The 227640-nt window shown below is 71.9% G+C and carries 212 protein-coding genes and 1 pseudogene (1 of these 213 only partly in view); 91 read left to right on the forward strand and 122 right to left on the reverse strand.

Annotated elements, in window-relative coordinates; genetic code table 11:
* Positions 1–157 precede the first annotated feature (157 nt).
* From NDW01_RS26515 to ku, 7 genes are all read right to left on the reverse strand, one after another.
* Positions 158–472, reverse strand: a complete 315-nt coding sequence (locus tag NDW01_RS26515) for an MGMT family protein (RefSeq protein WP_252825073.1) — start codon at positions 470–472, stop codon at positions 158–160.
* The gene (locus NDW01_RS26520; RefSeq protein WP_252825075.1) at positions 462–1685 is read right to left on the reverse strand and encodes a S8 family serine peptidase; all 1224 of its coding nucleotides are present in this window, start codon (positions 1683–1685) and stop codon (positions 462–464) included. Before NDW01_RS26520 ends, NDW01_RS26515 begins: the two co-directional genes overlap by 11 nt.
* Positions 1673–2494, reverse strand: a complete 822-nt coding sequence (locus NDW01_RS26525) for a hypothetical protein (protein ID WP_252825078.1) — start codon at positions 2492–2494, stop codon at positions 1673–1675. Before NDW01_RS26525 ends, NDW01_RS26520 begins: the two co-directional genes overlap by 13 nt.
* Before the next feature lie 181 nt (positions 2495–2675).
* Entirely contained in the window at positions 2676–3854 is a 1179-nt protein-coding gene (gene moeZ, locus NDW01_RS26530; RefSeq protein WP_252777456.1) for an adenylyltransferase/sulfurtransferase MoeZ, read from the reverse strand.
* Positions 3855–3907: 53 nt separating this feature from the next.
* Positions 3908–4825 carry an alpha/beta fold hydrolase gene (locus tag NDW01_RS26535; RefSeq protein ID WP_252825080.1) on the reverse strand — a complete coding sequence of 306 codons (918 nt, stop codon included), beginning with the start codon at positions 4823–4825 and terminating at the stop codon, positions 3908–3910.
* 201 nt (positions 4826–5026) lie between these two features.
* Positions 5027–6544, reverse strand: coding sequence for a DEAD/DEAH box helicase (locus tag NDW01_RS26540; protein WP_252825082.1), 1518 nt, complete (start codon positions 6542–6544; stop codon positions 5027–5029).
* Between the two features lie 218 nt (positions 6545–6762).
* Positions 6763–7752 carry a non-homologous end joining protein Ku gene (gene ku / locus NDW01_RS26545; RefSeq protein WP_252825085.1) on the reverse strand — a complete coding sequence of 330 codons (990 nt, stop codon included), beginning with the start codon at positions 7750–7752 and terminating at the stop codon, positions 6763–6765.
* 238 nt (positions 7753–7990) lie between these two features.
* Between ku and ligD (NDW01_RS26550) the strand changes: the two genes are divergently transcribed.
* The 7 genes from ligD (NDW01_RS26550) (at position 7991) to NDW01_RS26580 (ending at position 13258) form a co-directional block, all read left to right on the forward strand.
* Positions 7991–8956 carry a non-homologous end-joining DNA ligase gene (gene ligD / locus NDW01_RS26550; protein ID WP_252825088.1) on the forward strand — a complete coding sequence of 322 codons (966 nt, stop codon included), beginning with the start codon at positions 7991–7993 and terminating at the stop codon, positions 8954–8956.
* 179 nt (positions 8957–9135) lie between these two features.
* Positions 9136–10032, forward strand: a complete 897-nt coding sequence (gene ligD, locus NDW01_RS26555; protein WP_252825090.1) for a non-homologous end-joining DNA ligase — start codon at positions 9136–9138, stop codon at positions 10030–10032.
* Between the two features lie 151 nt (positions 10033–10183).
* Complete coding sequence (locus tag NDW01_RS26560; RefSeq protein WP_252825093.1) at positions 10184–11524, forward strand: dihydrolipoyl dehydrogenase family protein; 1341 nt, start codon at positions 10184–10186, stop codon at positions 11522–11524.
* A gap of 20 nt (positions 11525–11544) precedes the next feature.
* Positions 11545–11724 (forward strand): hypothetical protein, encoded by a 180-nt coding sequence (locus NDW01_RS26565; protein WP_252825095.1) that lies wholly within the window; start codon positions 11545–11547, stop codon positions 11722–11724.
* A gap of 170 nt (positions 11725–11894) precedes the next feature.
* A complete protein-coding gene (locus NDW01_RS26570) occupies positions 11895–12515 on the forward strand; it encodes a TetR/AcrR family transcriptional regulator (RefSeq protein ID WP_252825097.1) in 621 nt (206 codons plus the stop codon).
* Between the two features lie 130 nt (positions 12516–12645).
* Complete coding sequence (locus NDW01_RS26575; RefSeq protein WP_252777470.1) at positions 12646–12873, forward strand: DUF3107 domain-containing protein; 228 nt, start codon at positions 12646–12648, stop codon at positions 12871–12873.
* Positions 12874–12994: 121 nt separating this feature from the next.
* Positions 12995–13258 carry a GlsB/YeaQ/YmgE family stress response membrane protein gene (locus NDW01_RS26580; protein ID WP_252777471.1) on the forward strand — a complete coding sequence of 88 codons (264 nt, stop codon included), beginning with the start codon at positions 12995–12997 and terminating at the stop codon, positions 13256–13258.
* A gap of 212 nt (positions 13259–13470) precedes the next feature.
* On the opposite strand, the gene NDW01_RS26585 is transcribed toward NDW01_RS26580, so the two are convergent.
* Positions 13471–15525: a serine/threonine-protein kinase gene (locus NDW01_RS26585; protein WP_252825099.1), complete on the reverse strand. Its 2055-nt coding sequence runs from the start codon at positions 15523–15525 to the stop codon at positions 13471–13473.
* Positions 15526–15609: 84 nt separating this feature from the next.
* The gene (locus NDW01_RS26590) at positions 15610–16254 is read right to left on the reverse strand and encodes a ferritin-like fold-containing protein (protein ID WP_252825101.1); all 645 of its coding nucleotides are present in this window, start codon (positions 16252–16254) and stop codon (positions 15610–15612) included.
* 220 nt (positions 16255–16474) lie between these two features.
* On the opposite strand from NDW01_RS26590, the gene NDW01_RS26595 reads away from it, so the two are divergent.
* Positions 16475–18436: a DEAD/DEAH box helicase gene (locus tag NDW01_RS26595; RefSeq protein ID WP_406567763.1), complete on the forward strand. Its 1962-nt coding sequence runs from the start codon at positions 16475–16477 to the stop codon at positions 18434–18436.
* Positions 18437–18500: 64 nt separating this feature from the next.
* Here the strand turns inward: NDW01_RS26595 and NDW01_RS26600 are convergent, their stop codons facing one another.
* Positions 18501–19229, reverse strand: a complete 729-nt coding sequence (locus NDW01_RS26600; RefSeq protein WP_252825103.1) for a glycerophosphodiester phosphodiesterase — start codon at positions 19227–19229, stop codon at positions 18501–18503.
* Between the two features lie 91 nt (positions 19230–19320).
* Between NDW01_RS26600 and NDW01_RS26605 the strand changes: the two genes are divergently transcribed.
* Positions 19321–20190, forward strand: a complete 870-nt coding sequence (locus NDW01_RS26605; RefSeq protein WP_252825105.1) for an alpha/beta fold hydrolase — start codon at positions 19321–19323, stop codon at positions 20188–20190.
* A gap of 71 nt (positions 20191–20261) precedes the next feature.
* Positions 20262–21158 carry an oxygenase MpaB family protein gene (locus tag NDW01_RS26610; RefSeq protein ID WP_252825108.1) on the forward strand — a complete coding sequence of 299 codons (897 nt, stop codon included), beginning with the start codon at positions 20262–20264 and terminating at the stop codon, positions 21156–21158.
* Between the two features lie 19 nt (positions 21159–21177).
* Here NDW01_RS26610 and NDW01_RS26615 read toward each other — a convergent pair whose 3' ends face one another.
* A complete protein-coding gene (locus tag NDW01_RS26615) occupies positions 21178–21627 on the reverse strand; it encodes a carboxymuconolactone decarboxylase family protein (RefSeq protein ID WP_252825110.1) in 450 nt (149 codons plus the stop codon).
* A gap of 82 nt (positions 21628–21709) precedes the next feature.
* Between NDW01_RS26615 and NDW01_RS26620 the strand changes: the two genes are divergently transcribed.
* Positions 21710–22588, forward strand: coding sequence for a sigma-70 family RNA polymerase sigma factor (locus NDW01_RS26620; protein ID WP_252825113.1), 879 nt, complete (start codon positions 21710–21712; stop codon positions 22586–22588).
* Positions 22589–22641: 53 nt separating this feature from the next.
* On the opposite strand, the gene NDW01_RS26625 is transcribed toward NDW01_RS26620, so the two are convergent.
* The 3 genes from NDW01_RS26625 to NDW01_RS26635 form a co-directional block, all read right to left on the reverse strand.
* Positions 22642–23235 carry a DinB family protein gene (locus NDW01_RS26625; protein WP_308211783.1) on the reverse strand — a complete coding sequence of 198 codons (594 nt, stop codon included), beginning with the start codon at positions 23233–23235 and terminating at the stop codon, positions 22642–22644.
* 73 nt (positions 23236–23308) lie between these two features.
* A complete protein-coding gene (locus tag NDW01_RS26630; protein WP_252825115.1) occupies positions 23309–24190 on the reverse strand; it encodes a RecB family exonuclease in 882 nt (293 codons plus the stop codon).
* Between the two features lie 4 nt (positions 24191–24194).
* Positions 24195–24890, reverse strand: a complete 696-nt coding sequence (locus NDW01_RS26635) for an MBL fold metallo-hydrolase (RefSeq protein ID WP_252777482.1) — start codon at positions 24888–24890, stop codon at positions 24195–24197.
* Positions 24891–25080: 190 nt separating this feature from the next.
* On the opposite strand from NDW01_RS26635, the gene NDW01_RS26640 reads away from it, so the two are divergent.
* Entirely contained in the window at positions 25081–25695 is a 615-nt protein-coding gene (locus NDW01_RS26640; RefSeq protein ID WP_252825120.1) for a LysE family translocator, read from the forward strand.
* A gap of 43 nt (positions 25696–25738) precedes the next feature.
* Here the strand turns inward: NDW01_RS26640 and NDW01_RS26645 are convergent, their stop codons facing one another.
* Genes NDW01_RS26645 through NDW01_RS26655 form a run of 3 tightly spaced genes read right to left on the reverse strand, consistent with a single transcriptional unit; the run spans position 25739 to position 28201 of the window.
* Positions 25739–26575, reverse strand: a complete 837-nt coding sequence (locus NDW01_RS26645; protein ID WP_252825122.1) for a PHP domain-containing protein — start codon at positions 26573–26575, stop codon at positions 25739–25741.
* 7 nt (positions 26576–26582) lie between these two features.
* On the reverse strand, positions 26583–27209 hold the full coding sequence (locus tag NDW01_RS26650) for a DUF6758 family protein (RefSeq protein ID WP_319949744.1): 627 nt from the start codon (positions 27207–27209) through the stop codon (positions 26583–26585).
* A gap of 53 nt (positions 27210–27262) precedes the next feature.
* Positions 27263–28201: an HpcH/HpaI aldolase/citrate lyase family protein gene (locus NDW01_RS26655; protein WP_252825124.1), complete on the reverse strand. Its 939-nt coding sequence runs from the start codon at positions 28199–28201 to the stop codon at positions 27263–27265.
* A gap of 260 nt (positions 28202–28461) precedes the next feature.
* On the opposite strand from NDW01_RS26655, the gene NDW01_RS26660 reads away from it, so the two are divergent.
* A complete protein-coding gene (locus NDW01_RS26660) occupies positions 28462–30084 on the forward strand; it encodes an alkaline phosphatase PhoX (protein ID WP_252825126.1) in 1623 nt (540 codons plus the stop codon).
* 78 nt (positions 30085–30162) lie between these two features.
* Complete coding sequence (locus NDW01_RS26665) at positions 30163–30675, forward strand: hypothetical protein (protein ID WP_252825129.1); 513 nt, start codon at positions 30163–30165, stop codon at positions 30673–30675.
* Positions 30676–30726: 51 nt separating this feature from the next.
* Here the strand turns inward: NDW01_RS26665 and NDW01_RS26670 are convergent, their stop codons facing one another.
* The 3 genes from NDW01_RS26670 to NDW01_RS26680 are packed head-to-tail and all read right to left on the reverse strand — an operon-like array spanning position 30727 to position 33624.
* Positions 30727–31980: a hypothetical protein gene (locus NDW01_RS26670; protein WP_252825132.1), complete on the reverse strand. Its 1254-nt coding sequence runs from the start codon at positions 31978–31980 to the stop codon at positions 30727–30729.
* A gap of 43 nt (positions 31981–32023) precedes the next feature.
* A complete protein-coding gene (locus NDW01_RS26675; RefSeq protein ID WP_252825134.1) occupies positions 32024–33007 on the reverse strand; it encodes a CU044_5270 family protein in 984 nt (327 codons plus the stop codon).
* Positions 33007–33624, reverse strand: coding sequence for an RNA polymerase sigma factor (locus tag NDW01_RS26680; protein ID WP_252825136.1), 618 nt, complete (start codon positions 33622–33624; stop codon positions 33007–33009). Before NDW01_RS26680 ends, NDW01_RS26675 begins: the two co-directional genes overlap by 1 nt.
* Before the next feature lie 105 nt (positions 33625–33729).
* Here NDW01_RS26680 and NDW01_RS26685 point away from each other — a divergent pair, with 105 nt between their 5' ends.
* The 4 genes from NDW01_RS26685 to NDW01_RS26700 are packed head-to-tail and all read left to right on the forward strand — an operon-like array spanning position 33730 to position 37755.
* A complete protein-coding gene (locus NDW01_RS26685) occupies positions 33730–35103 on the forward strand; it encodes a magnesium transporter MgtE N-terminal domain-containing protein (RefSeq protein ID WP_252825156.1) in 1374 nt (457 codons plus the stop codon).
* A complete protein-coding gene (locus NDW01_RS26690) occupies positions 35100–35669 on the forward strand; it encodes a DUF1003 domain-containing protein (RefSeq protein WP_252825159.1) in 570 nt (189 codons plus the stop codon). The genes NDW01_RS26685 and NDW01_RS26690 overlap by 4 nt, the downstream gene beginning before the upstream one ends.
* A 12-nt stretch (positions 35670–35681) precedes the next feature.
* On the forward strand, positions 35682–36827 hold the full coding sequence (locus tag NDW01_RS26695) for an Mrp/NBP35 family ATP-binding protein (protein WP_252825162.1): 1146 nt from the start codon (positions 35682–35684) through the stop codon (positions 36825–36827).
* Positions 36828–36885: 58 nt separating this feature from the next.
* Positions 36886–37755, forward strand: coding sequence for a glycoside hydrolase family 16 protein (locus tag NDW01_RS26700; RefSeq protein ID WP_252825165.1), 870 nt, complete (start codon positions 36886–36888; stop codon positions 37753–37755).
* A gap of 82 nt (positions 37756–37837) precedes the next feature.
* Here the strand turns inward: NDW01_RS26700 and NDW01_RS26705 are convergent, their stop codons facing one another.
* The 5 genes from NDW01_RS26705 to sigE form a co-directional block, all read right to left on the reverse strand.
* Positions 37838–38164, reverse strand: a complete 327-nt coding sequence (locus NDW01_RS26705) for a sec-independent translocase (protein WP_252777496.1) — start codon at positions 38162–38164, stop codon at positions 37838–37840.
* A 106-nt stretch (positions 38165–38270) separates the two neighbouring features.
* Complete coding sequence (locus NDW01_RS26710) at positions 38271–40046, reverse strand: trypsin-like peptidase domain-containing protein (RefSeq protein WP_252825168.1); 1776 nt, start codon at positions 40044–40046, stop codon at positions 38271–38273.
* Between the two features lie 170 nt (positions 40047–40216).
* Positions 40217–41290 carry a sigma-E factor regulatory protein RseB domain-containing protein gene (locus NDW01_RS26715; protein ID WP_252777498.1) on the reverse strand — a complete coding sequence of 358 codons (1074 nt, stop codon included), beginning with the start codon at positions 41288–41290 and terminating at the stop codon, positions 40217–40219.
* Entirely contained in the window at positions 41287–41847 is a 561-nt protein-coding gene (locus NDW01_RS26720) for a zf-HC2 domain-containing protein (RefSeq protein WP_252825171.1), read from the reverse strand. Before NDW01_RS26720 ends, NDW01_RS26715 begins: the two co-directional genes overlap by 4 nt.
* A 200-nt stretch (positions 41848–42047) precedes the next feature.
* Entirely contained in the window at positions 42048–42665 is a 618-nt protein-coding gene (gene sigE, locus NDW01_RS26725; RefSeq protein ID WP_252777500.1) for an RNA polymerase sigma factor SigE, read from the reverse strand.
* A 106-nt stretch (positions 42666–42771) separates the two neighbouring features.
* Here sigE and NDW01_RS26730 point away from each other — a divergent pair, with 106 nt between their 5' ends.
* From NDW01_RS26730 to NDW01_RS26765, 8 genes are all read left to right on the forward strand, one after another.
* Positions 42772–43425: an O-methyltransferase gene (locus NDW01_RS26730; RefSeq protein ID WP_252825174.1), complete on the forward strand. Its 654-nt coding sequence runs from the start codon at positions 42772–42774 to the stop codon at positions 43423–43425.
* A 13-nt stretch (positions 43426–43438) separates the two neighbouring features.
* Positions 43439–44017: a hypothetical protein gene (locus tag NDW01_RS26735; protein ID WP_252825177.1), complete on the forward strand. Its 579-nt coding sequence runs from the start codon at positions 43439–43441 to the stop codon at positions 44015–44017.
* A 268-nt stretch (positions 44018–44285) separates the two neighbouring features.
* Complete coding sequence (locus NDW01_RS26740; RefSeq protein WP_252825200.1) at positions 44286–45569, forward strand: nucleotide sugar dehydrogenase; 1284 nt, start codon at positions 44286–44288, stop codon at positions 45567–45569.
* 100 nt (positions 45570–45669) lie between these two features.
* Positions 45670–47016: a glycosyltransferase gene (locus NDW01_RS26745; RefSeq protein ID WP_252825202.1), complete on the forward strand. Its 1347-nt coding sequence runs from the start codon at positions 45670–45672 to the stop codon at positions 47014–47016.
* Positions 47009–48526 (forward strand): polysaccharide deacetylase family protein, encoded by a 1518-nt coding sequence (locus tag NDW01_RS26750; RefSeq protein WP_252825204.1) that lies wholly within the window; start codon positions 47009–47011, stop codon positions 48524–48526. The genes NDW01_RS26745 and NDW01_RS26750 overlap by 8 nt, the downstream gene beginning before the upstream one ends.
* An 11-nt stretch (positions 48527–48537) precedes the next feature.
* A complete protein-coding gene (locus NDW01_RS26755; RefSeq protein WP_252825206.1) occupies positions 48538–49881 on the forward strand; it encodes a polysaccharide deacetylase family protein in 1344 nt (447 codons plus the stop codon).
* Positions 49878–50612, forward strand: coding sequence for a polysaccharide deacetylase family protein (locus NDW01_RS26760; protein WP_252825209.1), 735 nt, complete (start codon positions 49878–49880; stop codon positions 50610–50612). Before NDW01_RS26755 ends, NDW01_RS26760 begins: the two co-directional genes overlap by 4 nt.
* A gap of 17 nt (positions 50613–50629) precedes the next feature.
* Positions 50630–51520: a hypothetical protein gene (locus NDW01_RS26765; RefSeq protein WP_252825212.1), complete on the forward strand. Its 891-nt coding sequence runs from the start codon at positions 50630–50632 to the stop codon at positions 51518–51520.
* Between the two features lie 44 nt (positions 51521–51564).
* Here NDW01_RS26765 and NDW01_RS26770 read toward each other — a convergent pair whose 3' ends face one another.
* Positions 51565–53055, reverse strand: coding sequence for a leucyl aminopeptidase (locus tag NDW01_RS26770; RefSeq protein WP_252825215.1), 1491 nt, complete (start codon positions 53053–53055; stop codon positions 51565–51567).
* A gap of 127 nt (positions 53056–53182) precedes the next feature.
* Positions 53183–53350 carry a DUF3117 domain-containing protein gene (locus NDW01_RS26775; RefSeq protein WP_252777510.1) on the reverse strand — a complete coding sequence of 56 codons (168 nt, stop codon included), beginning with the start codon at positions 53348–53350 and terminating at the stop codon, positions 53183–53185.
* A 327-nt stretch (positions 53351–53677) separates the two neighbouring features.
* Here NDW01_RS26775 and NDW01_RS26780 point away from each other — a divergent pair, with 327 nt between their 5' ends.
* The 3 genes from NDW01_RS26780 to NDW01_RS26790 all read left to right on the forward strand — a co-directional run bounded on the left by NDW01_RS26780 (position 53678) and on the right by NDW01_RS26790 (position 56436).
* The gene (locus NDW01_RS26780; RefSeq protein ID WP_252825217.1) at positions 53678–54463 is read left to right on the forward strand and encodes an enoyl-CoA hydratase-related protein; all 786 of its coding nucleotides are present in this window, start codon (positions 53678–53680) and stop codon (positions 54461–54463) included.
* 122 nt (positions 54464–54585) lie between these two features.
* Positions 54586–55092 (forward strand): NUDIX domain-containing protein, encoded by a 507-nt coding sequence (locus NDW01_RS26785; RefSeq protein WP_252825220.1) that lies wholly within the window; start codon positions 54586–54588, stop codon positions 55090–55092.
* An 84-nt stretch (positions 55093–55176) separates the two neighbouring features.
* Positions 55177–56436, forward strand: a complete 1260-nt coding sequence (locus NDW01_RS26790; protein ID WP_252825232.1) for a cytochrome P450 — start codon at positions 55177–55179, stop codon at positions 56434–56436.
* Here the strand turns inward: NDW01_RS26790 and NDW01_RS26795 are convergent, their stop codons facing one another.
* The 3 genes from NDW01_RS26795 to NDW01_RS26805 form a co-directional block, all read right to left on the reverse strand.
* The gene (locus NDW01_RS26795) at positions 56437–57699 is read right to left on the reverse strand and encodes a cytochrome P450 (protein WP_252825234.1); all 1263 of its coding nucleotides are present in this window, start codon (positions 57697–57699) and stop codon (positions 56437–56439) included.
* Positions 57700–57931: 232 nt separating this feature from the next.
* Entirely contained in the window at positions 57932–61282 is a 3351-nt protein-coding gene (locus tag NDW01_RS26800; protein WP_252825237.1) for a phosphodiester glycosidase family protein, read from the reverse strand.
* A gap of 128 nt (positions 61283–61410) precedes the next feature.
* Positions 61411–61884, reverse strand: coding sequence for a MarR family winged helix-turn-helix transcriptional regulator (locus NDW01_RS26805; protein WP_252825241.1), 474 nt, complete (start codon positions 61882–61884; stop codon positions 61411–61413).
* Positions 61885–62029: 145 nt separating this feature from the next.
* On the opposite strand from NDW01_RS26805, the gene NDW01_RS26810 reads away from it, so the two are divergent.
* Positions 62030–64084 (forward strand): hypothetical protein, encoded by a 2055-nt coding sequence (locus tag NDW01_RS26810; protein ID WP_252825817.1) that lies wholly within the window; start codon positions 62030–62032, stop codon positions 64082–64084.
* 26 nt (positions 64085–64110) lie between these two features.
* The gene (locus NDW01_RS26815; RefSeq protein WP_252825243.1) at positions 64111–64731 is read left to right on the forward strand and encodes a GNAT family N-acetyltransferase; all 621 of its coding nucleotides are present in this window, start codon (positions 64111–64113) and stop codon (positions 64729–64731) included.
* 2 nt (positions 64732–64733) lie between these two features.
* On the opposite strand, the gene NDW01_RS26820 is transcribed toward NDW01_RS26815, so the two are convergent.
* A complete protein-coding gene (locus NDW01_RS26820) occupies positions 64734–65126 on the reverse strand; it encodes an ATP-binding protein (RefSeq protein ID WP_252825245.1) in 393 nt (130 codons plus the stop codon).
* Between the two features lie 164 nt (positions 65127–65290).
* Here NDW01_RS26820 and NDW01_RS26825 point away from each other — a divergent pair, with 164 nt between their 5' ends.
* Together NDW01_RS26825 and NDW01_RS44445 are read left to right on the forward strand one after the other, a co-directional pair.
* Positions 65291–66100 (forward strand): helix-turn-helix domain-containing protein, encoded by an 810-nt coding sequence (locus NDW01_RS26825; RefSeq protein WP_252825257.1) that lies wholly within the window; start codon positions 65291–65293, stop codon positions 66098–66100.
* Complete coding sequence (locus tag NDW01_RS44445; RefSeq protein ID WP_406567764.1) at positions 66097–66204, forward strand: DUF397 domain-containing protein; 108 nt, start codon at positions 66097–66099, stop codon at positions 66202–66204. Before NDW01_RS26825 ends, NDW01_RS44445 begins: the two co-directional genes overlap by 4 nt.
* Positions 66205–66238: 34 nt before the next feature.
* Here NDW01_RS44445 and NDW01_RS26830 read toward each other — a convergent pair whose 3' ends face one another.
* Positions 66239–66628, reverse strand: a complete 390-nt coding sequence (locus NDW01_RS26830) for a bleomycin resistance protein (protein ID WP_252825259.1) — start codon at positions 66626–66628, stop codon at positions 66239–66241.
* Positions 66629–66776: 148 nt separating this feature from the next.
* On the opposite strand from NDW01_RS26830, the gene NDW01_RS26835 reads away from it, so the two are divergent.
* Positions 66777–68021, forward strand: a complete 1245-nt coding sequence (locus NDW01_RS26835; protein ID WP_252825784.1) for an MFS transporter — start codon at positions 66777–66779, stop codon at positions 68019–68021.
* A 345-nt stretch (positions 68022–68366) separates the two neighbouring features.
* Here NDW01_RS26835 and NDW01_RS26840 read toward each other — a convergent pair whose 3' ends face one another.
* A complete protein-coding gene (locus NDW01_RS26840; protein ID WP_252825262.1) occupies positions 68367–68801 on the reverse strand; it encodes a winged helix-turn-helix transcriptional regulator in 435 nt (144 codons plus the stop codon).
* A gap of 76 nt (positions 68802–68877) precedes the next feature.
* On the opposite strand from NDW01_RS26840, the gene NDW01_RS26845 reads away from it, so the two are divergent.
* Positions 68878–69729, forward strand: coding sequence for an SDR family NAD(P)-dependent oxidoreductase (locus NDW01_RS26845; RefSeq protein WP_252825264.1), 852 nt, complete (start codon positions 68878–68880; stop codon positions 69727–69729).
* A gap of 93 nt (positions 69730–69822) precedes the next feature.
* Here the strand turns inward: NDW01_RS26845 and NDW01_RS26850 are convergent, their stop codons facing one another.
* Complete coding sequence (locus tag NDW01_RS26850) at positions 69823–70383, reverse strand: MarR family winged helix-turn-helix transcriptional regulator (protein WP_252825267.1); 561 nt, start codon at positions 70381–70383, stop codon at positions 69823–69825.
* A 68-nt stretch (positions 70384–70451) separates the two neighbouring features.
* Here NDW01_RS26850 and NDW01_RS26855 point away from each other — a divergent pair, with 68 nt between their 5' ends.
* Positions 70452–71297 carry an SDR family oxidoreductase gene (locus NDW01_RS26855; RefSeq protein WP_252825270.1) on the forward strand — a complete coding sequence of 282 codons (846 nt, stop codon included), beginning with the start codon at positions 70452–70454 and terminating at the stop codon, positions 71295–71297.
* On the opposite strand, the gene NDW01_RS26860 is transcribed toward NDW01_RS26855, so the two are convergent.
* The 3 genes from NDW01_RS26860 to NDW01_RS26870 all read right to left on the reverse strand — a co-directional run bounded on the left by NDW01_RS26860 (position 71298) and on the right by NDW01_RS26870 (position 74139).
* The gene (locus tag NDW01_RS26860; protein ID WP_252825272.1) at positions 71298–72122 is read right to left on the reverse strand and encodes an SDR family oxidoreductase; all 825 of its coding nucleotides are present in this window, start codon (positions 72120–72122) and stop codon (positions 71298–71300) included.
* Positions 72123–72226: 104 nt separating this feature from the next.
* Positions 72227–72865 (reverse strand): response regulator transcription factor, encoded by a 639-nt coding sequence (locus NDW01_RS26865; RefSeq protein ID WP_252825274.1) that lies wholly within the window; start codon positions 72863–72865, stop codon positions 72227–72229.
* Positions 72856–74139 carry a sensor histidine kinase gene (locus NDW01_RS26870; protein ID WP_252825276.1) on the reverse strand — a complete coding sequence of 428 codons (1284 nt, stop codon included), beginning with the start codon at positions 74137–74139 and terminating at the stop codon, positions 72856–72858. Before NDW01_RS26870 ends, NDW01_RS26865 begins: the two co-directional genes overlap by 10 nt.
* 132 nt (positions 74140–74271) lie before the next feature.
* Here NDW01_RS26870 and NDW01_RS26875 point away from each other — a divergent pair, with 132 nt between their 5' ends.
* Together NDW01_RS26875 and NDW01_RS26880 are read left to right on the forward strand one after the other, a co-directional pair.
* Positions 74272–75015 carry an ABC transporter ATP-binding protein gene (locus NDW01_RS26875; protein ID WP_252825278.1) on the forward strand — a complete coding sequence of 248 codons (744 nt, stop codon included), beginning with the start codon at positions 74272–74274 and terminating at the stop codon, positions 75013–75015.
* A complete protein-coding gene (locus NDW01_RS26880; protein ID WP_252825282.1) occupies positions 75012–77597 on the forward strand; it encodes an ABC transporter permease in 2586 nt (861 codons plus the stop codon). The genes NDW01_RS26875 and NDW01_RS26880 overlap by 4 nt, the downstream gene beginning before the upstream one ends.
* An 11-nt stretch (positions 77598–77608) precedes the next feature.
* Here the strand turns inward: NDW01_RS26880 and NDW01_RS26885 are convergent, their stop codons facing one another.
* Genes NDW01_RS26885 through NDW01_RS26895 form a run of 3 tightly spaced genes read right to left on the reverse strand, consistent with a single transcriptional unit; the run spans position 77609 to position 79289 of the window.
* Positions 77609–78178: a DNA-3-methyladenine glycosylase I gene (locus NDW01_RS26885; RefSeq protein ID WP_252825285.1), complete on the reverse strand. Its 570-nt coding sequence runs from the start codon at positions 78176–78178 to the stop codon at positions 77609–77611.
* Positions 78175–78603: an SRPBCC family protein gene (locus NDW01_RS26890; protein WP_252825288.1), complete on the reverse strand. Its 429-nt coding sequence runs from the start codon at positions 78601–78603 to the stop codon at positions 78175–78177. Before NDW01_RS26890 ends, NDW01_RS26885 begins: the two co-directional genes overlap by 4 nt.
* Positions 78600–79289 (reverse strand): hypothetical protein, encoded by a 690-nt coding sequence (locus NDW01_RS26895; protein WP_252825291.1) that lies wholly within the window; start codon positions 79287–79289, stop codon positions 78600–78602. Before NDW01_RS26895 ends, NDW01_RS26890 begins: the two co-directional genes overlap by 4 nt.
* Positions 79290–79374: 85 nt before the next feature.
* On the opposite strand from NDW01_RS26895, the gene NDW01_RS26900 reads away from it, so the two are divergent.
* Complete coding sequence (locus NDW01_RS26900; protein WP_252825293.1) at positions 79375–79905, forward strand: hypothetical protein; 531 nt, start codon at positions 79375–79377, stop codon at positions 79903–79905.
* 63 nt (positions 79906–79968) lie between these two features.
* Here NDW01_RS26900 and NDW01_RS26905 read toward each other — a convergent pair whose 3' ends face one another.
* On the reverse strand, positions 79969–80553 hold the full coding sequence (locus tag NDW01_RS26905; RefSeq protein WP_252825296.1) for an LOG family protein: 585 nt from the start codon (positions 80551–80553) through the stop codon (positions 79969–79971).
* Entirely contained in the window at positions 80553–81359 is an 807-nt protein-coding gene (locus NDW01_RS26910; RefSeq protein ID WP_252825305.1) for an LOG family protein, read from the reverse strand. The genes NDW01_RS26905 and NDW01_RS26910 overlap by 1 nt, the downstream gene beginning before the upstream one ends.
* A gap of 116 nt (positions 81360–81475) precedes the next feature.
* Here NDW01_RS26910 and NDW01_RS26915 point away from each other — a divergent pair, with 116 nt between their 5' ends.
* Together NDW01_RS26915 and NDW01_RS26920 are read left to right on the forward strand one after the other, a co-directional pair.
* Entirely contained in the window at positions 81476–81976 is a 501-nt protein-coding gene (locus NDW01_RS26915; protein WP_252825820.1) for a hypothetical protein, read from the forward strand.
* Positions 81976–84132, forward strand: a complete 2157-nt coding sequence (locus NDW01_RS26920) for a bifunctional polysaccharide deacetylase/glycosyltransferase family 2 protein (protein WP_252825308.1) — start codon at positions 81976–81978, stop codon at positions 84130–84132. The genes NDW01_RS26915 and NDW01_RS26920 overlap by 1 nt, the downstream gene beginning before the upstream one ends.
* A gap of 9 nt (positions 84133–84141) precedes the next feature.
* Here NDW01_RS26920 and NDW01_RS26925 read toward each other — a convergent pair whose 3' ends face one another.
* The gene (locus NDW01_RS26925; RefSeq protein ID WP_252825310.1) at positions 84142–84537 is read right to left on the reverse strand and encodes a MerR family transcriptional regulator; all 396 of its coding nucleotides are present in this window, start codon (positions 84535–84537) and stop codon (positions 84142–84144) included.
* A 107-nt stretch (positions 84538–84644) separates the two neighbouring features.
* Complete coding sequence (gene dapE / locus NDW01_RS26930) at positions 84645–85700, reverse strand: succinyl-diaminopimelate desuccinylase (protein ID WP_252825313.1); 1056 nt, start codon at positions 85698–85700, stop codon at positions 84645–84647.
* Between the two features lie 219 nt (positions 85701–85919).
* On the opposite strand from dapE, the gene NDW01_RS26935 reads away from it, so the two are divergent.
* Both NDW01_RS26935 and NDW01_RS26940 read left to right on the forward strand, forming a co-directional pair.
* Positions 85920–86771: a peptidoglycan recognition protein family protein gene (locus NDW01_RS26935; RefSeq protein WP_252825317.1), complete on the forward strand. Its 852-nt coding sequence runs from the start codon at positions 85920–85922 to the stop codon at positions 86769–86771.
* 140 nt (positions 86772–86911) lie between these two features.
* Entirely contained in the window at positions 86912–87742 is an 831-nt protein-coding gene (locus NDW01_RS26940) for a lysozyme (protein WP_252825319.1), read from the forward strand.
* Positions 87743–87803: 61 nt separating this feature from the next.
* On the opposite strand, the gene NDW01_RS26945 is transcribed toward NDW01_RS26940, so the two are convergent.
* Positions 87804–88640, reverse strand: a complete 837-nt coding sequence (locus tag NDW01_RS26945) for a 2,3,4,5-tetrahydropyridine-2,6-dicarboxylate N-succinyltransferase (RefSeq protein ID WP_252825322.1) — start codon at positions 88638–88640, stop codon at positions 87804–87806.
* Between the two features lie 71 nt (positions 88641–88711).
* Here NDW01_RS26945 and NDW01_RS26950 point away from each other — a divergent pair, with 71 nt between their 5' ends.
* Positions 88712–89536 carry a hypothetical protein gene (locus tag NDW01_RS26950; RefSeq protein WP_252825324.1) on the forward strand — a complete coding sequence of 275 codons (825 nt, stop codon included), beginning with the start codon at positions 88712–88714 and terminating at the stop codon, positions 89534–89536.
* On the opposite strand, the gene NDW01_RS26955 is transcribed toward NDW01_RS26950, so the two are convergent.
* From NDW01_RS26955 to NDW01_RS26970, 4 genes are all read right to left on the reverse strand, one after another.
* Positions 89529–89675 (reverse strand): hypothetical protein, encoded by a 147-nt coding sequence (locus NDW01_RS26955; protein ID WP_252825327.1) that lies wholly within the window; start codon positions 89673–89675, stop codon positions 89529–89531. The genes NDW01_RS26950 and NDW01_RS26955 overlap by 8 nt on opposite strands.
* 1309 nt (positions 89676–90984) lie before the next feature.
* Positions 90985–91971: a DMT family transporter gene (locus NDW01_RS26960; protein WP_252825330.1), complete on the reverse strand. Its 987-nt coding sequence runs from the start codon at positions 91969–91971 to the stop codon at positions 90985–90987.
* Positions 91972–92185: 214 nt separating this feature from the next.
* Positions 92186–93328, reverse strand: coding sequence for an acyl-CoA dehydrogenase family protein (locus NDW01_RS26965; protein ID WP_252825333.1), 1143 nt, complete (start codon positions 93326–93328; stop codon positions 92186–92188).
* An 89-nt stretch (positions 93329–93417) separates the two neighbouring features.
* A complete protein-coding gene (locus NDW01_RS26970; protein WP_252825335.1) occupies positions 93418–94161 on the reverse strand; it encodes a TetR/AcrR family transcriptional regulator in 744 nt (247 codons plus the stop codon).
* 131 nt (positions 94162–94292) lie between these two features.
* On the opposite strand from NDW01_RS26970, the gene NDW01_RS26975 reads away from it, so the two are divergent.
* Positions 94293–95801, forward strand: coding sequence for an MFS transporter (locus NDW01_RS26975; RefSeq protein ID WP_252825337.1), 1509 nt, complete (start codon positions 94293–94295; stop codon positions 95799–95801).
* A 52-nt stretch (positions 95802–95853) separates the two neighbouring features.
* Here NDW01_RS26975 and dapC read toward each other — a convergent pair whose 3' ends face one another.
* Positions 95854–96936 carry a succinyldiaminopimelate transaminase gene (gene dapC / locus NDW01_RS26980; RefSeq protein ID WP_252825795.1) on the reverse strand — a complete coding sequence of 361 codons (1083 nt, stop codon included), beginning with the start codon at positions 96934–96936 and terminating at the stop codon, positions 95854–95856.
* A gap of 105 nt (positions 96937–97041) precedes the next feature.
* Positions 97042–97368, reverse strand: coding sequence for a ferredoxin (gene fdxA, locus NDW01_RS26985; protein ID WP_252777550.1), 327 nt, complete (start codon positions 97366–97368; stop codon positions 97042–97044).
* Between the two features lie 42 nt (positions 97369–97410).
* Between fdxA and NDW01_RS44640 the strand changes: the two genes are divergently transcribed.
* Positions 97411–97716 carry a putative acetyltransferase gene (locus tag NDW01_RS44640; RefSeq protein WP_454923393.1) on the forward strand — a complete coding sequence of 102 codons (306 nt, stop codon included), beginning with the start codon at positions 97411–97413 and terminating at the stop codon, positions 97714–97716.
* A gap of 139 nt (positions 97717–97855) precedes the next feature.
* Here the strand turns inward: NDW01_RS44640 and NDW01_RS26995 are convergent, their stop codons facing one another.
* The 3 genes from NDW01_RS26995 to NDW01_RS27005 form a co-directional block, all read right to left on the reverse strand.
* Positions 97856–98725 (reverse strand): enoyl-CoA hydratase-related protein, encoded by an 870-nt coding sequence (locus NDW01_RS26995; protein WP_252825339.1) that lies wholly within the window; start codon positions 98723–98725, stop codon positions 97856–97858.
* Between the two features lie 61 nt (positions 98726–98786).
* Positions 98787–99731 (reverse strand): hypothetical protein, encoded by a 945-nt coding sequence (locus NDW01_RS27000; RefSeq protein ID WP_252825341.1) that lies wholly within the window; start codon positions 99729–99731, stop codon positions 98787–98789.
* Positions 99732–99773: 42 nt separating this feature from the next.
* The gene (locus NDW01_RS27005; RefSeq protein ID WP_252825344.1) at positions 99774–100691 is read right to left on the reverse strand and encodes a hypothetical protein; all 918 of its coding nucleotides are present in this window, start codon (positions 100689–100691) and stop codon (positions 99774–99776) included.
* A 214-nt stretch (positions 100692–100905) separates the two neighbouring features.
* On the opposite strand from NDW01_RS27005, the gene NDW01_RS27010 reads away from it, so the two are divergent.
* From NDW01_RS27010 to NDW01_RS27030, 5 genes are all read left to right on the forward strand, one after another.
* Positions 100906–101799: a class I SAM-dependent methyltransferase gene (locus NDW01_RS27010; protein WP_252825347.1), complete on the forward strand. Its 894-nt coding sequence runs from the start codon at positions 100906–100908 to the stop codon at positions 101797–101799.
* A 64-nt stretch (positions 101800–101863) separates the two neighbouring features.
* Positions 101864–102484 carry a hypothetical protein gene (locus NDW01_RS27015; protein WP_252825350.1) on the forward strand — a complete coding sequence of 207 codons (621 nt, stop codon included), beginning with the start codon at positions 101864–101866 and terminating at the stop codon, positions 102482–102484.
* A 226-nt stretch (positions 102485–102710) separates the two neighbouring features.
* A complete protein-coding gene (locus NDW01_RS27020) occupies positions 102711–103199 on the forward strand; it encodes a hypothetical protein (RefSeq protein WP_252825352.1) in 489 nt (162 codons plus the stop codon).
* On the forward strand, positions 103193–103945 hold the full coding sequence (locus tag NDW01_RS27025) for a hypothetical protein (protein WP_252825354.1): 753 nt from the start codon (positions 103193–103195) through the stop codon (positions 103943–103945). Before NDW01_RS27020 ends, NDW01_RS27025 begins: the two co-directional genes overlap by 7 nt.
* Before the next feature lie 26 nt (positions 103946–103971).
* Entirely contained in the window at positions 103972–104703 is a 732-nt protein-coding gene (locus NDW01_RS27030) for a hypothetical protein (protein ID WP_252825357.1), read from the forward strand.
* 34 nt (positions 104704–104737) lie between these two features.
* Here the strand turns inward: NDW01_RS27030 and rraA are convergent, their stop codons facing one another.
* Both rraA and NDW01_RS27040 read right to left on the reverse strand, forming a co-directional pair.
* A complete protein-coding gene (rraA, locus tag NDW01_RS27035; RefSeq protein WP_252825360.1) occupies positions 104738–105217 on the reverse strand; it encodes a ribonuclease E activity regulator RraA in 480 nt (159 codons plus the stop codon).
* A 50-nt stretch (positions 105218–105267) separates the two neighbouring features.
* Complete coding sequence (locus NDW01_RS27040) at positions 105268–105723, reverse strand: Lrp/AsnC family transcriptional regulator (RefSeq protein WP_252825362.1); 456 nt, start codon at positions 105721–105723, stop codon at positions 105268–105270.
* Between the two features lie 127 nt (positions 105724–105850).
* On the opposite strand from NDW01_RS27040, the gene ddaH reads away from it, so the two are divergent.
* From ddaH to NDW01_RS27060, 4 genes are all read left to right on the forward strand, one after another.
* Positions 105851–106696 carry a dimethylargininase gene (gene ddaH, locus NDW01_RS27045; protein WP_252825364.1) on the forward strand — a complete coding sequence of 282 codons (846 nt, stop codon included), beginning with the start codon at positions 105851–105853 and terminating at the stop codon, positions 106694–106696.
* 46 nt (positions 106697–106742) lie between these two features.
* Entirely contained in the window at positions 106743–107939 is a 1197-nt protein-coding gene (gene rocD, locus NDW01_RS27050; RefSeq protein WP_252825797.1) for an ornithine--oxo-acid transaminase, read from the forward strand.
* A gap of 151 nt (positions 107940–108090) precedes the next feature.
* Positions 108091–108687 (forward strand): PadR family transcriptional regulator, encoded by a 597-nt coding sequence (locus NDW01_RS27055; RefSeq protein ID WP_252825367.1) that lies wholly within the window; start codon positions 108091–108093, stop codon positions 108685–108687.
* Positions 108684–110297, forward strand: coding sequence for an MFS transporter (locus tag NDW01_RS27060; protein ID WP_252825369.1), 1614 nt, complete (start codon positions 108684–108686; stop codon positions 110295–110297). Before NDW01_RS27055 ends, NDW01_RS27060 begins: the two co-directional genes overlap by 4 nt.
* Positions 110298–110398: 101 nt before the next feature.
* Here NDW01_RS27060 and NDW01_RS27065 read toward each other — a convergent pair whose 3' ends face one another.
* Genes NDW01_RS27065 through NDW01_RS27075 form a run of 3 tightly spaced genes read right to left on the reverse strand, consistent with a single transcriptional unit; the run spans position 110399 to position 113133 of the window.
* Positions 110399–110839 (reverse strand): DUF6113 family protein, encoded by a 441-nt coding sequence (locus NDW01_RS27065; RefSeq protein ID WP_252825371.1) that lies wholly within the window; start codon positions 110837–110839, stop codon positions 110399–110401.
* A gap of 6 nt (positions 110840–110845) precedes the next feature.
* Complete coding sequence (mshB, locus tag NDW01_RS27070) at positions 110846–111694, reverse strand: N-acetyl-1-D-myo-inositol-2-amino-2-deoxy-alpha-D-glucopyranoside deacetylase (RefSeq protein ID WP_252825374.1); 849 nt, start codon at positions 111692–111694, stop codon at positions 110846–110848.
* Between the two features lie 11 nt (positions 111695–111705).
* Entirely contained in the window at positions 111706–113133 is a 1428-nt protein-coding gene (locus NDW01_RS27075) for a serine/threonine-protein kinase (RefSeq protein WP_252825377.1), read from the reverse strand.
* A gap of 139 nt (positions 113134–113272) precedes the next feature.
* Here NDW01_RS27075 and NDW01_RS27080 point away from each other — a divergent pair, with 139 nt between their 5' ends.
* The 4 genes from NDW01_RS27080 (at position 113273) to NDW01_RS27095 (ending at position 118689) form a co-directional block, all read left to right on the forward strand.
* The gene (locus NDW01_RS27080; protein ID WP_252825379.1) at positions 113273–115369 is read left to right on the forward strand and encodes a S9 family peptidase; all 2097 of its coding nucleotides are present in this window, start codon (positions 113273–113275) and stop codon (positions 115367–115369) included.
* Positions 115370–115442: 73 nt separating this feature from the next.
* Positions 115443–116642 carry a PP2C family protein-serine/threonine phosphatase gene (locus tag NDW01_RS27085; protein WP_252777569.1) on the forward strand — a complete coding sequence of 400 codons (1200 nt, stop codon included), beginning with the start codon at positions 115443–115445 and terminating at the stop codon, positions 116640–116642.
* The gene (locus NDW01_RS27090; RefSeq protein WP_252825381.1) at positions 116639–118249 is read left to right on the forward strand and encodes a sensor histidine kinase; all 1611 of its coding nucleotides are present in this window, start codon (positions 116639–116641) and stop codon (positions 118247–118249) included. The genes NDW01_RS27085 and NDW01_RS27090 overlap by 4 nt, the downstream gene beginning before the upstream one ends.
* Positions 118246–118689, forward strand: coding sequence for a response regulator (locus NDW01_RS27095; RefSeq protein WP_252777571.1), 444 nt, complete (start codon positions 118246–118248; stop codon positions 118687–118689). Before NDW01_RS27090 ends, NDW01_RS27095 begins: the two co-directional genes overlap by 4 nt.
* A gap of 36 nt (positions 118690–118725) precedes the next feature.
* On the opposite strand, the gene NDW01_RS27100 is transcribed toward NDW01_RS27095, so the two are convergent.
* Genes NDW01_RS27100 through NDW01_RS27130 form a run of 7 tightly spaced genes read right to left on the reverse strand, consistent with a single transcriptional unit; the run spans position 118726 to position 127754 of the window.
* Complete coding sequence (locus NDW01_RS27100; RefSeq protein ID WP_252825383.1) at positions 118726–120477, reverse strand: ABC transporter ATP-binding protein; 1752 nt, start codon at positions 120475–120477, stop codon at positions 118726–118728.
* Positions 120474–122213, reverse strand: coding sequence for an ABC transporter ATP-binding protein (locus NDW01_RS27105; protein WP_252825386.1), 1740 nt, complete (start codon positions 122211–122213; stop codon positions 120474–120476). Before NDW01_RS27105 ends, NDW01_RS27100 begins: the two co-directional genes overlap by 4 nt.
* 54 nt (positions 122214–122267) lie before the next feature.
* Complete coding sequence (locus tag NDW01_RS27110; RefSeq protein ID WP_308211784.1) at positions 122268–123296, reverse strand: ABC transporter ATP-binding protein; 1029 nt, start codon at positions 123294–123296, stop codon at positions 122268–122270.
* Positions 123289–124302, reverse strand: coding sequence for an ABC transporter ATP-binding protein (locus NDW01_RS27115; RefSeq protein ID WP_252825388.1), 1014 nt, complete (start codon positions 124300–124302; stop codon positions 123289–123291). Before NDW01_RS27115 ends, NDW01_RS27110 begins: the two co-directional genes overlap by 8 nt.
* On the reverse strand, positions 124299–125228 hold the full coding sequence (locus NDW01_RS27120) for an ABC transporter permease (RefSeq protein ID WP_252825390.1): 930 nt from the start codon (positions 125226–125228) through the stop codon (positions 124299–124301). Before NDW01_RS27120 ends, NDW01_RS27115 begins: the two co-directional genes overlap by 4 nt.
* Before the next feature lie 11 nt (positions 125229–125239).
* Complete coding sequence (locus NDW01_RS27125; RefSeq protein ID WP_252825393.1) at positions 125240–126166, reverse strand: ABC transporter permease; 927 nt, start codon at positions 126164–126166, stop codon at positions 125240–125242.
* A 1-nt stretch (position 126167) separates the two neighbouring features.
* Positions 126168–127754, reverse strand: a complete 1587-nt coding sequence (locus NDW01_RS27130) for a peptide ABC transporter substrate-binding protein (RefSeq protein WP_252825395.1) — start codon at positions 127752–127754, stop codon at positions 126168–126170.
* Positions 127755–128255: 501 nt separating this feature from the next.
* Here NDW01_RS27130 and NDW01_RS27135 point away from each other — a divergent pair.
* A complete protein-coding gene (locus tag NDW01_RS27135) occupies positions 128256–128741 on the forward strand; it encodes a helix-turn-helix domain-containing protein (protein WP_252825398.1) in 486 nt (161 codons plus the stop codon).
* Positions 128742–128823: 82 nt separating this feature from the next.
* Here NDW01_RS27135 and NDW01_RS27140 read toward each other — a convergent pair whose 3' ends face one another.
* From NDW01_RS27140 to NDW01_RS27150, 3 genes are read right to left on the reverse strand one after another with little or no spacing between them, the layout of a single operon-like run.
* Positions 128824–129564 carry a succinate dehydrogenase/fumarate reductase iron-sulfur subunit gene (locus NDW01_RS27140; RefSeq protein ID WP_252825400.1) on the reverse strand — a complete coding sequence of 247 codons (741 nt, stop codon included), beginning with the start codon at positions 129562–129564 and terminating at the stop codon, positions 128824–128826.
* Entirely contained in the window at positions 129564–131498 is a 1935-nt protein-coding gene (locus tag NDW01_RS27145) for a fumarate reductase/succinate dehydrogenase flavoprotein subunit (RefSeq protein WP_252825402.1), read from the reverse strand. Before NDW01_RS27145 ends, NDW01_RS27140 begins: the two co-directional genes overlap by 1 nt.
* Positions 131499–131500: 2 nt before the next feature.
* Positions 131501–132241 (reverse strand): succinate dehydrogenase cytochrome b subunit, encoded by a 741-nt coding sequence (locus NDW01_RS27150; RefSeq protein ID WP_252825404.1) that lies wholly within the window; start codon positions 132239–132241, stop codon positions 131501–131503.
* 87 nt (positions 132242–132328) lie between these two features.
* On the opposite strand from NDW01_RS27150, the gene NDW01_RS27155 reads away from it, so the two are divergent.
* Complete coding sequence (locus tag NDW01_RS27155) at positions 132329–133255, forward strand: LysR substrate-binding domain-containing protein (protein ID WP_252825406.1); 927 nt, start codon at positions 132329–132331, stop codon at positions 133253–133255.
* Between the two features lie 9 nt (positions 133256–133264).
* Here NDW01_RS27155 and NDW01_RS27160 read toward each other — a convergent pair whose 3' ends face one another.
* Positions 133265–133819, reverse strand: coding sequence for a hypothetical protein (locus NDW01_RS27160; protein ID WP_252825408.1), 555 nt, complete (start codon positions 133817–133819; stop codon positions 133265–133267).
* 299 nt (positions 133820–134118) lie between these two features.
* Between NDW01_RS27160 and NDW01_RS27165 the strand changes: the two genes are divergently transcribed.
* From NDW01_RS27165 to NDW01_RS27190, 6 genes are all read left to right on the forward strand, one after another.
* The gene (locus tag NDW01_RS27165; protein WP_252825411.1) at positions 134119–134949 is read left to right on the forward strand and encodes a hypothetical protein; all 831 of its coding nucleotides are present in this window, start codon (positions 134119–134121) and stop codon (positions 134947–134949) included.
* 12 nt (positions 134950–134961) lie between these two features.
* The gene (locus tag NDW01_RS27170; RefSeq protein ID WP_252825413.1) at positions 134962–136872 is read left to right on the forward strand and encodes a fumarate reductase/succinate dehydrogenase flavoprotein subunit; all 1911 of its coding nucleotides are present in this window, start codon (positions 134962–134964) and stop codon (positions 136870–136872) included.
* A 1-nt stretch (position 136873) separates the two neighbouring features.
* Positions 136874–137644, forward strand: coding sequence for a succinate dehydrogenase/fumarate reductase iron-sulfur subunit (locus NDW01_RS27175; protein ID WP_252825415.1), 771 nt, complete (start codon positions 136874–136876; stop codon positions 137642–137644).
* A gap of 152 nt (positions 137645–137796) precedes the next feature.
* The gene (locus NDW01_RS43565; RefSeq protein WP_305883820.1) at positions 137797–138384 is read left to right on the forward strand and encodes a DUF4282 domain-containing protein; all 588 of its coding nucleotides are present in this window, start codon (positions 137797–137799) and stop codon (positions 138382–138384) included.
* A 69-nt stretch (positions 138385–138453) separates the two neighbouring features.
* Positions 138454–140826, forward strand: coding sequence for a protein kinase domain-containing protein (locus NDW01_RS27185; RefSeq protein ID WP_252825417.1), 2373 nt, complete (start codon positions 138454–138456; stop codon positions 140824–140826).
* Positions 140823–142055 (forward strand): response regulator receiver protein, encoded by a 1233-nt coding sequence (locus tag NDW01_RS27190; protein ID WP_252825419.1) that lies wholly within the window; start codon positions 140823–140825, stop codon positions 142053–142055. Before NDW01_RS27185 ends, NDW01_RS27190 begins: the two co-directional genes overlap by 4 nt.
* A gap of 54 nt (positions 142056–142109) precedes the next feature.
* Here the strand turns inward: NDW01_RS27190 and typA are convergent, their stop codons facing one another.
* Positions 142110–143966: a translational GTPase TypA gene (gene typA / locus NDW01_RS27195; RefSeq protein ID WP_252825422.1), complete on the reverse strand. Its 1857-nt coding sequence runs from the start codon at positions 143964–143966 to the stop codon at positions 142110–142112.
* A 301-nt stretch (positions 143967–144267) separates the two neighbouring features.
* Between typA and NDW01_RS27200 the strand changes: the two genes are divergently transcribed.
* The gene (locus tag NDW01_RS27200; protein WP_252825424.1) at positions 144268–146109 is read left to right on the forward strand and encodes a serine/threonine-protein kinase; all 1842 of its coding nucleotides are present in this window, start codon (positions 144268–144270) and stop codon (positions 146107–146109) included.
* Here NDW01_RS27200 and NDW01_RS27205 read toward each other — a convergent pair.
* The 10 genes from NDW01_RS27205 to ychF form a co-directional block, all read right to left on the reverse strand.
* Entirely contained in the window at positions 146104–146403 is a 300-nt protein-coding gene (locus NDW01_RS27205; RefSeq protein ID WP_252825426.1) for an MTH1187 family thiamine-binding protein, read from the reverse strand. The genes NDW01_RS27200 and NDW01_RS27205 overlap by 6 nt on opposite strands.
* On the reverse strand, positions 146400–146810 hold the full coding sequence (locus NDW01_RS27210; protein ID WP_252825428.1) for a (deoxy)nucleoside triphosphate pyrophosphohydrolase: 411 nt from the start codon (positions 146808–146810) through the stop codon (positions 146400–146402). Before NDW01_RS27210 ends, NDW01_RS27205 begins: the two co-directional genes overlap by 4 nt.
* Positions 146811–147950 (reverse strand): C40 family peptidase, encoded by a 1140-nt coding sequence (locus NDW01_RS27215; RefSeq protein WP_252825430.1) that lies wholly within the window; start codon positions 147948–147950, stop codon positions 146811–146813. It lies immediately after the preceding gene.
* Positions 147951–147960: 10 nt separating this feature from the next.
* Positions 147961–148593 carry a hypothetical protein gene (locus NDW01_RS27220; RefSeq protein ID WP_252825432.1) on the reverse strand — a complete coding sequence of 211 codons (633 nt, stop codon included), beginning with the start codon at positions 148591–148593 and terminating at the stop codon, positions 147961–147963.
* Between the two features lie 7 nt (positions 148594–148600).
* Positions 148601–150976, reverse strand: coding sequence for a type IV secretion system protein (locus NDW01_RS27225; protein ID WP_252825434.1), 2376 nt, complete (start codon positions 150974–150976; stop codon positions 148601–148603).
* Positions 150973–153510 (reverse strand): ATP-binding protein, encoded by a 2538-nt coding sequence (locus NDW01_RS27230; protein ID WP_252825437.1) that lies wholly within the window; start codon positions 153508–153510, stop codon positions 150973–150975. The genes NDW01_RS27225 and NDW01_RS27230 overlap by 4 nt, the downstream gene beginning before the upstream one ends.
* A 200-nt stretch (positions 153511–153710) precedes the next feature.
* Positions 153711–157154 (reverse strand): TcpE family conjugal transfer membrane protein, encoded by a 3444-nt coding sequence (locus NDW01_RS27235; protein WP_252825440.1) that lies wholly within the window; start codon positions 157152–157154, stop codon positions 153711–153713.
* A 61-nt stretch (positions 157155–157215) separates the two neighbouring features.
* The gene (locus tag NDW01_RS27240; protein ID WP_406566940.1) at positions 157216–157488 is read right to left on the reverse strand and encodes a hypothetical protein; all 273 of its coding nucleotides are present in this window, start codon (positions 157486–157488) and stop codon (positions 157216–157218) included.
* A 73-nt stretch (positions 157489–157561) separates the two neighbouring features.
* On the reverse strand, positions 157562–158572 hold the full coding sequence (locus tag NDW01_RS27245; RefSeq protein WP_252825442.1) for a conjugal transfer protein: 1011 nt from the start codon (positions 158570–158572) through the stop codon (positions 157562–157564).
* Positions 158573–158763: 191 nt separating this feature from the next.
* On the reverse strand, positions 158764–159843 hold the full coding sequence (gene ychF, locus NDW01_RS27250; protein ID WP_252825455.1) for a redox-regulated ATPase YchF: 1080 nt from the start codon (positions 159841–159843) through the stop codon (positions 158764–158766).
* A 326-nt stretch (positions 159844–160169) separates the two neighbouring features.
* Here ychF and NDW01_RS27255 point away from each other — a divergent pair, with 326 nt between their 5' ends.
* Both NDW01_RS27255 and NDW01_RS27260 read left to right on the forward strand, forming a co-directional pair.
* Positions 160170–161384, forward strand: a complete 1215-nt coding sequence (locus NDW01_RS27255) for a DNA recombination protein RmuC (RefSeq protein WP_252777600.1) — start codon at positions 160170–160172, stop codon at positions 161382–161384.
* Between the two features lie 205 nt (positions 161385–161589).
* On the forward strand, positions 161590–162141 hold the full coding sequence (locus tag NDW01_RS27260; RefSeq protein WP_252825457.1) for a DUF6542 domain-containing protein: 552 nt from the start codon (positions 161590–161592) through the stop codon (positions 162139–162141).
* Here the strand turns inward: NDW01_RS27260 and NDW01_RS27265 are convergent.
* The gene (locus NDW01_RS27265; RefSeq protein ID WP_252825459.1) at positions 162138–163085 is read right to left on the reverse strand and encodes a 4-hydroxy-3-methylbut-2-enyl diphosphate reductase; all 948 of its coding nucleotides are present in this window, start codon (positions 163083–163085) and stop codon (positions 162138–162140) included. The two genes, NDW01_RS27260 and NDW01_RS27265, sit on opposite strands and share 4 nt — an antisense overlap.
* 158 nt (positions 163086–163243) lie before the next feature.
* Here NDW01_RS27265 and NDW01_RS27270 point away from each other — a divergent pair, with 158 nt between their 5' ends.
* Positions 163244–164131, forward strand: a complete 888-nt coding sequence (locus NDW01_RS27270; RefSeq protein WP_252825461.1) for a hypothetical protein — start codon at positions 163244–163246, stop codon at positions 164129–164131.
* Positions 164132–164202: 71 nt separating this feature from the next.
* On the opposite strand, the gene NDW01_RS27275 is transcribed toward NDW01_RS27270, so the two are convergent.
* The 3 genes from NDW01_RS27275 to NDW01_RS27285 form a co-directional block, all read right to left on the reverse strand.
* The gene (locus NDW01_RS27275) at positions 164203–165432 is read right to left on the reverse strand and encodes an MFS transporter (RefSeq protein ID WP_252825463.1); all 1230 of its coding nucleotides are present in this window, start codon (positions 165430–165432) and stop codon (positions 164203–164205) included.
* A 17-nt stretch (positions 165433–165449) separates the two neighbouring features.
* Positions 165450–165872, reverse strand: coding sequence for a MarR family winged helix-turn-helix transcriptional regulator (locus NDW01_RS27280; RefSeq protein ID WP_252825465.1), 423 nt, complete (start codon positions 165870–165872; stop codon positions 165450–165452).
* A gap of 206 nt (positions 165873–166078) precedes the next feature.
* Positions 166079–166804, reverse strand: coding sequence for an ArsR/SmtB family transcription factor (locus NDW01_RS27285; protein WP_252825471.1), 726 nt, complete (start codon positions 166802–166804; stop codon positions 166079–166081).
* A gap of 116 nt (positions 166805–166920) precedes the next feature.
* Between NDW01_RS27285 and NDW01_RS27290 the strand changes: the two genes are divergently transcribed.
* The 3 genes from NDW01_RS27290 to NDW01_RS27300 all read left to right on the forward strand — a co-directional run bounded on the left by NDW01_RS27290 (position 166921) and on the right by NDW01_RS27300 (position 170307).
* Positions 166921–168150: an MFS transporter gene (locus NDW01_RS27290; protein WP_252825474.1), complete on the forward strand. Its 1230-nt coding sequence runs from the start codon at positions 166921–166923 to the stop codon at positions 168148–168150.
* Between the two features lie 46 nt (positions 168151–168196).
* A complete protein-coding gene (gene xseA / locus NDW01_RS27295) occupies positions 168197–169402 on the forward strand; it encodes an exodeoxyribonuclease VII large subunit (protein ID WP_252825476.1) in 1206 nt (401 codons plus the stop codon).
* Positions 169403–169533: 131 nt separating this feature from the next.
* Positions 169534–170307: a hypothetical protein gene (locus NDW01_RS27300; protein ID WP_252825479.1), complete on the forward strand. Its 774-nt coding sequence runs from the start codon at positions 169534–169536 to the stop codon at positions 170305–170307.
* Positions 170308–170316: 9 nt separating this feature from the next.
* Here the strand turns inward: NDW01_RS27300 and NDW01_RS27305 are convergent, their stop codons facing one another.
* A complete protein-coding gene (locus NDW01_RS27305) occupies positions 170317–170787 on the reverse strand; it encodes a GNAT family N-acetyltransferase (protein WP_252825481.1) in 471 nt (156 codons plus the stop codon).
* A gap of 95 nt (positions 170788–170882) precedes the next feature.
* On the opposite strand from NDW01_RS27305, the gene NDW01_RS27310 reads away from it, so the two are divergent.
* Positions 170883–171119 (forward strand): exodeoxyribonuclease VII small subunit, encoded by a 237-nt coding sequence (locus NDW01_RS27310; protein WP_252777630.1) that lies wholly within the window; start codon positions 170883–170885, stop codon positions 171117–171119.
* Between the two features lie 137 nt (positions 171120–171256).
* Here NDW01_RS27310 and NDW01_RS27315 read toward each other — a convergent pair whose 3' ends face one another.
* From NDW01_RS27315 to NDW01_RS27340, 6 genes are all read right to left on the reverse strand, one after another.
* The gene (locus NDW01_RS27315; RefSeq protein ID WP_252825483.1) at positions 171257–171895 is read right to left on the reverse strand and encodes a response regulator; all 639 of its coding nucleotides are present in this window, start codon (positions 171893–171895) and stop codon (positions 171257–171259) included.
* Positions 171892–173073 (reverse strand): sensor histidine kinase, encoded by a 1182-nt coding sequence (locus NDW01_RS27320; RefSeq protein ID WP_252825485.1) that lies wholly within the window; start codon positions 173071–173073, stop codon positions 171892–171894. The genes NDW01_RS27315 and NDW01_RS27320 overlap by 4 nt, the downstream gene beginning before the upstream one ends.
* Before the next feature lie 2 nt (positions 173074–173075).
* Positions 173076–174746 carry a substrate-binding domain-containing protein gene (locus NDW01_RS27325; protein ID WP_252825496.1) on the reverse strand — a complete coding sequence of 557 codons (1671 nt, stop codon included), beginning with the start codon at positions 174744–174746 and terminating at the stop codon, positions 173076–173078.
* A 102-nt stretch (positions 174747–174848) separates the two neighbouring features.
* Entirely contained in the window at positions 174849–175637 is a 789-nt protein-coding gene (locus NDW01_RS27330; RefSeq protein WP_252825498.1) for a DUF4245 domain-containing protein, read from the reverse strand.
* Positions 175621–176208, reverse strand: a complete 588-nt coding sequence (locus tag NDW01_RS27335) for a TetR/AcrR family transcriptional regulator (protein WP_252825804.1) — start codon at positions 176206–176208, stop codon at positions 175621–175623. The genes NDW01_RS27330 and NDW01_RS27335 overlap by 17 nt, the downstream gene beginning before the upstream one ends.
* 20 nt (positions 176209–176228) lie before the next feature.
* Positions 176229–176366, reverse strand: coding sequence for a hypothetical protein (locus tag NDW01_RS27340; protein ID WP_252825500.1), 138 nt, complete (start codon positions 176364–176366; stop codon positions 176229–176231).
* Between the two features lie 101 nt (positions 176367–176467).
* Here NDW01_RS27340 and glpX point away from each other — a divergent pair, with 101 nt between their 5' ends.
* Positions 176468–177502 carry a class II fructose-bisphosphatase gene (gene glpX, locus NDW01_RS27345; protein WP_252825502.1) on the forward strand — a complete coding sequence of 345 codons (1035 nt, stop codon included), beginning with the start codon at positions 176468–176470 and terminating at the stop codon, positions 177500–177502.
* Positions 177503–177570: 68 nt separating this feature from the next.
* On the opposite strand, the gene NDW01_RS27350 is transcribed toward glpX, so the two are convergent.
* The 4 genes from NDW01_RS27350 to NDW01_RS27365 form a co-directional block, all read right to left on the reverse strand.
* The gene (locus tag NDW01_RS27350; protein ID WP_252825505.1) at positions 177571–178452 is read right to left on the reverse strand and encodes a carbohydrate ABC transporter permease; all 882 of its coding nucleotides are present in this window, start codon (positions 178450–178452) and stop codon (positions 177571–177573) included.
* Positions 178449–179411 carry a carbohydrate ABC transporter permease gene (locus tag NDW01_RS27355; RefSeq protein ID WP_252825507.1) on the reverse strand — a complete coding sequence of 321 codons (963 nt, stop codon included), beginning with the start codon at positions 179409–179411 and terminating at the stop codon, positions 178449–178451. Before NDW01_RS27355 ends, NDW01_RS27350 begins: the two co-directional genes overlap by 4 nt.
* Before the next feature lie 10 nt (positions 179412–179421).
* On the reverse strand, positions 179422–180675 hold the full coding sequence (locus NDW01_RS27360; RefSeq protein WP_252825509.1) for an extracellular solute-binding protein: 1254 nt from the start codon (positions 180673–180675) through the stop codon (positions 179422–179424).
* Positions 180676–181019: 344 nt separating this feature from the next.
* Positions 181020–181625, reverse strand: coding sequence for a DUF1707 SHOCT-like domain-containing protein (locus NDW01_RS27365; protein ID WP_252825511.1), 606 nt, complete (start codon positions 181623–181625; stop codon positions 181020–181022).
* A 54-nt stretch (positions 181626–181679) separates the two neighbouring features.
* Here NDW01_RS27365 and NDW01_RS27370 point away from each other — a divergent pair, with 54 nt between their 5' ends.
* From NDW01_RS27370 to NDW01_RS27385, 4 genes are all read left to right on the forward strand, one after another.
* Positions 181680–182615: an ABC transporter ATP-binding protein gene (locus NDW01_RS27370; RefSeq protein WP_252825513.1), complete on the forward strand. Its 936-nt coding sequence runs from the start codon at positions 181680–181682 to the stop codon at positions 182613–182615.
* Complete coding sequence (locus tag NDW01_RS27375; protein ID WP_252825515.1) at positions 182608–183390, forward strand: ABC transporter permease; 783 nt, start codon at positions 182608–182610, stop codon at positions 183388–183390. Before NDW01_RS27370 ends, NDW01_RS27375 begins: the two co-directional genes overlap by 8 nt.
* An 86-nt stretch (positions 183391–183476) precedes the next feature.
* Positions 183477–184688: an MFS transporter gene (locus tag NDW01_RS27380; protein WP_252825517.1), complete on the forward strand. Its 1212-nt coding sequence runs from the start codon at positions 183477–183479 to the stop codon at positions 184686–184688.
* Positions 184689–184794: 106 nt separating this feature from the next.
* Positions 184795–186027 carry a serine hydrolase domain-containing protein gene (locus tag NDW01_RS27385; protein WP_252825520.1) on the forward strand — a complete coding sequence of 411 codons (1233 nt, stop codon included), beginning with the start codon at positions 184795–184797 and terminating at the stop codon, positions 186025–186027.
* Between the two features lie 207 nt (positions 186028–186234).
* Here NDW01_RS27385 and NDW01_RS43975 read toward each other — a convergent pair.
* The 5 genes and pseudogenes from NDW01_RS43975 to pdxR all read right to left on the reverse strand — a co-directional run.
* Positions 186235–186753, reverse strand: a pseudogene (locus tag NDW01_RS43975) (cupin domain-containing protein); the annotation flags it as partial.
* A 122-nt stretch (positions 186754–186875) separates the two neighbouring features.
* Positions 186876–186974 carry a DUF397 domain-containing protein gene (locus tag NDW01_RS27395; RefSeq protein ID WP_252825522.1) on the reverse strand — a complete coding sequence of 33 codons (99 nt, stop codon included), beginning with the start codon at positions 186972–186974 and terminating at the stop codon, positions 186876–186878.
* A 36-nt stretch (positions 186975–187010) separates the two neighbouring features.
* The gene (locus tag NDW01_RS27400; protein ID WP_406567765.1) at positions 187011–188276 is read right to left on the reverse strand and encodes a helix-turn-helix domain-containing protein; all 1266 of its coding nucleotides are present in this window, start codon (positions 188274–188276) and stop codon (positions 187011–187013) included.
* Positions 188277–189369: 1093 nt separating this feature from the next.
* A complete protein-coding gene (locus tag NDW01_RS27405) occupies positions 189370–189627 on the reverse strand; it encodes a hypothetical protein (protein ID WP_252777646.1) in 258 nt (85 codons plus the stop codon).
* A 54-nt stretch (positions 189628–189681) separates the two neighbouring features.
* Positions 189682–191112 (reverse strand): MocR-like pyridoxine biosynthesis transcription factor PdxR, encoded by a 1431-nt coding sequence (gene pdxR / locus NDW01_RS27410; RefSeq protein ID WP_252825534.1) that lies wholly within the window; start codon positions 191110–191112, stop codon positions 189682–189684.
* 84 nt (positions 191113–191196) lie between these two features.
* On the opposite strand from pdxR, the gene NDW01_RS27415 reads away from it, so the two are divergent.
* Positions 191197–192156, forward strand: a complete 960-nt coding sequence (locus NDW01_RS27415) for a DMT family transporter (protein WP_252825537.1) — start codon at positions 191197–191199, stop codon at positions 192154–192156.
* An 84-nt stretch (positions 192157–192240) separates the two neighbouring features.
* A complete protein-coding gene (locus NDW01_RS27420) occupies positions 192241–193881 on the forward strand; it encodes a fumarate hydratase (RefSeq protein WP_252825539.1) in 1641 nt (546 codons plus the stop codon).
* 99 nt (positions 193882–193980) lie between these two features.
* Here NDW01_RS27420 and NDW01_RS27425 read toward each other — a convergent pair whose 3' ends face one another.
* Together NDW01_RS27425 and NDW01_RS27430 are read right to left on the reverse strand one after the other, a co-directional pair.
* On the reverse strand, positions 193981–194334 hold the full coding sequence (locus NDW01_RS27425) for a hypothetical protein (RefSeq protein WP_252825541.1): 354 nt from the start codon (positions 194332–194334) through the stop codon (positions 193981–193983).
* Positions 194335–194419: 85 nt separating this feature from the next.
* Complete coding sequence (locus tag NDW01_RS27430) at positions 194420–195778, reverse strand: serine/threonine-protein kinase (protein ID WP_252825543.1); 1359 nt, start codon at positions 195776–195778, stop codon at positions 194420–194422.
* Between the two features lie 134 nt (positions 195779–195912).
* Here NDW01_RS27430 and NDW01_RS27435 point away from each other — a divergent pair, with 134 nt between their 5' ends.
* Together NDW01_RS27435 and NDW01_RS27440 are read left to right on the forward strand one after the other, a co-directional pair.
* Positions 195913–197982: a serine/threonine-protein kinase gene (locus tag NDW01_RS27435; RefSeq protein WP_252825545.1), complete on the forward strand. Its 2070-nt coding sequence runs from the start codon at positions 195913–195915 to the stop codon at positions 197980–197982.
* 129 nt (positions 197983–198111) lie between these two features.
* Positions 198112–199515: a class II fumarate hydratase gene (locus tag NDW01_RS27440; protein WP_252825547.1), complete on the forward strand. Its 1404-nt coding sequence runs from the start codon at positions 198112–198114 to the stop codon at positions 199513–199515.
* A 79-nt stretch (positions 199516–199594) separates the two neighbouring features.
* Here the strand turns inward: NDW01_RS27440 and NDW01_RS27445 are convergent, their stop codons facing one another.
* The 8 genes from NDW01_RS27445 to NDW01_RS27480 all read right to left on the reverse strand — a co-directional run bounded on the left by NDW01_RS27445 (position 199595) and on the right by NDW01_RS27480 (position 208106).
* The gene (locus NDW01_RS27445) at positions 199595–200113 is read right to left on the reverse strand and encodes an aggregation-promoting factor C-terminal-like domain-containing protein (RefSeq protein ID WP_252825549.1); all 519 of its coding nucleotides are present in this window, start codon (positions 200111–200113) and stop codon (positions 199595–199597) included.
* A 305-nt stretch (positions 200114–200418) separates the two neighbouring features.
* Positions 200419–200895, reverse strand: coding sequence for an aggregation-promoting factor C-terminal-like domain-containing protein (locus NDW01_RS44450; RefSeq protein ID WP_406567766.1), 477 nt, complete (start codon positions 200893–200895; stop codon positions 200419–200421).
* Between the two features lie 385 nt (positions 200896–201280).
* Positions 201281–202162, reverse strand: coding sequence for an aggregation-promoting factor C-terminal-like domain-containing protein (locus NDW01_RS27455; RefSeq protein WP_308211785.1), 882 nt, complete (start codon positions 202160–202162; stop codon positions 201281–201283).
* 538 nt (positions 202163–202700) lie between these two features.
* The gene (locus tag NDW01_RS27460; RefSeq protein WP_252777655.1) at positions 202701–204008 is read right to left on the reverse strand and encodes a PhoH family protein; all 1308 of its coding nucleotides are present in this window, start codon (positions 204006–204008) and stop codon (positions 202701–202703) included.
* Positions 204009–204170: 162 nt separating this feature from the next.
* Positions 204171–204932, reverse strand: coding sequence for an isoprenyl transferase (locus NDW01_RS27465; protein ID WP_252825551.1), 762 nt, complete (start codon positions 204930–204932; stop codon positions 204171–204173).
* 35 nt (positions 204933–204967) lie between these two features.
* Positions 204968–205594 carry a hypothetical protein gene (locus tag NDW01_RS27470; RefSeq protein WP_252825553.1) on the reverse strand — a complete coding sequence of 209 codons (627 nt, stop codon included), beginning with the start codon at positions 205592–205594 and terminating at the stop codon, positions 204968–204970.
* 158 nt (positions 205595–205752) lie between these two features.
* Entirely contained in the window at positions 205753–207288 is a 1536-nt protein-coding gene (locus NDW01_RS27475; protein ID WP_252825555.1) for a phosphoenolpyruvate carboxykinase, read from the reverse strand.
* A gap of 293 nt (positions 207289–207581) precedes the next feature.
* On the reverse strand, positions 207582–208106 hold the full coding sequence (locus NDW01_RS27480) for a hypothetical protein (RefSeq protein ID WP_305883821.1): 525 nt from the start codon (positions 208104–208106) through the stop codon (positions 207582–207584).
* Between the two features lie 114 nt (positions 208107–208220).
* Between NDW01_RS27480 and NDW01_RS27485 the strand changes: the two genes are divergently transcribed.
* Both NDW01_RS27485 and NDW01_RS27490 read left to right on the forward strand, forming a co-directional pair.
* On the forward strand, positions 208221–209750 hold the full coding sequence (locus tag NDW01_RS27485; protein WP_252825558.1) for a DHA2 family efflux MFS transporter permease subunit: 1530 nt from the start codon (positions 208221–208223) through the stop codon (positions 209748–209750).
* Positions 209731–210348: an acyl-CoA-like ligand-binding transcription factor gene (locus NDW01_RS27490; protein WP_252825561.1), complete on the forward strand. Its 618-nt coding sequence runs from the start codon at positions 209731–209733 to the stop codon at positions 210346–210348. The genes NDW01_RS27485 and NDW01_RS27490 overlap by 20 nt, the downstream gene beginning before the upstream one ends.
* A gap of 64 nt (positions 210349–210412) precedes the next feature.
* Here the strand turns inward: NDW01_RS27490 and NDW01_RS27495 are convergent, their stop codons facing one another.
* Together NDW01_RS27495 and NDW01_RS27500 are read right to left on the reverse strand one after the other, a co-directional pair.
* Positions 210413–211570: a C40 family peptidase gene (locus tag NDW01_RS27495; RefSeq protein WP_252825564.1), complete on the reverse strand. Its 1158-nt coding sequence runs from the start codon at positions 211568–211570 to the stop codon at positions 210413–210415.
* 279 nt (positions 211571–211849) lie between these two features.
* Positions 211850–213835, reverse strand: a complete 1986-nt coding sequence (locus NDW01_RS27500; protein WP_252825567.1) for a thioredoxin domain-containing protein — start codon at positions 213833–213835, stop codon at positions 211850–211852.
* Positions 213836–214057: 222 nt separating this feature from the next.
* Between NDW01_RS27500 and NDW01_RS27505 the strand changes: the two genes are divergently transcribed.
* Together NDW01_RS27505 and NDW01_RS27510 are read left to right on the forward strand one after the other, a co-directional pair.
* Positions 214058–214435 (forward strand): hypothetical protein, encoded by a 378-nt coding sequence (locus NDW01_RS27505; protein WP_252825569.1) that lies wholly within the window; start codon positions 214058–214060, stop codon positions 214433–214435.
* 100 nt (positions 214436–214535) lie between these two features.
* On the forward strand, positions 214536–215096 hold the full coding sequence (locus tag NDW01_RS27510; RefSeq protein WP_252825572.1) for a hypothetical protein: 561 nt from the start codon (positions 214536–214538) through the stop codon (positions 215094–215096).
* A 118-nt stretch (positions 215097–215214) separates the two neighbouring features.
* Here NDW01_RS27510 and NDW01_RS27515 read toward each other — a convergent pair whose 3' ends face one another.
* The 4 genes from NDW01_RS27515 to NDW01_RS27530 are packed head-to-tail and all read right to left on the reverse strand — an operon-like array spanning position 215215 to position 219067.
* Positions 215215–215838, reverse strand: a complete 624-nt coding sequence (locus NDW01_RS27515) for a hypothetical protein (protein WP_252825575.1) — start codon at positions 215836–215838, stop codon at positions 215215–215217.
* Between the two features lie 18 nt (positions 215839–215856).
* The gene (locus NDW01_RS27520; RefSeq protein ID WP_252825577.1) at positions 215857–217131 is read right to left on the reverse strand and encodes an ABC transporter permease; all 1275 of its coding nucleotides are present in this window, start codon (positions 217129–217131) and stop codon (positions 215857–215859) included.
* Entirely contained in the window at positions 217128–217865 is a 738-nt protein-coding gene (locus NDW01_RS27525) for an ABC transporter ATP-binding protein (RefSeq protein ID WP_252825580.1), read from the reverse strand. The genes NDW01_RS27520 and NDW01_RS27525 overlap by 4 nt, the downstream gene beginning before the upstream one ends.
* Complete coding sequence (locus NDW01_RS27530) at positions 217862–219067, reverse strand: efflux RND transporter periplasmic adaptor subunit (protein ID WP_252825582.1); 1206 nt, start codon at positions 219065–219067, stop codon at positions 217862–217864. The genes NDW01_RS27525 and NDW01_RS27530 overlap by 4 nt, the downstream gene beginning before the upstream one ends.
* 191 nt (positions 219068–219258) lie before the next feature.
* Here NDW01_RS27530 and NDW01_RS27535 point away from each other — a divergent pair, with 191 nt between their 5' ends.
* The gene (locus NDW01_RS27535) at positions 219259–220764 is read left to right on the forward strand and encodes an efflux RND transporter periplasmic adaptor subunit (RefSeq protein ID WP_252825594.1); all 1506 of its coding nucleotides are present in this window, start codon (positions 219259–219261) and stop codon (positions 220762–220764) included.
* Positions 220765–221078: 314 nt separating this feature from the next.
* On the opposite strand, the gene NDW01_RS27540 is transcribed toward NDW01_RS27535, so the two are convergent.
* The 3 genes from NDW01_RS27540 to NDW01_RS27550 all read right to left on the reverse strand — a co-directional run bounded on the left by NDW01_RS27540 (position 221079) and on the right by NDW01_RS27550 (position 225055).
* Positions 221079–222719 (reverse strand): S1C family serine protease, encoded by a 1641-nt coding sequence (locus NDW01_RS27540; protein ID WP_252825596.1) that lies wholly within the window; start codon positions 222717–222719, stop codon positions 221079–221081.
* Positions 222720–222884: 165 nt separating this feature from the next.
* A complete protein-coding gene (locus NDW01_RS27545) occupies positions 222885–224360 on the reverse strand; it encodes a sensor histidine kinase (protein ID WP_252825598.1) in 1476 nt (491 codons plus the stop codon).
* Positions 224360–225055: a response regulator transcription factor gene (locus NDW01_RS27550; RefSeq protein WP_252777673.1), complete on the reverse strand. Its 696-nt coding sequence runs from the start codon at positions 225053–225055 to the stop codon at positions 224360–224362. Before NDW01_RS27550 ends, NDW01_RS27545 begins: the two co-directional genes overlap by 1 nt.
* Positions 225056–225325: 270 nt before the next feature.
* Here NDW01_RS27550 and NDW01_RS27555 point away from each other — a divergent pair, with 270 nt between their 5' ends.
* Complete coding sequence (locus NDW01_RS27555; RefSeq protein ID WP_252825600.1) at positions 225326–226042, forward strand: phosphatase PAP2 family protein; 717 nt, start codon at positions 225326–225328, stop codon at positions 226040–226042.
* A 120-nt stretch (positions 226043–226162) separates the two neighbouring features.
* Here NDW01_RS27555 and NDW01_RS27560 read toward each other — a convergent pair whose 3' ends face one another.
* Together NDW01_RS27560 and mca are read right to left on the reverse strand one after the other, a co-directional pair.
* On the reverse strand, positions 226163–226381 hold the full coding sequence (locus tag NDW01_RS27560; RefSeq protein ID WP_252777675.1) for a hypothetical protein: 219 nt from the start codon (positions 226379–226381) through the stop codon (positions 226163–226165).
* Positions 226378–227235, reverse strand: a complete 858-nt coding sequence (mca, locus tag NDW01_RS27565; protein WP_252825812.1) for a mycothiol conjugate amidase Mca — start codon at positions 227233–227235, stop codon at positions 226378–226380. Before mca ends, NDW01_RS27560 begins: the two co-directional genes overlap by 4 nt.
* A 273-nt stretch (positions 227236–227508) precedes the next feature.
* Here mca and NDW01_RS27570 point away from each other — a divergent pair, with 273 nt between their 5' ends.
* On the forward strand, positions 227509–227640 hold the 5' end (the start) of the coding sequence (locus NDW01_RS27570) for a DUF4307 domain-containing protein (RefSeq protein WP_252825602.1). The gene runs 234 nt beyond the window's last position; the window shows 132 of its 366 coding nt (coding positions 1–132); its start codon is at positions 227509–227511; its stop codon lies beyond the right edge, outside the window.

Genomic DNA, 227640 nt, shown 5'->3' on the forward strand with positions numbered 1-227640 from the left:
CGGCCCAGCGCAATCAGCCAGACTCAGCCACGCCACCGGCCCAGCGCAATCAGCCAGACTCAGCCACGCCACCGGCCCAGCGCAATCAGCCAGACTCAGCCACGCCACCGGCCCAGCGCAATCAGCCAGACTCAGCCACGCCACCGGCCCAGCGCAATCAGCCGGTCTCGGCCGCGTCACCGGTCCAGCGGGCGAGGCGCATGTCGACGCGCTCGCCGCGCAGCGGGGTGCCCTCGGCCCGGTAGTGCCGCATGGCCCGCTGTTCGTGGCACTGCGGGGGCGAGCCGTCCGCCCGGATGACGCGCCACCAGGGCACGCCACCGCCCCACAGCGCCATCACCCGGCCGACCTGGCGGGGTCCGCCCTCGCCCAGGAACTCGGCCACGTCCCCGTACGCCATCACGCGGCCCGGCGGGATCCGCTCGACGACGTCGAGGACGCGTTCGGCGAACTCCGTCGGATCACCCCGCATGGTCGTCTCCCGAGTCGTGACGGACGCGTACGCGCCGGACGTACAGCACGGTGGTCGTCAGGGCGCCGGCGAACCCGAACAGCGCGGCGACGCCGACCCAGCCGCCCAGGATGACGAGGCCCGGCGGATGCTGCTCGACCTGGACCGGTCGCATCGGCCCGTCGCCGAACCGGCCGGTCTTGCCGCCCGCGGTGAGCCGGTAGCCCTGCAACCGGTCGGCGGCGGCGAGCGCGGCCGGGGCGTTGACCTCCCCGAAGCCCACCTTCTCGTCGTACCCGGCGGCCGGGCGGGCCCTGGTGCTCGCGGTGATCGCCTGGGCGACCAGCGCGGGAGGCATGTCGTGGTAGCGCGCGCGGATCAGGGCGGCGACGCCCGAGACGAGCGCGCCGGCCTGGCTCGTGCCCTCACCGATCCAGTAGAGGTTGCCGGGCCCGGCGCCGATGACGTCCGCGCCCGGCGCGGCGACCTGGACGCTCGCGTTGCGGTCGGAGAACTTCGCCGCGACGCCCTGGCGCGTCATCGCGGCGACCGCGATGACTCCGGGGAACGCGGCCGGATAGGACAGCCGGGTCAGGCCGTCCTTGTCGATCTTGCTGGGGCTCTTGGAATCGCCGTCGTTGCCCGCCGAGGCGACCAGGACCACGCCCTTGGAGATGGCGTACGCCATCGCGTCGCGCTCGTCGGTGCCGGGGCGGGGGCCGCCGAGGGACATGTTGATCACGTCGGCGCCGTGGTCCGCCGCGTAGCGGACGGCCTTCGCCAGCGCCGAGCGGTACACCAGCGAGTCGCGGAAGGACTTGTAGCCCTTCTCGCCCGGGTCGGAGATCATCCGCACCGACAGCAGGTGGGCCTCGGGCGCGACGCCGATCACTCCGTCGCCCCCGCCCTTCCCGTGCCCGTGTCCCGCGATCAGGGAGCCCATCCAGGTGCCGTGGAGCCGGCCGGGGTCGTGCGCGACGGAGCGGATGAAGTCGGGCCCCGTGGTCACCGCGCCGGACAGGTCGCGGTGCGATCCGTCGATCCCGGTGTCGAGGACGGCGACGGTGACGCCCTTGCCCTTGGTCGTACGCCACGCCTGCGGAGCGCCGAGGGCGTCGAGCACCCACTGCTCCCGGTCGCGTACGGCGTCGGCGTGCGCGGTGGACGGCAAGGCCGGCAGCAGGGCGGCCGTCAGCGCCAGGCCCGCGGCCAGCGCGCGCCTCAGCACTTCCACTCCTGCTTCTCGGCGCAGTCGGGCTCGACAGGCAGCGCGAGGGCGCCGGCGATGTTCCGGCCGACCTCGGGAGCGAGTTGGAACCAGCCGCCGTGCGGCTTGCGCACGGCGGAGGCGGGACGGCCGTCGGTCTGCCCGGCCACGGTCAGCACGACGTACGGGCCGGCGCGGTCGGCGGTGGCGAACTGCCGCGCGCTCTCGGCGAACCGGGCGGCGATGGTCTGTGGGAACGCCAAGGGGTGCAGGAACGGGCCCGCCGCGCCGGGATCGGCGGGTGCCAGTGCCTCTCCGGCCAGGCCCGCGGACCGCTCGTCGGGGAAGGCGGCGATGCCCACGGTCAGGACGATGCCCTGCATCTGATCGACGTAGGTCGCCCGGAGCAGCGCCCGGCAGCCGTATCGCGCGAGAACGGCCGCGGGTGCGGTGTCGATGCCGGTGCCGCAGCCTCGCTCGGGGGCGATGCCGACCCGGGCGGCGTGCTCGATCCCGTTCTGTTCGGAGGTGTACGGGACGGAGTCGGGGAAGATCTTCTCGGCGGGCCAGGTGCGCCAGCGGTTCCGTACCTCCTCGGCCGCCGCGCGGTAGAGCTCCCACGCGGTCGGCTTGCGGTGGAACTCCCAGTAGACCCGGGCGGTCGACAGGCCGCCGACCAGGAGATAGCCGACCGTCGTCACCGCCGCCACCACCAGCCACAGCCGGCGACGGGCGTACCAGGGCACGGGTGCCGGCGGCGGCTCCTCCGCCGCGTGCCACGCCCCCCATCCGCCGGGCCCGGTCGTCGGCCAGCTCGGATCGGAGGTTCGCGCCATATCTGACAAGGTTACTGGTCGATCCCTCGCCGTCGGTGAGAACCGGGACAGGGGTGAACCAGCGTGACGGAGGAGGCATCCGGGGGGCTCGCCGAACCGGAGCCCTCATCGCGCGTCGGCCGCGCGGCGGAGAGCCGCGCGGCCGATCGGCGATCAGTGGATCAGTGCGTCGGGATGCCCGTCAGTAGGACGGCTTGTCCGGCTCGATCTGGTTGATCCAGGCCAGCACACCGCCGCCGAGGTGCACGGCGTCGGAGAACCCGGCGTTCTTGACGATCGCGAGGCACTCGGCGCTGCGGGCGCCGGACTTGCAGTGCAGCACGACGCGCTTGTCCTGCGGCAGCCGCTCCAGGGCCGCGCCGGACAGGAACTCGCCCTTCGGGATCAGCGTGGCGCCGGGGATGTTCACGATCTCGTACTCGTTGGGCTCCCGGACGTCGACCAGGAAGATGTCCCCGGTGTCCAGGAGGTCCTTGAGCTCGGTCGCGCTGATCGTGGAGTCCTTGGTCGCGTCCGCGGCCTCCTCGGAGATCGCGCCGCAGAACGCCTCGTAGTCGTCGAGGAGCTCGGTGATCGTGGGGTTCTTGCCGCACAGCGGGCACTCGGGGTCCTTGCGGACCTTGACGCTCCGGTAGGTCATCTCGAGGGCGTCGTAGATCATCAGGCGTCCGACGAGCGGCTCGCCGATGCCCGCGATCAGCTTGATGGCCTCGTTGACCTGGATGGAGCCGATCGACGCGCAGAGCACGCCGAGCACGCCTCCCTCGGCGCAGGACGGCACCATGCCGGGCGGCGGCGGCTCGGGGTAGAGGCAGCGGTAGCAGGGGCCGTGCTCGGCCCAGAAAACCGACGCCTGGCCGTCGAAACGGTAGATCGAGCCCCAGACGTACGGCTTGCCCAGCAGCACGGCGGCGTCGTTGACCATGTAGCGCGTGGCGAAGTTGTCGGTGCCGTCGACGATCAGGTCGTAGCCGCTGAAGATGTCCATGACGTTGTCGTTGGACAGCGCCTCGTTGTGGACGATGACGTCGATCAGCGGGTTGATCTCGCGGACCGAGGCGGCGGCCGACTCGGCCTTCGGCCGGCCCACGTCGGACTGGCCGTGGATGATCTGGCGCTGCAGGTTGGACTCGTCGACGACGTCGAAGTCGATGATGCCGAGGGTGCCCACGCCGGCGGCGGCGAGGTACAGCAGGGCCGGTGAGCCGAGCCCGCCCGCGCCCACACACAGCACCTTGGCGTTCTTCAGCCGCTTCTGTCCGGCCATCCCGACGTCCGGAATGATCAGGTGACGCGAATAGCGCCGGACCTCGTCGACGGAGAGCTCGCTGGCGGGCTCTACCAGTGGTGGCAACGACACGGTTGTCTCCTGCGCGTGCTGGAATTGTGATGCGGACGCCGTCGTCCTGGACTTCACAACTCTGTCACGCGCCTCGGCATTCCCGCTCCCGCGTCCTCGAGCATCGCCCGGAACTCCCGTGCCACGGTCTCGGGCCGCTCCATCTGCGCGACGTGGCCGACGTCGGGCAGCACGACCACGCGCGAGCGCTTGAACACCCGGCCCGCGCGGGCGGCCATCCGCGGGTCGACGAGCCGGTCGTGCCGGCCGTAGATCACCAGGGTCGGCGCGATGACGCGCGCGGCGTAGCGCCAGAGCGAGCGCCGCATGTAGGCGGTGACGATGCCGCGCGACGACGCGATCAGCGCCTCGGCGTTGTGGGTCAGCCCGTCCCTGCGGCGTACGTCCTCGACGAGCTCCATGACCCGGTCGGGGTGCAGGCCGGTCGGGTCCGCGAAGCACATCTCCAGCGTGCCCTGCACCCGCTGTTCGGCGGGCAGCGCGGCGAGCCGCCGGACCGCCCAGGGGCCCACGCCGGGCACGGTGGCGGCCAGGATCCGCGCCGGGCCGTACCGGGGCCGCAGGTCGGGGAGGGCCGGGGAGATCAGCGTGAGGGAGCGCACGAGGTCGGGGCGGGTGCCCGCGAGCCGGGTGGCGATGGCTCCGCCGAGGGAGTTGCCGAACAGGTGGACCGGTCCCCTGCCGCGCTTCTCGATGAGCCGCGCGACGATGATCGTGTGAGCGTCCACGGAGTAGTCGTGGTCCGGAGGCGGCGGAGAGTGACCGAATCCGGGCAGGTCGACGGCCTCGCCGACGATCTCATCGGACAGCAGGCCCATGAGGTCGGTCCAGTTGGCCGAGGAACCCGCCAGCCCGTGCACGAACAGCGCCGGGTCGGCGTCCTCGCGCGGCGACGAGGCCGTGCGCACGAAGACCTCGCGGTCGCCCAGCCGGACCAGTTCGCCCGGCCATTGCGGAATCGGTGTGCTCATCCTGCTCGCGGCGTGGGGCCTCCGGCCGTCTGGTCGGAGAGGAGCCGCCGCTGCCTCCTCTCTGCTGGTACCGAACGCGGTTCCACGATAACCGCGCGGACTCGCGGCCGGGCCACCGGGCATGATCCCGCGCGCCCGCCTTGACCTGATCTTGAGGGACGCGGGGCCCCGTACCGTCGTGGTACGGGGCCCGGCGTGGGGTCAGCGCGCCGCTTCGGGGCGCGGGCGGCGGTCCTCGTACCGGCCCGCGCCGGCGCGGCCGCCGCCGTGCCGTGCGGCGCCGCCACGGCCGCCGGGACGGGCACCGCCCGGCGTGGCACCCGGCTCCCGCCGCTGCCGGTGCTCGGGACGCCCCTCGCGGTGCTCGCCCGGGCGCCCGTCGCGGTGGTCCGCCGAGCGCCCGGCGCGGTACTCACCGTCGAGACGGCCGTCCTGGCCGCGGCCCTCGAACCGGCCGCCGGGACGCCGGTCGCGACGGCCGCCCGGACGCGGTCCGCGGCGCTGCGGGCGCGGCTCGGGGTCGGGCGGCACCGGGATGCCGCTCGGCGGCTGGGCGCCGGTGATGCGGACGAGGGCCTCGTCACCGGCGGCGACCTTCGACCGCAGTGCGCGCACGCCCGCGCGGCGCATCATCCGCTCGGTGTTGCGCACCTCGTTGTGGGCGACGAGCGTGGCGACGGTGCCGCGCTCGCCCGCCCGTGCGGTACGACCCGCGCGGTGCAGGTAGTCCTTGTGGTCGGCGGCCGGGTCGACGTGCACGACCAGGCTGACGTCGTCGACGTGGATGCCGCGGGCGGCCACGTCCGTGGCGATCAGCACCCCGACCTTGCCCTCGCGGAACTCCGCGAGCGTACGGGTGCGGGCGGACTGGGTCTTGCCGCCGTGCAGCGCGCCGGCGCGGACGCCGACGCGGGCGAGCTTCTTGGCGAGCGCGTCCACGCCGTGCTTGGTGCGGACGAACATGATGGTGCGGCCTTCGCGGCCGGCGACCTCGGCGATGACGTTCTGCTTGTCGGCGCGGTCGACGATGAACAGGTGGTGGTCCATGGTCTCCACCGGCGCGGCGGCCGGGGCGATCGAGTGGGTCACCGGGTCGTGCAGGTAGCGGCGGACGAGCTTGTCGACGTCCCCGTCCAGCGTGGCGGAGAACAGCAGCCGCTGGCCGTCGGAGGGGATCTGGTCGAGCAGCTTGGAGACCGCCGGGAGGAAACCCAGGTCGCACATGTGGTCGGCCTCGTCGAGGACCGTGATCCGCACGTCGGCGAGCGAGCACTCGCCGCGCTCGATCAGATCGGTCAGCCGCCCGGGGGTGGCGACCAGCACGTCGACGCCGCGGCGGAGCGCCTGGATCTGCTTGGTCATCGACATGCCGCCGACGACGATCTTGGTGTGCAGCCCGAGGCTGCGGCCCAGGGGGCCGAGGGCGTCCTGGACCTGCATGGCCAGTTCGCGGGTGGGGACGAGGATGAGCGCGCGGGGCCGCGTCGGGGCGGCCTGCACGCCGGCGATCCCCGCCAGCAGCGGCAGGCCGAACGCGAGCGTCTTGCCCGATCCGGTCTGGCCGCGGCCGAGCACGTCACGCCCGGCGATCGCGTCGGGAATGCAGGCGACCTGGATGGGGAACGGCGCGGTGATGCCGCGGCGTTCGAGCGCCGACACGAGGGGGGTCGGCAGGCCGAGCTCGGCGAAAGTGGACAAGGTCGAAGGACCGTCAGTCAAGAAAGAACCTCTCGGAAATGGCCCGCCTCGAGAGGTGCCGCGAGGGTGGGGAACCCGCGGACTCCTAGCCGGCCGTAGGCGCGAGCGCGCCTGAACAGGAATCACAAGCTTACAGCCGTCACCAACGCACCCGAGGGGATCTTCATTCCCGACCGGGCGGACGGGTTCTCACCGTCCCCTCGACTTTCACCGGCCCCCTCGAGAGGACTCGGATGGCCTCAGGCGGTCTTGCGGGTGCCGCTCTTCGCCTTGGCCTTGGTGTCGGCGGTCTTCTTGGCCCCGGCCTTCGCGCCCGTCTTGGCGCCCGTGCCCCGGCCGCCCTTGGCCGCGCCGTCCTTGGCCGCGCCGTCCTTGGCCGCGCCGTCCTTGCGGGCGCGTGACCCGTCCTTCGCCGATCCGGCGGCCGTGCGGGCCTCCCCGTCGCCCTTGTCCGTACGGCCCTTCTTCGCCGCCTCGACGCTCGCCCGCAGCGCGCTGAGCAGGTCGGCGGCCGCGGGAGCCTCCTCGGCGGGCTCCGGCGCGACGACCTCCCGGCCCTCGACCTTGGCCTGGATGACCGCCTCCAGGGCCTCGCGGTACCGGTCCTTGTACTCGCCCGGGTCGAAGTCGCCCGTCATGGTGTCGATGAGCGAGGACGCCATCTGCAGCTCCTGGGGGCGGACGTCGACGTCCTCGTCCATGAACGGGAAGTCCGCCTCGCGCACCTCGTCCGGCCACAGCATCGTCTCGAGGACGAACACGCCGTCCCGTACGCGCAGGGTCCCGAGCGACTCGCGCTGCCGGAGCGCGACCTTGACCACCGCGACCTTGTCGGAGTCCTCGAGGGCGTCGCGCAGCAGGACGTACGGCTTGACGCCCTGGGCGTCGGGCTCGAGGTAGTAGGTCTTGGCGAAGTAGATGGGGTCGACCTGCTCCTCCGGCGTGAACTGCAGGACGTCGATGCGCCGGCTCGTCGACAGCGGCAGCTCGGCGAAGTCCTCGTCGGTGAGGACGACCATCTCCCCGGTCGGGAGCTCGTAGCCCTTGGCGATGTCGGAGTACGGCACCTCTTCGCCGTCGACCGTGCAGACGCGCTTGTACTTGATCCGGCCGCCGTCCTCGCGGTGGACCTGGTGGAACGCCACGTCACGCTGCTCGGTGGCGGAGTAGAGCTTCACCGGAATCGTGACGAGCCCGAACGAGATCGCGCCCTTCCAGATGCTGCGCATGGGGTGTCCCTACCCTCCGACCTGCCCATCTACCTGCCAGGCCGTACGAACTGCGATAACCCGAATGTATGCGCAGGTCGGGGGTGAGGCGAAGTGTCCCCCGGGTGAGCGGGCCGTTCGCGCCGCGTCACGGACGGACCCGGGCTCGTTCACGAGACCGTGTCGGTCCGATGAAACCCGTGACCGCGTGGCGTCAGGCCGGGGCGGCATGGGCAGAAATGATCGTATGGGTGACCCCATGCCCTCCGATGTCCAGCCGATGCTCGCGACCCCGGGCGAGCTACCGGACGACGCCGACCGCTGGGGCCTGGAGCTCAAGTGGGACGGCGTCCGCGCGATGGTGTACGTCTCCGGCGGACAGGTCCGCGCGGTCGGCCGCCGCGGCCTGGACGCGACCCGCCGCTACCCGGAGCTGCAGGCGCTCGCCGACCTTCTGCCCGGACAGGCGGCGGTCGTCGACGGCGAGGTGGTGGCCTTCGACGAGCGTGGCCTGCCGAGCTTCCAGCGCCTGCAGCACCGGATGCACGTCGAGCATCCGGACCCTCTCCTGGCCCGCCGGGTTCCGGTGCACTACATCGCGTTCGACCTGCTCTACCTGGACGGCTACCTGCTGTACGACATGCCCTACCGCGACCGGCGGGCCCTGCTCGACGAGCTGGAGCTGGCGGCCGGTCCCATCGAGGCGCCGCCGTACCTGCCGGGCACGGCCGTGGACCAGATCGGCGAGCTGCTCGCCTACACGAGGGAACAGGGCCTGGAAGGGCTGATCGCCAAGCGGCTCGACTCGCCGTACCGGCCCGGCCGTCGGGTCGACTACTGGCGGAAGATCAAGAACTTCCGCACGCAGGACGTCGTCATCGGCGGCTGGAAGGAGGGGCAGGGCCGCCGGGAGGGCGGTGTCGGCTCCCTGCTGCTCGGCGTCTACGAGGACGGCGACCTGCGCTTCGTCGGGCACGTCGGCACCGGGTTCACGGACGCGGCGCTGGACGACCTGCACAAGATCATCACTCCCCTGGAGCGAGCCACCAGCCCGTACGCCACGGAGATCCCCCGCGAGTACGCCCGCACGGCGCACTGGGTGGAGCCCTGGCTCGTCGGCGAGGTCGAGTTCTCCCGCTGGACCCTGGACGGGATGCTGCTGCACGCCTCCTGGCGTGGCCTCCGCCCCGACCTCGACCCCGGCGAGGTGCGCGCCGACCCCTGAGCCGTACGCGGCCGCTCCGAGCGTGCGCCGGCCTCGACCGTACGCCGAGCCCTGATCGAACGCGGAGCCCTGATCGAACGCCGAGCGGCTGATCGAACGGCGGGACGCGGGGCGTGGTTGAAAGCGGCGATGCCGGGGAGATGGCCGGGTGAGTGGGCCGAGCCCCCCGAGGAGAGCCGGTGAGCGACACCAAGACGAGCGTCCGGGTCGACGGCGTCCGGCTGACGCTGTCCAACCTCGACAAGGTCATGTACCCCCGGCACGGCTTCACGAAGGGCGAGGTCATCGACTACTACGCGCGGATCGCCCCGGTCCTCCTCCCCCATCTGGAGGACCGTCCGGCAACGCGCCTGCGCTACCCCGACGGCGTGGACGGACAGACGTTCTTCGAGAAGAACGCGCCCTCCCACACGCCGGAGTGGGTGCGCACCGCCTGCCTGCCGACGCCCGGCGGAAGCCGCGACGCGGTGAACTTCGTGATCATCGATGGCCTGCCGGCCCTGGTCTGGTGCGCGAACCTGGCGGCGCTCGAACTCCACGTGCCGCAGTGGCGGGTCGGTCCCCGTGGCGGGCAGCGCGAGCCGGACCTGCTGGTCTTCGACCTCGACCCCGGGCCGCCCGCCACGGTCGAGGAGGCCCGCGAGGTCGCCTGCCTGCTGCGCGACCTGCTCGAGGCCGACGGACTGCGGTCGTTCCCGAAGACGAGCGGCAAGAAGGGCCTGCACCTGTACGTCCCGATCAAGGAGACCTCCGACCAGCGCACCTCGGCGTACGCCAAGGAGGTGGCGCGCAGGCTGGAGCGGGAACACCCGGACCTGGTGGTCAGCCGGATGGAGAAGAGGCTCCGCTCCGGCAAGGTCTTCGTCGACTGGAGCCAGAACAACCGGCACAAGACCACGGTCGCGCCGTACTCTTTGCGAGCCGCCGAAGAGCCCTCCGTCTCCACGCCGGTGACGTGGGACGAGGTGGACTCCGGCGCGGAGCTGAGGTTCGGACCGGACGAGGTGCGTGAGCGCGTCGAGCGGCACGGCGACCTCTTGGAGCCGCTGCTGACGCTGCGTCAAAAGCTGCCGTGAAGGCCCGGCGGGCGTACACGAAGCTGTCCGGTGCGTCACCATTGCTCGGAGGGTCCACAATCGTGGGCGGTGGTCACGGCGCCGAAACGCCGCCGGGGCCGCCGGTGGAGGTGACACGCGCGCGGCGCGTGAAATGGGGAAGGATGATCAGGTGACGGACGACGCGCAGGACAGGCGCTATGACGTCGTTGTGCTGGGCGGAGGCTCCGGCAAGAACATCGCCGCCGAACTGGCCCGGGCGGGCCGTTCGGTCGCGCTGGTGGAGGACCGCCTGGTCGGCGGGGAGTGCCCGTATTTCGCGTGCATGCCGTCCAAGACGCTGCTGCACTCGGCCCGGCTCGGCGAGACGTGGGAGCACGCGGTCGCGCGGCGGGACGAGGTGACGCGCCGCCTCGACGACGCGGCCACCGCCGCCCAGATGGCCGAGGCCGGCGTGACCGTCGTGCGCGGCCGCGGCCGGGTCGTACGCCCCGGCGTGGTCGAGGTCGAGGGCGCCGAGTACGGCTACACCGACCTCGTGGTGGCGACCGGCAGCGAGCCGGTACGGCCCCCGGTCGAGGGCATCGACGAGGTGCCCACCTGGACGAGCGACGAGGCCCTGACGCGGCCCGACCTGCCGCGCCGGCTGGTCGTGCTCGGGGGCGGCGCGGTCGGCTGCGAGCTGACCCAGATCTACGCGGCGTTCGGCTCGCAGGTCACACTGGTCGAGCCGGCCGAGCGCCTGCTGGCGTCCGAGGCGCCCTTCGTGGGCGAGACGCTCGCGGACGCGCTGCGCAGGATGGGCGCCGACCTGCGACTCGGCGTGGGGGCCACGAACGCGGAGCGCACCGAGACGGGCCTGCGCGTGCGGCTGTCCGACGGCAACCACATCGACGCGGACCGGATCCTCATCGCGACGGGCCGGCGCCCGCGCGTCGCGGACCTGGGACTGGAGACGATCGGCGTCCGCATCGACCCGGAGCGCGGCATCTCCGTCGACGCCACCTGCCACGCCGAGATGGTCTCCGAGGCCACCGACGGCACCAACGTCTGGGCGGCCGGGGACGTGACCGGGGTCGCGCCCTACACCCACACCGCGAACTACCAGGCCGCCGTGGTGGTCTCCAACGTCCTGGGCAAGCGCCGGGAGGCGGACTACCGCGCGATCCCCCGCGCCGTCTACACGACGCCCTCGGTGTACGCGGTGGGCGTGTCCCCGCTCGCCGCGAGCGGGCTGGAACTGATCGCGGCGGGGTACGACCTGTCCGGGACCGCGCGCGCCGCCGTGGAGGACGACGACCGCGGCCGGGTGGAGCTCTACGCCGACCGGGCCCGTGGCGTTCTCGTGGGCGCCGCCGCGGTGGGGCTCTACGCTGAGGAGTGGATGAGCGAGATCACGTTGGCCATCCGGGCCGAGACGCCGCTGCGCATCCTGACCGACGTGGTCCACGCTTTTCCGACGTACGGCGAGGCCTTCGAACCGGCCCTGCGCGAACTGGCCGAGCAGCTCTGAGAGTCTCTGGGGGAGACACCATGCCCGATGACGAGATCGAACTGAGCCTCGAGGCTCCCGAGGCCGACGCCGCCGAGCAGCTCGTGGCGGTGCGCGACACCGAGAGCTCGTGGCCGAGCACGTTCCCGGTCGAGGTCAACGAGGCCGACGCCGCGGAGCAGAGGTACGAGATCGACCTCGACGAGGACGACTACCGGTGACCACCAGGACGACCGGGCGCAAACGCCGTACGGACGGTGCGCAGACGCGCCGCCTGGACGGCGCCGGCGTCGTCGTGTTCCCCCGGCCCGACGTTACCCGGTCGTAGGATGGTAGCCCTCAGCGCGCGCGGCGCCACGGCGTCGCCCGGACAGGTGATCGGAGAACTCACGTGACCGCAACCCCGGACGCCCGCCCCCGGGGCACGAGGCTCCCGCGGCTGGCCCGCCGCCGCCAACTGCTGGGCGCCGCCCAGGAGGTGTTCGTCGCGCAGGGCTACCACGCCGCCGCGATGGACGAGATCGCCGAACGGGCGGGCGTCAGCAAGCCCGTTCTCTACCAGCACTTCCCGGGCAAGCTCGAGCTGTACCTCGCGCTGCTGGACGAGCACGCCGAAGGGCTCGTCCAGCGCCTGCGCGACGCGCTGGCCTCCACCCCGGACAACAAGCTGCGCGTGCAGCGCACCATCGAGGCGTTCTACGACTTCGTGGCCGGGGAGGGCGAGGCGTACCGCCTGGTGTTCGAGTCCGACCTGCGCAACGTCGCCGCCGTACGCGCCCGGGTGGATCGCGCCAACCAGCAGTGCGCCGAGATGATCGCGCAGGTCATCCAGGAGGACACCGGCGTCTCCAGCGACGAGGCGCACCTCCTCGGCATGGGGCTGGTCGGCATGGCCGAGGTCAGCGCGCGCTACTGGCTGTCGCAGCGCGGCAAGATCACCAAGGACCAGGCCGAGCACCTCATCGCGCGGCTGCAGTGGCGCGGCATCAGCGGTTTCCCGCGCACCAGCTGACCTCCGCACCCCCTCCCGCCCCGCCCTGCCGGGCACCCGTCCGTGCGATAGTGCCGGTGAGTCGGATCCAACCGGCCTGAGGTACACCAGGGGCGGTGGTTCGGCATCGCCCCGCGACGGAGGGAAGAACGTGCAGGTACGGATCGGTGTGCAGTCGGTGCCCAAGGAGCTGGTCGTGGAGACCTCGCTGTCCGCCGACGAGGTGGAGCGCGCGGTGCACGATGCGGTGGCCGAGGAGGGCGGCGTCTTCCTGCTCCGCGGCAGGGACGGCGCCCGGGTCGTCGTGCCGGCGGACAAGCTCGCCTACGTGGAGATCGCCGAGTCGGAGCAGAGGAGCGTCGGCTTCGGCTCCTACTGATCCTCTGGCGAAGATTCGTTCCGACTTTTTCAAGAGATTGGAATGAGTCCTCCGGAGAGGGGCATACAGACCGCGCGAATCCGAAGCGCCGGACTCGATCCGGCAGGAGGTGGTCTGAGAAATGCTGATGACAATAATCTGGTTCATCATTATCGGCGCCATCATCGGGGCTCTCGCGCGTCTGGTCGTGCCCGGCCCGAACCCGATGGGCATCGCTCTGACGATTCTGATCGGAATCGTGGGCGCGGTGATCGGCGGCGTCATCGCCAACGCACTCGGTGCGGGCAGCATCATCGCCTTCATCATCTCGGTCCTTGTGGCCGCCGCCGGCGTCGCGCTGATCAGCGGTCGCGGCCGGTGGGGCTCGCGTCGCGGCGTGTACTGATCGGTCCGCCACGGACCCGTCCACGCCGAACCTGACCTGACCCCCAGCGAGGCCCCCGCCCACCGGGCGGGGGCCTCGGCGCGTCCTGCGGTCCCCAGGAGGCTCGGGGAAGCCCCCGCGAAGGCCCCGGGAGGCGGCGGAGGCCCCGAGAGGCCCGGAGGCCCGGAGAAGACCGGGGAGGCCCCGAGGAGACGGAGAACCCTCGCCGTGCGTCAGGAGTGCGACGGCGTGGGGGTGACGGTCTTCGTCGCCGTCCCCGCCCGTGACGCCCTGGCCGTCGCCGCGAGCTCCGGGCGGACGTACGCGCCCAGTCGTGCGTACGGCACGTCGAACGCCCGTGCGACGTCGGAGTGCGGGCACCCGAGGTCGACCCAGTTGCGGATCGTGAACGTGATGCCGGTCACGGTCGGGGCGATCCCGAGGCTGCGGCCCAGGTCGTGCCCGGTCAGGGGACGGCCGGGCGCGCAGACGCCGCCGTTGCCCTGCGGATCGAGGATCCGCCCGAGGCCGCGTGCCCCCGTCGCCGTCCGCGCGGCGGGGAGGAGCAGGTCCGTGACGCCCAGCGCCCGGCCCGTCGCCAGGTCCAGCACGACGGTGACCAGGGAACTGGCGGGGATCTCCCGGTTCGCGTCGCTGCTGTCCGCGAACGTGTACGTCACCGAGAGCAGTTTCGGGCCGCCCAGTCCGACCGTCGCGGCCGACTCCAGCGTTCCGGTCGGCGCGCTGAACCCGTCGCCCGGCGACGTGACGAACGCGGTCTTGAACTGGGCGAGGGTCTGGTCGACCGGCGAGCGGAGCGCCTTGTTGACCTTCGCCTGCACGGCGGGGTCCTTCAGGCCGCTCACCTGGACATATCGCGTGATCATGATGCGTCCGCGGCGGAGCGTCCTGCTGGAGGACGCGACGTTCACGGTGAGGGGCTGGGCGGCGGCCGCCGGGCGCGTCGGCCTGACCGCCGGGTGCTCGTCTCCTCCCTGTGACGCGACGACGACGGCGGTCCCGGCCGATCCGACGACGACGGCACCGGCGATCGCGACCGCCGCCTTGGCCCCGACGCTCGGCAGGAGGCCCTTCCCCGCCCCCTGAGCGACACTTCCCGCATTCCCCGTGCCACCGGCCGCGTGCGCCCCACCACCCGTCGCGTGCGCCCCGCCCCCGGCCGCGTGCGCCCCACCACCCGTCGCGTGCGCCCCACCGCCGGCTCCGGTGGCTCCGCCGCCGGCCGTGGCGCCCGTGCCTCCGGCACCGGAACCGGCACCACCGGCCGCACCGCTCCCGGCCACGCCGCTTCCGGCCGCACCGCTGCCCGCCGCGCTGCCACCCGCCGCCCCGCTGCCGGCCGCGGCGCCGCCGGCGGCGAAGCCGCCCGCCGGCGCGCCCGAGCCGCTCGCGAGGATCGCCGTGAGGGGGAACAGGGCCGCCAGCCCGGCGGCCGCCTCGGCCAGCCGCCGCCATCCGTCGGACTCCCAGTCCGGTCCGTACGCGTCCGCGGCCACCCGCTCCAGCTCGGTCACGAACGCCGCCGCCCCGACCGGCCGTTCGGCGGGGTGCTTGGCCATCCCCCGGGCGACCAGCCCGCGTACCGCCTCGGGGAGCTCGTGAAGGGGCACCCGCGCGTTGGTGTGCTGGATGCGGTAGGCCTGGGCGGTGTCACCCTGGAAGGGAGTGTGACCGGTAACACACTCGAAGAAGACGCAGGTCGCCGCGTAAACGTCGGTGGCGGCGGCCGCGGGCGCGCCCTGCCACTGCTCCGGCGCCATGTAGGGCGGCGTGCCCAGGATCTCGCCGCTCTGCCCGGATCGGAGCGCGATGCCGAAGTCGATTAGCTTGCTCTGACCGTCGGCCTGCACCAGGACGTTCGGGGGCTTGTAGTCGCGGTGCACGACGCCGCGCTCATGCGCCGTTCCCAGGCCGAGGAGGGAGCCCTTGAGCACCGCCAGTGCGGCCTGCGGTTCGAGCGGGGCGTCCCGCTCCAGCAGCTCGCGCAGCGCGATCCCGTCGACCGCCTCCATCACGATCGCCGCGTCCTGGCCGGACTCGACGAAGTCGTACAGGCGCGCGATGTGCGGGCTGTCGAGCTGCCGCAGTATCCGCGCCTCGGCCCGGAAGCCGCTGACGAACCGCTGGTCGGCGAGGAGGTCGGCGGTCAGGTACTTGATCGCCACATGCGCGCCGGAGACGTCGTGCCGGGCGAGCACGACCCGTCCGAATCCGCCCTTGCCGAGCTCACGCACTTCCGAGTAGCCGGGAAGCGCCCAAACGCCCAAATTCGTCCTCCTCCGTCAGGAGGGGGAAGGTACTGGATACGTACGGTCACCGGAAGGAACGCCACGCGCCATCTGCGATCAACGTCAGTCGCGCAGGACGACGGCCCGCATCCGCGCCTGGTGCCGATCGACGATCCGGCCGAACATCGCCGCCACGCCCTCGTCGCCGAACAGCGCCCCCACCTCGGGGTTCTCCTCGGCGAGCGCGTGGGCCTGGCTGAGTGCCTCGCCCACCAGGCGCCGGGCCCACAGTCCGAGCCGGGACGCCAGTCGGGTGTCGTTCTCCGCGGCCGCGCGCAGCCGTTCGGTGAGGATCTCCGCGTGGCCGGAATCGGCCAACGACTCGTGGACCACCGCACGCGTGCCGGGGTCGGCCTTCTCGACGGCCTCGCGGTAGAGATCGGCCAGGATGGAGTCGGCGACGTACACCTTGGTCAGCGCCTCCATGGCGTCGCCGGGCCGCGCGCGCTCGTGGAACGCGCTGATCGCGTCCTGGTACGGCCGCATCGCCTCGTACGGGTCCGCACCGGCCTCGATCAGCCGGTCACGCAGCCGCTCGAACTGACCGAACGCCCCGGTCGCCAGGCCGGCGAGCACGACCTTGTCCTCATAGGAAGCCGCCCGGCGCGCGTCCGCCGCACGCTCCTCGAACGCGGTCAGCCGCACGCACGCCAGCAGTCCGTAGAGAGCACGCGGCCGGGCGGGAGAGGGGGATACGGCCGAAGACATGAAATGAAATCGTACGCTGAGGCGTTGGCAAGGACAGCGGGGGCTTTTGAATTCCGCTCCCGCCCGCTACACTGCGTGGCGAACTGTGACCGGTCGCTGCACAGCGCGACCCCAACCCGGTCACACCCTAGGAAGAATTTGTCGGCTGGTCCCTCCCGCGCGAAGGCGCGACCGAATGCGACGACCGGCGGGTGCCGTGGAGCCCTGCCGGAGACGGCGCATGAGGCGCAACCGCGAGACGGCTCGCCGCGCCACCGGTCACGGTGCGCACGCGGCGTTGAGCGGACCCGCACACTGGAGGCTGAAGGCCCTGACGACGTTCCATGAGCTCGGGGTTGTCCCCGAAATAGCAGATGCCCTCCAAACCGAGGGCATCATCGAACCGTTCCCGATCCAGCTGCTCGCGATCCCCATCGGACTCGGCGGGCACGACATCATCGGCCAGGCGCGCACGGGCACCGGCAAGACCCTGGCCTTCGGCATCCCGCTGCTGCAGCGCATCGAGCACGGCGGAAAGAAGCCGCAGGCCCTGGTCATCGTTCCGACGCGCGAACTGGCCGTCCAGGTCACCGACGACCTGACCACGGCCGGCGGCAAGCTCGGCAGCCGGGTCCTGTCGGTGTACGGCGGCCGCGCGTACGAGCCGCAGATCGACGCCCTGAAGAACGGCGTCGAGGTGGTCGTCGGCACGCCCGGCCGGCTGCTCGACCTCGTCAAGCAGAAGTACCTCGACCTGTCCCAGGTCTCGGTGCTCGTCCTGGACGAGGCCGACCGCATGCTCGACCTCGGCTTCCTGCCCGACATCGAGCGTCTCGTCGCCAAGGTGCCCGAGCGGCGCCAGACGATGCTGTTCTCGGCCACCATGCCCGGCGAGATCGTCGCGCTGTCGCGCAAGTACCTCACCCGGCCGACGAACGTACGGGCCGAGTCGCACGAGGAGTCCGAGACCACCCCGCAGGTCACGCAGCACGTCTTCCAGGCGCACCAGATGGACAAGCCGGAGCTGCTCTCCCGGGTCCTGCAGGCGCGCGGCCGTGGCCTGACGATGGTGTTCTGCCAGACCAAGCGCGCCTGTGACCGCGTCGCCGAGGACCTCACCCGGCGCGGCTTCGCCGCCGCCGCCGTGCACGGGGACCTCGGGCAGGGGCAGCGCGAGCGCGCCCTGCGCGCCTTCCGGTCCGGCAAGATCGATGTGCTCGTCGCCACGGACGTGGCGGCGCGCGGCCTCGACGTCGACGACGTCACGCACGTCGTCAACTACGAGTGCCCGGACGCCGCCGAGACCTACGTGCACCGCATCGGCCGTACCGGCCGCGCGGGCAAGGAGGGCATCGCGGTCACGCTCGTCGACTGGTCGGACCTGCAGCGCTGGAAGCTGATCAACAGCGCGCTCGGCCTGGACTTCGCCGAGCCGGCCGAGACCTACTCCACCTCCGAGCACCTCTACGAGATGCTCGACATCCCGTCCGACGTCACCGGCATCCTGCCGAAGGCCCAGCGGGACCGGGCCGGCCTGGAGGCCGAAGAGGTCGAGGACATCGGTGAGACCGGGCGCACCCGGTCGCACGGCCGCCAGGAGGAGCCCCGCCGCCCACCGGCACGGCAGCGCAGCCGCTCGCGGCAGCGCACGCGCGGCGGCCAGCCGTTGGGCCACGACGGCGACGCGGCCGCAGCGGAGGAGACGGCCCGGCGGCACACCCGCCGTCCGGTGGAGCCGGTGACGCATCCGGCCGAGCCGGAGCCGGTCCCCGCCGACGTGACGGCCGAGGCGCCCGAGGCGCCCGAGGTCCCCGCGGAGCCGCAGGAGGTCCCCGCGGCCACGCAGGAGACCACCAGGCCCGCACGCCGTACGCGCCGGCGCGCCACCGAGCCGCAGGAGACGACGGCGGCCGACACGAGCGCCGACGCCGTGGAGACGGTGGAGGCCGGCAGGGCCGACGAGGTTCCGGCGGCGTTCGACGCGGACGACTCGGTGCCCGAGGCGCCCGCGCCACGGTCGGAGCCGCGGCCCGAGCCGGTCACGGCTCCCGTGGTGATCAGCCCGGCGGGCATCCCGATGGTGCAGTTCCTGCCGCCGCCGATCGACGTGACGGACGAGACGCCGGAGTACGTCGAGCCGGTGCGTCCGGCGGCGCGGAAGAAGCGCCGCACGCGGACCGGCGGAGCGCGCGAGTCCGTCTGACGGACGGCGAGGAGAAGGGGCGTGGTCACGGTCACGCCCCTTATTCATGCCCCGCGGCGGGCTCTCATCCGGCGGTGGACAGGCCCGCCTGGCGCAGGCGCAGGGCGTAGCGCGGCCGGTCGGTGATCAGGACGGTCACCCGCTCGTCGCCGAGGAACCGTCGCATCCTCGGCTCGTCGTTGACGGTCCAGACCATGGCCGGGATCCCCAGCCGGCCGCACATGCGCAGCACGGTGGCCCGCGCCAGCCTGCGGTGGACGGCGAGCCAGTCGGCCCCGCACTCGCGCATGCGGCGCAGCGGGTACAGCTCCTGGATTCGGGTCGGCGCCTTCATCAGCCAGGAGACCTCGCGAAGGCTGCGGCCCAGCGAAAGGGCCGCGGTCACCTGAGGGAACTCCCGTTTGATCCGGGCGATCGAGGAGTCCTCCAGCGTGGTCGCGACGAAACCGTCCGGCCCGAGGATGTCGAGGGCGAGAGTGATGATCTCAGCCTCGTCGCCGATCTCCTTGAGGTCCAGGTGTCCCTTCATGCGGCCCGCGATCAGTGACATGACGTCGCGGACGCACGGCACGCGGAAACCGGCCCCGGCGCACAGTTCGTCATAGGTCAGCCCCGCCACGGGGTGGTTCCGGACGCGTGGATCGTGGAAGACGACGAACTCTCCGTCGCGGGTGCGGCGGATGTCGAACTCGACGTACTCCGCGCCCGTCGTCAACGCGCTTTCGTACGCCTCCCAGGTGGCGGCCCGGGCGACCTCGGATCCGCCCTTGTGGGCGGAGACGGCAGCCGTCATGCCTTGAGAGTACCTTCGGGATCCCCAGCGAATCACCGGCCAACTCGCTACGATGGTGTCGATATTGGCATGTGCAAGTAAGCTCCTGCCAGTGAGTACGCCCCGGTTCCTCAGCCTGCCTCCCGGCGTTCGCCGCACGGAGATCCACACCTCGCGCGGCACATTCGCCGTTCTCGAGGCACTTCCGGGCTCCGGCGTCTGCGAGCGCGGACCGGCGCTGCTGGTGCCCGGCTTCACGGGCAGCAAAGAGGACTTCATCGCGGTCCTGCAGACGCTCGCGGGCGGCGGACGCCGCGTCGTCGCGCTCGACATGCGCGGTCAGCACGAGACTCCCGGCCCGGACGACCCGGCGGCCTACACTTGCGCCGCGCTCGGCGCGGACATCGCCGCCGTCCTGGAGTACTTCGACGACCAGGTGCACCTCGTCGGGCACTCCTTCGGCGGGCTCGTGACGCGCGAGGCGGTGATGAGCGATCCCGCACTGCTGGCGTCGTACACGCTGATGAGCTCGGGGCCGGCGGCGATCGGCGGGTCGCGCGAGGTCGAGGGCCGCGTCCTGCTCGCGGCACTGCCCAAGGTGGGCCTGGAGCACCTGTGGTCGACCCGGATCGAGCCCGAGGTGATCACCAAGGGGGTCGCTCCGGAGATCGTGTCGTTCCTGCGCCGGCGGATGTTCATGAACTCCCCCGCCGGCCTGATGGCCATGGCCCACGAGGTCCTCTCCAGCCCCGACCGGGTCGACGACCTGGCCAAGGTGACCGAGGACGCCGGCCTGCCGGTGCTCGTCCTGTACGGCGAGAACGACGACGGCTGGGAGCCCCGCGAGCAGGCCGCCATGGCCGAGCGGCTGGGCGCCCGCAAGGTCGTCATCCCCGGCGCGGCCCACTCCCCCGCCGTCGAGGCTCCCGAGACGACCGCGAGCGCGCTGACCTCCTTCTGGAACGACGCCGAGCGCGCCTGACCCCTATCCGCCTCCGGCGTGAGACAGGAAACACCTGGCGTCTCATGTAATCGAACACTTACCATGACGGCATGGAAGCGACCGTCCAGCCTCCCCAGAGCGTGACCTGGCAGGTCCACATCGACCGGTCGATGTGGGTCGGCGGGGTCCGCGGTCTCATGTTGCAGGCGCTGCACCCGCTCGCCATGCGCGGCGTCTGGCAGAACTCCAACTTCCAGGAGGACCCGATCGGCCGGCTGCAGCGCACGGCCGACTTCGTCGGCGTGGTGACCTGGGGGACGCCCGAAGAGGCCGACCGCATCGGCCGCCGGGTCAGGGACATCCACCGGGCATTGCGGATCAAGGACCCGGACACCGGGCGCGTCCACCGCGTCGACGACCCCGAACTGCTGCTGTGGGTGCACTGCGCGGAGGTCTCCTCCTACCTGGAGGTCGCGCGCCGCTCCGGCCTGCGGCTCACCGACCGGCAGGCCGACCGCTACCTCGCCGAGCAGCGCCGCAGCGCCACCTATGTCGGCCTGCACGAGGAGGACGTCCCGGGCAGCCTGGCGGAGATGGCTGCCTTCTTCGCGGAGATGCGCCCGCGGCTGAAGGTCACGCCGGAGGCCCGCTCGACCGTACGGTTCCTGCTGTGGCCGAGGCTGCCCGAGGAGATGCGGTGGCTGTCGGCCGGCAAGCCGATGTACGTGCCGTTCGGCGCGCTGTGCTACTACTCCCTGCCGCGCTGGGCCCGGCGGATGTACGGGATCCTGCCCGAGATGCCGGGGCCGGCCGTGACCGCGGCGCTCCGGTCGTTCCGCCTGGCGGCGAACGCTCTTCCGGAGAAGGTCCACGACCTGACGTTCCAGCAGGCGACCAAGGACATGCTCGAGGGGGCCCGGCAGCGGCTCGCGGCCGAGGGCTACGACCTCGGCAGGGGCCTGCAGGGCCTGCGCGACCCCCGCCGCTGGCCGCAGGCCGCCGCCTGAGTCTCCGCGCCGCCGACCACTACCAGGTCTTGCCGGCCTGCTCCCGGATCGTCCGGTTGATCCGGTTGAAGAAGTTGGTCAGCGCGACCTCCATGATGATCGCGGACAGCCGCCGCTCATCGAAGTGGGCGGCGGCGGCGTCCCAGATCTCGTCGGTCACTCCCGGCGCGCCGTCCTGGAGCCGGGTGGCGGCCTCGGCCAGCGCGAGCGCCGCCCGCTCCTCCTCGGTGAAGAAGGGCGTCTCGCGCCACGCCGCCACGCCGTGCAGCCGCTCCTCGCTCTCCCCCTGCTTCTTCGCCGCTTCGACCGCGCCGTACACACACGGGCTGCAGCCGTTGATCTGGCTGGCCCGCAGGTGGACCAGGGACAGCAGGAGCGGGTCGACGCCACCGGCGTGGACGGCCTTGTAGAGGTGCTGGATCGCGGTGTTCACGTCGGGGTTCGACCGGCTCTTCATGCGTGCTTCCATCGGTCCTGCTCCTTCATCGGTTACCTGGGCCCGTCCGGGCCCGTCATTCCGATGACGGAGCAGATCCGAGGAAGGTAACGACATGCCCGACACCAGCCCGACGGATCCGGTCGCCGAGGCGTTCGAGGCCCAGCGCGACCGGCTGCGCGCGGTCGCGTACCGCATGCTCGGATCGCACGCCGACGCCGAGGACGCGGTCCAGGAGGCCTGGCTGCGGCTCTCTCGCCAGGACACGGCGACCATCCACAACCTCACCGGCTGGCTGACCACGGTGGTCGGCCGGATCAGCCTCGACGTCCTGCGGTCGCGTCAGGCGCGTCCCGAGGCCTCCTACGACGATCGGCTGCCCGAGCTCGCGAGGACGGTCGACGGCGGCCCCGTGCCGGAGGACGACGTGGCGCTCACCGACTCGGTCGGGCTCGCGCTCCTCGTCGTCCTCGACTCGCTGGGACCGAGCGAACGGCTGGCGTTCGTCCTGCACGACCTGTTCGCGGTGCCGTTCGACGAGATCGGCCGGATCCTCGGCAGATCCGGCGACGCCGCCAAGATGCTCGCCAGCCGCGCCCGGCGGAAGGTACGGGCGACCGAGCGGCCGACGGTCGTCGGGCGCGAGCAGCGAGAGGTGGTCCAGGCGTTCCTCGCGGCGGCCCGCGACGGCGACTTCGACGGGCTGCTGCGCCTCCTCGACCCCGGCGTGAGGCTGACCGCCGAGACGCCCGACGGCGAGGTCGTCGTCCTCGGCGCCACGGAGGTCGCCGCCGGCGCGCGGCGGTCCGCCGGCGCGGCCGCGGGAGGGCAGGCGGTGCTCGTGGGCGGCCTTCCCGGGGTCGTGGCGTGGCGCGAGGACGGCGTCCCGCTGGCGGCCATCGCCTTCACCGTCGTCGGCGGCCGGATCGCCGGCATCAGGATCGTGACCGACCCGGCCCGGCTCGCGTCGATGGACCTCCCGGATCCGGAATGAGCCGCCGGGCCCGGCCGCCGGCCCGGCAGCGGCGGCCTGCCACCGCCGGGCGGCTACTGGCCGACGCGGCCGTCGACGCGCTCGCGCAGGAGGTCGGCGTGGCCGTTGTGCCGGGCGTACTCCTCGATCATGTGCACCAGAAGCTCGCGCAGGGCGATCGTCCCGTTGCGCGTGGTGCCGGCGACGCCGAGGTCGGGTGCCTCCTCCACGAACCGCTCGGCGAAGGCCACCTCGTCGCGCCAGGTGCGCCACGCCTCCGCGACGACCTTCGGGTCCGCGACCGCGCCGTTGAAGGCGCCGTCGCGGTCCGCCTCGGAGCGATAGTGCGGCGGCGCGTCCTGCCCGGCCATCACCCGCCGGAACCACCCTCGCTCGACGTCCGCCAGGTGGCGCACCAGGCCGAGCAGTGACAGGTTCGAGGGCGGCACCGCGCGGCGGGCCAGGGCGGCGGCGTCGAGATCGGCGCACTTCAGCTCGAGGGTGAGGCGCTGGTCGCGCAGGTAGCCGATGAGCGTGGCACGCTCCCCATCGAACGAGCCGTCCGTCCGGGGATCCTCGTCCGGGTGGAGGAACATGTCCGACCACCCGAAGCGACGGACGGGCCGGTCCTCCGTGTCGTCGACAGGTGGTTCCGCGGAGTTCGTCATGTGCCCGAGCATTCCGGGTCGGCGCCGCGCCCACCACTTCTTTCCCGGGCGGTTCGCGGCCCGCGGCCGACCGTCAGTCCGCGAGAGCGGACCAGGGGTCGCGGGCGGGGGCGGCGGCGCGGCCCTCCGGGCAGTGTCGCGCGTAGTCGCACCAGGCGCAGAGCGCGCCGGGCGCCGGCGGGAACCGCTCGTCGAAGAGCGCGTGGCGGCGCTCCGGCGGCAGGACCTGGGCGTCCACCGGACGCGCGTGGGCGCGGTACCACTCGTCCGCCTCGCCGCACTCCTCGGCGATCTGCTCGGCACGGCGAAGGTGACGGTCGAGGGAGTCGTCGGTGTGCTCCCAGACCGCGACCTCCCCGGTCGGCAGGTGATGGAGCTCGACGAGGCGGCACCGGGTCCGCATCATCCGATGGGCCGCGGCGGCGTACAGCGCGAGGGCCAGGGACGCGCGGGCGTCGTCGGAGGTGAGCGGCCGGCGGCCGGTCTTGTAGTCGACGACCACCAGCTCGTCGCCGCGCCGGTCCAGCCGGTCGACCCGCCCCTGGACGGTGATCAGGTGGGTCTTCATCGAGACCGTGCGCTCGACGCCGACCGGCTCGTCCTCCGGGTCGAGCCCGGCGGTGTAGCGCAGGACCATCTCCCGGGCACGATGGCGCCACTCGGCGGACTGGGCGTCGTCACGGAAGCCGTCGGTCAGCCAGCCCGCGTCGAGCAGCCGACCGGCGGCCTCGGCGGTGCGCTCCTCGATGGGCAGCCGCCACCAGCCGGCCAGGGCGTTGTGGACGCTGGCCCCGACGCTGTTGTGCGCCCACGGCGGACCCTTCTCCGGCTTCGGCCGGTCGAGGTAGGTCATCCGGTAGCGGCGCGGACAGTCCAGCCAGGTGTTCAGCCGTGAGGGCGTGCACGGGTAGAGCCGCCTCGGCATCCCCTCGAATCCGAGCTGCTCGGCCGCCATCGCGTCAGTCCTCGGTGCTCGGCTCCTGCGCGAGCGCGAACCAGCTCTCCCACTGGGCGTCCTCGTCGCCGACCGTGGTCTCCTCGCCCTGGCCGGGCAGCACCCGCGTGTCCTTGGGCAGCGGGCCGAGCAGCGACCCGATGGAGTTCAGCTGGTCCTGCAGGTCGTGGTACTCCTCCCCGACCAGGCCCGGCCGCCCCTTGTGCAGGGTGTCGCCGGAGAACAGCACGCCGAGCTGCTCGCTGTAGAGGCAGATGCTGCCGGGCGTGTGCCCGGGCGTGTGCATGACCTCCAGCTGCGCGCCGCCGATCTCGAAGACGCCGCCGTCCTCGATGTCGATGTCCGGCGTGAGGTCCTTCATGAACTCCGAGTCCTCGTCCCGCTTGGCGAGGGCGCGGAAGTACTGACGCCACAGGAGACGGTCCCGCGAGTGCAGCCCGATCGGCGCCGGGTCGTCCTCGTCGGCCTCGGCGATCTCCAGGACCGCGCCGAGATGGTGATCGCGGCCGTCGGTGCAGATGACGGCCATCACCTCGCGCTCCCCGATCTCCTTGAGGATCGCCTCGGGGTCGTTGGCGGGGTCGATCACGATCACCGCGTCGTCGTCCCCGACGATGTAGGTGTTGCTCTCGATGTCGTATTCGGTGTCGTCGACCGTGACCTTGCCCGACGTCACCACTTTGTCGATACGCGCGTCCACACCGGAACCTTACCGACTTCCCACCCCGGACGCGCAGCGCGCGGCCCGATCCGTACGCGGGGGCGCCGCCGGACCACGCCCGACGGGATCAGCCCGGCGAAACACGCGTGAAACAGGGCCCCTCTAACCTCCGCATCGGACATCCGTCACGAAGGAGCCGATCAGTGCACGATTCAGGCGAGGACCGCCGATGGGCGAGGTGATCTGGCTCGGTGTGCTGCTCGGCGTCGGCGCGGCCCTGTCCGTGGGCCCCATCTTCGTCACCATCCTGAACGAGGCCGCCATGCGCGGCTTCGGCGCCGCGTTCCGCGTGATCCTCGGCTCCGCGACCGCCGACATCGCACTCCTCCTGCCCGCACTGGCGTTCGCCTGGGTCATCGCGGCCGTCGCCCGGGCGGCGTTCTGGGTGGGACTGGCCGGCGCGGTGTTCTTCCTCTGGCTGGCCGTCGGCGCCGTACGGGACGCCATACGCCTGTGGCGCGCGGAGACGGTCCCGGCCGCTGAGGGATGGGCGTTCTGGAAGGGCGTGGTCGGGAACCTCGCCAACCCGCTGACGTGGACCTTCTGGCTGGCCACCGGCACGCCCGCCATGCTCCGCGCCGAGCACCTCGCCGGCCCGGCCGGCCTGGTGGCCTTCACCGTGACCTGGTTCGTGGTGGCGTCCGGCCTGGAGGCGGTCATCGCCCTGGCGGTGGCCCGCTCGGGCCGCCGCATCGGCCACCGCGGACAGGGCGCCTTCACCGCCCTGTCCGGCGTCGTCTTCGTGGCCCTGGCGGGGTTGATGCTGATCCGCTCCGCGTGCTGATCCCCGACGTCCACTGCCCCCTATGCGCAGCGACCGCCAGTGATCAGGCTTCTGCGCCGGTGGCCTGGGACAAAAGCGCCTCGTAGGCCTCCGGAGTCGTGGTCTCGGCGCCGAGGCGGTGGCCGGTGAGGGCACCGTGGTCGTCGCTCGCGCCGGTCGTGAACAGGCCCAGGTCCGCCGCCAGCCCGCGCAGGCGGGCGCGGTCCGCCGCGGGGTGGTCCGGGTGGTCGGCCTCGACGCCGGCGAGGCCGGCGCGGGCGAGCAGCGCGATCTCCTCGTCGGTGAACACAAAGCCGCCCCGGGCCGCGCGGGGGTGCGCCAGCACGGGCACGCCGCCGGCCGCGCGGACCATCCGCACCGCGACGACGGCGTCCAGGGCGTAGCGGTCGACGTACGCGCGGCCGCCCGTGCCGATCCACTCCTGCGTGAACGCCTCCTCCACGCTCGGCACCACGCCGGCCTCGACCATGGCGCGGGCGATGTGCGGCCGGCCGGGGACCGAGTTCCCGGTGATCCGCCGGACCATCTCCCAGGTGACGGGCGTGCCGAGCCGGCCGAGGCGCTCGACCATGCCGCGCGCCCGGTGGGCGCGGTCGTCGCGGATGCGCCGGCGCTCGGCCGCCAGCTCGGGCTCGTCCGGGTCGAACAGATAGGCCAGCAGGTGGAGGCTGCGCCCGCCGAGGCGGCAGGACAGCTCCATGCCGCGAATGAGGGTCATGCCGGGCGGCAGCGCGCGTACGGCCTCGGGGTGGCCGGCGACGGTGTCGTGGTCGGTGAGGGCCAGGACGTCGACCCCCGCGGCGTGGGCGCGGCGGACGACGTCCGCAGGCGGCTGGGTGCCGTCCGAGGCGGAGCTGTGGGAGTGCAGGTCGATGCGCACGGTCCGATCATGCACCCAGCCGGGGGGACGCCGCCCCGTACGGCAGGTCGAGGTCGACCTCGCGCAGGTCGCTGAGGCGCAGATCCTCCAGCATCAGCGCGCCGGCCGGGGCGGGCCAGAGGACGGCCCACAGCCAGTTGCCGAGCGCCTCGCCGGCGAACGCCGCCGTGTCGGCGCCGGGCACGGCCCACAGCGGCAGGGGATGCCCGTCGATGTGCACCTTGGCGGCGGGCGTCGAGGTCCCGAATCCGTGTCCGGGGTCGGGGCCGGGCAGCCCGGCGTACGACGCCCCGAGGCCGATGCCGGGCTCCTCGGCGACGAGGACGAGGTCGGCGGGGCCGCCGACCGGCGACGGGCCGGACAGCGCGACCGCGACGGCCCGGCCTCCGCTGCGGTCGTCGCCGACGTCGGCGAAGCCGGTGACGAGCCAGCCGAGCGGCAGGGGCCACAGGACCCAGACCGGGACCCGGGCCTGGTCGCGGACGACCTGGAGTCCCTCCGGGCAGGGCCGCCGGGGCGGGCGCATGGGGCAGACCTCGCCATGCACCGCGCAGGTCCAGGCGCTGGACCAGGCGTTCGGCGGGGTCACCGGCCCGCGGCACCGCGGGCAGATGGGCGCGGCCTTCATGCTCATTCACGCTCCCGCTCCGAGAGGGGCCGGTCACGGTTCCGGATGTCCTAAAAAGACTATTCGGGAGGCTTGAACTCCTTCGTACGCCGCAGGCCCGCGGCCCTGCCCTTGGCCGCGATCACCAGGGCCATCTTCCGGGACGCCTCGTCGATCATCTCGTCGCCGAGCATCGCCGCACCCCGCCCCTGGACCCGGGTCGCGTGATCGTACGCGTCGAGGATCAGTTCGGCGTGGTCGTAGTCGTCCTGGGACGGGGAGAACACCTCGTTGCAGGCCTCGACCTGGGCGGGATGCAGCACCCACTTGCCGTCGAAACCGAGCGCGGCGCTGCGCCGCGCGGCCCGCGTGAAGGCATCCACGTCACGGACGTTGAAGTACGGCCCGTCGATGGCCTGCAGGTCACGCGCCCGGGCGGCGATGAGGATGCGCATCAGGACGTGGTGGTACGCGTCGCCCTCGGTGTAGCCGGGCGGCTGCTCGCCAACGACCAGCGTCTTCATGTTGAGCGAGGCCATGAGGTCGCCCGGCCCGAAGATCAGCGCCTCCAGGCGGGGGGACGCGGCGGCGATCTCGTCGATGCGGGTGAGCCCCCGCGCGTCCTCGATCTGCGCCTCGATCCCGATCCGGCCGACCGGCAGGCCGGTCGCGCGCTCGATCTGGGTCAGCAGCACGTCCAGCCAGACGACGTCGCCGGGCGCGGTGACCTTCGGCAGCATCAGGCAGTCGAGGTCCGCCCCCGCGCCCTCCACCACCTCGACCACGTCGCGGTAGGCGAACCCGGTCGTCGCGTCGTTGATCCGGACGACGCGGACCTTGTCCTCCCAGCCGCCGTCGCGGAGCGCGGCCACGGCGTTCGCGCGGGCCTCCGCCTTGGCCGACGGCGCGACGGCGTCCTCCAGGTCGAGGAAGAACTCATCGACCGGCAGCCCCCGCGCCTTCTCGATGAACCGCGGATTGCTGGCGGGTACGGCGAGGGTGCTCCGTCGGGCGCGCATGGGCATGCTCCCGGATGTTATCGGCCCGCCGCTCGCCGGCCCGGGGGCTCACCCCGTTCCCGCTCGCCCGGCCCGGCTCCGCGGCGGCGCGCTCCGCCACCGCGCCGGAGAGCGCCTTACCAGACCTCTCGCGGGCCGTCAGAAAGGCGGGGGGCCCACCGGTTTCACCGGTAGGACACCCTGCCGCCACGGCGTTGACGCCGGTCACGGGTTTTCTCCATCCCGCCCCCACCTTCCGGGGAGCGGGATGGAGAAGGACGATGAAGCACAACGCAAGGCGCGTGGTCACGACCGGGGCGGTCCTCAGCGCCCTCGTGGCGCTCGGTGCGGGCGCGGCGGACGCCTCGGGGGGCGTGGACCGCTGGGGGTCGGTGCCCGCCATCACCAAGGGGACCGGGGTCACGGCGCCGAACGCGCTCTCGCCGGGACTGGCGGAGCGCGCCGTGGCGCAGGGCTCGAACCGGCTGGAGAACCCCGCCGGGGACGCGGCGTACTACGGCTATCACGCGGACGGCCCGCTGCTGCCGCAGCCCGGCGCCACGCAGTCCTCCGGCCACAACGTGGAGGCCACCAAGTCCGAACCTGACAAGAACACCTACCTGCGGCTCCGCGGCCTGCACGGCGCCGACCCGAAGTACGACTACGGCACGCACTTCCTGTTCCAGGGCCACGAGCACGGCCCCGGCTACATCACCCGGATCAACCTGGACGCGGACGCCGCGCACCGCGTGACGCTGCTGGCCACGAAGACCACCGACGGCGCGGAGCTGCCCGCCTTCGACGGGTCGACGTGGAACCCGTTCGCCAAGAAGCTGCTGCTGACCGCCGAGGACAGCGCGAACGGCGGCGTCTGGCAGAGCGACCCCGACGTCGGCGCCAAGGTCCAGGACATCTCCAACGTCCTCGGGCGGGGCGCGTACGAGGGCATCCAGGCCGACTCGGCGGGGAACCTGTGGATCGTCGAGGACGCCGGCGGCGCGGTCCCCTCGGGGACCTCCGCCCGGCTGCCCAACAGCTTCGTCTACCGCTTCGTGCCCAAGGACAAGGGCGACCTGACCAAGGGCGGCACGCTGCAGGCCCTCCAGGTGATCTCCCGGCGCACCGGGCAGCCGATCGGCTTCACGCCCATGGACGCGACGCATCCGACCGGCGCGGTCTTCTCCGACGACACCAAGGACCTGCACACGTACGGGACCGTCTTCGAGACGCGCTGGGTGACGCTCCACCAGGGAGACGCCTCGAGCACGCCGTTCGACGCGAACGCCCTGGCCAAGGCGGCGAAGGCGACACCGTTCAAGCGGCCGGAGAACGGCGTGTTCCGCCCGGGCGCCGACTTCCGCGAGTTCTTCTTCACCGAGACCGGTGACACGAACGCGACGAGCAAGGCCAACGGCGCGTACGGCGGCTGGGGCGAGATCTATCGGCTCACCCAGACCGACCCGGCCGCCGACCAGGGCAAGCTGACGATCTTCTACAACGGCGACCAGGAGCACACCGGCCTGGACAACATCGCGTTCGTCGACCGGGACCACGTGGCGGCGGTCGAGGACGCCGGTGACACGTTGCACTCCCAGCGCGGGGCGTTCGACTCGGCGTACCTCTTCGACCTGAACGCCGACTACGCGAAGGGCAGGCAGCCCGTACGGTTCCTGGCGGAGGGCCGCGACCCGTCGGCGACGATCGACTCGGCCTGGTCGGCCCTGGGCAACGGCTTCCAGAACGACGGCGACAACGAGATCACCGGGATCCACGTCTCCGACGGCGACCCGACCGTCGCCGGGCTCCTCGGAGAGAAGAGGCCCCGGCCGTTCCACGGCGACTGGCGGATCTTCTGGACCCAGCAGCACGGCGACAACACCACCTGGGAGATCACTCAGGACTGATCCGCGGCGGTCCCAGGGGCGCGGGGCCCGCCGGCGGCGGGTCCCGCGCGGCACGTCCGCCATGAAATCGTGGGGTTCATGACCGATCCAACCACCGCGCTCGTCGAAGAGGCCACCCGGCGGTCGGGGCTGATCTGGCTCGCCCTGCCCGACCTCGCCCAGCCTCGCGCCGCCTGGCACCTCTGGCACGACGGGGCGGCGTACGTCGTGACCGGCGGCATCGAGCAGCCGCTGCCGGGGCTGCCGGAGGCCGAGCGCGTCACCGTCACCGTCCGCAGCAAGGACAAGGGCGGCCGCATCGTCTCCTGGGTCGCCGCGGTCAGCGAGGCCAAGCCGCACTCGGAGGAGTGGGAGGCGGTGGTCCCGCTGCTGGCGAAGGAGCGCCTGAACGCCCCGGACGGCGAGGCGCAGACCGAGCGCTGGGCGAACGAGGCGTACGTCATGCGGCTGACGCCGACCGGCGAGGTCACCGAGGCGCCCGGGGAGATGCCCGCCGACTACGCCGCCGTACGCCCGGTGCCCAGCCCCGCGACCTCCGTGGGCAGGCCGCCGTTCATGGTCGGCGGCCGCCGCCGCCCCTCCGACCGCTGACGGCGTCTCCAGGGCGGGTCCGGCGATTCGCGGGGCCGGGCCGGTGGAACGTCAGTACCCGGAGCGGGCGATGAACGGCCGCATGGTGTCCTCATCGCCGGTCGCGCCCACCGCCCACATCCCGCCGCCCGGAATGGGCGACAGCGCCGTGATGGACGCCCGGCCCGGCACGGGGAGCGGCGCGGGCGTCCAGCCGTCGCCGGTCCAGCGCCGCGCATAGGCCTCGTACTCGGTGTCCAGCGGCGACCAGGTGTCGCCGGCCGCCAGGACCGTACGACCGTCGGCCGCGATGTCGAACAGGTCGCCGCGTTCCTCCGGCGCGTGGGTGTCGGCCCACGCGGCGCCGTTCCAGTGCAGGACCAGCGGACGGCGGATGTCGTTCCCGTCCGGGACGCGCTGGCCTACGACGGCGAGCCACACGTCGTCGCCGGCGACCGCACGGACACGGACCACGTGCTTGCGCCACATGGTGTTCGCGGGCTCGGCGAACCGTTTCCAGCCATGGCCGTTCCAGTGCAGGAGCAGGAGCCGCTCGGCGTGGGTCTCGTAGCCGGTGGAGTCCGTGCCCGCGACCCAGACGTCCTGGGATCCACGCGCGTCGAGGCCACCGATGTCGTACTCGTCGCCGAGCGGGGGAAGCGGGACGAGCCGCCACCGTGAGCCGTCCCAGTGCTGGACGAAGCCGTGAGTATTCCCCGTCGTGCCGTCCCACGCCGATCCGGACAGCCAGACGTCGTCCGCGCCGACGGCCTTGATGCCGGTGAAGGAGGAGCCGTCCGTGCCGGGGATCGCGACGGGCGACGTCGGTGCCCAGGTCCGGCCGTCCCAGTGCAGCACGCCGCAGTCCCCCGTCGCCCACACGTTCGCCGGCCCCGACGCGCTGACCGAGGTGAGGCGACCCAGGTCGGGGACCGGCGCCTGGCTCCATCCCGCGCCGTCCCAGTGCAGGGCCAGCGAAGGAAGACCGTGGTCATCGCAGTGGTCCGTCTGAAGGACGGCCCGCGTCCGGCCGGTGACGGCGGACGGCTTCGTCGCCTCGGCGGGGGCCGCCTTGCCGGTGACGGTGAAACCCACGGCCCACGCGTCGTCACGGTTCACCGCCGTGACACCGACCAGGTTGGCCCGGCCCTGGACCGGTACGTCGTCGAGCCGCCATTGCGGTGCGGTCGTCGCCTCGGCCGCCGGGGACGCGGCCTCGGCCGCCGTGGCGTCTCTCAGCGGGTCGCCCGACGCGACCGGTACGACCGCCGTCAGCGCGGCCGCCACGATCGCCATGACGCCCACGGCGTTCCGTCGAATGGACATGCGGATTCCTCTCTCCAGGTGGTCGGTCTGTGCTCGCGACCCGCTACCGGCTTCCCGGCCGGTCGACGAGCTTCACGACAGGGCGGAGCCGTGAGCTCACCAGGGCTCCGGCCGGCGGAACGCGGTAGTTCGCCGGATCACCGGCCCACGCGTCCCAGGCCCTGCGCTTGGCCGCGGACAGTCCCGCCGGCGGTTGCGGGCGCTTCATCTGGACGCCGTCGCTCAGCGTCCGCCCGCCCAGGTACCGATAGGTCCGCGGATCGAAGAGGATCTCCTCCGTGTGAGGCAGGGAGAGCCCGACCGCGGGCTCCCCGACGGCGTCCGGGGCCCTGTCGACGCGGACGCCGGGCAGTGTGGCCAGCGCCCGGTACAGAGCGGACTGCACCTTCGGGGGCGCTCCCAGCGGGGAGTCCCACAGCAGTTCGGCGGCGCCCGCGAACGCCCGCTCGTCGGCCGAGGCGGCGCCGTCCGGGGCCAGGTCCGGCTGATCGCGCAGCGCGGCCAGCATCTTCCGGGGCTCGGTCGGCAGCCCGGCGAGCCGGCGCCACGCGCCCAACGGCGTGGAGAGCGGCGGTTCGGAGGTCGTCGGGCCGCTGACGACGATCCGTCCCCCGATCCGGCTCGCGTCCTGCCGACCGTCGAGCCGTTGCCAGCCCTCGCCGCGATAGACCGGGTCCTTCCGCTTGGGGTCGTAGCCGGCGAACCGGTAGTAGACCCACTGGCCCGGCCGGGGGGTCAGCGCCGGCTCTCGCTCCGCGCTGCGCGCGGCCTGGGAGAGCACCTCCTGCGCGGCGCTCAGGCGGATCGACGGCCGCGCGGCCGGGTCGCCCGATCCGCCGCTCCCCACGGTCACCACGGCGACGGTGGCCGCCGCCGCGCCCAGGGCGACGCCGGCGGCCCAGAACGGCGCGGCCCGCCGCGTACGGCGGCGCGTCCCGCGGGCGACCCGTTCGCGGCCGGCGGCGATCACCGACGGCTCGGGCCGGGGCTCGGCGAACATCTGCTTCACGATCTCGATCTCCTCCATCAGTTCTCCTTCGCGGGGTTCACATCGCCGAGGACCCGGCGCAGTTCTCGCCTGGCCCGGTTGAGGCGGGAGCCGACGGTCCCGGTGGGGATGCCGAGGGCCTCGGCGACCTCCTGGTAGCCGAGTCCGCCCAACGCGGTCAGGAACAGCACGTCCCGGTCGGCCGGGGACAGTTCCCTGATGGCGTTCACCAGTCGCGGCCCGGCCCGCTGGGCCGCCACCCGGGCGGTGACACGGTCCTCATGGCCGTCGGTCGCCTGCTCGGCGTTCATCCGGGCCAGCGCCTTCAGCCGGCGGCCCTCACTCCGTCGATGCCGAGACACGATCTTGGTCGCGATCCCGAACAGCCAGGGCTTGAGGGAACCGCGGGCCGGGTCGAACGACGACCTCTTGCGGAACGCGACCAGGAACACCTCGGCGGTCAGGTCGTCGGCGTGCTCCCGCCCCAGGCGCCCGGCGATGTACCGGTGGACGTCCTCGGCGTACCGGTCGTACAGGACGGTGAACCACTCGGGGTCGTCCCGATCGAGAGCAACGGTCTGCTGTTTCACCAGGCATCGGCTTCCTTCGAAGAGTGCGGTCATCTGGTACTCGCCCGCTGCCGTGATCTTCTTCATCAGGGGGCGGCGGACCCCTCCGACCTGCGCGCTTCATCTCCCGGCTCCCCGGGAATAGATCGGCCTTTACCTGGAGACAGGGCGCGTATGGATAGCCTTCCAACCATGACCGGAACGCCGTCGCGCGTCTTCATCGCGCGCCTGGCGGGAATCGCGGTGTTCGACCCCGCCGGGGACCAGATCGGCCGGGCGCGGGACGTCGTCGTCGCGCTCCGCCCGCCGCCACGGCCACCGCGCGTGCTCGGCCTCGTGGTGGAGGTTCCGCCGCATCGTCTCGTCTTCCTGCCGATCACGCGGGTGACCAACATCGACGCCGGCGCGGTGATCTTCGACGGCCGCATCAACATGCGCCGCTTCGAGAAACGCGAGTCCGAGACCCTGGCGATCGGCGAGCTGCTCGACCGGACCGTCGAGCTCACGGAGACCGGCGAGAAGGCGATCGTCCTGGACCTGGGCATGGAGCAGACCCGGACCCGGGACTGGCTGATCATGAAGGTGGCCGTGCGCCGCGTCGACCAGCCGGCCGGCCGGGGCCCGCGGCTGGGCCTGCGGCGACGGCGCGGTGAGACGTTCGTCACCGACTGGGACCAGGTCAGCGGCCTGACGATGATCGAGGAGAAGCAGGGCGCCGCGAACCTCATCGCCGCGTTCGAGCAGATGCGCGCCCCCGACCTGGCGAACGTCGTGCACGAGCTGTCCGCGAAGCGGCGCGCCGAGGTCGCCGCCGCGCTCGACGACCGCCGGCTCGCCGACGTCCTGGAGGAGCTGCCCGAGGACGACCAGGTGGAGATCCTCGGCGAGCTGGGCGTGGACCGGGCCGCCGACGTGCTGGAGGAGATGGGCCCCGACGACGCGGCCGACCTGCTCGGCGAGCTGCCGGCGGAGCAGCGCGAGCAGCTGCTCGCGCTGATGCAGCCGGAGGAGGCCGCCCCGGTACGCCGGCTGCTGACCTACGCCGACAACAGCGCGGGCGGCATGATGACCACCGACCCGGTGATCGTCTCCCCCGACGCGACCGTCGCGGAGGCCCTCGCCCTGATCCGCAACGCCGACCTCAACCCGGCGCTGGCCGCGCAGGTGTACGTCTGCCGCCCGCCGACCGCCACGCCCACGGGCCGCTACCTCGGCACCGTCCACTTCCAGCGGCTGCTCCGCGAGCCTCCGCCGACGCTGGTCAGCGCCATCTGCGACACCGAGCTGGACCCCCTGCGGCCGTCGCGCTCGCTGGAGGCGGTCGCGAGCTACCTGGCGACGTACAACCTCGTCTCCGTCCCGATCGTCGACGAGGGCGGGCACCTGCTCGGCACGGTCACCGTCGACGACGTCCTCGACCACCTGCTGCCCGACGACTGGCGGGAGAGCGTCATGGACCCGCCGGTGGAGGAGGCCGACGAAGAGGAGGAGTCCCTGCGCCGCGCCGGCGGAGACGAACGGGCCCTGCGCGGCGCGGAGGCATCGGGTGACGGGAGGCGGCCATGAGCACCGCCCTCGGCCGGAGCCGTGACGAGCAGCGGTTCGGGCGGCTCGACCAGCCACGGGAGTACCGGCGTACGATCTCGCCGCGGCTGTACTACGACCCGGAGGCGTTCGGCCAGTTCTCCGAGCGGATCGCGCGGTTCCTCGGAACGGCGCGGTTCCTCGTCTACATGACGGCGTTCATCACGGTCTGGCTCGGCTGGAACACCTTCGCCCCGGCGTTCCTGCGCTGGGACCCGTACCCGTTCATCTTCCTGACCCTGATCCTGTCGCTGCAGGCGTCGTACGCCGCGCCGCTGATCCTGCTCGCCCAGAACCGGCAGGACGACCGCGACCGCGTGCAGTACGAGCAGGACCGCGCCCGCAACGAGCGGAGCGTCTCCGACACCGAGTACCTCACCCGGGAGATCGCGAGCCTGCGCATGGCGATGAACGAGGTCGCCACCCGCGACTGGATCCGCGACGAGCTGGCGCACCTGCTCAAGGAGCTCGACGGGCGCCGCCCCGAGCCGGACTGGCGCGACCACCGGTCGTCCGGTCCCGGCGAGCTGGGTTCGCCCGCCGACTGACCGGTAAATAACATGGGGGGCATGGCCTCCCCCACGATCGAGCAGGTGACCGCGGCGCTCGCGACGGTGAACGACCCGGAGATCCGCCGTCCCATCACCGAGCTCGACATGATCAAGGGCGTCGACGTGGCCGCCGACGGCTCCGTGACGGTCGGCGTGTACCTCACGGTCGCCGGCTGCCCGCTCCGCGACACGATCACGCGCGACGTCACCGCCGCCGTCTCCAAGATCCCCGGCGTCACCGGCGTACGGGTCGACCTCGACGTCATGAGCGAGGAACAGCGTTCGGCCCTCCAGACGAAGCTGCGCGGTGGGCAGGCTCCGAAGGAGATCCCCTTCGCCAAGCCCAACTCCCTGACCCGCGTGTACGCCGTGGCGAGCGGCAAGGGCGGTGTCGGCAAGTCCTCCGTGACGGTGAACCTCGCGGCCGCCATGGCCGCGCAGGGCCGCAAGGTGGGCGTCGTCGACGCCGACATCTACGGGCACTCCGTGCCCCGCATGCTCGGGGTGACCGGCCGGCCCACCCAGGTCGAGCAGATGATCATGCCGCCGAACTCCCATGGCGTGAAGGTCATCTCGATCGGCATGTTCACCGAGGGCAACGCGCCGGTCGTCTGGCGCGGCCCGATGCTGCACCGCGCGCTGCAGCAGTTCCTCGCCGACGTCTACTGGGGCGACCTGGACGTCCTGTTGATGGACCTGCCGCCCGGTACCGGTGACATCGCCATCTCGGTGGCCCAGCTGCTGCCCTCGGCGGAGATCCTCGTCGTGACGACGCCGCAGCAGGCCGCCGCCGAGGTCGCCGAGCGCGCGGGCGCGATCTCCGCGCAGACCCACCAGACCGTCGCGGGCGTGATCGAGAACATGTCCTACCTGCCCTGCCCGCACTGCGGCGAGGCGGTCGACGTGTTCGGCTCCGGCGGCGGGCAGACCGTCGCCGACGCGCTGACCCGGACGCTCGGCACGTCCGTGCCGCTGCTCGGGCAGGTCCCGATCGACGTGCGCCTGCGGGAGGGCGGCGACGCCGGCGTGCCGATCGTGCTCGACGACCCGGACGCCCCGGCGGCCAAGGAGCTGCGCGCCATCGCCGACCGGCTCTCGGGGCGGGCGAAGAGCCTGCGCGGCCGGCAGCTTGGGCTGAGCCCGAACCGCGCGTGACCGATTCTTAGTCCGCGTCTTCGCTTGACCGGCCGTACGAGCGTGGTTTCGTGTGCCCATGGCACTTCGTTCCGCTCGTGCGGCCGTTCTGGCCTTAGCGGTCGCGGCCGCCGGGTGCTCGACCGGCGGCGGGCGCGGGCCGGTCGCCGCGCCGCCCGCCGTGACACGGTCGGGTCCGGCGGCCGGTGACGGCACGGCCTCCGCCACCCCGACGCCGGGCTCGTCCGACGAGCTGCGGCCGACGCGGCCGAGCGCCACCCCGTCGGCCCGCGCGTACGGCCGGTGGGGCCGCCCCGTCCTGTACGACGACTTCGGCGGCGACCGGCTGGACCCGCGCAAGTGGCAGGTCTACGACGCGCCGGACGCCCCCTCGCACCCCGGCTCGCCCGCCGGTGTCCACGTCGCGAACGGGCGCCTGCGGCTCGTCGGCGGGCTGTACGACGGGCGGGACGAGTCCGCGGGGGTCGTCTCACGCCTGGCCCAGACGTACGGCCGCTGGGAGGCCCGCATCCGGGCCGACCGCGGCAGCGGGTACTCCGCGACCGCCTTCCTGTGGCCGACGCGGCTCGGGGCGCCGGAGTGGGCGGAGATCGACTTCGCCGAGATCATCGACGGCACCCGGCGTACGGGCGGGCTGTTCATCCACCACGGCGCGGACGACCGGCAGCTGAGCAGGATCGCCCACGTCGACTTCACGCGCTGGCACACCGTGGCCGTGGACTGGCTGCCCGCGAAGCTGACGTTCCGGGTGGACGGTGAGGTCGTCTGGAGCTACGCGGGGCCGTACGTCCCGAAGCGGGCGGACATGCACCTGAACCTGCGCAACGAGACGGCGGACGGATTCCACCGGATGGCGAGCACGCCGCAGCGGGTGACCATGGAGGTCGACTGGGTCCGGGTCTTCCGCGCGCCGGGAGTCACCCGCTGACGTCGCGGAGCGGCCGGTGACGGCCGGGCCTGGCCGGTGACGGCCCGGGCAGGTGGCGCCTGGGAGCGGTGGCCGCCGTCGGTCAGGTGGCCTCGGGGTCGTACGGCGGGCGCTCGCCGTACGGCAGGAACGGCTCGTCGCGCACCGGCTCCCGTACGTCGAGGTCGTCGAGGTCGTCCAGCAGGTGCTTGGTCACGAACCGGCGAGGGTTCAGATCGGCGAGGTCGAAGTCGGCGAACTCCGGGCCCAGCCCCTCCTGAAGGTCCTGCTTGGCGCTGTTGGCCATCGTGCGCAACTGCCGCAGGGCCCGCCCCGCCTGGGCCGCGACCTTGGGCAACTGGTCCGGTCCGAAGATGATGATGGCCAGGACCACGAGGACCGCGCCCTCACCGAACCCTACGCCGAACACGAGTCCTCCATACGGTGGCCACGACTCTGACCGGAGCCGCCGACCCCAGCTTAACCGGGCCGGGAACCGGCGTCTCCCCTGGTTCCCGGCCGATGATCCCCGGTTGTCAGTTCCCGGCGGCGAGGGTCAGCTGAACGGTCCTGCTCTGCCCGCCACGGGTGAAGACGACCGGCACCGTGTCGCCGGGCGACTTGCTGCGGATGGCGACGATCAGCTCGTCGGCGCCGCCGATCGCCTTGCCGGCGAAGGACGTGATGACGTCGCCCGCCTTCAGCCCGGCCTTCTCCGCGGGGCCGCCCGGCGTGATCGCGCCGCCCTTGCACTGCGTGGCCGAGCCGCTGGTCGAGATCCGCGCGCCGTTGCCCTGGTAGGACATGTCCATGCAGGCGCCGATGATCGGGTGGGTGACCTTGCCGCCCTTGATCAGCTGCTCGGCGACCCGCTTGACCTGATTGCTCGGGATCGCGAAGCCCAGGCCGATGCTGCCGCTCTGCTGCTTGTCGCCGCCGAGGGTCTGGCCGCCGAGCGTGGCGATCGCGGAGTTGACCCCGATCACGCGGCCCTGCGAGTCGACCAGCGGGCCGCCGGAGTTGCCGGGGTTGATGGCCGCGTCGGTCTGCACGGCGCTGATGTAGGCGGACTCGCCGCTCTCGCCGCTCGTGGTGACCGGGCGGTTCAGCGCGCTGACGATGCCGGTGGTGACCGTCCCGGCCAGGCCGAGCGGCGAGCCGATCGCGATCACCGGGTCGCCGACGGCGATCCCGTCGGAGTCGCCGAGGAGGAGCGCCGGACGGCCGTCGAGCGTGGCCGGCTTGATCACGGCGATGTCGGAGTTGGGGTCGCGGCCGACGATGCTCGCCGAGGTGGTCTTTCCGTCGTTGTACACCACCTGCATCGTGCCGCCCTGGGCGGCCGGCGCGACCACGTGGTTGTTGGTGACGATGTACCCGCCGTTGACGATGAAGCCGGTGCCCGCGCCGCCCTCGGTGGCGTTCGCCACCTTGATCATCACGACGCTGGGCACGACGCGCCTGGCGATCCCGGCGACGGACCCCGGAGCGCGGTTCTTGGCGCCGGTGGACGACCCGCCGCCCAGGTCGACGGCCTTGGGACCGCTGTCACGGGTGGCGACCACGCCGATGCCCGCACCCAGGGCGCCGGCGATGAGCGCGACCGCCACCGCGACCGCGACGAACACCCCCATGACCGGCCCGGAGCGTTCGTTCGGCCGGACCGGGGGCACGGGCGCCCAGTTCGGCGTGGTCCCGCCGGGTCCGCCGGGCGGCGTGCCCCAGGCGTACGGGACGGAGGACGGCGGCGGCTGGTCGTGCGGCGTGAAGATCGGCCGGGGCGCGCCCTGCTCACCCGGACGGCCGCCGTACCCGTAGGCCGGGGCCCCCTGGCCGTACGCCTGACGACCCTCCTCGGCACCCGGGGAGCCGTTCTGACCGGTGTATCCCGGACCGCCCTGCTCGAAGCCCGCGGAGCCCCCCTGGCCCGCGAATCCGGGAGGGCTCGGCTCGTAGCCCGCAGAGCCGTTCTGACCGGTGTATCCCGGACCACCCTGCTCGAAGCCCGCCGAGCCGCCCTGACCGGCGTATCCCGGACCACCCTGGCCGAAGCCCGGACGGCCGTTCTGCTCGGGCGGCGTCGTCGGCCCGCCCTGACCGGAGCCTCCGGCCGGGCCGTACGGACGGCCGTCCTCGCCGTACGCCGAGGACGCTCCCGGATCCGGCGGCGCCATGCCCTCATAGCGGGGCGGACCGGACACCAGCAGCTGGTCGGTCAGGCTCAGGGTGCCGTCCTCGTCCCCGGTGTTCGGACCGCGCACACGGCCGTCGTCCGGCGCAGATCCCCCGGGCGCGCGGCTGTCATCCGTCATCACCAAGCTCCTCGCGTACCGCGCATGGACTTTGCTTCAACGCTCCACACTGCCGGGCAGGGCATGTGGCGAGCATAAGCGACCCGTGCCACTGAACCATTCGGGCCATCGCGTTACCCCGCCCGTGGTCACATTCACCTGAACGCCATACAAAACGCGATCTTCACGGATCAGTCAAACGGGTTGGCCCACGATGTCAGCCGGTCCAGCCCCCGGCCGATGCGGCCCCAGAATCCCGTGTCGCCGTGCGGCAGCGCGGCCACGGCCTGGTCGACGACGGGCGGTGGCGCGTCCGCCAGGATCGTGTAGACGTAACCGCGGCTGGCCCACACGGCGCGCTGCTGGACGGTGTCGCGGAGGTAGACGGTCCGGCCGCCGCGCGTGGTCTTGTGCCAGCTCTGCACGCTGCTCGGGTCGAGCACGCCACGCTGGACGAACACCGAGACGACCGAGAGCCCGTCGGAGTAGCTGAGGTGCACGACCGGGCCGCCCAGGTCCTGCTGCCGCGCGTCGTACAGGCTGAGGTGTCCCGGCAGGGCGGACTGCACCGGCCAGCCGCGGTAGCGCAGCGCGCCGAGGTCGGCGCCGGCCAGCTGGTGCGTCCAGGGCGCCTCGACCGTCTGCGGCGCGGAGGCCGCCACGAACATCGTCTTCGGCACCGACGGCCGCATCTCGGTGAAGAAGGTGAGGTTCACCGCGCGGCCCTGCTGGTCGAGCAGCTCGCGGCGGAGCATGAGGCCGGTGGCGCGGTCGATGTAGAAGCGGCCGGCGGGGGTCCCGTCGGCGCGGCGCGCCTCGATGATCGTGGTGGGCCGGCCGCAGACCTGTCCGTCGCCGGCCTGGACGACGGCGTAGTTGCGGGCGAGCAGGTCGAGCATCTTCGGCGTGTACCCGGTGAGGCCGCCCTGGGCCTGCTGCGGGTAGTCCGCCTCGAACATCTGGCCGCCCTGCTCGGCGGTGGTGCTCTGCACCCGCATCCGGGTGCCCTGCCCGGGCACGTGGGCGACGTTGACCAGCGACGTGGTCGACATGCCGCTGCGGCTCCACGACGTGATGTACTGCACGCCCTCGTACGCGGTGTCGCGCGCGGCCCCCTCGGCGCCGCGCAGCAGCCGCAGGGCCTCCGGGTCGGACCGCAGGCGTGCGCCGCTGGCGGTGTCACCGGTGGTCACGAACCACATCAGCAACAGCGCGGTGGCGAGGCCGCCCGCCAGCCACGAGTGGTGCGAGGCCCGGCCGCTCACGGGTGATCGCCGGCCGTGACCTCGGGCCGTGGGTCGGTCAGCGGGACGTCCCCGGAGGTCAGGGCGTGCTCGACGGCGAACTGCTCGACGGACGGCGTGACGCGGGGCAGGGAGCCCGGGTCGGAACCCGCGGCGAACGCCGCCGAGCCGACGCCGAGCACCGCCAGCGTGGCCGCGCCCGCGATGAGGTAGCGCCCACGCGGCAGCCGGCGCCGCGCGGCGGCGGCGCGGCGGGGACGGTTGTCGGACGGCCGGGTACGGGCCGGGACGTCGCCGGGTCGCGCGACGGCCGGGGGACGGGCCTGACCGGGCAGCCGGGGAACGGGTGGCGGAAGGGGGTCCCCCGGCTCGCCCATGGCCTCCAGACGGCGCAGGAGGCCCTCGGATGGCATCGTGTCGTTCAGCGCCCGCAGGCGCTTCTTGAGGCAGCGCAACGCCTCCGCCTCGGCGCGGCACTCCGCGCAGGCGGCGAGGTGGCGATGGGCCTTCTCGCGTTCGTGGTGGCCGAGCTCGCCGTCGACCAGCGCGGTGAGCCGCTCCCCCAGATGGCCGCTCATGGGGCCTCCTTCGTCGGAGGAGGGACCAGACGCGCTGTGCTTGCGATTCGCTCGCTCCGCTCGCTCATGAGGCCTCCTCCGTCGGAGGAGGGACCAGACGCGCTGTGCTCGCGATTCGCTCGCTCCGCTCGCTCATGAGGCCTCCTCCGTCGGAGGAGGGACCCGACGCGCTGTGCTCGCGATTCGCTCGCTCCGCTCGCTCATGAGGCCTCCTCGGCGGGCGGCTCCGTGCCGGTGGAGGCGGCGGCGCGGCGCGGGCCGCGGTGCTCCAGCGCCGCGCGCAACTGGGCGCGGCCACGGTGGATCCGGCTGCGGACGGTGCCGATCTTCACGCCGAGGGTCGCGGCGATCTCCTCGTACGACAGGCCCTCGATGTCGCACAGCACGACGGCGGCGCGGTAGTCGGGCGCGAGCGCGTCGAGGGCCGCCTGGACGTCGGCGTCGAGCTTCTTGTCGAAGTAGGCCTGGGCGGGGCTGGGCTCGGGTCCGTGCAGGCGCTCGGCGGCGTCCTCGGACAACCCCTCGAACCGGATGCGCTGACGACGCCGCGCCTGATCCAGGAAGAGGTTCGTGGTGATCCGGTGCAGCCAGCCCTCGAACGTGCCGGGCTGGTAGTTGGCCAGGGAACGGAAGACCCGGACGAAGACCTCCTGGGTGAGGTCCTCGGCGTCGTGGGGGTTGCCGGTGAGCCGGAAGGCCAGTCGGTAGACGCGCGCGGAGTGCTCCCGCACGATCTCGTCCCACGTCGGAGGAGTCCAGGCGATGCCGGGGTCGTGCACCGACACTCCCCTTTCACGTACGAGTTCTGCCACCGACATACTGCCCCGTTTCTTCCTCTCCGCCTAGCGGTAGCCACGCCCTCTGAAGAACGTGACGGTACGCGGCGGAGTTCCCCCTCCGTACTAGTGTTTGCCCTGCAGGCTCATGCGTCCCAAGGAGGAAGTCATCGACGCGGTGAAGGCCACCCTGGCCTACGTGGAGCAATACCTCCCGGAGGACGAGCCGCTGCGCGAGGCCCGGCAGCGCGGCATCGACGTCGGGGCCACCCCCATCGGCGCGGCGGGCGGCGCGGCCCTGCGGTTCCTCGCCGCCGCCATCAGCGCCCGCACGGTCGTGGAGATCGGCTCCGGCTGTGGCGTGTCCGGCATCTGGCTGCTGCGCGGGATGCGTCCCGACGGAGTGCTCACGAGCGTGGACGTCGAGCCGGAGAACCAGCGGCTGGCCCGCGAGGCGTACGCCGCCGCAGGCTTCCCGACCTCTCGTGCCCGCATGATCGCCGGCCGCGCCCTGGACGTGCTGCCGCGGCTGACCGACGGCGCGTACGACATGGTGTTCTGCGACGCGGTGAAGCAGGAGTACCCCGACTATCTCGGCGAGGCGCTGCGGCTGCTGCGGCCCGGCGGCGTCGTCGCGTTCGACAACGCCCTGTGGAATGACCGCGTCGCCGACGCGGCCGACCGGGACCCCGACACGGTGGCGATCCGCAGCCTCGGCCGCATGGTCCGCGAGGACGACCGTCTCGTTCCGCTGCTGCTGCCGATCGGGGACGGGCTCCTCACCGCGGTCAAGTGCCGGTGATCCTCTCGACGTAATGATCGCCGTACGGGCGCGGACCTCGCGGCAGGACCTGACCTCGGCCGCCGGGACGCTCGTCCTCCTCCTGGTGTCCGTGGCGTTCGCCGTCAGCGGCGCGCTGAGCCTGCCGGCCGTGGGCGGTGTCGTGGCCCTCGTCGTCGGCGTGCCGGGGATCGCGCTGTTCGGCGCCCGCCTCGTCGCCACGGCAGGGCGGGCGGTGAGCGGGCGGCCGGTGCTGGAGGTCGGCGAGCACGGGGTGTGCGTGCCGGCGGCGTGGCCGTGGTCGCGCGCCCGGGATCGCCGGCTGTCCTGGCCGGAGGTGGCCTCCGTGGTGGTGTGGAACGAGACGCTCCCGCGCGGGCGGATGCGCTCGTTCCCGCGCGTCGCCTTCCTTCCCGTCGGGGAGCGCGCGGCGGAGGCAGGGGCCGAGCCGGGCGTGGAGCTGCTGGCGCTGCGCCTGGAGGACGTGCCCGGAACCGCGACGCTGCACTGGTCGGCGGCGCTGCCGCCGCGCGCGACGGTCTCGCTGGAGACGGTCCTGGAGGAGGTGCGCCGGCTCGGCGGCGTACGGATCGTGGACGCCCGGTCGCGCTGAAATTCCGGCAGTATTTTTCCTGTTTTGCCATTGATTAAGGTGCTTTAGCTAACAAGCACCGACATACAGCCCCTGCGCCCGACGTAGGCAGCTCACCCCTTTGCGGGGTTCCTGCGTGGATAGAGCACGACAACATGCTTTCTGCTGCCCTTTCGGCAAACCCCCCGACAGTAAGGCCGAAGATGGACATCAGAAGAACGTTGCATTCTGCGGCTATTTTCCCGACGCCGTCATTCCAGGTTTCCGGGAGAGCCGCGGAGGCCCGCGCATGACCCTCGACGCCCACGCTCCGGCGTCGGGCGCGTACGACGTCGCCATCGTCGGCCTCGGCTACGTGGGCCTGCCGACCGCGCTGGCCTTCCACGCCGCCGGCGCCCGGGTGCTGGGCATCGACGCGAGTCCCGAACGCCTCGCCCGGATCCGGGAGCGCCGCGTCGACCTGCTGGCCTCCGACCACGCCCGTCTGGCGACGGCGCTGGGCGACGAGGCCTTCTCGCTGGTCGCCGACCCCTCGTACGCGTCGTGGGCCCGCGCCGTGGTGATCTGCGTGCCGACCCCGGTCACCGCGCACCTGACCCCGGACCTGTCCGCCCTGGACCGGGCCTGCGCGTCCGCGGTCCTGCACGCGGTGCCGGGCCAGGTCGTCATCCTCACCTCGACCAGCTACGTCGGCTGCACGGAGGACCTGCTCGCCGGACCGTTACGGCGCCGCGGGCTGCAGGCGGGCCGGGACGTCTTCGTCGCGTTCAGCCCCGAGCGCATCGACCCCGGCAACGACCGGTACGCCCATGAGGTCGTCCCCCGGGTCGTCGGCGGGGCCACCCCGCAGTGCACGGCCGAGGCGGTCAAGGTCCTCGCCCACTGCACCGGCAACCTGCACGAGGTGTCCTCCGCGGGCGCCGCCGAGATGACCAAGCTCTTCGAGAACACGTTCCGGGCCGTCAACATCGCCCTGGCCAACGAGGTCGCGGAGATCAGCCGGACCCTCGGCCTGGACGTCATGGAGGTCATCAACGCGGCGGCGACCAAGCCGTACGGCTTCATGCCCTTCTTCCCGGGTCCGGGGGCCGGCGGGCACTGCATCCCCTGCGACCCCCATTACCTGCTCTGGCAGCTGCGCAAGACGCGGCTCCCGACCCCCGTCGTCAGCCAGGCCATGGCCGCGATCGCGGAGCGTCCCCGGCGGGTCGTCGACCGCGTCCGCGAGGTCCTGTCCGAGGCCGGGGTCGGCCTGGCCGGCGCGCGGATCCTGCTGCTGGGCGTGAGCTACAAGCCGGACGTGGAGGACGTCCGCGAGTCCCCCGCCCTGGAGATCATCGAGGGCCTGCTCGCCGCGGGCGCCGAGGTCGCCTACCACGACCCCCTCGTCCCGGAGATCCGGCTGCCGGAGGGCCGCGTGCTCGGCAGCGTCGACCCGCCCGGCGGCGAGGCCGACCTCGTCGTCGCGCACACCACGCACCGGGCCCTGGACCTGTCCTGGCTGCCCGAGGACCAGCTCGTCCTGGACGCGACCTACCGCCTCACCGGCGCCGGCCGCCGCGTCCCCCTCTGACACCCGACCCCCCGCCGCGTCGAAGGGCGCAGGCGGCGCCGAGCCCGAGCACGGCGCCGTCCCCGCCCCGTCATGCCCACCGAACACGAGGAGAGTCTTCGTGAGCACGCCACCCCTTCCGGGGGACCGAGCCCGGCCCGGGCGGCTCGCGTCCTTCGGGGCGTTCGCCGGCGTCACGGTCATCTGCCTGGTCATCGCCTGGCACGTCGGGATCAAGGTCGCGTTCCTGCGCGGCGACCCGTTCACCCCGGCGTACACCATCGCGGTCAGCGGCTATGTGCTGAGCCGGTTCCTGCTGGCCGCGTTCTACCGGCCGCCGCGGGACGCGGGGATCACGCCCACGGTCGCGATCGTCGTTCCCGCCTTCAACGAGGGCGAGGCGGTGGTCCGCACGATCGACTCCTGCATGGCGCTGGACTACCCGCGCGACCGGCTGGAACTGGTCGTCGTCAACGACGGGTCCAGCGACGACACGTGGGAGCACATGCTGCGGGCGGCCGCCGCCCATCCTCCCGGGTCGGTGCGGTGCGTCGACCTGGGGAGCAACCAGGGCAAGCGCGCGGCGATGGCGGCCGGGATCCGCGCGACGAAGGCGGAGATCCTCGTCTTCGTCGACTCCGACTCCATGCCCGCGCCGAACGCGGTCCGCCGGCTCGTCCAGGGCTTCGCCGACCCGAAGGTCGGCGCGATCTCCGGCCTCACCTACGCGCGCAACGCCGAGACGAACACGCTCACGCGCATGCAGGCGGCGCGGTACTACGTCTCGTTCCAGCTCCTCAAGAGCGCCGAGTCGGTCCTGGGCGCGGTCACCTGCTGCTCCGGCTGCTTCGCCGCCTACCGCCGCGCGGCCGTCGAGCCGCTGCTGGACGCCTGGGAGCACCAGCGGTTCCTCGGCGTCGAGTGCACGTACGGCGACGACCGGGCGCTGACCAACCGGGTCATCAAGGCCGGCTGGATCACGCGGTACGACGCGCGGGCCGAGGCGTGGACCGACGTCCCGGACGCCTACCGGAAGTTCTTCCGCCAGCAGCTGCGCTGGAAGAAGTCGTGGAGCCGGGAGGGACCGCTCCTGCTGTCGCACGTCTGGCGGAGCCGCACCCGCGCGCTGCCGTCGGTCGCCGTGCAGACGTGCGCCGGGCTGCTCAGCCCGATCGTCATCTTCCTCACGGTCGTCCGCGCCGTCGTGGAGGGGCACTCGCCGCTGATCTATTTCCTCGGGCTGTATCTCGTCTCGATGGCGTACGCGTTCGTCTACCGGCTGTTGCGCAAAGACGGCCTGTGGCTCTACGCCTTCCTCGGAACGTTCTTCTACATCACCTTCTCGCCGCAGTTGTTGTGGGCGATCGCCCGAATTCGCGACGGGAAATGGGGCACCCGCTCGGTCGACCGGCGGCGGCCCCCCGCGTACCGGATCACGCCGTCTCCGCAGGCGGTGCAGGATGGCTGAGCCGACCCGGATGGGGCGGGTGAGCGCGGTCGCCAACGGCACGCTGTTCATCGGCGCCCTGGCCCTCGTGCTCGTCGTGTGGGTCGCGGTGAGCCGTCCGTTCGACCCGCCGCGGCAGACGCCGCCGCCGGTCCACCTCGACGCGGCGACCGCGCGGGCCGCCGCCGGCCTGCCCGGTTACCCCGGGTCGGTGGTCGTGCTGACGTACCACGCGGTGTCCGACGCCGACCACGCGGGCAGCACGCTGACCCGGCGGCTGTTCGGCGAGCACCTGGCGGCGCTGGCCGCCGCGGGCTACCGCACGGTCCGGCTCGCCGACGTCGAACGGCTGATCGCGCACCAGCCCGTACGGCTGCCGCCGAAGGCGCTGCTGCTGACGTTCGACGACGGCACGCTCACCGACTGGACGACGGTCGACCCGGTGCTCGCGCGCTACCACTTCACGGCGACGGCCTTCCTCACGACGTCGAAGATGGTGGCCGCCGGAACGCCGTCGTACTACCTGTCGACCCGGCAGCTGCGGGCGCTGCGCGCGACCGGCCGCTGGGAGTTCGGCTCGCACTCGGACGCGATGCACGACCAGGTGCCGGTACCGGGCGACCTGGCCCCGGCACTCGTCAACCGGATCCTCGTCCACGGCGAGCAGGAGTCGCCGGCGGCGTGGCGGTCCCGCGTACGCGCCGACCTGGCGAAGAGCCAGAGGTTCTTCCGGCACGTCTTCGGACGGCCCGCGAGCGCGTTCTCCTATCCGTTCGGCGACACCGGCAGCATGGGCAACGCCCCGGCGCTGGCGCGGGAGCTGCCCGGCCTGCTGCGCGACGCCGGGTTCGGCGTCGCCTTCACCGGCGAGAACGTCCCGACCGAGCACGTCAACGCCGTCAGCGCGCAGTCGCCCCGCTGGACGCTGGACCGCATCGGCGTCCGGGCCACGACGTCGGTCTCGGACCTGCTGGAGATGGTCCGCGGGGCGGTTCCGGTCGCGCCGCCGCACGACCTGGCCGCCCTGCCGTGGCTCGGTGACCTGGCCGACTGCGCCCACCGGCCCGGCCTCCTCTCCGTGCGCAGCGACGGCTACGGCACCTGCCTGCTCGGCGAGGTCAACACCAGCCAGTGGGTGAACTACACGGTCCGCACCCGCGTGACCGGCGTGAACCGCCACGCCGCCGCCGTGATCGCCGTACGGGACGGCGCGGGCGCGGGCCACCGCGGCCGGGTCGAGGTCGTCGTCGGGGAGGGCTCGCTCGTCGTCCGCGAGCAGATCGGCGACGACGCACGGGTCGTGCTCGCCAGAACCGCGCTCCCGGCGAGCCGGGCCGCCGGGCGGACCGTGCTGATCCGGGTCCACCGGAACACCGCGGACGTCACCGTCGACGGGCGCCGGCTGCGGGCGGCCTTCGACCCCCGCCTCCACGAAGGCGGGATCAAGTTCGGCATCGCCGCGGACGGCGGCCGCCGCACCGTCGTCTACCACCGTCCGACCCTGACCCCGGACACCCAGCGGAACCGTTGAGAGAAGGACCGATGCACCACACACCTGCCCCGGCGGCGGCGCGGCTCGCGGCGCTGTTCGCCCTGCTGTGCGCGGCGCTGGCCGTGCCCGGCGTGAGCGGCGGCACCGCCCACGCCGCGATCGGCACCGTCGTCACCCTCGGCTTCGACGACGGCGTCAAGGACCAGTTCACCAACGCCCGCCCGCTCCTGCAGTCCCACCACCTGCACGGGACGTTCTACATCAACAGCGGGCAGACGAACCTCACCAACTACATGACGCAGGCCGACATCGCGGCCCTCGCCTCGGACGGGGACGAGATCGCCGGCCACACCGTCGACCACGCCGACCTGACGACCCTGTCCTCCGACGACGCCAAGCGGGAGGTCTGCAACGACCGGGTGACCCTGCTCGGCTGGGGCTTCGCGGTCAAGAACTTCGCCTACCCGTACGGCTCGGAGAACGCCGCCACCGAGCAGATCGTGCGCGACTGCGGCTACAACAGCGCCCGCGCCGTCGGCGGCGTCGTGTCGCCCGGCTCCTGCGACGGCTGCGGCTACTCCGAGAGCATCCCGCCGGCCGACGCGTACAACATGCAGACGCCCGACTCGATCAAGTCCGACACGAGCCTCGCGACGCTGAAGAGCCTGGTCACCAACGCCGAACGCCACGGCGGAGGCTGGGTGCAGCTGGTGTTCCACCACGTCTGCGACGGGTGCACGGACACCTACTCGGTCAGCCCCAGCACGCTCTCGGACTTCCTCGACTGGCTCACCCCGCGCGCCCTGATCGGCACGACGGTCAAGACGGTCGACCAGGTGATCGGCGGCGCGCAGCAGCCGCCCGTGAACGGCCCGCCGCTGAACCCGCCGACCCACGGCAACCTCGTCCAGAACCCCTCGCTGGAGTCAGCCTCGAACGGGCTGCCGTCCTGCTTCCAGTACGGCGGGTACGGCACGAACACCTACACCTGGACCCGGTCCACCGACGCGCACACCGGCTCGTACTCCCAGCAGCTCGACGTGACCGCGCTGACCAGCGGGGACCGCAAGCTCGTTTCCAAACAGGACGCGAACACCTGCGCGCCCGTCGCGACTCCGGGCCACGTCTACAACGCGTCGGTCTGGTACAAGGGCAGCTGGGCGTCCGACGTGCAGGTCAAGCTGACGCTGTACTACCGGACCAGCGCCGGCACCTGGGCGTACTGGACGAGCGGCCCCGCGCTGCCCGCGACGAGCACCTGGACGCAGACCCCCGCCTTCACGAGCCCGGCCGCTCCCGCCGACGCCACCGGCCTGTCCGTCGGCCTCTCCCTCGCGGGCGTCGGCACGATCTACACCGACGACTATGACATCACGGACCCGGCCAACCCATGACGACCAGAGGGAGAGTCCTCGCGGAGCTCGGGCTCGGAGTCGGGCTGCTGGGCCTCGCCGCCGGCCTCGCGGTCGACGTGCTGTCCCCGGCGAGCAAGGCCGACACCGAGAAGGCCCGTACGGTCGTGACCAACGCGATGCTGCAGGCCGCGCGGACGGACAACCGCTGCACGCGCGGCCGGGTGGCGCTGACCTTCGACGACGGCCCGGACATCTACACGCCGCAGATCCTGAAGGTCCTGCGCGCGTACGGGGTGCGGGCGACCTTCTTCGCCATGGGCCAGAAGGCGGCCGCACGGCCCGCCCTGATCAGGGCGGAGGTGGCGGACGGTCACCTGGTCGAGAACCACAGCTGGAACCACCCGCACATGGCCGACCTCGACCAGGCGCAGATCGACTGGCAGCTCAACGCGACCCAGCGGGCCATCACGGCGGCGGGCGCACCCGCGCCGACGCTGTTCCGGCCGCCGTTCGGCAACACCAACACCACCGTGGACGGGGAGGCGAAGCTGGCCGGGATGCGGGTGATCCGCTGGTCGATCGACACCGACGACTGGCGGGGCCGCGAGCCGGGCGACATCGCCGCGTCCGTCCTCGACCAGGTGGTCCCGGGCTCGGTGGTGCTCATGCACGACGGCGTCCGCCAGTCCGCCGCCACGGTGCAGGCGCTGCCCACGGTGATCCGCGGGCTGCGCGCCCGCGGGTTCTGCACCGCCCTCGCCACCGACTGACCGGGAAGGACACGTCGATGCATCGGCACAACGGGCGTACGGGCGACGCCCTCCGCAGGGCGGACGAATCCCGCACGGACGACGGTCCCCGCACGGATGACGGACCCCGCACGGCGGTCTCGGGCGGGGCCCGGCGGCGGACCGGCGTCCGGACCGCGGTGGTCCTCACCGTGGTCGCGGTGCTCGCCGCGGGCGGCTGGGCGGTACGCGCCCGGCCGCGCCCGGCGATGTTCGCGCCGCGGCTGTCCGGGCCGGACCGCCTCGTCACCAATGAGTTCGCGCACTGGAACCCCCAGACGCCGGGCACCCGCGTCTCCCGGGACTGGGACGTCAGCAGCGGGTCGCTGTTCATCCACCGGGGCGTCGCCTGGTCGGGCACGCCGGACGCGTCCGTCCCGGACGCGGGATCGACCCGGGGCACGGGGTCGAGCGTGTTCCGGATGACCACGCGCCGCCGGGACTTCGAGGACGTGGCGGTGTCCCTCCGGCTGCGGAACCTGGGCCTGACGGCCACCGGGCGGGCGGCGGCGTCGGAGATCGACGGTGTGCACGTCTTCCTGCGCTGGCAGAGCCCGGAGAAGCTCTACGTCGTCTCGCTGAACCGCCGGGACGACCTCATCGTGGTCAAGAAGAAACTGCCCGGCGGCGACGCCAACGGCGGCACGTACTACACACTGGGCCAGGCCCGCTACGCCGTCCCGTACGGCCGCTGGCAGGCGTTCCGGGTCCGGATCACGACGTCCGGCGGGGGCCTGGTGACGATCACGGTCGCGCGGGACGGCCGCGAGGTGCTGTCGGCGACCGACGACGGCAGTGAGGGGGCGGCGATCCTGGACCCCGGCGCGGTCGGGCTGCGCGGGGACAACTGCGATTTCGAGTTCACCGCCTTCCGCGTCACCCGGATCTGACGCCGCTCCGTGGGCGTGCCCTCCAGGCGCTTTCGACGGAGCGGTCAGTCCCCGGCGTCCGGCCCGCTGAGCCAGCGCAGCAGCAGGCGGACGCCGAACCCTGTCCCGCCGCGGGTGACCTCGGCGTCGTCGGACCCGGCGCGGGCCGGCCCGGCGATGTCGAGGTGCGCCCACGCGCGCCGGCCGATGAACTCCCGCAGGAACAGCGCCGCGACGATCGAGCCCGCGCGGAAGCCGCCGCGCCCGGCGTTCGCGAGGTCGGCGACGTCGGAGTCGAGGGCCTGGCGGTAGTCGTCGGTCAGCGGCATCCGCCACAGCGGCTCGCCGCTGCCGGCTCCGGCGCCGAGCAGCGCCGCGGCGAGGGCGTCCTCGGTCGCGTACAGCGCGCCGAGCCGCTGGCCGAGCGCGACCTTCGCCGCCCCGGTGAGCGTCGCGAGGTCCACCAGCACGTCGGGGTCGAGCTCGGCGTCGGCGTAGGCGAGGGCGTCGGCCAGGACCAGGCGTCCCTCCGCGTCGGTGTTGAGCACCTCCGAGGTGATGCCGCCGTAGTGCCGGATGACGTCGCCGGGACGCATCGCGGAGCCGGACGGGAGGTTCTCGGCCGCCGCGATCAGCCCGGTGACCCGGACCGGCACGCGCAGCGCCCGCAGCGCGGTCATCGCGCCGATGACCGCGGCGCCGCCCGCCATGTCGGTCTTCATGGTCTGCATGCTCCCGTTCGGCTTCAGCGACAGGCCGCCGGAGTCGAAGGTGATGCCCTTGCCGACGAGCACGACGTGCCGGGCGGCCGGGCCGGTCTCCGGCTCGTACGCCAGCTCGATCAGGCGCGGCGGGCGGGCCGACCCGGAGCCGACGGCGACGATCCCGCCGAAGCCCCCGGCGCGCAGCTCCTCCTCGTCGCGGACCCGTACGGTCAGCCCGGACTCGGCGGCGAGCCGCTCGGCCTGCTCGGCCAGCCACCGCGGGGTCTTCTCCAGCGCCGGGGTGTTCACCAGGTCGCGGGCGGCCGCCACGGCGCGGGCGACGACGACGCCGCGTTCGATGGCGGTGTCGGCCACGCGCCCGGCCTCGACGAGCAGGGTGATCGTCTCGGCGGCCGGTCGCGTCGGCGAGCCGCCGAGGCGGAAGTCGTAGGAGGCCAGCAGCAGGCCCTCGGCGAACGCCGCGAGCGCCTCGTCGCCGGCGCCGGACGGCACGGCGACGGCGATGCCCGCGCGGCCCCGTCCGCGTCGCGCGACGGCCGCGCCCGCCCGGCGCAGCGCCGCCGGGGAGCCGTCCCCGACGCCGTACAGCAGCAGGTCGGTGATGCCGTCACCCAGCCGGCACGGGGCGCCGACGAGCTCTCCGGGGCCGCCCTTCACCTCCTCGTGGGCGAGCAGGTCGGTCGCGCCCAGGGGGAAGACGCCGGCCACCTCGTCGGCGTAGAGGGGGTCGAGCTCGGGACCGGACCGTACGGGCAGCGCGACGACCTCGGCGGTCGTGGCGATGTCCCGGATCGTGCCGTGGACGGTGCGCAGCTGGGTGGAAACCGGCAAGACCTCTCCTTCGGGACGGTCCCGTACGAGCCTCAGGGGGACTGGACGGCCCCGTACGGACAGCGAGGCCCCGGCGGACGAACGCCGGGGCCCTCGCGGAAACCTCAATGAGCGGGGTGACGTCGGGTCAGCCCACGACGCCCTTCAGCGCGTCCCCGAGCTCGCCTGCCTCCTCCGCCGACAGTTCGACAACGAGCCGCCCGCCGCCTTCGAGCGGGACACGCATGACGATTCCGCGCCCCTCCTTGGTAACTTCGAGCGGACCATCGCCTGTCCGCGGCTTCATCGCCGCCATGCGTGAATCCCCTTCCTGCCTAGGGCCGCGCGGGGCCGCCGGGCTTCTTTGGCCGCTGACCCGTCTGCCGCATCAAGTCAACTGGTGGTGGTCCATTATCCCGTTTTCCGGGCGCTAAGTGGTAACGATCAGCTTCGAGATCATGCTGAGACCTGGCGACCGGCCGTCCCGGCGGTGGCCGGCACCCTCGGTTCCGGGGCTCGTGACGCCGTCCCCACTTCATTTTCTCGCACCGGCGGCGGCGCGGCTCTTGCCCCCGGCCTCCGGCTTCACCGAAGGTTGCCGTGGAGGATCGGACGGACCGAACCAGGGCAAAGGAGCCTGAACGTGTCGGAGAGCGTGCGGTACGACCTCGCGGACGGGGTCGCGACGATCAGCCTGAACCGCCCGGACGCGATGAACTCGCTGACCGCGGAGACCAAGAGCGCGTTGCGCGCGGCGGTGGAACGGGCCCGCGACGACTCCGCCGTACGCGCGGTGATCCTGACCGGTAGCGGCCGCGCCTTCAGCGCCGGGCAGGACCTGCGGGAGCACGCCGCCAACCTGGACGCGGGCCGCGGCCTCGACGGCACGATCGCGGACCACTACAACCCCATCGTCCTCGCCCTCGCCGGCATGCCCAAGCCGGTGATCGCCGCGGTCAACGGCGTCGCGGCGGGCGCCGGGTTCTCCTTCGCGCTGGCCTGCGACCTGCGGATCGCGTCGGAGAAGGCGTCGTTCGCGACGGCGTTCACGAGGATCGGGCTGGCCCCCGACAGCGGCCTGTCGTGGACGCTGCAGCGCCTCGTCGGCCGGGCGAAGGCCGCCGAGCTCCTGTTGCTCGCCGAGCCGCTCCGCGCGCCGGAGGCGCTCGAACTCGGCCTCGTCAACCGCGTCGTGCCCGCCGACCGGCTCGACGCGGAGGCGCGCGAGCTCGCGCGGCGGCTCGCCGCCGGGCCCACGGTCGCGTACGGCGCGGTGAAGGCCGCCCTCGACCATGCGGCCACGGCCGATCTGGCCGGCGCGCTGGCCAAGGAGGCGGAGCTGCAGGACGCCTGCGCCGCGACCGCCGACCACACGGCCGCCACCAAGGCCTTCCTGAAGAAGGAGGAGCCCGTCTTCGAAGGGCGCTGAGCCGCCCGCGGCCCCCGGCGGCCCCGGCCGTCCGCGGCCTCCGGCGGCGCTCCCGGATGATCAGGGGGAACGCCGGAGTGCCGGGCGCCCGGTCCGCCGGGCGACCCCCTAGCCTCGGCACCGTGACCGAACGCGAATGGCTGTCCACCGAGGACTGGTACGCCTCCCTGCCGAGCGTCTATCTCGCGGCCGGCGGACTGATCACCGACACCTCCGGACGGATCCTGCTCGTCAAGCCGAGCTACCGCCCCTACTGGCTGTTCCCCGGCGGCATCGTCGAGGCCGGCGAGGCTCCGCACCTCGGCTGCGAACGCGAGGTCGCGGAGGAGGTCGGGCTGTCCCTGACCGCGGGACGCCTGCTGGTGTGCGACTGGGTACCGGCCGACGACGAGCGCCCGCGCGCGAACGTGTACTTCCTGTTCGACTGCGGCACGTACTACGCGGACGCGCCGATCCGGCTGCAGGAGGAAGAGCTCGTGGACCACGCGTTCGTGACGGTCGAGGAGGGCGTCGGCATGCTCTCCTCCGCCTCGGCCGCCCGCCTTCCGGCCGCCCTCCGGGCCCGTGCGACCGGCACGACGCAGTACCTCGCCGCGTCCAGGCCCATCGATGCGGACCTCACGCGATGACGCCGGCGAATGGGCGGGGTATGGACCTGACAGTCTCCTTTACATAGCCTTGACCGGCACGTCTGCCGATCGAGGGAGTGTTCATTGGCCACGCCGTCAGCGGTGCCCGACATCCTGTCGCCCGAATTCGCCGCGGACCCGTATCCGTCCTACCGGACGATGCTCGACGAATTTCCGCTGATCAGGCAGGAGGCGAGCGGCGGCTACGTCATCTCACGCTATGAGGACGTGCAGCGCGCCTTCCGTGACCCGGTCTTCACCACCGACAACTACCAGTGGCAGCTCGAGCCCGTGCACGGGCGGACCATCCTGCAGATGAGCGGCCGGGAGCACGCCGTGCATCGCGCGCTGGTGGCGCCGGCGTTCCGCGGAAATGAGCTGCAGGAGAAATTCCTGCCGGTCATCGAGCGCAACTCCCGCGAACTCATCGAGCGTTTCGCCGCCCGTGGAACGGTCGATCTGGTGGCGGAATTCACGACGCGGTTCCCCATCAACGTCATCGCCGACATGCTGGGCCTGGACAAGGCGGATCACGACCGGTTCCACCGCTGGTACACCTCGATCATCGCGGTCTTCGGCAACCTGGCCGGCGACCCGGAGGTCGCGGCGGACGGCGAGCGGACCCGCCGCGAGCTGGGCGAGTACCTCATCCCGATCATCCGGGAACGCCGGGCGAACCCCGGGGACGACCTGCTGTCGACGCTCTGCGCCGCCGAGATCGACGGCACCCGGATGACCGACGACGACATCCGGGCCTTCTGCAGCCTGCTGCTCGCCGCCGGCGGCGAGACCACCGACCGGGCCATCGCCGCGCTGTTCCGCAACCTCCTCGAACACCCCGACCAGTTCGCCGCCGTACGCCGCGACCGCACGCTCATCCCGAAGGCGTTCGCCGAGACGCTTCGCTACACCCCGCCGGTCCACATGGTGATCCGTCAGGTGGCCGAGGACGTCATGCTCAGCGGCGGTACCGTGCCCGCCGGCGGCACCGTCGTCTGCGCGGTCGGCGCCGCCAATCGCGACCCCCGGCGTTACTCCCGTCCGGACGAGTTCGACGTCTTCCGCGACGACCTGGCCGCCTCGACCGCGTTCTCCGCGGCCGCCGACCACCTGGCCTTCGCGCTCGGGCGGCACTTCTGCGTGGGCGCCCTGCTGGCCAAGACGGAGGTCGAGGTGGCGACGAACCACCTGCTCGACGCCATGGACGACATCGCGTTCCGTGACGGCGCCGCGCCGCCCGAGCGGGGAGTGTTCACCCGCGGCCTCATGACGCTGCCCCTGAGGTTCCGGCCGGCGACGGCCGGCTCCTCCTCCGCGGTGGCGGCGCCGGCCGTCACCGGCTGATCAACCGGAGACGTACGACGGGGTGAACCCCACCGGCAGGTCGACCAGGCCGCGCATCCAGACGGACGGCGACCATCCCAGGTCCTCGGGCTCCACCGCCAGCAGCAGGTCCGGCAGCCGGTCGAGGAGCACCTCGACGGCGGCCTGGCAGATCACCTCGGCGAGCTCCGGTGCCGGATACGGGCACCGGTGCTCGCCGTAGCTGAACGACATCATGGCCTGGTTGCCGTCCGCGGGGGCGTCGGAGGTGGGCCGTACCCGCGGGTCGCTGTTGGCCGCCGCCAGGCCCAGGACGAGCAGGTCGCCGGTGTCGATCTGCTGCCCGCCGAGGAGGACCGGCCGGGCGGCCCACCGGCCCAGGTAGTTCTGCGTGGGCGTGTCCTCCCACAGCACCTCGTTCAGCGCATGGCCGACGCTGCGGCGGCCACCCGCGAGGTTCAGGGAGAACCGGTCGTCGGTCAGCATCAGCCGGACGGTGTTGCCGATCCAGTACGCCATCGGCTGCTGGGCGGCGGTCATCACCAGGACCAGGTCCGCGATGAGCTCCTCCTCCGTCAGGTTCGCGGAGTCGTTCAGCATGCGCGTCACGAAGTCCGGGCCCGGCTGCTCGCGCTTGTGCGCCACCAGCCGCTCCATGGTCGCGCAGATGCCCTGGTAGGCGTCGAGTGCGCCCTCGTCGCCGTTGACCGTGGTCATCATGTCCCGCAGCAGGCCCGGGGCCTCCTCCTCGGGCAGGCCGAAGATCTCCGCGAGGGCGAGCAGCGGCAGCGGATGCGCGTACTCGGCCATCAACTCGGCCTCGCCGCGCCCGGCGAACGAGTCGATCAGGTCGTCCGCGATCCTCTCGGCCCGGATCCGCAGGTCGAACTGGTCGACGTCGAACAGGCCGTTGCTGATCGCACCGGCGCGGCGCCGGTGCTCGTCGCCTTCGGCGAACAGCGTGGAGGGCTGGTAGCCGACGAAGGGCCGCAGCGGCCAGTCGGGCGGGATGTCGTCCCACTGGTTCCAGCGGCGGGAGTCGCGTGCGTAGATCTCCGGGTGACTGAGGACGTGATGGACCTCCCGGTAGCCGATCACGAACCAGGCGGGGATGTCCCCCTCGAGCAGGACGGGCACGACCGAGCCGTGCTCCTGCCGCATCTCGCGGTACAGCTCCGACGGATTCCGCAGGAACCTCGGCCCGTACAGCGGCAGGACGTCGGCGTGGGCGGGGCAGCCGCCCGGTGAGTCGTCGGCGGGGGCGGCGGGCACGGGCTCGGTCATGGCCTTCTTCCACGAAGCGGTCGGAATCCGCCGACGGCACACGCCGGCGGGACGTCACGGGTGGTGTGCGCGAGACTACGCGTCCAAGATCCGCCGGGGGCCTACATCCGGGCGAATTCCCCCGGGAATCGCGGCCGCCGACGCTCGGACCCGTTCCCCTGCCCGGCCGGGGCACGTACGGAGGACCCCTCGGAGACGGCGGCCGGCCGCTCCGAGGGGTCCGTGCGGCAGGTCAGCCGGTGACCGTCACCTCGATCCTCCCGGACACGCCGCCGCTGGTGACCGAGACGGTCGCGGTGCCCGTGCGACGGGCGGTGATGATCCCCGTCTCCGGATCGACCCTGACCACCCGCGTGTCGCTGGACGACCAGACGTGCGAGGCCGGGTCGGCGATCGGGAGCGTCAGCGCGGGCTGGTCGTCCCCGCCGACGGCCGTGCCGGTCGCCGTGAGCCGGCCCGAGTCGCCCTTTCGCAGGGAGGACGGGCCGGTGACCGCGATGGACGCCAGCACCGGCTCGACGGTGAACCCGATGCGGCCGGACGGGCCGACGTGGATCAGACCGAAGTTGTAGAAGCCGCCCTGATCCGCCGGCGCGTACGCGGGCATGCCGAGATCGGCGAAGGTGAACTGCGGAACGCCGTCGGCCGAGGGCTGTCCGAGCGGGTCGAGGATCTTCTCGGCGAAGCCGCGGGCGTGGCCGTACAGCATGATCACGTGAGTGCCGCGGTGCGTCTGCTGGTACCGCTGGATCAGCCGCACGTACATCCGCGCCTCCCACCGGTCGCCGAACTGGCTGTTCGCGGCCGGATGCGGGTCGTACGCCGGCATGTGCGTCACCACGAGCACCGCCGGGGAGCGGTTGCCGGTGAGCTGCCGGACCAGCCAGGGGAACTGCGCCTCGGCGGGGTTCTGGAAGGCGTCGGACGACTGCAGGCTGCCGTGCGCGTTGTCGGTCACGATGACGTTCGCGGGCCCGGAGGTGTAGGCGTAGTGGGTCTCGCCGAAGACCTTCGCGAAGTTCCCGTTCTCCGGCACCGCGCCCTGGCTGATCTCGTGGTTGCCGACGATGTCCCGGTACGGGACGCCGAGCGCGGCCATCTTCTGCCGGGCGAACTGCAGGTCGGGCAGTTCCCCGTCATCGGACATGTCGCCGAGGAGCTGCGCCCGGTCGGGCTTCAGCGCGGGGACCCGCTTCGCGATGGCGTCCATGACATCGGCGCTCGCCGAGCCCGGGTCCGACGCGACGAGGTGGGCGTCGTCCCCGGTGAGGAGCGTCGTGCCCTTCTTGTGGAAGTCGTCCGCGCTCTCCTCGTACGTCAGCCAGGACGGGTTCTTCGGTATGGCCGTGTACGGCGGCGCGACGACCGGGCGCGGGGAGTACAGCGCCTGCAGTCCGCTGACGTTCAGCGTGCCGCTCATCGTGGTCGCCGCGTTGATGCCGAGGAAGTCGATGAAGTTGATCTTCAGCGGGAACTTCATCGTCGACGGCAGCGCGGCGACGACGAGCCGCCAGTCCTTCCAGGTGACCGTCGTCGGGTAGAGGGTCGTCGTGAGGCCGTCGGCGCCGATATAGGACTCCGCCAGATTGATGCCGCTGCCGTCACCCTTGATCCACAGGCCGATGCCGGTGGGGTTCTTGCCCTCCGCGTCGGCCCCGGCCTGCAGCGTCGTCTTCGAGGACAGGACGAGCTGCTTGACCCCCTGCCCGGCGGGCACGGTGTACGTGAGCTGGAGCGAGCCGGAGGCGGTGGATCCGGGCGGCACGACGCCGGAGGCCAGGCTCGTCTGCGCCGGCTGACCGGTGGTGTTGCGCAGGTTCCAGTTGCCGACGTCGCTCATGTCGTCGATGACCTTGGAGACGCTGCCCACCGCGACGGTCGTGCTCGCCGACACTCCGCCCGACTCGGCGGTCACCGTGGCCAGGCCGCCCTTGGCGGCCGACGCGGTGAACGTCCCGTGCGCGTCGATGGTGCCCAGGTCGGACGGGCTGACCGTCCACCGGGCCACCTCCGCGGGGACGGGTACGGAGCCGTCGCCGGTGAGGGTGAACTGCTGGACCGACCCGTTGATGAGGTCCGGCTGGTCCGGGCTGATCGTCAGCGAGTGCAGCCGGTCGAGGACGCGCAGGGGCTCGGTCGCGGTCGCACGGCCGTTCCGGGCGACGATCTCTCCGGTGCCGGCGCGGTTCACGGTGAGCCGGCCGTTCTGCCACGAGCCGAGGGACGACGGCACGACCGTGACCTGCGTGGCGCCGGCGGCGGGGTTCTGTTCGGCGTCGGTCGCGTACACCGGGACGTCGACGGTCGCGCCGGGCACGGTGGTGACCGGCGTTCCGCCGTTGATGACGACCTTGCGCGCCGAACCGGCGGTGCCGGCCGTGGAGTAGACGAAGATGCCGTTCGCGACCGCGCGCTCGTGGCCGTCCGAGGGCGTGTTCATGACGGAGAGCCGGCCGTCGCCGGGCTTGCGCGCGACGAGTTCGCTCGAACCGCCGCCGTCGAACAGGATGGCGTCGTACGCGCCGTGGTCGAGCAGGTAGCCGGTGGCCTCGTCGGGTGTGACGCCGGACGCCCCGGTCGGGCCGGTACGCCCGTCGAGGACGACGAACGTCGCGTGCCGGCCGTCCTTGCTCAGGCCGACGGCGGTCTCCGGGTTGCGGCTGGGGTTCTTGCCGCCGGGTGGAGTGCCCACCGGGTCCTTGTACGCCGCGCCGTCCTTCACCAGGACGGTGGCGCCGCTGACCATCGTGGTCAGGGCGGGGGCCTTCTCCTCGATGGTCAGGATGTCGCCCACGTGGACGTTCGCGGCGAGCCACTGGCCGCCCGCGCCGGCCCCGGCCAGGCTCTCCTGCCCGGCGGTCAGGCGGGGTACCGAGGTGACGCCGGACGTGACAGCGTCGACCGTGAGACGGCCCCCGGCGGCGTGGCCGGTGACGACCGTCGCCGCGGCCACCGCCGTCGGACCGCCGAGGTCGGGGGTCAGCCGGCTGATCCCCCCGGCCGCGACGTCGGTGACGGTGTTCACGGACGTGATGGCGTGGCTCGTCCCGCCGTCGGTGACGGTGCCGCTGTAGGTCTGCGGGCCGATGACCATCGAGCCGTCCGGCTTGACGCCGAGGATGGCGTTGAAGTTCGGCTGCGGGCTCTTGAGCAGGCGGCCGTTCGCCATGATCCCGCCGATCGGCCGGCCGGTGGCGTTGATGTCGAAGTAGTCGCCGTTGATGCCGGCCACCGCGCCCGTACGCGTCCCCATGGAGGTGAGGGTCTCGTCCGAGGGGTAGGTGATCTGGTCTCCCGCCTCGACGGCGCCGATCCGTACGTTCGGGTCGGACAGGTCGACGTCGAGCACCTGCGTATGCTGGCGGCCGCCCACGGCGTCGTAGGTCTCGGAGTACTCGGCGACCCCGTGGGTGATCGGGTTCGACTCCGTCCGGCTCTGGTCGACGACGAGCGGCCAGTTGTCAGGGGTCTTGGGGAGCCAGGGCCCCGTCGCCGCGTCGGCACGTGGGGTGAGCCCGGCCGCCATGGTCGCGGTGACCACGGCGGTCAGGCCGATTCTGATGAGACGGTTCGCCGTTCGCACGGCGCCTCCCGGTGATGAGATGAAGCGAAACCTCTGCACCTCACCAGAAAGATATTTACGGGAGACGACGACTCGACGGCAAGATCCTTACCGACCGATGCATGATCGAGCGGTAAGGCGAGGACCGGTCAGCGGTCGACGGTCACCTCGAACAGCCGTTGCAACAGGGCGTGCAGAGAGGTCCGCTCGTCGCCGGTCAGTCCGGCGAGCATGTCCCGCTCGATGACCTCGCCCGCGCGGCGCAGGGTCCCGGCCGTGGTGCGGCCCTCCGCGGTGAGCCTGATCGTGTGGCGGCGCCGGTCGGCGGGGTCCCGGGTCCGCTCGATCAGCCCGCGGCGCTCCAGGAAGTCGACCACCGAGACGGCGTTCCGCGGGTCCACGCCGATCAGCTCGGCGAGGTGCTGCTGATGCGTGACCTTCACGGCCTCCAAGGTCATCAGTGCCCCGTAGTGATGCGGCGTCATGCCGTGCTCGGTCAGCATGCGCGCCCATCGCCGCCGCGACTCGGCACCGAGCCGGGTCAGCAGATAGCCCGTGCCGGCGCGGAACTCAGGCGGTGTAGCGGAAACACTCCCTGCTGGTTCGTGGCTTTTGTCCGCCATGCTGACGATCATACGCTCTTGCGGACATTCACCATGATGGTCATAGTTCATGGCCAATGGTAGGAGACAACGACGTTCTCACGCGTTACGGTCTGCACTGGCGATCAATGACATGAGTTCAGAGCGGAAGAACGCGGAGCGGACGATGGCCCCTCACCCCCCGGCGCCACCCGTCACAGGCCGACCCGTCACCGGCCGGCCCCCTGCCGGCCGATATCGCGGCGCCGGTCTGCTGCTGACCCTCCCCGCCGCCCTCCTGGCGCTCATCACCCTGATCGTGCCGACCGGCCAGACGATCGTGAAGAGTTTCCAGAGGTCCCAGCTCTTCGGCCGTTCCCACGATTTCGTCGGCCTCGACAATTACTTCAACGTCCTCAAGCAGGGTGACGTCTGGCGCGCGTTCGGCTTCTCGGTCCTGCTCGCCATCGTCCCGGTCATCGTCGCCGTGCTGATCGGCCCGGCGCTCGCCGCGGCCCTGGACGGGGCGGGAACGTGGCCCCGGCGGGTCGGCCGCGTCCTGCTGTCCCTGCCGCTCGTGGTCTTCTCCCCGGTGGCGGTCGCCGTCGCCTGGCACCTGGGACAGGCCGGCGCCGGGGGGAACGGAATCGCGAGGATCTTCGGCCGGATCGACAGCCCCGACAAGGCGTTCGCCGTCATCCCGCTGATCACGGCGGCGGCCACGTTCGGCGTGGTGTGCGGCCTGGCGCTGCTGGTCTTCCTGCCGGTCCTGCGCGGCCGCCGCGAAGGCCGGCGGATCACCCCGGCCATGCTCGCGGTCGCGTCGGTCGTCGCGCTCGCGGTGATCGCGACGAGCCTGCAGGCGTTCACCTTCCCGGCGGTGCTCGGCGACTCGCGGCGCTCGGTCGGTCCCGTCGGCCTGGGATACGGCAGGGCCTTCCGCCTGGCCGAACTGGGCCTCGGTTCGGCCCAGGACACCATCGTCGGCCTGATCCTGGCGGCCCTCGGCGTGGCCGCGGCCCTCATCGCGATCAGAACGGGCCTCGGCGTCAAGCTCGCCCCGGCACCCCCGCGCGGAACTCCGGAGCCCGGCCCGCGCCCGGACGCCGGCCGGTCGGCGATCGGGCTGCTGGCCGTGGTCGTCGTCCTGATCCTCACCGTCCTGGCCTCCTGGCCCTGGCTCTCCGCGCTGTTCTCCCACGGCTCCGGCGGCTCGGCCCACGACTCCACGGCCCGCCTCTACCTGAACACGTGGATCCCGCCGCTGCTGGGCGCGATCGTCTCCGTCGGCGCGGCGTTCCTGGCGGCACTGGGCATCGGCGGCCTCCGCCCGCTCGGCCGCCGCAGCGAGTGGCTCCTCCTGCCGTTCGCCCCGTGGCTGTTCGTCGGCATCGGCCCGCTCGCCATCGCCGACTACCAGAACGAGCGCGACCTCGACCTCCTCGGGAAGTTCCCCGCGCTGATCTCGCCGATCCTCGTGAGCGTCCCCGCCCTGTTCATCCTGACGCTGTTCTGCCGGAGACACGCGGCCCGGTGGCGGGCGCAACGCGCCGCCGGCGCCCCGGCCGGCCCATCGTTCTTCGCCACGGTCGTCGTCCCGGCGCTGCCCCTGGCGGGCCTGCTCGCCGGCGCGATCACCCTGATCGGAGCACAGGGCCTGCTGTGGCCGTCCATCGCCGGCGACGGCCCCGGCAACCAGACGGCGCCGCTCGAGCTGATCATCCGCGTCGAGCAGACCTTCGGCACCAACACCGGGACCGGACTGACGACGCCGATCGTCGTGGTCGTCCTGGCGCTCATCGCGCTGGCCGCGCTGCAGATCCTCTATCTCGACCGGCTCGTCATCACGACCGGCCCCGACGAGGAGGCCCTCGGAACCGTGCCGCCGTTCCAGCCCGCAGGACCACCCGTCCCGGTCCCAGGCCCCGGCCTCCCGCCGCCCACCGGGCCGTCATTCCCGTTGCCTCCCCCGCCCGGTTACGGCCCACCGCCCTCGTACGGGCCTCCCCCCGGCTACGCACCTCCACCGGGGTACGCGCCGCCGCCCGGCGGGCCGCCCCCTTCGCCCGCACCCACGACGCGCCCGGCCGATCCGGAGCCGGAGCCGCCGGCGGATCCGGAGGGCGCTCCCGAGATGCGGACGAGAAGCGATGGGGAGCCGTCACCCGCCGCGCGCGAGGACCCGGACGCGGCTCCGGCGGACACGCCGGCCGACGACCCACCGCAGCGCGCGGACGACTGAGGCGACCCGCAGAACCCGGAGGATGGATGCTTCGCCTGCCCACCAGGGAGCGGCGCGTCGAGAAATGCCGAGGCAGACGCCACGTACTGAGGACGCCGCGGCTGTTCCTGCAGACGGCCACGCTCCTCGACCTGAACATCGCCGCGGCCGCCGCCAGCGACCCGGAGGCGCAGCGGTGGCTCGGCTGGCCGCCCGGTGGCGTGATCCTGGAGGATTACCGGGATCGGCTACTCGCGAGACGGCCGGGTCGAGGTCGCCCGTTCCGGGGACCGGGCGACGACGTCGAATTGATCGCCATCGACCGGCAGAGCGGTCTCCTCGCCGGCTCCATCGGCGTGCGCTGCGCCGAAGGCGGGGAATGGGAGGTCGGCGGATACCTGGCTCCGCGTTTCCGATCTCAGGGTCTGGGCACCGAGCTTTTCGCCGGAGCCGCGGCGTTCGCCCACGATCACCTCGGCTTGGCGGTGGTCCACGCAGGCGCGGAGGTCTCGAACTCCGCGTCGATCGGCGCCCTGCTGTCGGCTGGTTTCGTCCCGATGGCGGGGCCGGAAGAACATGAACTCCCGGACGGCCGGGTCATCCCGAGCCGCTGGTTCCGCCATGAGTCCGACCGGCCGGCCACATGCGCCATTGCCGGGAGCCGGTGAGCCTAGATTCGGGCCCACACCCATTTGCCGCCCCGATCTGGAGTGGGTGTACAGCCCCATGCCAGAGCGGCGCTACGAACCAGGAGGAGTCCACGGCCACCGTTGTGGTCGAAGTCGTCGTCGTCCAGGTCGGCGAGCGGATCCGCGCTGACCTGCGGCGGCTCGGGTGCCGGGTCCCAGACGGACAGCACGCTCTCCGCGCCGTCCAATGTGATCATCACTTTGATCAGCTTTCCGGGCGCGGCCTTGACGGCATTGGTCGCGAGTTCGGAAATGATCAGCTCGGCGTCGGGGCACGTGTCCCGCCGACCATATTGCGCGATGACGATCGAAACCCACCGGCGAATGGCGGGGACGGCGCTCTCCGCAGCGGTAAAGGACAGCGCCTGGGACATCGGAAGGTGACCCATGGCCATGCCCGTCGTCTCTCGGCCGCACTTTCGCCGGCCGTATCCTCCGTTGACCGCACAATCGTCGTACCGCATTGTTACTGTCTGCATCGGCTTCATCTCCACACGTGAGCAACCCCCGTCTTGTGGACTCCGAATGGATGAGAACAATGCCGAAACCCCCCAAAGCCCTAACGCCGGATCAAAGTCTCGCCGCCTACTTCGGCTTCGAGGTGCGCAAGCACCGCGAGGGCGCGAGCCTGTCCCAAGCCGAGCTCGCCGACCACCTGCACTGGGCCAAATCCACGGTCGGCAACCTGGAGACGGCGTTCCGCTCCCCCACCGTCGACCACGCCAAGGACCTCGACCGCTTCTTCACCACCGACCGCTTCGGCTGGCTCCACGGCCTGATCGTCCGCGAGGAGCTCCCCGACTTCTTCCGCCCCTTCGCCCGCAGAGAGCCCGACGCGACGCACATCCGGATGTTCGAGCCACTCGTCATCCCTGGCCTGCTTCAGATCGAGGAGTACGCCCGCGCACTTCTGGCCACCGACCAGAGCCCGGATCAACTAGAGCAGGCGGTCGCGGCCCGAATGGAGCGGCAGAAGATTCTCTTCCGCAAGGAGCCCGCCCCACCTCGCCTCTGGATCGTTCTTGACGAGGGCGTCCTCAGACGACAGGTCGGTGGGGCGACGGTCATGCGGAAGCAGATCGAACATCTCCTGGCGATGGGTGAGCGCCACGACGTCACAATCCAGGTCGTTCCGTCATCGGTAGGTGAGTACATTGGCCTCGAAGGCGGCTTCTCGATCCTTAGCTTCGACGAAGGCTCCGATATGGCCTACGCGGAAGCGGCAGGCGGAGGGCACATGATTGAGCAGCAGAAGGACGTTGCTCGGACGATCACTCGCTTCGAGCTGATTCGCGCCCACGCCCTCAGCGTCAACGAAAGCACCAGATTGATCCGGGAGGCACTGTGAACGAACCTCAGCTCTTCACGGACTGGCGCAAGAGCAGCCGGAGCGGGAGCTCAGGCGGCAACTGCGTCGAAGTCGCCCAATCAATTGGTGAGGTGAGCAAGTGACCCGCAGTTGGCGCAAGAGCAGCCCTGGGGCCGCCTATCGCGGGCGCGTCCCCAGGTGCTGGGACAGGCGCAGCAGGTAGCCGTCCGGATCCTGCACGGCGAACTGCCGCACACCCACGACATCAACGGCTCGCTCGTACCAACGCTCTTCCAGCGGCAAGAACAAACCGCAGCCGGCGGCCAGCACGGCAGCATGGATCTGCTCGACGTCCTCCACCTCGACCGTGAGGTTGACGCCCCGCCCATAGGGGCGGTCGAGCTCCGCACGGGGATAGAGCCGGTCGCGGCTCAATGGCTTCTCCAGCATGAGCTCTGCCCCGCCTAGCTCCAGGTAGGCAAAACGCTCCTCCGGACGCGCGTAACGCACCTGGAACCCCAGCAGGCGATAGAAAGCCAGGCTGGCCTCGATGTCGGAGACGATCAATTCCGGAACCAGACACGACATCCCGCCACCCTGACGCACCTCAGGAATACTCGCAAATCACCATCCTGGCCAGCCGACGAAGCCCGTCCGGACAAGACGACCAACGGCGGAGCGGCAGACGCGCCATCCACTCTCCGCAGTGACGTTGATGTCTGTTTCCCGCCAGCATCGTTGCGCCGATGCTTCCTACGGTTGGCGGGTGAGAACTGATCTTTCCGGGGTCGATCAGCACCGCCGATTGCGTAGTCCTGTCATTTGGTTCATGTCGTTCGCGGCCGCGCTCGGGACAGCGACGATCTACCCGTTGCAGCCGGCGATCGCCGATGTGGCGAACTCGTTGGACGCCTCGCTCGCCGCTGTCGGGGTCGCTCTCGCGTGCGGGCCGATGGGTTACATGGTCGGACTCGGTCTCCTTGTCTCGCTGGTCGACCGATTTCCCCCGGGGCGGGTGCTGTCGGCGCAGGTCGGCGCTCTGGCGGCCGCCCTGTTCGTGAGTGCTGTCGTCGACAGCGTATGGGCGTTGGGGGCGGCAATCGGCGTGATCGGGGCCTGCTCGTCCGTTGGCGCAGGACTCAGTTCGGTGGTCGCCCGGCTCGCGTCCCCGCATCGGCGAGCAACGATGCTGGGGATCGTGACCGCCGGGATATCGGCGGGAATCCTCGCCGGCCGGATCGTCGGCGGCTGGCTTGCCGAGGTCATCGGCTGGCGTGGCATGCTCATGGGGTTCGCCGCGGCCTGTGCGGCCGTCGCGGTGGGCCTGCTGCTGGTCGTGCCAGGAACTCGGGGAAAGGCTGAGCGTGGTTATCTCGCCACGCTGAGGTCGATCCCGGGCCTGCTCGTCCGCTACCGGGCGTTGCGGCTGGCCGCCACCCGTGGTGCCCTGTGGTTCTTCGCGTTCTGCGCGATGTGGGCTGGGCTGGCGGTCGCGCTCTCGGAGCCCCCGTACTCGTACTCAGCCGAGCGTATTGGCATTTACGGATTCGCTGGACTCCTCGGGATTCTCGCCACTCGGGTTTCGGGCATCTACACCGATCGCGTGGGCGCGCGCCGCGTGATCCTCGTAGGTCTCGTGATCGCCGGAGCCGCGGCGGCAACCATCGGGTTCGTACTCCCGAGCGCTGCCGCGACCTTGGCCTGTCTAGCGCTGTTCGACGCAGGTCTGTTCGCTGCGCAAGTCGCGAATCAAAGCACCATCCTCGCGATCGATCCCGAGGCCCCCGCACGGTTCAACAGCGCCTACATGCTCGTCTACTTCGTCGGCGGAAGCCTCGGCACTGCTTTCGGGGCGGCGGCCGTCGAACGGTTCGGCTGGCCGGCGACAGCCACGATCACCGCAGCCGCCATCACGGTTGCCGCAGCGATCACGCTGCGCGCGGACGATCGCTCGATTTGATCCACTTCCACATGGTGCGCTCACGACCATGTCGTTAGGAGTTCTCAGTGCCACGTGCGCCTGATCAGTACGACGATCCCCGTACGCCCCTGCCAGGTCACTCCGCGCGACCGAGGCCCGTACATTCACCGAGCGTCGCGGACAACCGGGATCAGTGCGAGCGATCAGCACTGTCTCGAGGGATCAGGTGCGGACGGAACGGGCGACTCCGACGAAACACCTATCCGCGAGGCACCCTGCTTCCCCGGGCCGTCTACTCAGGCGAAAAATCGTCTCGCCTGAGTAGACGGCCCGGGGCGCGATGGGGTCACCCGGCGAGCGGGCGAGGACACTCAGTCCGTCTCGTTACGCGCCATTCCCGGCGTGATTCGCCGCGTGGGCGTCGTGGTGCTCGCGGGCGGTGGTGATGTCCGGGCCGTGCAGGACCGCCCAGTCCGCGAGGGCGGACAGCGGGCCTAGGAAGGTACGGCCGAGGTCGGTCAGGTCGTACTCCACGCTCGGCGGCACGCTCGGATGCACGGTCCGGCTGACGAAGCCGTCGCGTTCGAGGCCACGCAGGGTGCGCGTCAGCATCCGCTGGCTGATGCCCTCGATCGACCGGTGCAGTTCGTTGAAGCGGTACGACCGCTTCCCCAGCAGGATCAGGATCAGCACGCTCCACCGATCTCCGGCGCGACGCAGGACGTCCGTCACCGGGCACGCCTGGTGTTCCGCCGTCGGCACCGGAATAGGAAGCGGCGCGGTCAGCACCGAGGGCACACCGGTGTGCGTATCAGACATCGAACTGCCTTCTTTCGGCCGTACGAACGCTTGCCGATGATTGTCGCCGAATGGTCGATGGCAGAGGAGCGAGCGCATGTCCGGCGATAGGACGAAGACAGTGGTGATCAGTGGTGGCACCGACGGAATGGGCCGTGCGACCGCGCTCGCGCGTCTCGCCCGGGGCGACACCGTGATCGCCATCGGCAGCGGTGAGGCGAAGGGGCGGGCACTGGTCGAGGAGGCCGCTCGCCTGGGAGCCGACGATCGGTTCCACTTCCTGCGCGCGGATCTCAGCGTCGTCGGGGAGGTCCGCCGCGTGGGGCGTGAGATCACGGACCGGCATCCGGTGGTCGACGCGCTCGTCCTGTGCGCGAACCGGCACAGCCCGAAACGACGGGAGACCGTCGACGGCCTTGAGTTCACGTTCGCGTTGTACTACCTGAGCCGGTATCTGCTGGGCGACCTGCTGCGTCCGGCGATGGACGCGGCGCCCGCGCCGGTGATCGTGAACGTGGCCGGGGTCGGCAACACGGCCGGCTCCGTGCACTGGGACGACCTGCAGTTGCGCGGCAAGTACAGCGGTATCCAGGCTCAGCTTCAGGCGGGCCGGGCCAACGACCTGCTCGGCGTAGCATTCGCCGAACGGGCGGCCGGCAAGGCCCGATACGTCCTCTACCACCCCGGCTTCACGCGCAGCGGAGACCTGTCGCCGCTGAATCCCCTGGTTCGCGGCCTGATCAAGCTGCTGGCACTCTTCAAGGCCCGGCCGGTGGAGGCATCGATCCGTCCGATCGTCGAGTGGGTCGACGAACCACCCTCCGCTCCGCTCACCGCGATCGACCGCGGCAGGCCGGTCGACCGATCGCTGTCCACTCTCGATACGAATGACGCCGAACGCCTCGCTGCGCTCACCGAGGACCTGCTGCGTACACTGCGCCGCCCCTAGCCTGATCCGGATGGTGCCGTTCTGTCCCGATCGTGGCGATCCCCTCGCGGCCGAGGGCGTCCCGGGAGTCGGAGACGCCCGGCGCAGCGTGAGTCAGGAGCCGGGGCGGGGGCGGTCGTGGCGGGGGGCGGGGCCGAACTCCTCCTCCAGGCGGGACAGCAGGGCGCCGAGCAGGGAGTTCAGCCGGTCGAGCTCGTCCTCATCGAAGGCGCCTCCGAACAGGCGGCGCTCCTCCATCGTGCGCCGGGCCGTGGCGGCGCTCCAGAGACGGTGGCCCTCCTCGGTCAGCCGGATCGGGCGGCTGCGGCCGTCCGTGGCCGGCGCGGGCTCGACGAGGCCGGCGCGGGTGAGGCGGTCGACGCGGACGCTGATCGTGCCGGAGGTCAGGCCCAGCGCGTCGGCCAGCTGCTTGGGCGTGCGCTCGTACGGCGGGCCGGAACGCCGCAGGACGGACAGCGCCGCCCAGTCGCCGACGGTGATCGACTCATGGCCGGCCGCCCGCTCGAGGATCCGCTCGAAGAGACGGGCGATCCGGCCGATCCGCTGGCGGGCCGCCTCCACGCCGGGGTCGACGCCGGAGGGCATCTGCCCGATCCACCGGGGCAGGCCGGCGCCGACCGAGTCGGGCGGCGTCTCTCCGTGTTCTACGGCCACTGGACACTTCCTTGAGTCTCAAGATACTTTGCCTTGAGTCTCAAGGTATCCAATCGAGGGGATCGAGCATGCCTGATATCGACAACGACCCCCGCGTGTGGTTCATCACCGGCACCAGCACCGGTCTCGGGCGTGCGATCGCCGACGCCGCGCTGGCCCGTGGTGAGCGCGTCGTCGCCACGGCGCGGGATCCGCAGACCGTCAAGGACCTCGTCGAGCGGGCACCGGAGCTCGTCCGCGCGGTCGCGCTCGACGTCACCGACCCGGCCCAGGTCGCCGCCGCCGTCGGCACCGCGATCGAGGAGTTCGGCCGGATCGACGTGCTGGTCAACAACGCCGGTCACGGGCTGATCGGCGCGCTGGAGGAGCTGTCCGACGAGCAGATCGACGCGGTGCTCGCGACGAACGTGCTCGGCGTCATCGGCGTGACCCGCGCGGTGCTGCCGCACATGCGGGCGCGGCGGCGGGGTCACATCGTGCAGATGTCCTCGGTCGGCGGCGCGGTCGGCAACCCCGGCCACGCCATCTACGCGACCTCCAAGTTCGCGCTGGAGGGGATGTCCGAGGCGCTGGCCGGCGAGGTCGGGCCGCTGGGCATCCGGGTGACCATCGTCGAGCCGGGCCCGTTCCGTACGGACTTCGCCGGCCGGTCCATGCGGTTCGCCGACCCGATCGACGACTACCGCGACACCCCGGCCGGCGCGCTGCGGCAGCGCTTCTCCGCCCAGGACGGCGTGCAGCCGAACGACCCGGCCAAGGCCGCCGAGGCGATCATCAAGGCGGTCGACGACGAGGACTCGCCGCTGCGTCTGCCGCTCGGCCCCGAGGCGGTGGAGCGGATCCGGCGGAAGCTGCGCCGCCAGCTCGCCGACCTGGACGCCTGGGAGCGGGTGTCGCTCGACACGCGGTACTGATCAGCGGAAGTCGTCGGCGTGACAGGCGGCCCACTCGGCGTACGTGTGAGGCTCCCGCCCGATGAGGTCGGCCGGGGCGGGCGACACCCCGGCCATCTCCTTCGACTCCGCGCGCATCGCGATCAGGGCGTCGGCGATCTCGGCGGGCATGTGCGGGGACATGGCGGCACGGAACTCCTCCGGCGACAGCCCGTCGAACCGCAGCTCACGGCCGAGCACCGCACCGAGCACCGCGACCCGCTGCGGGTCGGTGAGCGCCTCGGGCCCGGTCAGGAGGTACGTCCGGCCCGCGTGGCCGTCGTCGAGCAGCGCTCGTACGGCGACGGCGGCGATGTCGCGCTCGTCGATCGGCGTGGAGGCCGCGTCGTCCCCGAGCCAGCGGACGACGCCGGTGGCCCGGATCTGCGGGGCCCAGTTCCGGTCGTTGCTCATGAAGGCGCTGGGCCGCAGGATCGTCCACGGCAGCCCGGAGTCCCGCACGGCCCGCTCGATGGCCTCGTGGCGGCGCCCGATCGCGTTCGGCCGCTCGTACGTCACCGCCGACGCGGACATCAGCACGACGTGCCGGAGCCCGGCCCGCTTCCCCGCGGCGAGGAACCCCTCCATGGCGCCGGACAGCGGGAAGAGGAACACCCGCTCGACGCCGCGCAGCGCGGCGGGCAGCGTCTCGGGCTCGGTCAGGTCGCCCCGCACGACCTCGACGCCGTCCGGCAGGCCGGCCTGGTCCGGTCGGCGGGTCATCGCCCGCACCTCGGCGCCCTCTCGCAGCAGTTGCTCGACCACCTGGCGGCCGACGTTCCCGGTCGCTCCGGTCACGAGGATCACGGCCGGCTCCCTTCGGACGTGCGAACACTCCGGATCCATGAATACAGGGACGGAGGCTCGAGAGCGACCATGTTCAACCGCGCCTCGGCAGAAGACGAAGCCCGTCAGCCGCGCAGGTGGGCGAGGACGGCGAGCACGCGGCGGTGATCGTCCGGGGCGGGCGGCAGATCGAGCTTCATGAAGATCGAGCCGACGTGCTTGACGACGGCCGCCTCGGTGACGACCAGCCGGCGGGCGATGGCGCCGTTCGAACGGCCTTCGGCCATCAGCTCCAGCACCTGGCGCTCCCGGTCGGTCAGCCGCCGCAGCGGTGAGCCGTCGTGCCGCTCGGACAAGAGCCGCCGGACGACCTCCGGATCGATCACGGTGCCGCCCTCGGCGACGCGGATCAGTCCGTCGATGAACTCGGCGACGTCACCGACCCGGTCCTTCAGCAGGTAGCCGACGCCGCCGCCGGTCTGCAGCAGGTCGGCGGCGTAGGACCGCTCGACGTACTGCGACAGCACCAGCACGGGCAGCCCGGGATGGTCGCGCCGCAGCTCCAGCGCGGCCCGCAGCCCCTCGTCGCGGTGGCCGGGCGGCATCCGCACGTCGGTGACGACGATGTCCGGCCGGTCGGCGGCGACGGCGGCGACCAGTGCCGGAGCGTCGCCGACCGCCGTCGTCTCGTGGCCGAACCGGCCGAGGATCTGGATGAGGCCCTCGCGTAGCAGCACCGAGTCCTCGGCGAGCACTACTCGCACGGCATCTCCACCCGGATGATCGTAGGACCGCCGGGCGGGCTGGACAGCCGGAGGGTTCCATCGTGGACGGCCACCCGGTCGGCGAGGCCCTGCAGGCCCGTGCCCCGCCCGGGGTCCGCTCCGCCCGCGCCGTCGTCGCGGATCTCGGCGATGAGCAGCCGGCCGAGCACCCGCGCGAACACGCGGGCCCGCCGGGCGCCGCCGTGCTTCGCCGCGTTGGTGAGGGCCTCGGCGACGACGAAGTACGCGGCCGACTCGATCTGCTCGGGCGGGCGTACGGGCAGGTCGACGTCCACCTCGACGGGCACCGGGGAACGCTCGGCCAGGGCCCGTACGGCCGCCTCCAGGCCCCGGTCGGTCAGGATCGAGGGATGGATGCCCCGGACGAGGTCACGGAGTTCGGTCAGCGCCGCGCGCGCCTCGTCCTGCGCCTTGCCGATCAGCTCGCGATCCCCGTCGAGCCGGGCCAGGCCCAGCAGCATGATCAGTCCGGTGAGCCGTTGCTGCGCGCCGTCGTGCAGGTCGCGTTCGATGCGCCGCCGCTCGGCCTCGAACGCGCCCGCCATCCGGGCGCGCGAGGCGGTCACCGCGACCAGCCGCTCCCCCAGCTCCGCCTCGCCGGACGGCACGAGGAGCGCGCGGGCCAGCGCCGCGCGTGCCGCCGCCAGCAGCGTCACGACGTACAGGCCGGCCACGGCCACCGCGAATCCGATGGGGACGACCGCCCACGCCTCACCCGGCGTGTCGATCGTCGCCAGCGAGCCGTACTGGATCCGTTCGCCGCCGCGCACCAGCGCCGGCGCGGCGATCTGCGTCGCCGCGAAGGCGGCCACGTTGAAGACCACGGCGGCGTCGAACACCGACAGCACCCCGTGCAGGAGCGCGTAGCCGAGTTCCCGCCACGACGCGGTCTCCCGCAGCCGGAAGCGGAGCCACGGCCGAAGCCCCGGCCGCGGCACCGCGCCGTGCGGCGAGGGGGCCGGGCGCGGGTCCAGCCAGCGCAGCCGCCGGCGTTCGACCGCGGCCAGTGCGACCGCGAGCAGCGGGACGCAGGCCAGCAGGACGACCCCGGCGACGACCGGCGTCAGGGCCGCGCCCACGAGCAGCAGCGTGAGGATCAACCCGAGCGAGACCAGGCCGATCGGCACTCCGGTGATGACGTACGCGAGCGCCCGCCAGGGCCATGACGAGAGAAGGAACCGCAGCGGGTTCCGGGCCATCGCCCGCCAGACCGTCGTGCGCCCGCGCACGCCTTGATCCCCGGTCCCGCTCACGGCACGACCGTACGCGACCAGGCCGCCGACGGTCGGTCGAGGAGGGTAGACCCTGCCGGGTGGGGGCAGCCCTACCGAGGAACTCCAGAGCGCGCCAGTGCGGCCGGGACCCGTTTCCCGTTGGCTTGAGGCATGACTCAGACGACTGCCCTGGCACCCGTCGCCCAGGCGGACTCACTCGTGAAGACGTACGGCTCCGGGGAGAACGCGGTGGCCGCGCTGCGCGGCGTCTCGGCCGCGTTCGCGCGCGGGCAGTTCACCGCCATCATGGGCCCGTCCGGGTCGGGCAAGTCGACGTTCCTGCACTGCCTCGCCGGGCTGGACACCGTCTCCTCGGGCGCGGTCGTCATCGACGGCGTCGACATCACGAAGCTGTCGCGGACCCGGCTGACCCGGCTGCGCGGGGAGAAGCTCGGCTTCGTCTTCCAGTCGTTCAACCTGCTGCCGATGCTGACCGCCGAGGAGAACATCCGGCTCACCGCGCGGATGGCCGGCCGGAGGGTCGACCGGGAGTGGTTCCGCGTCCTCGTCGACGCGCTCGGGCTGCGGGACCGGCTCGGTCACCGGCCCGCCGAGCTGTCCGGCGGGCAGCAGCAGCGGGTCGCGGTCGCGCGGGCGCTGCTGACCCGTCCGGAGGTGGTGTTCGCCGACGAGCCGACCGGCAACCTCGACTCCTCCGCGGGCGGTGAGGTGCTGCGGTTCCTGCGCGCGGCGGTCGACACGTACGGCCAGACCGTCGTGATGGTGACCCACGACCCGCTCGCCGCGTCGTACGCCGACCGGGTGCTGTTCCTGGCGGACGGCCGGATCGTCCACGAGCTGGCGGGCCCGACGATCGACGCCGTCCACGGCGTCATGCGCCGGATGGAGGCATGAGCATGTGGCTGATCGCCCGCCGGTCGTTCGCCCAGGACTGGGCGCGGCTGACCGCGACCGTGCTCGCCGTGCTGTTCTCGGTGGGGCTGATGTCGGGGTCGCTGCAGTTCGCGCTGCGCGCCGAGTCGGCGGTGTCCGGGTCGGACGCCAGCGAGTACGCCAAGGCGGACGTGCTCGTGCAGCCGCCCGGGATCGATCCGGAGGAGTCGTTCGCCGTTCCCCGGGGCGAGGTACGGCCCGGCGCGATCGCGTCCGTCCCCGGCGTGGCGGCGGTCGCCGGGGACGCCGCCGTACCGGTCACGGTCACCGGGGCGCACGGTAAACCGGTGCTGCCGCCGGCGGGCGCGGCGACGATGCTCCGCCCCTGGATCTCCGACGCGCGCCTGAGCGCCTACCACCTGGTCGCCGGCCGGGCCCCGGCCGCCGACGACGAGGTGGCCGTCGTACGGCACGTCGCGACGGCCGGGCGGCTGGAAACCGGGGCCACCACGACGCTGCTGCTGCCGAAGACGTCGAGCAGGGTCCGGATCGTCGGTGTCGTCACCGTCCAGGGCCGTGGCGCCGTGGCGTCCGGCGACCTGGTCCTGGGCACGCCCGCCGCCGTGCACCGGGCGGCCGGCCTGGCCGCGGGCGCGTGGCAGAGCCTGTGGGTGAAGGCCGCGCCGGGGGTTCCGGCCGGGGACCTGCGGAAGCGGCTCGCCGCGCCGATGCGCCCGGCCGTCGTCCGCACGGCCGCCGACCTGCGGCGCCACCAGGCCGCCGAGCTGCAGGACACGGGCGCGTCGGTGGGCGGGGCGATCGGCATGCTCGCCTCCGTCGCGGTGTTCACCGGCCTGTTCGTCGTCGCGAACGCCTTCGGCACGATGGTCCGCCAGCGGACCCGGCGGCTGGCACTCCTCGCGGCGATCGGCGCCCGGCCCCGGCAGATCAGGCGGCTCGTCCGCCTGGAGGCGCTCGTGCTGGCCGTGATCGCGTCGGCGGGCGGCCTGCTCGTCGGCTACGGCGTGGCAGAGGTCCTCACGCGGCTGTTCGCCCAGGACGGCTTCGACATCTCCGCCGGTGAGGTCAGCGTCGGCTGGATCGCGCTGGCCTTCCCGTTCGCGGCGGGCGTCGTGACCACGCAGCTGGCGGCCTGGCGGCCCGCCCGCCGGGCGTCGAAGGTCGCGCCGATCGAGGCGCTGCGGTCCGCCACGGCGGAGAGCAAGGGCCGCACGTGGCCCCGGATCGTCGGCGCCCTCGCCGTCTTCGGTGCGTCCTGGATGTTCTTCGGCCCGGTGTTCGCGGTGGCGAACGACCCGACGTCCGTCGGCGCCGACCGGACCGTGGGCATCACGGTGCTCATCCTGCTCGGGTCGATGGTGTGCGTGTCCGGGCTGGCCGTGCTCGCGCCGTTCTTCGTCGGCCCGCTCGGCGGCCTGGTCGGCCGGCTCGGCATGCTCGTCAGCGGAGAGGCGGGCCGGCTCGCCCGCGCGACGATCACCCGCAGCCCGCGCCGCGTCTCCTCGGCGGCCGCCTCCCTCATGCTCGGCGTCGCGCTGGTCGCCGCCACCGGGCTGCTGATCACCTCCGTGCACGACCGGTCCCGTGCCGCGGGCGCGCAGACCCTCGCCGCCGACCACGTCATCGCCGGGAACGGCCGTACGTCCGGCGGGACCGCTCCCCTGCCCGCCGACCTCGCGACCCGCGCGGCGCGGGTCCCCGGCGTGACGGCGGCGGTCGCGCTGACGCAGACGGAGGTACGGCTCGTGTCACCGAAGATCAAGGTGTTCGACGGCGACCCCGGCGACCCGATCATGCTGACCGTCACCGGCGCGTCCGACGTACGGCCGGTGCTGCGCTTCGGCGGGCACCTCCCCGTGCTGCGGCCCGGCGAGATCGGCATCACGTCGCCGCTGGTCAAGGCGTACGGCCTGCGTCCCGGCCGCCGGATCGTCGTCCACGGCGCGCGCGGCGACGTGACGCTCACCGTGGCCGGCCGGTACCACGACCCGTCGCACCTGTTCGCCGACCAGGCGCTGGTCGCCCCGGCCACGATGGCGACGCTGGACCCGGGCGCGAACACCTCGGCCGTGCTCGTCCGGGGCACCGCGCCGGCGGCGGCCCTGGCGGCGGCCGTCTCCGACGTCCCGGTGGCCCGGGTCTACGACCGGGCGGCCTACGTACGCGTGGCGGCGGCCGCGATGGAGCAGGGCGTGCGGGTGATCTACGGATTCATCGCGATGTCCCTGCTGATCGCGCTGTTCGGCATGGCCACGACCGTGTCGCTGAGCGTGTCGGAGCGGACGAAGGAATTCGGGATGCTCGGGGCGGTCGGGACGACCGTCCGGCAGATCCGGTCGATCGTGCGCTGGGAGGCGGCGACGGTCGTCCTGCTGGGCGTGCTGCTCGGCATGGGCGCGGCCGTCGGCACGGTCGCGCTGCTGCACGTCGCCACCGGCAGCTCCTACATCCGGGTGCACCTGCCGTGGTGGCTGCTCGCCACCGTGGTCCTCGGCGCGGCCGCCGTCACCTGGGCGACGTCCGCGCTGCCCGCCCGCCGCGCCGCCGGGGTGCCGGTGCTCGAGGCCGCCACGGCGGAGTGACCGCGATGCCCCTACCGGTAGGCGCCGCGGCGGTGGCAGTCGGCGAGGTGGTCGTCGACCAGGCCGCAGGCCTGCATGAGGGCGTAGACGGTGGTCGGGCCGACGTGCCGGAACCCGTGCTTCTTGAGCTGCTTGGCGAGCGCCGTGGAACCGGGCGTGGTGGCGGGCACGTCACCGACGGTCTTGGGCGCCGGGGCGTCGGGGTCGGCGTACGCCCAGACCAGCGCGGCCAGGCCGTCGGGCAGGTCGAGCGCCGCGCGGGCGTTCGCGATGGTCGCGTCGATCTTGCGGCGGTTCCGCACGATCGAGGCGTCGGCCAGCAGCCGTTCGACGTCGGCCGGGCCGTACGCCGCGACCTTCTCCGGGTCGAAGTCGTCGAACGCGCGCCGGAAGCCCTCGCGCTTGCGCAGGATCGTCAGCCACGACAGGCCGGACTGGAACGCCTCCAGGCACAGCCGCTCGTACAGCCCGCGGTCGTCGCGGACCGGGCGGCCCCACTCGTCGTCGTGGTAGGCGATGTAGTCGGGCGCGGAGACGCCCCACGGGCAGCGCGCCAGCCCGTCCGGGCCGATGACAATCATTCGAACATACTAGCGAGGCGATGCAGCGACGTCTGCAGCATGAGGCGGGCCGCCGGCCCGATCGCGAGCCAGCCGACCCGGCCGAGGGGCCCGAGCGGCAGGTCGAGCAGCTCGGCCCAGGTGACGCGGCACCGGCCCTCGGGCAGGTCCAGCAGATCGAACCGTCCCTCACCGCGCACCAGGCCACCGGTATGCCGCACGCGGACCCGGTGCGGCGGCCGCCATTCGCTGACCACCATGGTGTCGAGGAAGCCGACGGGGCCGACGCCCGTCCACGCCTCGATGCTCGCTCCGTCGCCCGCGCCGCCCTCCGCGCGGGTCAGCGGCACCCACTCCGAGTGCCGCGGCCAGTCGACGAGCACCTCCCACACCCGCTCCGCGGGCGCCGGAACGTCGGCCGACGCGTGCACCGCGACTCTGCTCATCCGTCCTCCCCCCGTCGGTCACTCTCCCCCGTCTCGTGCAGGTCTCCCGGCCGGCGCTGCTCTTCGGCGCCCTCCGGCGAGGGCGCCGGGCCCTCCTCGGCGTCCCCTCCGGTCCGCGGGTCGAAGACGACCCTGTCCACGATCGTCTGCGGCGGCGGGTCGGCGGGCCGCTCCCACCGGGTCCGCGGCGGATCGGCCGGCCGCTCCGCCGGTCGTTCCCAGGGCGCCGCCTCCTGGACGTGGTGGGGCGGCGGAGGCGGGTCACCCTCACCGGAGGGCCGCGGATCCACCGGCTCGAACGGGTCGCGCAGGTCCATCGCGTCGGGCGCGGGGGACGCCGGCGGGACGGCCGGCCGCCAGGTCGAGCGTTCCGGCTCCTCGTTCAGGCGCCGGCGCGCCTCCGCCAGCTCCTGCTCCAGCACGGCGATGCGCGTGTCGCGCTCGGTCAGCTCGTGCGCGAAGCGCTCCAGCGCCTCGTCGGTGATCTGCTTGTGGTAGCCCCAGAGCCCCATCGGCAGGCGGAGCAGCACGGCGTCCGTGCCACCGGCCGGGCGCCGGCCCGGCAGCGCCAGCCGCGGATGGTCGGGGTGCTCGGCGGAAAGCTCCCCGCCGCCACCGGTGGCCACGACGACGATCGCCGCCAGGACGCCCAGCGCGGCGAGGGCCACGGTGATGGTGACGAGCATGTACCGATCGTGCCACATCCATGCGGTACGGTGCGTCAACCCGCTCGACGGACGTCGTTCCCGCCGCATATGCCACGATCAGAGCATGGAGCTGCGTCTCGGGACCCGGGTCGTCTTTCCCGGCGCTTTCATGGTGATGACGGAGGGGCTCGCCGAGGGCACCGACATCGCCGAGGTCGCCGCCGACCCGGACGCCGTCCGCGCGGCCCGAGCGGACCCGCGGGCGCCGGTGGTCGCGGTGGCCCCGTCCTCCCCGGAGCAGGCGGTCGCCTGTGCACGGGCCGGGGCCGACCTCCTGATCGGTGACGCGTTCGCCGGCGTGGCCGCGGCGACCGGGGCGGCGCTGCTGTGCTCGGCGCCGGAGCGGGCCGTGGGCGTCCGCCCGGACGGGATGCTCGTCCGCGCCACCGACCCGTACGCGGCCGGACGCCTCGCGGCGGCCGGGCGGGCCGTGGCCGTGGACGCGGCGGAGCCCGCCGTCGCGTCGGTGTTCGCCTGGGCCGGCGCCCGGGTCTTCCGTACGGCCGACGCCGACGCGACGCGCCAGGTGCTCGACATGGTCGCCTCGATCATCGGGACCCGCCCGCCGGCCGTCTCACGCCGCGGCCTCGCCTGACGGCGGCCGCCGCCGCGTCCACGGCCACGGCCACGGCCCGACCGGGCTCCGGGGGCCGGCGGATCAGGGCTCGGACTCGATGTAGTCCTCCGCGGTCGGCTGCATGCGCACGGGCGAGCGCTCCAGGTGGTCGAACGCCTCCTCGACGGTCGTGGCCCAGCCGACCGCGTCGAAGATGCGCGGCCGGGCGAACCCCTCGTCGAGCAGGTGCTTCATCAGGTCGCGCAGCGGCTCGTACAGGCCGTACGGGTCGAGGATCGCGATCGGCTTCTCGTGCATACCGAGGACCCGCGCGGTCCAGATCTCGAAGAGCTCCTCCAGGGTGCCCAGCCCGCCCGGCAGGACGAGGAACGCGTCGGACCGGCGGTCCATCTCGCCCTTACGCGCGCGCATGTCCTCGGTGACGATCAGCTCGGCCGAGTCGTCGTCGGAGATCTCCACGTCGACGAGGGCCTTGGGGATGACGCCGACCGTCCGGGCGCCGCCCTCGCGTGCGGCCTGCGCGACGGCCCCCATGCAGGAGACGGTGGCACCGCCGCTGACCAGGGTGTGTCCCCGCCGGGCCAGCTCGGCGCCGGCCTCGGCGGCCAGTTCGACGTAGCGCCGGTCGATGCGGCCGCTGGACGAGCAGAAGACGCAGACGCGCATCAGCTTCCGTTCCCTCCGTCGCGCGCCTGGGCCTCCTGGGCCGCGCGCTCCTCCAGTTGGCGCTCCTGGGTCTCGTGGGCGCGCCTGATGCGTTCGACGACCTCGGCGGGGTCGTCGGTGACGGAGATCAGCTCCAGGTCCTCCGGAGAGATCTTGCCCGCGGGGAGCATCTGGTCCTTGATCCACTGGACCAGGCCGCCCCAGAAATCCGTGCCGACGAGCACGATCGGGAAACGCGTGATCTTTTTGGTCTGCACGAGTGTCACGGCCTCGAACAGCTCGTCCAGCGTCCCGAATCCGCCGGGGAGCACGACGAATGCCTGGGAGTACTTCACGAACATCGTCTTGCGGACGAAGAAGTAGCGGAACTCCACGCCGACGTCGATGTGGTCGTTCAGCTTCTGCTCGAACGGCAGCTCGATGCCGAGCCCGACCGAGAGACCGCCGGCCTCGTCGGCTCCCTTGTTCGCGGCCTCCATGATGCCGGGTCCGCCGCCGGTGATGACGGCGTAGCCGGCGTCGACGAGGAGCGTGCCGATGCGTTCGGCCAGCTCGTACTCCTCCGAGCCCGGCTTCGTCCGCGCGGAGCCGAAGACGCTCACCGCGCGCGGCAGCTCCGCCAGCAGGCCGAATCCCTCGACGAACTCCGCCTGGATGCGCAGCACCCGCCAGGGGTCGGTGTGCAGCCAGTCCGAGGGGCCGCGGGAGTCGAGGAGTCGCTGGTCGGTGGTGGTGGCGGGGATCGCCTTGCCGCGGAGCGTCACGGGACCCTGTCGTCTCCTGCGCGGCGTCTCTTCAGGTCGCATGGCCCTTACCGTAACCAGCCGCGCAACCTCCTCAGACCGACCTTGAGACATACCCGTTGCCCAACGAAGAATGCTTTAGTGCCGTACGTCGATTTGTCTGGTTCTAGACTCCTCCCGTGAACCAAGCGACTGAGGTTCTGGAACCGGACCCCGTTTTCGTCGATCCGACGGGGCGCCGGGCTCGGATCATGCGCCGTACGGGAATCGCGCTCGGGTGCCTCATCGCGGGTTACCTCGTGCTCGTCGCGGTCGGGATGGCCACCGGGGCGCGTGTGCCGCTGACTCCGTGGCCCCAGACGCGTCACTCGGCGTCCGGCCACGGTCATGCCGGACAGCTGCTCATGCCCCGCGGCGGGGCCGACGGCTCCCTCCCGAGCGGAGGCCCGACCGGCCACCGGTCGCCGAGCGGCCCGGCACAGACCGGCCGCGCGTCCGGCTCCCCGAAGGCCGGTGCCGCCCCCACCACCGGCACGAGCCCCGCCCCGGGATCCGCGACGCCGACCGCCGGGACCACCACCTCCGCCCCGGCGCTTCCGACCGCCACGCCGACGACCCGCGGCAAGGGCAAGGGCAAGGGCGTCGGGCTGACGAAGAGCCCGCACCCGAGGCACACCTGATGGCACGCGAGAAGGGGCGGCGCGACCCACGCGGCCACTGGCTCCTGCTGCTCCTCGGCGCCCTCACGCTGGTCGGCGGCCTCCTGCTGGCGGGATACGCGCACGGTGTCGTCGGAGAGTCGACTCAGCACGAGTACTCCAAGGACGGTTCGGCGCCGGCCGCCGTCGCCGACGGCGGCCCCGTCGTCAACCTGTCGGACGGCACCCCCAAGAGCGTCCGCGCCCCCCGCCGTACGATCGCGCTGACCTTCGACGACGGCCCGGACCCCCGCTGGACCCCGCAGATCCTCGACGTGCTGCGCCGTCACGGGGCGCACGCGACCTTCTTCGTCATCGGCGCGCACGTCGCCGACCACCCCGACATCGTCGACCGGGCCATCCGCGAGGGCAACGAGATCGGCTCGCACACCTACACCCACATCGACATGGCGAGCTCGTCTCCCTGGCGCATCCGCTTCGAGCTGGACCTGACCCAGCGGGCGCTCGCCGGCGCGGCCGGGATCCACACCCGGCTCATCCGGATGCCGTACTCCTCCGTGCCGGACGGCCTGTCGGCACCCGAGTACCGCGCGGCGCAGGAGGCCGGCCGGCAGGGCTACGTCGTGGCGCTCACCGACCAGGACACCGAGGACTGGAAGCGCCCGGGCGTGGACAAGATCGTGCAGGCCGCGACGCCCCGGAAGGGCGCCGGCGCGGTCCTGATGCTGCACGACTCGGGCGGCGACCGGAGCCAGACGGTGCGGGCCCTCGACGTGCTGCTGACCCGCCTGTCCGCCAAGGGATACCGGTTCACCACGCTCAGCCAGGCGATGCGGCTGCCGGCCGCCGACGTGCCCGCCCCGACCCTCGACAGGGTCACCGGAACGGCGCTGATCGACGGCCAGCGCTGGTCCGACCGGCTGACCGGCTGGCTCGGCATCCTGTTCGGGATCGCCGGCGTGCTGACCACTCTCCGGCTGTTCGCCCTCCCGCTGTTCGCACACGTCCACGTACGGCGGGTGCGACGCGAGCGCCGCCGCCGCGCCAGGTCGCAACACGCCACCGGGAACGTTCCGCCGCCGGTGTCGGTGATCGTCCCCGCGTACAACGAGGAGGTCGGCCTGGCGGCGACGGTGCGCTCCCTCATCGCCACCGACTACCCGGCTCCCATCGAGGTGCTGATCGTCGACGACGGGTCCACCGACGACACCCCGGTCATCGGCGCGCGTCTGGAGCGGGAGTTCGCGAACGTCCGGTTCGTCCGGCGGCCGAACGGCGGCAAACCGGCCGCGCTGAACACCGGCATCGCGCACGCCTCCCATGAGGTGCTGGTCCTGGTCGACGGCGACACGGTCTTCCAGCGCGACACGATCGGCAACCTCGTCCGCCCGCTGGACGACCCGCGTGTCGGAGCGGTCAGCGGCAACACCAAGGTGGCCAACCGCAAGGGTCTCATCGGCCGCTGGCAGCACCTGGAGTACGTCATCGGGTTCAACCTCGACCGGCGGATGTTCGACGTACTCGAGTGCATGCCCACCGTGCCCGGCGCGATCGGCGCCTTCCGGCGGGCGGCTCTCACCTCGGTCGGCGGCCTCAGCACCGAGACCCTGGCCGAGGACACCGACCTGACCATGGCGATCTGCCGGGCGGGCTGGCGGGTCGTGTACGAGGAGACCGCCCTCGCGTGGACCGAGGCGCCGTCCTCGCTGCGGCAGCTCTGGCGGCAGCGGTACCGGTGGTGTTACGGGACCCTGCAGGCGATGTGGAAGCACAAGCGGGCGCTGGTCCAGCGGGGCCGGTCGGGCCGGTTCGGCCGCCGTTGCCTGCCGTACCTGGCCCTCTTCCAGGTCGCGCTGCCGTGCCTCGCGCCCGTGGTCGACCTCTTCGCGGTGTACGGCGTGTTCGTCATGAACCCCCTGACCGTCGCGGGGTCCTGGGTGGCGTTCACCGTGGCGCAGGCGGCGGCCGCGACGTACGCCCTGCGGCTCGACGGCGAACGCCTGAGGACTCTCTGGGTGATGCCGCTGCAGCAGATCGTCTACCGGCAGCTGATGTACCTGGTCGTCATCCAGTCGCTGGTCACGGCCGTGCTGGGCGCCCGGCTGCGCTGGCACGTCATCCGCCGGACCGGGACGTTCGCGGAGGGGGACCCCCTGCCGTCCCGGGTCGGCGTCTGACGGCCTCCGTCACCGGCCGAAGCGGGTCCGCTCGATCTCCTCGTACACGTTGATCTTGTGGTCGATGAGCTCGAGGTCCCGCTGCAGCTCGTCGATGCGCGCGGCCACCTCCGCGCGGTGCGCCACGAGGAGCGCCTTGCGGTCGGCCGCCGTGCCGTTGCCCTCCCGGGCCAGCTCGGCGTAGCGCAGGAGGGTCGCGATGGGCATCCCGGTCGCGCGCAGCCGCGTCAGCAGGGTGATCCAGGACAGGTCGCGTTCGGTGTAGCGGCGGTGGCCGCTGGCGTCGCGCTCCGGGGGCTCCCGGAACGCGCCGATCCGCTCGTAGTAGCGCAGGGTGTGCGTGGAGACGCCGGTGCGCTCGGCCGCCTCCGCGATCGTGAGTCCGTCGGCCAGAACCTGGCCCATCAGGCCACCTTCCCAGGTCGATGCCGCTGCAGGAGTCGGGGGAATTCGTCCGTGTCGTCGGTGCGGACCACGTCACCGCGCCGCTACCCGGGTCCGGGTGGCGTTCGTCAGGTCGTGAGCCAGGTCCGCATGCGTTCCTCACTGGCGAAGATACGCGGGATCTCGACGTACTCGTCCCGGGTGTGCGACAGGCTCGGCTCGCCGGGACCGTAGTTGACGGCGGGGATGCCCAGCTCAGAGAACCTCGCCACGTCGGTCCAGCCGAACTTGGCGCGCGCCTCGCCGCCGGTGGCCTCGGTGAACGCCGCCGCGACCGGATGCGTCAGGCCCGGCCGCGCGCCGGGCGCACCGTCGACGACGGTCACCTCGTATTCGTCGAACAGCTTCCGGAGGTACCGCTCGGCGTCCGCGAGGGACTTGTCGGGCGCGAAGCGGTAGTTGATCGTGACGACGCACTCGTCGGGGATCACGTTGCCCGCGACACCGCCCCGGACGAACACCGCGTTGAGCCCCTCGTGGTACTCCAGGCCGTCCACCACGGGCCGCGCCGGCTCGTACGACCGCAGGAGGTCGAGCACCGCGCCGGCCTGGTGGATGGCGTTCGTCCCCATCCACGACCGCGCGCTGTGCGCGCGCTCTCCGGCGACCCTGACCTCGATGCGGATCGTGCCCTGGCAGCCGCCCTCGACGATGCCGCCCGACGGCTCCATCAGGACGGCGAAGTCGGCCTGCAGAAGCTCGGGGCGGGTCTGGCCGATGCGCTTGAGGCCGTTGCGCTCCTCCTCGATCTCCTCGCACTCGTAGAAGAAGTACGTGACGTCCCGGGTGGTCTCCGGGATGGTGGCCAGCTTGAGCTGTACGGCGACGCCCGCCTTCATGTCACCGGTCCCGCAGCCGTACAGGCGGTCGCCCTCGACGCGGGAGGGGAGGTTCTGGTTGATCGGGACGGTGTCGAGGTGCCCGGCGATCACGACCCGCTCGCTCCGGCCCTGCGACGTCCGCGCGATGACGGTGTCGCCGTCCCGCTCGACGGACAGGTGGGGCAGGGCGCGCAGCGCCTCCTCGACCGCGTCGGCAAGGGCCTTCTCGTTGCCGCTCACCGATTCGATGTCGACGATCGCCGCGGTCAGGGACGCGACGTCCTGAGTCAGATCAAGCCGCATGGGGCCTGAGCCTACGCCAGTGATGCCCGGATCCGGCCAGCCGCCCGGGGGGGCCGGGACCGCGATCCCGAGCGTGCTGAGCTGCGCGGATGCGCTGACCTGCCAACGAAGACGCCGAGTATTAGGGAATTTTCCACTTACTTCGGCCCTGGCGCGTTGGTTATTTACCTGTGAGGGAGCGGATCACCCCTTCACCCCCGCCGGAAGGACCTCCCCGCCATGACCCACGTCCCCGCCGATCCCCGCAGACCGAGCGCGCCCCCGCCCGACCCCGACTCCGACCGTCGTGCCGACCTCACCGGACGCCCCGGCCCCGGCCGCCGCGAGGTGCTCAGGCGTGCCGCCGCCGTCGCGGGCGGCGCCGTCCTCCTCGGCGCCACCGACCTCACCCGCCCGCGCTCCGCGCGCGCCGTCACCGCGCCGCACGTCTACACGCGCGCCGAGTGGGGCGCGCGGCCGCCGACCTCACCCGCCACGATCATCAAGGCGCCCGATCACCTGATCGTGCACCACATGGCCTTCCCGAACTCCACCGACTACTCGCTCGCCCATGCCTTCCAGCTGTCCCGCGACTGCCAGAACCTCCACATGGACACCAACGGCTGGAGCGACACCGGGCAGCAGCTCACCATCAGCCGCGGCGGCTACGTGATGGAGGGCCGCAACCGCTCCATCGAGGCCATCGGCAAGGGCGCGAACGTCATGGGCGCCCAGTGCGCGAACGAGAACGGCCACACCCTCGGCATCGAGAACGAGGGCACCTACATCACCGAGCTCCCGCCGGCCGCCCTGTGGAACTCGCTCGTCCAGACCCTCGCGTGGCTGTGCGACATCTACGGGCTCTCACCGTCCACCGCCATCGTCGGCCACCGCGACTACAACTCCACCACGCAGTGCCCCGGCGACGCGCTGTACGCCCAGCTGCCCCGGCTCCGTTCACAGGTCGCCGGCGCCCTCGGACTGGCGTCCGCCGCGCGCGCCGAGGCGTCCGTTCCGCGGTCCGGCCTGCCCGCACCGCGGACCCTCGGCGACCACGGCCCCGCCGTGGGCGCCGCCGAGCGCCGTCCCTGACGGCCGGGCCCCTCCCCCTGCCCCTTCGCGGGGCACCGCCCGCCACCTCTGACGGCCGGGCCCTCCGTCCCCGGCCTCCCGAGTCCACCCGCCCGCACGGCAGTTCCGCCCCCGCCACTCCCGATCCCCAGGAGGAAACCGTGGCCCCGTCCCCCCGTAACCGCATCGCCCGCAGGCTGACGACGGCGTTCGCCGCGCTCGCCGTCGCCGGAGGAGTCCTCGCCGCCGCGCCCGCGGCCGGCGCGTCACCGAACCCGATCACCCACCCCGACAAGGACCACGCCGGCTCGGGCCTGGCCGCCCGGAGCACCTCCGACGGCACCGTCAGCCCGATGGTGGCCGGGCTTCCCGGCCTCGACGTCTCCAGCCACCAGGGCAACGTCGGCTGGAGCACGGTGAAGAGCAACGGCGCCAAGTTCGCCTACGTCAAGGCGACCGAGGGCACGTCCTACCAGAACCCCTACTTCTCCCAGCAGTACACCGGGTCCTACAACGTCGGCCTGATCCGCGGCGCGTACCACTTCGCCACGCCGAACACCTCGAGCGGCGCGGCGCAGGCCGACTACTTCGCCGCCCACGGCGGCGGCTGGTCCCGCGACAACCAGACGCTGCCCGGCGCGCTCGACATCGAGTACAACCCGTACGGCGCCACGTGCTACGGCCTGAGCCAGTCCTCGATGAAGAGCTGGATCCACTCCTTCATCAACGAGTACCACACCAAGACCGGCCGGTGGGCGGTCATCTACACGACCCTCGACTGGTGGACCCAGTGCACCGGCAACAACGACGCGACCTTCGCGACGAACAGCCCGCTGTGGATCGCGCGGTACTCCAGCTCGGCGGGCACCCTGCCGTACGGCTGGAGCTTCTACACCTTCTGGCAGTACGCCGACAGCGGCACGTTCCCGGGTGACCAGGACACCTTCAACGGCGACTCGACGCGCCTGCTCGCCCTCGCCAACAACACCTGATCATCGATGAGCCGAGGTGCCGGGGCGGTCCCGCCCCGGCACCTCGCGCGTGCGAAGGACGTCAGGCGCTCAGGCCGTGGTCGCGCAGGACGTCGTTGAGCTGGCTCTTGTCGTGCCGGACGCCCGGCTCGAGGCGCTTGATGACCAGGACGGCGGGCATCCCGAACGTGCCGCCGGGGAACTCCTTCAGCCGCGTGCCGCCGACGGCGACGCACCAGTCGGGGATGCGGCCCCGGCCGAGCTGCTCGCCGGTCTCCACGTCGATGACCGGCATCGAGGCCGACAGGTTCGTCCCGGAGCCGACGACCGCCCCCTTGCCCACCCGGGCCCCCTCGACGATCATCGAGCGGCTGCCGATCATGGCCTCGTCCTCGATGATGACGGGCTTGGCGTTCGGCGGCTCCAGCACGCCGCCGATGCCCACGCCGCCGGACAGGTGGACGTTCTTGCCGATCTGCGCACAGGAGCCGACCGTCGCCCAGGTGTCGACCATCGTGCCGGAGTCGACGTACGCGCCGATGTTCGTGAACGACGGCATCAGGACCACGCCCGGCGCGAGGTAGGACCCCCAGCGGGCGATGGCGCCGGGCACCACGCGCACCCCGTCCAGACGGGTCTTCAGCGGAATCCGGTCGTGGTAGTGGAAGTCGCCCACCTGCGCGCGGCTCATGCCCAGCACCTTGAAGCTCAGCAGGATCGCCCGCTTGGCACGCTCGTCGACGATCACCTCGTCGGTGGACTCGTCGACGAACGCCACGCGCGCCTGCCCGGCGTCGATCAGGTCGACCGCGCCGACGATGGCGGATCGGGCGTCGGTGTCCTCGGGGCTCAGGTCGGCCCGGCGCTCCCACAGCTCATCGATGGCGCTTGAGATCGGGCTGGTGAACGTGTCGGTCATGCCCGTGAGAATAGCGGCGGCGCCGTCGGCGGATGTCCGGCAGGGCGTAAGGAACGGGTACCTTCGTGCCCGTGAGTCGGACGAGTGGAAGGCGGCTACGGCTCGCCATCATCGCGTTGGTCACCACGATGGTCATCGTCGGTGGCGGTGTCGCGCTGTACGTCCACTTCCGCCCGTATCTCCACGGCACCAACTGCGAGGCCCGTACGAACACCGGAGTCATGCCGCTCGACCTCGACCAGGCCGCCAACGCCGCCACGATCGCCGCCGTCGCCCTGCGCAAGAAACTCCCCGAACAGGCCGTCGTCATCGCGTACGCGACGGCGCTGCAGGAGTCGCACCTGCGGAACCTGGAGAGCGGCGACCGCGACTCCGTCGGTCTCTTCCAACAGCGCCCGTCGCAGGGTTGGGGTACGTCCACCCAGCTCAAGGACCCGGTCTACGCCGCGAACCGGTTCTTCAGCGCACTCGTCAAGGTCAAGGACTACACCGGGCTGCCCGTGCACGACGCGGCCCAGAAGGTCCAGCGCAGCGCGGACGGCAAGGCGTACGCCCGGCACGAGGACGACGCCCGGATCATGGCCGCGGCCTACACCGGGCGCGCGCCCGGGGCCGTACGCTGCTGGTACCCGCCGAACAAGCGGAAGAAGCAGGACCAGGCCCGGCAGGCCCTCGGCGAGCTAAGCAAGACGCTCAAGCGCAAGGACACCGGCGACGGCATCACCGCGCCCAGCACCCGCAGCGGGTGGACGATCGCGACCTGGATGGTCGCGCACGCCCAGCCGTACGGCATCCACGAGGTCCGCTACGCCGGCCGGCGCTGGCGGGCGGCGCAGGGCCACGACGGCTGGACCAAGGACAGTGAGGCTCCCTCGGACCGAGTCCTGATCAGCTGAGCCCGGCGGCGCGGCCCGCCCTCATCCGCGCCAGGCCGCGATGACGTCCCCGCCGTGCCTGTTCGTGGCGGACGCGGAGGATGCCCAGGTACAGCCGCAGGTTGGTGTCCGCCACCCGGTACAGGGCCGTGCCGGGCACCGCCGACAGGGGCTCGTGGACGGCCAGGATCTACTTCTCCCACCGTGAGCCGGCGCAGCGACGGGGACAGCGCCTCCGACGGCAGCGCACCGGCCCTGTGCCCGCAGGAGGATGTCCGCGTGCGTACGGTCCCCTGCTCCGACCGCATCCAGCACGCGGCGAGATGCGCCCAGCGAGTTCGTCATCTATCTCGGCCACGAGTGACTCAGTGATGCGGGCGCGGGCCGCGCCGACGATACATCGGCGGATAGGAGGAGGGCACGGCGGACAACGGCCACGGCCTTCTCGAGGTTTCCGTCCTCTATGTAGGCATCAGCGAGCCATGTTAGATAAAGGGCTTTGTCCCGCGCATGGGCATCGTCGTACCGGGCGAGAGCTCCTGAGAGCACAGGGATCGCACGGCTTGGCCGCCGGCCCGCGTTGACCTTCTGATAGGCCAGAAACGCCAGTGCGTTCGCGATCAAGGAGGTATCGCCAGCGTCTGTGGCCGCGATGAGGCTGTCTTGGAACAGCTTGCGTGCAGATGCCTGCCATCCCGCATCGAAGGCGGCCCATCCGTCTGTTGCGCCTGTTCAGCGACGATTGCCATGAGGGAACGTCCGGTCGCGTCGGTGTAACCGGCTTCGTCGACTAATGCGACAGTCGCCTTCAATTCGGCCGCGTAGTGCGCCTACGAACTGTCTACGGTTCACATCTTCCTCGAATAGCTCATCCTCGCTGAGCCCGAACGCACGGGCATACAGCATCCGATATCGCTCGGAGATGCCGACGGTCCCTCGTTCCCACCGTTTCACGTACGAAAGCAGCGTCTCGTGACTTGGGAGATCACTTCGGTCATCACCTGCTGCGCGTGCGAGCCGGCGTGCCATCTCGGGTTTGTCCCAGCCACGCTTCTTCCGCATCCACCTGGATGCGGGTAGCCCACACCTTACGCACGGCGGCCATCGTGTTGCCTGCGCCTGCGCCGGGGCTACGACGTCGTCTGGGCCTGGTGGCTCCGAGGCGGGAACTTCGTCGACCTGACCGTGGCCTGCTGCCCCGATCGCGACGGCGACGGACACTGCCCCCTCGGCCGTACCGACCGGCGGCCGGACGCGGTATCTCGTCACCGTGATCCCTGATGAATCCTGCTGTTGGAACGCAGTGTTCGCCAGAAGGAAGGGGTGCCTGGGGACAGGAACCTTGCCGCCGCCGGTGACGGGGCGGATCCGGCATTACGGGCGTCGGCCGGCCACACCGGCGGCACAGAGAGAACGGCGACGGCCCAGTCGGTGCCTCCGCGGACCTGTCGTGACACGACGGCTCAGGGTCACCGACGGGAGGCGGCGCCGGAGTCAGCACTGCGGCGGGCGGTGAGGGTGGCGAGGTAGAGGGCGAGCAGGACTATCGCGCAGCCGCCGAGTTGTACGACCGTGGGACGTTCGCCGAGGATGACGGCCCCGAGGAGGACCGAGCCCACCGGCTGCAGCAGCAGGAGCGCCGCGCCGACCGAGGCGGCCAGGCGGGGCAGGGCGCTGGCGATGAGCAGGTAGCTCGCCACCTGCCCGGTCAGGGCGATGGCGGCCAGCCAGCCGAACGCCGCCCAGCCCGGCAGCAGGTCCAGCCCGTGCCAGAACGGGCCGACGACCAGCGCGACGACGCCCGAGGCGGCCGCCGACTCGGTGACGGGCACCACGATGTGGTCGTCGTCGCTCGCCTGGCGCAGGAGGAAGAGGAAGCCCGCGTAGCAGAGCGCCGCGGCCGCGGCGAAGACCGCGCCCTGCGCCGGGTTCTTCCCGGAGCCGCCGCCGACGACCCCGCCGGCCAGGGCGACCCCGGCGAGCATGACGGGCACCACCGCGGCGAACGCGACGGTCGGGCGCTCCCGTAGGAAGATCCATCCGAGGAGAGGGACCAGGACGACCTGGGCGTTGACGATGACGGTCGCGATTCCGGCGCCGCTGCCGGCGATCGCCTGGTTCCACAGCAGGATGTCGCCCGCGAGGAGCACGCCCGCCGCGTAGGCCCTCCACCGGGAGTGCGGCGGGCGGACCGGCGCGGTCCGTGCCTCGGAGAGCGCCATCGGGATGAGGAACGGCATCGAGAGGAGGCTGCGGAATAAGGTCACCGTTCCGGTCGAGACGTGTGTGAGCGGCACGAAGACCGAGGACAGGGCGACGCAGACGGCGCCGGCCAGCATGACCGGCACCGGCATGCGCTCGGCGGCCCTCTTGAGGAGGCCGCCGAGCGACCGCGATCGGGATGGCGGGGTGTCAACGGGATGCGAGGTCGTGAGGTCATCGCGCCGGTCGAGCATCTCGGCGTTCCTCCCGTGCTCGGGTTCGTCCCTGCAGGGACTTGCCCTACCCAGGTCCGGGCGGAGGTACCGAGCTCGCCACCGCGTCAGCGAAACCCGGTCCAGGCCGCTGTGCCGAGAATTTCGGTGCCCGTGACAGCGAGCATCCTCGGCGCTGATGAGCGTCGGCCTCCTCGAACGTCGCCAGGCCGGTCTCCTGGGCCGCTCGGCTGCGTCAGACCCCGAGGCCGCGGCCGATGATCTCCTTCATGATCTCGGTGGTGCCACCGAAGATCGTCTGGATGCGCGCGTCGAGGTAGGCCTTGGCGATCGGGTACTCGCTCATGTACCCGTAGCCGCCGTGCAGCTGCAGGCAGCGGTCGATGACCCGGTTGCACAGCTCGGTGTTCCACCACTTGAGCATCGAGGCCTCCTCGGCGCCCAGGCGGTCGGCGGCGTGCTCGACGATGCACCGGTCGGTGAAAGAGCGGGCCACCGTGAGCTCGGTCTTCATCTCGGCCAGGGTGAAGCGGTTGTGCTGGAACCGCCCGATCGGCCGGCCGAACGCCTCACGGGTCTTGCAGTACTCCAGGGTCTGCTCGAAGGCACGCTCCGCGCCCGCCAGCGCGCCGACACCGATCGACACCCGCTCCCTCGGGAGGTTCTGCATGAGGTAGATGAAGCCCTGGCCCTCCTCGCCGAGGAGGTTGGCCCGGGGCACCCGGACGTCCTCGAAGTACAGCTCGGCCGTGTCCTGCGCGTGCATGCCCATCTTGTCGAGGTTGCGGCCGCGCTCGAACCCCTTCATCCCGCGCTCGACGACGATCAGGCTGATGCCCTGGTGGCCGGCGTCCGGGTCGGTCCGCGCGACGACGATGACCAGGTCGGACAGGATGCCGTTGGAGATGAAGGTCTTCTGCCCGTTCAGGACGTAGTCGTCGCCGTCCCGTACGGCGGTGGTGCGGATGCCCTGCAGGTCGGAGCCCGCGGCCGGCTCGGTCATGGCGATCGCGGTGATGATCTCACCGGAGCAGTAGCCGGGGAGCCACCGCTGCTTCTGCTCCTCGGTGGCCAGCCGCCCGAGGTACGCGCCGTTGATGTCGTTGTGCACCGAGAAGCCGGGGCCGTGGATCCCGGCGCGGGACAGCTCCTCGTTGAGGACGACGTAGTAGCGGTAGTCCGGGTCGCCCCCGCCGCCGTACCGCTCCTCCATGTCGATGCCGAGCAGCCCCTGCCGTCCAGCCGCCAGCCACACGTCACGGGAGACGACGCCGTCCTTCTCCCACTGCTCGTGGAACGGCGCGATCTCCTTGGCGATGAACGACCGCACCATCTCGCGGAAGGCCTCGTGCTCGTCGGTGAAGATCTCGCGCCGCACTGGCGGCCTCCCTCGGCTCGAATCGATCGACCGTTAGTAATTTATCACTTACGCCAGGACGGACAGAATGTGATTCGGTCCACTGCCGTTCAGGCCGGCCCGGCCTTCTCCCGGCGATCGAGCCAGAGCTGGAGGCCGTCGAGGAGGCGTTCGACCGCGAAGGCGAACCCCTCCTCCTGCAGACCGTCCGGGTCCATCGCCCGGTTCTCCCGCCACCAGGCGCCGTAGTGCGGGTAGCGGGAGGAGACCTCGTCGATGTACGGCCGCAGCTTCTCGACCGACTCACCCACGCTCATACCGGGGGCGATCGACCGCTTCCACGCCGCCTCCATCGTCGCCGAGCCGATCACGTGGGACATCAGGAGCGAACTCGCGTACGCGACATCCAACCCGGAGAAGCCGGCGGCCGTCAGGACCCCCACCATGCGATCGCTCATGCGCATGGCGTTCGGGCCCATCATGGGACGGACGCCGAACAGCCCGGCGACCCACGGGTGGCGCAGGATCATCGAGCGGAGCCCGTGCGCCAGGGCGGTGGCCGCGGCCCGCCAGTCGGTCGCACCCACCTCGGGAACCTCGATCTCCCCCATGACCTCGTCCAGGACCAGCTCGAGGAGCTCGTCCTTGGTCGCGACGTACCAGTACGCGGAGGTCGCGCCGGCGGCCAGCCGCTCGCCGAGACGGCGCATGCTCAGGCCCTCGAGCCCCTTCTCGTCGAGCAACTCGATGGCGGTTCGCACGATCTGCGTGCGGCTCAGCGCCGGCTGGGCGCCACGGGAGCGCGGCGGCCGCGTCCAGACGGATTGCCCGAGAGGGTCAGCGTTCGACGGCATTCAACGTCCTTCACCAGGGTGACTTGCCCACCAGCTTATCGGCGCTCGTACGGTGTTCGAGGAACCTAGTACACCGTACAAGAACGATGGTACGGTGTGCGAGAAATCGCACACCGTACGAACGGACGGTCATGTCGACCTCTCATCCGCGCCGCTGGTGGATCCTCGGCGTCCTGTGCCTGAGCCTGCTGGTCCTGGTCATCGACAACACGGTGCTCAACGTCGCCATCCCGTCGCTGATCCGCGACCTCCACGCGAGCAACTCCGACATCCAGTGGATCCTCGACGCCTACATCCTGGTCTTCGCCGGGCTGCTGCTGACCGCCGGCAGCCTGTCCGACCGGCACGGCCGGCGTCGCGGACTGATCATCGGACTGGTCCTGTTCGGCAGCGCCTCGCTCGCCGCGTCCTTCGCCGACAGCCCCGGCCAGCTGATCGCGACCCGCGCCGCGATGGGAGTCGGTGGCGCGTTCCTGATGCCCGGCACCCTGTCGATCCTGACGACGGTCTTCGACGACACGGAGCGCAAGAAGGCCATCGCCATCTGGAGTTCGGTGCTCATGCTCGGCGCGGTCGGCGGCCCCACCTTCGGCGGCCTCCTGCTGCAGCACTTCTGGTGGGGCTCGGTGTTCCTGCTGAACGTGCCGGTCGCCGCGCTCGGCATCCTCGCGGCGCTGCTCATCATCCCCGAGTCACGCGGACCGGCCCGCCGCCCGGACCTGGTCGGCGCCCTCCTGTCCATGGCCGGGGTGACCGCCCTCGTCTGGGGTGTGATCTCCTCCGCCAAGGACGGCTGGTCGGCGCCGCAGACGCTCGGCGGATTCGCCCTGGCCGTGGTCGCGCTCACCGCCTTCGCGCTCTGGGAGCGGCGATGCCCGGAGCCGATGCTGCCGCTGGCCCTGTTCCGCGACCGCAACTTCAGCGGCGCCAGCCTGTCGATCGTGCTGCTGTCGTTCTCCGCGGGCGGCTGCCTGCTGGCACTCACCCAGTACCTGCAGTTCGTCCTGGGCTACGGACCGATGAAGGCCGGCACCGCGCTCATCCCCATGGTCGCGGCCGCGATGGCCTTCAACGGCATCGGCGTGGTCGTGGACAAGAGGTTCGGCGCGCGGGTGGCGCTGGCCGCCGGACTCCTCCTGCTCACGGCGGGGTTCGCGGTGCTCGCCTCGGTCGCGCCCGGTGACGGCTACGCGAAACTGGCCGTCGCCCTCGTGATCCTGGGCGCGGGCAGCGGAACGGCGGGGCCCGCCGCGTACGGGACCCTGCTGGCCGCCCTGCCTCCCGAGCGCGCGGGTGTCGGCTCCGCCGTCAACGACACCGTCCAGCAGGTCGGCCAGGCGCTGAGCGTCGCCGTCCTGGGCAGCGTGCTCACGGCGGCCTACACCGCGAAGATGCCGGATGACACGGTCGGGGCGGCACGGCACTCGATCGGCGAGGCGCTGGCCATCGCCGCGGCCCGCGGCGACGCGACGCTGGCCCGCACCGCCAAGGACGCCTTCGTGCACGCCATGTCGATCACCTCGGTCGTCGGTGTCGCGGGCGGGATCGCCGCCGCCGTCCTGGCGTTCTCGGTGCTGCGCCCGAAGCGGCACGCCGTACCGGAACCGGTCCCCGAACCCTCCGCCGAGGCCGGCCGCTGACCTCACCCACCCGCGGCCGGGCCGGCGGACCGGCGCGGCGTACGCGGGGCGGTCAGGCGGTGAGGCGGGCGACGGCGGCGTCGATGCGCTCGTCGGTGGCGGTGAGGGCGACGCGGACGTGCCGGGTGCCCGCCGTGCCGTAGAAGTCGCCGGGCGCGACGAGGATGCCCAGCTCCGCCAGTGCCTTGACGGTGTCCCAGCACGGCTCGTCACGGCTCGCCCAGAGGTAGAGCCCGGCCTCGGAGTGGTCGATGCGGAAGCCGTACGCCTCCAGGGCCGTGCGGAGGACGGCGCGTCTGCGGGCGTACCGCTCGCGCTGCTCCTGGACGTGCGCGTCGTCGCGGTAGGCGGCCGTCATCGCGGCCTGGACCGGCGCGGGAACGATCATGCCTGCGTGCTTGCGCACCTCGAGCAGCGCGGTGATCAGGGCCGGGTCCCCGGTGAGGAAGCCGGCGCGGTATCCCGCGAGGTTCGAACGCTTGGACAGCGAGTGCAGCGCGATCAGGCCGCGGTGGTCTCCGTCGCACACGTCCGGGCGCAGGACCGACACCGGCTCGGCGTCCCAGCCCAGCTCGATGTAGCACTCGTCACTGATCACGGTGGCGCCGCGCTCGCGCGCCCACGCGACGACCTTGCGCAGGTGCTCGGCCGGCAGCACCTTGCCGGTGGGGTTGGACGGCGAGTTGATCCAGACGATCTTCGGTGTCTCCGGCCCGAGGGAGAACAGCCCGTCGACGGCCCGCGGCGTCGCGCCGGCGAGCCGAGCGCCGACGTCGTAGGTCGGGTACGCCAGCTCGGGGAAGACCACGGTGTCGCCCGGTCCCGCGCCCAGCAGCGTCGGCAGCCAGGCGACGGCCTCCTTGGTGCCGATCACGGGCAGGACGGCGGCCGGGTCGGCCGCGACGCCGAGCCTGCGGGTCAGCCAGCCGGCGACGGACTCACGCAGTTCGGGCGTGCCGTACGTGGCGGGGTAACCGGGAGCGTCGGCGGCGTCCACCAGCGCCCGCCGGACGATCTCCGGCGTCGGGTCGACGGGCGTGCCGACCGACAGGTCGACGATGCCGCCGGCGTGCTGCCGGGCCTGCTCCTTGTACGGGGTGAGCAGGTCCCAGGGAAAGTCGGGCAGCGTCTTGATCAAATCAGTCCCCCAACGTCCGCGCGCCGCCTGCCGCTCACCGGCAGACGGCGCGCCTCGGCCTCAGCTGAACTCTCGCGTCCGGGAACGCCGGGCGGCGTGGGCTCAGGCCTCCTCGCCCTGCGGCGGCAGCGCCGCCACGATCGGGTGATCCTTGTCGATCTTGCCGACCTTGGAGGCACCTCCCGGCGAGCCCAGATCGTCGAAGAATTCCACGTTGGCCTTGTAGAAGTCCTTCCACTGATCCGGCGTGTCGTCTTCATAGAAGATCGCCTCGACGGGGCACACCGGCTCGCAGGCGCCGCAGTCGACGCACTCGTCCGGGTGAATGTAGAGCATGCGCTTGCCCTCGTAGATGCAGTCGACGGGGCACTCCTCGATGCATGCCTTGTCGAGCACGTCCACGCAAGGCTGCGCGATGACGTAGGTCACGTGTACTCCTCAACGTCTGTGGCCATCGCCACGCTCGCAGCGGTGTCATTGCCTAGTATTGCTGCTGTCAGCCAACGCTTTCACCATGGGGGGCGTCACATCGGCCCGCGTTTCTCCGCCCGGTATGTCGTTTCGATAGCTCCGTCCGATATCGGACGTCGCGTCTCGCTACGACGCCGTGTCTCCAGCGGAGCGTACAGCGACGTCGTCGGCGAGCTGAGAGGGTGGGCGGACGGCCGGCTCACCGTGCGCCGCCGCGACGGCTCCGACGTCGAGGTCGCCGAGGCCGACCTGGTGGCGGGCAAGGTGGTCCCTCCGCCGCCCCCACGCCGCGCGCCCCGCTCCTGACACCCGCCGCCGACGGCGGGGGCCGAGGGACGCCCCGCGGCCGAGCGACCAGCCCGGCGCGGGGAATCGATACCGCGCGGACGACCGGCCACGCCGGTCGCCGAGTGCGTCGCCGCCCGCCGCGGGCGCTGAGGGCGGGTCAGGGCAGCGGCCAGTCGGGGACCTCCTCGGGCAGGTCCCGGCTGACCTTCATGGGGAACTCGGCCGGGCGTTTCTCCAGGAAGGACGTGACGCCCTCGGCCGCGTCCGGGGCGGATCCCAGCGCGTACATCAGGCGTGAGTCGGCCCGGTGCGCGTCCCACGGCGAGGACGCGCCCAGCCCCGACCACATCAGCCGCCGCACGGCCGCGACGGACACCGCGGAGGTGTTCGCGGCGATCTCCCCGGCCAGCGCGTACGCCGCGTCGAGAAGCTCGCCGGCGGGGTGGACGTAGGACACCAGGCGGCCGCGCAGCGCCTCCTCCGCGTCGAAGACCCGGCCCGTGGCGGCCCACTCCATGGCCTGGGCGATGCCGACGATGCGGGGCAGGAACCAGCTCGACGCCGCCTCCGTGACGATGCCGCGCCGGGTGAAGACGAAGCCGAACCGCGCGCCCTCGGCCGCGAGCCTGATGTCCATCGGCAGGGTCATCGTGACGCCCACGCCGACCGCCGGCCCGTTGATCGCACCGATCACCGGCTTGAGGGAGCGGGCGATCCGGAGGGCGACGGTGCCGCCACCGTCGCGTGGTGAGCCGTCCTCGAAGGTGTCCTCACCGCCGAACATGTCCCGCCCGGCCTTGTGGTCGAACGTCGAGCCGCCGCGCTCCAGGTCGGCCCCGGCGCAGAAGGCCCGCCCCCGGCCGGTGACGACGACCACCCGGACGTCGTCGTCCGCGTCCGCGCGGTCGAAGGCGTCGATCAGCTCGCCGCGCATCACGAGGGTGAAGGCGTTGAGCCGGTCGGGGCGGTCGAGCGTGATGGTCGCGATCCCGTCGGCGACGGCGTAGTCGATCTCGGTGTACGTCACTGCTGCTCCTCGCGCCCGCGAACGGTTAGAGACGGATACAGAACGGGATTCTAGAGGCGGGTCAGGCCCCGCCCCCGGCGGACCGCGCGTGCGTGGTGTCCTCGTCGGCGGGGCAGCCGACGAGCGGCGGCAGGGCCGGGGCCAGCACCTCCCGGCTCCAGTCGGCCACCGTGCCGGCGTAGCCGTCGGGCGGCGTCACCTCCAGGATCCCGGTCGAGGTGGCCGCCAGGCGGGTGACGACCGGGCCGCCGTCCAGGAACGGGGTGGCGCCCCAGAAGGCCCAGAAGTCGTCCGGCTCGATCCGTGGATGGTCGTCGAGGCTGCGCGTGGGCCGCGCCGGATGCTCCCGGCACCACCGCCACTGGTCGGTGAGCAGCCGGGACGCGATCGCGCGCAGCAGGTTGAGCGCGGGCAGGTCCTGCGTGCAGGCGACGCCGTCGATCACGAGGTTCGGCAGGCCGAACCGGCGCAGCCCGAGCAGCGTGACGCGCAGGCAGGCGCATCCCGCCGCGCCGGCCGGCCCGGGACGGCGCGCCGCCTCGTCCACCTCGTACCTGGTGCCGAACCACTGGTCGCCCATGCGGAACCAGCCGCGCTCGGCGCGCGCCAGGCCGTCGCGCAGGAGGACCTGCCGGGCCTGCGGGTCGATGAGGACGCCGTTCGTCGCGTCGGCGAGGGCGCGGGCCACGGCCCGCGCGACCTGCTCGCGGTGCGGCTGCTCGGCGGTCAGCGCCTGGTGCACGAGCAGGATCTGATGGGACGACTCGCGGACGCGCCGCCGGTCCTCGTCGCAGGCCAGAACGTCGTCGAGGCGCCAGGTCGCCTCACCGGCCTCGATGGTGAAGATGCCGAGCCGCGGCGTCTTGAGCGCCTCGATGGCCGGTTTCCGGAAGGGCTCGGGCACGCGCCACGGGACGACCGCGTAGGGGTCGACCGGCGGCTCGCTGGTGGCGATCACGTAATGCGACGTGACGACCTCGGGCACGGAAAGCACGAAAGGGGACATGACCGGCTCCTTGACGTTCGTGACGGATGGGCGCGCGCCGGCTCAGGCGGCCGTGCGGCGTGGCGCCTCGGGGACGTAGGGCATGGCCAGGTCGACGACGTCGTTCCACCACAGGGCGGCGGGGGCGTCGAAGCCGGCGGGCGGCCCCACCACGAGGTAGGGCAGGCCGTCCGCCCTCTCGGGCGGGGCCGGGCTCAGGCGCACGCGCACGGGCGCGCCCGCCGCGCCGGTCGGCTCGGCCGCCCAGTAGCGCCAGACGTCCGCGCCGTCCACGCGCGCCTCGGCCGGGACGCGGCGGAGCGGCGCGCCGGGATTGCAGGCCAGCCAAGCCCAGTGCTCGTCGAGAAGGCCGACGGCCAGGCAGCGCAGCAGCGTGACCGCGGCGAACAGATTGCCGCCGGGGACGGCGGCGGCCTCCAGCTCCGGGAACCCGAAGCGGTGCAGCCCGGCGGTCACCAGGTGCAGCTCGTCCTTCTCCCCGCGGCCTTCCTCGCCGCCCTCCTCACCGGTGACGAACGTCGCGAGCCAGTCGTCCGCCAGGCAGAACTCCGGGTGCTCGGGACCCAGCCGGAAGGCGCGCGGCAGCACCTGGTGCGACCACGCGTCGTACACGACCCCGTCGCAGGCCTCGGCGACGGCCCGGGCGATGTCGCGGACCGCCTGCGCGTGCGCGGGCTGGGAGACGGGCGGTGCGTGGCTTGTGATCACGATGTGGTGCCGCGCCCCGTCGAGGAGATGGGCCTCGTCCGGCCGCGCCCGGGCGGCCGTGCGGATGAGGTCGGCGTATCCGGACTCGGCGACGGGCCGCCCGCGAACGCGCAGCAGGGACGAGCCGAGCAGCTCGGCCGCCAGGGGAAGGCTCACCCGGCCGCGTGCCGCCCGCACCGGGTCGTCGAGCGGGTGCGCGGTGGCCACCACGAACGGGGCGGCGACGGACGCGGGAACGGTCAGGTCGATCATCGGTATGCCTCCGGGAATCGGTCTCCCGGAGAGCCTCGCGCGGCGTGCTCCGCCGCCATAAGCCCCGCGTCCCGTTCTGTGGATAACCACCACCTGTGGACGACCACCACGCGAGTCGACACCGTCTCTGACCCGCCGTGACGCTGATCACCCCGAACGATCCAGGATGCGAGACGTTACGGCAGTTGGCGGCTATGTCCTATATGTTGCGCACATGCAATGGGCCGTGGCGACGTACGACACCGCGTTCGGGTACGTCTCCGCGCACGGGGCGCCGCTGCTCGACCTGCTCGATCCTCAGCCCGACGAGCGCGTCATCGACCTGGGCTGCGGAACGGGCGTGAGCACCGCCGACATCGCCGCGCGCGGCGCGGACGTCATCGGGATCGACGAGTCCCTCGAAATGGTCAACGCGGCGCGCTCGGAGCACCCGCACCTGTCGTTCGCCGTCGGCGACGCGCACGACTTCACGATCAGTGAGCCGTGCGACGCCGTCTTCTCGAACTCGGCGTTGCACTGGATGACCCGTGACCCCTCCGCGGTCATCTCGCGGGTGCACGCCGCGCTGCGTCCGGGAGGCCGGTTCGTGGCGGAGATGGGCGGCGCGGGCAACTGCGCGGAGCTGATCGCCGCCGTGCAGACGGCCTGGCGCGTCTTCGGCCTGCCGGAACCCGAGCTGCCCTGGTACTTCCCCACCCCGGCCGAATACGCGACCCGGCTGGAGGAGGGCGGCTTCGTCGTACGGCTCATGGAGTACTTCGACCGGCCGACGCGCCTCGCCGAGTGCCCGGACGGCGCCGCCGACTGGGTCCGGCTGTACGCGCCGGAGCTGATCGCCGAGGTCCCCCCGGAGCTCGCCGGGCCGCTCCTCGACCGGGTGAACGAACTGGCCGCCCCCGCTCTCCGCCGTGAGTCCGGGTGGATGGCCGACTACGTACGGCTCAGGTTCGCCGCCGTACGCAAGCCCGGCGGGGACGAACTCGTTCAGCCGCAGGCGCCGCCGACCCCGCACACCCCGCCGGGACCGCACCCGTCCCAGCCCCCGCACGCGGCTTCGGCCGCCCAGACTCCTCCGGCGCCGCACACGCATTCGGCGCCGCAGGCCTGAGCGTCCCGGACGCGGGGCCGGCTCGTACGGTGCGAGCGCCCGGCTTGTGGGTAAGGTCGTCCGCATGCTGCGCCTGTACGATCCCGGAACCGGGCGCGTCACGGAGATCGCCCCGGCTCGTCCCGGCGTGATACGGATCGCCTGCGCCGATGAGCTGCGCGCCCAGGTCGTCGGCGACCTGATCCGCCGGCTCGCCACGCGCCACCGGCTGCGCGCGCTGGGGATCTGGAACACCGTGCCGGGAGCGTCGGACCTGGGCGTACGCCCGGCGGAGCTGACCTCCGGCCCCGCCGACGTGCACGTGGGCGCGACGGTCGGCCGCTGGGTCCCGGCGTCCTGGGAGGGCCTCGACCCGCTCGCCGCGCGCCTCGCGCTGCTGGAGGCCCACTACCGGGCGGACCTCCCCCACACCCGTACGGACCTGGCCGCGGCGGACGCCTCACTCACCGCGTGGCGGCATCGCGTCGCCGGCTGGGCCGAGTCCCCGGGGCGGCCGCCCGAGCGCTCGTACGTCGCGGAGGCGGTCGCGCACCTGGACGCCGACCTCGACACCCCCGCGGCGCTGTCCTGCCTGGCCCGGCTGGCGGAGGACGACTCCGTACCGCCCGGCGCCAAGTTCGAGACGGCGGTCGAGCTGGACATGATTCTGGGCCTCGACCTGGTCCGGCTGATCGGTCGCCTCTAATCCGGGATAAGGCCGCGACCGATCGACCCGTTCTTGGGAACCTCTTTTCTTGCCCCTACCGCCTCAGTAAGCTCATGAGGTAATTTGCCCCGATGCCCGGGAATTGACGATGCGATTCCGCATGTGCGTCGGTCCGCTGATCCTGGCGGGCCTGCTCACAGCCTGTGGCGGCCGTGCGGCCGGCGGCTTTCACCCCAGCGGGCAGGCCCTGGGGGACGGTTCCCCCATGACATCCTCGACCCCCGGCACGGCGTCACAACCAAGCGCATCGGCGGGCCCCGCGAGCGGCCCGGCGGGCGATCCGACGGGCGGCGGCCCGCTCCCCCGTACGCCGCAGTCCGCCCTCACCGCCTACCGCGAGTACCAGCGGATGTACGAACAGGCGTACGAGACCAATGACACCAGCCGGCTCGACGCGGTGGCCATGGATCCGCTTTTGTCGATCATTGAGAAGGACGTCGAGAGGATCCGCCGACAAGGCGTCTTCTGGCGATTCCACAATGTTTTGAATCCGCGCGTGCAGGGCGGTTCCAAAGACGACTCGACCGTTGTGATCCTCGACTGCGTGCGCACCCTCGGCTCATACCGCTTCTCCGCCAAGACGGGAAGACGGCTCGCCGCCTGGCGTGACGGCAGCAACCTCTACCAGGCGATCATGCGCTACACCGACGGCACCTACAAGATCTCCGATGCGACGGAGGGCAGGAAATGCTGACCAGACGATCCTCCATCGCCGTCCTGCTGACCCTCCTCCCCGGCACCGCCGTCGGCCTCGCGTCCGGTGCGGCCGCTGCGGCCCCGCTGTGTCTGCCGAACGCCTGCGCCCACAGCCGCGTCACCATCCCCGGCGGCGGAGGCGGTTCCGAGGACCAGGGCGGCGGAGGCGACGGCGGGGGCGACAGCGGCGGAGGGCCGGGCCTGGGCTGCCCGACCGTGAACGACCAGGTGGTCTGCCCGCCCGGCGGCGCCGCACCCGCGGCCGCTCCGCACGTCCCCACCATCGACGTCGCCTACGACGCGCGGGACAATCTGGAGCTCCCCGTGCCGCGGATCGGCACGGCGCCCAGCGGGCGCTCGTACGTCCGGATCAAGACCGGCCTGTGGGTGGACGACGTGGGGGCCAAGACGGCGGAGGCCGCGGTCCCGGGCCAGCACGTGGTCGTCACCGCGGCCCAGCCGGTCGTGACCTGGGACACCGGTGACGGGCAGACCTTGACGTGCGACGCGGCGACGGCGGGCACGCCCGGCGACACGGACTGCGCCCACGTCTACGAGCGATCCTCGGCGAGCCGGCCGGGCGGCGAGTACACCATCACCGCGACCATCGGCTACAACGTCACCTGGGCCTGTGACGGCCCCGAGTGCGATACGGCCGGCGGCGTGTTCGGGCAGATGACCGGCCCGCCCGGCAATCTCCTCCTCGCGGTCGGCGAGGTGCAGACCGAGTCCAACCCCGGCTGATCCGCACACCCAAGGAGGAGCGATCGGTGTTCCGACCCCGTGCGTTCGTCCCGGCCGTCGTCGCCGCCGGCGTCCTCCTCGCCGGCTGCGGCGGAGGCGGCCACAAGACGGCCGGATCCGCGGCGCCCTCGGCCACAAGGCCGTCGGCGAGCCCGTCTCCGACGCCGAGTTACGCGCCGGGTCGCGTCAAGGCCGCCCTCCTGTCGGCCACGGACATCGACCCGCACGTCGCCCCGGTGCCGCCGAGCACTCCGGCGCTGCAACGGCGCGCCATCCCGTCGTGCTCCCTGTCGGCGATCGAGCCGTCGGGCAGCCCCGACGCGGTGGTGCGCCAGTTCCGTGCGAGCAGGTACTCCGGCGCCAACTTCGGCCAGATCGCGCTGACCTACCCGGACGCGGCCGCGGCGGCCGCGATGTTCGCGACGATCCGGGCGAAGGTCACGGCGTGCCCGAGCAGCAGGCACGTCCCGCAGAAGACCCTGTCCGGTGGCAGCATCGCCCTCGCCCACGACGACACCTGGCATCCCTCGGAGGAGACGACCCCGGGGTGGGCTCACGTGCGCGGGACGGAGAAGACGACCATCTCCCCGTCCAGCAGCGTGATCAACGTCTTCTACCGCATCTACGACTACGTCAGCCGCGGCAACGTCGTGCTCGTCTCGATGTACTGGGAGCGCGTGGCGCCGAAGGCGTCCGCCGACAAGGTCGCGCGGAAGGCGACGTCGCTGCTGACGAAGCAGCTCGCCCGGCTGCCCTGACCGGGCCGCCGGTCGCGGCGGCCTCGGGCGGGGGTCACACCAGGCGGCGGCCCGCCACGACGATGCCGTCCTCGTCGGCGTAGAGCCAGGACCCCGGCCGGAACTCGACGCCGCCGAACGTCACCGGCACGTCGACCTCGCCGGCGCCCTTCTTGGCGCTCTTGCGGGGGTTGGAGCCGAGCGCCCGGATCCCCAGGTCGAGTCCGCGCAGCGCCACGACGTCGCGGACGGCCCCGTTGATCACCACTCCGGCCCAGCCGTGCGCGACGGCCGACCCGGCGATCAGGTCGCCCATCAGCGCGGTCCGCAGCGAGCCGCCGCCGTCGACGACGAGCACGCGGCCCTCCCCCGGCGTGGCGAGCACCTTCTTGAGCAGCGCGTTGTCCTCCCGGCAGCGGACCGTCGCCACCGGTCCCGCGAAGCGTTCCCGCACCCCGTACGAGCCGAACTGCGTCTCGCAGCTCGCCAGCTCGGACCCGTACTCGTCGAAGAGATCAGCCGTCGTGAAGGTCATTTACCGGATGGTAACAACGAACGGATCAGGCGTCCGGGCAGAACGGCCGGTCAGGCGTCGGGGCCTCCGTTCGGGCGGCCGAGGAGCCGGGACAGGACGATGGAGGTCTTGGTCTGCACGATGTTCGGTTCGTTGCGCAGCCGCTCCAGGGCCTGTTCGAGGGCCTGGATGTCGTGGGCGCGCAGGTGGACCAGCGCGTTCGCCTCTCCGGTGATCGTGTAGGCCGCCACCACCTCGGGATGCCGGCGGATGCTGGCGGAGATCTCGTCCGGGGACGTACGGCCCGCGCAGAACAACTCCACGAACGCCTCCGTCGTCCAGCCCAGCGCCGATGGATCGACGACCGCGGCATAGCCCGTGATCACGCCGTCGTGCCGCAGCCGGTCGACCCGGCGCTTGACCGCCGGGGACGACAGGCCGACCTCGTCACCGATCTGCGCGAAGGACGCGCGAGCGTTCTCCAGCAGGCACGCAACGATCCGCCGGTCGATATCGTCAAGACGCAATGATTTGACCTTCCGACGCGCATATCCGTTATTGGTGTTGCGGACACACCGACCTTACGCTGCGGGTGGTGCCTCACCAACCCACTGGGCGCGATCTCGGGCCCGCATTGCCAGGAGTACGACATCGATGACGATGCAGACCCTTGCCCGCGATGGCGCGGGCATCTCTGCGGGGCAGCCGGCACGGACCTACCTGATGTGCCCGCCGACCCACTTCGACGTCCAATACGCGATCAACGCGTGGATGGACCCGACCACCCCGGTCGACCGTGACCGGGCCCGCCACGAGTGGGAACGCCTCCGGGCGACCTACCTCTCACTCGGGCACACCGTTCACGTCCTGCCGCCCGTCCCGGGCCTGCCGGACATGGTCTTCGCCGCGAACGGCGCGACCGTCGTCGGCGGCATGGTGCTGGGGGCGAAGTTCCGCCATCCCCAGCGCGCCGCCGAGGCCGACGCGCACCGGATGTGGTTCGAGGAGCACGGCTACCGGCGCATCCGGGCGGCCGAGCACGTCAACGAGGGCGAGGGCGACTACGCCTTCGCCTACCGCGCCATCGTCGCGGGCCACGGCTTCCGTACGGACCCGGCCGCGCACAACGAACTGCATGACGCGTTCGGGCTGCCGGTGGTCAGCGTGCGGCTGGTCGACCCGCGCTTCTACCACCTCGACACCGCGCTGTGCGTGATCGACCCGTTCACCGCGGCGTACTACCCCGGCGCCTTCGACGAGGACGGCCTGATCAAGCTGCAGGCGCTGTTCCCCGAGCTGATCGAGGCGACCGAGGAGGACGCCCTGGCGTTCGGACTCAACGCGGTCAGTGACGGCCGGCACGTGATCGTTCCGGACGACGCCGTCACGCTGATCGCACGGCTCACCGAGCGCGGCTTCCACGTCGTTCCGATCGAGATGACGGAGCTGCGCAAGGCGGGGGGCGGCCCGAAGTGCTGCACCCTCGAACTCCGCCCGTAGCAGGGACAATAGGACTCGGGAGACCCCGCGGGTCCGAGAAGGAGCACTGTTGAACACGCAGGAGCTGCGGGCGCTGTCGGACGAGCACAGCGCGCACAACTACCATCCGCTGCCGGTCGTGATCGCCGAGGCCGAGGGCGCCTGGGTGACGGACGTCGACGGCAAGCGGTACCTCGACATGCTGTCGGCGTACTCCGCGGTCAACTTCGGGCACCGCCACCCGCGGCTGGTCGAGGCCGCGCGGCGGCAGCTCGAACGCGTCACGCTGGTCAGCCGGGCGTTCGACCACGACCAGTTCGGGCCGTTCGTCGCCGAGCTGGCCGAGCTGGCCGGCAAGGAGATGGTCCTGCCGATGAACAGCGGCGCCGAGGCCGTCGAGACGGCGCTGAAGACCGCCCGCAAGTGGGGGTACGAGGTCAAGGGCGTGCCCGCCGACCAGGCGAACATCGTCACCTTCGAGGGCAACTTCCACGGCCGGACGACGACGATCGTCAGCTTCTCCACCGACCCGGACGCCCGCAACTCCTACGGCCCGTTCACGCCCGGCTTCCGCACCGTGCCGTACGGCGACGTCGAGGCGCTGCGCGCCGCCGTCGACGAGAACACGGTCGGCGTGCTGATCGAGCCGATCCAGGGCGAGGCCGGTGTCAACGTCCCGCCGAGCGGGTTCCTGACGGCGGTGCGCGAGATCTGCACCGCCCGCGGCGCGCTGATGATCGCCGACGAGATCCAGTCGGGCCTGGGCCGTACGGGCACGACGTTCGCGGTGGAGCACGAGAACGTCGTCCCGGACGTCTACATCCTCGGCAAGGCGCTCGGCGGCGGCATCCTGCCGGTCTCCGCCGTCGTCGCCGACCGCGACGTCTTGGGCGTGTTCAAGCCGGGCCAGCACGGCTCGACGTTCGGCGGCAACCCGCTCGCCTGCGCGGTGGCCCGCGAGGTCATCGCGATGCTGCGGACCGGGGAGTTCCAGGAGCGGTCGCGGACGCTGGGGGCGCACCTGCACGCCCGGCTCGGCGCACTGCCGCCGGAGCAGGTCCGCGAGGTGCGCGGTCGCGGCCTGTGGGCCGGCGTGGAGCTGAACGGCAAGGCGCGGCCGGTCAGCGAGCGGCTGATGGAGCGCGGTGTGCTGGCGAAGGAGACGCACGAGACCACGCTCCGGCTGGCCCCGCCGCTGGTGGTGAGCCAGGAGGACCTGGACTGGGCGCTCGACCGGCTGGAGGCCGTGCTCTCCGAGATGTGAGCGGCGTCGTCCACCATCTGCGGAGGTCCGGGCCCTGAGGCCCGGACCTCCGTCTATATCGGTCTATATCCCCGTAAATAGGTTTGCGGGCGCTAGACCCGGAGCCCTATAGTCCAAGTGGATTATTCGGTATCGAGGCGAAAAGACGACCATGGCGCGACCGCTCACGCCTCTCGGGTTGGCGGTGCTGAGACTGCTCCACGACGAGCCCATGCATCCGTACGAGATGCAGCAGCGCATCCGGGACCAGGCCATCGACCGGGTGGTCAAGGTGGCGCACGGATCGCTGTACCACACGGTCGAACGGCTCGCCGGCCTTGGACTGATCGAGCCGGTGGAGACGACGCGGGAGGGACGGCGCCCCGAGCGGACGGTCTACGCGATCACCGAACACGGGCGCGACGAGGCGAATTCCCGGCTCCGGGACTTCATTCGCCGTCCCACGCGGGAGTACCCGGTGCTCGGCATGGCGCTGTCCTTCCTGGCGATGCTGCCGCCGGACGACGCCGCCCAGCTGCTCGACCGCCGCACGGTCGCCCTGGAGGCCGAGCTCGCCGCCCACGACATCGTCGTGGACGGCCTGACCAAGCAGGGCCTGCCGCGGATTCACCTGGTCGAGGTCGAGTACTTCAACGCCCAACTGCGGTCCGAGCTCGAGTACGTGCGGGCCCTCAGCGAGGACATCAAGAGCGGCCGGCTGACCTGGCGGCCTCCCGGCCGCCCGAACGGGGAGAACAACGACCGATGAGGAAATGGCATGGCAACCCCTGGGCGATCTTGTTGACGCTCAGTCTCGGGTTCTTCATGACACTGCTGGACCTGACGATCGTGAACATCGCGATGCCCAGCATGATCGACAAGCTGCACGCGTCACTGGACGAGGTCCTCTGGGTGGTCAACGCCTACGTCCTCGTCCTCGCGGTCCTGCTGATCACCGCCGGTCGCCTGGGCGACCTGCGCGGCCAGCGCAACCTGTTCATCACGGGCGTGGCCGTCTTCACCGTCGCCAGCCTGCTCTGCGGCATCTCACAGAACCCGGCCGAGCTGATCGCCGCCCGCGCGGTGCAGGGCCTCGGCTCCGCCCTGCTGATGCCGCAGACGATGGCGATCATCATCGCCACCTTCCCGGCCGAACGCCGGGGCGCGGCACTCGGCATCTGGGGCGCCGTGGCGGGGGTCGCGACGATCGCCGGGCCCACACTCGGCGGGCTCCTGGTCACCGCCTTCGACTGGCGATGGATCTTCTTCGTCAACCTGCCGATCGGTGTGATCGTCCTCGTGCTGGCGTTCACGGTCATTCCCAGCGTCCGGATCGAGCGCTCCCACCGCCTCGACCTCGTCGGCGTGCTGATCGCCACGGCCGCGCTGTTCTGCCTCGTCTTCGCCCTGACCGAGGGCCAGCGGTACAACTGGAACGGCGTCATCTGGGTGCTGTTCGCGGCGGCGGCCGTCATCTTCGCCGTCTTCCTCGTGCAGCAGCGAAGCCGGCAGAGCCGCGACCCGCTGGTCCCGTTCGTCCTGTTCAAGGACCGTAACTTCACGGTCCTGAACTTCGTCGGCGCGATCCTGTCCATCGGGATGATCGGCGTGTTCCTGCCGCTGACCATCTACCTGCAGTCCGTGCTGGGCTTCAGCGCCCTCAAGGCGGGCCTCGTCATGGCCCCGTCCTCCGTCATCTCGATGTTCCTCGCCCCCGTCGCCGGCCGGATGGCCGACAGGATCGGCGGCAAGTACATCCTCATGGGCGGGCTCACGCTGTACGCGATCGGCATGGGCTGGATCGTGCTCATCGCCGACGTCCACTCGAGCTGGCCCACCTTCCTGCCCGGCCTGATCGTCTCCGGGATCGGCATCGGCGGCGTCTTCGCGCCGATGGCCACCGAGGCGATGCGCGGCGTCGACCCCCGCATGGCCGGCGCGGCCTCCGGCGTCAACAACACGACCCGCCAGATCGGCTCGGTCGTGGGCAGCGCCGCTGCGGGCGCCATCCTGCAGAACCAGCTCGCCTCCCACCTCCGGACCGAGGCCGAGAAGCGCGCGGGCTCGCTCCCCGCCGAGGCCCGCGGCCCGTTCGTCCAGGGGTTCAAGGACGCCGCCAAGGGCGGGCTCGAGGTGGGCGCCGGCCAGACCGGGGCGGCCCAGCACGTGCCGAAGGGCCTGTCCCAGCAGGTCGTCGACCAGCTCACCAGGGCGGCCGCGAGCGTGTTCGGGCACGGCTTCGTCGACGCGATGAAGCCGACGATGCTCCTGCCGATCGCCCTCGTCTTCGTCGGAGCCGCCGCCTGCTTCGCGGTACGCGGCTACCGGCGCAGCCCGGCCACCGGCTCCCCCGAACGCGTCGAGGCCACCACCGGCTGACACCACCACGGCGATCCTTCGAAGCGTCGAGCGCGCACGTCCACCGGGCGTGCGCGCTCTGCGCGTTCAACGGACCGCCGCTGTGGACTGCGCGCCGCGGCTCAGTCCCGCGACGCGGGCACGGACGTCGTGCCGCGCAGGATCCAGGGGCGGGCCGAGCGGGTGGTCGCGACCGCGACGACGGCGGCGATCGCCCCGCCGAAGATGAAGACGTACCCGGCGGTGGTGCCGGTGACGACGAGATCACCCTCCGGGCGCCGGCTCGACAGCAGCACGACGACGATCAGCCACGGCACGGCCAGGGCGACCACGCCGAGCTTGCTCTCCATGGCCCACCCGGCGAGCCGGAACGCGGCGAACTCGACGAAAGACAGGAGGATGGCGGCCACCGGGACGCTCCCGGCCGTCCAGGAGAACTGGAACGACGTGATCGCGCCGAGGAACAGCCCGAGCACGACGAGCACGCCGTACGCCGCGCCCGTCACCAGGCCCGGCGCGGGCGAGGGCTCCTGAGGGGCGAGCGGGCCCGACCATTGCTCCACAGCGGGTCAGGCTACCGCGTGCCCGAGACCGGTCTCGCGGCCGTCCTCGCCGCGCGGGCCCGGCTCCCCGGCGAGCAGCGTGAAGTACTCGACGCCCGGAAGCGGCTGGCCGACGTCGTTCGACAGCGCGAAGTACGGCGGCTCGACGGTGATCTGCGTACGGTGCGCCCGCATCGCGGCGATCTTGGCCGGCAGGTGCTCGCGGGCGTCGACGCGCGTGGTCACCTGCTCGTCCGGGACGCCGAACCCGAAGTCGGCGACCGACGCGACCCGCTCGAACGGCCCCCGGCCCACCGCCTCCTCCAGGGCCGACAGCGGAACGGCGGTGGCGTAGAACCGCGACGGCCGCCACGGCTCGCCCGCGCCGAAGGACGGGTCCGCCGACCGCTCGAACGCACGCCACGCGACCCTGTGCGCCTGGATGTGGTCCGGGTGGCCGTAGAAGCCGTCGGCGTCGTAGGTGACGACGACCTGCGGACGGACCTCCCGCATGACGGCGACGAGCTCGGCCGCGGCCTCGTCGACGTCCGCCCGCCAGAAGCACCGCGGATGGTCGTTGGACGCCACGCCCATCATCCCGGAGTCGCGCCAGCGCCCCGGTCCGCCGAGGAACCGGTGGTCCGTCACCCCGAGCGCGGCGCACGCCTTCGCCAGCTCGCCGACGCGGTACTCCCCCAGCGCGTCCCCGCTCAGGTGACGCAGCTCCTCAGGGATGACCTCGCCCTCCTCACCGCGTGTGCAGGTGACCAGGCAGACGTGGGCGCCCTCGGCCGCGTACTTGGCCATGGTCGCCCCGGTCTCGATGGACTCGTCGTCGGGATGGGCGTGGACGAAGAGGATGCGCAAGTCGGCCATGGCCCGCAACGCTAACCGGCGGGCTGGCTCGCCTTGCCACCGCCCGGCTGCTTGTCGCCTCCCCCCGGGTCGTCACCGCCCGTCGGGCCGCTCGTCGGCTGCTTCGGGCCGCCGGTCGGCTGCTCATCGGTGGGCTGCGTCGTGGTAGGCCGGTCGCTGGTCGGCGCCGACGTCGCCGTATGGGTGGGCAGCGTCCGGTGGGTCGTCGGCGCCTGGCTGTAGGCGGGCTCGGAGTGCGAGCCGACCGGCGCGGGCCGCTGCGAGTCCCCGCTGTCGGAGGACGCCTCGCTGGAGACCTGGGCGCTCGGCGCCGGGCCGGGCGCCGGTTTGTTCCCGTGGTGCCCGGCCGCCCAGACGACCGCGGCGGCGAGCCCCACCGCCAGGACGAGGCCGGCCACCGCCGCCAGGACCAGCCGCGGCGACGTGCCGCGGCGCGCGACGCCGCCCGGATGCGTCGCCGCGGCGTACTGCGGCATCGTCGAGCCCCCGGCGCCCGCGGCCGCGGCCGCCCCGGCCATCGCCCCGAGGCCGCCCGCCGCGATCGTGGGCGCGGCCGGGGTGACCGGCGCGGTCGGCGGGACGCCGACGGCCCTGGTCTCGGCGAACGCCGCCCCCTGGTCCAGGATCGCGGTCTGCGGGCCGGCGCCCGCCATCGGAGCGGCCGGGGTGACGCCCTCCTCGCCGAGCAGCCGCATCAGCAGCTGCTGGGCGGTGGGCCGGACCGCCGGATCCTTGGCGAGGCAGTCGGCGACGATGCCGCGCAGCGGCTCCTGCACGCCGCCGAGGTCCGGCGGCTCGCTCAGGATGCGGTTGATCACCGCCATCACGGTGTCCTGCCCGAAGGGCGCGGAGCCGGTCGCGGCGTACACCATGGTCGAGCCCCAGGCGAAGATGTCCGCCGCCGGCGTGATCTCCTTGCCGGTGAGCTGCTCGGGCGCCATGTAGGCGGGAGTCCCGATCGCGGAGTTGGTCATGGTCGCGGCCGCGTCCAGGGCCTTGGCGATGCCGAAGTCGATGACCCGCGGCCCGTCGGGGCCGATCAGGACGTTCTGCGGCTTGAAATCGCGGTGGACGATGCCCGCCTGGTGGATCGCGACGAGCGCGGTGACGGTGCCGATGGCCAGGCGCTCCAGCTCCGCGCCGGATCGCGGGGACTCCCCGGTGACCAGCTGCTGCAGCGACGGGCCGGGGACGTACTCGCTGACGATGTACGGCCGGTCGCCGTCCACGTCGGCCTCCAGCACCTGCGCGGTGCAGAACCGGGCGACCCGCTTGACCGCGGACAGCTCGCGCAGGAACCGGCTCCGCGCGGTGTCGTCCTGGGCGAGGTCGCCGCGCAGCAGCTTGATGGCCACCGGTTCCCCGGCGGCCGAGCGGCCGAGGTAGACCGTGCCCTGGCCGCCCTCCCCGAGGCGGCCCGTGACTTCATATGACCCCAACCGGTCAGGATCACCGGGCTGCAGGGGACGGGCGTCGGGCATCAACACTCCTGGGGGAACGGCTCATGGACGGCAATAGTCTTCCGCATGACCGGCGGGCTTGCACGGAGCATTCACGGCCTCCTGGCAGGATCGGACCATGACGACCAGCTTCCCCCGGCAGAGCGCGCGTACACGGCGGTTCACCCTCGGAGCGCCGCGCGGTTTCCAGGTCTCCCCCGACGGTTCACGTGTCGTGTTCCTCCGGACGCGGGGCGGCACGGACCCGGTCACCTGCCTGTGGGCCCTCGACGTCCCCCGCGACGGCGGCGAGGCGGAGGAACGCCTGATCGTCGACCCGCGCGCCCTCGACCTGCCCGGCGAGGAGGACCTGCCCGCCGAGGAGAAGGCGCGCCGGGAGCGCGCCCGCGAGCAGGCGGGCGGGATCGTCGCCTACGCCACCGACGAGGGACTGACGCTCGCCGCGTTCGCCCTGTCCGGGCGGCTGTTCGTCACCGACCTCGGCACGGCCGTCCGTCCCCTCGACGCCGCCGTCCCGGCGTTCGACCCCCGCCCGGACCCGACCGGCGCCCACGTCGCGTACGTCTCCGGCCGCGCCCTGCGCGTGATCGAGGTCGCGACCGGCACGGACCGCGCGCTGGCCGAGCCGGAGGGCGAGCAGGTCTCGTACGGCCTCGCGGAGTTCATCGCGGCCGAGGAGATGCAGCGCATGCGCGGGTACTGGTGGGCGCCCGACGGCACGGCCGTCCTGGCCGCCCGCGTCGACGAGTCGCCGGTGCGCCGCTGGCACATCGCCGACCCCGCGAACCCGGCGACGCCGCCGCGCGAGGTCGCCTACCCGGCCGCGGGCACCCCGAACGCCGACGTCTCCCTCGTCGTCCTCGGGCTGGACGGCACGCGGCAGGCGGTCGAGTGGGACAGGGACGCGTTCCCGTACCTCGTCACCGCCCGCTGGGGCTTCCGCGGCGTCCTGCTCGTCGTCCAGACCCGCGACCAGAAGACGATGCGGATCCTGGAGGCCGACCCGTCGACCGGGCGCACCACGCTCGTCCGGGAGGACACCGACCCCGTCTGGCTGGACATCGTCCCCGGCGCGCCGGCCCGTACCGGGACGGGCGACCTCGTCTGGGTGGCCGAAGACGGCCACGACGCGCGCGGACTGATCGTCGGCGGCGAGCGCGTCACGCCGGACGACCTCCACGTGCGCGCCGTCCTCGACGTGGACGGCGACACGGTCCTGTTCACCGCCTCCGACGAGCCCACCGAGATCCACGTCTGGGAGTACGGCCCCGACGGCCTGCGCCGGCTGACCGAGGGCGCGGGCGTGTTCGGCGGCCGCCGGCGCGGCGGCACGACCGTCCTCACCGGGAGCCGGCTCGACCGGTTCGGCACCGAGACCACCGTGCTGCGCGACGGCGCCCCGGCCGGCCGGATCCTCTCCCACGCCGAGCAGCCGTCCCTGGACGTCGGCGTCACGCTGATCCGCGCCGGCGAGCGCGAGCTGCGCACCGCCGTGCTCCTGCCGGCCGGGTACACCGGCGACGAGCCGCTGCCCGTCCTCATGGACCCCTACGGCGGGCCGCACGCCCAGCGGGTCCTGGCCGCGCGCCGCGCCTTCGCCGAGCCGCAGTGGCTCGCCGACCAGGGGTTCGCGGTCGTCGTCGCCGACGGGCGCGGCAGCCCCGGCCGGGGGCGCGACTGGGAGCACGCGATCCACCGCGACCTCGCCGGGCCGGTCCTGGACGACCAGATCGCGGCGCTGCGCGGGGCTGCCGAGCGGTTCCCCCTCGACCTGTCGCGGGTGGCCATCCGCGGCTGGTCGTTCGGCGGGTACCTCGCCGCGCTCGCGGTGCTGCGCCGGCCCGACGTCTTCCACGCGGCGATCGCGGGCGCGCCCGTCACCGACTGGACCCTGTACGACACGCACTACACGGAGCGTTACCTCGGCGATCCCGGCGAGGACCCGGAGCCGTACGAGCGGTCGAGCCTGTTCGACGCGGTATCCGGCGGTGACGCGCCCGCGGACGTGACGCGGCCGCTGCTGCTGATTCACGGACTGGCCGACGATAACGTCGTCGCCGCTCACACGCTGCGTCTATCCTCGGCATTGCTGGCCGCCGGCCGGCCGCACGCCGTCCTGCCGCTGTCCGGGGTGACCCACATGACGCCGCAGGAGGTCGTCGCCGAGAACCTCCTGCTCCTCCAGATCAGGTTCCTTAAGGAAGCGCTCGCGTGACCGTTGCCCCCGCGCCCGGTAAAGGGCACCATTCTTCAGACGGTGCGACCGGCACCCCGACCCCCGACGAGACGTGAGCGAGATAATCGAGCACTCGACCTCGGTCGTTCCCGGCGACGGCAAGCTGGAGATCCTCCTCATCGAGGACGACCCGGGCGACGCCTTCCTGTTCGAGGAGCTCCTCGACGAGGAGCTGCCCGATGCCAACATCCTCCAGGCCCGCACGCTCCGTGAGGCGCGTGAGCGCCTGCATCCGGGCGTCCACTGCGTCGTGGCCGACCTGTCGCTGCCCGACGCCGAAGGGCTGGACCTGTTGCGCCAGGTGCTCGACATGGCTCCGCGCTCGGCCGTCCTGGTCCTGACCGGCCGCAGCGACGCCGCCGTGGGCGTCGCCGCCGTCGCCGCGGGGGCCGAGGACTACCTGATCAAGCACGAGGTCGACGGGCCGCTCCTGGCCCGTGCCATCCGCTACGCCCTGGAGCGCAAGCGCGCCGAGGACTCCGAGCGCGAGCTCATGGAGGCGCAGATCCGGAGCGAGGAGAACGCCCGGATCGAGCTCGGCCTGCTCCCCGTCCCGCTGATCAACGACCCCGACCTGCACCACCACACGCGCTACCGCCCCGGCCGGGAGCGCGCCCTCCTCGGCGGTGACTTCTACGACACCGTGCAGACCTCCGACGGGTCGGTCCACCTGGTCATCGGCGACGTCTGCGGGCACGGCCCGGACGAGGCCTCGCTCGGTGTCCGGCTGCGGATGGCCTGGCGCACCCTCGTCCTGGCCGGCCACACCGGAACGGACCTGCTGGGCACGCTGGACACGGTCCTGTGCCACGAACGCTGGTCCGAGGAGATCTTCACGACGCTCGCCATGATCACGATCGCGCCGGACCGGCGGAGCGCGCGGTTCCACATGGCCGGTCATCCGGCGCCGCTGCTGTTCGGCGAGACCACGGCCGAAGCGCTGCCCGACGACGCGTACGGCCCGGCGCTCGGCCTGTTCCCCGGGTCCGAATGGCCGGCCTCGGACATGGAGCTGACCGGCCCCTGGTCGTTCATGCTCTACACCGACGGGCTGATCGAGGGCCGCATCGGCGGCGGCGCGGACCGGCTCGGCACCGACGGGCTCGTCGAGCTCGCGGCCGGCGCCCGCGCCCGGGGTCTCACCGGCGACCTGCTCATCGATCACCTCGTCGCCGAGGTGGAGTCCCTCAACGGCGAGGCGCTCACCGACGACCTCGCCGTCGTCATGCTCTCCGGAAAGGCGGACCGGTGACCGCTCCTTCGACACGCCGCCCGCGCCAGGCGCCGGCGCTCCACGTCGACGCGGAGGACGTGCCGAGACTGGGCGTCGGTCACTGGTACAGCCTCGGTCTCGTCCTTCTGATGCTCACCGTCATCGTCGTGGGCGCCGCCGTCGGACTCGTGGTCAAGGACGGCAGCGCGGCCCGCACCGCGCTGCTCCGGCACGTCGACCCCGCCGTGCTGCAGTCCGGTCGGCTCAGCACGTCCGTCTCCGCGGAGGTCGGGGCGGTCCGGTCGTACAGCCTGACGGGGGACAAGACGGCTCCCGCCACCTACCGCCAGGCCGAGAGCGAGACGGCCGCCTCCCTCGCCGAGCTCACCAGGCTGCTCCGGGACACCCCCCACGCCGGCCCGGCCCAGGCCGCGATCGCGGAGGTCGGCTCCCGCGCCGCCGCCTGGCGACACGACTACGCCGACCCGCTGACCAACGGCACCGCGAAGCCCTCCGCCGCCTTCGGCGAACAGCGGTTCGCCGCGGTGCGCGACGCCGTCGCGACCGCCCGTACCCGCCTCGCCGAGCTCCAGCGCCGGTCCGCCGACCGGCTGGACCGCGAGGTCGACCTGCTCTACGAGACGCTGGTGGGCGGAGCGGTCGTGCTGATCGCCGGCGCGCTCGGCCTCACCCTCCTCATCCGGCGCACCGTGCTGCGCCCGGTCTCCGCGCTCACCGGCCAGGTCCGCCGGGTCTCCCAGGGCGATCTGACCCACCCGCTGCAGGTGGCGGGCCCGGCCGAGCTCGCCGAGCTGGCGGCGCACGTCGACGCCATGCGCAACCACATCCTGGAGGAGTGGCGAGAGGCGGCGGAGGCGCGCGCCAAGCTCGACGAGCAGACCAGGGAGCTGCGCCGATCCAACGCCGAGCTGGAGCAGTTCGCCTACGTGGCCAGCCACGACCTGCAGGAGCCGCTGCGCAAGGTGGCGAGCTTCTGCCAGATGCTCGAACGCCGCTACGCCGACGTCCTGGACGACCGCGGCCGGCAGTACATCGACTTCGCGGTCGACGGCGCCAAGCGGATGCAGTCGCTCATCAACGACCTGCTGAACTTCTCCCGCGTCGGCCGGGTGAACCGCGACATGACGGTCGTCAACTGCGAGACCGTTCTCGCGGCCGCCCTGGACAACCTGGGGCTGGCCCGGTCGGAGTCGGACGCCGGCATCACCTGGGACCCGCTGCCCAAGGTCATGGGCGACGCGACGCTGCTCACCCAGCTCCTCCAGAACCTCATCGGCAACGCGATCAAGTTCCGCAGCGAGGATCCGCCGCGGGTGAAGATCTCGGCCGAGCGCGACGGCGACTACTGGGAGTTCGCCTGCAGCGACAACGGCATCGGCATCGACGCCGCCTACGCCGAGCGGATCTTCCTCATCTTCCAGCGCCTGCACCCGAAGGACGAGTACGCCGGAACCGGTATCGGGCTGGCTCTCTGCAAGAAGATCGTCGAATACCATGGCGGCCGGATCTGGTTGGACACCGCGCCGGAGCAGAAGGGCACGACGATCCGGTGGACCCTGCCCGCCATTGAGGAAACCGACGACGGCGACGACAGCCTCGACAGCACGGAGACAGCCGAACAATGACCGACCTGACCGTACGCCCCATCGAAGTCCTGCTCGTCGAGGACGATCCCGGCGACGTCGTGCTGACGAAAGAGGCGTTCGATGACAACAAGGTCAGCAACAAGCTGTCGGTCGTCAGCGACGGCGAAGAGGCGATGCGGTTCCTGCGGCGCGAGGGCGACTACGCCGACGCCCCGCGTCCGGACCTCGTCCTGCTCGACCTGAACCTCCCCCGCATGGACGGCCGGCAGGTACTGGAGGAGATCAAGGACGACGAGGCGCTGCGCACCATCCCGGTCGTCATCCTCACCACCTCCGAGGCCGAGGAGGACATCCTCCGCAGCTACCGGTTGCACGCGAACGCGTACGTCACCAAGCCGGTCGACTTCGACCAGTTCATCAAGGTCGTCCGCCAGATCGACGACTTCTTCGTCAGCGTCGTCAAGCTCCCCCGCGGCTGACGCCCCCACACGGCCGGCCTGACCAGGCCGGGCCCGTCAGCCTGGACCGTGCCAGGACCGCCACAGCGCCGCGTAGGAGCCGTCGCGGGCGATCAGCTCGTGATGGTCGCCCAGCTCGGTGATCCGGCCGTCCTCCACGACGGCGACCCGGTCCGCGTCGTGGGCGGTGTGCAGCCGGTGCGCGATCGCCACCACCGTACGGCCGTCGAGGACCGCCGACAGGCTGCGTTCGAGGTGCCGGGCGGCCCGCGGGTCCAGCAGTGACGTCGCCTCGTCCAGCACGAGCGTGTGCGGGTCGGCCAGGACGAGGCGGGCCAGCGCGAGCTGCTGCGCCCGGGCGGGGGACAGCGCCGCGTTGCCGGCGCCGACCTCGGTGTCCAGCATCGTGTGGGCCCAGGACGCGTCCACCGCGTCGAGCGCCCGCGCCAGCTCCTCGTCGGTCGCGTCCGGCCGGGCCAGCAGCAGGTTGTCGCGAATCGTGCCGCGGAACACATGGTGCTCCTGGGTGACCAGGGCGACGTTGCGGCGCAGATCCTCCAGCGGAAGGTCCACCAGCGGCACCCCGCCGACGGTGACCGCTCCGGCGCGCGGCCGCAGCACGCCGACGAGCAGGCGGCCGAGCGTGGACTTGCCCGCGCCGCTCGGCCCCACCATCGCCAGCCGCTCGCCCGGGCGCAGGCGCAGATCGATCCCGTGCAGGACGTCCTTGCCGTCCCGGTAGGAGTAACGCACCCCGTCGACCGCCATCCGATCGCCGTCGGGCCGCCGGCCGCCCGGCGTACGGTCCGCCGGCACCTCGGCGACGCCCAGCAGCCGGGCCAGCGACGCCCCGCCGACCTGCAGCTCGTCGACCCACGACAGGAACCGGTCGAGCGGGTCGATGAGCTGCTGGACGTACAGCGTGGCGGCGGTGACCTGGGCCAGCGACGCCAGGCCGTGGAGATAGAGCAGGCCGCCGATCAGCAGCGTGGCCGCCACCGGCAGCACGTAGCCGATCTCCACCAGCGGGAACCACACCGTGCGCAGGCCCAGGGTGTACCGCTCGGCCTCCCACGCGGCGGCGAGGTCGGCGTCGGTCCGCGCGACACGGCGCTCCTCCAGCCGCAACGCCTCGATGGTGCGCGCGCCGAGGACGGTCTCGCTGAGCCCCGCCGTCACGCCGCCCCACGCCTGGTTCTCCCGGAGGTAGCCGTCGCGGGCCCGCCGCAGGTACCAGCGGGTGCCGCACCACAGCAGGGGCACCCCGACCAGGCACGGCAGCGCCGTCAGCGGCCCGACGAGGATCAGCGCCCCGATCGCGAACGCGCCGGTGACCATCGCGATCAGCGTCTCGGGCACGGCGTGCCGTACGGTGCGAGCCAGGGCGTCCACGTCGCGGGACGTACGGGTGACCAGGTCGCCGGTGCCCGCCCGCTCCACGGTGGACAGCGGCAGCTCCAGGACCCGGTCGACGAACTCCTCCCGCAGCCGGGCCAGCACCTTCTCGCCGAGCCGCGCGGACAGGAAGACGGCGTACCGCAGCAGCACGCCCTGGACGACGACGAACGCCAGGATGGCGATCGCGATCCGGTCGACCGCCACGTGCGAGGACCCGTCGCGCACGTCCTGGACCAGCTCGCCGAGGAGACGCGGGGCGACCAGCCCCGCGACGGCGGCGAGGCCGTGCACGGCGAGCGCCGTCGCGAGCTCCCGCGGGTAGGCCAGCGTCAGCCGCCGCGCGTACGCCCGCACCTGGGCGGCCGAGGCGACCGGCAGGATCCCCGTGGCTTCGGTCATCCGCTCGGTCATGCGCCCTCCTTCATGCGACCCTCGTTCGTACGCCCCTCGCCGATCAGCTCCTCGCGGTTGACGGTGGCGGCGTAGGCCGGCTCGGCGCCGAGCAGCTCGCGGTGCGGGCCGGTCGCCACCGCTCTGCCCCCGGCGACGAAGACGACCTCGTCCGCGTGCGCGAGCACGAGCGGACTGGTGGTGCAGACCAGGGTGGTGCGACCGCCGCGGAACTCCCGGAGGCGGGCGGCGATCCGGGCCTCGGCGTGGGCGTCGACCGCCGAGGTCGGCTCGACGAGGACCAGGACCTCCGGGTCGGCGGCGAGGGCGCGGGCGAGGCGCAGCCGCTGCTGCTGCCCGCCGGAGAACTCCCGGCCGCCCTCGGCGACCACGGACCGCAGCCCGTCCGGGAGCTCGTCGACGACGTCCTCGGCGCAGGCGGCGCGCAGGGCCGCCTGGACGCCGTGCGCGTCGCCGTCGCCGTTGCCGCCGAGCTCGTCCAGCAGCCGCCCGGAGAACAGCCGCGCCTCGTTGTCGGCGACCAGGACCGCCTCCCGGACGGCCCGCAGCGGCAGCTCCCGCAACGGGACGCCGCCCCACGTGACCGCGCCGTCGGCGAAGCGGCCGATCCGGTCCGCGATGGCCTGGGCGTCCTCCGGCGCGGTCGCGGCGACGGCGGTGAGCCGGCCGGGCCGTACGACGACGCCGGACTCCTCATCGACCAGGTCGCCGGGGATCGGGGACCGGGTCCCGTCGTCGGGCGGCTCGGGCGTCATCCCGAGGATCCGGACCACCCGCCGCGCGGCGACGTGCGCCTTGGTGATCTTGTCGGCGGCCTCGGTGAGGGTCCGCAACGGGTCGATGAGGAACACCGCGTACCCGTAGAAGGAGACCAGCTGACCCGTCGTGATCTCCCCGCTCAGCGCGTACCGCGCCCCGGCCCAGGTGACCAGCGCGACCAGCAGTCCGGGCAGCAGCACCTGCGCGCCGTCCAGCAGCGACTCGGTGCGCGCCACGCGGACGCCCGCCGCGCGGACGGCCTGGGACTCGGCGCGGTAGCGCGCGGCGACGAACTGCTCGCCGCCGATCCCGCGCAGGACGCGCAGCCCGGCCACGATGTCGCCCGCGCGGGTGGTCAGCCCGCCGTTCAGCTCGCGCTGCCGCTGCTGCCGGTGGTGCAGCGGGCGCAGCAGCGGCCCGACCGCGAGGGCCAGCAGCGGCACCCCGGCCAGCACGATCAGGCCGAGCCGCCAGGAGGTCGTCAGCAGGATCACTCCGACCACGGCGATCGAGAGCACCGCACCGCTGCCGCGCCCAACGATGTCCATCGCCCCGCCGATGTGCGACACGTCGGCGATCCCGACGCTGACCACCTCGCCGCTCGCCAGCCGCTTGGGGAGCGTCGCGCCGAGCCGTACGGCCTGCCGGGTGGTCACCTGGATGGTGCGGAAGGCCGCGCCCAGCCAGTTGACCGTGGACAGGCGGTGCCGCAGCACGCCGGTCGCCGCCTGGACGACGCCGAGGGCCAGCAGAACACCGGACCAGGTCACCAGCGCGCGAGCGTCACGGGCGGTCAGGCCTGCGTCGATCGCCCGTCCGATCACGGCGGGCACTAAGGCCTGGCTGATCATCCACAGGACCCCGGCCCCGGCGGCGCCGGCCATCGTGCCGGCCTGGGCGCGCGCCGTCCACAGCAGGTAGCGCGCGGCCGACCGATGGTCGGGCGTGCCGGGATCCGCCACGGGGAACGAGCGCATGAAAGACCCCGTTCGAGAGACGGCAGGTCCTTCGACGCTACCCAGAGCGCGAGATCAGTCGCGAGCGGTTTTCTCGTCGGCGAAGTGGCAGGCGCTCGGGTGCGACGATCCCGTGACGCCGCCGTCCGCGCCGTCATCGGGGCCGCGCGCGGCCCTCACCTGCAGGAGGGGCTCCTCGGTGGCGCAGACGTCCTGGGCCTTCCAGCAGCGCGTACGGAACCGGCAGCCGGACGGCGGGTTCGTCGGGCTCGGGACGTCGCCCTCGAGCACGATCGGGGTCCCCCGCCGCGTCGGGTCCGGCACCGGAACGGCCGACAGCAGCGCCTGCGTGTACGGATGCGTCGGGTGGTCGTAGATCTGCTCCTCGTCGCCGATCTCGACGATCTTGCCGAGGTACATCACCGCGACCCGGTCCGAGATGTGCCGGACGACGGCCAGGTCGTGCGCGATGAACACGTACGACAGGCCGAACTCCTTCTGCAGGTCGGCCAGGAGGTTCATGACCTGTGCCTGCACCGAGACGTCCAGCGCGGAGACGGGCTCGTCGCAGACGATCACGTCGGGCCGCAGCGCGAGCGCCCGGGCGATGCCGATCCGCTGCCGCTGCCCGCCGGAGAACTGGTGCGGGTAGCGGTTCACGTGGTCGGGATCGAGGCCGACGACCTCCAGCAGTTCGCGTACGCGGCGGCGGCGCCCGCCCTCCGGGTCCCCGTGGATCGCGAACGGCTCGCCGACGATGTCACCGACCGTCATGCGCGGGTTCAGCGAGGTGTAGGGGTCCTGCAGGACCATCTGCACCCGGCGCCGCAGCCGCCGCAGCTCCGCACGGGACAGCGCGAACACGTCCTGGTCCTCGAAGCGCACCGACCCGGAGGTGGGGCGTTCGAGGGCCATGAGCAGCTTGGCGAGCGTGCTCTTGCCGCAGCCGGACTCCCCGACCAGGCCGAGCGTCTCGCCCCTGTGCAACGCGAACGACACGCCGTCGACCGCCTTGACCTGGCCCACCTGGTGCTTGAACACGACGCCCTGGGTGAGCGGGAAGTGCTTGACCAGGTTCTCGACCTGAAGGATCTCGTCAGCCACCGAGCACCTCCTCCGCGTAGTGACAGGCGCTCCCGTGCCCGGTACCGGTCACGTCGCGCAGCGCGGGCACCTCGTCCGGGCAGCGCTCCTCCCGTGCCCGCGGGCAGCGCGGGTGGAACGGGCAGCCGGCCGGGATCGCCGCGAGGTTCGGCGGCGCTCCCTTGATGGGGGTCAGCGCCCGGTCCCGTACGTCGACGCGCGGCACGGACGCCAGCAGGCCCTCGGTGTACGGGTGCGCGGGCCGGGCGTACAGCTCCTTGACCTCGGCCTGCTCGACGACGCGCCCGGCGTACATGACGACGATGCGGTCGGCGACGTCGGCGACGACGCCCAGGTCATGGGTGATGAGGATCAGCCCCATCGCCATCTCGTCCTGCAGGTCCGACAGCAGCTTCATGATCTGCGCCTGGACGGTGACGTCGAGGGCCGTCGTGGGCTCGTCGGCGATCAGCACGTCCGGCTCCAGCGCCAGCGCCATCGCGATCATGACGCGCTGGCGCATGCCGCCGGAGAACTGGTGCGGGTAGTCACTCGCCCGCGAGGCGGCCGAGGGGATCCGCACCCGGTCCATCAGCTCGACCGCACGCTTGCGCGCGTCGCCGCGGGACATCCCCTTGTGCACGATCAGCATCTCGGCGATCTGGTCGCCGACCCGGTGCACCGGGTTCAGCGCCGACAGGGCGTCCTGAAAGATCATCGCGATGTGCGCGCCCCGGTAGATCCGGCGCTTCTTCTCCGGCAGGCCGAGCAGCTCCGTCCCACGGAACCGCACGGCGCCACCCGTGACGTACGCCGGCGGAGTGTCGAGGATGCCCATCACGGCCTGCGCGCTGACGCTCTTGCCGGACCCGGACTCCCCCAGGATCGCGAGGGTCTCCCCCTCGGCGAGCGTGTAGGAGAGCCCGTTGACGGCGTTCACCGTCGAGCCGCGCATGCGGAACTCGACGCGCAGGTCCTCGACCTGGAGCAGCGGTGTCCCCGGAGCGGGGTCGGGTGTGTTCGTCATCGCAATTTCGGGTCCAGGGCGTCGCGCACGGCGTCGCCGAGCAGCAGGAAGCTCAGCACGGTCGCCGTCAGGAGCACCGCGGGATAGATCAGGAGGTACGGGTAGTCGGTGAAGACGTCCTGCGCCTGACTGAGCTGCAGCCCCCAGGAGACGGTGGGGTACTGCAGGCCGACGCCGAGATAGTCGAGCGTCGCCTCGTACCCGATCACCACGCCGACGTTCAGCATCGCATAGACGAAGACGGGCGCGATGGCGTTCGGCAGGATGTGCCGGGCCATGATCCGCAGGTCACCGGCACCGAGCACCCGGGCGGCCTGGACGTAGTCCGCGTCCCGCACCGACAGCACCTGACCGCGCATCAGCCGGGTCATCGTCGGCCACCACAGCACGCCGAGCACCAGCGACATCGTCCACACGCCGTGGGCGGGGAAGGCCGTGAGGATCACGAGCGCGCCGAGCACGAGCGGCAGGCCGAAGAAGATGTCGGTGATCCGCGAGATGAGCGCGTCCAGCCAGCGGCCGAAGTACCCCGACAGCGAGCCCAGCGTGATCGACAGGGTCAGCGCGATCCCGGTCACGACGAAGCCCACGATCATCGGGGCGCGGGCGCCGTGCACGATCTGCGCCCAGTAGTCGCAGCCGTGCATGTCGTAGCCGAACGGGTGGCCGCCGGCGCCGAACGGGTTCCACGACGACGGCGCGTGCTTGGCGAAGCGTACGTCGCACCGGTCGTTGACCCCGCGGTCGGTGAACAGCGACGGGAACACCGCCATCAGGGCCATCACGACAAGGATGACCACCGACACCCAGAAGACGACCCGGCGGCGCAGGGCACGCCACGCGTCGCTCCACAGCGACGCGGACGCCCCTGCGACGTCCGATCCGGTCTGGGCGACGGCGAGCGTGTCGCTGCCGGCTTCACTCATGCGCCCTCCTCTCACTCATACCGGATCCTCGGGTCCAGGGCGCCGTACAGGATGTCGACCACCAGGTTGGCCAGCAGGAAGATCAGCACCAGGAAGGTGGAGATGCCCACGACCGTCGGGCCGTCCTTGATCTGGACCGCCTGGAAGATCTGCTGGCCGATGCCGGGCAGGTTGAAGATGCCCTCGATGACGATCGCGCCGGCGAGCAGGTTCCCCAGGTCGACACCGAGATAGGTGACCACCGGGATCAAGGAGTTGCGCAGCGTGTGCCGGAGGATGATCCGGCGCCGCGGCAGCCCCTTGGCCAGCGCGGTGCGCACGTAGTCGGCGCGCATGTTCTCCACCAGGCTGGTGCGCGTCAGCCGGGCGATGTAGGCCAGGCTGAGCGAGCCGAGGATGATGCCGGGCAACAGGTAGCTGTACGGCCAGCCGTCGTCGGTCCCCGCCGTCGGGAACCAGCCGAGTTTCAGCCCGAAGATCAGCTGGGCCGAGTAGGCCAGCACGAAGGCCGGGATGGCGATGACGAAGGTCGTGCCGCTCAGCACGAGCGAGTCGATGATCCCGCCCTTGCGCAGGCCGGCGAGCACGCCGAGCGCGATGCCCACGACGAGCTCGAAGACCCAGGCGGTGAGGGCCAGCTGGACCGTGACGGTCCAGCCCGTCGCCATCAGGCTCGCGACGGACTGGCCGTTCAGGGTCTCGCCGAAGTCCCCGCGGACGAGGCCGAGGAGGTACCGGCCGTACTGCTCGATCAGCGGCTCGTCGAGGTGGTAGTGGTGCCGGAGCGCCTCATAGACCGACGGTGGCATCGGCTTGTCGCCGCCCAGGGCCCGGATCGGGTCCCCGGGCAGCGCGAACACCGCCACGTAGATCAGGAAGGTGGTGCCGATGAGCACCGGCACCATCTGCAGCACGCGCCGGAGGACGAAACGCCACACGCTACTTGACCGTCACCTGGTCAAGGTGGACCAGCGGCTGGACGTACGGGTCGACGTTGACGTTCCCGATGTGGCTGGAGTAGCCGGCCTGGTCCTGCCAGTTCCACAGCGGGGTGACCGGCAGGTCCTTCAGCACGAGGTCCTCGGCCTGCTGGTAGTACTGCTGCCCCTGCTCGGGCGTGCCCGCCGCGTTGCCCTTCATGATCAGCGCCTCGCAGGCGGCGCCGTCGTAGCCGCTCCGGGTCGGCTTGGCGCACCGGGGCGTGAGGTAGTCCTCCGGGCTCGGGTAGTCCATCGTCCAGTTGCTGCGGTACGGGCCGGTCGCCTTGTGGTCGGTCAGCTTGGAGATGTAGTCCGACGCCTGGACCTTGTCGAAGACGATGTTCGTGATGCCGAGGTTCTGCTTGAGCTGGTTGGCCACGTCGGTCATCCACTGCTCGTACGTCGGGTCGGCGTTGGAGAACATCAGGTGCAGCGTGTCCTTGAACCCGCCGGCCTTGTCGAACAGCTGCTTGGCCGCCGTCGGGTTGTAGGTGCAGGCCTCACCGCACGCGTTCGCCCGGTAGCCGGGCACGATCGGCGCGAGCAGCGACCCCATGGGCTTGTAGACGCCGTTGAAGACGGCGTTCACGATCGACTGCCGGTCGATCGCCATCGAGATCGCCTTGCGCAGGTCCGGGTTGGCGAACCGGCTGTCGTAGAGCGGGAACTCCAGGAAGTCCATCGTGCCGCTGGGCACGCTGAGGTACCGCTTGCCCAGCAGCCGCTTCGCCTGGGGCACCTGCGCGGCGGGGATCTGGGTATCGAAGTCGACCCGGCCGGCCCGCAGGTCCGTGTAGGCGGCGTCGCGGCTGGCGTAGGTCTTGAAGACGACCCCGTCGGACTTGGCCGGGCGCGGGCCCTTGTAGCCGGGGAACTTCTTGGTCTTGATCTCCCGGTTGTGCTCCCAGGAGCCGTCCATCATGAACGGGCCGTTGCCGATCGGCTTCTCCTCGTACGCCTTCATGTCCTTGAAGGCCACCTTGGGCAGCGGCGCGGTGCCGAGGAACGACAGGATGTAGGGGAACTGGCTGAACGGCTGCGACAGCGTCACCTGCAGCGTCTGTGGGTCGACGACCTTCAGGCCCTTGAGCGTGTCGACCTTCGGCTTGCCCTTGTCCGGGTTGAGGTCGGCGTAGCCGTCGACGGCGGAGAAGTAGTAGTTGTTCCCCCAGCCGTTGGCGCCGTTCGCGGTGTAGTTCCAGGCGTCGGCGTAGCTCTGCGCCGTCACCGGCTCGCCGTCGTGGAACGTCAGGCCCGGCTTGATTTTGATCGTCCAGACCTTCTGGTCGGACGACTCGACCGACGCGGCCTCCTGCGGGACCGGCTTGCCGTTCGCGTCCAGCGTCATCAGCGTGTCGAACAGCGCGCTGTCCACGTTGAGGCCGTACGAGTCGTTGGTGTTGCCGGGGATCAGGTGCTCGGGCTCGGTGTTGGCGAAGGTGAAGACCTTCGGCTTGTTCCCGGAACCGCCACCGCCGCCGCAGGCGGACGCCGCGAGCGCCACCGCGGTCAGGGAGACGAGCCATCGGCTCTTCGTGACAGGCATCGGGCCGTCCACCTCCAGGGTCATACGAGGATCGGCCCTTAGCTTGGCGTAATTCGGCCATGTCCTGGTAGATGTTTACGTCAACCGTTTCGGTATTGAAATATACCTACCAACATGGCCTCTGACATGGCCACCACCCACCTTCGCCGCGAGAATCGCCATCCGGAGAGTCGCCGTCCGATTCGACGGATCAGTAGAACGTCCTCCGCCGCCCACGGCGCTCGTGTTACGCCTGCGCCACGGCCCAGCCGTATGCGGGAGCCTTCGCACCCGCCCACCTCCGGCGGCCACAGCCCCCTCCCGCGACTCCCAGAACCGTTTGCTCTGCTCACATGGAGTATGCACCTGGAACGGTCCAATGCCTACTCGAGGTGAGCAGAGCAAATAACCGCGGAAGTCGGGGCAGGGCCCGGCGGCACCGCCGGCGGGACCACACCGGCCCGTCCACATTCCGGTCCAGGCGGCCGCAAGGACGACCCCGGACGCCGGAGACTCGTCATCATGAGCCTTCGACGCATCGACGACGAGCCCCACCTCGCCCTCTTCCCGATCCCGGGACTCGTCCGGCGCGGCCGGCGTATCGCACGGATGAGCCAGCGGGAGATGGCACGGCTCGCCAAGGTCTCGCCGGCGCTCGTCGGCAGCATCGAGAGCGGCAGGTGCACGCCCAGCCTCGCCGTCTTACAACGACTCTTGGGGGTTGCCGGGCTCTTCCTCATCGCGGTCGACATGAACGGCTACGTCGTCCAGCCGCTGGAGGAGTACCACGAGGCGGACGGGCGTGGAGTCAGGGACGCCGCCGGACGGCGTTATCCGGCGCATCTGGACCTGATCATCGACCCGGTGCCCGGCGAATGGTGGGGCGACATCTACGGCCTCCAGCGCCCGCCCGAGACGTTTCATCGGCGCAGCCGCAAGGCGCGTGAGGCGCAGCGCCGCCGCAGCCAGGAATCGGTCCGGCGAGGTTTCCGGAAGGGCACCTGGTGACAGATCACGGCCCGGAGGGAAGGGGGGACGTACCTTCCGCCCGGGCCGTGAAGTCCGGTCGCGCGCGATGCGCGGCGTGAATTCAGCCTCGCGACGCCTTGAGCAGGTCGGCGTTGAGGCGGGAGATGGTCTCGAACGGAATGCCCTTCGGGCACACCGCGGTGCACTCGCCGGTGTTCGTGCAGCCGCCGAAGCCCTCGGCGTCCATCTGGTCCACCATCGAGACGACCCGGTCGTACCGCTCGGGCTGGCCCTGCGGCAGCAGGCCCAGGTGGGTGATCTTCGCGGCGGTGAACAGCATCGCGGAGGCGTTCGGGCAGGCCGCCACGCAGGCGCCGCAGCCGATGCAGGTCGCCGCGTCGAACGCGTCGTTCGCGTCGGCCTTCGGCACCGGGATGGCCGCCGCCTCGGGCGCCGAGCCGGTCGGCGCGCTGACGTAGCCGCCGGCCTGGATGATCCGGTCGAACGCCGACCGGTCCACCACCAGGTCCTTGACGACCGGGAACGCCCGCGCCCGCCACGGCTCGATCGTGATGACGTCGCCGTCCTTGAACTTGCGCATGTGCAGCTGGCAGGTGGTCGTGGCCTTCTCCGGCCCGTGCGGCGTGCCGTCGATGACCAGCGAGCACATGCCGCAGATGCCCTCGCGGCAGTCGTGGTCGAACGCCACCGGGTCCTCGCCCTCGAGGATCAGCCGCTCGTTGAGGACGTCGAGCATCTCCAGGAACGACATGTCCGGCGAGACGTCGTCGACCTCGTACGAGGCCATGCGGCCCTCGTCGGCGGCGTTCTTCTGCCGCCAGATCTTCAGCGTGAGCTTCATTACTTGTACGACCTCTGGGTCATCTTGACGTACTCGTACTCGAGGTTCTCCTTGTGGAGGACGGGCGCGTGGCCCGTGTACTCCCACGCCGCCACGTAGGCGAACCTCTCGTCGTCGCGCAGCGCCTCGCCGTCGGGGGTCTGCGACTCGGCGCGGAAGTGGCCGCCGCAGGACTCCTCACGGTGCAGGGCGTCGATGCACATCAGCTCGGCCAGCTCGAAGAAGTCGGCGATGCGTCCGGCCTTCTCCAGGTTCTGGTTGAGCTCCTCGTTCTCACCCGGGACCTTGACGCGGGCCCAGAACTCCTCGCGCAACTCGCGGATCCGGTCGATGGCCTTGCGCAGGCCCGCGTCGGTCCGCTCCATCCCGCAGTACTCCCACATGAGCGCGCCGAGCTCGCGGTGGAAGGAGTCCGGCGTACGGTCCCCGTCGATCGACAGCAGCTTCTCGATGCGGTCCTTCACCGCCTCGCGGGCCTCGACGACGGCCTCGTGGTCGTCGCCGATCTTCTCGAACGGGCCCTTGGCGAGGTAGTCGCTGATGGTGTTCGGCAGCACGAAGTAGCCGTCGGCCAGGCCCTGCATCAGCGCGGAGGCGCCGAGGCGGTTGGCGCCGTGGTCGGAGAAGTTCGCCTCGCCGATCACGAACAGGCCGGGGATCGTGGACTGCAGGTCGTAGTCGACCCACAGGCCGCCCATCGTGTAGTGCACCGCCGGGTAGATGCGCATCGGCACCTCGAACGGGTCCTCGCCGGTGATGCGCTCGTACATCTCGAAGAGGTTGCCGTACTTGGCGGCGACGGCGTCCCGGCCCAGGCGCGCGATCGCGTCCGCGAAGTCCAGGTAGACGCCGAGGCCGCCGGGGCCGACGCCACGGCCCTCGTCGCAGACGTTCTTGGCGGCGCGGGAGGCGATGTCACGCGGGACCAGGTTGCCGAAGGACGGGTAGATGCGCTCCAGGTAGTAGTCGCGCTCGTCCTCGGGGATGTCGCCGGGCTTGCGGGTGTCGCCCTTCTTCACCGGCACCCAGACCCGGCCGTCGTTGCGCAGCGACTCCGACATCAGGGTCAGCTTGGACTGGTGCTCGCCGCTCTGCGGGATGCAGGTGGGGTGGATCTGCGTGTAGCAGGGGTTGGCGAACAGCGCGCCCTTGCGGTGCGCCCGCCAGGTCGCCGTGACGTTGCAGCCCTTGGCGTTCGTCGACAGGAAGAAGACATTGCCGTACCCGCCGGAGGCCAGCACGACCGCGTCGGCGATGTGCGTCTCGATCTCGCCGGTGATCATGTCGCGGGCGATGATGCCGCGCGCCACGCCGTCGACGATGATCAGCTCGAGCATCTCGTGCCGGGTGAACATCGTCACGGTGCCGGCCGCGATCTGCCGCTCCAGGGCCTGGTACGCGCCCAGCAGCAGCTGCTGGCCCGTCTGGCCGCGGGCGTAGAAGGTGCGGGAGACCTGCACGCCGCCGAAGGAGCGGGTGTCGAGCAGGCCGCCGTAGTCGCGGGCGAACGGCACGCCCTGCGCCACGCACTGGTCGATGATCTCGACGCTGACCTGGGCGAGGCGGTAGACGTTCGACTCGCGGGACCGGTAGTCGCCGCCCTTGACCGTGTCGTAGAACAGGCGCTGGATGCTGTCGCCGTCGTTGCGGTAGTTCTTGGCGGCGTTGATGCCGCCCTGCGCCGCGATGCTGTGGGCGCGCCGCGGGCTGTCCTGGTAGCAAAAGGACTTGACCTGGTAGCCCAGCTCGCCCAGCGTCGCGGCGGCCGAGCCGCCGGCCAGGCCGGTGCCGACCACGATGACCGACAGCTTGCGCCGGTTGGCGGGGTTGACCAGCTTGCCGCCGAAGCGCCGCTTGTCCCAGCGTTCGTTGATCGGGCCGTCCGGCGCCTTGGTGTCCTGAATCGGGGCGCCCTCGGTGAACAGTTCGCTCATGGCTACTTCAGCACTCCGATCGTGACCATGACGGGAACGGACACGAAGCCGATCACCAGCAACGCCGCGACGACGTCGGCGACCACCCGGACGGCCGGGTAGCGGCGCTGCCGTCCCCAGCCGAGCGTCTGGACGGCGCTGAACAGGCCATGCCGCAGATGCAGGCCCACGAGGATGACGGCGACGACGTAGAAGAGCGTGATGTACCAGCGGGACGGGTCGAAGTCCGCGATGACCTTGTCGTACGGCTGGGCGTTCCCGCCCTTCGGGTTGACCGCGCCGAACGTCAGGTCCAGCAGGTGCCAGATGACGAACAGCACGATGACGATCCCGCCGTACCGCATGACGTGTGTGGCGTACCGGTGCTCGTGCGCCTTGGGCCGCGCGGCGTACCGGACCGGGCGGGCCCGCCGCGCCTGGCGCGCGAGGGAGACCGCGGCCCAGACGTGCAGCAGCACGGCGACGGTGAGGACCACCTCGAGGGCGGTCAGGAACACGCGGTGCGGGATCGCGGGCTCACCGACCGACCGCAGCCAGTGCGAGTAGTGGTTGAAATCCTGGCGGCCCAGGAAGACCTTGAGGTTCCCGATCGCGTGGGCGATGAGGAACAGGACGAGGATGGCGCCGGTCACGGCCATGACGGCCTTCTTGCCGACGGAGGAGCGGTACCGCTTCAGCGGACCGGCCGCCGGGGACGGCGTCTTGGGGCGAGGGCGGGTGGCCACCGGCGTGGAACGAGACACGGACGACACATCGCGGAAGTTATGTCCGTTTCGATGGTTGCGTCCAAGACATGACGACGCTCGTTTCCATAGCCGTAGGCTATAAAGGTGCAGTTGCAGCAGCTTTCGTACTTCGTCGCCGTGGCCGAGGTGAGGCACTTCACACAGGCGGCGGAGACGCTGCGGGTCGCGCAGCCCTCCCTGTCCAAGCAGATCAGGACGCTGGAGGCGGAGCTGGGCGCCCCGCTGTTCAGCCGCGCCCGCGGCAACATCACGCTGACGCCCGCCGGCGAGGCGCTGCTGCCCCTCGCGCGGCGGATCCTCGCCGACGTCGAGACCGCCCGGCGGGAGGTCCAGGACCTGACGGGCCTGCGGCGCGGGCGCGTACGGCTCGGCGCCACTCCGTCACTGTTCGCCGGGCTGCTGGCCGACGCGCTGATGCGCTTCCGCACCCGCTATCCCGGCATCGAACTGCGGGTCGAGGAGGGCGGCTCGCGCGACCTCGTCCGCGACCTCGCCCGCGGCCAGCTCGACATGGCCCTGATCATCCTGCCGCTGCAGAGCACCGACCCCGCGCTGGAGACGACGCCGATCCTGCGGGAGGACCTCGTCGTCGTCTCCTCGCACGCCGACGCGCCCGAGCACCCCTCGCTGCGGATCGAGGACCTGCGCTCACGGCCCCTGGTGATGTTCCGCCGGGGGTACGACCTGCGGGAGGCGACCCAGGCGGCGTGCCGGCAGGCGGGCTTTGAACCCCGGTTCGCGGTCGAGGGCGGGGAGATGGACGCCGTGCTGCGGTTCGTCGAGGCCGGGATGGGCTCGGCCGTCGTGCCGTCGATGGTGCTCGCCGGGCGGCCCGGGCTGGTGGGCACGCCCCTGGCCCCGCCCGGCCTGCAGCGCACGATCGCGCTCGCCCACCGCAAGGACGTCGCCCCGACGCACGCCGCCAGGGCGTTCCGGGAGACGCTGCTCGGCTTCCTGCGCGACGCCGAGACCGGCGCCGCCCTCCCGCCGGGCGTCACGCGACTCGACTGAGCCCTGTCCTCAGCTGATCACTTCGACGTGCGGGGCGAACTCGCGCAGCGCCCTGACCAGGCGGCGCCGGCCGATCCGCCAGCCGCCCAGGCGCGTGGAGACCAGGCGCGGCCGCTCCTCGTCCGGTGGGGCGTACCCGCGCAGGGCCACGGCCCCGTGGCCGGTGGAGCCGCCCTCGGCCGCGTGGAACTCGATCGCTGCGACGTCGTCCCAGGAGAACCACTCCCCCTTGGCTCCGTCTCCCGAAGGGCACCAGTAGACGCCCTTGCGCGCGACCGCGAACGCGACCCGTCCCCGTACGACGCGGCGCAGGTAGACGGCCGCGAGGACGAACAGGCCGAGACCGGCGAGCGGCATCAGGCAGCGGGCCCCGAAGTTGACCCAGTCGTCGATCCCGGGATGCGCGTCGGGCCGCCAGCGCACGTTCGCCGGGCGCCGCAGCTCTCCGATGACGAATCCGGCGACGAGCACCGCGCCGACGACGGTCGGCACGAGCGGACTCCACCAGGCGTACCGCACGACGTAGGCGCCGGGGCCGAAGCTCGACCGCGACCGCTGTCCCATTCTCCGCACTCCTGTCCCACCGGTCCCAGGAGTCGCATCTTAGGCGGTCTCAGAAGAATGCAATCGGACACTAGCGGACCAAGCGCTCATTAGGTAACATAGTTAGCAAATACCGATTTCTGCCACAATTGCCGCATAATCAGCGTGGTTACTCGTCAGTAAGTGGGCAGTTTCACATTCGGCGACCGCGCCTCGTATCTTGCTCGTGACAACTCCCTAATAACGTGGAGCGCCCCGCAGAGGAGAGGCTGGAGTATAGGCGGCCCTCCCAGGCGATGTGCCTTCGATGGAGACTCCGGATGACGCAGACGACGGTGGACGCGCCGGCCAAGGATCGGGCCCGGATCCCGGCGCGCACCCTACGTACGGACCGCTGGTGGAGCTACCCGCTGACCACGTTCATCGTGTTCACGGCCTGGGTTGTCTACGCGACCGTGCGCTCGATGATGGGCAGCAGTTTCTGGGTCGAGAAATATCACTACCTGACGCCGTTCTACTCCCCGTGCGTCAGCAAGGCGTGCCCGGCCGACGCCGCGGACTTCGGCAGGTTCGTACCCGACCACCTGCCGTTCTTCATCCCGTACGCCCTCATCTCACTGCCGTTCCTGCTCGGGTTCCGGCTGACCTGCTATTACTACCGCAAGGCGTACTACCGGTCGTTCTGGCTCACCCCGTCGGCGTGCGCGGTCCCGGACAAGAGCCCGGTTCGCAAGACCCCCGGCGGCTACTCCGGTGAGACGCGGTTCCCGCTGATCCTGCAGAACGTCCACCGCTACTTCTGGGCGATCGCGGCGCTCATCTCCATCGTCAACACCTGGGACGCCATCAACGCCTTCCACGGCAAGGACGGCGGCTTCGGCATCGGGCTCGGCACCATCATCCTGTGGGTCAACGTGATCCTGCTGTGGGGCTACACCCTGTCCTGCCACTCGTGCCGGCACGTCATGGGCGGACGCCTGAAGAACTTCTCCAAGCACCCCGTCCGCTACTGGCTCTGGACGCAGATCAGCAGGCTGAACGCCCGGCACGGGCAGTTCGCGCTGATCACGCTCGGCACGCTCGCGCTGACCGACGCGTACGTCGCGCTCGTCGCGCACGGCTCATTCTCCGACCTGCGGATCTTCAACTAAGGACGACCACAAGTGACTGACATCGAGAGGCTGCAGTACGACGTCGTCGTCATCGGCGCCGGTGGCGCCGGACTGCGCGCCGCGATCGAGGCGCGGCTGCAGGGCAAGAAGACCGCGATCATCTCCAAGTCGCTGTTCGGCAAGGCCCACACGGTCATGGCCGAAGGCGGCGCGGCGGCCGCCATGGGCAACGCCAACCCGAACGACAACTGGCAGGTCCACTTCCGCGACACCATGCGCGGCGGGAAGTTCCTCAACAGCTGGCGGATGGCCGAGCTGCACGCCAAGGAGGCCCCCGACCGCATCTGGGAGCTGGAGGCCTGGGGCGCGCTGTTCGACCGCACCAAGGAAGGCAAGATCAGCCAGCGCAACTTCGGCGGCCACGAGTACCCGCGCCTCGCGCACGTCGGCGACCGCACCGGCCTTGAGCTGATCCGCACCTGCCAGCAGAAGATCGTCGCCCTCCAGCAGGATGACCACGCCGAGTTCGGCGACTACGAGGCCCGGCTGAAGGTCTTCGCCGAGACGACGATCACCCGGCTCCTCAAGGACGAGCAGGGCCGGATCTGCGGCGCCTTCGGCTACATCCGCGAGACCGGGAAGTTCGTCGTCTTCGAGGCGCCCGCCGTCGTGCTCGCCACCGGCGGCATCGGCAAGTCCTTCAAGGTGACCTCCAACTCCTGGGAGTACACCGGGGACGGCCACGCGCTCGCGCTGCTCGCCGGCGCGTCGCTGATCAACATGGAGTTCGTGCAGTTCCACCCGACCGGCATGGTCTGGCCGCCGTCGGTCAAGGGCATCCTCGTCACCGAGTCCGTACGCGGCGACGGCGGCGTGCTGAAGAACTCCGAGGGCAAGCGCTTCATGTTCGACTACATCCCGGACGTCTTCAAGGACAAGTACGCCACGTCCGAGGAGGAGGCCGACGGCTGGTACGACGACCCGGACAACAACCGGCGCCCGCCCGAGCTGCTGCCCCGTGACGAGGTCGCCCGCGCGATCAACTCCGAGGTCAAGGCCGGCCGCGGATCCCCCCACGGCGGCGTCTTCCTCGACATCGCCTCGCGGCTCAAGCCGGAGCAGATCATCAAGCGGCTGCCGTCGATGCACCACCAGTTCAAGGAACTGGCCGACGTCGACATCACCGCCGAGCCGATGGAGGTCGGCCCGACCTGCCACTACGTCATGGGCGGCGTCGAGGTCGACCCTGACACCGGGGCCGCGCTGGTGCCCGGCCTGTTCGCGGCCGGCGAGGTCTCCGGCGGCATGCACGGATCGAACCGCCTCGGCGGCAACTCCCTGTCCGACCTGCTGGTCTTCGGCCGCCGAGCCGGGCTGGGCGCCGCCGAGTACGCCTCCGCGACCACCGTGTCGGTCCCGGAGTCCGAGGTCGAGGCCGCGGTGGCCGAGGCCCTCGAGCCGTACCAGCGCGACACCGGGGAGAACCCCTACGCGGTCCACCAGGAGCTCCAGCAGACGATGAACGACCTCGTCGGCATCATCCGCCGCGAGGACGAGCTGGAGCAGGCCATCGAGGCACTCGGCAAGCTCCGCGACCGCGTGAAGAACGTCGCGGTCGCGCCCTCGGCGGGCGCCACGGTCAAGGAGGGGCAGGGCCCCGCCTACCACCCCGGCTGGCACCTCGCGCTCGACCTGCGCAACATGATGATCGTCTCGGAGTGCGTCGCGCGCGCCGCCCTCGAGCGCCAGGAAAGCCGCGGCGGCCACACACGCGACGACTACCCGAAGATGTCCGCCGACTGGCGCAAGATCAATCTGGTCTGCTCGCTGCGCGACGGCGTCGTGGAGCTCAAGCGCCAGGAGATGGAGCCGATGCGCGGGGACCTCCTCTCGCTCTTCGAACTCGACGAGCTGAAGAAGTACCTGACCGAGGGCGAGCTCCCCGCTGAGGAGAAGAACTGAGATGGGCTACAAGGCGAAGTTCCGGGTCTGGCGCGGCGACGCGGGCGAGGGCGAGCTCAAGGACTACACCGTCGAGGTCAACGAGGGCGAGGTCGTCCTCGACGTCATCCACCGGCTCCAGGCCACCGAGGCGCCCGACCTGGCCGTCCGGTGGAACTGCAAGGCCGGCAAGTGCGGCTCCTGTTCCGCGGAGATCAACGGCAGGCCGCGGCTGATGTGCATGACGCGGATGTCGACGTTCGCCGAGGACGAGACCGTCACGGTCACGCCGATGCGGACGTTCCCCGTCATCCGCGACCTGGTCACCGACGTCTCCTACAACTACGAGAAGGCCCGCGAGATCCCGGCCTTCGACGGCGGCGACGTCAAGCCCGGCGAGTTCCGGATGCAGCAGGTCGACGTCGAGCGCTCGCAGGAGTTCCGCAAGTGCATCGAATGCTTCCTCTGCAACAACACCTGCCACGTCATCCGTGACCACGAGGAGAACAAGGAGCACTTCTCCGGGCCCCGGTTCCTCATGCGGGTGGCGGAGCTGGAGATGCACCCGGCCGACGTCCGCGACCGCCGGCAGATCGCCCAGGAGGACTTCGGGCTGGGCTACTGCAACATCACCAAGTGCTGCACCGAGGTCTGCCCCGAGCACATCAAGATCACCGACAACGCGCTGATCCCGATGAAGGAGCGCGTCGTCGGCCGCCGGTACGACCCGCTGGTCTGGCTCGGCTCCAAGATCGGCGTGGTGAAGCGCGGCAAGGGAACCCCGAAGGCCTGACCCGCCCGTCCGTCCCCGTTGCGCCCCGGCCCACCGGCCGGGGCGCAACCGCGTTCCGGATGCCAGGGACAACGGGATCAGCACGGCCTGGTCATGTGAACCGAGACCTCCGGCGCTCTAGCCTTTGACGCGTGGAAGCCGAGGAGACAGAGATGTCCAACGCCCCCGACGACCCCGGGCACCGCCCCCCGCCCCCGCGCCAGGGCGACGCCCAGCCGTACCAGGACGACGCCCAGCCGTACCAGGGCGACCCTTACCCGTACCAGGGCGACCCTCAGCCGCACCTGGGCGGGCCACCGTACGGCGGCTACGCTCCCCCGTCTCCCAACCAGCCACCGCCTCCGACCGGCCCCTGGCAGGGCACGCCTCCGGGTTACGGCCCTCCCCCACAGGGCCCCCAGGGCCCACCCGCCTACGCACGCCGTCCCGGCGGCAAGGGCTTCCTCGGCACCCTGTTCGACCTCAACTTCGACCACATGGTGACGGCCAAGCTGATCAAGGTGGTCTACGTTCTCGCGATCGTCCTGATCAGCCTGACCTCCTTGTTCATCCTCCTGGTGGGCCTCTGGGCCCTTCAGTTCGGCTGGGGCAGGTATTTCGGAGTATTCATGGTTCCGGCCGCCCCGCTGCTGTGGCTGTTCGAACTCGTCACCGTGCGCATGTCGCTGGAGTTCGTGATCAATCAGTTCAAGATCAGTGAGCATCTCAAGGCCATACGGGAGCAGGGAGAAGCCCGCTGATCGCTGTGGTCGGCGGGCGGGGGGCGTTAGGCTCTCGGAGGCACCTACTGATGGGGCGAAGGACGGGTAGTGGCGGACATCGACGGGCCGTCCGAGACGCGGCGCGAGGAGTACGAGACACGCCGGGACACGGTCCCCTCCCAGCGTGACGCACCGGATGTCACCCGCCGCGACGGCGGCGCGCCCGCGCCCTCCCTCGTCCGGCTGCCCGCCGACCTCGCCGGCCGGTTCACGGTGCTGGGGGACCTCCCCGCGCAGGGTGCCGAGTCCGACCTCCTGCACGTACAGGACACCGCCGGCACAGACCTCGTCGTCAAGATCTTCCGGCGGGGCTTCACCGCGGACCGCTCGGTCTGGCGGAAACTGCCGACGCTGGACTCCCCTCACGTCGTGCGCATCCTCGAGACGGGGCATGCGGAGGGACGCGACTACGAGGTCATGGAGTACGTCCCGGCGGGCAACCTCCGGGCCCTCGGGGCCGGCCTGCCGCCGGCGCTGGTCGCCGAGGTCGTGGCGCAGCTCGCGGGCGGTCTCGAACGGCTGCACGAGGCCGGCATCGTGCACCGTGACCTGAAGCCGGAGAACATCCTGGTCCGGAGCACGGCCCCGCTCCGCCTCGCCATCACGGACTTCGGCCTGAGCCGAGTGATCGAGCAGAGCGTCGTCTTCGCCTCCTCGTCGCGCACTCTGGCGTACGCGGCCCCGGAGTCCCTGTCCGGGCAGGTCTCCCCCGCGCGTGACTGGTGGTCGCTCGGCATCATCGTCCGTGAGCTGCTGACCGGCCGTACCCCGTTCGCGGGCATGAGCGAGACCGCGGTGGTCGACCACCTCGCGACCCGCACGATCGACTGTGACGACATCGCCGACCCCAGGATGCGCCTGCTCTGCCAGGGGCTGCTGACCCGCGATCCCCGCCGGCGGTGGGGCGGCGCGGAGGTCGGGCGGTGGCTCGACGGCGAGAACCCCACGGTCGCGGCGCCGACGCCGCCCGACGCGTCGCCGCTCACCGCCGGTGCCGCCGCCGGCGCGATGGCCTTCGGCGGCCGGACGTACACCGACCGGGGTGAGTTCGCGCGCGCGCTGGTGGCCGACTGGGAGTCCGGCGCCCGCTACTTCTTCGGGACGATGTTCACCCCGGTGGGGCCGAGCGAGGCCTGGCAGGCGCTGCGCGGCTGGCTGAACGGCTTCGACGACGACCCGGAAGGCCGCATCCGCCTCATCGACCAGCACCTGACCGGCGACGGTCCCCCCGACGTCAAGCTGCTGCATCTCCTGCGCTGGCTGGATCCCACCCTCGAGCCCCACTTCCTCGGGCTCCGGCTGCTCCCCGAGGACCTCCCCGTTCTCGCGGCCATCGTCGACGACGGGCGGCATCCGGACCATCGCACCGCCGCACGCGCGGCCCGGGCTCTCTGGGACCACCGGCTGCTGCCCGTCCTGGCGGGCTTCTCCGGGACCGAGGAGCTCATCGCCGTCGATCACCGCTGGCAGGGACTGGTGACGACGTGGAACCGGCAGGCGGAGTGGCTGCGGTCCCAGTTGCCCCGATCGGCGAACCGCATCCCCGCCGCCGGCGCGGCCGGCCTGGACGAGCCTCCCGTCGTACTGACCACGCTCCTCGCGCTGGCCGGCCGTCCCGACCAGGCCCGTGAGTCACTGGCCGCGGCGGCCGGGCGGGCCCGGGACTCGGTCGGGGAACCGGTTCCGTGGTTCTCCTGGCTGTCGGACCAGGCGGGGGACGATCCGCTCCGGCTCCTCGCGGTGATCCGGGCGGCCCCGGACGCCGTGCTGGAGGTCGAGGCCGCCGCTCGCCGCCGACTTGAGTCCGAACAACGCTTCGCCGAGGGGCACAGGCACTGGGAGGAGCGCGAGCGGTACCGGCTGGCCGGGCGCCGGTCGGCGATGGTCCGCGCCGTGCTGTGGACGCTTCCGCTGGCGGTCCTGTGGATCGGCGGCGGTTGGGTGATCCTGGGCATCGTCCGGCTGGCCTCTTCCGAACGCGGAAGTCAGGCGGTCGACACCTCGGGCTTCACCGTGCCGTTCCTTCTGATCGGCGTCGTCGCCTGGCTGGTCGACACCGGGGCCGAGGTCTTCCTGGCCTCCAAGCTCGGCGCCGACTACCTGAACTCCGCGCCGTGGGCGCCGCTGGCGAAGATGTTCGGTTCGACGGGCCGTGCCCTGTCCGGGGCTTCGCAGGCCGTGTCGCGGAGGAGCCGGCGCACCAGCGGCCGAGGCTGCGGAGTCGTGGTCCTCGTCTGCGTCCTGCCGCTCCTCATGCTCCTCATCCTCATCCCCGCCCTGGTCGCCGTCTCGTGGCTGCTCTGGCTGGCGGCGCTGGTCATGGTGCCGCTCGTGCACCTCGTGATGACGGGAGTACGCATGCAGCGGTGGCGACAGGGACATGAGCAGATTCGACGGCAGGCCGTGGGAGGACGACTGTGAGCAGCGGCGTGGAGGCGGACATCGCTCTGGACGCGGCGGTGATCGCGTCTCTGGGACTCGTCCGTGTGATGGGAGGCGCGGCCGGCCTGGCGGCGGCCGGCGCCGGCGCGCTCGCCGCCCTCGCCGAGGGTCGCGCCGAGGCGCAGGCGGAACGCCTCCAGGAGGCGCGGCGGCTGGAGGAGAGCGTCGGTGAGGCGCTGGACCGTACGGCCCGGATCGCGGCGCTCGCGGCGTCGGCACGCGAGCACGGCGTCGCCGTCGAACTGCCGGTCCCCGTCGAGGTCACCGGCCGGTCCGCCGACGAGCTCGCGTCCTGGATCGCCGAGGCGGACGCGCGGCTGACGGTCGCCGAGGAGTCGCTGGCGGCGGCGATCGCCGAAGCGGCCACCGGGCGCGTCTTCGCGACCGCTACGGCGTCCCTCAGGGCGACGCCGGAGAACGGCCGGTCGGCCGCCGCGCCCCGCCCGGCGGCCTCCCCCGACGATCTGACCCGCGTGCTGAAACGCCTGGCGCCGGACGCCGCCGACGCGGACCGGCAGGCCGTCACGGAGGCCGCCGAACAGGTCGTACGGGCGCCGACGATCTCGGAGGCCGAGGGCCGGCTCACGGAGGTCCGCCTCCGCATCCAGCACGCCAACGAACGCGCCCGGGAGCGCCGCGACGGGCGGGCCGCCGCCCTGCGGTTCCTGCGGGAGCTGGAGGGCCTGCCGGCCGCGGAGACCGTACGGCCGCGGCTCGCCGAGGTGGCCGACGGCACCCGGCTCTTCGACGAGGGACTGCGCGCCGAGGCCGCGCGTCTCGTCGAGGACGCGCAGCGGCAGGCCGAGCAACGCTATGTGGCGGAGGTTCTCCGGGAGGCGTTCGGCGCGCTGGGTTACGAGGTCGGCGAGGGCTTCGAGACGCTGACCGCCCAGGACGGGGAGGCGGTGCTGACGCGAGGCGACTGGCCGCAGCACGCGGTCAAGGTTCGCGTCGACGGGACACGGCAGGTACGCCTGGCACTGCTGCGCACCGAACCCGCGGAGAGCGACGAACAGCGCCGTCTCGACCTCGAGCGGGAAGAGCAGTGGTGCGCCTCCTTCGACGCCGCCAGAGAGCGCCTGGCCGAGGCGGGCGTCCACGCGGACGTACGGTGGCGGGTCGAACCGGGCACTCAGCAGTTGCCGGTCACCGGGCGGCAGCGGCCGGGGCGGCAGCAGAACGAACGCCGCCGCGAGCTCGGCAGGTGACGCCGGGTACCGGGCGTCCGCCCGGTACCCGGCTTACGCGGGGTCTCGGAGGGTCTAGGCCTGGCCGCGCTTGGCGCGGGCCCGGGCGCGCTCCCGCTCTTTCGAGTCGAGGATGACCTTGCGCAGCCGGATCGCATTCGGCGTCAGCTCGACGCACTCGTCGTCGGCGACGAACTCCAGTGCGGCCTCCAGGCTCAGCACGCGCGGCGGCGTGAGCCGCTCGAACGTCTCCGCCGTCGAGGACCGGATGTTCGTCTTCTGCTTCTCCTTGGTGATGTTGACGTCCATGTCGTCGGCGCGGGAGTTCTCTCCGACGATCATGCCTTCGTACACCTCGGTGCCGGGCTCGACGAACAGCGAGCCGCGCTCCTGCAGGTTGAACATGGCGTACGCGGTGGCGGCGCCGGCGCGGTCGGAGACGAGCGAGCCGGTCGGCCGGGTGCGCAGCTCGCCGAACCACGGCTCGTAGCCCTCGAAGACCTGGTGGGCGATGCCCGTACCGCGCGTCTCGGTGAGGAACTCGGTGCGGAACCCGATCAGGCCACGGGCCGGGACGATGAACTCGATGCGGATCCAGCCGGTGCCGTGGTTGGTCATCTGCTCCATGCGGCCCTTGCGGACGGCGAGGAGCTGGGTGATCGCGCCGAGGTACTCCTCCGGGGCGTCGACGGTGAGGCGCTCGACGGGCTCGTGCAGCTTCCCGTCGATCTCCCTCGTCACCACGCGGGGCTTGCCGATCGTCAGCTCGTAGCCCTCGCGGCGCATGGTCTCCACCAGGATGGCGAGTGCCAGCTCACCGCGGCCCTGGACCTCCCAGGAGTCCGGGCGCTCGGTCGGCAGCACGCGGATGGAGACGTTGCCGACGAGCTCGCGGTCGAGCCGGTCCTTGACCAGCCGCGCGGTGACCTTGGTGCCCTTCTCGCGGCCCGCCAGCGGCCCGGTGTTGACGCCGAGGGTCATCGAGATGGCGGGCTCGTCCACGGTGATGAACGGGAGCGGCCGCGGGTCCTCCGGGTCGGCGAGCGTGTCGCCGATCATGATGTCCGGGATGCCGGCGATGGCGATGATGTCGCCCGGCCCGGCCTGCTCGGCGGGCTTGCGCTCCAGCGCCTCGGTCATCATCAGCTCGGTGATCTTGACACGATCGATGGTGCCGTCATGCTTGCACCAGGCGACCTGCTGCCCCTTCTTGATCTGCCCGGCGTGCACGCGGCACAGCGCGATACGGCCGAGGTAGGAGCTGGCGTCGAGGTTCGTGACGTGCGCCTGGAGCGGGGTGTTCGGGTCGTACGCCGGCGCGGGGATCGTCTCCCGGATCACCTGGAACAGCGGTTCGAGGTCCTCGGAGTCCGGCAGGCCGCCGTCGTCCGGCTTGGCCAGACTGGCCCGGCCCGCCTTGGCCGAGGCGTACACGATCGGGAAGTCGATCTGGTCCTCGGAGGCGTCGAGGTCCATGAACAGCTCGTACGTCTCGTCGACGACCTCGGCGATCCGCGCGTCCGGCCGGTCGACCTTGTTGACGACGAGGATGACCGGCAGCTTGGCGGCCAGCGCCTTGCGCAGGACGAACCGCGTCTGCGGCAGCGGTCCCTCGGAGGCGTCGACGAGGAGGACGACGCCGTCGACCATCGACAGGCCCCGCTCGACCTCGCCGCCGAAGTCGGCGTGCCCCGGAGTGTCGATGATGTTGATCGTCATGCCACCGTGCCGGACGGCGGTGTTCTTCGCGAGAATGGTGATGCCCTTCTCGCGTTCGAGGTCGTTGGAGTCCATGACCCGCTCGTCGACGTCCTGGTTCTCACGGAACGCGCCGGACTGCCAGAGCATGGCGTCGACGAGCGTGGTCTTGCCGTGGTCGACATGGGCGACGATGGCGACGTTACGGAGATCTTCCCGGGTGGCGATGGGCATGCGTGCGGGTCTCGCTTCGTGGTGTGGGATTCGCCGCGGGATCCACGCGGCGACCACCATTCTACTTGGCCCGCCGAGGACGCCGATCGCGTCGCCGTAAGCCCGGGCCCGCCCGGCCGGGCGAGATCGGCCGTAAGAAGCGGCCGTCGTCGTGGCAACCGGATGCCGGGGTCGGGCGTCGAATCATGGGGCGGGACGTCTCGATCCTGGCCGGAGCATTCAACGAGGCGTCCCGCCCACGATCTTGCGCCTCCGGTGACGGGGTCACATGATGTGCCCTCGACGGCATCGAGGAGCATTCATGAGCCGGTGGGCGCTTCCGGGCTACACGGAGCTGCGTGAGCTCGGTTCAGGTGGTTTCGGACGGGTCGTGCTCGCCCGCGACGACGTGTCCGGCGGCATCGTCGCCATCAAGTACCTGTTCACCCGGCGGCTCGGTGGGGACGCCTTCCTGGCCGCGTTCCGGGACGAGGCCCGCGTCCTGGCGACGCTGGACAGCCCGTACGTCACCCGGCTGTACGGATACGTCGAGGAGGGCGACCACGCGGCGATCGTGATGGAGGCCGTCGACGGCGGGTCGCTTCGTGCCGTGCTCGACGAGCACGGCACGACGGCGCCGGAGGCGGCCCTGGCCGTGCTGAAGGGATCCCTGCTCGGGCTCGCCGCGGCGCACGCCGCCTCGGTCGTCCACCGCGACTACAAGCCCGCGAACGTCCTCGTCCGGCAGGACGGTCAGAGCAAGGTCGCCGACTTCGGCATCGCCGTACGCTCCGGGCGGCCGGGCGCGCCCGCCGGTACGCCGTCGTACATGGCGCCGGAGCAGTGGGAGGGCGGACCGGCCGATCCTGCCACCGACGTCTACGCGGCGACCTGCGTCCTCTTCGAATGCGTCACCGGTCGCCGGCCGTACGAGGGAGACCAGGCGGAGCTTCGCCGGGCGCACGTGACCGCGCCGGTTCCGCTGGACGAGCTCCCCGAGCCGATGCGGCCGCTCGTCGCCCGCGGCATGGCCAAGGATCCGGCCGACCGGCCGCCCGGAGCGTCGGCCTTCGTGGCCGAACTCGAGGAGGCCGCCCGGGCGGCGTACGGCCCGGACTGGGAGCGCAACGGCTGGAAGCGTCTCGCCGAGGCCGTCGCGGGTCTCGCCGCGTTGCTGCCGCTGGCGCTCCTGCTCGGGGCCGCCACGGGCGGCGCCGGCGGGACGGCAACCGGCGCGGGCGGCGCGGGCGCGGGCGGCGCGGGCGCGGGCATCGCCGGCACGGGCGGATCCACCGGTCCCGCGGTGGGCGGAAGACTGCTCGGCAGGACGGGCGTCAAGGTCGGCGCCGGTGTCGGCGGAGCGATCGCCGCCGGCGTCATCGGCACGGTCGCCCTGCTGCCGCACGGCAGGGCCCACGAGCAACGGCCCGCGCCGGTGGCCGCGCGGACGCCGTTCACCATCTCGTACGGCTCGGTGGAGCGGGCCTTCACCCGCCCGGCGCTCACCGTGGAGGGCCGGTACGTCCGCGTCGGCGGGCTGCCGGATCCCACGCTCGAGCAGGCGGTCGACCGGACCCTGCGGCTGCCCCTCGACCAGCAGCTGAAGCGGTACGAGAGTGCCCGCCAGTCGGACGGCGCGACGGCGGGACATCCTCGGGTCACCACCACCATCGAGATCGGACTGGGCGGCCCCCGGCTGCTGTCGGCCCGGTACCGCTTCACCGCCCACGGGGCGCCCCTGACGCCATTCGACTCGGGAGGCTCGCGGGCGGTGACCGTGGACCTGGTCACGGGACGCCGGCTTAGAGCGAGGGACCTCCTGCGCGACGCGGTGTTCACCCGGTCCGGCCTGAAGGACCTCGAACGGCGGATCGGCGCGGCGGCCCCCGGCGGGGCGCTCTGCGGCGGGGAGCCAAAGATCGATTCCATCGCCCTCCGCCCGGAGGCGATCGACACCGATGACAAGGACGAGCGGGCGCTGGACCTGATGCCGACGAAGGACGGGATCGAGTTCGACGTCGTGCCGCCCCTGCTCGGTTATGTCTGGGCGTGCGCCGACGCCGTCGTCACGGTGCCGTACGACCGGATCTCCGACCTCGTACGGCCGGAGATCCTCGCGCTCATCCGGGCGTCCGCCGCGTCGCCCGCGCCCTCGCCGTCATGAGTCCGCGCGCAGGTGACGCTCGATCGTCTCGACCTTGCTCGTCAGCCCGTCCGTGACGCCCTCGCGGATGTCGGCCTTGAGGACCAGGCTGACCCGCGGGCTGTGGGCGGAGACCGCCTCGACGGCGCGCTTCACCACGTCCATGACCTCGTCCCACTCGCCCTCGACGCTCGTGAACATGGCGTCCGTACGGTTGGGCAGGCCGCTCTCCCGCACCACGCGTACCGCCTCGGCGACGGACTCCCCCACGGACTCGCCGACGCCCAGCGGTGTGATCGAGAAAGCGATGATCATGAAGACTCCTTGAGATGCTCGCGTACGGCTTCGACGACGGGGAGGTCCGCCGGCAGCCACGGGACGTCGAACAGCTCCGCCGCGGTCAGCCAGCGCAGTGCGGAGTGTTCCCGGGCCTCCGGTTCGCCGCGGACGATCGCGGCCGTCCAGACCCGCATCACGAGTCCATTGTGCAGCGGGCAGTCCTGCCCGACGCGGGCGCCCACCGTCACGTCGACCCCGAGTTCCTCGCGGCATTCGCGCACGAGTGCGTCCTGCTCGGTCTCCTCGGGTTCGACCTTGCCGCCGGGGAACTCCCACCCGCCGGCGAGTTCCGGCGGGTCGGCGCGCTGCGCCGCCAGGAGCCGTCCCCGGTGGATGATCACCGCTCCCACCACCAGGGACGGTCCCGTTCTCGCTGTTTCCACTCAGAGCCTCTTGGTCGGGCCGTTGTGGCCGTTGTGCGCGGTCGGGCGGGTGAAGCCGACGGCGCCACCGGGATAGGTCTTGTAGTTCTGGAACTTGACGACGTCGCCGGTGTGGGGTGCGACGATCATGATGCCCTTCTCCGGGTTGTAGACCGTGCCGACGTGCCCCGGACCGGTATGTCCCGGCAGGTACTCGAAGAAAACGAGGTCCCCCGGCTGCTCCTGCCCACGGGGTACCGACGCCCCCCACCAGTACTGATCGTCCGAGAGACGGGGAATGGTGACGCCGGCGCTCCGGTACGCGGACATCGTCAGTCCGGAACAGTCGAAGCTGTTCGGCCCGGTCGCGCCATAGACATAGGGCTTGCCCAACTGCGCCTTTTCATAGGCGATGACCTTCGCGGCCACCGCGCTCGGGGCCACCGGGGCGCCGTTCATATCGGCACAGATCGGGCCGCTGGCCTGGACCACGTTGAAGTTCCCCGCAGCGTACTTCTGCGCCCAGGACAGCACGTTGTTCACGTAGGACGTCAGGTGGTTGTACGAGAAGATGGCATCGCGCATCCGCTGCGGCGCGCCGCTGGCCTTCAGGTAGCGTGCGGCGGCGGGAATGGCGTCGGCCGGGTCGTAACGGCTCTTCTTCCCGTCGCCGTCGCCGTCCACCCCGTACGTCGCCCAGGTGCCGGGGATGAACTGCATCGGCCCTCCGGCGTGGGCGTAGTTCTCACCGCTGGTGACGCCGGGGGCCTTGAGCTGACCGTGATGGGTCTCGACGTAGCCGATGCCCGCGAGGACGTTCCACGGGATGCCGTACTGTTGACCGGCCTTCTTGTACAGCGCCAGGTAGTTGGCCGGGATGCCGCTGGCGTCGCCGGACTGCTGGGGCTGTGAGGCCGCCCCGGAGGTGTCCGTGCAGTTCCCGCCGCCGGTCGCGTGCTGGTAGAAGTCGTTGGCACCGAAGAACAGCGGAATGGCCACCAGGCTCATGAAGAACAGCGCCGCGGCGCCTCCGGCGATGATGATCGGCAGCCGGACCGCCCCCCGGTCCGACCGTGTGAAATGAAGAAGAGAGATAACGCGACGGCCGTCGTTCCGTCCCCCCAAGTCGACGCCGAGCCGCAGGTGCCGGCGAAGCTTCATCCCTTTCCTTTCACTTGTCACCAACGTTGGCCTGGTCGAAGGCGTAGACGACCCAGCCTCCACCGGACCTCGTCACCGTGACGGCGTACTGCTCGGGGCTGTCGCCGGGGGCACTCCCTCCCTTGCTGACGTGCCGGGTGCCGGTGACGAGAAAGATGAACTGGTCCTTTTCCATGTCGCGGAGAGAGTCCAGATGCGCGTCGGAGGTCGAGACCTCCTTGTCCTGCCTGCGCTGGTCGAGCAGGCCCGGCGCCGATGAGTCGCGCTGCAGCTGGGCCGCCAGGTCACTGGTCACCAGGCCCTGCATGCGCGCGAGATAGGCGCTCGGCTGCTCGTCGTAGCGGTAGGTGCCGTAGGCGATGACGAAGCGACGGGCGACGTCCGCCGCCGCGCTGAAGTCCTTCTGCGTGAACGGCAGCAGCGAGTAGATGTCGTAGGTGCCCCCGCTCGGCGGCGGACCGGTCAGCCCGGGAGCGGTGAACGAGGGCGCGGACGGCGACGGAGCGGCGACCGGGCCGCTCCGCTGCGCCGAACCCTTGTGCCTGCCGCTCCCGGTGCCGATGGTCAGGAGCACCCCCGCCCCGGCGAGGAGCACCACCAGCGCGGCGAACAGGAACTTGCGCTGGCGATCGGTCAGGTCCATCGGCCCCTCATTGCTCGTCGCTCTCTTCGCGCTTGACCGGGCGCAGCCAGAACGGCATGGCCGGACCGTCCTGGCGTGACTTGTCCGACCACAGCGGCGGCGGCGCCTTGCCCTCCGAGCGGGTCTCCTCGCGCCTTCTGGCCGGGGACGCGGGGTCGGGCCTCGCTCCCGAGGCTCCTCCGCGTGCCGCAGGGCTCTTCTTCGAACCGCCCGCGTCGGGTCGCGGAGTCGTACGGCCACCTGATCCGCCGCCGAACCAGCTCCGGCCGCCGCCGGAGCCACCGCCGCCGGTGGCAGCGCCGCCCTTCTCGCCGCCGCCCGTACGGCCGCGGCCTCCGCTCTCACCGCCACCGGCCGGCCGGCGAGGCGGTGTGCGGGTGCCGGATCCCTGGCCCTCGCTCGTCTTGCCGCCGGCGCCCCAGCTGGGTCCGGTGGGCGCGGAAGGCGGTCGCGCGCCGCCTCCGGCGGCACTCGGCCGGTGTTCCTCACGCGAGGGTGCGTCGAGCGGCGCCCGAGGAGCCGGCGGGCGGGCCGTGCCGCCCGATCCGGACGGACGCGGGCTCCACAGGCCACCGCCGTTCGCCCGCGCGGCCGGCGCCGCGGCCTGCGCGCGAGGCGACAGGTTCAGCGGAGGGGCGCTGCCCCGCGCCGCCCCGGCCGCCTTCGCCGCGAGTTGCGCGGCGCGTCCACGCCGGTCGGAGGCGCCGACCACTTCGCGGCCCGCCGTCTCGAAGTCGGCCGCGTCGTCCCCCCTGAGGGTCGGAGCGCCGGCCAGAGCACCGGAGTCGCGCTTGCCGCCCCAGCGGCCGAGCCGGTAACCCGCGGCACCGGGGATGGCGGCGGTCGCGATCGCGGTCGTCCGCTTCCGCGTCTCCCGGACCGCCATGTCGACCTCCTGCTCGCCCTTGCGGGAGCCGACGGCGGAGTAGCCGACCGCCGCGAACAGGTGCTGGAACGGTTTCCGGTAGACGAAGGCCGCCAGCGTGACGAGGGAGATCAGCAGGATCTGCAGGCCCCACGGCAGGCTCTCGGCCATGACCAGGCCGTAGCACCACAGCAGGAGCGCCAGCACTCCGATCAACGCCGCCTGCTTCAACAGGGTCGACAGAAGCAGCTCGAACCAGCGGACCGCGATGACGCGGCCGATGCCCGGATGGATGCCGATGCCCAGGAAGATCGGCCCCGCGACGAGCAGCAGCAGGAAGGAGATCTTCAGGATGATCAGCATCACCGAGACGATCAGCACGAGCAGGCCCGCGACCAGGGCCGCGAGCAGGGCGCCGAAGCCGACCGCCAGACGCGACTGCCAGTCCTTGCCCTGGAACAGGGAGTACGCGCCGGGATAGTTGTCCTTGATGTTCTTGGTCACGCCCTTGTAGGTGTCGGCCTTCTTCCCGAGATCGACCTTCTGCCCATTCGTGCTCTCGGAGAGATCGACCGCCTGGGAGGCCAGGAGCGTGGCCGCGTTGTCCTGGACGATCTTGGCCTTCGGGTCGTCGGTCCCGAACTCGCCCATCAGCCAGGGTTTGCAGACGAGCGTCACCCAGAGACCGTTGGCGTTACGGGTGACGGCGTCGTTCGTGACCGGCTGCGGCGGCTTCCCCTCCTTCTGCGGGATGCACGTCGTGCTGTCGGCGTCGCTCTGTGGAAGAGCCGCGTTGAAGGCCGCGGTCGCCCCGTTGGAGACCTTCGTGCCCAGCGTCGTGAAGTCGCCGGGTCGGCCGATCAACCAGATCAGCGCGACCATCGCCAGCACCATCCAGATGGTGCCTTCCGCGACCCGGCTGGCCCGCCGGCGGATCAGCCCCCACCAGGCCAGCCACAGGGCGCCGAGGATGACCACCCACGACCAGTACTTGGCGCCGAAGGTGTTCCCCATCCCCCGGATGACGCCGTCGACCGTCTTCTTCAGCCATCCGAGGAGCGACTCGGACGCCGCCGCCTGGTAGATGGTGATCGTCGTCCGGTCGATGGCCTGCGCGAAGACGAAGACGGTGTTCGCGATGTTGTTGCCGATCATCGCGGGCATGTCGGAACAGCCCATGTCCACCGCGTGCCACGACTGACCGCGCGTGCCGTACCGGTCGTAGTACGTGAGCTGATCCGGCGCGTCCTTCGCCGTCTTCTTCAGCTGGTCGCTCGGGTAGTTCGGCGGCTTGACCATGCCGTCGATGCCCGAACCGTACTGCTCCGGAGCCGGATGATCGGCAGGCGCGCAGGCGTCACTGGGGTTGGGACCAATGGGATCAGCACCCGCGATGCCCACCGGGCTGAGGATGAACACCGCCATGAGCATGAGGACGAGGAGCGACCGGCGTTTCCCCCGTGGAGTGCGGTTCGCCGGTTGTCGTCGTCGGCGGTGGCGGACGCCTGACACCCTCATCGGGGGACCTCCTGGGTGACCTCTGTGGCGGGGTCGCGGGGGGCGGTGGAGGGACGGGATGGTCGCTCGTTCCCACTATGCGGGTCCGGCGCCTGGCCCGCACTCATTTCGCCGGGCTTGGAGCGTGTCGGGTTGGTGTCGAGCCAGCGGAGGAGCTCCTCGGAGACGAGGTCCACGCCGATCCGGCCGGCGCGGCCGTCGAGGTCGCGGAAGATGCACTCGCCGTTGCCGAGGTTGCGCAGCACGGCGCGGTGCTCGTCGGAGTTCTCGACCCCGAGGAGGGCCATCACGTTGCCGACCTCGTTGCGCTCGGTCGAACGGAACGAGTAGACGGACGAGAGGCAGTTCGTCACCTGCTCGTTCAGGAGGTCGCCGGCGTTCTGCGAGACGAGGATCAGGGCGGTGTTACGGGAACGGCCCATCCGGGAGACCTCCGGTATGAGCTTGGCGCCCTCGGGGGTCTGCGTGATCGCCCATGCCTCGTCGAGGAAGATCGTCTTCGGCAGATGGCGGTCGAGGCCGTGCATCAGACGGCGGGCGAACTGCGACACGAGGTACATCAGGGCGACCGAGAGCCGCTGCTCGTACGAGTAGTCCTCGCGGTTGATGGCGACGTCCGGCAGGGTCAGGCCGCCGAGCGTGAAGACCGTCGTCCAGCCCGCGGTGTCGATCCGCTCACCGCCGGACGGGTCGAAGCACAGGCGGGCGAGGCGCATCTCCGACATCGAGCGCAGCACCGCGCCGAGGTTCTTCGACGCCGGGTCGTCCGACGCGTCGAGGTAGTCGACGACCTTGCCGAGTGAGGGCTGCGGCTGGTTGGCGACCGCGCCGACCGCCTGGATCATGGCGGACTCGCGCTCCTCGGACATGCGCGGCAGCAGCAGGCGGAGCGTCTCCGTCGCCATGGTCTTCTTGGCCGCGAGGTCGTCGCCGAAGCTGAAGGGGTCGAGGAGGCCGGGTGCGGCGGACCCCAGCGGCAGCACGCGGGCGCGGCGGCCGCGCCGGCGCAGCAGTTCGACGAGGGACTCGGCGTCGCCCTTCGGGTCGATGGCGGCGATCGTGACCCCGCGCAGCGCCATCTGGTACAGCAGCAGCAGCGCCAGGGTCGTCTTGCCACCGCCGGGCTCACCGGTGATCGCGACCGCGGTGGGGCGGTTGCGCGCGGCGGCGACGAGCGGGTCGAAGTGCACGATGGACCGGGCGCGGCCGAGCGTCTCCCCGATGTACGGGCCGACCCAGCCGGAGGAGGTGTCGTCCCGCCGGTCACCGAGGTCGACGGTCGCGGTGGGCATGCCGCCGGCGATCGTCCGCAGCGGCTGCCGCTGGGCGTACGCGTTGACACGGATCCGGTCGCCGGGCAGCGACTCGCAGAACAGCGAGAACTGGTCGCCGGTCGAGCAGACGATGTCGATGCCGAGGTCGCGGTAGTGCTCGACGACCGCGTCGACGCGCTGCTGCAGGAGCTCCTCGGTCGGGGCGGACACGATGAGCCGGTGCCAGCCGTAGACGAAGGGCAGCCGCTCCTTGGTGATGCCGTGCTCCAGCATGCGGGCGGCGTCGATCTGCTCGGCGAGCGCGATGGGCGCCTCGGCGCCCGCCTCACGGATGTGCTGGTCCATGTCGCGGGCGTGGGCGAGCTTACGGGAGACGTCCTTGGACGCCTTGGCCGGCGGAACGAGCTTCATCCGCGCCGACACCTCCACCGGGAAGGGCAGGGCGTCGGCGAAGTGCATCCACGGCTCACCGTCCGGGAACGGCATCAGGTCCGGGAATCGGGCGAACGACAGGTACGCGACGTACGACGAGCCGTCCGGCTGCTCCATCCGGAGGTTGGACCGGCCGTTGACGATCGTGCCCTCGACGAGGCTCTCGATCTCGCCGGCGCCCCAGGTGCGGCGCGGGGTGGCCGAGGGCGGCGGGTCGGTCAGGGCGCCGCTGGCCGCGTGCTGGAACAGCCAGGCGATCTCCGTCGACGACGCGTGCCGGGCGTACAGGGCGCTGCCGCCGAGGGAGCGGCCGAGCCGCTCGGCCTGCTCGGTCCAGCGCGTGATCTCCTTCTCCGGAATCGCCTCGTCGTGCAGCCCGAGGACCTCCTCGCTGCGCTTGTACAGGCCGAACAGCTGCTTGAAGGCGCCCCCGGACAGCTGAGCGCCCACGCCGCGCTGACCGAGGCGCACGCCGAGGTAGACCTCCTTGGTCCAGAAGTCCTTGGACCAGACGTGCGCGTACATCTCCTCGAGGTACTCACGCCAGCCCGGCCCCCCGTCCGAGGTCTCGTCGAGGGCGAGCGCCCACTCCGCAGCCGGATACGTACGGTGGGCGATCCGCAGGTGGATCTCGGCGTCCTGCATGCGGATGCCGGCCATCGCGATGGTGATGTTGGTGGCGAGCGCCTCGCGCTCTTCGTTCGTCGTGAACTCGTACGAGACGGTCGGCAGCCGGAAGTACGCCCACGCCGCGTTGTCGGTGAGGAGGATCCGATCGTCGAAATACCGTACGGCCAGCCGGCTGCGGGCCTTGGACGCCCTGCTCATCGGTTACTCCTCGTTCTTACTGAACACATGATCACGCACTGCCCGGCCAGCGCCCGCCGAAGAGACGGCCGCCGTCCCGGAGCCGCCGTCCGGCGGGCGCGGTACGCCGGGCACGCCGGTGCGGAGAACCACGCCGGACCGATCGGCGCGCCGTTCCAGGCGGGCGCACGCCGGACGGGCGTACGCCGGGCGGCGCCGGCTCATCGGGAGACCTCCTGCTGCGGGTAGCGCCCCGGCGTCTGCACGAGACCGCCCGCGACGACCCCGCCGAGCGCGATGTACGCCTTGCGGGTCGGGGCCCGCAGCGAACGCAGCTCATTGCGGGGTGCACGGTCGAGGCTGAGGTGGTCGTCCCAGGGGATGCGCACGAGCGCGCGGCAGCGTCCCCTGGCGACCGACTCGGCCTGCTCGACGTCGTCCATGCTGCGGCGGCTCACCCCGTTGATCACGGTGACGGCCCGGGAGCGCAGATCCTCGTAGCCGTGGCCGTCCAGCCACTCGAAGGTCATCGCCACCGCCCGCGGCGCGTCCGAACTCGCCGGCGCGACCAGCACGATCTGATCGGCGTACGGCAGGACCCGGGCGACCACGGCGGCCGCGGCGTCCAGCAGCGTGATCGAGTAGAACCGGTCGAGGGTCCGCATCGCGAGCGCGTAGTCCCGGTCGTCGAGCGCCTGGACGGGGTTCTTACCGGCTGCCACGACCTCCAGCCCGGACTTGGAGATGGAGGTGTACCGGCGCATCATCTGGTAGCCGGAGACCTGCTCGGCATGGGCGATCAGCGAGGTGAGCGTCTCCCGCGTCTCGGTCCGGGTGCGCCGGGCCATGGCGCCGGGGCCGGGGTTCACGTCGACCGCGACGATCCGGTCACCGCGGTGCTGGGCGAAGGTGTGCCCGAGCATGAGCGCGGTCACCGTCTGCCCGGCACCGCCGGTGCAGCCGAGCACGACGACGCGCCGGGCGCCCGCGAAGGCGGTCCGTACGCGCTGTTCGTAGTCGCCGTCGCCGTTGCCGCCGCCGCCGCCGCCCGTGAAGATGCGCCTGCGGCCGCGACCGTCGTCGCCGCGTCCCTCGTCCTCGTGGGTCACCTGGGGCATCGGTCCGGGCCGTACGGGTGAGGCCGGACCGGAGCGAACGGCGCGCGCCGGAGACTCCGGCGGCGCGGCGGCGGCCTCCGGCCGGCCCTGCCAGGACTGCTCCGCCCCCGGCCTGGGCACTGCCGGTGGCCGGGACACCGCCGGTGGCCGGGCCTGCCGGGCGGCCGGCACATGCGCGGGCCTCGTCGGCTGCGTCCGGGGCGGCTGAGCCGGCGACTCGTCGGGGGTCTGGGGCGAGCCGGTCCGCGGTGGTGTGGTGGGTGACGACGGATGCCCGGCCGCCGGGGCGCGCGGGGGCAGGGACGGCGTCGCCGGTCGCCCGGGGACGGGGGGCATCGCCGGACGGCCGGAGGCGGGCGGCGTGGCCGGGCGACCGGGCGCCGGCGGGGTCCAGCTCGGAGCCGGGGGTGCCGAATCACGGGCGGCGGCCGGCCGCGTCTCGTGCGAAGGCGCGGACTCCTCATCGTGGGAGCGGCCTCGGACGGGCGCGGCGGGCCGGTCCGGGCGGCCGGAGGACGCCTCGCGCGGTGCGGCGGAACCGGCGTCCGGTCGCGGAGCCGGGGCACGCCGCGACGGGGACGGCCACACGATCTGGTCGGTGCGGGCGTTGGCGATCGACTCTTCGTCGTCACCCGGCTCTGCCGCGTCCCGGTCGGCCGCCGGAGCGCGGTCCGCCGGGGGACGGCCGGCCGCCACACCCGAAGCCGCCGCCTCGGGTGCCGTCGTTTCGGAAGCCGTCGTTTCGGAAGCCGTCGTCTCGGCGGTCACCGCATCCGGAGCCTCGGTCTCGCGTTCGGGCGCGGCCTCGGCCGGCGGCCGTCCGGCGGCGGCAGCCGAACCCTCGTTCTCGGTCTGCGGCTCGGCGGAGCGCGCGGCCGGGGAGCCCCCGGCCGGTTTGGCGTGCCGCCCGTGCGGCAGCGGGATCACCGTCGCGGGGAACGGGCCTTCATCGGCCCGCCGCGGACCTGCCGGCCGATCCGGCCGGCCGTTCTCCCCCGGATCGGCGGAACCGCCGGTGGCCGCCGGCCGAGCAGCGGGCGGCTGAGCCGACGCGGGCCGACCAGCCGGTGGCTCAGCCGACGCAGGGCGAGCCGGCGCGGGATGCGTCGAGGGGGGTCGAGCAGCCGGTGGCTCGGCGGCCGGTCGCTCGGCGGGGGTGGTGCGGTCCGGCCACTCGGTGCCTTCTCGTCCGGAAGCGGGGGCGGACCAGGCGTCGGGATGCGTGACGGGCTGAGCGGGAGCCGCGTGCCTGCCGAGGGGGCCTGGAGGGCCTGACACCGCCGGCGTCGCGGGCGCGTCCGGGCGGGCGGCCATCTCCGAGCCCACGGGCGTCTCCGGACGACCCGGCATTTCCGGGCGGCCCGGCGTCTCCGGACGGCTCGGAGCCTCCGGACCACCCGGCGTCTCCGAACGGCCCGGCGTGTCCGGTCGGCGGGGCTTGGTCGCGGGCACCTCCGATGGCCGTCCCAGCGTTGGCGGGACCGGCCGGGAGGTCGCGGCGGGGGCCTCCGGTTCGTGCGAGATGTTGCGCTGCCGCGCCGGCCGGCGCGACGCGTCACCCTCGCGGCCCTGCGCGGGGAGTGCGGTGTCGGGCCGGTTCTGGGCGGGCCGTCCGCGCTCGGCGACGCGCCGATCCGCGGTCTCGCCGTCGGGCGTCTCCGGGCCGGTGTCCCGTGCGGCGGGCATCGCGGGTACGGCAGGGACCGCCGGGATGCCCGGCCTGGCGGGCAGACCGGGCCGGGCCGGGGTGGCGGGCACGGCGGGCGTGCTCGGTTTCGCCGGCGGCTCGGAGGCCGCGGGGAGGCCGGGGACGGACTGGGGGGCCGTCGGCTGGGGACGGGCCGGCCGTGGCGCGTCAGGCCGTGAGGAGGTCTCGGGGCGCACCTGCTGCGGCCGGGTCGGCTCCACGCGGGGCGCCGTGAGACGTCGTGCGCCGGACTCGGGTGACGGCACGACGCCGGTGCCGTCGTGGGGTGTCGGCTGCAGGCTCGGCGCCGGCGGACGCTGCGCGGTCGCGGGTCGGCGGGCCGCGCCGGAGGGCGCCTGGTCGGCGCCGGTTCCGGCGTACTCGAGGAACGGCGGCGCGGCCGCGGCCGGGGCCGCGGCGCGCTCGGGAGCGGGGGCGAGCTCGGCGGGTTCCTCCACGGTCCGCGCGACGTGCATCCGGTCGCCCGCCAGGTGGCCTCGCCGCCACACGCGCCCGACGATCGCGACCTCGCCGGGCTCCCGGATCGGCGTGAGGCGTGCCCAGGTGCGTGCCTCGGTGAGGTAGCGGACCTGGGAGATCAGCAGCTCGGTGAGGCGTTTGCCCTCGATGACGGGCCGGGTGGCCAACCAGGTGAGCACGCCCGGCGGGACCAGGTAGACGACGTGCCAGGGCGCGTGGAACGGCAGGCCCGCCACCTGGAGCAGGATGATCCACGGCAGGAAGACACCGACGAACACCCCGATCTGCACCAACGGCAGCGGCATCGGAAGCCGTAGATCGTAGAGCTTGTACAGCCGCTTCTCGATGCGCCAGATATTGGTGTACGTAGGCAGATCCACCCGGGCCCCACTCCCCTAATTGAGACCAGCCATGACTAGACCAGGATGACCCCGGCCATGCTCAGGTCGTTTTGATGCCAAGGGCCGTCGCGATCGCCTTGGCCGTCGTCTCGATGATGTTGGGGACGTAGAAGATGACTCCAATGCCGATCGCCAGCAGGATGAATTGCACGAAGCGCGTGATCTCCCGCGTGAACAGGAAGAAGATCGCGACGATGGAGACGACGACCAGGAACAACGGCCCGAAGATGTCGCGCAGCCATTTGGCGAGATTGTCGGTGTCCAGGCCGTTGGCAGGCGCCGCCTCCACATGATGCGGCAGCATCGCCAGCATGTGTTGCATCATCGGGCTGGCCTTCCTTGGTCGGGGAGTGAATCGTAGCGTTCGGGACGGCCCGGCCGGGACCTCACGAACCGGCCGGAAGTGTGGAACCTTGAATGTCCCTGACGAACCAATATGCGCCCTTCTTCACCATTGCGAGCTGGTAGGTCTGCTCGAGCGTGCCACCCGACGTCTTCGGCTGCCCGGCGGGGATCTGCCAGACGACCGTCGCGAAGACGGTCCGGGAGGCGGCGTCGCCACGCGGGGCGGTGATGTCCTTCAGCTGGCCGAACGCGACGCTGTTGCCCAGCCCGGTGACGGGCGGGTCGGAGTACCGCTGGAGGGAACCGGCGTCACTGACCGCGTACGCCTTGAAGAAGTCCGTCAGCGGTTGCTGGAGGTCGTTCTCCAGCGAGGAGTCGCGGTCCTGGGCGGCTGGCGGGACCGACGCGGTCGCGGGCGGCGGCAGCGTGGCGGGGCGGCCGGTGATCGCCATCGCCCCGTCCTTCGCGTAGACCGGAACGGCCAACTGGAAGAGCCGGTTGTTCGCCCGTGCGAGGAGGGTCACGACGCCGTGCTCGGCATCGTCCGCGCGCACCGACGCGACGTGAGCGGACTGCAGCACCGATTTGCCGGTGCCGTCCCAGCCCAGCTGCGGATCGATCCCACCGGAGATGAACTGGGCGAGTTGCTTCTGCCGGTCCTGGGCCGTGGCCTGGTCGTAATTCAGATAGACCTCGGCGAATGACAGCGCGTAGGCCGAGGCCGCCGTCTCCGGGAACTTCGGCGCCGTCGTCTCGCCGGTCGTGGACGTGTTGGACCGGTCCTCGGTGAACCGCTCGAAGGGCGCGCGGACGCCGTTGACCAGCACGACGATGAGGAAGGCCCAGAGAATGACCCGTCCGACATAGATGAACCAGCGGCCGCCGGAACCGCCCCAACCACGGCGGTCACCGCCACCACCGCCGGAGCCGCCACGGCGTTTGCCGCGGCGTCCCTTCTCGTCCGGGGTGTCCCAAGGGTCGCCGGACGAGAATCCGCCCGGCGGGTAACCGGACGCACCGGCGTCTACAACGCCGGACGACCTGCGAGCCATCATGCCTCCGCTCGCGCCTTCCCGGCCGGGATCGGCGCGCCGTCTATCCGTCTGGTCGAGTTCGGTTTACCACCTTAACCACGGCGGTCAATTGTTCCAGTCTCGAGCGAGGATGCACAGTCCCGCCGCGCGGTTGTGGACATCTCGGTAGCCGGTGGAGCATTACCGGACAGCGAGGTTCGTCTGCCCTGCTAGACGTTGAAGCGGAACTCCACCACGTCGCCGTCCTGCATGACGTACTCTTTGCCCTCCATCCTGGCCTTTCCGGCCGAACGGGCGGCGGCGACCGAGCCCTCGGCCACCAGGTCCTCGTACGACACGATCTCGGCCTTGATGAAGCCCTTCTGGAAGTCGGTGTGGATCACACCCGCGGCCTCCGGGGCGGTGGCGCCCTTGCGGATCGTCCAGGCCCGGGCCTCCTTGGGCCCGGCGGTGAGGAAGGTCTGCAGGCCCAGCGTGTCGAAGCCGACGCGGACCAGCTGCAGCAGACCGGGCTCCTCCTGTCCGGTGGACTGCAGGAGCTCCAGCGCCTCCTCGTCGGGCAGCTCGATCAGCTCGGATTCGATCTTGGCGTCCAGGAAGATGGCCTCGGCCGGGGCGACCAGCTCCTGCAGGCGGGCGCGGAGCGCCTCGTCGCCGAGCTCGTCCTCGTCCACGTTGAAGACGTACAGGAACGGCTTGGCGGTCAGCAGATGCAGCTCGCGCAGCGGCGCCGGGTCGATGCCCGAGGCATAGAGTGTCACACCGTCGTTGAGGATCTTCTGGGCCGCCTTGGCCGCCTCGACGACCGCGAGCTTGTCGCGGTCCTTGGTCGTCCGCGCCTCCTTCTCCAGACGCGGCAGGGCCTTCTCGAGCGTCTGGAGGTCGGCGAGGATCAGCTCGGTGTTGATCGTCTCGATGTCGCGGGGCGGGGCGACGTCGCCGTCGACGTGCGTGACGTCCGGGTCGTCGAACACCCGGATGACCTGGCAGATCGCGTCGGTCTCGCGGATGTTCGCCAGGAACTGGTTGCCGAGCCCCTGCCCCTCGGACGCGCCCTTCACGATGCCGGCGATGTCGACGAACTGCATGGTCGCGTGCACGATCTTGGCGGAGTCGTACAGCCTGGCCAGCTCGTCGAGACGAGGGTCGGGCACGGCCACGACACCGACGTTCGGCTCGATCGTCGCGAACGGGTAGTTCGCCGCGAGAGCGGTGTTCTTGGTCAGCGCGTTGAACAGCGTCGACTTGCCCACGTTGGGCAGCCCGACGATTCCGATGGACAGGCTCACGGACGCAGAGTCTACGGGCCCGCCGGGACCGCCCGTGCGGCGCAGAGGCCCCTGTGAGCGGGCCGTACGCGCCGCCTCCTCGCCGCGCCGCGGCCCGGCGGCGGCTCCTCCGCACCGACTCCCCCGACGGCCCCTGCGAGCGGACCGTACGGCTCGCGCCCCGCCCGTAGAGCCGCATGCTCGGCCCGCACGAGCCGCGTCGCCGGTCCGCGGAGTCCGCGCCGCCGGTCCGTACAGGCCACCTCCCCGGTCCGTGCCGGGGCCGGGGTGGCGGCTCGTCCGCGCGTCGGGCCGACTTTCTCGTGCTGCTTTGTCACGATGCGGACATGGACGTTCTCCTCGGGCTCGTGATCGGTCTGGTCGTGGGCGCCGCGCTCGGCATCGCCTGGGCCCAGAGCCGTACCGCCGTGGTGACCGCGCGGGCGAAGGCGGCCGAGGAGAAGCTCGCCTACGTCGAGCAGGGGATGGCGGAGCGGTTCCAGTCCCTGTCGGCGCAGGCGCTCGACGCGAGCAACCAGCGCTTCCTCGAGCTGGCCGGCAGCCGCCTGGCCACCGCCAACGCCGAGGCCGCCGGGGAACTGGACAAGCGCATCGCCCCGCTCCGGGACACGCTCAGCAAGGTCGAGGAACAGCTGCGCGAGGTCGAGACCGGGCGGCGGGAGTCCCACGCCATGCTGGCCAAGCAGGTGGAGTTCGTACGGCAGAGCTCCGACCAGCTCCGCCAGGAGACGCAGACGCTCGTACGGGCGCTGCAGCGGCCCGAGGCACGCGGGCGGTGGGGGGAGCTCCAGCTGCGCCGCGTCGTGGAGATCTCCGGCATGACCCGGCACTGCGACTTCGACGAGCAGGCCACCGCGGGCAACGGGCTCCGTCCGGACCTGGTCGTACGGCTGGCGGGCGGCAAGAACATCGTCGTGGACTCCAAGGTCTCCCTGGCCGCGTATCTCGACGCCGCCGGAGCGGACGGGCCGGGGGTGTGGGAGGCCCGGCTGGACGCGCACGCCCGGCATCTGCGCGAGCACGTGGACCGCTTGGCGGCCAAGTCGTACTGGCAGTCCTTCAGCCCGGCCCCGGAGTTCGTGGTGCTGTTCGTCCCGGGCGAGGCGTTCCTGGCGCCCGCCCTGGACCGGGATCCCGGTCTGCTGGAGTACGCGATGCGCCGCCGCGTGCACATCGCCACGCCCACGACGCTCATCAGCATGCTGCGCACGGCGCACTACGCCTGGCAGCAGCAGGCGCTGTCGGAGAACGCCCGGGCGGTGTTCGAGCTGGGCCGGGACCTGTACGACCGGCTCGGGACGCTCGGCCGCCACGTCGACCAGCTCGGCAAGTCCCTGACCAACGCCGTCGTGGCCTACAACCGCACGATCGGGTCGCTGGAGAGCCGGGTCCTGGTGACCGCCCGCCGACTCAACGAGCTGGGCGTGACCGACGCCGAACTCGACCCCCCGACGCCGGTCGAGGAGCCGGCCCGTTCCCCGTCCGCCGCCGAACTCGCCGACGACGCCGAGCAGGACCGCCAGATCCGCCTGCTGCCCTGAGGTCGCGTCGCTCTCGCCGTGTCGCGTCGTGTCGCGAGACGCGGCGTGCCGAACGGGCTACCGTGGAGCAAGGCACTGTCGACTCTGGGGCGGGCTGGTGGCAACGGACACGCGCGGGGACCCCGAGACGGTCCCCGCTCCGCGAGGTCGGGAGAAGCGGCGTCCGCCCGCGTCTCCGGCGGGGCGCTCACGGGCCCGTTCGGCCGTGACGCTGACGGGCCGGGGCGGCGCGGTCGTGGTGTTCGCGTGCACGCTCCTCGGCGCGGTCGCCGGCGGGCTGTTCGGGATCCGGTCGGCGCAGGGCGTGCTGTTCGTCGCGGGGTGCCTGCTGGCGGTGTCGGCGACCCGGCGCACGGACCTGCTCACGCTCGTCGTGACCCCGCCGTTGCTGTTCTTCCTGGTGAGCCTGCTGTCGGCGGTCACCGGCTCGCTCGGGGAGAAGTCCTTCCTGGTGAGCGTCGCCGTGACCGTGGCGGCGAAGCTCACGTCGAGCGTGCCGTGGTTGTTCCTGGGCGCGGTGCTCGTCGTGCTGATCGCCGTGCCCCGGGGCCTGCCCGCCAACCTGCGGGAGCTGCGCACCCGGGTGGCGGCCGACAATCCGTTCCGCGGGCGCACCTCGCTGCGCGACCGCGGACGCGGCCGGAAGACCGAGGACGAGGACCCGGTCCGGTGGGACGAGAGCCCCGGACGGCCCCCGGCCGCCAAGGCCCCGTCGGCCGAGTCCGCGGACCCGGCCGAGGACCGAGACCCGGACTAGGCCGACCGCAGGTCGCGGCGGAGTTCGTGCGGGAGCGCGAAGACCATCCGCTCGCGCACCGACTCGACCTCCTCGACGGCGTCGAAGCCGTACTCGGCGAGGCGGGCGAGCACGCCCTGGATCAGCTCCTCCGGCACGGACGCGCCACTGGTGAGGCCCACCGTGTCGACGCCTTCGAGCCAGGCGGGATCGATCTGCTCGGCGTAGTCGACGAGGTACGCGGCCCGGGCGCCGTGGTCCTTGGCCACCTCCACGAGACGCTTGGAGTTGGAGGAGTTCTGCGACCCGACCACGATCACCAGCTGCGACTCCGCGGCGATCTCCTTCACCGCCACCTGGCGGTTCTGGGTGGCGTAGCAGATGTCGTCCGAGGGCGGGTCGACGAGCTTGGGGAACCGCGTGCGGAGAGCCTCGACGGTGGCGTTGGTCTCGTCGACCGACAGAGTCGTCTGGGAGAGCCAGACGACCTTCTCCGGGTCGCGCACCTCGATGTTCGCGACGTCGTCGGGGCCGTCGACGAGCTGGATGTGCTCCGGCGCCTCGCCGCTCGTCCCGATGACCTCCTCGTGGCCGTCATGGCCGATCAGGAGGATGTCGTAGTCGTCGGCCGCGAAGCGCCTGGCCTCCTTGTGCACCTTGGTGACCAGCGGGCAGGTCGCGTCGATCGTACGGAGGCTCCGTCCGGCGGCCTCGTCGTGCACGACCGGGGCCACCCCGTGCGCGGAGAACACGACGATCGCGCCCTGTGGCACCTCCTCGGTCTCCTCGACGAAGACGGCGCCTCGTTCTTCGAGGGTCTTCACCACGTGAACGTTGTGCACGATCTGCTTGCGGACGTAGATGGGCGCGCCGTAGCGCTCGAGCGCGAGCTCGACCGTCTGCACGGCGCGATCCACACCCGCGCAGTAGCCGCGCGGCTTGGCCAGAAGAACCCGACGAGTCATGTGTCCATGGTAGGTGTGATCGGGGTGCGCCTGTTTCGGGCGGAGAAAAACCCGGCCACGGCGCGTGAAGGGTGCCGTGACGTAGGGCAGAGTGGTGGATGACAGATCGTCATACCGACCAGTCCGCATCCGCGAGGCTGGAGGGAGCTGAACAAACGATGACACCTTCGCCGCGCCGCCTTAAGGACCAAGTCCGGGAGACCGTCAGCGAGCTTCCCATCCATGCCGCACGGCTCGCCGTGATGGGCGTCGGCCAGGCTCTCCTGCTCACCGACCGGGTCCGCAGGGATTACAAGGAGGCACGGGAGTCGGGTCTGGCGCCGGTGCTCGGCCGGCTGATCGACGACGCGGAGGACCTGACCGGCCGGGTCGTGGGCAAGGTCACCGGCCTGGTCACGTCCGACGGGCGTACGGGCGCCGAGGAGGGCGCCTCGACGGCCACGGAGGGTCCGGAGATCGCCGTCGGCAAGCCGGCGGCCGCGGCGGACCGTACCCGCCCCGCGACGGCGCGCCCGAAGCCGCCGACGCGCTCCACGACCACCCCGCCCACGGGGCGGACCACCGCCCCGTCCCGCGCGAAGGGCGCGACCTCCGCCACATCCTCGGACACGGCCACCCGCCGGGCCGGGGCGGCCGAGACGAAGGCGGCGAAGCCGGCCGGGCCGAGCCGGAGGGCCGGCGCCGCCGGGGGCGCCGCGGCGGCCGGGCCGACCGCGACGGAGTCCACGCCACCGGCGACCAGGAAGCCGCCGGCCAGGCGCGGGGCCGCCTCCGCGAAGGCTCCCGCGTCTTCGCCGGCTCCGGCCGCGGAGAAGAAGACCCCCGCCACCGGCGCGCCGGAGGCGGAAGCCGCGACGACGGCCGGCCGGGACCTGCCCATCGCCGACTACGACCACGCGACCATCGCCTCCGTACGGGCCCGGCTGCGCACCCTGAACGCCCGCCAGGTCAACGAGCTGCGCGACTACGAGCGGGCGCACGCGGCGCGCGCCGAGTTCCTGCGCATGTACGAGAACCGCATCGCCAAGCTGCGCGGCCAGGCCTGACCCGGCCTCTGGGCGATCACCGTACGGACCCCCGCGCGCAGGCGCGGGGGTCCGTACGGTTCTTCGAGCGGTCAGTGCCGCGCGGGCGTGGGGGCGTCCTGGAAGGTGTGGTCGACGTCCACCCGGTCCAGTGACTCGAGGTGCCGCCGCCGCGTGTAGAGCACCGCCATGCCGGCGAGGCAGCAGAGGGCGCCGGTGTAGTACGGCAGGCTCGGGTCGACCTGCTCACCGAGCTTGCTGGCGATGTAGGGCGCGACGGCGCCGCCGAGCCAGCGGACGAAGTTGTACCCGGCGGAGGCGACCGGGCGCGGCGCGTCGGAGACCTCCATGGCGGCCTCGGTGAAGACCGTGTTGTTGATGCCGATCGGAACGCCGGTGAGGATGACGAAGACGATGATCCCGGTGTGCCCGGACAGCGCTATCGCGACCTGCAGGACGAGCAGCACCGTGAGCGCGAGGTACAGGACCCGGACCGATCCCATCCTGCGCTGCAGCACGGGGGCGACGAAGACCGAGCACAGGGCCAGGAGCACGCCCCAGGCGAAGAAGACCAGGCCGATGCCGTGCGCGTCCATGTGCAGGACGAACGGGGTGAAGGCGAGGATCGTGAAGAACGCGTAGTTGTAGAACAGCGCGGTGAACGCCGTCGTCGACAGGCCGCCGTGGCCGAGCGCCCGGATCGGGTCGGACAGGCGGGTCCTCCTCGCGGGCCCGGCGGTCTTCCGGAGCAGAGTGGCGATCAGGACGAAGCCGATCGCCATCAGCGCCGCGGTGCCGAAGAACGGGTACCTCCAGTGCCAGCCGCCGAGCACCGCTCCGAGCAGGGGGCCGGTGGAGATGCCGAGGCCGAGCGCCGCCTCGTACAGGATGATCGCCGACTCGGCGCCGCCGCTGGCCGCGCCGACGATGACGGCGAGGGCCGTGGCGACGAACATGGCGTTGCCGAGGCCCCAGCCGGCCCGGAAGCCGACGAGCTCGCCCACCGAGCCGGACGTCCCGGACAGCGCCGCGAAGACGACGACCAGGGCCAGGCCGATGAGCAGGGTCTTCTTGCCACCGATGCGGCTGGAGACGAACCCGGTGACGAGCATGGCCACCGCGGTGATCAGGAAGTAGCTGGTGAACAGCAGGGAGACCTGGCTCGGCGTCGCGTCCAGGCCCTTCGCGATCGCCGGGAGGATGGGATCGACCAGGCCGATGCCCATGAACGCCACGACGGCGGCGAAGGCGGTCGCCCACACGGACAGCGGCTGGCGGAGGAGCCCTCCTGTCTTACGGGAGTCGGGGGATGTAGCGCCCATCGAGGTGAGATTCCTCCTCAGGAGTCGGCGAAGAGCTTGGCCAGCGCGGGCAGCGCGGCCTCGATGGCCTCCCGCTCGTCCTCGCTCAGCGCCATCAGTCGTTCGGCGAGGTGGTCGATGCGCCGTTCCCGTGCCCGGAGCAGCCGCTCCGCGCCGGCGGGCGTCAGCTCGACGGTGACCACCCGCGCGTCGTCGGCGTTCCGGCCGCGGACGACCAGGCCGTCCCGCAGGAGGCGCCCGATCTGCCGCGTCATCGTCGGCAGCCGGACGCCGTGCTCGGCCGCGAGGTCGGACATGCGGCGCGGTCCGGCCTCCAGTGAGCCCAGGACGGCCATCTGCTGGGTTGTGATCGGCTGCCCGAGGCTCGCTCGCCGCAGCATGAGCACGAGGTCACGAAGCCCACGGTTGATGTGCTCGGCGAGTGCCCGCGGGTCGGTCATCGCTCCTCCTCATTACTTAGCCAGTCTAAGTTAGCCTGGCTAAGCATTAGAACACTCCTCCCCGTCCCCGGCATTCCCCCAGGAGGAGGACGCCGCGCCGTCAGGCCCGCCGGGCGGCCGATGGCCGGCCGGGCGGCGTACGAGGCGGGGGCGTACGGAGGTCGGGCGAAGGATGAAGGCGGGCGGCCCGCGGAGGCCGCGATCCGTCACTCGGCGGCCGCGGCGAACCCCGGCAGGAGGGCCGGCAGCTCGTGGAGTCCGCGCTCCGTCACCTGGAGGTCGCGGGTGCCGGGCCGCGGCTCGACCAGCCCGCGCTCCACGAAGGTGTCGAGGATCTCCCTGCCCAGCGCGCCGCCGAGATGCGGGAGCCGCTGGATCCGGTCCAGGCAGGCCGTCGCCAGCTTGCGGCGCCCGGGGCGTACGGCGTCCGGATCGACGCCGAACTCGGCGAACACGGACCGCTCCGGCCCCAGGGCGAGTTCGGCGGTGCGCCCGTCGGGCGGCACGAGGGCTCCCCGCTCGACCAGCGTGGCGAACACCGCGACCCCGAGTCGACCCGCCGCGTGGTCATAGCAGGTACGGGCGAGGCCGTGCACCTCGGCGCGGGGATGCGGGCGGGTGTCGGCGGCTCCGCCGCCCGCGAAGCGGGACAGCGCGGCGAGGACCTCGCCGATCCCCGCCTCGGCCACGCGGTACGTCGCGTGCCGGCCGGAGTGCTCCACGGTGACGAGCCCGGCGGTGCGCAGCCGCGCCAGGTGGTTGCCGAGCCGGGGCGCCGACACGCCGAGCGCGTCGGCGAGCTGACTCATGGTGTGCGAGCCCTCGGCCGCGAGGACCTGCAGCACGGTGAGGCGGATGGGGTCGGCCAGCTCCCGCGCGAGCGAGGTCACCGAGGCGAGGACGGGATCCTCGGGGTCCAGCCATCCGGCCATGGCGGCACCTTCCTCTCGACCACATCCAACTTACACCGAGTCGTGAATCGTGCTTGCCCGCCCGATCTCCGGGCACTACGGTCACGATTAACGATCTCGTGAAAGGTGGTTACCTCGTGGTCGCCGTCGCATCGCCCGAAGTCACCGCGCCGGTCGCCGTCGGCCTGCGCCGCCTGCTGTGGGGGCGGGGGATCTCCGCGCTGGGAGACGGCCTGTGGTTCACGATCTGGGCGCTGTACTTCACCCGGGTGCTCCACCTCGCGCCGGCGATCGTGGGCATCGGCATGGCCGTCGCCGGCGGGGCGGGCCTGGCGGCGGCCGTCCCCCTCGGCGCCCTGGCCGACCGGTTCAGTCCTCGCGTCATCCTCATCGCCGTCACCGCCGTGCGCGGCGCCGCCATGGCCGCGTACCTGCTGGTCCACGCGGCCTGGGGCTTCGTCCTGGTCACCGTGGTGTTCGTCGCGCTCTCCAACGGCGGCACCGCCGTACGGACGGCCCTGGTCGCGGCACTGGTGCGGGACAACGACGCGCGGCTGGCGGCGCTGGGGCGGCAGCGGGTGGTCCAGCACGTCGGCTACGCCGCCGGCGCCGGCCTCGGGGCCGTCGTCCAGTCGGTGGACCGCCCCGGCGCGTACGTCCTGGCCATCGCCGCCAACGCGGCCACCTTCGCGGTACTGGCCGCCATGACGGCCGCCGTTCCGGAGCCCGCCGTGCCGCTGCGCTCCGAGCGCGCGCCGCGATCCGGTTCGAACGCCCGGACCGCCCTCGCCGACCGCCCGTACGTCACCGTCATGGCCGTATCGGCGGTCCTCTCACTGTGCTGGGCGATGCTGTCGACCGGACTGCCATTGTGGATCTCGCACTCGACGCGGCTGCCGCTGTCGCTGAGCGGCGCGGTGGTGGTGATCAGCTCGGTGGGGATCGCGCTCCTCCAGCTACCCGCCAACCGCCTGGCGCGGACGACCGCGAGCGCCGCCCGCACCGGCTCATGGGCGGGCGTCGCGCTCGCGGTCGCCTGCGTGCTCCTGGCCGCCACCTCGGGCGGCGGAGGTCTCCTGGCCGCCGCCGCCGTGATCGCCGCGGCCCTGTTCCACCTCGCCGGCGAACTGGGGTACGTCGCCGCCGGCTGGGGACTGTCGGTGTCCCTGATGCGGGAGGAGGCCAAGGGCGCCTACCAGGGGATGAGCGAGGCGGCCACCGCGACCGTCCAGATCGCCGCACCAGCGATCTTCACCACGGCGCTGGGCGCGTTCGGCGCCGGCGGCTGGCTGCTCGTGGCCGCCGTCTTCCTGGCCGTGGCCGTCCCGCTGCCCCCGCTCGCCCGCCACGCCCTCCGCACCCGCTGAGGGCTTCGGCGGCCCGGCCCGCCCGTCGGCTGGTTAGGCTTCCGGCATGGCGTTGGAGACCTCACCGGAGTCACCCACCCCGGTCCGCACCGTTCTGCAGCTCGTGGGCGGCTGGATCGCCAAGCTCGGCAGGATCTGGGTCGAAGGCCAGATCACCGAGCTGAACCGCCGGGGCGGCACGGCGTACTTCACGCTGCGCGACCCGGTGGCGAACGTCTCGGTGCGGGTGACCTGCCCCCGCGCCGTGTGCGACAACGCGGGCCCGGCCGTGGTCGACGGCGCGCGGGTCGTCGTGCACGCCAAGCCGGACTTCTACATCAACCGCGGATCGTTCGCGCTGTCGGCGTTCGAGATCCGGCCCGTGGGCGTGGGCGAGCTGCTCGCCCGGCTCGAACGCCTCAAGCAGCTCCTCGCCGCCGAAGGGGTCTTCAACGCCGAGCGCAAGCGGCCGCTGCCGTTCCTGCCCGGGACGATCGGGCTGATCTGCGGACGGGACTCCGCCGCCGAACGCGACGTGCTGGAGAACTCCCGGCGCCGCTGGCCGGCCGTCCGCTTCACGGTCGAGAACACCGCCGTGCAGGGCTCGTACGCGGTGGGCGAGATCATGGACGCGCTGCACCGGCTGGACGCCGCGCCCGACGTCGATGTGATCATCATCGCCCGTGGCGGCGGGTCCCTGGAAGATCTGCTGCCCTTCTCCGACGAGGCGCTCGTCCGCGCAGTCGCCGCCGCCCGTACGCCCGTCGTCTCCGCGATCGGCCACGAGCAGGACACTCCGCTGCTCGACTACGTCGCCGACGTGCGCGCCTCCACTCCGACCGACGCGGCGAAGAAGACCGTTCCCGACGTCCGCGAGCAGCTGGCGCTCATCGGCCAGCTGCGCGACCGGGGGCGACGCTGCCTGTCCGGGCGGGTCGAACGCGAGATCCAGTGGCTGACGGGCATGCGCTCCCGGCCGGCGCTCGCCGACCCGGCACGGGAGATCGAGCGGCAGGCGGAGGGCATCGCGACCCTGCGCGACCGGTCCCGGCGCTGCCTGGCCGCGGCCCTCGACCGGGCGGGGGACGGCCTGTCCCACACCCGTGCCCGGCTCGTGGCCCTCTCCCCCGCCGCGACGCTCGAACGCGGCTACGCGATCGCGCAGCGCCCCGACGAGTCCGTCGTACGCGCGGCGGCGGACGTCCACAAGGACGACGAGTTGCTGGTGCGGTTCAAGGACGGCCGGATCACGGTGCGCGTCGACGCGGTCTGACCGCGCTCCGGCCGAACCGGATGCGCATCAGTCCCATAAACGGCGAAGATGGTCTCTTGCCACTGGATTACCTTTTCCCGGGCTGACCGCTGACGGCGGCACGGGCCCGAGATCGCGCAAAGGACTCCCCGTTGACCCAGCCTCCGCAGTACCAGCCGCCCGCTCCCGGCCCGTACGGGCAGCAGCCGTACCAGGGCCACCCGCAGCAGCCGAACGCCCAGTACGCCGCCCCGCCCCAGTACGGGACCCCCCAGCAGTACGCGGCTCCCCAGCAGTACGCCGCCCCGCAGCAGTACCAGCAGCCCTACCAGGCACCGCAGGGATACCCGCCCGCGCAGGCGCAGCCCACGGGACACCCCGGGGCGTACCCGGCCGGTCAGGGCTACCAGCAGGCGTACCAGGGGCAGCAGCCCGCCTACCCGGCGCAGGGGTACCAGGGACAGCCGGCCGCCTACCGGCAGGCGCCGCCCCAGGGTCACCCGGCGCCGGTGGGCAACCCGTCCGCGTTCGGCGGGCCGGCGTGCCGTGTCTGCGGCAACGGGCCCGCGGCTCAGGCGACGTTCCGTGGAATCACCGGGGCGGTGATCATGCACACGATCTGGACGGCGAACGGGCCGTTCTGCCGGGACTGCGGCCTGGCGACCTTCCGGAAGCAGACGACCAAGACGCTGGCCGGTGGCTGGTGCAGCGTCCAGGCGATCGTGCTGTCGCCGTTCTTCCTGCTGTTCAACCTGATCGCCCGCGGCAAGGTGGCGAACCTGCCCGCGCCGCAGCCGGCCGTCGCCGGCGCCCGGCCGCCCGCGGACCCGGGGCCTTCGGTGTTCCAGCGGCCGGCGGCCTACGTCTTCCCGGCGATCTTCGTCCTGTTCTTCATGCTCGTGATCATCGGAAGCCTGTCCGGCTGACCGGCGCTCCTACCGCTTGCGGCTGAGCATCGGTTCGGGATGCTCGGTGAAGCCGAGGGACCGGTAGAGCGGCTCGCCCTCCGCGGTGGCGTTCAGGTCGACCCGGCTCACCCCGCGCTCGGCGAACCACGCGAGCAGCCCCTCCATGATCGAACGGCTGTGACCGCGCCGCCGGAACGCCGGATCGGTGACGACCCCGTAGACGTGCCCGACCAGGCCCGTCGGGTTGTACGGACCGGGCAGCCGCAGGTCGACGACGCCCATGCCGCAAGCGGCCAGCCCGGTCTCCCCATCGAGGACCAGGATCCTCGTCATATCGTCGGCGAGCCGCTCGCGGAGCGCTTCGGCGCACGTCCGCCGCCACCCGTCCCCGGGCGGCGGCGCTCCCCATCCTCGCGCGCTCAGACCGTCGAACAGCAGCGCCCGGAGCCGTACGAGCTCGGGGATGTCGGCATCGGTGGCCGACCGTACCAATGACATGACGGTCGATCCTAAGGCGGGCGCGTCACGCCAGGGCCGTGCGGCCGCGGCCGGTCCTCGAGGAGCTGCTCCGAGACAGGCCCTAAGGTTGGACTGTGGCGGAGGAGAAACCGGAGCTGTCCTACGAGCAGGCCCGCGACGAGCTGACGGACGTCGTACGACGACTGGAGGCGGGCGGCCTGACACTCGAGGAGTCCCTGGCGCTGTGGGAGCGCGGCGAGAGACTGGCCGCGATCTGCGAGGAATGGCTGGAGGGCGCCCGTGCCCGGCTCGCCGCGGCCATGGCCGAGCGCGCCGAGCCGACGGAGCGCTCCGAGGGCGCGCCCTTCTGACCCCGCCGTAGCCCTCCGTAGCCCGCCGCTGCCCCCAGAGCCTCGCCGAAGCCCTCCGGGGCCTCGCCGCGGCCCCCGGAGCCTCGCCGCGGCCCCCGGAGCCTCGATGGGGTCTCGGCAAGCGCCGCCGGACGCCCTCAGGGGTTCGCCGTGCCGAGCCAGCGGGCGATCGCGGCGGCCCGGGTGCGGACCCCGAGTTTGGCGTAGATGCGGCTGACGTGGTTCTTGACGGTCTTCTCCGACAGGACGAGTTCGTCGGCGATCTCCACGTTCGAGCGCCCCTGCGTGATCAGCCGCATGACCTCCACCTCACGGGTGGACAGGCCCAGGCCGGCGCATCCGGCCGGTGGCTCGCCGAACGCGGACTGCAGCGACTCCACCACCACCCGGGCCGCGACCGCGGAGAGCGGGTTGGCGCGCCCCGCCACGACGTCGCGGACGGCCGTGACGAGCTCCTCCGGGGAGAAGGACCCGTGGACGAGGTACCCGCACGCCCCGGCCTGGATGGAGTCGCGGATCGAGGCGGGGTCCTCGTTGTAGGACAGCATGAGCACCCGGCTGATCGCGGACAGCGGCCCGGCGGCCCGGATGCCGTCGACGTCGGGCATGCGCACGTCGAGGAGGACGAGGTCGGGGCGCAGCCGCCGAGCCAGGTCGATGGCCTGCCGGCCGTCACGGGCCGTCGCGACGATCTTGATGTCGTCGGCGGTCTCCAGGAGCGCGACGAGCCCCATCTGCACGACCGGGTTGTCGTCCACCACCATGACGCTGATCATCGAACCGCCTCCCGTACTCCGTTGACCTCCGGCAGGCTGACCGTGAGGGTGCTTCCGTTGCCGGGCGAGGACGTCAGGGTCAGCAGTCCGCCGACCCGCCTGGCCCGTTCCGCCATCCCGACGACGCCGTAGTGACCGTCCCGTGTCAGCGCGGTCGTCAGGTCCGCCATGTCGGGTGGGCACGCGAAACCCTTGCCGTCGTCCCGCACCGACAGTTCCGTGCCGCGGCCGTCCGCCGTGAGGGTGATCCGTACGGTCCCGGCGGCGGCGTGGCGTTCGACGTTGGTCAGCGCCTCTTTGAGGATGGCCAGCGTCTCCGCGCGCCGGACGGGCGGGAGGCGCACGTCGTCGGTCACGCCGACCTCGACGGTGATTCCGGTGCTCGCCGCCCAGTCGGCCGTCATCCGCCGTACGGCCTCGGCCAGCGGCAGGCTCTGGTCGCCGTCCCGCAGGCCGGCGATCAGCTCCCTGGCCTCGGCCACCGCGATCTTCAGGCCGGCGGCGATGTTGTCCGCCTCCTGCTCGGCGCGGTCCGGGGACTTGCGCACCCAGGCCGGCAGCGCGGCCGCGGACAGGGCGACCCCGTGCAGCGTCTTGGCGAGGGAGTCGTGCATGTCGCGTGCGAGCCGCAGCCGCTCCTCCGCGGACGCCGCGACCACCTCCGCCTCGCGGCGGGCCTCTTCCGCCTCGGCGTACTGCTGGAGCAGCCGGTGCACGGCGACGCCGACGCATCCCGCCACCGGGTAGAAGACGGGCAGCGCGACCACCGCCTGGATGCCGACGCTCTGGATGGACCGGGCGGCCAGGTCGTACAGCAGGACCTGCAGCGCGCAGACGAACAGCAGGCCCCGCCACTCGTACAGCACTCCGGCCAGCGCCGAGGTGACCACGCTGAACAGGAAGAACGGGCCGAAGGCGCCGGCGGACTCCAGGACGAGGTAGCCCGCGGCGGCGTCGAGCGCCAGCAGGAGGGGCCTGCGGGCCAGCAGGGGCAGCAGGCGGCCCGGCAGCTGCGCCACCGTGAGCGAGAGGGCCGCCACGACGCCCATCGCGACGAGCAGCGCCGTGGTGAACCGCTCGTCCGGCACGAGGACGACCGCCATCGCGAGCAGCAGCAGGCGGGCGTACATCAACAGCCGTACCGTGACGTGCAGCCGCGCGGACAGGGTGGCGTTCATGGTCAGTGCGGGCAGGGCAGGTCTTCGTCGACGCGCAGGGCGACGGCGCACCGGAACAGGGTCATGAGCTGCTGGTCGTTCCGGATCGAGTAGGCGGCGCCCGCCGTCGCGTCGGCGATCTTCCGGAGCGGCCTCATGTCGACGCCGTCGCCGAACGCCATGAGGGTGATGTTGACCTGGCGTTCGGGGTCGAAGTCCTTTTTCAGCTCGGCGACCAGCCGGTCGAGCGTCAGCCCGTCCCGGTCGCCGGAGGCGCCACCGGTCAGCACGAGGACCTCGTTGAGCATTCCGGCCCGGTAGCTCTGCGACAGCTCGCGGTAGGCGTCGAGGATGGCGTCGTACATGCCGCCGTCCCTCTCCTTCTTCGCCCGCAGCCGCCCGATCCGCTGGAGCAGCCGGGCCCTGCGGGTTCCGGTGGGGCCGAGTTCCCGCAGCGGGCCGACCTCGACGAGTCGCCGGTACGGGCGGACGCGGGCGGGGAAGGACCACAGCCCGAACTCGGTGTCGTCCTCCAGCAGCGACAGGCCGTTGCCCAACGCCCCCGTCATCACCTGCGCACGGGTGCCGGCGCCCATCCGGGCGAGCGTGGCGCCCGAGACGTCGATCAGTGCGATGGCCCGCAGGCCCTGCTGCATCTTCTGCCAGGTTCCGCGCATGGCGAGCGCCGCTCCCGGGCGTACGACGGGCAGCGCGTGGGGCGCGGCGGCGGGCAGCCCCGAGGAGACCAGCCCGCCCGCGTCACCGGCCGGGGTGCGGAGCCAGGCGGTGTGCAGCCGGGCCGTGCCCTCGGCCGAGCCCAGCGCGCCGAGGAGGCCGGCGGCGATCCTCCGGCGTCCCCGGTCGGCGGTGAGGACGGCGTAGGGGAAGTCCAGGGCCGGCGCCGTCGCCGGGTAGACCGCGGTGACCTGGCGTCCCTCCTGCCGCTGCTGCCAGATCGTCTGCTCCGAGAGGGGCAGTACGGGGGGTCTGCCCTGGTCGGCGAGGCCGGCGATGGCGTCGGTGGCGTTCGACGACGGCTTGACGCCCTGCAGCACGCGGCTGAACGTCTCGAGGCCGCCGGATCCGCCGCCCGCGGTCGCCGCGAGGGCGAGCAGCGACGTCATCCCGGTCGCGGAGGGCACCGGGTCGAGCAGGCGCAGGCTGTAGGCGTCGTTCTCGAACGCGCTCCATCCCCGCTGCGCCAGCCGCGCCCCCTCGCGGCGGGCGCCGTCCGGGGTCATGGCGAACACGACCGGGGAGGAGGCCACGGACGTCGCGGACCGCACCCCCGGGAGCCTGACACCGTCGAACCACAGCGAGGAGTCGGCGATCCAGACGTCGGGCCGTGTGTCGGCGGCCCTGCCACCGGACGCGAGCAGCCCCGCCGTCTGCGCGGAGTCGCCGGTCACGACGTTCACGTCGGCGCAGCGGGCCTTGTTGTAGCGGGCCGCCACCTCGATGATCACCGGTGCGATGGCCGGATCGGCCGTCACGGTGAGCGACCGGTTCTGGCAGGCGGTCTGGTTCCGGTAGACGAGCCAGCCTCCGGCGCCGAGTGCCAGGCCGACGACGAGGGCGACGGCCGCCGCCATGCTCGTGCGTTCGCGTCCGCTCACGGAGGAGAGGACCGCTCCCGTGGAGTCCGGGCCCTCCGAGTCCGCCGGGACGTCACGGTCGGTGAAGACGGAGTCCACCGTTGTACGTCTCCAGAGGGAGGCGCGTGCCTGCACCGGAATCCGCAAGCGCGACGATCAGCGGGGTCCCCATGATCCCCAAAGCTACCTGAATCGCCCGACTTATTGGTGGATTTCGGTCTTCCCTGGAGACGGCTTCGGCTGCGGCCGCAGCGAGCCCGCAAGCGTGGCGAGCTCCTCGTACGAGGCCGTGCCGGTGACGACCAGTGTGACGCCGGGTAGCCGCCGCACCAGCGACCGCTGATTCTTGTCCTTGCGGAACGTCTTGTCCCACGTGGCGCCGGCCACCTGGAGCGAACCGTCCGGCGTGCCCTGGCTCGTCATGCGGGCGACGAACCCGTCGCTGCCGTCGGGCCGCTCATCGCTCTCCTCGAGCCCGGCGTACTGCTTGCCCGGCGTGTAGTACCCGAGGTGCCAGCCGACCGGGCCGTTCGCCCGGCCGGTCAGGTTCGAACTCGTGGGGTACCACTTCGGGCTCAGGCCCTGGGGGGCCTGCACGGTGAACGGGGCGGTCGCGACCAGGCCGTTCAGGTCGGAGCGGAAGTCGACCTGCGGGATGGCGTTCGGATTGCGCCGGGGGGTGACCAGGAGGACGAACCCGACGACCACCATGCAGGACAGCATCGCCATCAGGAATCCGGGGAACCCGGACGTCAGCCGCCGGTAGACCGACGGCGACACGACGATCGGGCCCTCGCCGGCCGCACCGTCCGCGCCCGTACCGGAACCGGAGGAGGGGTCCTGCGGACGGGACGCCGCGCGCTCCGCCCCGGAGGCTCCCTGGGACTCGGCGCCCCGCTCCGCTGCGGGTGCCTCTTCGGGCGCGGTGCCGTCCGTCTCCGGGGGCACCTCGCTCACCGGCGTCCGGGTCGCGTCACGAGCTTCGCTCACGCCGGCTCTCCAGGGTCGAGATGATCGCCAGCACGTCGTCGGCCAGCCGCCGGGACGCCTCTTCGTCCTCCGACAGCGCCACCTCCGAGACCGCGCCGGACACGGCGCCGGTCAGCACGACCACGAGAGCCTCGTCGACGTCGCCGTCTCCCGTCTCGAACAGCGCCGCGTTGCGCCGCGCCCAGGTGCGCAGCCGCTCGCGCAGCACCCGGTCGAAGCCGGGCGGGCCATCGCCGGAGACGAACAGGCGGGACAGGTCGGGCTCGGCGAGACAACCGTCGAGGTAGGCGCGCGCGCCCGCGATGAACAACCGCATGGGGTCGGACTCGCCGAGGTCGCGGGCGCGGTGGACGGCCTCGCGGGTGCGCTCCTGCTGCCGGGCCTGGAACTCGCCGAAGAGCGTCAGGTAGAGATCGGCCTTGCCGCTGAAGTGGTGGTAGAGGCTGCCGACGCTGGCTCCCGCCTTGGCGACGATGTCGGTGACCGCCGCCTGGGCGAACCCGGCCTCGGAGAACACCTCGCGGGCGGCCGCCAGCAGCGCGCTCCGCGTGGCCGCGCCACGATCCGACATGCGCGAGACGGGTTCGACGCTCACTGACGCGCTCCTCGTGGGATGGGAGGCACGCCGGACACGCGCCGTACGGACGGCGCGCGGTGGGCGCGGCCCGCGGCCGGCGCTCCGGCCCGGGCCGGCCGTTCGGCGGCCTGCCACTCGATGTCGCTGCTCATGACGGCCCTAGATTACGCCCTGTCTGCTCGGAAATACGATCGAAGGAGACCCGTCCGGGTGACCCGTCAGGTAAAGCCCGCCAGGAAAGGCCCACATCGCCATGACTGAAGAAACGACCGTATCGTCCCCGCTGACCACCGAGGCCCACGCCCCGGATCGCAACCTCGCCCTGGAGTTGGTGCGCGTGACGGAGGCGGCGGCGATGGCCGCGGCCCGATGGGTCGGCCGCGGCGACAAGAACGGAGCCGACGGGGCCGCGGTGAACGCCATGCGCCAGCTCATCAACACGGTGTCGATGAACGGCGTGGTGGTGATCGGCGAGGGTGAGAAGGACCACGCGCCGATGCTGTTCAACGGCGAGCAGGTGGGCGACGGCACCGGTGCCGAGTGTGACGTGGCCGTCGATCCGATCGACGGGACGCGGTTGACGGCGCTGGGGATGAACAACGCGATCGCCGTGATCGCGGTCAGTCCCCGGGGCACGATGTACGACCCGTCCGCGGTCTTCTACATGGAGAAGCTGGCGACCGGCCCGGAGGCGGCGGACGTCGTGGACATCGAGGCGTCCGTGGCCGACAACATCCGCGCGGTCGCGCGGGCGAAGCACTGCTCGCCCGGCGACGTGACCGTCGTGATCCTCGACCGGCCGCGGCACGAGGGCATCGTGAAGGAGATCCGCGAGGCGGGCGCGCGGATCAAGTTCATCACCGACGGCGACGTGGCCGGTGCGATCATGGCCGCGCGTGAGGGCACGGGCATCGACCTGATGCTCGGCATCGGCGGCACGCCGGAGGGCATCATCGCGGCCTGTGCGATCAAGTCCCTCGGCGGCGTCCTGCAGGGCAGGCTGTGGCCGAAGGACGACGCGGAACGGCAGAAGGCGATCGACGCGGGTCACGACCTGTCGCGCGTCCTGACGACGGACGACCTCGTGGCCTCCGACGACGTGTTCTTCGCCGCCACCGGCATCACCGACGGCGAGCTGGCCGAAGGCGTCCGGTACGGCAAGGGGATCACGTCCACGCACTCGCTCGTCATGCGCTCGCGCAGCGGGACGATCCGCCGGATCCACAGCGAGCACAAGCTGTCCAAGCTGCGGGCCTACTCCGCGATCGACTTCGACGCGGCCGGCTGAGCGGTCCGGGCGGGGGCCGCCGTGGCCCCCGCCCGGAAAAGTGGCCTACTTCATCGAGGAGACGTCGCCTACTTCACCGAGCCGGCCGTGAGGCCGCCGATGAGGTACCGCTCGATGAAGACGAACAGGATGACCACCGGAACGATCGCGATCAGCGAGGTCGCGAAGAGGTACTGCCAGTGCTGCTGGTACGACGTGACGAACCCGGGGACCGCCACGGTGAGCGGCTGGCGGTCGGGCGACGAGGTGATCGTCAGCGCGACGACGTACTCGTTCCACGCGCCGATGAACGTGTAGATCACCGCGGTGACCAGACCGGGCAGGGACAGCGGCAGCGTCACCCGGGTCAGCGCCTTGATCTTGCCCGCGCCGTCCAGGTAGGCGGCCTCCTCCAGCGCCTTGGGGATGCTGGAGAAGTACCCGTGCAGAATCCACACGCAGAACGGCAGGTTGAAGGCGGCGTTGACCAGGATCAGCCCGAGCAGGGTGTCGGTCAGGTTCAGCGCCACCATCTCGCGGTAGATGCCGATCACCAGCGCGGTCGGCGCGAACATCTGGGTGACGAGCACCAGCAGCAGGAACGCGCCGCGCCCGCGGAACCGGTTGCGCGCCGTGTAGTACGCCGCCGGAAGCGCCACCGCGAGTGCGATCAGCGTCGCCACGGCGGCGACGATGAGCGACACCTGCATGTTCTTCCAGATCGGCGCGGCCTTCCACACGTTGACGAAGTTGGCGAAGTCCCAGTGCTTCGGCAGGAAGGTGGTCGGCGACTTGGTCAGCTCGCGGTCGGGTTTGAGCGCGGTGAGCGCCATCTCCAGGTAGGGCGCGATGAAGACGAACGCGACCAGGTACCCGACGCCGGCGAGGATCGCGACCTTGGCCCGGCGGACGAACGCGCCGTCGCCCGCGCCCTGCCGGTCCTTGGGGCGCGGCGTGCTGCGGCCGCTCATGATTGCGCCTCCCCGCGCCAGCCGACGACCCGGAGGTAGACGAGCACCAGGATCAGGATCAGCGCGAAGTTCACGACCGCCATCGCGGCGGACTCCCCGACGTCGCCGCTCCCGGTGAAGGCGAGCTTGTACATGAAGGTCGTGCTGGTGTCGGTCTTGCTGCCCGGGCCACCGCCGGTCATCGCGTAGATGATCGGGAACGAGTTGAAGACGTTGATCACGTTGATGATCGCCGCGACGAGCAGGGACGGCCGCAGCAGCGGCAGCGTGATCCTGAAGTACGTCCGCGCGCGACCGGCACCGTCGACCCGTGCGGCCTCGTAGACGTCCTCGGGGATCGTCTGCAGGCCGGCCAGGATGACGAACGAGGTGAACGGCAGGGAGACGAAGACCGCCACCCACATCATCCACATCATCGCCTGGGCGGGGTGGGACAGCCAGTTCACCGGGTGATCGATGATCCCCACGCCCTGCAGGACCTTGTTGACGACGCCGTAGTAGTAGTTGAGCATCCACTTCCACGTCAGCGCGGTCATCAGCACCGAGGCGGCCCACGGCACGATGACCGCCCAGCGCACGATGCGCCGTCCGGGGAAGCGCGCGTTGAGCAGCTGCCCGAGCGCCAGCGACACCACGATCGTCACCAGGACGACGCCGACCACCCACACGACGGTGCGCAGCAGCACGCTGACGAGGTCGGACTCGTCGAACAGGTCACGGTAGTTGCCGGTCCCGCGGGTTCCGAGCGTCGCTCCGGACGAGCTGATCCGCAGCACTGACGTCCGGACCATCTCGATCACGGGCCACAGGACCACGGCCGCGATCAGGATGACGGCGGGGCCGATCCACGGAAGGGGGGCGAGCGCCCGGCCGAGCCGGCGGAGGGCGCTCGTCTTCGGCGGCGGCGCCGGCGCCGGGGTCGTGGCCCCGGCGCCGTGCGCCTCGATGGTGTCGTGCACGGGCGGTCCGTCAGCCGTTCTTCTGCGCGGTCTGCTGGAGCTCACCCAGGACGCTCTTCGGGTCGCCGGTGATGGCGGTGCCGAGCTTCTCCTTGATGGTGTTCGCCAGCGGTCCCCATGCGGCGTTGCCCGTGGGGTAGAACTTCGCGTTCGGGAGGGCGTCGATGAACGGCTTGTCGTACGGCACGGCGTTCGCGATGACGTCGCCCGCCGACTTGGTCACCGGCAGGAAGCCCTCCTCCTTCTGGAAGTTGGCCACGTTGTTCGCCTGGTAGAAGAAGTTCAGGAACTTGGAGACGGCGTCCTTCTTCTTGCCGCCGTTGTTCTTGAAGGCCACCAGGAAGTCCTGCACGCCGAGCGTGTTGGAGGTCGAGCCGGACTTGCTGGGCAGCGGCGCGATGCCGTACGGCAGCTTGGCGTTGACCTTGTTGATGAAGCCCGCCGGCATGAAGACGGCGCCGTTGAGCATGCCGATCTTGCCCTGCGCGAACTCGTTGAAGACGTCCTTGCGGTCGGTCGTCTCCGGGTTCGGCTGGGTGAGGCCGCTCTTGGTCAGGTCCTTGAGGTAGTTGACCGTGTCCACGTTGGCCTGGCTGTCGATCGCCCAGTTGCCGGACTGGTCGACGTAGCCGCCGCCGTTGTTCATGGCCCACATGAAGAACTCGGCCTGGGACTCCTCGGCGCCGAGCGGCAGGCCCAGCGGGAAGACGCCCTTGTCCTTGTCCTTGATCTTCTGGGCGTCGGCCTTGACGTCGTCCCAGGTCTTCGGCGGGGTGTCGATGCCGGCCTTCTTGAAGACGTCCTTGTTGTAGAAGAACAGGCGGACGCTGGACAGCAGCGGCACGGCGTACTGGATGCCCTTGTACTTGTCGCCGTCGATGAACGACGGGAGGATGTCGCTCGACACCTGCGGCGACAGCACGTCCGAGGCCGGGAAGAGCAGGCCGTCCCGCGCAAAGTCGGCGAACGCGTTGTAGTTCAGGATGTCGGGGGTCTGCTTCGTCTGGACGTAGGTCTTGACCTTCGCGTCCATCTGGGTCCAGTCGACCATTTCCAGGTTGACCTTGTAACCCTTGTTCTGCTCCTCGAACGTCTTGATCAGACTGTCCCAGAGGCTCTTCGTCTTGTCGTCGTAGATCGCGGCGACGAACCTGATCGTCTTGTCGTCACCGCCGCCGCCGGACGAACTGCCCTTGCTGCAGCCGGACACACCGAGGGCCACCGTGAGACCCGCGGCGATGGCGCCCATGAGATGCCGTTTCACCTGTCCCCGCCTTCTGCTCTTGCTTCGGCTCCGGGGCCACGCGGGTGGGCGCGACGTCCCCGGCTCACTGTCTTGATATGGGTTCGCCAATCCCCCGGCCCGGCCCCTCAGCCCGTCACCCTCCGAGCAGCCGTTTTGGCGTGGCACAGCAGTTGCGGCTGACGCCGCAGCCTCCTTTCACGCAGCATGAAAGGTTGTGCACGATTTACGCGCCCATTGAGCAAAATCGCGCATGGCACTGAACGATAGGAGCTGGTCCGTACCAGTTCAAGAGGAGAGGGAGGTAGGAGTCTTAACCGTTACCGAAACGCCTGTGACCTGCTGTTCTCGTTGTTGCGGCCCGGTCACGGGTGACGGCGGCCCAGCGACCAGCGGCGCCGCCGCTTGGGCGTACGGGCGTTGACGGACCCCAGCACGACCACTCCGCTGACCTCCACGAGGGGGGCGTCATCCCCGTACGACGGCCGGACCCGCAGATCCTGCGTGCCGAGGACGGACCGGCCGGTGAACTCCACCCGCACGCCCTCCGGCACGACGAGGCGGAGCCGCCCGGCGAGCATCGCGGCCCGTACGACGACGTGGCGGCGCTGCAGCAGGGCCTCCCGCAGGTCGATCTCCACGGTCCCGAAGAACGCGGACACCGGCAGGCCGGCCGGGACGACCCAGCGCCCGGCACGCCGTACGGTCGTGAAGGCGGCGAACATCGGGCCGTCCCCGACCTGGATCGGCTGCTGCTCCGGCGTGGCCAGGTCGGCGGTGAGCTCGGTCAGCTCGCCGAGCGTGCGGGCGGAGTAGGCGCCCTCGACGCGTTCGGCGTGCTCGTCGGCGGTGAGCCGGCCGTCGCCGTGGGCGTCGCGCAGCAGCGCGACGACCCGCTCCCGATCGGCGTCGGAGGCGCGCAGGTCACGCGCCGGCACGTGCTGGTCGTTCGCTCTCCACGGCAACTCCACGGCTCGACGATATTCGCTGGCGCGGCATGCTGATGGCTTCGTAGCGTGGAGACCATGGCGGACCTTCCGGCGATCACCCTGCGCGACGTCGTCAAGCGGTACCGCGACAAGGACGGATCCCAGATCACCGCGGTCGACGGGCTCACGCTCGACGTGCCCGCCGGCGTCTGCCTCGGCCTGCTCGGCCCGAACGGCGCCGGCAAGTCCACCACCATGCGCATGCTGACCGCCCAATCCCGCGCCGACGAGGGTGAGATCACCGTCCTGGGCCATCCCGTCCCGGCCGAGGCGAAAGAGGCGCGGGCGCTCATGGGCGTGGTCCCGCAGACCGACAACCTCGACGAGGAGCTCACCGTCCGGCAGAACCTCGAGGTGTTCGCGCACCTGTACCGCCTGCCCCGTGCCGGACGGCGCCGGGCGGTCGAGCGGGCCCTGGAGATCGCCCAGCTCACCGGGCGCGCCAGGACCCGCGTCGTGAACCTGTCCGGCGGCATGCGCCGGCGGCTCCTCGTCGCGCGCGGGCTGGTGCACTCCCCGCGCCTCGTGCTGCTCGACGAGCCGACGGTCGGCCTCGACCCGCAGGTCCGCGCCGACCTGTGGGGCCTGATCGCCGGGCTGCGCGACGAGGGCACGACCGTGCTGATGTCCACCCACTACATCGAGGAGGCCGAGCGGCTCGCCGACGCCTGCGCGCTGATGTCCGGCGGCCGGATCGTCGCCCAGGGCACGCCCGGCGAGCTGATCGCCCACCACGCGGGCGACAGCGTCGAGGAGCACCACGGCCCGCCCGACCGGCTGGCGGAGATCGAGGCGCTCGTACGCCGGGCGGGCCTGCCGACCCGGCGCACCGGCCCGACCGTGTCGGTGCTGCGGGCCGAGCACATCCCGCCGTCGCTGGCCGACGCGCTCGGCAACGGCGACCGGGTCGTACGGCGGGCGGCCAGCCTCGAAGACGTGTTCGTCGTCCTGACCGGAGAGAACGTTGGCTGACACGAGACTCCGCCGGTTCGAGTGGGCGCCGGTGCGCGGCGTCTGGCGGCACGAGCTGGCGCTCTTCCGGCGCTACTGGCCCTCCTCGTCGTTCGCCTCCACCGTCGAGCCCACCATCTACCTGCTCGCCTTCGGCTTCGGCTTCGGGTCGCTGCTGGGCCACGTCGCCGGCTACCGCTACGTCGACTTCGTCGGCACGGGCGTGGTGGCCACGGCCGCGCTGTTCACGTCGGTGTTCCCGGGGATGTTCAACACCTACGTCCGGCGGGTCTACCAGCACTCCTACGAGGCGGTGCTGGCGGCGCCCGTGGACGTGCACGAACTCGTGGCCGGCGAGGCGTCGTGGATCGCGGTCAAGAGCGGGATGTTCTCCTGCGTGCCGCTGCTGGTCGCGATGCTCTTCGGGCTGCACCCGGCCGCCGGCATGCTCGCCGTGCCGCTCTTCACGACCCTCACGGCGGTCGGGTTCGCGCTGTTCGGCGTCTGGGCGTCGACGGTCGTCCCGTCGATCAACAGCTTCGACTACGTGATCACGGGCATCCTCACCCCGCTGTTCCTGGTCGCGGGTACCTTCTTCCCGATCAGCGGCCTGCCGGCCTGGGCCCGTACGGCGGCGCATGTCAATCCGCTGTACCACTGCGTCGAGCTGGTCCGCCACGCGGTCTTCGGCTTCCACCCGCTGGCGGACCTCGGCCACCTGGGCACCCTCGCGCTCTTCGCCGCGGTGATGGCGGTCCTCGCCGTCCGCGGGATGCGGCGCCGCCTCATCGACTGACGGCGACGGGCGGTTGCGGAGGTATTGACCCCCGATGACCTGGTATCTACGCTGACGCGAACGTATTTCACGTTCCGGAGGGCAGCGTGGCGGCGGACATCGACGAACGGACCCGGCGCGGCCGCTACGCGGCGTACGTGGCCTTCGGTGTGCAGGGGCTGAGCTTCGCCGCCCTCGTGACCCGCATCCCGGAACTGCAGAAGGCCCACAACCTCAGCGACGGCGCGCTCGCCCTCGTCCTGCTGGCCGTTCCGGTGGTCGCCGGGATCGGCAGCGTGCTCGCCGGTTCGCTCATGACGCGGTACGGCAGCGGGGTCGTGCTGCGAGTCGCCCAGCCGCTCGTCCTCCTGTCGATCGTCGCGATCGGCGTCGCGCCCGGCGATCTCGCGCTGTACGGCGCGGCGGCCTTGTTCGGCCTGTTCGTCGGCGCGGTGGACGCCTCCATGAACGCCCAGGCGGTCACCGCCGAGACGCGGTACGGCAAGAGCCTGCTCACCGGCTTCCACGCCGTGTGGAGCGCGGCGGGCATCCTCGCCGGTCTGTGGAGCGCGTTCGCCAACCGGATCGACCTGGGCCTCGGCACCGGGTTCGCCCTCCCGGCGGTCCTCGGCGTCGCGGCGTCCCTGTCCACCGGCCACCGTCTGTATCCGAAGGCGCTGGAGGCCACCGGGCCGAGCGTCGAACAGCTGAAGGCCGCCGCCAGGAGAGTGCCGTGGAAGCCGATCATCATCATCGGCGCCGCGGTGACCTGCATGTACATCGCGGACTCGGCGACCTCCAGCTACAGCGCGAAGTACCTCAAGGACGACCTGCACGCCTCCGGCGCCGTCGCCCCTCTCGGCTACGTCGCCTACCAGATCTGCATGATGCTCAGCCGGACCGGCGCCGACCTGCTCGTACGCGCCCACGGCGCCGCGAGGATCGTCGGGGCGGGCGGGCTGATCGGCGGCGTCGGCCTCCTCACCGCGGCGCTCTCCCCGAATCCCCTGGTCGCCATCGCCGGGTTCGCCGTCGCCGGGGTCGGTCTCTCCGTCGTCGTCCCCACGTCCTTCTCGGCGGCCGGCCGGCTCGACCCGACCGGGCTCGGCATCGCCGTCTCCCGGGTGAACGTCTTCAACTACGCCGGGTTCGTGCTCGGCGCGGCCATCGCGGGGGCGGTCGCCTCCGATCTGTGGCTCGCCTACCTGCTGGGCGCCGCACTCTGCCTCGTCGTCCTGGTGACCGCACGGGGGTTCGAGCCCGCGCCCGTCGACGGGGCGATGCCGAATCCCGCCGTCGCCGAACGCCCCGTCGCCTGAGCGGACGGCGCGCACCGGCGTTCCGGCGCGGGGCCGCCGGGGTGTATCGCGGGCGTATCGAGAATCGCATACGCCACCGCAACGGCCTCGCGTCTTCAGTGGAGGCATGGATCACAACGCATCGATCGACCGGCGGCGGCTGCTCGGATGGGGCGGGCTGGCGGCCGCCGGCGTGGTGGCCGGCACGTCCCTGGTGGGCGCCCAGGCCGGTCACGCCGACCAGACCCCGGCCGATGACCACCGGATCCCGCCGGACACCCTGCCCGGCGGAGCCTACGACCGGTACGTGGCGCGGCTGGCCGCCCAGGGCAGGTTCTCCGGCGTGGTGCTGCTGTCACACCACGGCCGGACGGTGCTGTCCCGCAGCTACGGCATGGCCGACAGGGAGAAGGGGATCGCCAACCACGAGGGCACCGCGTTCAGCCTCAGTTCGGCGGGCAAGCCGTTCCACGCGGTGGCCGTCCTGCAGCTGGCCCAGCAGGGCCGGCTGCGACTGTCGGACACGGTGGGCGACCATCTGAAGGGCTTCGCCAAGGACATCGCCGAGCAGGTGACCGTCCACCACCTGCTGTCCGGCACCTCCGGGCTGGACAGCCCGGCCGAGGACGTGCAACGCGTCTTCCAGAGCCGGGACGAGGTGCACGAGTACTACGAGCAGCGGGCCCGGCAGGCGAGACTGGTGGGCGTCCCGGGCTCTCCCGACACCGCCCACGAGGAGGCGGAGGTCACCATCTCCGCGCTGATCGTGGAGGCCGTGACCGGCGAGACGTACTGGGACCACGTGGAGGAGAACATCTTCCGGCGCTGCGGCATGACCGGATCGGCGTTCTACACCCGGCCGCAGTGGCTCACCGACGCGCACATCGCGCACCCGTACATGACGCTGGCCGACGGGAGCGTGGTGGACGCCATCCGTAACCTGGACAAGAGCAGCCCGGACCAGGACGTTCTCGGCAAGAATCCGGGCCGCGCCTTCATCGACGCCCCCGGAGACGGTGGCTTCGCCACCGCGCCGGATCTGGTCCGGTTCGCCCGCGCGCTGGGCGACGGCACGCTGCTGGACCGGCCCTGGGCCGACGTGCTCACCGCCGCCAAGATCCCCCACGGACCGGGGTCGTTCGGCGCGTACGGGATTCCGGTCTCCATCGTCGGCGGCCAGTGGATGTACCAGCGCGCCGGCGGCAACCCCGGTGTCGGCGCCAACTGGGACATCTACCCGTACACCGGCTGGGTCGGTGTCATCCTCGGCAACGGCGACGGCGTGCCGCTGCGGGAGATGATCGGGCAGGAGATGCAGGCCATCACCGGAGTTCCGGCCGGCGGGGGAACGGGCGGCTGAGCCGCGCACGCGCAGGCTCTGTCCGACGGTTCCTTCGTTCTCCTCGTAGACGACGTGGTGGCGGCGGGTGTAGCGGTTGAGCGCCGCCGGGTCGAAGCGGCCGCCCCGGCTCACCTCGGTGCGATGCTCGATGAGGGCCTCCACCACGCGCTCCCAGCCGCCGGGCGAGGAGATCTGGACGACCTTGGGCGGCGGGGTGGATCCGGGGCGGATCGCGTGCGGGACGCCGTGCGGCAGCAGGACGAACCGCCCCTTGCCGACCCGGTGCGTCATCCCGTCGAAGTCGATCTCCAGGACGCCGTCCACCACGTAGATGCACTCGTCGGCGACGTGGTGGGTGTGGCGCGGGACGGGCTGGGCGACGGTCACCTCCAGCAGGGAGATCAGGCCGTCGGTGTCCTCGGTGCGCGCCTTGACGCCGAACGCGGGCGGCACGGCGATGCGCCCGGGCCTCGCCTGTCCCCGCCGCAGCGGGTGGAACCGGCTCTTGCCGCCCCAGTCGGCAGGGTCGCCCTCCCCTAGGTGGTAGCGCATGCCGTACGGCCTGCCCAGCTCGTTGAGCTTCCGCCGGTCGCGGTGACCGTCGCCCGCGCCCGCCCCGTACACGTCCTCGAGGTAGCGGTCCCAGCCGCCCGGCGCGGACAAGTCCAGGGCGTGCACGGTGGAGCCGTCCGCGCCGAGGTTGCGCATGGCGTGCGTGACGCCGCGCCGGAGCAGGGCGAACATCCCGGCGGTGAGGTGGTGGACGGCGCCGTCGAACAAGAGGCTGTTCGGTCCGGCCCCACCCGAGGTGAAGTGGTTACGGCCACCGACACCGGCGCCAGGCGAGGTGGACCCAGGAGAGCGCCTCAGGACGGCCGAGTGTCCGTCTCGACGACCGCGATCTCGACACAGTCGCCCTGCTGCGCTCCGCTACGGCTGCTCTTCCGCCAGACCGGAATGCTCATTTCATCGTCTCCTTATCGGGCGTTCCGCATAGGCATTCAGACCCGGCAGCCGTAGTCGTCGATCAGGTCCCGGACTTCCCCGACATCGCGGAAAGGCCGGAGGCGAGTGAGAACAGTTTGGGAGCGCCGAACGGTGCGCTCGCTCGGCATGTCGGCCGAGAGTTCGAGCATGCGACGAGCCGTTCGCGCGGCTTCCTCGGGCTCGTTGGCATCGGTGAGGGCGACCGCGAGCCAGGACAGGTAGAGCGCGAGTTCTCGCGCATGGGTGTCGTCGTACCGGCCGAGCACCTCCGTCAGCACGGGCACCGCACGGAGCGGACGCCGCAACTCCACGTGAACGCGGGCTTCCATGATGCGAAGCTCGCTCTCGTCGACCCAGTACAGATAGGGAGGGTCGTCCTGGCCTCCGTGCCGCGAGAGAGCCTCGGATGCCCGTCCGAGGGCCCTGATCGCCAAGGATGCCTGATCGGTCTTCGCGTAGGCCCAGGCGACCCGGTCCCAGAAGAGCGCCTCCGCCCGAGGCGGCGCGTGGCGGCCCGCCTCCTCGAGTGCTGCGATCGCGAGGTCCAGTCCGGCTTCGAGGGCGCCGACGTTGGTCCGGTGATAAGCGAGAGACCCGACCAGATTGGCGGCTGATGTCCGGTCACCGGTCTCACGCGCCGCGCCGATACCGAGCTGGTAGATCTCCTCGGCCCGCCGGTCGAGACCGGCGTCACTGGCGATCCAACCGACGACCTGCGCCAGCTCACCGATCGCGGCGAGGAGCGTCCGGCCGACCTGCTCGCTGAAGTCGCCCGCCCGGTGCATGGCCACAGCGGCATCCAGTTCTCGCAGGGCAGGTCCGATCAGGTCCCCGCCGGCCAACACGTCGTCCGCCAGACGCAGCCGGTGTATGCGGGCCCACAGATCGGCGACCGTTTCTGGGCCTATCCGTCGTCCGGTCGCACCGCCCGACTGTGGCACCGACGCGTCAATCTCTGAGAGGCCATGGACGAATGAGTTCGCGTGCGGGTGAGGGTGAGGCTGCTGCGCGCCGAACGCGATATTGGCGCGTCTTTCCAATTCTTCTAACGAGACGTCGAGCGCCCGGGCGAGGTACGGGAGCCAGTATCGGGGCGTACGGCGTCCTCGCTCGTACCTGCTGATCTCGTGGCGGGTGACCGTCGGACAGCCGGACAGATCACAGAGGATCTCGGCGAGCCGTCGCTGGCTCTTACCGGCTCGTCTCCGGAGGTGCGCTAGGTATGCACCGAATTCCTCATTTGCGCTAGTTGGCACCGAGTCGCCCTTTCTGGAGAGCACAACGGCCCCCTCTATGGCCCCCTAGGCGGCTCCCCTTCAACGGAGAACCACGAGGTGTTATTGGCCTGCGAAGCGAATCCATCGTAACCCCATAGGAAGGGAACCCCATGACCGAATCAACGGCGAATTCGCCAGGCTCTGTTCTCCGGCAGGAGCGGACGATCCGTGCCCGGCTGGTGGAATTCGCCACGGCGCTGCGGGGACGCGGGCTGGAGGTGCGGGTGGGGATCAGTGCCCTGATGGCCTGGAACCCCCGGGCGTCGGTGACCGACGATCCGCGCGGGGAGGCGATGAATCCGGGCCTCTCGCAGTACGTGGCCATCACCCCCGACGAGGGCTCGCTGCACTGGTATTGGTGCTGGACCGGCCCGACCCGTGACGCACCGCTGGAGACGGAGTACATGTGCCCGGCCGAGCACATCGACCGCGCCGCCGCCCTCATCACGAAGGTCCTGCACGTCGCGAAGGCCGGTCGTGAGCACCTCGTGGCCGCATCGGCGAGGTCCCGCGGCGCCTGCGGAACCTGTCACTCGCGTTCATCCGGCCGTCTCAACGGCCGCCCAGCCGTACGGAGCGGGACCCGTCTCCTGGCTCGCACGCCTGCGAGCCGAGTTCCCTCACTGGGGCACCCTGTTCGACCCCTGGAGATCCACCTGGATTGCCGTACGAGGACGGCACGAGATCGTTGCCGCTCCGACGGCGATCGCACTCCGGGACGCCCTCACGGCACGCAAGCGCCGTCACGTTGCCGCCGTCGGGGCCTCGTTGCCGTCGAGAGTGACCGTGGGATGACCGGTTCGCCGACCTTGTGACGTCACTACCGGCGGCACAGTGGCCGGTCGATCCGGCTCAAGTACTCCGCGGCCCGGACCGGGTAGGACCGCACACACCCCAGACGCCAGCACGCGGCCCCGGCGGCCTTCAACGCTCGACGGAAATGCCCCGCTGCCGTGCGAGTTATCCCGATACCAGGCCGCAGCCGTCGAACACGCCCCTCCATCTCACAATTCTTCCAGGGGGCGGCCATTCGGGGGTGAGGCCAGCCGGGGACGACCGCGTCCCCGCGCGGCGGGAACGCGGTCGGCGGCGGGCCTTACGGGCGGGAGCCGTGTGGCGCCATCTCCTGGGCGAGGCGGCGCATGGCCTCCTCACCGGCGCGTTCGGCCTCCTCGGGAGTCTTGATCTCGGTGAGGGCGATCCTTAGTGCGGCCTCGGCGGCGTCGGCCGCCGCGCGGGCGGTGATGGCGTGGGTATGAGCACGTTCGATGTCACCGAGACCGATGCAGTCGAAGGCGACCTGCGTGTCATGGGCGGCGAGTTCGAGCTGGCGGGCGGCTTCGTCAAGACTCATTCTTGATCCTCCTCATCGCCGCACGTCCTACCCCCGTTCCGGCCGCCGACACCGTCATTTCGGCCGATCGGGCGACAAGGCACGGGCCAGGAGGTCCACGGCCTCGGCGAGGCGGTGTTCCGGCAGGCGGGCGTAGCCGACGACGATCGCGGGCGGGCCGGGGTGCCGTACGCGCATCGGGGCGACGCCCTGGACGGCGACGCCGAGGGCGGCGGCCCGGGCGACGACGCCGGCCTCGTCCGTGCCGGCGGGCAGCTCGACGTACGCGTGCAGCCCCGCGGAGACCCCGTGGACGCGCACCTGCGGCAGGCGCCGCGCCAGGGCGGTGGCGAACGCGTCGCGGCGGTCCCGGTAGCGCCGCCGCATGCCGCGCAGGTGCCGGTCGTAGCCTCCGGTGGCGATCAGCCGGGCGAGCACCTGCTGGTCGAGCGCCGAGGAGCCGAGGTCGTACAGCGCACGCGCGGCGCGCATCCGGACCGCCAGCCACGGCGGCGCGGCCACCCAGCCGAGCCGCAGCGCCGGGGACAGCGCCTTGCTGACCGACCCGGCCAGGACGACCCGCTCCGGGGCGAGGCCCTGCAGGCAGCCGACCGGATCCCGGTCGTACCGGAACTCCCCGTCGTAGTCGTCCTCGATGATCACGGCGTCCACCGCGCGCGCCCATTCGACGAGGGCCGCGCGCCGGCGGGGTGACAGGACGACGCCGGTCGGGAACTGGTGCGCCGGGGTGACGAGCAGCGCACGCGCCCGGGTGCGGGCGAGGGCGGCGACGTCGATCCCCTCCTCGTCCACGGGGATCCCCACCGTACGGACGCCGGTCGCCCGGAGCATCGGGAGCTGCTGGTGGGCGAGTGGGTCCTCGACCGCGAGCAGCCGGTGCCCCTCCTCGCGGAGGATGCGCGGGACGGTCGCCAGCACGTGGGCGACCCCGGCGGTCACCACGACCGTCTCCGGGGTGGCCACGGCGGCGCGCACGCGCGCCAGGTAGGCCGCGAGCTCGGTCCGCAGCCGTCGTGTTCCGGCCGGGTCGGGGTAGTTGAGCTCGGCGTACGGGAGGTCGCGCAGCACCTCTCTCATCGTCGCCGCCCACCGCTCCCTGGGGAACGACGTCAGGTCCGGCTTGCCGGGCCGCAGGTCGTACGCGATGCCCGGTGGATCGATCGGCGCGGCCTCGGTGGCGGCGGCGAGACGGACCGCCCGCCGGTGCGCCGCGCCGGCGGGCGCGGCCGGTCGTGGCGGCGTGACGGTGCGGGCGACGCGGGTGCCGTCGCCCTGCCGGGAGACGAGGAACCCCTCGGCGACGAGCTGCTCGTACGCGGTCACGATCACTCCGCGGGAGACCTTCAGGTCACCGGCCAGGTCGCGGGTGGAGGGCAGCCGGTGGCCGGGGACGAGCGCTCCACGCCGCATGAGATCACGCAGCCCGTCGGCGACCTGGGCGGCCAGCCGGCCGGCGGAGCGGTCGAGCGTCAGATGCAGGTCCACGCGCGGCTCCTCCGGATTGGTCCTTGTTCTCGACGATCGATTGGTCCTCGTTCCCGGACCAATGGGTGCATAGCGTCTCAGCCCATGGAGCAGAGCACCAGTACGCGCGGAATCGTGCAGGCCGCGACCGGGATGACCATCGTCGGAACCCTGACCGCAGTCTCCGCGGCGATCGCCCGGTGCCCGGTGTACGGCGGCCAGGCCGTCCGGTACGCGACGGCCGCGGTGATCCTCCTGATCGTCGCCCGGGTGAGCGAGCGGCGCGCGCCCGGGCCCCGGACGCGTCCTCGGTTGAGCCTCCGCGAGTGGTGCCTGGTCACGGCGCTCGCCGCGACCGGCCTGGCCGGCTTCAACGTCTGCGTCGTCGAGGGGACGCGGTACACGACTCCCGCGATGGTCGGCACGGTGGTGGGCGCGGTCCCGGTGCTCCTCGCGATCGTCGCTCCGCTGATGGAGCGCCGCCGCCCCGCTCCGCGTCTCGTGGCGGCCGCGGTGATCGTGACGCTGGGCGCGGCGGCGGCCAACGGGCTCGGCGGCGGGAGCCTGCGGGGCCTGCTGCTGTCCCTCGGCGCCCTCGGCGGCGAGATGGCCTTCTCCCTGCTGGCCGTGCCGCTCCTGCCCAAACTGGGGGCGATCCGGGTGTCGGCGTACGCCGCGGCGGCCGCGACTCCGATGCTGCTCGCCGCCGGCCTGCTCGTGGACGGCACCGCCATGGTGCGGACGCCCACCGCCGGCGAGCTGGCGGGATTCGCGTACCTGGTGGTCGTCGTCACGGTCGGGGCGTTCCTGCTGTGGTACGACGCGCTGGGCAGGATCGGCGCGGATCGGGCCGGGCTGTTCGCGGGGCTGATCCCGGTGAGCGCGGCGATCACGACGATGGTGATGGGGCTGGGCACGCCGAGCGCGGCGGAACTCGCCGGTGTCCTGCTTGTGGGGTGCGGCGTCGCGGCCGGCCTCGGCGGCTCGAAAGGGCGGTCGGCTCCGGCGGTCGCCGTACCGCCGGCTCCGGAGCCCGTGGGCGTCGCGGAGGCGTCGCGTCCGTGACGGCTCCCGAGCCGCGTTCGGCGCCGGAGGCGCCGCGGTTCTAGGCTTGGGGACCACATCACCGTGTCGTCAGCGAGGAAGCCGATGCCCGAATTCGCCTTCACCGAGCTACTCCCCCAGGGCCCGGACGAGACCGAGTACCGCCTGCTCACGAGCGACGGGATCAGCGAGTTCGAGGCCGGCGGCCGTACGTTCCTGCAGGTCGAGCCCGAGGCGCTGCGGCTGCTCACCGAGACGGCGATCCACGACATCTCCCATCTGCTCCGGCCCGCGCACCTGACGCAGCTCCGGAAGATCCTCGACGACCCGGAGTCGTCGCCGAACGACCGGTTCGTCGCCCTCGACCTGCTGAAGAACGCCAACATCGCGGCGGCGGGCGTCCTGCCGATGTGCCAGGACACCGGCACCGCCATCGTGATGGGCAAGCGCGGCCAGCACGTCCTGACCGACGGGGACGACGAGCGCCACATCGCGCGGGGCGTCTACGACGCGTACACGAAGCTGAACCTCCGCTACTCCCAGATGGCGCCGCTGACCATGTGGGAGGAGAAGAACACCGGCAGCAACCTGCCCGCCCAGATCGAGCTGTACGCCGCGCCCGGCGACGCGTACAAGTTCCTCTTCATGGCCAAGGGCGGCGGCAGCGCGAACAAGTCCTTCCTCTACCAGGAGACCAAGGCCGTCCTGAACCCGAACCGGATGATGTCCTTCCTGGAGGAGAAGATCCGGTCGCTCGGCACCGCCGCGTGCCCCCCGTACCACCTCGCCATCGTGGTGGGCGGCACGAGCGCGGAGTACGCCCTCAAGACCGCCAAGTACGCCTCGGCGCACTACCTCGACACGCTGCCGACCGAGGGGAGCCCGACCGGTCATGGCTTCCGCGACCTGGAACTCGAGCAGCAGGTCTTCGAGCTCACGCAGAAGCTCGGGATCGGGGCGCAGTTCGGCGGGAAGTACTTCTGCCACGACGTCCGCGTGATCCGGCTGCCCCGGCACGGCGCCTCGTGCCCGGTGGCGATCGCCGTGTCCTGCAGCGCCGACCGGCAGGCCCTGGCGAAGATCACTCGCGACGGAGTGTTCCTCGAACAGCTGGAGACCGACCCGGCGCGCTACCTGCCCGAGACCACCGACGACGATCTGGAGGGCGAGGTCGTCCGCATCGACCTGAACCGCCCGATGGACGAGATCCGCGCCGAGCTCGGCCGGTATCCGGTCAAGACGCGCCTCTCACTGACCGGGCCGCTCGTCGTGGCCCGCGACATCGCCCACGCCAAGATCAAGGAGCGTCTGGACGCCGGCGAGCCGATGCCGCAGTACCTGCGCGACCACGCCGTCTACTACGCGGGTCCGGCCAAGACCCCCGAGGGCTACGCGAGCGGTTCGTTCGGCCCGACGACGGCCGGCCGGATGGACTCCTACGTCGAGCAGTTCCAGGCGGCCGGCGGCTCAATGGTGATGCTGGCCAAGGGCAACCGCAGCAAGCAGGTGACCGAGGCGTGCAAGGCGCACGGCGGCTTCTACCTCGGCTCGATCGGCGGCCCGGCCGCCCGGCTGGCCCAGGACTGCATCAAGAAGGTCGAGGTCCTGGAGTACCCGGAGCTCGGCATGGAGGCGGTCTGGAAGATCGAGGTCGAGGACTTCCCCGCGTTCATCGTGGTGAACGACAAGGGCGAGGACTTCTTCGCGGACACCACCGGGCCGCTGCTGACCATCGGGCGACGCTGACGCCGGGCCGGCTGCTCGACCTCGCCCGCCCGGCGAAGCGAGAGCCCGGGCTCGCCGTTGGCGAGCCCGGGCTTCAGGTCGGGATGCTCGGAGGGCGCGTTATGCCGAGATCTCGGCCTCGACGCAGTAGTACTTGACGTAGCCCCTGGTCGGGGCGGTCACGAGGTACCAGGCGTTGGAGTTGTAGTAGCAGGCCGAGTAGGAGCCGCCGGCGACGGGAGAGCATCCGGAGGCGTACCACACGCCCTTGGTGAGGTGGCCGACCACCGAGCTGCCGGTGGACGGAGAACTGTTGATGGGCGTGTTGCCGTAGATGGCCTTGACGTGGCAGAGGCTCGAAGACGGCGTGACCGTCGTGGAAGTGGCGGCGAAAGCGGTCCCGCCGCCGAGCAGTGCCGTGGTGGCGAGGCCACCGGCGACGACCGAGGCCCGCATGAACGTGCTGAGACGCATCATCGACTCCCCCTAGGTTGCCCCACCGCGCACCCCGCGGCGGGAAGCCCGCGGCCGGCCGGCGCCGCGTCTCCGCAGAGGCCGGCTACCTGCCCCTGCCGCTCCCGCCCCCGTTGCCCTGGCCTTTGCCGCTGGCCTTCCCGTTGCCGTTGCCACTGCCACTGCCACTGCCGTTGGCGCTGCCGTTGCCGTTGCCGTTGGTGCTGCCGTTGGTGCTGCCGTTGGCGCCACTGCTGCCGCCGGCGTCGTTGCCGTTGCTCACGCCGCCGTTGCCGGACGCGGCCTTGGTGGACGTGGCGGCGGCCGGGCTCGTTCTCGCGGACGCGCGGCCGGGAGCCGTACGGTGCGTGGTGGGCGGGGCCGTTTCGGCCGAGTTCGGATGCGGCGGCACGTGACCGCGCGGCCGCAGAGACGGCGTGCCGGGCCGGGTCGACTCGACGGTGGCGCCGGTGGGCGGCCGGCTCTTGTCCGTATGGGTTCCGTAGAGCACCGTGACGACGACGGCGGCGGCCGTGGCGGCGATCGCCGCGGCGACCAGGGCCGGTACGACCGAGCGCCGCGCCGGCGAGGTCTTCTGGGGAGCCGTGACGCCGACGCCGAGGCGCGCGAGGAGCTCGGCGGGCCGCGGCCGTTCGGCGGGGTCCTTGGCCAGCGCCGCCTCGACCAGCGGGCGGAGCGACTCGTCCAGTCCGGTCAGGTCCGGCGGCTGGTGGATCACCCGCCCCGCCAGTTCGTCGCCGTCCCCCTCGCCGAACGGATTGTGGCCCATCCCGGCGTACGCGACGAGGCAGCCCCAGCCGAAGACGTCGGACGCGGCGGTGGCGGGCTGTCCGGTGAGGCGCTCCGGCGGGATCCAGCCGGGACTGCCCATGACGACGCCGTCCTTGGTCAGCCCGCCGGAGGCCGGAAGACGCTGCGCGATGCCGAAGTCGATGATGCGCGGACCGGTGGGGGTCAGCAGGACGTTCGCGGGCTTGAGGTCCCGGTGGACCATTCCCGCTCCGTGGATCGCGGCCAGGGCGCGCGCGACGCCCGTCGCGAGGGCGCGCAACTGCTCCGGCTGCAGCGGCCCGCCGGTGTCGATGATGTGCGCGAGCGACGGTCCCTCGACGTACTCGGTGATCAGGTAGGGCGGCCGTTCGGCGGTGCCGTCGGCGAGCACCCGCGCCGTCCATCCTCCGGGCACGCGCCGGGCGCAGTCCGCCTCGCTCTGGAATCGCAGGCGGAGGGTCTCGTCGTCGGCGTCTTCGGGGCGTGCGGTCTTGACCGCGACGAGGCGGCCGTTCCGGTCGCGCCCCAGGTAGACCACGCCCATCCCGCCCGAGCCCAGCCTGGCGACCAGGCGGTGCCCGCCGATGGCGGGGGGGTCGTCGACCTCGAGCGGCAGCACACCGGAAGCGAGCACGGTGGGTTCACCGAGCCCCGGAGCCGAAAAGGTTTCCATCGCCACGCCTCTTCCGATGGCGTCGACACCGAACGTGCCTGTCAGCTTCGATCTTGCAGTGACGCCGACGTGAGTGCAAGATCACGGTAAGGATCCGCGTGCCGCGACCGGCACACGCGGGTATCTTGCGCTTCGTGGCCGAGTCGCAGGACCGCTTGCTCTCCGGTCGTTACCGCCTGATCGAGGAGATCGGCCGGGGCGGCATGGGCACCGTCTGGTGGGCGCACGACGAGGCCGAGGACCGTGAGGTCGCCGTCAAGGAGGTCCACCTCCCGCCCAGTCTGCGGCCCCGCGAGCGACTGAACCTCATCAAGCGCACGAACCGCGAGGCGATGTCCGCGGGCCGCCTGAACCACCCCGGTCTCATCGCCATGTACGACGTGGTGGTCGAGGACGATCGTCCGTGGCTCGTGATGGAGTACGTCCCCGCCCGCTCGCTGGAGGACGTCTTCGTCGCCGACGGCCCGATCTCGCCGGCGCGCGTCGCGGACATCGGCGGGCAGTTGCTCGACGCGCTGCGCGCGGCGCACGCGGCCGGCATCGTCCACCGTGACGTCAAGCCCAGCAACGTCCTGCTGGAGAACTCCGGCCGCGTGGTCCTCACCGACTTCGGCATCGCGACGTACGAGGGCGCCACCACCCTCACCCAGTCGGGGACGTTCATGGGCTCCCCCGCGTACGTCGCACCGGAGGTGGCCAGTGGCGAGCGCGCCTCGCCCACCTCGGACCTGTGGTCGCTCGGCGCCACCCTCTACGCCGCCGTCGAGGGACGCCCCCCGTACGACTTCGAGACGGCGATGGCGACGCTCAGCGCGCTCGTCACCGCCGAGCCGGACCCCCCGGTGCGCGCCGGGTCGTTGCGCCCGCTGCTCGAGGGGCTGCTGCAGAAGGATCCGGCACGGCGGCTGACGGCCGAACGCGCGGCCGCGCTGCTGGCCGCGGCCACCGCGCCGCCGCTGCCGCCCCGGCCGGCGGAGGCGTCCCGGTCGCGGTCGAGCAGGCGGTCCGCTCATGAGTGGTCCAGCCGGGAGCTCTCCGGCCGCCGCGGGACCGGTCGCGCGCAACCCACTCCGCCCGCCTTAGGAACACCCGGCCGCGTGCGGCCCGGTCCGCCCGCGTCCGGAGGCTCTGGCCGGCAGCGGCCCGCGCCACCCGCCCTCGGCGGCTCCGACGATGGGCGGCCGCCCGCCTCGCCCGCCCCCGGTGTCTCGGACGGCCGGCGGACGGCCGCCCCAGGGAGCTCGGACGGCCGGCGCACGCCCGCCCCCGGGAGCTCGGAACGTCGGCGGCCTGATCCGCCCGCCGCCGAGGGGCCCGATCGGGTGTGCGGTGGTTCGCCCGGGGACGGGAACTCCGGCGGCCGGTCCGCGCTGCCCGGCCTCAGGCGATCCGACGACGCGGGGCACACCGCCCCGCCGGGTCTCGACCGGTCCCGCAGGGCGGAGCCCACGCCGCCCCGTACGGGACGCGCGGGGCCGGGCCGGACCAGCCGGGACCTGCCGGCGATCGGAGCGCCGGCCGGGGCGCCCGCGCAGCCGACGGCGGACTGGCTTCCCGTCCCGAGGCCGGAACCCCCCGGAGGCTCCGGCGCCGGGCCGGGCCGCGGCGGGCGCCGATGGCTGGACCGGCCGGGAGCGCTTCCCGTGGTGACGGGCGGCGTGCTCACGCTGGCGGTCGCGGCCGGTGTGCTCGCCGGGCTGAACGGCTGGGCCGGTTCTGGGGGCGCTCCGGCCGGCACCCGTACGTCCGCCGCGCAGACATCCCCCTCCGCCGCGCCCGGCCCTCCCGCCGCCACCTCGTCGCCGACCCTCGCCGCGCGTTCCCCAGAGGCGCTGCCCGCCACGCTGCTGGACGCGGCGGACCGGCCGGTGTCGCGCCGGGTCGCGAAGAAGAGCGGCACCTGGCCGGACACGTCCACGCTGACGTTCGGGGTTCCCGGCGGCGGTCGCCGCGTGGGCGTCCTCCTCATCTGCCGGTCCGGCGCCCGCCGGCTGTCCTTCACGGCCTCCGTGCTCGGCGCCCCCGGTCGAACGGTCCACGGCGCGTGCGCGGAGAACACCCACCGGTTCTCGGCGCCGCCCGAACTCCGGCTGCCCTCCGGCGTCTCCCGCGCCCGGGTCCGGGTACGCCTCCGCCGCGGACCCGAGGCCGGCGCCGGGCCGGTCGAGTGGCTCGCCGGAGCGTACGAGTCCCTAACCGGCTGAGCGCGCGCCCGGCGGGCCTTCCGCCCCTGCGGGCGCGGGGCGCAGGGCCGGCGCGGGAATACGGCCGGTGCTCCCTGAGTCGGGTAAGGACGGGGACGACGACTGCGACCGGAGACGACCATGAGTGAGATGAGCGAACAGCAGGAGTTCCGCGTCGAGCATGACTCCATGGGGGAGGTACGCGTTCCCGCATGGGCGAGGTGGCGCGCGCAGACCCAGCGGGCGGTGGAGAACTTCCCCATCTCGGGACAGCGGCTGGACCGCGCGCACATCGCCGCGCTCGGCCACATCAAGACGGCCGCCGCGAAGGTCAACGCCGAGCTCGACGTGATCGACAAGGGGATGGCCGGCGCGATCGCGGAGGCCGCGCTGGAGGTCGCGAACGGCGAGCATGACGCGCACTTCCCGATCGACGTCTTCCAGACCGGCTCGGGGACCTCCTCGAACATGAACACCAACGAGGTCGTCGCCACGCTCGCCGAGGAGCGGCTGGGCCGGCCCGTCCATCCGAACGACCACGTGAACGCCTCACAGTCGTCCAACGACGTGTTCCCCTCCTCGATCCACATCGCGGCGACCGGGCTGGTCGTGACCGAGCTGATCCCCGCGCTCCGGCACCTGGCGGACACGCTGGAACGCAAGGCCGGGGAGTTCGCGTCCGTCGTGAAGTCGGGGCGGACGCACCTGATGGACGCCACTCCCGTGACGCTGGGTCAGGAGTTCGGCGGCTACGCGGCCCAGGTGCGGTACGGCGCCGAGCGGCTGGAGGCCGTGCTGCCCCGCCTCGCCGAACTGCCGCTGGGCGGCACCGCCGTGGGCACCGGCATCAACACCTCCCCCGGCTTCGCCGAACGCGTCATCGCCGAGCTCGCCCGGGCCACCGGCCTGCCGCTCACCGAGGCGCGGAACCACTTCGAGGCCCAGGGGGCGCGCGACGCCCTCGTGGAGACGAGCGGCGCGCTGAAGACGATCGCGGTCGGCCTCACCAAGGTCGCCAACGACCTGCGCTGGATGGGCTCGGGACCGCGCGCCGGGCTCGGCGAGATCCGGCTGCCCGACCTTCAGCCCGGTTCATCGATCATGCCGGGCAAGGTGAACCCGGTGATCCCCGAGGCGGTCTGCCAGGTCGCCGCGCAGGTCATCGGCAATGACGCGGCCATCACGTTCGGCGGTGCGGCGGGCAACTTCGAGCTCAACGTCATGCTGCCGATGCTCGCCCGGAACATCCTGGAGTCGATCCGCCTGCTGGCGAATGTCTCCCGGCTCCTGGCCGACCGGTGCGTCGACGGCATCGAGGCCGACGCCGACCGCTGCCGGGAGTACGCCGAGTCGTCCCCGTCGATCGTCACGCCCCTCAACCGCTACATCGGGTACGAGGAGGCCGCCGCGGTCGCCAAGCAGGCCCTGCGGGAGCGCCGGACCATCCGTGAGGTCGTCCTCGAGCGCGGCCACGTCGACGCCGGTCGCCTCACGATCGAGCAACTCGACGCCGCCCTCGACGTCCTCGCGATGACCCGTCCCGCCGGGTCCTGACCCGGCCCGCCGATTCGTCTCCGCGCCCGTGCCCTCCGGCCGGCCCCCACCGGGGGCCGGCCGGTGCGGGAACGCCGGATCAGTACCAGCCGGTGGCGGCCGAATGGCCCAGGGCCGCGCACGGGGTGCCGTAACGGCTCTGGATGTAGCCCAGTCCCCACTTGATCTGGGTCGCCGGGCTCGTCCGCCAGTCCGCCCCGGCGGTGCGCATCTTGTCGGCCGGCAGGGCCTGCGGGATGCCGTACGCACCGGACCACGGGTTGCGGGCGCGGTGGTTCCAGCTGCTCTCGCGCATCCAGAGGCGGTCGAGGCACTGGTACTGCCGGTACGACCAGCCGCGTTCGACGAGGAACGGCAGCGCGAGCACCCTGTTGCGCTCGGAGATCGTCAGCTGCGGTCGCCGGGGCGGCACCATGTCGGGCCACGCGCGGGCGGGCACCGCACCGAGTGCGGGCACCGCGCCGGAAGCGGGCACCGCGCCGGAAGCGGGTACCGCACCGAGTGCGGGCGGCTCTCCCGTGAGTCCGGCGAGCAGAGCGGCGGCGCTGCCGAGCGCGGCGACGCCGCTCCGGGAGAGTCCCGTCAGTTTGAGGTCCAAGTCGGCTCTTCCGTCAGCCGGAGCGCCGGTCGCGCTCCGAGCGGGCCTTCACTCCGCCGTCGGCTGCCCCTGGGGGCGGACCGGGCCATCGGACGGCGCCCCCGCAGGGGCGCCGTACGCGACGTTCTCGCGCTTCGGAGTGACGGCGACGGAGCGTTGCCTACTGGAAGCGTTCCGTCACCACGCCATGACACGTTCCGTGACACGCGCGGCTCGACACCGCTCCCGGCTGCGTTTGTGCCGCTCTTTTACCGAGTCCTTGCCGCCGATCAGGAGTGTCGGGGTGAAGCGGCGGCCGATCGGTCTCAGTACCAGCCGGTCCGGTGCATGTGGGACCATGCGCCGCAGGGCGTCTTGTACCGGCCCTTGATGTATTTCAGACCCCATTTGATCTGGGTCGCCGGGTTGGTCTTCCAGTCCTTGCCGGCGCTGCGCATCTTCTTGCCCGGCAGCGCCTGGGGGATGCCGTAGGCCCCGGACCAGGGATTGTGCGCCTTGTGGTTCCAGTTGCTCTCGCGGTTCCAGAGCTTGACCAGGCAGGGGAACTGCTTCTTGTAGCTGTGCGCCCAGCGCTTCTTCACGAGCGGCTTGGCGACGCGCTCGTTCCGCTGCTTGCGAGTGGGCTTCTTCTGCGTGGCGACGGCGGCGACGCGCACGACGGCCGTGGTCGGCGACGCGGCCTGGGCCGGCGCCTCGGCGGTGAGACCGACGCTGACGCAGACGCCGAGGGAGAGAACGACGGCCTTGGCCGCAGAGAACCCGTTCGGGCGGTTGGAGGACAAGAATGACCTTCCGTCTGCCGACGCGCCGGTCGCGCGGCGAGCGGTGTCCACCTCGGCCGAAGCAGCCTTCATGGAGCGGGAGGAAGGCGACCGGGCCACCGGCGGCGTCGCTGTCGGACGCCGTGTCCGGCCGTGAGGGACGGCCGGAGTCCGAGGCGGTGCGGCGGATGTTCCGCCGCGTCATCACCGCGGGCGTTTCATTGGCCCGCGGGTGGTGCTCCGCAGGTGCCTTTCGGCCCTGCGGACGGAGCTCCGCGCATGACGATTCCGCGAGGAGCTCCACGTCCGGGGATCCCGCGAGCGGGGCTGCGCGGTCGGGGATCCGGTGAGGGGATTCCGCGAGCGGAGCCCGGCGGCCGGTGGCCGCCGGGCTGCGGAGTGCCGGTCAGTACCAGCCGGTGCTCTGAGAGTGGCCCCAGGCGCCGCACGGCGTGCTGTAGCGGCTCTTGATGTAGCCGAGGCCCCACTTGATCTGGGTGGTGGCGTTGTTCTGCCAGTCGGGTCCGGCGCTCGCCATCTTCGAGCCGGGCAGCGCCTGCGGGATGCCGTACGCGCCGGAGGGGTTGGCCGCGTGCACGCGCCAGCCGCTCTCGCGGTTCCACAGGTTCACCAGGCAGCCGAACTGCGTGCTCGGGTCGAAACCGAAGCTCGGCAGCAGCGACTTCGCGATCCGCTGAGCCTCGCTCGCCGGAACGGGGTTGCCGGCGCTGCCTCCGGGCGGAGTGGGCGTCGGCGTCTTGGTGGGGATCGGCTCGCCCTTGGCCAGCAGCGAGGGCCGGTCCTTCTCGCTCCGGGCGGCGCGGAGGGCGCGCTTCTGCAGCTCCTTGCGGCGCGCGGTCTCCAGGCTCTTGCGCTGCTTCTCGGTCATCGGGGCCGGCGCCTGCGCCTCGGCCTGCACCTGCTGCGCCGAGGGTTCGGCGGCGGGCTTCTTGGGGGCACCGGAGCCGCCGCCGGTGAGCGCGAAGGCGGCGGTCCCGCCGCCGATCACCACGGCCGCCGCCGCGGCCACCGCACCGACCTTGACCAGCTTGCCGGAGGGGCGAGGCTTGCGGCGCATGGACTCGAAGTCGTCGTCCCCGGCGCCGCCGGGGCCGCCGGGGCCGTCCGGCGGCGTCGGGCCGCCGGGAGGAACGGCGCCCAGGTCGTGGCGGGTGGCTCCGAGGTCATCGACCGGAGCGGTTTCGGCCGTCTCCGGGATGGGCATCGCAGAAGTGGCGCCCGAGAGATCCGGCCGCTCGGGCTCCGGCGCGAGGGGAGAACCCGCCACCTTGACGTCCTCGGACGACGGGGGCTGGTTCTCGGGGAAACGAGCGTCGTCCCACGGGCCGTGAGGCTCCGTGCCGTCTTGTCGATCGTCTCGCCCGGGGGACCCGAAACGGTCTCCGTACAAGGCGGTCCTTCCGACGGTCGCACGCGCATGGGCACGCGTACGAGTGCCTTCACCCCCGGTGCCGTCGCGGTCTCCGGCGCGGCACCCTCGGCGGGCAGGCCCTCCCGTCGTACGGCGCGGGGACGCGCCAGGACCGGGGGGTGTCCCGCAGGAGTGCTTACGGCGGACCACACTGCATTAAGACGGGGGGTACTCCGCAAGCGGAATGGCGTGACTGATCTCACGTCTAATCACGCCACAGTGGACACAGGCCCCCGAATACCCACGTCAACCACGAGTTCGCACGGTATCACGATCGTTATGTGACGTTGGTCACATCATGACGTTTCAGGCCTGGGTGACCACGGTCCGTGACGAAAACCGGGGCTTCCTCGACGGAATCGAGGGAAGCCCCGGTGTGGTTCGACCGGCCGGATCAGACGCCGACGTCGCCGAGCGTCTCCGTCACGAGAGCGGCGATCGGCGACCGCTCGGACCTGGTCAGGGTCACGTGGGCGAACAGCGGGTGGCCCTTGAGCTTCTCGACCACCGCGACGACGCCGTCATGGCGGCCGACGCGCAGGTTGTCACGCTGCGCGATGTCGTGGGTGAGCACCACGCGCGAGCCGGTGCCGATGCGCGACAGCACGGTCAGGAGCACCCCGCGCTCCAGCGACTGCGCCTCGTCGACGATCACGAACGAGTCGTGCAGCGAACGGCCGCGGATGTGGGTCAGCGGCAGCACCTCGAGCATGCCGCGGTCGAGGACCTCCTCGATGACCTCGGGCGTGGTCATGGCCGAGAGGGTGTCGTACACCGCCTGGCCCCACGGCGACATCTTCTCGTTCTCGGTGCCGGGCAGGTAGCCGAGTTCCTGCCCGCCGACCGCGTACAGCGGCCGGAAGACCACGACCTTGCGGTGGCTGCGGCGTTCGAGGACGGCCTCCAGACCGGCGCACAGCGCCATCGCCGACTTGCCCGTACCGGCCCGCCCGCCGAGCGAGATGATGCCGATGTCCTCGTCCATGAGCAGGTCGAGCGCGACCCGCTGCTCCGCCGACCGCCCGCGCAGGCCGAACACCTCCCGGTCGCCGCGCACGAGCTGTACGGACTTGTCGGGCATCACGCGCCCGAGGGCCGAGCCGCCGGTCGAGATCAGGCGCAGACCGGTGTGGCACAGCAGGTCGCGCGCCTCCGCGAGCTCCAGCCGACCGGCGTCGTACAGCTCCTCCAGCTGGTCCGCGGCGACCTCGAGCTCCGCCATGCCGGTGTGACCCGTCTCGATCACCGACTGGGCGCGGTACTCCTCCGCCGCCAGGCCGACCGAGGCGGCCTTCACCCGCAGCGGCAGGTCCTTGGACACGAGCACGACGTCGTGCCCCTCCTGGGACAGCGACAGCGCCACCGTGAGGATCCGGGTGTCGTTGTCGCCGAGCCGGAAGCCGGCCGGCAGGACCGACGGGTCGGAGTGGTTGAGCTCGACTCGGACCGTTCCACCCTCGTCACCGATCGGCAGCGGCTCGTCCAGACGTCCGTGGGCGACCCGCAGGTCGTCCAGGGTTCGGAGGGCCTTCCGCGCGAAGTAGCCGAGCTCCGGGTGGTGGCGCTTGGCCTCGAGTTCGGTGATCACGACGATCGGCAGTACGACCTCGTGCTCGGCGAACCGGGTCAGCGCCCCGGGGTCGGCGAGCAGAACGCTGGTGTCGAGGACGTACGTGCGCCGGGTGGCGGCAGGTGTGGCCACTCGTTCTCCTTCGGGCACCTGCCCAGGCGGGTCGCCTGGGAGAGCGCCCTTTCCTCGGGGGGACCTGATACGACGCTAGGCCGGGGGAACCGCCCGAGAACAGACGCGCACCGAGTGGTCGACCGGCCGAAACCGGTCGTTCGGGAACGCTCTACAGAGGGTTCACGAACCGTAGCGCCGATGCCGCGCGGCGTAGGAACGAATCGCCCGCAGGAAGTCGACCTTGCGGAAGTCAGGCCAGAAGGCCTCGCAGAAGTAGAACTCCGAATGGGCGCTCTGCCAGAGCATGAAGCCGGAGAGGCGCTGCTCTCCCGACGTCCGGATGACCAGGTCCGGGTCGGGTTGGCCGCGGGTGTACAGATGCTCCGCGATGTGCTCCACATCGAGGAACTCGGCCAGCTCCTCGATGCTGGTGCCCCTGCTCGCGTGTTCGTGCAGGAGTGAGCGCACCGCATCAGCGATCTCACGTCTACCTCCATACCCAACCGCGACGTTCACAATCAGGCCAGGAGCGTCAGATGTGCTTTCGGCGGCCTGCTTCAGTACACGTGCGGTTTTGTCGGGCAGGAGGTCGAGCGCTCCGACCGGCTGGACGCGCCAGCCCCGCGTGGCCAGGTCCTCCACGGTCTTCTCGATGATCGCCAGCAGCGGATCCAGCTCCTGCGCCGGCCGGGACAGGTTGTCGGTCGACAGCAGCCACAGCGTGACCACCTCGACGCCCGTCTCCTGGGACCACTGCAGCAGTTCGGAGATCTTGTCGGCGCCCCGCTGGTGCCCGGTGGCGACGTCGCTGTGCCCCATCGATCGCGCCCACCGGCGGTTGCCGTCGAGGATCACTCCGATGTGGCGCGGTGCGGTGTTCGGGCGGAGCCTCATCTCAAGCCGTCGTTCGTAAAGCTTGTAGACCAGGTCCCGCAAGCCCATGTGCTCGCACCTTCTTCGTCGACGACGCCGGGGGATCAGCAGTCAATTATCGCCCCAGACGGGGCATGCCGGGCGCTTACCGGTGAACTCGCGAGAACGTCTCGGTAATCGGCGCCCACGAGCCGCGCCTCGGCCACCAGGGCCGTCAGGAAGCCGGCGAGCTCCGCCGAGGTCAGGACGGCGCGGACGCCATGGCCGTCCGGCCCCCACGCCTCGACGACGGCGCGCCGGGACCGCCGCCACTCCCCTCCGCGGTGGTCGGGCGCGGAGAGCCAGGTACACGACGTGCGCAGCGTGCACCGCAGTTCGGCGGTGCCGGGCGTGTCCGCGCGGTCCCGCCGCCGGAACGCGAAGAGTTCGGGCTCCCGTGCGGCGAGCCCGCGGTCCTCCCGGGCACCCGGTGCCGTGGAGGCCGGCGGCTCGGGGAACCGATCCGCCTGATCGGGCCAGGCCCGCGCCACCGGCGAGCCGTCGACGCGGACGTCGGCGACCTCGCGGGCGAGCGTGGCCAGGGAGTACCCGCAGCGCTCCCCCACCACGCCGAACGACCGGCCGTCGCACCGCAGTTCGAGCGTGACCTCATACGGGGTGCCCGCCCGGTCGCGGACCGGAACCATGATCACCTCGAGCCGCGATCCGTCGACGCAGCGTAGTTCTCCCACATGGGTAAGCGTAGATTGCTCGTTTGCTCCAGATCGAGACGTCGCGCGATGCTTGACCCGACGCTGACCCGCGCGGGCCGGACGTGAAACGCCGCCGGACGTAAAACGCCCCGGCGGCGGGTGTCCCGCCGCCGGGGCGTACCCATCCCCGAGTTGGCTCAGCCGATCGACTTGACGATCGCCTCGTCCAGTCCGGCGAAGGATGAGAGGTATTCCCGCCGCTCGGCTTTCAAACGCTCGACCATGGCGTCGTACTCCTCCATCCGGCCCTGCCGCTCGTAGAGCCGCCGGGGCTGGAGAATCTCGAGGTCGTCGATGCCGGGTACGGACGACGCGATCTCGTACCCGAAGTCCGGGTCGTCCTCCCACTCGATCGTGCCCTCGACGATGGCCTGCACGATCGCCGACGAGTGCGGGATCTTGACCTTCTTCGCGCGGTCGTCGCCCTCGCCGCCGCCGACACGGCCCGTGTTGAGGACGAACACCTTCAATTCGTGGCTGTCGAGGAGCTCGAGCATCCGGTTGCCCATGTCGGCCATGTCCCGCGGGAAGAACGGGTTGGTCCCCGGCACCCGCAGGAACTTGCCCTCCTCGTCCTTGCCGCCGGCGCTCGTGCCCGTGGTCTCGCCGAGCATGAAGTACGCGGCCGCCTGCGCCCGGTCGAGCCGGGCCACGCCCGGGACGATGTTCTCGTTGCGGTTGAGGATGAGCAGGAACTCGGCGGGCTCCACCTTGTCCGCCGGCCACGGGTCGACGTACTTGAACGGCCAGGTGGTCCTGCCGTTCTTGGTGTAGGAGGTGTCGAAGAAGTCGATCCTGCCGTCCGCGTCGACCGAGACGTTCTCGAGGTAGGCGTTGGGCTTCACCGTGGCGTGGTAAATGGTCGGCTCGAATTCCGGATCCAGGCCGAAGGTCTTGGCGAAACAGCCGTTCTCGGTCGTGTAGACGCGACCTCCCGGCATCAGGGCGATGAAGTCGTCCTGCACGGGTTTGCTGCCGAGCTGGGTGGTGAAAGTCGTCGTCGTCTTGCCCGTGCCGGACAGGCCCACGATGAGCACCGTCTTGTTCTCACCGTCCACCGGGATCACTTTGCAGCCCGCATGCAGGGAAAGGCCGCCGCGCTCATAGACGATGTTGTTCCACATCCGCAGGCCGCCCTTCTTGGACTCACCGAAGTAGTCCGAATTGAAGACCCGCGTGATGTCGGCATTGAGGTCGACCGCGATGAGCCGGTCGTTCGGGTATCCCTCCATCGGGAGGTTCGGGGTGTACACCACCGTGGTGTCCGGCTCCCACGTCGCCGGGTCGTAGTCCTCGCCGACCGGGTAGTAGAGCTGCTTCTGCATGCCGGCGATGTTGGCGTTCGAGGCCTCGATGACCAGGCGCGCCCGCGTACGGAAGTCGGGGTCGCTGCCGATGTAGCCGTCCACGACGACGACGTCGCGCCCGGCGAGGTACTCGTCCTGCGCGGCGGCGACGCGGTCGTACTCCGCCCGAGTGATCGTCTGCTTGGTGGTGTTGGTCGAGTCGTCCACGATGTAGGTGGACTTGGCGCTCCGGCTGTCCACGCGGGCCTTGACCACCACGTTGCCGAACTCGGTCACCTTGGAGTTGGGCATCTTCTCGGTGAGTTCGCGCAGCCGGGCCGCGGTCGGATTCCACTCGACCGACCCGGCCTTGACCTCATACGCCACGATCGCTCCTTCGCACGGGGACACCCGATGGTTGATGTCGGGATTTCGTGAGTGTACCCACACGCAGCATTTTGAACATCCCCCGGCAAAGTGATCTCAACCGCAGGGAAGGTCGCTATGGGAGCATTGGTTTAGACCTTTGGATTAGACCACTGGATTAGACCTTTGGCCTAGACCGGGTCCGCAATTCTTGTCCCTTGTTTCGAGTATGTTTCGACTTTCTCGATTAAGGCGCCCGGAAGACGGGCCTCCCCAGCGGCGCCGGGCGGGCGGACGGGGACGTCCCGCCACGGTCAGACCTGCGGTCCGGCGGCCCGTGCGCGCTCGACGTGCAGCAGCGCGTCCCGCAACTCGGCCAGCCACTCGTCGGCGTTCTTGCCCACGAGGCGGACGCACCAGGCGAGCGCGTCACTCCGGCTGCGCGCCACCCCCGCGTCGACCAGCGTGTCGAGGACCCTGCGCTCCGGCTGGCGGAGCCTGGTCATCACCGGCACCGACAGCGTGGTGAACATGACCTTCGCACCGCCGCACTCCACACCCCAGGAGACCTTACGGGCGAAGCGGTGCTCGGCCTCCCGCGCGATGTCGACCCGCCGCTCCCGGGTGTCCTCCCGGAAGCGCTGGACCAGCCCGGCGACCGCCTCGGACCGCTCCGCCTCGGAGGCGCCCTCGGGGACGTCGGGCTCGGCCAGCCGGCCGATCACGCTGATCTCCTCACGGTCGAGGATGACGCGAGGCGGCCCGTCGAACCACTCCGCGGGCAACCTGCCGCCGAACCACTCGCGAAGCTTCCCCTCCGCGCTTTCCGTCGTAGCCATGTAATCATGATTACACGACTCCACCGGTCCGCCAAGGGTTTCACAGGGTTGACAGCCGCCCCGCCCTGATAGTTACTCTCATTTCAGTGTCACAATCATTAGGGAGCCGCTGTCATGACCTCACTCGGCCGCCGACGGTGGTGGGTGCTGGGTGCCCTCGTGGTCATCCTGCTCGCCGTCGGCCTCGACCTCACGGCGCTCAACGTCGCCCTTCCCACGCTGTCCGCGCAGCTCGACGCGGGAACGAGCGCGCTGCAGTGGATCGTCGCCTCGTACACGCTCGTCTCGGCGACCCTCCTGATCCCCGCCGGCCTGATCGGCGACCGGTACGGCCGCAAGATGACGCTCCTGGCCGGCCTGGCGCTGTTCCTCGCCGGCTCGCTCCTCGCCACCCTGGTCTCCAGCCCCGCCGGGCTGATCACCGCCCGCACGCTCATGGGCGTCGGCTCGGCGGCCATCACGACGCTGGCCATGTCGGTGCTGCTCGTCGTCTTTCCGCCCGAGGAGCGGCCGAAGGCCCTCGGAGCGTGGGCCGCCGCCTCCTTCCTCGGCCTGCCGCTCGGGCCGATCATCGGCGGTTACCTGCTCGACCACTTCTGGTGGGGGTCGATCTTCTTGATCAACATCCCCGTCTCGGCGGTGGCCCTAGTCCTGGGCCTCATCCTGATCCCGGAGTCCCGCTCCTCGTCCGCACCCCGGCCGGACTTCGCCGGGCTGCTGCTGTCGACCGGCGGCCTGGTGGCCCTCGTGTACGGCACCATCCAGGAGGACGAGTACGGCTGGTCGAGCCCCGGCGTATGGGGCGTGATGGCCGCCGGCGCGATCATGCTCGTCGCCTTCGTCGCGTGGACCCGGCGTGTCGTCCACCCGCTGGTCGACCTGCGTCTCTTCGCCGACCGGCGGTTCACCGGCGGGGTCCTGCCCGCCACGCTGCTGACCTTCGCGATGTTCGGCGTCCTCTTCGTCGTCCCGCAGTACTTCCAGGCGGTGCTGGGAACGACCCCGATGGGATCCGGGCTACGGCTGCTGCCCCTCATCGGCGGCCTCATCGCGTCCTCCCGCCTCGGCGCCCCGCTCGTCACGCGGATCGGCCCCCGCCTCACCATCGTCGCGGGCACCCTCCCGGTCATCGCCGGGATGCTCCTCGGGGCGACGACCACCGCCGCATCGGGCTACGGCCTCGCGGCCGCCTGGCTGACGGTCGCGGGCCTCGGGATGGGGCTGATACTGCCCGCCTCGATGAACGCCGCCATGAGCGCCCTGTCGGCCGAACAGGCGGGCGTCGGGTCCGCCGTCCTCATGACCGTCCGTCTGGTGGGAGGGGCGTTCGGCGCCGCCGTGCTGGGCAGCCTGCTGTCGTCCGGCTACCGTGGGCGCGTCGACGTCACCGGGCTTCCGCCTGCGGCGGCCCACACGGTCCGGGACAGGGTCGGGGGCGGCATCGCGGTCGCCGGGCGGCTGCACGAAGCGCGGCTCCTGCACGCGGTACGGGCGGCGTTCACCCACGGCATGGACCTCACGCTCCTGGCGGGGGCCGGGATCATGGTGATCGCCGCGCTGCTCGCCCTGATCCTGCTTCCGCGTCGAGGTGCCGATGAGCCCGCGGGTAACGGACAATCGACGCATGAGTACGTCTCCGCTTGAACGATCCCTCGAACAACGCCTCGGCCTGCGGGAACGGAAGAAGCTGAAGACCCGGCGGTCCATCCAGGAGCACGCGCTCCGGCTCTTCCAGGACCAGGGGTACGACGCGACGACCGTCGAGCAGATCGCCGAGGCCGCGGAGGTGTCCCCCAGCACGTTCTTCCGTTACTTCCCGACGAAAGAGGACACGGTCCTCACCGACGAGTACGACCCGTTCATCCTCGAGGCCTTCCGCGCGCAGCCTCCCGAGTTGCCCCCGGCAGAGGCGCTCCGCAACGTCCTCCGCGACCTCATCGGCGACATGCTGGCCTCCGACCGGCAGCGGATCCTCGACCGGAGCCGCCTGATGCTGGCCGTCCCCGCCCTGCGCGCCCGTCAGTGGGAGCAGACCCGGGAGACCCAGGACAGGATCGTCGAGGCCCTCGCGGACCGGCTGGGCCGTCCCGTCGGCGACTTCGAGCTGCGCGCGTTCGGGGCCGCGGTCATCGCCGTGTGGGAGACGGCGATCCTGGCCTGGGTGGAGGACGACGGCGAGGGCGACATCCTGGAGCTGCTCGACCGCGGCCTGGACTACCTCACCGCCGGCTGCCCCCTCTGACCCCCGTGCGCCACTCCAGCGGCGCACGGGCGAGCGTGAGACACCCCCAGGCGGTCGTGGGAGGTCAGGCCTTGGTGGCGGCGAGTTGGGGGTTGACGCGGATGGCGCCCCAGAAGTTGGTCAGGTAGACGTCCTGGATCTGGATCAGGGTGCCGGTGTGCCGCGCGACGACCATCTTGCCGTTGCCGAGGTAGATCGCGATGTGCGAGACGCCGTTGAACGTCGGGTCGTTCTTCCAGGTCAGCAGGTCACCCGGCTGGGCCTGGCTGTACGGCAGCCGCCAACCGGTGAACGCCTGGATGTCGGCGGTCCGCGGCATCTTGATGCCGGCCTGGGCGAAGGCGTACTGAACGAGGCCCGAGCAGTCGTAGCCGCCCTCGCGGTCGGACTCGCCGCCCCAGACGTACGGCATGCCGATCTTGGACTCGGCGGCCCGGATGACCGTGGTGACCTGCTCGGCCGTCATCACGCGGCCCGGCGCGCCCGAGGTGCCGCCGGGGACGGTCGGGCCGTCGAACCGCGACTCCAGCGTGGCCGTCTTCGTGCCCTTGGGCAGCAGCTTGTCCAGCTGCTTGCGGAGCTTGACGAGGTTCGCGTGCGGGGCGCTGATGAGCAGGGCGTTGCCGGACGGCATGCCGATCGTCTGCGCGGTGTAGTGCGAGACCACGGCGTCGACCTGGTCGATGCCCATCGTGGCGTACGCGCCGACGCGTACGGACGTCTGGTGGTCTTTTCCGCCGATCTGGGTCTGGGACGCCAGCGGGATGCCGCCGTCCTGCCCCATCGGGAAGGAGATCGCGACGTCACCGCCCGCGATGTTGTTCCACAGGGCGTCGGACTTGGCGCTCGCCTCGGGGGTGTAGGCGCGGAACGTCGACGGCTCGACGCCCAGCACGCCCACGCGCTTGCCGCCCACGAAGGCACGGGCCGCGTCGACGACCTCGACGGCCTTGACGCCCTTCGTCTGGCGGACCTTCTCGATCGCGTCGGCGGGCAGCGTCTGCGCGGAGGCGACCAGCAGGTGCGGCGTGATGGTCTTCTGCAGCGCCGCGACGTGGTAGCTCGTGCTGTCCGCCGCGGCCACGTAACCCCCGCCGGGGAGCCGCAGGGCCGGCGGGTGGGGGAACGGCCCGGCGAGCACCATCGCCATGTCCGCGGCGATGGTCGTGGCCAGTGAAACGCCAACGACCGTCGGAAGCATGCGGCGTCTCGCCCAGCGCACGGCGCCCTCCCTCGTCCCCAGTGCGGTTACGACTATGACCTACGACGGCGATGGTCGTCTAGACGCTCATATGCCGCATAGGCCACTCGCGTTCGCCCGTTGGCAGGCGGGCGCTGTTCTGAGGTAACACGTCCGTAAAGCAAAGATCAAGCCCACGGCCGGATCTTTATTGACAGGAATTCCAATGAGCGCCCGCCGGGAGGCCGCTCATCGCCCGGATACGACCCGCCGGGGGCCGCCACCGCCCGTGCCGGAGACGGCACGCCCGCTCGGGGTCGCTCACCGTCCGGAGGCGGCCCGGATCTGTTCCTGGAGGGCGCCGACCTCGGTGACCGGGAGCCGGCAGGTGAAGTCGCGGCAGACGTACGCGGCGGGACGCCCGTCGACCGGCGTCCGGTCGTCCAGCAGCGGCACCCCGGAGCCGACGGCGACGACCGCGGGCAGCGGGCTGAGGAGCGCGGCGCGGTGCAGGTCCCGCGTGCGCGGGTCCTGCACCGGACCCGCGACGGCGATCTCCAGCGGACCGGCGAGGGCCGCCTCGGCGACCGCGAGCCCCCAGCCCGCGAAGCGGGAGTGGCGCTGCGCCAGCGGCGTCACGGGGCCGAGGGCGGCCAGGGCGGCCTCCCGGTGCCGGGCCGAGCCGGTGAGCGCGGCGTACGACAGGAGCGCGCCCGCCGCCGCGAACCGGCCGGACGGCGTCGCGTTGTCGGTCGGGTCCTGCGGGCGTTTCCACAGGCGCTCGGCGTCGGCGGCGGTGTCGTAGAAGCCGCCGCGCCCGTCGGCGAAGCGCTCCAGGACGACGTCGAGCAGCTCGCCGGCGAACCGCGCGTGGCCGACCTCGCCGGTCACGCCGTACAGCGCGATGAGCCCCTCGGCGAGGTCGGCGTAGTCCTCCAGGACCCCGGCGTTGGTTCCGGCGCCGCCGGCGCGCGAGGTCCGCAGCAGCCGCCCGTCCCGCCAGTGGGTCTCCCGGAGCAGCCGGACCGCCTCCTCGGCGGCGGTCACGAGGTCCGGCCGGTCGAAGTACGCGCCGCACTCGGCCAGCGCCGCGACCGCCAGGCCGTTCCAGGCGGCGACGACCTTGTCGTCGCGGCCCGGCGGAACCCGCCGGGACCGCGCCTCCAGCAGCGCGGCGCGGATCCGCGCGTACCGCTCGGCGTCGCCGGCGTCCGCGCGCAGCTGCAGGACGGAGGCCCCGTGCTCGAAGGTGCCCGCCTCGGTCACGCCGAACAGCTCCGCGGCGTACGCCCCGTCCTCCTCACCCAGGACCTCGGTCAGCTCCCCGGGCGTCCAGACGTAGTAGGCGCCCTCCTCGGGGCGGCCCTCGGCGTTCTCGCTGTCGGCGTCCAGGGCGCTGGCGAACCCGCCCTCCGGCGTGCGCAGCTCCCGCAGCATCCAGTCACAGGTCTCCAGGGCGATCCGGCGGGCGAGCGGAGCGCCGGCCAGCCGCCACCAGTGGGCGTACACGCGGGCCAGCAGGGCGTTGTCGTACAGCATCTTCTCGAAGTGCGGCACCACCCAGCGTGCGTCGACCGAGTAGCGGGCGAACCCGCCGCCGAGCTGGTCGTACATGCCGCCCCGCGCCATCGCCTCCAGCGTGCCCTCGGCCATCGCGAGGCCGTCGCCGCCGCGCGCGGCGTGGCGCAGCAGGAACTCCAGCACCATCGACGGCGGGAACTTCGGCGCCGTGCCGAACCCGCCGTTCGCCTCGTCGTACGTCCGCGCCAGGTCCCGTACCGCGGCCTCCGGAACGTCCGGTGCCGGGGCGCCCTCGCCGCCGAGCGCGGCCTGCCCGGACAGGGCCTCGACGACCTTCTGCCCCTGGGCGATCACATCGTCGCGCTTGTCCCGCCACGCCTGCGCCACCGCCCGCAGGAGCTGCTGGAAGTGCGGCCGGGGGAAGTACGTGCCGCAGTAGAACGGCTCGCCGCCGGGCGTCATGAAGACGGTCATCGGCCAGCCGCCCTGGCCCGTCATCGCCTGGGTGGCCTCCATGTACACCGCGTCGACGTCGGGACGCTCCTCGCGGTCCACCTTGACGCTGACGAACAGGTCGTTCATCAGGCGCGCCGTCCCCTCGTCCTCGAAGGACTCGTGCGCCATCACGTGGCACCAGTGGCAGGCGGCGTAGCCGACGCTGAGCAGGATCGGCACGTCCCTGCGGCGCGCCTCCTCGAACGCCTCGTCCCCCCACGGGAACCAGTGGACGGGATTGTCCGCGTGCTGCAGCAGGTACGGGCTGGTGGCGTCCTTGAGTCGATTCATCGTGGGTCCCGCCGTGGTCGGTGCGTCCGTGCGTCCGGGTCCGGGACGGCTTCGCCGCGCCCGCCCGGTCAGTGGGTGGTCTTCCGTCTCACGCGTCACCTGCCCGGGCAGCCGACCGTGAATCCTCACACCGTACCCATGCCGCCTTGCGCGGTCGCCGGTGCGGATCTCGCAGAGGACTTAACCTGTCGGCAGGGTAGGACAACGGTCGGAGCGTGCACAGTGGATCCACTCTCGGTCTCAGCGCTCGTCACTCTCTTGTCGAAGATCTTCGACGGCGCCACCGACAAGGTCGGTGAGCAGCTGTGGGACGACCTCACCTCGGTCGTACGGCGGGTGTTCGGCCGCCGCAGCACCTCGGTCGAGGCCGCCAAGCGTCTCGGTGAGCGCCCCGGCGACGTCGACGCGACGCGGGCGCTGGCGGAGGCGCTCATCGCCGACTCCGCCCGCGACCCGCAGGGGGCGGCGCAGATCCGCCACTGGGTCGCCCGCGCCGAACGCGCCCTCGCCCCGGAGGGGTCGGCGACCAACACCATCGACGGCTCCGTCACCGGGAACGTCGTCCAGGCCCGCGACATCCGCGGCGACATCACCTTCTGACCGCCTGCGGCCGCTCGCCTCCACCCGCGGCCGCGTCGTGGAGGAACCTTTCAGCCACGCCGAAGCCGGGCTCCAGGAAGATCGGCCATCATCGCGGGCCATGCGAATCCTCCATGGCGGAGCGATGCTGGTCGCGGCGGCCGCGCTCGCCGTCTGCGCCGGCTGCGGATCCTCCGGCGGCAAGACGGCCGCCTCACCCTCCGGATCGGCCGGCGCCTCGGGTGCCGGCGGTTTCGCGGCGTACGCTGCCTGCCTTCGCCAGCACGGCGCCGACATCCCGACGACCCGCCCCAGCGGGCGGCCCTCCGGCACGCCGGGACAGCGGGGCGGCGGGTTCGGTGGCGGGTTCGGCCGTGCCTTCGGCAACGTGAGCCAGGCGGCGCGGGACGCCTGCCAGTCGCTCGCCCCGCAGGGACAGCGTCGGGGAATGCAGGAGTTGCAGGCGTTCCGCAGTTGCCTGAAGGACCACGGCGTGACGCTCCCGACCCCGACGCCCGGTGCCGTGCGCTCGCCGGGCGCGAACCGTACGCCGGGCGCCCGTCCGTCTCCGGGCATGCGCTACCTCGGCGGGCTGAAGACGTCCGACCCGAAGGTCGCCGCGGCGCTCAAGACCTGCAAGCCGCTGCTTCCGAGCTTCTCCCCCCGCCCCACGGCGAGCTGAGCCGTACGGCGCCGGCGTCCGTCTCCGCACGGACCCGCTCCGGCGTCGGCGTCGTACCGGCCACGTCGGCCCCGGTGCCCGCTCTGCAGAGAGCCGGCACCGGGGCCTGCGGCGGTTCTCAGGGGCCTTGCGTCACCGTGGTGGCCGTGACGCCGCCGTCCTGGCCCGGCGTGCCCTGGACGACCACGGAGGCGCCGGTCTTGAGGTCCTTGACCTTGGCGCTCTTGGTCACCGAGACCTTCGTGGAACCGGTGGTCTTCACGCGCACGATCCCATTGGCCGTCTGAACGTAGATGATGTCGCCGTCGACGAGCTTGACGGTGCCGGTGGTCCCGCCGCCGCCGGGAGCCGCTCCCGTACCGAAGCCGTTGCCCGCGGCTCCGCCCCGGCCGGCGGCGCCGCCCTGCGTGCCTCCGCCGAAGGCGCCGGCACGGCCGCCCGCACCGCCCAGACCCGGGAAGCCGGCTCCGCCCTGGCCGTTGCGGGAGAACTGCGGGAATCCCGCCGCGGTCTGCTTCTTCCCCCAGTGCTTGTCCGCCTGCACGCCGCCGACGAAGCCGGCGACGATCAGTACGCCCGCGGCCAGGGCCATGGTGGCCGAGGGGAGCCGACGGTCCTTCCGCGGTTCGGCGGCCGCCAGCTCCTGCGCGAGGTCGCCCTCGAACGGTGAGGTGCGCAGCAGTTCTTCCGGCGGCACCTCGTCGACCGGTGTGTCGCTGCCCTTGCGCCGTGTTCCAGGCACAGTCTCTCCCTATGGGTGCTATTCGTGGCGAAGTGCTTCGATCGGCCGGAGCTTGGCCGCACGGTTGGCCGGGTAGCTGCCGAAGAACAGCCCGATGGCGACGGACACGCCGAGCGCCAGCGCGATCGAGCTCGGCACGATCACGGGCTGCACACCCACCACCGTGAACTGGCTGCCGATCACGCCCGCGGCGACGCCGAGCAGCCCGCCGAGGAGGCTGAGGACGGTGGCCTCGACGAGGAACTGGCCGAGGATCGCGCCCTTGGGCGCGCCGATGGCCTTGCGAATGCCGATCTCGCGGGTCCGTTCGGTGACGGTGACGAGCATGATGTTGGTGATGCCGATGCCGCCGACCAGCAGGCTGATGGCCGCCACCGCGCCGAGCAGCACGGTGAACGTCCGGCTGCTGCTGCTGATCGCCGACTGCAGGCTCGCCTGGTTGAGGATCTGGAAGTCGGCGGTGTTGGACCCGGTGATGTCGTGCCGCTGGTTCAGGATGCCCGTCACCTCGGACTGCGCGGCGTCCACCGTCTTCGGGGACTTGGCCTGCACGACGATCTGGTTCAGCGCGCCGTAGCCGGTCAGGCTCTGCTGCACGGCCGGCAGCGGCGCGATCGCGACGTCGTCGGCGTCCTGGAAGCCGGACGAGCCCTTGGTCTTCAGCACCCCGACGACGGTGAAGTTCACACCGCTGACGGTGATCTGCCTACCGAGCGGGTCGACGGTGCCGAACAGGTCCTCGGCGACCGTGTTGCCGATCACCACGACCTTGCGGTCGTTCAGGACGTCGTCGTCGCTGAAGTACGTGCCCCTGGCCACCGGATCGTTGGACGCCTCGAAGTACGCCGGATAGGTGCCGACGAACTGCTGGATCGCGTGGGCGGTCCCCTCGTACGTCGCGTTCGCCGACGACGCGGTCACCACGGGCGAGACGCTCTTCACCGAGGGGGCGCTCTTCGCGTCGGCCAGCGCGCGGGCGTCGTCGACGGTCAGGCTCTTGGCCTGCGCGCGGGGCCCGGTCTGCTGGGCCGCTCCCCCGGCCGCGCGCAGCAGCCGGGCGAACCCGCCGCCGCCCCCGCCGCCGCGACCGCCCGACGTGGACGGCATGACGGTCAGGGTGTTGGTGCCGAGGCGTTCGATGTTCTTCTGTACCTGCTGGGACGAACCGTTCCCGACCGCGACCAGCATGATCACCGCTCCGACGCCGATGAGGATGCCGAGGGTGGTGAGGCCGCTGCGCAGCTTGTTGGCGGCCAGCCCGCGCAGGGCGAACCTGAGGACTTCCAGCGTCATCGGTGCCGCACCCCCGTTCCCATCGGCCCGGGCGGCGGGCCGGCCACGGGCGCCGCGCGCCGGTCCTCGACGATGCGGCCGTCGACCAGCCGGATCACCCGCTTGGCGCGGGCCGCGACGTCGTCCTCGTGGGTGATCAGCACGATCGTGCGGCCGTCGGCGCTGAGCCGGTCGAGCACGCCCAGGACGTCCTCCGTGGATCGGGTGTCGAGGTTCCCGGTGGGCTCGTCGGCCAGCAGGAGCGCCGGTGAGGTCACCAGCGCGCGGGCGACGGCCACGCGCTGCTGCTGGCCGCCTGACAGCTCGTTCGGCTCGTGGCCGACGCGGTCGGCGAGGCCGACCTGCGCCAGCGCGGCCAGCGCCCGCCGCCTCCGCTCCGCGGCCTTGACGCCGCCGTACGCCAGGGGCAGTTCGACGTTGGCCAGGGCGCTCATCCGGGGGATCAGGTTGAAGGACTGGAACACGAACCCGATGCGCCGGTTCCGCAGGACGGCCAGCCGCCGGTCGTCGAGCGCGCCGACGTCCAGGCCGTCGAGGAGGTACCGGCCGCCGCTGGGGACGTCGAGGCAGCCCAGGATGTTCATCAGGGTCGACTTGCCGGAGCCGGACGCGCCCATGATCGCCACGTAGTCGCCCTGGTCGACGGTGAGGCGGACCCCGCGCAGCGCGTGCACCGCCGTGTCCCCGGTCCCGTACACCTTGGTGACGTCCTGGACGTCGAGGACGGTCGTCACCCCCGGCCTCCGCCGCGAGCGCCTCCGCCGAGGCCGCCACCGACACCGCCGCCGGGAAAGCGGCCCGCGGGGAATCCGCCGGTGCCCGAGGTCGAGCTGACCGCGATCAGGACCTGGTCCCCCTCCTTGAGGCCCGAGGTGATCTCGGTTCCCTGGTCGCCCTGGACGCCGGTCCGCACGATCCGGAGGGCCTGCTTGCCGCTCTCCAGCACGGTCACGGTGCTGCGTCCGCCGGCGGTTCGTACGGCGGCGGTCGGAACGTACAGCACGTTCTCCGCCCGCGCGGTCGTCACCCGGACCGAGGCGGTCGCGCCGATGCGCAGCCCCGTGGGCGGGTCGCTGAGCGAGACCGTGACGCCGTACTGCACGACGTTGTTCGAGGTGGTCGCGGTCTGGTCGATGGCGGTGACCCTGCCGGACGCCTGGGCGTTCTGGACGGCGTCGAAGGTCACGGTCGCCTGCTGGCCCTTCTTGAGCTTGGCGACGTCGGCCTCGGTGAAGTTCCCGGTGACCACGAGCTTGGAGGTCTCGGCGATCGTCATGAACCCGCCGCCGGAACCGCTCGACGAACCCGCGGAGCCGGCCGCACCCGACGAGCCGGCGGACCCGCCACCGCCACCGGAGCCGCCCGAACCGCCGGAGCCCGCCGAGCCCGAGGACGAGCCGCCGGACGAACCGCTCGAACCGCTCGAACCGCTGGACGATCCGCCGACGGTGCCGTTGACCGAGATGACGGTTCCGCTGAAGGGGGCGACGAGCTCGGTGCCGTCGAGGGCGCGCTTGGCGCTGTTGTAGGACGCCTTCGCCTGCATGTAGGAGGAGTAGCCCGAGGCGGTCGACGTGTCGCCGGCCTCGGCGGCGTCCAGGGCGGCCCGCGCGGCCTCGAGGTCGTCCCGGGCGCCCGCGTCGTCGACGGTGGCGAGCACCTGGCCCTTCTTGACCTTGTCGCCGACCTGAACGTTGATCTTGTCGACCGTGCCGCTGGTCGCGAAGGAGAGGTCCTGGGAGCGGGCGCTGGCGACCGTGCCGGAGGCCGAGACGGAGGCGACGACCGTGCCACGGCTCACCTGGACGGTCCGGCCCGGGGACGACGCGCCCGCGTCATCGCTCAACGAGAAGTACGCGACCCCGGCCCCGCCCACGAGCAGAACGGCCAGAGCGCCGTTGATGAGCACGCCACGGCGTCGGAGGAGGGATTTCACTCGCCACAGGGTCCCGGAACCTGCTTGGGCCAACCTGATCCGATCCTGAGAGATTCCTGTGGACTCGTGCGCGTTACGGAGCCCGTTCCGAGGCCGCGACCAGTGACCGACCACGACCGGAGAGGACGCCTTCAGGGAACTCTGAGGTTGGGCTCGGGTCCCTGTGACCTTCATCCGCCAGGATTCCGCGCGTGAACCGCCCGACCATGCGCGATCTCCGGAGACCACCGTGGCTCACCGCCGGTGCGGTGGTCATGCTCACGACCGGGGTGGTGGCCCTCGGCGACTCCCCCGCGAGCGCGGCGTACACCGTCGTGCGACGCGGGACCGTGACGGCGACCGCGGGGGCCGCGGGGTCCGTGCGCAGCGCCGACACTCGCGAGCTCGTCTTCGGCACCTCCGGAACGGTGAAGGAGATCAAGGTCGCGCCGGGCGCACGGGTACACGCCGGCCAGGTCCTCGCCCGCCTCGACGACACGGCGGCCCGGGAACAGGTCGCCGTCGCGAAGGCCGTGCTCACGGCCGCTCAGGACACCTACGCCAACGCGCTGCAGGGCATCTGCGCGGGCTCCGGCGGCACAGGCTCAGGCGGCTCAGGCTCAGGCTCAGGCGGCTCAGGCTCCGGCGGTTCGGGAGGCGGCGCGGCGGGCGGGTCCGCGAGCGGGGGAACCGGGGGCGCGTCCGGAGCGACGGTTCAGACGGCCGGCTTCCGGCGTCCTCGGCCGCCGCGGAGGCCGACCCCGACCCCCACCAGCACCACGCCCACACCCACGCCCACCCCGACCCACAAGCCCACCCCGACGCCGACCCCGACGCCGACCTCGCCGCGGCCCACCCCGACCAGCCCTTCGCCCACGCACTCCCCACGGCCGACCGGCCACCCGAAACCCACCGGCCATCCGAAGCCCACCGGCCATCCGAAGCCCACCGGGCGCCCGAAGCCGAGCGGCAAGCCCGGCACGGGCGGCGGCCGCCCCGGCGGAAGCCGTTCCGGCGCGGGCGGTGGCGGCGCGGGCGGTGGCGGCGGCTGCCAGCCGAACGCGGCCGAGCAGGCCTCCGCGAAGGTCACCCAGGCGGAGGTCAACGTCCGGCAGGCCGACCGCGCGCTGTCCGCGACCACCCTCAAGGCGCCGATGTCCGGCACCGTCCTGTCGATCACGGGCGCGGTCGGCGACCAGGTCGGCGCCGGCAAGGGCGGTTTCCTCACGCTGGGCGACCTGGACGACCTCCAGGTACGGGCCCTGTTCTCGCTCGCTGACGTCGACCGGCTCAAGATCGGCCAGCGGGCGACGATCGGACTCGGGATGTCACCCGACGGGCAGTACACCGGTACGGTCACCGGCATCGACCCGGCGGCCACCACCAGTGGCAACCTCGCCCGGGTCGGCGTGAACATCTCCCTCGACGACCCGCCGTCCGGCGTGCTGGTCGGCATGAGCGCGACCGTCGACGTCGTGACCGCGCAGGCCCAGAGCGTGCTTTACGTCCCCGTCGCCGCGGTGCGGACCGTGCCCGGCGGCGCGGCCACCGTGCTCGTACGGCACGAGGGGCGGAGCATCACCCGGACCGTGCGGCTCGGAGTACGGAGCGACCGGTACGTGGCGATCACCGGCGGCCTGTCCTCCGGTGACCAGGTGGTGCTGCCGACGAGCGACGGCCCGGACGGTTTCCCGGACGGAGCCTTCCCCGGCGCCTGACAGGACCCCTGAGGCCACCGACGACCGCGTGCGCGGACGGCGGCTCCTGAGGGGACGACCGGCTCTGCGCCGAGGATCCTCGTCGCGCCGGCCACCGAAACCCTCGGCACTCCGCTCTCCGGAAGCGCCGGCACCGGGCCAGGGCCGAGCGCGGCCGGGCCGAACGCAGCGCCGAGATCGAGGGGCAGCCTGGCCGAGTTCGGGGGCGCCGGGCCGGGCTCGGGGATTCTTCGGTCCGACGAACGGGCTTCGCCGTCTGGAGGCGGCGGCTCGGTGATGCGCCGACGGCCCGGCCGGGTCGTGCGCCGCTCGGGTCAGTTGCCCGCGTTGGCGGTGAGCGTCACGCTCACCGTGTGCTTGCCGCCGCCCCGGACGAAGGTCAGCGAGATCTTGTCACCGGGCTGGTGGCCGCGGATCGCCGCGGACAGGCTCTGGGCGTCCTGGATGGCCTTGCCGTCGACCTGGGTGACGATGTCGCCCTCCTGCAGGCCTGCCGACGCCGCCGGGGTGCCCTTCTGCACGCCCGCGATGAGGGCGCCCTGCTGGTCGCCGGCCACGTCGGACAGCGAGACGCCGAGGTAGGCGTGTGTGGCCTTGCCGGACTTGATGAGCTGGTCGGCGACCTGCTTCGCGGTGTCGATCGGGATCGCGAATCCGACGCCGATGTTGCCGTTGCTGCCGCCGGACGTGGCGATCGCCGTGTTGATGCCGATCACCTGGCCGGAGGAGTTGACCAGCGGACCGCCGGAGTTGCCGGGGTTGATCGCCGCGTCCGTCTGGATCGCGTCACCGATCGTCGCTCCCGAGCTGCCCTGCTGCTGTCCCTGCTGGCCCTGCTGGCCCTGCTGTCCCCAGCCGGGGAAGCCGGGCTGCTGTTGCTGCTGGTCGCCGCCCTCGTTGAGGGTGCGGTGCAGCGCGCTGACGATGCCGGAGGTCACCGATCCCTCCAGGCCGAGCGGGCTGCCGATCGCGACGACGGGGTCGCCGACCTGGAGCTGGTCGCTGTTGCCGAGCGTCGCCGGCTTGAGCCCGGACACGCCGGCCGCCTTGATCACGGCCAGGTCCGTCGCCGGGTCGGTGCCGAGCACGGTGGCCGAGGCCTTCTTGCCGTCGCTGAAGTTGACCGAGATCTGGCTGCCCTGCGAGGCGTCGGCGACGACGTGGTTGTTGGTCAGGATGACGCCGTCGGAGCGCAGGATGATTCCGGAGCCCTCACCCTCTTCGGTCGGGGTGGTCACCGTGATCGACACGACGCTCGGCTGCACCGCCTGGGCGATGGCCGCGATTCCGGTGGCGCTCTTGTTGGACGCCCCGTGCACGGCGGTGGGACTGGCGTACACCGTTCGGCCGTGGTCGACGAGCGCCGCGACCGCGCCTCCGGCGAGTCCTCCGGCGAGGACCAGGGCCAGGGCGATGCCGCTGGCGGCCGCCTTGCGGCGCGCGGTCAGCCGGCCGGCCGGGCTCTGCTGCATCTGCTGGGTGGAGTAGGCGTACGGGTCCGGCTGCGCGCCGTACGGCTGCCCGTACGCGCCGGGGCCCTGGGGCGGCTGCTGGCCGGGCGTGCCCGGGGCCTGGTACGGCGGCCGGCCCGCGGGGCCGTACGCCGCGGCTCCCATGCCGTGCGGCTGCTCGCCGTGTGCCCCGTACGCCGCCGCCTCCGGCCCCGCGCCGTACGGCTGCTCCTGGCCGCCGCCCTGCGTCTGTCCGTCCTGGGGCTGCGGGCCCTGGGGCTGCGGGCCCCGGGCCTGCGGCTCGCTCGGGGTCTCGCCTGCCGCCGGGGCCGCCGGGCCTGCCTGCTCTGCGTCCGGCCGCTGCTCGGACGGCGGCCAGGAGCGGACGTCCTCGGGCTGTGCTTCGGATGTGGACGAGGAACCCGTCCGTGCCTCCACGGATGGTGTCGTCCCGGCCTGCGACTCCTCGGGGCGCTCGTCCGCGGACCGGTCGTGGGTTTCCATTGCTTCGTCCCCCAAAGTCGGTACTTTGTCTGACACTCCGAGGATGTCCACCGTGCCTTGAACGTCGCTGAGGCCAACCTGAAAGTTCGCACAATAAGGCCGGGGTAAAAGCCGAAGACGGACCCGCGGCCCCGTCCCACACGGACGAAGACCGAGGCGCAGGCCCTACGCGGACACGGCCTCGGCGGGGTCCGCGTCGATCGCGTCGGGGTCGAGCGGGAGGGTGATGAGGAAGGTCGCGCCCTTGCCCGGCGCGGTCTCGACCTCCACCGTGCCGCCGTGCGCGTGGACCAGGCCGGCGACGATCGCCAGGCCGAGGCCCGTCCCGCCCCGGCTGCGGGCGGGATCCGCGCGGTAGAACCGCTCGAACACCCGCTCCGCCTGCTCCCGTGGCATGCCCGGTCCCTCGTCGGCGACCTCCAGCACGGCCGCCGGGGAGTCGCCCAGCCGCCCGGAGTGCACCGTCACCTCGACGGGCGTGCCGGGCGGGGTGTGCTGCAGCGCGTTGGTCAGCAGGTTCCGGATGACCTGGCGGAGCCGCAGCTCGTCGCCGGTCACGATGAACGCCGAGCCACTGCGCACGGAGAGCGTGATCTTCCTGTCGGCGTCGAGGACGCGGGCGTCGTGCACGGCCTCGGCGGCCAGGGCGAGGAGGTCGACGGGGCTCATGGCGAGTGGGCGCTGCTGGTCGAGCCGGGCCAGGAGCAGCAGGTCGTCGACGAGCGCGCCCATCCGTACGGCCTCGTCCTCGACCCGGACGATGAGCCGGTCGAGCTCGGCGCGGTCGACGTCGTCGCGCTGCCGGTAGTACTCGGCGAAGCCCCGGATCACGCTCAGCGGCGTGCGCAGCTCGTGGCTGGCGTCGGCGACGAAGCGGCGCATGCGCTCCTCGGACTCGCGGGCGGTCGCCTCCGACCGCGCCTGCGCGTGGAAGGCGGTCTCGATCTGGGCGAGCATGCCGTTGAGGGCGTCGCCGAGGCGGCCGACCTCCGTTCGAGGGTCGGCGTCGGGGACGCGGCGCGACAGGTCGCCGGTCGCGATCGCGGCGGCGGTGTGCTCGATGTCCTCCAGGGACCGGAGGCTGGCGCGCACGATGGCGATGCCGAGCCCGGCGATGAGGACGACGACGACGCTGCCGACGATCAGCTCCACGCCCACGAACCTGCGCACCGTGCGCCCGACCTCGGTCAGGTCGGCGGCCGCGACCACGTAGCCGTTGCCCACCGGCTCGATGTACACCCGCCAGCGAGTGCTCCCCGAGACCGCCCTGAGGGTGATCGGCTTCTGGGCGTGCTCGTCGAGCCAGTCCGGGCTCTCGGGGATGGCAGGATCCGGCTGGACCGTCCCCCAGGGCGACACGGTGGTGTGCGTGACGACCTTGCCGTCGGCGTCGCGGATCTGGACGATGGTGCCGCCGCTCTGCCCGGGCAGGGGCTTGCCCGGCTGGGCGAGGGACCGCTCCGCCCGGTGCAGCAGGTCCTGCAACTGCAGGTCGGTGCGGCCGAGCAGGTAGTCCCGCATCACCGAGACGCTCGCGACGCCGGTCACGACGAGGGCGAGGAGGACGAGCGTGACGACCGCGGCGATGAGCTTGATCCGCAACGGGGTCCGGGCGGACAGGCGCCGCGCCCAGGCGGTCATCAGCGCTCCGGCGGCAGGCGCAGCACGTAACCGACCCCGCGCAGCGTATGGATCAGGCGGGGGCCGAGCTTGTCGAGCTTGCGGCGCAGTACCGAGACGTAGGACTCGACGATGCCGGTGTCGCCGCGGAAGTCGTAATCCCAGACGTGGTCGAGGATCTGCGCCTTGGACAGCACCCGGTTGGCGTTGGTCATGAAGTAGCGCAGCAGCTTGAACTCGGTCGGCGACAGCTGGATCGGCTTGCCGGACCGCCAGACCTCGTGGCTCTCCTCGTCCAGCTCCAGGTCGGCGAAGCCGAGCCGCGGCGGGGGCTCGGCGGGACCGCCCTGGGCCCGGCGCAGCACGGCGCGGATCCGCGCGATGACCTCCTCCAGGCTGAACGGCTTGGTGACGTAGTCGTCGCCGCCGAGCGTCAGCCCGCGGATCTTGTCCTGGGTGGCGTCCCGCGCGGTGAGGAACAGCACGGGGATGTGCGCGCCGCCGCCGCGCAGCCGGCGGATGACGTCGAAGCCGTCCATGTCGGGCAGCATGACGTCCAGCACGATCAGGTCGGGCCGACGCTGCAGGGCGACCTGGACGGCCTCGGTGCCGCCGGTCGCCGTCGCCACCTCGAATCCCGCGTAGCGCAGGCTGCCGGACAGCAGCTCGAGGATGTTGGGCTCGTCTTCGACCACGAGAAGTCGGGCTTCACTCACCCCTCCATAGTGACCTGCGGAGTTGAGTGTTACCTGAACGCGTCCTGAGAGCCTGCTCGGGAGACGCCACGGAGGCCCTGGGCACCGGGAATGAACCAGGTAGATGTACGTTACACATAACACCGGTGCAGGAGGGTACGGACAGACCTCGGACAGAGGCACGACGGCGGAGGGGGTCCCGCGTTGGTGACCAAGGTTCCCAGGGCGTACACGGCGCCGCCCCCGGTTGTTCCCAGCACGTCCGCGGATTCCCGCCGTTGGTGGCCCGAGGTGCTCCTGCTCCTCGTCGTCTACCTGATGTACGACGGCGTGCGGATGCTGGTGGCCGCGGGCCACGGGCAGGCGTTCGCCGACGCGCATCACGTGCTCGGCGTCGAGCGGGCGCTGCACCTCGACCACGAGCGGGGCGTCAACCACGCCGTCTCCGCCGTTCCGGTCCTCGGCGTCATGATGTCGTACGCCTACGCGACGCTGCACTACGTCATCACGCCGGTCGTGCTGGTGTGGCTCTGGAAGAAGCACCCCTGGCAGTACGCGCGGGCCCGTACGACGCTGGTCGCCGCCACCCTGCTCGGGCTGGTGGGCTTCTCGCTGTTCCCCACCGCGCCGCCGCGGATGCTGCCGGGCTTCGTCGACACGCTCGCGAAGTACCACGAGTGGGGCTGGTGGTCCGGCGACGCCAGCGCGCCGAAGGGCCTGGGCGGCCTGACCAACGAGTTCGCCGCGATGCCGTCCCTGCACGTGGGCTGGGCGGCCTGGTGCGGGTGGCAGGTCGCGCGCAACACCACCCGCCGCCTGCTGCGGATCCTCGCCGTCGCCTACCCGGTCTTCATCTTCGCCGTCGTCGTCGGGACGGCGAACCACTACATCGCCGACGCGATCGCCGGACTGGCCGTGATCGTCATCGGGGCCGGGCTGGCCGGCGCGACCGACCGGATCCGGCTCCGGGGCCGGTCCCCGGCCCACCGCGTGCCCGCCTCGGCCTGAGCAGCCTCCTCGGGCCGCCGCGTGCCCGCCTCGGTCTGAGGTGCTTCCTCGGCCCGGGCCGCCGCGGGCCCGCCTGGGCCCGGCGCGCCCGCCCGCCTGGGTCTGATGCGCCGGCGGGCGTCAGGCCTTGCGCTTGTCCGCGTCGGGCCGGGCGCTCGCCTTCTGCCGGCGCTCCCAGTCGGCCTGCCGGAGCTCGTCCTCGCTGGGCGCCTCGATCCTGCGGATGTGCCGGTTCATCGAACGGATCAGGAAGAAGAGCGTCAGGCCCAGCGCGGCGACGATGAAGAAGGCCACCACCCCTGGGGTGACCTGGTCTTCGTTGACCGCGAGATACATCATGACAGGCACACCTTCTCCCGGACGCCGGCGAACAGGTCGTCCTCCGGCAGTTCCGTGTCGACCAGGGAACGAGCCAAATGGTAGTCCTCGGTCGGCCATGCCTTCCGCCGGAGCTCCGTCGGGCAGGCGAAGAACGGGCCGTTCGGGTCGATCTGGGTGGCGTGGGCGAGGAGCGCCTGGTCGCGCACGTCGAAGTGGTCGGCGCACGGCACGCGCGTGGTGATCTCCCACTGGAGCGGGCGGTCCTGCCAGCGCTTGAGCATCTCGGTGTAGGGCGACTCGAGGCCCGCCTCGACCATCGCGGCGTGCTCCGCCTGGAACCGCTCCTGGTGGAAGGTCATGTGGTAGTAGAGCTTGAGCGGCTGCCACGGCTCCCCGGTGCCGGGGTAGCGGTCGGGGTCGCCCGCCGCCTCGAAGGCCTCCACCGAGACCTTGTGGGTCATGATGTGGTCGGGGTGGGGGTAGCCGCCGTTGTCGTCGTAGGTCAGGATCACGTGCGGCCGGAACTCACGGACCGCGCGGACCAGCGGCTCACTCGCCACCTCGATCGGCTGCAGAGCGAAGCAGCCCTCCGGGAGCGGCGGCAGCGGGTCGCCCTCGGGCAGGCCGGAGTCGACGAAGCCCAGCCACTGCTGCTCCACGCCGAGGATCTCCCGGGCCTTGGCCATCTCCTCCATGCGCACCGCCGCGAGATTCGCCTTGATCTCCGGCTTGTCCATCGCGGGGTTGAGGATGTCCCCGCGCTCACCGCCGGTGCAGGTGACGACCAGGACCTCGACGCCCTCGGACGAGTAGCGCGCCATCGTGGCGGCGCCCTTGCTGGACTCGTCGTCCGGATGAGCGTGGACGGCCATCAGGCGCAACGGCTCGGTACCGGTCGATCTCTCGGACAACGTAGGCTCCCCGTCAGCGTAAGGTCATAGTCGTCGCGCGGGGTGGCCCCCGGTGGTGGAAGGCCGCTCCCGACAGGTGGATTCTTCCGGAGAACACCGGCCCCCCGCACGAAGATTCCCGGTGGGGGACACCGTAACGAGCCCCACCGACGAACGAGGGAGGGATGCGGTGTTCGACCTGGGCATGACTCCCGGGGCGGCCACGCCGCGACGCCGATGAGCACGACAGGTACGGTGGCTGCGACGAGCCGCACCCGCAAGGGCAACGTGGTGGCCTACGCGGTCATCGGCGTGCTGGTGGCGGTCTGCGCCATCGGCTGGGCGATCATCGTGGGATTCTCGGAGGGCAGGCCCGGGATCACCCCG

It is taken from the genome of Actinoallomurus soli (assembly GCF_024055715.1).
Classification (GTDB): Bacteria; Actinomycetota; Actinomycetes; order Streptosporangiales; family Streptosporangiaceae; genus Actinoallomurus; species Actinoallomurus soli.

What these genes read in the sequence shown, in the direction of transcription:
- NDW01_RS26515 (WP_252825073.1), bottom strand. Translation starts at nt 472, where the DNA reads ATGCGGGGTGATCCGACGGAGTTCGCCGAACGCGTCCTCGACGTCGTC.
- NDW01_RS26525 (WP_252825078.1), bottom strand. Translation starts at nt 2,494, where the DNA reads ATGGCGCGAACCTCCGATCCGAGCTGGCCGACGACCGGGCCCGGCGGA.
- NDW01_RS26535 (WP_252825080.1), bottom strand. Translation starts at nt 4,825, where the DNA reads ATGAGCACACCGATTCCGCAATGGCCGGGCGAACTGGTCCGGCTGGGC.
- ku (WP_252825085.1), bottom strand. Translation starts at nt 7,752, where the DNA reads ATGCGCAGCATCTGGAAGGGCGCGATCTCGTTCGGGCTCGTCACGATT.
- ligD (WP_252825088.1), top strand. Translation starts at nt 7,991, where the DNA reads ATGCCCTCCGATGTCCAGCCGATGCTCGCGACCCCGGGCGAGCTACCG.
- NDW01_RS26565 (WP_252825095.1), top strand. Translation starts at nt 11,545, where the DNA reads ATGCCCGATGACGAGATCGAACTGAGCCTCGAGGCTCCCGAGGCCGAC.
- NDW01_RS26580 (WP_252777471.1), top strand. Translation starts at nt 12,995, where the DNA reads ATGCTGATGACAATAATCTGGTTCATCATTATCGGCGCCATCATCGGG.
- NDW01_RS26590 (WP_252825101.1), bottom strand. Translation starts at nt 16,254, where the DNA reads ATGTCTTCGGCCGTATCCCCCTCTCCCGCCCGGCCGCGTGCTCTCTAC.
- NDW01_RS26595 (WP_406567763.1), top strand. Translation starts at nt 16,475, where the DNA reads ATGAGGCGCAACCGCGAGACGGCTCGCCGCGCCACCGGTCACGGTGCG.
- NDW01_RS26600 (WP_252825103.1), bottom strand. Translation starts at nt 19,229, where the DNA reads ATGACGGCTGCCGTCTCCGCCCACAAGGGCGGATCCGAGGTCGCCCGG.
- NDW01_RS26610 (WP_252825108.1), top strand. Translation starts at nt 20,262, where the DNA reads ATGGAAGCGACCGTCCAGCCTCCCCAGAGCGTGACCTGGCAGGTCCAC.
- NDW01_RS26615 (WP_252825110.1), bottom strand. Translation starts at nt 21,627, where the DNA reads ATGGAAGCACGCATGAAGAGCCGGTCGAACCCCGACGTGAACACCGCG.
- NDW01_RS26620 (WP_252825113.1), top strand. Translation starts at nt 21,710, where the DNA reads ATGCCCGACACCAGCCCGACGGATCCGGTCGCCGAGGCGTTCGAGGCC.
- NDW01_RS26625 (WP_308211783.1), bottom strand. Translation starts at nt 23,235, where the DNA reads ATGACGAACTCCGCGGAACCACCTGTCGACGACACGGAGGACCGGCCC.
- NDW01_RS26630 (WP_252825115.1), bottom strand. Translation starts at nt 24,190, where the DNA reads ATGGCGGCCGAGCAGCTCGGATTCGAGGGGATGCCGAGGCGGCTCTAC.
- NDW01_RS26640 (WP_252825120.1), top strand. Translation starts at nt 25,081, where the DNA reads ATGGGCGAGGTGATCTGGCTCGGTGTGCTGCTCGGCGTCGGCGCGGCC.
- NDW01_RS26650 (WP_319949744.1), bottom strand. Translation starts at nt 27,209, where the DNA reads ATGAGCATGAAGGCCGCGCCCATCTGCCCGCGGTGCCGCGGGCCGGTG.
- NDW01_RS26655 (WP_252825124.1), bottom strand. Translation starts at nt 28,201, where the DNA reads ATGCGCGCCCGACGGAGCACCCTCGCCGTACCCGCCAGCAATCCGCGG.
- NDW01_RS26660 (WP_252825126.1), top strand. Translation starts at nt 28,462, where the DNA reads ATGAAGCACAACGCAAGGCGCGTGGTCACGACCGGGGCGGTCCTCAGC.
- NDW01_RS26665 (WP_252825129.1), top strand. Translation starts at nt 30,163, where the DNA reads ATGACCGATCCAACCACCGCGCTCGTCGAAGAGGCCACCCGGCGGTCG.
- NDW01_RS26670 (WP_252825132.1), bottom strand. Translation starts at nt 31,980, where the DNA reads ATGTCCATTCGACGGAACGCCGTGGGCGTCATGGCGATCGTGGCGGCC.
- NDW01_RS26675 (WP_252825134.1), bottom strand. Translation starts at nt 33,007, where the DNA reads ATGGAGGAGATCGAGATCGTGAAGCAGATGTTCGCCGAGCCCCGGCCC.
- NDW01_RS26680 (WP_252825136.1), bottom strand. Translation starts at nt 33,624, where the DNA reads ATGAAGAAGATCACGGCAGCGGGCGAGTACCAGATGACCGCACTCTTC.
- NDW01_RS26685 (WP_252825156.1), top strand. Translation starts at nt 33,730, where the DNA reads ATGACCGGAACGCCGTCGCGCGTCTTCATCGCGCGCCTGGCGGGAATC.
- NDW01_RS26690 (WP_252825159.1), top strand. Translation starts at nt 35,100, where the DNA reads ATGAGCACCGCCCTCGGCCGGAGCCGTGACGAGCAGCGGTTCGGGCGG.
- NDW01_RS26695 (WP_252825162.1), top strand. Translation starts at nt 35,682, where the DNA reads ATGGGGGGCATGGCCTCCCCCACGATCGAGCAGGTGACCGCGGCGCTC.
- NDW01_RS26700 (WP_252825165.1), top strand. Translation starts at nt 36,886, where the DNA reads ATGGCACTTCGTTCCGCTCGTGCGGCCGTTCTGGCCTTAGCGGTCGCG.
- NDW01_RS26710 (WP_252825168.1), bottom strand. Translation starts at nt 40,046, where the DNA reads ATGACGGATGACAGCCGCGCGCCCGGGGGATCTGCGCCGGACGACGGC.
- NDW01_RS26720 (WP_252825171.1), bottom strand. Translation starts at nt 41,847, where the DNA reads ATGAGCGGCCATCTGGGGGAGCGGCTCACCGCGCTGGTCGACGGCGAG.
- sigE (WP_252777500.1), bottom strand. Translation starts at nt 42,665, where the DNA reads ATGTCGGTGGCAGAACTCGTACGTGAAAGGGGAGTGTCGGTGCACGAC.
- NDW01_RS26730 (WP_252825174.1), top strand. Translation starts at nt 42,772, where the DNA reads ATGCGTCCCAAGGAGGAAGTCATCGACGCGGTGAAGGCCACCCTGGCC.
- NDW01_RS26735 (WP_252825177.1), top strand. Translation starts at nt 43,439, where the DNA reads ATGATCGCCGTACGGGCGCGGACCTCGCGGCAGGACCTGACCTCGGCC.
- NDW01_RS26740 (WP_252825200.1), top strand. Translation starts at nt 44,286, where the DNA reads ATGACCCTCGACGCCCACGCTCCGGCGTCGGGCGCGTACGACGTCGCC.
- NDW01_RS26750 (WP_252825204.1), top strand. Translation starts at nt 47,009, where the DNA reads ATGGCTGAGCCGACCCGGATGGGGCGGGTGAGCGCGGTCGCCAACGGC.
- NDW01_RS26755 (WP_252825206.1), top strand. Translation starts at nt 48,538, where the DNA reads ATGCACCACACACCTGCCCCGGCGGCGGCGCGGCTCGCGGCGCTGTTC.
- NDW01_RS26760 (WP_252825209.1), top strand. Translation starts at nt 49,878, where the DNA reads ATGACGACCAGAGGGAGAGTCCTCGCGGAGCTCGGGCTCGGAGTCGGG.
- NDW01_RS26765 (WP_252825212.1), top strand. Translation starts at nt 50,630, where the DNA reads ATGCATCGGCACAACGGGCGTACGGGCGACGCCCTCCGCAGGGCGGAC.
- NDW01_RS26775 (WP_252777510.1), bottom strand. Translation starts at nt 53,350, where the DNA reads ATGGCGGCGATGAAGCCGCGGACAGGCGATGGTCCGCTCGAAGTTACC.
- NDW01_RS26795 (WP_252825234.1), bottom strand. Translation starts at nt 57,699, where the DNA reads ATGACCGAGCCCGTGCCCGCCGCCCCCGCCGACGACTCACCGGGCGGC.
- NDW01_RS26805 (WP_252825241.1), bottom strand. Translation starts at nt 61,884, where the DNA reads ATGGCGGACAAAAGCCACGAACCAGCAGGGAGTGTTTCCGCTACACCG.
- NDW01_RS26810 (WP_252825817.1), top strand. Translation starts at nt 62,030, where the DNA reads ATGGCCCCTCACCCCCCGGCGCCACCCGTCACAGGCCGACCCGTCACC.
- NDW01_RS26815 (WP_252825243.1), top strand. Translation starts at nt 64,111, where the DNA reads ATGCTTCGCCTGCCCACCAGGGAGCGGCGCGTCGAGAAATGCCGAGGC.
- NDW01_RS26820 (WP_252825245.1), bottom strand. Translation starts at nt 65,126, where the DNA reads ATGTCCCAGGCGCTGTCCTTTACCGCTGCGGAGAGCGCCGTCCCCGCC.
- NDW01_RS26825 (WP_252825257.1), top strand. Translation starts at nt 65,291, where the DNA reads ATGCCGAAACCCCCCAAAGCCCTAACGCCGGATCAAAGTCTCGCCGCC.
- NDW01_RS26835 (WP_252825784.1), top strand. Translation starts at nt 66,777, where the DNA reads ATGTCTGTTTCCCGCCAGCATCGTTGCGCCGATGCTTCCTACGGTTGG.
- NDW01_RS26840 (WP_252825262.1), bottom strand. Translation starts at nt 68,801, where the DNA reads ATGTCTGATACGCACACCGGTGTGCCCTCGGTGCTGACCGCGCCGCTT.
- NDW01_RS26845 (WP_252825264.1), top strand. Translation starts at nt 68,878, where the DNA reads ATGTCCGGCGATAGGACGAAGACAGTGGTGATCAGTGGTGGCACCGAC.
- NDW01_RS26855 (WP_252825270.1), top strand. Translation starts at nt 70,452, where the DNA reads ATGCCTGATATCGACAACGACCCCCGCGTGTGGTTCATCACCGGCACC.
- NDW01_RS26875 (WP_252825278.1), top strand. Translation starts at nt 74,272, where the DNA reads ATGACTCAGACGACTGCCCTGGCACCCGTCGCCCAGGCGGACTCACTC.
- NDW01_RS26880 (WP_252825282.1), top strand. Translation starts at nt 75,012, where the DNA reads ATGAGCATGTGGCTGATCGCCCGCCGGTCGTTCGCCCAGGACTGGGCG.
- NDW01_RS26885 (WP_252825285.1), bottom strand. Translation starts at nt 78,178, where the DNA reads ATGATTGTCATCGGCCCGGACGGGCTGGCGCGCTGCCCGTGGGGCGTC.
- NDW01_RS26890 (WP_252825288.1), bottom strand. Translation starts at nt 78,603, where the DNA reads ATGAGCAGAGTCGCGGTGCACGCGTCGGCCGACGTTCCGGCGCCCGCG.
- NDW01_RS26895 (WP_252825291.1), bottom strand. Translation starts at nt 79,289, where the DNA reads ATGCTCGTCACCATCACCGTGGCCCTCGCCGCGCTGGGCGTCCTGGCG.
- NDW01_RS26900 (WP_252825293.1), top strand. Translation starts at nt 79,375, where the DNA reads ATGGAGCTGCGTCTCGGGACCCGGGTCGTCTTTCCCGGCGCTTTCATG.
- NDW01_RS26905 (WP_252825296.1), bottom strand. Translation starts at nt 80,553, where the DNA reads ATGCGCGTCTGCGTCTTCTGCTCGTCCAGCGGCCGCATCGACCGGCGC.
- NDW01_RS26910 (WP_252825305.1), bottom strand. Translation starts at nt 81,359, where the DNA reads ATGCGACCTGAAGAGACGCCGCGCAGGAGACGACAGGGTCCCGTGACG.
- NDW01_RS26920 (WP_252825308.1), top strand. Translation starts at nt 81,976, where the DNA reads ATGGCACGCGAGAAGGGGCGGCGCGACCCACGCGGCCACTGGCTCCTG.
- NDW01_RS26925 (WP_252825310.1), bottom strand. Translation starts at nt 84,537, where the DNA reads ATGGGCCAGGTTCTGGCCGACGGACTCACGATCGCGGAGGCGGCCGAG.
- dapE (WP_252825313.1), bottom strand. Translation starts at nt 85,700, where the DNA reads ATGCGGCTTGATCTGACTCAGGACGTCGCGTCCCTGACCGCGGCGATC.
- NDW01_RS26935 (WP_252825317.1), top strand. Translation starts at nt 85,920, where the DNA reads ATGACCCACGTCCCCGCCGATCCCCGCAGACCGAGCGCGCCCCCGCCC.
- NDW01_RS26945 (WP_252825322.1), bottom strand. Translation starts at nt 88,640, where the DNA reads ATGACCGACACGTTCACCAGCCCGATCTCAAGCGCCATCGATGAGCTG.
- NDW01_RS26960 (WP_252825330.1), bottom strand. Translation starts at nt 91,971, where the DNA reads ATGCTCGACCGGCGCGATGACCTCACGACCTCGCATCCCGTTGACACC.
- NDW01_RS26970 (WP_252825335.1), bottom strand. Translation starts at nt 94,161, where the DNA reads ATGCCGTCGAACGCTGACCCTCTCGGGCAATCCGTCTGGACGCGGCCG.
- NDW01_RS26975 (WP_252825337.1), top strand. Translation starts at nt 94,293, where the DNA reads ATGTCGACCTCTCATCCGCGCCGCTGGTGGATCCTCGGCGTCCTGTGC.
- NDW01_RS27000 (WP_252825341.1), bottom strand. Translation starts at nt 99,731, where the DNA reads ATGTCCCCTTTCGTGCTTTCCGTGCCCGAGGTCGTCACGTCGCATTAC.
- NDW01_RS27005 (WP_252825344.1), bottom strand. Translation starts at nt 100,691, where the DNA reads ATGATCGACCTGACCGTTCCCGCGTCCGTCGCCGCCCCGTTCGTGGTG.
- NDW01_RS27010 (WP_252825347.1), top strand. Translation starts at nt 100,906, where the DNA reads ATGCAATGGGCCGTGGCGACGTACGACACCGCGTTCGGGTACGTCTCC.
- NDW01_RS27015 (WP_252825350.1), top strand. Translation starts at nt 101,864, where the DNA reads ATGCTGCGCCTGTACGATCCCGGAACCGGGCGCGTCACGGAGATCGCC.
- NDW01_RS27020 (WP_252825352.1), top strand. Translation starts at nt 102,711, where the DNA reads ATGACATCCTCGACCCCCGGCACGGCGTCACAACCAAGCGCATCGGCG.
- NDW01_RS27025 (WP_252825354.1), top strand. Translation starts at nt 103,193, where the DNA reads ATGCTGACCAGACGATCCTCCATCGCCGTCCTGCTGACCCTCCTCCCC.
- rraA (WP_252825360.1), bottom strand. Translation starts at nt 105,217, where the DNA reads ATGACCTTCACGACGGCTGATCTCTTCGACGAGTACGGGTCCGAGCTG.
- ddaH (WP_252825364.1), top strand. Translation starts at nt 105,851, where the DNA reads ATGACGATGCAGACCCTTGCCCGCGATGGCGCGGGCATCTCTGCGGGG.
- NDW01_RS27055 (WP_252825367.1), top strand. Translation starts at nt 108,091, where the DNA reads ATGGCGCGACCGCTCACGCCTCTCGGGTTGGCGGTGCTGAGACTGCTC.
- NDW01_RS27060 (WP_252825369.1), top strand. Translation starts at nt 108,684, where the DNA reads ATGAGGAAATGGCATGGCAACCCCTGGGCGATCTTGTTGACGCTCAGT.
- mshB (WP_252825374.1), bottom strand. Translation starts at nt 111,694, where the DNA reads ATGGCCGACTTGCGCATCCTCTTCGTCCACGCCCATCCCGACGACGAG.
- NDW01_RS27080 (WP_252825379.1), top strand. Translation starts at nt 113,273, where the DNA reads ATGACGACCAGCTTCCCCCGGCAGAGCGCGCGTACACGGCGGTTCACC.
- NDW01_RS27095 (WP_252777571.1), top strand. Translation starts at nt 118,246, where the DNA reads ATGACCGACCTGACCGTACGCCCCATCGAAGTCCTGCTCGTCGAGGAC.
- NDW01_RS27100 (WP_252825383.1), bottom strand. Translation starts at nt 120,477, where the DNA reads ATGACCGAGCGGATGACCGAAGCCACGGGGATCCTGCCGGTCGCCTCG.
- NDW01_RS27105 (WP_252825386.1), bottom strand. Translation starts at nt 122,213, where the DNA reads ATGCGCTCGTTCCCCGTGGCGGATCCCGGCACGCCCGACCATCGGTCG.
- NDW01_RS27115 (WP_252825388.1), bottom strand. Translation starts at nt 124,302, where the DNA reads ATGACGAACACACCCGACCCCGCTCCGGGGACACCGCTGCTCCAGGTC.
- NDW01_RS27120 (WP_252825390.1), bottom strand. Translation starts at nt 125,228, where the DNA reads ATGAGTGAAGCCGGCAGCGACACGCTCGCCGTCGCCCAGACCGGATCG.
- NDW01_RS27130 (WP_252825395.1), bottom strand. Translation starts at nt 127,754, where the DNA reads ATGCCTGTCACGAAGAGCCGATGGCTCGTCTCCCTGACCGCGGTGGCG.
- NDW01_RS27135 (WP_252825398.1), top strand. Translation starts at nt 128,256, where the DNA reads ATGAGCCTTCGACGCATCGACGACGAGCCCCACCTCGCCCTCTTCCCG.
- NDW01_RS27140 (WP_252825400.1), bottom strand. Translation starts at nt 129,564, where the DNA reads ATGAAGCTCACGCTGAAGATCTGGCGGCAGAAGAACGCCGCCGACGAG.
- NDW01_RS27145 (WP_252825402.1), bottom strand. Translation starts at nt 131,498, where the DNA reads ATGAGCGAACTGTTCACCGAGGGCGCCCCGATTCAGGACACCAAGGCG.
- NDW01_RS27160 (WP_252825408.1), bottom strand. Translation starts at nt 133,819, where the DNA reads ATGGGACAGCGGTCGCGGTCGAGCTTCGGCCCCGGCGCCTACGTCGTG.
- NDW01_RS27165 (WP_252825411.1), top strand. Translation starts at nt 134,119, where the DNA reads ATGACGCAGACGACGGTGGACGCGCCGGCCAAGGATCGGGCCCGGATC.
- NDW01_RS27175 (WP_252825415.1), top strand. Translation starts at nt 136,874, where the DNA reads ATGGGCTACAAGGCGAAGTTCCGGGTCTGGCGCGGCGACGCGGGCGAG.
- NDW01_RS43565 (WP_305883820.1), top strand. Translation starts at nt 137,797, where the DNA reads ATGTCCAACGCCCCCGACGACCCCGGGCACCGCCCCCCGCCCCCGCGC.
- typA (WP_252825422.1), bottom strand. Translation starts at nt 143,966, where the DNA reads ATGCCCATCGCCACCCGGGAAGATCTCCGTAACGTCGCCATCGTCGCC.
- NDW01_RS27200 (WP_252825424.1), top strand. Translation starts at nt 144,268, where the DNA reads ATGAGCCGGTGGGCGCTTCCGGGCTACACGGAGCTGCGTGAGCTCGGT.
- NDW01_RS27205 (WP_252825426.1), bottom strand. Translation starts at nt 146,403, where the DNA reads ATGATCATCGCTTTCTCGATCACACCGCTGGGCGTCGGCGAGTCCGTG.
- NDW01_RS27215 (WP_252825430.1), bottom strand. Translation starts at nt 147,950, where the DNA reads ATGAAGCTTCGCCGGCACCTGCGGCTCGGCGTCGACTTGGGGGGACGG.
- NDW01_RS27220 (WP_252825432.1), bottom strand. Translation starts at nt 148,593, where the DNA reads ATGGACCTGACCGATCGCCAGCGCAAGTTCCTGTTCGCCGCGCTGGTG.
- NDW01_RS27225 (WP_252825434.1), bottom strand. Translation starts at nt 150,976, where the DNA reads ATGAGGGTGTCAGGCGTCCGCCACCGCCGACGACGACAACCGGCGAAC.
- NDW01_RS27230 (WP_252825437.1), bottom strand. Translation starts at nt 153,510, where the DNA reads ATGAGCAGGGCGTCCAAGGCCCGCAGCCGGCTGGCCGTACGGTATTTC.
- NDW01_RS27240 (WP_406566940.1), bottom strand. Translation starts at nt 157,488, where the DNA reads ATGCTGGCGATGCTGCCGCATCATGTGGAGGCGGCGCCTGCCAACGGC.
- NDW01_RS27245 (WP_252825442.1), bottom strand. Translation starts at nt 158,572, where the DNA reads ATGGCTCGCAGGTCGTCCGGCGTTGTAGACGCCGGTGCGTCCGGTTAC.
- NDW01_RS27255 (WP_252777600.1), top strand. Translation starts at nt 160,170, where the DNA reads ATGGACGTTCTCCTCGGGCTCGTGATCGGTCTGGTCGTGGGCGCCGCG.
- NDW01_RS27265 (WP_252825459.1), bottom strand. Translation starts at nt 163,085, where the DNA reads ATGACTCGTCGGGTTCTTCTGGCCAAGCCGCGCGGCTACTGCGCGGGT.
- NDW01_RS27270 (WP_252825461.1), top strand. Translation starts at nt 163,244, where the DNA reads ATGACACCTTCGCCGCGCCGCCTTAAGGACCAAGTCCGGGAGACCGTC.
- NDW01_RS27275 (WP_252825463.1), bottom strand. Translation starts at nt 165,432, where the DNA reads ATGGGCGCTACATCCCCCGACTCCCGTAAGACAGGAGGGCTCCTCCGC.
- NDW01_RS27280 (WP_252825465.1), bottom strand. Translation starts at nt 165,872, where the DNA reads ATGACCGACCCGCGGGCACTCGCCGAGCACATCAACCGTGGGCTTCGT.
- NDW01_RS27285 (WP_252825471.1), bottom strand. Translation starts at nt 166,804, where the DNA reads ATGGCCGGATGGCTGGACCCCGAGGATCCCGTCCTCGCCTCGGTGACC.
- xseA (WP_252825476.1), top strand. Translation starts at nt 168,197, where the DNA reads ATGGCGTTGGAGACCTCACCGGAGTCACCCACCCCGGTCCGCACCGTT.
- NDW01_RS27305 (WP_252825481.1), bottom strand. Translation starts at nt 170,787, where the DNA reads ATGTCATTGGTACGGTCGGCCACCGATGCCGACATCCCCGAGCTCGTA.
- NDW01_RS27315 (WP_252825483.1), bottom strand. Translation starts at nt 171,895, where the DNA reads ATGATCAGCGTCATGGTGGTGGACGACAACCCGGTCGTGCAGATGGGG.
- NDW01_RS27320 (WP_252825485.1), bottom strand. Translation starts at nt 173,073, where the DNA reads ATGAACGCCACCCTGTCCGCGCGGCTGCACGTCACGGTACGGCTGTTG.
- NDW01_RS27335 (WP_252825804.1), bottom strand. Translation starts at nt 176,208, where the DNA reads ATGTCGGATCGTGGCGCGGCCACGCGGAGCGCGCTGCTGGCGGCCGCC.
- NDW01_RS27340 (WP_252825500.1), bottom strand. Translation starts at nt 176,366, where the DNA reads ATGAGCAGCGACATCGAGTGGCAGGCCGCCGAACGGCCGGCCCGGGCC.
- glpX (WP_252825502.1), top strand. Translation starts at nt 176,468, where the DNA reads ATGACTGAAGAAACGACCGTATCGTCCCCGCTGACCACCGAGGCCCAC.
- NDW01_RS27350 (WP_252825505.1), bottom strand. Translation starts at nt 178,452, where the DNA reads ATGAGCGGCCGCAGCACGCCGCGCCCCAAGGACCGGCAGGGCGCGGGC.
- NDW01_RS27370 (WP_252825513.1), top strand. Translation starts at nt 181,680, where the DNA reads ATGGCGGACCTTCCGGCGATCACCCTGCGCGACGTCGTCAAGCGGTAC.
- NDW01_RS27385 (WP_252825520.1), top strand. Translation starts at nt 184,795, where the DNA reads ATGGATCACAACGCATCGATCGACCGGCGGCGGCTGCTCGGATGGGGC.
- NDW01_RS27395 (WP_252825522.1), bottom strand. Translation starts at nt 186,974, where the DNA reads ATGAGCATTCCGGTCTGGCGGAAGAGCAGCCGTAGCGGAGCGCAGCAG.
- NDW01_RS27405 (WP_252777646.1), bottom strand. Translation starts at nt 189,627, where the DNA reads ATGAGTCTTGACGAAGCCGCCCGCCAGCTCGAACTCGCCGCCCATGAC.
- NDW01_RS27415 (WP_252825537.1), top strand. Translation starts at nt 191,197, where the DNA reads ATGGAGCAGAGCACCAGTACGCGCGGAATCGTGCAGGCCGCGACCGGG.
- NDW01_RS27420 (WP_252825539.1), top strand. Translation starts at nt 192,241, where the DNA reads ATGCCCGAATTCGCCTTCACCGAGCTACTCCCCCAGGGCCCGGACGAG.
- NDW01_RS27425 (WP_252825541.1), bottom strand. Translation starts at nt 194,334, where the DNA reads ATGCGTCTCAGCACGTTCATGCGGGCCTCGGTCGTCGCCGGTGGCCTC.
- NDW01_RS27430 (WP_252825543.1), bottom strand. Translation starts at nt 195,778, where the DNA reads ATGGAAACCTTTTCGGCTCCGGGGCTCGGTGAACCCACCGTGCTCGCT.
- NDW01_RS27440 (WP_252825547.1), top strand. Translation starts at nt 198,112, where the DNA reads ATGAGCGAACAGCAGGAGTTCCGCGTCGAGCATGACTCCATGGGGGAG.
- NDW01_RS27465 (WP_252825551.1), bottom strand. Translation starts at nt 204,932, where the DNA reads ATGGGCTTGCGGGACCTGGTCTACAAGCTTTACGAACGACGGCTTGAG.
- NDW01_RS27480 (WP_305883821.1), bottom strand. Translation starts at nt 208,106, where the DNA reads ATGGCTACGACGGAAAGCGCGGAGGGGAAGCTTCGCGAGTGGTTCGGC.
- NDW01_RS27485 (WP_252825558.1), top strand. Translation starts at nt 208,221, where the DNA reads ATGACCTCACTCGGCCGCCGACGGTGGTGGGTGCTGGGTGCCCTCGTG.
- NDW01_RS27490 (WP_252825561.1), top strand. Translation starts at nt 209,731, where the DNA reads ATGAGTACGTCTCCGCTTGAACGATCCCTCGAACAACGCCTCGGCCTG.
- NDW01_RS27500 (WP_252825567.1), bottom strand. Translation starts at nt 213,835, where the DNA reads ATGAATCGACTCAAGGACGCCACCAGCCCGTACCTGCTGCAGCACGCG.
- NDW01_RS27510 (WP_252825572.1), top strand. Translation starts at nt 214,536, where the DNA reads ATGCGAATCCTCCATGGCGGAGCGATGCTGGTCGCGGCGGCCGCGCTC.
- NDW01_RS27520 (WP_252825577.1), bottom strand. Translation starts at nt 217,131, where the DNA reads ATGACGCTGGAAGTCCTCAGGTTCGCCCTGCGCGGGCTGGCCGCCAAC.
- NDW01_RS27540 (WP_252825596.1), bottom strand. Translation starts at nt 222,719, where the DNA reads ATGGAAACCCACGACCGGTCCGCGGACGAGCGCCCCGAGGAGTCGCAG.
- NDW01_RS27545 (WP_252825598.1), bottom strand. Translation starts at nt 224,360, where the DNA reads ATGACCGCCTGGGCGCGGCGCCTGTCCGCCCGGACCCCGTTGCGGATC.
- NDW01_RS27560 (WP_252777675.1), bottom strand. Translation starts at nt 226,381, where the DNA reads ATGATGTATCTCGCGGTCAACGAAGACCAGGTCACCCCAGGGGTGGTG.
- mca (WP_252825812.1), bottom strand. Translation starts at nt 227,235, where the DNA reads ATGGCCGTCCACGCTCATCCGGACGACGAGTCCAGCAAGGGCGCCGCC.